We start from the raw sequence: 230,686 nt of genomic DNA on the forward strand, positions 1-230,686 counted from the left end.
ATCTGATCCGAGGATCAGCTCGCTTTCATCAAGCGCCCACACTTATCGGCTGTTAATTTTTAAAGAGCATTCTGCGAGGAACTTCGTGTTTCCCGGCAGCGCTGCGTTTTCAGCAGCAGAGAAGCGAGATTATGAACCGCGTTTCGCAGCTCGTCAACAACTTTTTACACTACATCGTTGCGACTGCGGGGCTCAACTTCCTGTACCGCCAAGGCTCGCTACGACCGAACCCCAACAGCACCGTTTCCCTTCCTCCCGCGCCGCGTTTCCGTTAGCGCGAAAGAGGCGTGATTCTATGCATCCGCCCCTATCCGCGCAAGCCCTTTGTGAAGAAAGTTTGAAAAAGCCTCCGTGCGGTGGCGCGTACGGAGGCTTCTGGCTCGACGGACGATGTCGCGCTGCCGGCCCGCAGGCCGTCGGCAACCTTTCCCTCTATATATAGAGCCGCGTCATTTGCCGCCCACCGCAGCCTGCAGTTGCTCGATCGGCACCGCATCGGCCATCGCCGTGTAGCCCGCATCGCTCGGATGGATGCCGTCGCCGCTATCGTATCGGCGCTGCAGCACGCTCGGGCGCGCCGGATCGCGCAGCACAGCGTCGAAGTCCACCACGCCGTCGAACCCGCCTCCGCTCCGGATCCACCGGTTCACCTCGAGCCGGATCGCTTCGCGTCCGGGCGGCAACGCCGCCGGCGTCAGCGTCGCGCCGAAGACCTTCACGCCCTGGCGGTGCGCCGCGTCGATCAGCCGGCGATAGCCGTCGATCAGCGACGCGGCGGTCACCTGCGTATGCGGGTGATCGCAATCGAGCCCCGCGCGCGGCGGCATCGCCGCAAAGTTGATGTCGTTGATCCCGATCAGCACGATCACCGCCTTCACGCCCGAGCGCGACAGCGCGTCACGCTCGAACCGCGACGCCAGCGACGTGCCGTAACACGCGGAATCGCTGAGCAGCCGGTTCCCGCTGATGCCGAGATTCACGACGCCGATCGAATCGGCACTCGACGCCATCAGCCGGCGTGCGAGCGCGTCGGGCCAGCGACGGTTGCGGTTCACGCTGGAGCGCAACCCGTCGGTGATCGAATCGCCGATCGCGGCGACGCTGCCGCGTGCGGAGCCGGCTTCGACGGCAAGTTCCGTCACCCATGCATATTGAGTAAAGCGGGTGCGGAACACGTCGGCGCCCGGATTGCCCACTTGATCGCCCGGCGCGGACACATAGTTGAACTGGTTCGACACGCGATGCCAGACCGTCATCCGCTGGTTCGGCCCCATCTGGAGACTAATCGCATATGGCTGCGCGGCCGTCACGTCGATCGACACCGGATCGCTTTCGCGCGCCTGGCCCGGTGCGAGCGTCACCGACGCGCTGCCGCCGAACCGGACCGGTACCACCGCGCCGCCGGCGAGCGCGGCCCCTTCGCCGGCACGCGCGAGGCTCGCGGCCTCGACGACCAGCGGCGCGCGACCGTAGGCGTTGCTCACGCGAATCCGCGCGGCCCGCCCCGACACGGTCGGGTAGACGATCTGCCGCACGGTTCTCCCGGCCACGTCGGGTGCGCGGTAGAGCGGCGGCGGTGCGGCGAGGTCAGGAATCGGCTGCAGCGCGGTCGCCCACGCGGCGACCCAACCCACCGGCGAGCCCGACGCCGCCGACGCCGCAAGCGGCGACACGAAAACGGCCGCGCCCAGCACGGCCGCGGCGACACTGCTTCGAAATGACATCGGCAAAATCCTCATCGGAAAGCGGGCATTGTGCCGCAGAAGACGCGAGACCCACGTGCGAGGCCACACGTGCGCGACCGGATCGCGCCCCGACGTCCCTCGTTTACCCGTGTCTCGCCGAAAATTCGCAACAAATTTATTAACCGACCGGTCGGTTGGTTTATACTTCGCACACATTCAACCGGACGAGAGCTTTCGCCATGTACACGCAATCCCTCGACATCCCCGGCAACGTCGCGCCGCTCGATGCCGCAGCCGAGTCGCCCGAACAGGCGCGGTTCGATGCGGTGATGGCCGCGGACGGCAAGATCGAACCGCAGGACTGGATGCCCGACGCATATCGCAAGACGCTGGTACGCCAGATCTCGCAGCACGCGCATTCGGAAGTCGTCGGCATGCTGCCGGAAGGCAACTGGATCTCGCGCGCGCCGAGCCTGAAGCGCAAGGCGATCCTGCTCGCGAAGGTGCAGGACGAAGCCGGCCACGGCCTCTACCTGTACAGCGCGGCCGAAACGCTCGGCGTATCGCGCGATTCGCTGATCGACGCGCTGCACGCCGGCAAGGCGAAATACTCGAGCATCTTCAACTACCCGACGCCGACCTGGGCCGACGTCGGCGTGATCGGCTGGCTCGTCGACGGCGCCGCGATCATGAACCAGATCCCGCTGTGCCGCTGCACGTACGGCCCGTATGCGCGCGCGATGATCCGCGTGTGCAAGGAAGAGTCGTTCCACCAGCGCCAGGGTTTCGACGCGCTGCTGTCGATGATGAAGGGCAGCGACGCGCAACGCGCGATGGTCCAGCAGGCCGTCGACCGCTGGTGGTGGCCGGTACTGATGATGTTCGGCCCGAGCGACGCCGATTCGGTCCACAGCAGCCAGTCCGCGAAATGGGGCATCAAGCGGATCTCGAACGACGACCTGCGCCAGAAATTCGTCGACGCGACGGTCGATCAGGCAAAGGTGCTCGGCGTGACGCTGCCCGACCCCGACCTGAAATGGAACGAGGCGCGCGGCCACTATGACTACGGCGCGATCGACTGGGACGAATTCTGGCGCGTCGTCAATGGCGACGGCCCGTGCAACAAGGAACGCCTCGCGACTCGCGTGAAAGCACACGAGGACGGCGCCTGGGTGCGCGAAGCCGCGCTCGCGCACGAAGCGAAGCGTCGCGCCCGCGCCGAACAGCACGCCGCCTGAGCGGCACCCCCCGAATTCAGGAATCAGGAGAAAGCGATGAACAAGGAATGGCCGATCTGGGAAGTGTTCGTGCGCAGCAAGCAGGGCCTCGACCACAAGCACTGCGGCAGCCTGCACGCCGCCGACGCGACGATGGCGCTGCGCATGGCGCGCGACGTCTACACGCGGCGCCAGGAAGGCGTGAGCATCTGGGTGGTGCCGTCGTCGGCGATCACCGCATCGGACCCGAGCGAGAAGGCCGAACTGTTCGAACCGGCGGGCGACAAGATCTACCGTCACCCGACGTTCTACACGTTGCCCGACGAAGTCAACCACATGTAACGCCCGCACCATGACGATCACGCCCGAACACCTCTCCTACGTGCTGCGCCTCGCGGACAACGCGCTGATCCTCGGTCAGCGCAACGCCGAATGGTGTGGCCATGGCCCGATCCTCGAGGAAGACATCGCGCTCACCAACATGAGCCTCGACCTCATCGGCCAGGCGCGCATGCTGTATACGCACGCGGCCGAGCTCGAGCGTCAGCTCACCGGCGCGGCGAAGACGGAAGACGATTACGCGTACTTCCGCACCGAGCGCGAGTTCGCGAACTTCACGCTCGCCGAACTGCCGCACTACGGGCCCGTCTCCGGCACCGCACACGCCGACAAGGACTACGCGGTGACGATCGTGCGCAACTTCCTGTACGCGGCGCCGATGCTGCACGTGTGGAGCGCGCTGGAAACGTCGACCGACACGCAGCTCGCCGCGATCGCCGCGAAATCGGTGAAGGAAACCCGCTATCACGTCCAGCATGCGCGCGAATGGCTCGTGCGCCTCGGCGACGGCACCGACGAATCGCACCGCCGCGCGCAGGCCGCGCTCGATTACCTGATGCCGTACACGCGCGAATGCTTCGCCGCCGATGCGATCGACGACGCGATCGTCGCCGCGGGCATCGGCCCGGCGCCGGCCGCGCTCGAGGCCGCGTGGCGCGCGGACGTGGACGACGCGCTCGCGGAGGCCACGCTCGCGCTGCCGGCACCGGTGAAGCACGTGACGACCGGCAAGCAGGGCGAGCATTCGGAACACATGGGCTACCTGCTCGCCGAAATGCAGAGCCTCGCGCGCCAGCACCCCGGCGCGAGCTGGTAACCGGCCCACGCCACGGAGCCCGCCGATGTCCGCCCAGACCGCCGCCCCTACCGCCGCCGCGCACCGCGACGATCCGCTGCTCGCCCACGCGTGGGACGTACTCGAAGCCGTGCCCGATCCGGAGATTCCGGTCGTGTCGATCCGCGAGCTCGGCATCCTGCGCGACGTCCGCCGCGCGGACGACGGCCAGCTCGAAGTCGTGATCACGCCGACCTACTCGGGCTGCCCGGCGATGTCGCAGATCGCCGAGGACATCGCCGCCGCGCTGCAGGCCGCCGATCTGCCGCCGCACCGGATCGAGACGGTGCTCGCCCCCGCGTGGACGACCGACTGGATCACGCAGGAAGCGCGCGACAAGCTGCGCGCGTACGGCATCGCGCCGCCGGTCGGCCAGTGCGGCAGCGCCGTGCCGCGGGAGAACGTCGTGCGCTTCGTGCCGCGGCCGGTCGCGGCGCCCACCTGCCCGCGCTGCGGCTCCGCGCGCACCGAACGTCTCGCGCAATTCGCGTCCACGGCCTGCAAGGCGCTGTATCGCTGCGTCGACTGCCGCGAACCCTTCGACTACTTCAAACCCTACTGAATATGGCGACCCCGCAATTTCACCCGCTGCGTATCCGCGACGTGCGGCCCGAGACCGCCGACGCCGTGACCGTCTCGTTCGACGTGCCGCCCGAGCTGCGCGACGCGTACCGCTTCACGCAGGGCCAGTTCGTCACGTTGAAGGCCCACATCGACGGCGAGGAGACGCGCCGCTCGTATTCGATCTGCGTCGGCACGACGGACTACGATCGCGACGGCGAACTGCGCATCGGCATCAAGCGCGTGCGCGGCGGCCGCTTCTCGAACTTCGCGTTCGACACGCTGAAGCCCGGCCACACGATCGACGTGATGACGCCGGACGGCCGCTTCTTCACGCACCTGAACGCCGACCATGGCAAGCAGTACGTCGCGTTTTCCGGCGGCTCGGGAATCACGCCGGTGCTCGCGATCGTGAAGACGACGCTCGAACTCGAGCCGCGCAGCACGTTCACGCTGATCTACGGCAACCGCAGCGTCGACGCGATCATGTTCGCGGAGGAGCTCGAGGACCTGAAGAACCGCTACATGAACCGCTTCGTCCTCTATCACGTGCTGTCGGACGACCTGCAGGACGTCGAGCTGTTCAACGGCGTGCTCGACCAGGCGAAATGCGCGGAATTCCTCGCGACGCTGACGCCGGCCGACGCGATCGACGAGGCGTTCATCTGCGGCCCGGCGCCGATGATGGACGCGGCCGAAGCCGCGCTGAACGCGGCCGGCGTGCCGCAGGCGAAGGTGCACGTCGAGCGCTTCGGCACGCCGCTGCCGCAGGCCGGCGCACCGGTCGTCGAGATCACCGACCAGACGCCGGCCGCCGACCTCGAAATCGTGCTCGACGGCAAGAAGCGCAAGCTGCGTCTGCCGTACGAAGGCGTGAGCCTGCTCGACGTGGGCCTGCGCGCGGGCCTCGCGTTGCCGTACGCATGCAAGGGCGGCGTGTGCTGCACGTGCCGCGCGAAGGTGGTCGAAGGCGAAGTGCGGATGGAGAAGAACTACACGCTCGAGGCGCACGAAGTGAAGGACGGTTTCGTGCTCACGTGCCAGTGCCACCCGATCAGCGACAAGGTCGTCGTGAGCTTCGACGAGCGTTGAGCGGCGTCGCGTCGCGGCGCCTGACGGTTTCTCGCCGTCACACATCTCGCTTACACTAGGGTCTGTTTACATATGGAACGCGCATGCGTTGCCACGAGAACGGCCGCTCGCGAGGCGCGCTCCTTGCGAATACTGACGTATTCGCAAGGAGCGCAACGCGGCGAGCGGCCGTTCTCGTGGCAACCCCAAATTAAAAAATCATTCCACGGGAATGCCCGAAATCGCCCGTATGGCGGCGTCGCTCGTCGCTTGTTTGGCTCGGCCAAACGGCGCTCCTCACTCCTTGCCATACGCCCCGGAGGAAGTCCCCTTGGGGGACGAGCGATTTCGGGCATTCGCATGCGCGTTCCATATGTAAACAGACCCTAGGGGCCGCCGGCCGGCTGGACATCGCAACGTCCGCCCGGCCGGCGGTTTTCTTTTGTTGACGACAGGCCGATGAGTACCATTCATGTGATTCAGGGCGGCACCGCCGCCGCGTCGCTGCGCGAAGCCCTCGCGCAAACCGGACGCGACGAGCGCGTCGTCGGTTTGCTCGACGATCTCGGCGTCGGGCCGCTGAAGGGCGCCGACGAGACGCCCGACACGCGCGCCACCTTCTGGCAGCACGTGCTCGGCGACCAGATCCCCGACTGGAACGCGGAAATCGAGGCCGAATTCGCGCGCCTCGACCAGCTCGCGACGGAGACCGGCCAGGTCGTCGTGTGGCACGCGCCGAGCGTCGGCGACAAGCTGCTGCTGCGCCGCGTCGCCTATCACCTGCGCAACGTGCCGCAGCGCCTGAACGAGGTGCGGCTGTCGGCCGCCGATCTCGACGCCGCGCAGCGCGCAGCGCTGTCGCGTACCGACCAAGCCTGCGCGACCGGGATGTTCTCGCCCGCGGAACTGGCGCGCAAGCGGCCGGCGGCCGCGCCGGTCTCGGTCCTGCGCATCGGCCGCCTCGCGCTCGAATGGCAGGAAGCGAAACATCTGAACGCCGAACTGCGTTATTGGGTCAGCAACACGATCAAGAGCGGCCACTACGCCGATCTCGACGCGTTGATCGTCGAGCGCGCGGAAACCGACTGGCAGCCCGCGCGACATCTCGTTGGCAGCATCATGGCCGCCGCCGACCGCGGCGGGCTGTTCGTCAGCGACTCGCTCGCGTGGTGGCGCTGTCGCGAACTCGCGGCCGCCGGCCGGCTCGAGCTGCAGGACGACGCGCCCGACGCCCTCTCTTCCACGCAGGTGCGCGCCGCCGCGCACCGCTAATCTTCCGCATTCGACCATGGCCCGAACCCGAGCGCCCGACCACGAATCCCAGCGCGAGCAGATCCTCGACCTGGCCGCCGAGAAATTCGCGCAGACGAGCTACCCGAGTACGTCGATGTCCGATCTCGCGACCGCGAGCGGCACGTCGAAGGCGCGGCTCTATCACTATTACGAGAGCAAGGAAGCGATCCTGTTCGACCTGCTCGACCGCTACACGAAACGGCTGATGCTGATCATCGCCGAGGTCGAGGGCGCGAGCCAGCGGCGCGGCCTCAGCGAGCGCGACGCGTTCGCCGAACTCGTGCGCGCGTTCCTCGCCGAATACGAGACGTCGCACAGCCGCCACGTCGCGCTGCTCAACGACGTGAAGTATCTCGAGGACGCACAGCGTGAAATCGTGCTCGACCGCCAGCGCGACATCGTCGCGGCGTTTACGCGGCAGCTCGCGCGTGCGTACCCGGACCGCATCTCGAAGGAAAACCAGACCTCGGTGACGATGATGGTGTTCGGGATGATCAACTGGACCTTCACGTGGCTGAAGCCGGGCGGCCGCCTCGGCTACCGCGACTTCGCGGAACAGGTGATCGACCTCATCGAGCGCGGGCTGTCGACGGCGGCCTGATTGCCGCGCAGCAGCATGCGTTGCGCGACGGGCACAGCCGACCGCCCGCCGCGCATTTCATATGATGAATTTTAAATTCGCTTAAAATCAATAACTTAAAGAATGAACTAAGCGGTTTTAGAATTCCCCCTCAGCACAAATAACGTCAAATACGGGTTTTCCCCAACCTCGCTCGGGTAAAATGCTGTTGCATTGCACAACCCGCTTGTGCACCCACACTGAGGAACCCACGATGAACACGCAATTCAACGGCCGTGCCGCTGCTGTCGGCAAGGTCGCTACTGCGCCGGTTCTCGTCAGGGAACTGGCTTCCAAAGACCGTGAGCAGATGCTCACCCACTTTCTCTCGCTCGACGAAGAGGACCGCCTGCTGCGCTTCGGCCAGATGGTGCCCGATCACGTGATCGAGAACTATGTCCGCACGCTCGACTTCGGTCGCGATACGGTGTTCGGCGTGTTCGACCACGACCTCGAACTGATCGGCGTCGGCCACCTGGCCTACCTGCCGGCCGAGGGCGACACGCGCACGGCCGAATTCGGCGTGTCGGTGCTCGAAAGCGCGCGCGGCCGCGGCGTCGGCTCGAAACTGTTCGAGCGCGCGGCGATCCGCAGCCGCAACACGCACGTGACGATGCTGTACATGCACTGCCTGTCGCGTAACGCGACGATGATGCACATCGCGAAGAAGTCCGGGATGCGGATCGAGTACGCGTACGGTGAAGCCGATGCGTATCTGTCGCTGCCGCCGGCCGACCACTCGACGATCATCGCCGAGATGCTGCAGGAACAGGCCGCGGTGTTCGACTACGCGATGAAGCGCCAGGCGCGCCGCACGACGAAGTTCATCGAATCGCTGATGCCGGCCACACTGACGGCCTGACGTCGGCCAGCCGGGCCGCGCCTGCGGCGCGCCCGGCGCCCCCCTTCCCCGCCACGCTAGCGCACCGAACGAATCGGCAACGCCGTCGTTTCCTTGAAGCAATCGAGCGAGAAGCTCGTCTTCACGTCGATCACCGACGGGTGATGCAGCAGATGCTCCTGCACGAAGCGGGAGAAATGCGCCATGTCCTCGACCTGTACGCGCAGCAGGTAATCCATGTCGCCCGTCATCGCATGGCACGCGACCACTTCCGGCCAGGTCTGCACGGCCGCGCGGAACAGCTCCGCGTGGGTCGCGCCCGCGCGCGCCGACGTCTCGTCGGCCCGGACCGGCGCGAGGCCGCCGCGCTTTTCGAGCCGCACGCTCACGTAGGCGAGCAGGTCGAGCCCGAGCTTCTGCGGATTCAGCAGCGCGACGTAGCCGGTGATCACGCCGATTTCCTCGAGCCGCCGGATTCGCCGCAAGCACGGGCTCGGCGACAGGTTCACGCGCTCGGCGATCTCCTGGTTCGACAGGCGCCCGTTCTCCTGAAGAATCGCGAGAATGCGCCGGTCGATGGCATCCAATTCGGCTTGCGCCATCTTCTGCCCTCCACTGAGTGTTTTGAGACTGGAAATTGCGCCATCGTAGGCGCGGGCGATTAAGTTCGCAAGTTTCCGCTCGCGGCCGCCCGCTACACTCTGTCGCATGTCTCGGCTTGCCGCGCACGCTCGTGATGGGCGCGGCCGTCGACATCGAACCACGCCGGGCACGCGCACGCCGCCCCCGGCCGATCGCCCCGCACAGGAGACACGACATGCAGATCCCCACCTGGGACAACCCCGTCGGCACCGACGGCTTCGAATTTATCGAATACACGGCACCGGACCCGAAAGCACTCGGACAACTGTTCGAACGGATGGGTTTCACCGCGATCGCGCGCCACCGCCACAAGGACGTGACGGTGTACCGCCAGGGCGACATCAACTTCATCATCAACGCCGAACCCGATTCGTTCGCGCAACGCTTCGCGCGGCTGCACGGCCCGTCGATCTGCGCGATCGCGTTCCGCGTGCAGGACGCCGCGAAGGCGTACCGGCACGCGCTGGAACTCGGCGCATGGGGCTTCGACAACAAGACGGGCCCGATGGAGCTGAACATCCCGGCGATCAAGGGGATCGGCGATTCGCTGATCTACTTCGTCGACCGCTGGCGCGGCAAGAACGGCGCGCAGCCGGGCGCGATCGGCGACATCAGCATCTACGACGTCGACTTCGAGCCGATTCCCGGCGCGAACCCGAACCCGGTCGGCCACGGCCTCACCTACATCGACCACCTGACGCACAACGTGCATCGCGGCCGCATGCAGGAATGGGCCGAGTTCTACGAGCGCCTGTTCAACTTCCGCGAAGTGCGCTATTTCGACATCGAAGGCAAGGTGACGGGCGTGAAGTCGAAGGCGATGACGTCGCCGTGCGGCAAGATCCGCATCCCGATCAACGAGGAAGGCTCGGACACGGCCGGCCAGATCCAGGAATACCTCGACGCATATCACGGCGAAGGCATCCAGCACATCGCGCTCGGCGCGAGCGACATCTATCAGGCAGTCGACGGGCTGCGCAGCAAGGAAGTGAAGCTGCTCGACACGATCGACACGTATTACGAACTGGTCGACCGCCGCGTGCCGAACCACGGCGAATCGCTGGACGAACTGAAGAAGCGCAAGATCCTGATCGACGGCGCACGCGACGACCTGCTGCTGCAGATCTTCACCGAAAACCAGATCGGGCCGATCTTTTTCGAGATCATCCAGCGCAAGGGCAACCAGGGCTTCGGCGAAGGCAACTTCAAGGCGCTGTTCGAATCGATCGAGCTCGACCAGATCCGCCGCGGCGTCGTGCAGGACAAGGCCTGACGCCCCCGCCGCGCGGCGCCTCCGAGCAACCGGGGGCGGCCGCGCGATCCGGCCGCACAAAGAAAAAGGGCGGGAATCCGAGGATTCCCGCCCTTTTTGCATGCCGGCGAGGCCCGCGGGCCGCGCGATCGCATCAACGCACGTTCGCCTTCGACGCGGCGGCGCGCTCGACCGACGGCTGAGCTGCGGCGTCCTGAGCGGGCACGATCTGCTGCATCTGTGCGCCGGCTGCCGCCAGCGCGCTCGCGCCTCGCGCGTGCACCGGGCCCGTCATCGAGAAAAACGCGGCGGACACGATCAGGAAACTCTGGATATGACGTGTGTTCATTGCACCTCCTGTAAAACTGCCGGCGCCTCCCCGACTGCGTCGGAACGAACCCACGCGGCCGGGCACCTCCGGCAGGCCGACAAGATTAACGGCATTTGCCCGCAGATCAACGCCGCTTTACATGCTTTTACATGATGTAACGCATGATCTCGCCCTGTTTCATGGTGCGTGGCGGCCCTTTCCCTCGCGTTGCGACCGATGGGCGGCGGGTTTGCCCCAGTGCTACCATCCCTTAAAACCGGCGAACATGCCGGCCACTGCGGACGCGTCCAAAAGATGCCGACGCAACCGAAGTTTTGGTGATCCCAGACCGGGTGGAGGAGACAGTTAATGAATGCCCCGCTAGACGCAGACCAACGCGCGTCGCTAGAAGCCGCGCTGAAGTCCGTCACGCTTGACGACAAATACACGCTGGAACGCGGCCGCGCGTACATGAGCGGCATCCAGGCCCTCGTGCGCCTGCCGATGCTCCAGCAGGAACGCGACCGCGCCGCCGGTCTCAATACGGCCGGTTTCATCTCCGGCTACCGCGGCTCGCCGCTGGGCGGCCTCGATCTGTCGCTGTGGAAAGCCAAGCAGCACCTGGCCGCCCACCGGATCGTGTTCCAGCCCGGCCTCAACGAAGATCTCGCCGCCACCGCCGTGTGGGGCTCCCAGCAAGTGAACCTGTACCCCGGCGCGAAGTACGACGGCGTGTTCGGCATGTGGTACGGCAAGGGTCCGGGCGTCGATCGCACGGGCGACGTGTTCAAGCACGCGAACTCGGCCGGCTCGTCGCAGCACGGCGGCGTGCTGGTGCTGGCCGGCGACGATCACGCGGCGAAATCGTCCACGCTCGCGCATCAGTCCGAGCACATCTTCAAGGCCTGCGGGCTGCCGGTGCTGTTCCCGTCCAACGTGCAGGAATATCTCGACTTCGGCCTGCATGGCTGGGCGATGAGCCGCTACTCGGGCCTGTGGGTCGCGCTCAAGTGCGTGACGGACGTCGTCGAATCGTCGGCGTCGGTCGACATCGACCCGCATCGCACCGAGATCGTGCTGCCGACCGACTTCATCCTGCCGGAAGGCGGGCTGAACATCCGCTGGCCCGACCCGCCGCTCGTGCAGGAAGCGCGGCTGCTCGACTACAAGTGGTACGCGGCGCTCGCCTACGTGCGCGCAAACAAGCTCGACCGGATCGAGATCGACTCGCCGCATGCGCGCTTCGGGATCATGACCGGCGGCAAGGCGTACCTCGACGTGCGCCAGGCGCTGACCGACCTCGGCCTCGACGACGAAACCTGCGCGCGGATCGGCATCCGGCTCTACAAGGTCGGCTGCGTGTGGCCGCTCGAAGCGCAGGGCGCGCAGGCGTTCGCGCGCGGTCTCGACGAAATCCTGGTCGTCGAGGAAAAGCGCCAGATCCTCGAATACGCGATCAAGGAAGAGCTGTACAACTGGCCCGACGCGCAGCGCCCGCGGGTGTTCGGCAAGTTCGACGAGAAGGACGGCGCCGGCGGCGAATGGTCGGTGCCGATGGGCAACTGGCTGCTGCCCGCGCACTACGAGCTGTCGCCCGCGATCATCGCGAAGGCGATCGCGACGCGGCTCGAGAAGTTCGAGTTGCCGTCCGATGTGCGCGCGCGCATCGCCGCGCGGCTCGCGGTGATCAACGCGAAGGAAATGGCGCTCGCGAAGCCGCACGTGCAGACCGAGCGCAAGCCGTGGTTCTGCTCGGGCTGCCCGCACAACACGTCGACCAACGTGCCGGAAGGCTCGCGCGCGATCGCCGGGATCGGCTGCCACTACATGACCGTGTGGATGGACCGCAGCACGAGCACCTTCAGCCAGATGGGCGGCGAAGGCGTGCCGTGGATCGGCCAGGCGCCGTTCACCGACGAGAAGCACGTGTTCGCGAACCTCGGCGACGGCACCTATTTCCATTCGGGCCTGCTCGCGGTGCGCGCGGCGATCTCGTCGAAGGCGAACATCACCTACAAGATCCTCTACAACGACGCGGTCGCGATGACGGGCGGCCAGCCGGTCGACGGCGTGCTGACGGTGCCGCAGATCACGCACCAGCTCGCGTCCGAAGGCGCGAAGAAGATCGTGATCGTCACCGACGAGCCGGAGAAGTACGACAGCCAGAAGGCGCTGCTCGCGCCGGGCGTGACGATCCACCATCGCGACCAGCTCGACGACGTGCAGCGCGCGCTGCGCGAGATCGAAGGCACGACGATCCTGATCTACGACCAGACCTGCGCGACCGAGAAGCGCCGCCGCCGCAAACGCGGTACATACCCGGACCCGGCGAAGCGCGTCGTGATCAACGACGCGGTGTGCGAAGGCTGCGGCGACTGCTCGGTGCAGTCGAACTGCCTGTCGGTCGAGCCGCTGGAAACCGAATTCGGCACGAAGCGCCAGATCAACCAGTCGAGCTGCAACAAGGACTTTTCGTGCGTGAAGGGCTTCTGCCCGAGCTTCGTCACGGTCGAGGGCGGCCAGTTGAAGAAGCCGAAGGCGGTGGCGGTCGACGGCGGTGCGCTGCCGCCGATTCCCGAACCGACGCTGCCGGCGATCGATCGCGCGTACGGCGTGCTCGTCACCGGCGTGGGCGGCACGGGCGTCGTCACGATCGGCGCGCTGCTCGGGATGGCCGCGCACCTGGAAAACAAGGGCGTGACCGTGCTCGACGTCACCGGCCTCGCGCAGAAGGGCGGCGCGGTGATGAGCCACGTGCAGATCTCGCACGCGCCGACCGACATTCATGCGACGCGGATCGCGATGGGCGAAGCCGATCTCGTGATCGGCTGCGATGCGATCGTCACGGCCGGCGACGAATGCACGTCGCGGATGCGGCACGACACGACGCGCGTGGTCGTCAACAGCGCGCAGACGCCGACCGCCGAGTTCATCAAGAACCCGAACTGGGCGTTCCCCGGCGTGTCCGCAGAGAACGACATCCGCGCGGCAGCCGGTGAAGCGGTCGACTTCATCGATGCGAACCGCTTCGCGGTCGCGCTGCTCGGCGACGCGATCTACACGAACCCGTTCGTGCTCGGCTACGCGTGGCAGAAGGGCTGGCTGCCGCTGACGCTCGCGTCGCTCGAACGCGCGATCGATCTGAACGCGGTATCGGTCGACAAGAACCGCGCGGCGTTCGACTGGGGCCGCCGCGCCGCGCACGACCTGGCCAGCGTGAAGCAGGCCGCAGCCGGCGACGCCCGGCCCGCGCAAGGCGCGACGGTGATTTCGCTGCACACGAAGAAGGCGGTCGACGCGCTGATCGCGAAGCACGTCGAATTCCTCACCGCGTACCAGAACGCCGCGTACGCGTCGCGTTATGCGGCATTCGTCGACAAGGTGCGCGCCGCCGAGCGCGCGCTCGCCGACGGCGACACGGTGCAGGAGCCGCTGACCGAAGCGGTCGCGCGCAACCTGTTCAAGCTGATGGCGTACAAGGACGAATACGAGGTCGCGCGACTGCAGTCCGATCCCGCGTTCCTCGCGCGGCTGACCGCGCAGTTCGAAGGCGACTGGAAGCTGAAATTCCACCTCGCGCCGCCGCTGTTCGCGAAGACGGACGCCCACGGCCATCTCGTGAAGAAGGCGTACGGCCCGTGGATGATGTCCGCGTTCCGGCTGCTCGCGAAGGCGAAGTTCCTGCGCGGCACGGGGCTCGACCCGTTCGGCCGCACCGCGGAGCGCCGCACCGAGCGCGCGCTGATCGGCGAATATGAAGCGCTGATCGGCGAGGTGCTGGGCAGGCTGAACGCGGCCAACCGGCCGCTCGCGCTCGAGCTTGCGGCGCTGCCGGACGGCATTCGCGGCTACGGCCACGTGAAGGAGAACAACCTGCGCGCGGTGCGGCAGAAGTGGGACACGCTGCTCGCGAAGTGGCGCTCGCCGGCAGGCGGCCAGTCGCATCAGCAGGTCGCGTAACGGTGCGCGCGGCGGGCGTTCGCGGTCCGGATGCCCGCCCCGCGCCGCCGTCGCCCTTAGGGTTCACGCGAAAAAAAAACGCCACGGAACGCAGGTTCCGTGGCGTTTTTCATTGTGCCGCGCGTGACGCGCGGCACACGCGAGCGTGGACTTACTTCGTGTTCACGTTCGCGGCGGCAACGGCCGTCATGTTGATGATCCGGCGCACGGTCGCGGCCGGCGTCAGGATGTGGACCGGCTTGGCCGCGCCGAGCAGGAACGGGCCGACCGTCACGCCTTCGCCGCCGACCATCTTCAGCAGGTTGTACGCGATGTTCGCCGCTTCGACGTTCGGCATGATCAGCAGGTTCGCCTCGCCCGACAGCGTCGTGCCCGGGAACGCCTGCTTGCGGATCAGTTCCGACAGCGCCGCGTCGCCGTGCATTTCACCGTCGACTTCGAGGTTCGGCGCACGTTCGACGATCAGCTTGCGGGCCTCGGCCATCCGGCGCGACGACGCCGACGGCGCACTGCCGAAGTTCGAGTTCGACAGCAGCGCGGCCTTCGGCGTGATGCCGAAGCGCTCGATCTCGGCCGCGGCCTGGATCGTCATGTCGGCGAGCTGGTCGGCGCTCGGCAACTCGTTCACGTACGTGTCGCACACGAACAGGTTGCGGCCCGGCAGCATCAGCAGGTTCATCGCGGCGAAGTGCTCGGCGCCCTTCGCGCGGCCCAGCACCTGCTCGATGAACTTCAGGTGGCTGTGGAACGTATCGATCATCCCGCAGACCATCCCGTCCGCATCGCCCAGGTGCACGAGCATCGCGCCGATCAGCGTGTTGAACTTGCGCATCGCGGCCTTCGCGACTTCCGGCGTCACGCCGTCGCGCGCGCCGATCTCCTGATACGCCTGCCAGTAGCGGTGGTAGCGCGCATCGTCTTCCGGATCGACGATTTCGAAATCGGTGCCGGCCTTCAGCTTCGAGCCGATCTTCGCGAGGCGCATGTCGACGACCGACGGACGGCCGATGATGATCGGCTTCGCGATCTTTTCCAGCAGCACGAACTGCGCGGCGCGCAGCACGCGCTCATCCTCGCCTTCGGCGAAAACGATGCGGGCCTCCTTCTGCTTCGCGGTCGCGAACACCGGACGCATCACCATGCCGGTGCGGTAGACGGTCGCGCCGAGCTGTTCGCGGTACGCGTCCATGTCCTGGATCGGGCGCGTGGCGACGCCCGAATCCATCGCGGCTTGCGCCACGGCCGGCGCGATCTTGATGATCAGGCGCGGGTCGAACGGCTTCGGAATCAGGTATTCCGGCCCGAATTCCAGCGAATGGCCTTCATACGCCTTCGCGACCTCCTCGCTCTGGTCGGTTTCCTGCGCCAGCTCGGCGATCGCGCGCACGCACGCGAGCTTCATTTCTTCCGTGATCGTCGTCGCGCCGACGTCGAGCGCGCCGCGGAAGATGAACGGGAAGCACAGCACGTTGTTGACCTGGTTCGGGTAGTCCGAACGGCCGGTCGCGACGATCGCGTCCGGGCGCACGGCCTTCGCGTCTTCCGGGCGGATTTCCGGTTCCGGGTTCGCGAGCGCCAGGATCAGCGGGCGCTCGCCCATCGTCTTGACCATGTCCTGCTTCAGCACGCCCGCGCTCGAGCAGCCGAGGAACACGTCGGCGCCGACGATCGCATCGGCGAGCGAGCGCGCGTCGGTGTTCGCCGCATAGCGCTGCTTCGACGGATCGAGGTTGCCGCGCCCTTCGTAGATCACGCCCTTCGAATCGGCGACGAGGATGTTCGTCTTCGTGAGGCCGAGGTTCACCAGCAGGTCCAGACACGCGATCGCGGCCGCGCCGGCGCCCGAACACACGAGCTTCACTTCCGACAGCTTCTTGCCGACGACCTTCAGGCCGTTCAGGATCGCGGCCGATGCGATGATCGCGGTGCCGTGCTGGTCGTCGTGGAAGACGGGGATCTTCATGCGCTCGCGCAGTTTCTGCTCGATGTAGAAGCACTCCGGCGCCTTGATGTCCTCGAGATTGATGCCGCCGAGCGTCGGCTCGAGCATCGCGATCGCCTCGACGAGCTTGTCGGGGTCGGACTCCGAGAGTTCGATGTCGAACACGTCGATGCCCGCGAATTTCTTGAAGAGGCAGCCCTTGCCTTCCATCACCGGCTTCGCGGCGAGCGGGCCGATGTTGCCGAGGCCGAGCACGGCCGTGCCGTTCGTGATGACGCCGACGAGGTTGCCGCGCGACGTGTACTTCTGCGCGTCGAGCGGATCGGCGTGGATCGCCTCGCACGCGGCGGCGACGCCCGGCGAATACGCGAGCGACAGATCGAGCTGGTTCGACAGCGGCTTGGTCGGGGTGACCGAAATCTTGCCGGGTTTCGGGTTCAGGTGATAAGCGAGAGCGGCCTGCTTCAGTTGTTCGTCCATGATTGACCTGCGAGAGACATGCGAAATATTGACGACTCAGTACACCGCACCTTCGGCCGCGTCTGCTTGAATCGAGGGGATGGTCGACTGCGAGACGGCCCGCGACGCGCCGGATGGGCACGCCAACGAACCTTGGCGGGTGGCAAGAGGAAAGTACAAAGTACTGAACGATTTCTTAGGGTCGCCTAGTGTACACCCCCTAAATGACCTCCGTTGGTGCACCGCCGCATCCCCGGCGTCCGTGTCGGACTGGTCGTGCCCCGTTTGTTTCGCCGGTGGCGAGCGGCGCGGCGGCGCGCGCGAATTCCGCCGAAAACCGGCCTGAATCGGGTAAAATAGCGGGCTACGCGCGCAGCGATGCGATTGGTCCGCCAATCGCGCCCCGGCCCTTCGGGCAGGTTCCCCTTGCTGCGCCATCGGGCCCGCGCCCGCTCCTCGCTCATCACCCAAGGAATGCCCATGACAGGCTACGATCGTCAGTCGATCTCGGATACGACCGCCAAAATCCTGCTCGAAGTGCAGGCGGTGCACTTCAATGCCGAAAAACCGTTCATCTTCACGTCCGGCTGGGCAAGCCCCGTCTATATCGACTGCCGCAAGCTGATCTCGTATCCGCGCGTGCGCCGTGCGCTGATGGAAATGGCGGAAACGACGATCACGCGCGACATCGGCTTCGAGCAGATCGATGCGGTGGCGGGCGGCGAGACGGCCGGCATCCCGTTCGCGGCATGGATCGCGGACCGGATGATGGTGCCGATGCAGTACGTGCGCAAGAAGCCGAAGGGTTTCGGCCGCAACGCGCAGATCGAAGGCCATCTCGAGGAAGGCTCGCGCGTGCTGCTGGTGGAAGACCTGACGACCGACAGCCGCAGCAAGATCAACTTCGTCAACGCGCTGCGCACCGCGGGCGCGACGGTGAACCACTGCTTCGTGCTGTTCCACTACGACATCTTCAAGGAAAGCGTGTCGGTCCTGAAGGACATCGACGTCGACCTGCACGCGCTCGCCACGTGGTGGGACGTGCTGCGCGTCGCGAAGGCGTCGGGCTACTTCGAGACGAAGACGCTCGACGAAGTCGAGAAATTCCTGCACGCACCGGCCGAATGGTCGGCCGCGCACGGCGGCGCGACGGCCCCGAAGGAATGACGCCACGCCGGCGCACGCGCCGGCACACTGGCTGAAGAGCCGCCTGCTTCATCGCAGGCGGTTTTTTTTCGTCTGCCGACTAGCGCGCTGACCGATCGCGATCGCGGGCGCCGGTGTGCGTCGCTCATCGAACCCTAATGCTAGACTTGACCCATCGCCGCCCTCAGCGGCGCGGGCAACACACAACGCCAACAATGCCGGGCGCCGCGGCCCGGCCCACGTGACGGGAGAAACGCCATATGCGTGTGGATCGCCGGATCACTCCGCCTGCGCCATCGGGCCGCCCGTCTGCGTTCCGCCTCCCCGCCCTCCTGTGCGCTGCCGTTTTCGCGGCGCTGCCCGCGCATGCGGAAGGCCCGTTCACCGTGACGAGCGACGACCTGACGCCCGGCGCCCGCGTGCGGGCCGCGAACGTGTTCGACCGCGGCGACTGCAAGGGCGCGAACCGCTCGCCGCAACTCGCGTGGCGCAACCCGCCGCCCGGCACGCGCGGCTACGCTGTCACGGTCTTCGATCCCGATGCGCCCGGGCATGGCTGGTGGCACTGGGCCGTCGCGGGCATTCCGGCGACCGTCACGAGCCTGCCGGCCGACGCGAGCGCATCCGGCTTCCTGCGCCGCATCGGCGCGAGCGAGGCACGCAACGACTACGGGATCGACGGCTACGGCGGCCCGTGCCCGCCGCCCGGCAAGCCGCATCGCTACGTGATCACCGTCTACGCGCTCAAAGGCACCGACCTGCGCATTTCGCAGGGTCGCCCCGCGCCGATGTTCGAGCACGAGATCGGCACGCTCGCGATCGGCACCGCGCAACTCACGGTCACTTACGGCCAGTAGCCGCACGGCGTCTCGCCTGGCAGTGGCGCCGCGATTGCAGACCGCCGCGAATTTCGGTGCGCCGCACGCGCACGTTGTCTCGTCATTTCGGCTTGCTAGACTCGTCGTCACCGGTCGCGGCATCCCCTGCCGCGCGACCGTCGCGCCGCCTGCCGGCGACGCGTGACGCGGCGAGCCGGCGGCCCGCCGTTCCCGTCCCTTTCCGGAGAACGCTTCATGTCGAACATCGTCATCGTCTATCACAGCGGCTACGGTCACACGCAGAAACTGGCCGAAGCCGTGCACGCCGGCGCGCAGGACGCCGGCGCGACCGTGCGCCTGATCGCCGTCGGCGACCTCGACGACGCAGGCTGGGCCGCGCTCGACGCGGCGGACGCGATCGTCTTCGGCGCGCCGACCTACATGGGCGGCCCGTCCGCGCAGTTCAAGCAATTCGCCGATGCCACGTCGAAAGCGTGGTTCACGCAGAAATGGAAGGACAAAATCGCCGCGGGCTTCACGAACTCCGCGACGATGAACGGCGACAAGTTCTCGACGATTCAATATTTCGTCACGCTGGCGATGCAGCATGGGATGGTGTGGGTCGGCACGAGCCTGATGCCGGCGAACTCGAAGGCGGCCACGCGCAACGACATCAACTATCTCGGCGGCTCGACGGGCCTGCTCGCGCAGTCGCCGGCCGATGCGACGCCCGACGAAGGGCCGCTGCCGGGCGACCTCGAGACCGGCAAGGCATTCGGCCGGCGCGTCGCCGAAGCGACCGCCCGCTGGGACGCCGGCGCCCGCTGAGCGCGCGCGTTCCCTGGCCCGCGCGCGTGCCGGCGGGCGTCAAAGGGACACGAAGATGGACGCGAAGACGGCCCGCCGGCCGTCTTTTTTCGCCCCGCGCGCTGCAGTGCCGCCGGATGACGTCTTAAAATGGCGGTTTCAGGGCGCCGCGGCTCCCGTTTCATTCAGTGAGAGCGAAATGAGCACCAAAGTTTTTGTCGACGGCCAGGAAGGCACGACGGGCCTCAAGATCTTCGAATATCTGTCGGCACGCAGCGACATCGAGATCCTGCGCATCGAGGAAGCGAAGCGCAAGGACGTCGACGAGCGCCGCCGCCTGATCAACGCGTCGGACGTCACGTTCCTGTGCCTGCCGGACGTCGCGTCGCGCGAATCCGCGTCGCTCGTCGAGAATCCGAACACCACGCTGATCGACGCGAGCACCGCGTTCCGCACCAGCGCCGACTGGGCGTACGGCCTGCCCGAGCTGACCCGCGCGCAGCGCGAGAAGATTCGCACGTCGAAGCGCATCGCGGTGCCCGGCTGCCACGCGTCGGCGTTCGTGCTCGCGATGCGGCCGCTCGTCGATGCGGGCATCGTCGCGCCGACGTTCGCCGCGCACAGCTACTCGATCACCGGCTACAGCGGCGGCGGCAAGTCGATGATCGCCGAGTACGAAAGCGCCGCGCCGGGCGGCAAGCTCGCGAGCCCGCGCCCGTACGCGCTCGGCCTCGCGCACAAGCACCTGCCGGAAATGGCCGCGCACACGGGCCTCGCGCACGCACCGATCTTCACGCCGATCGTCGGCCCGTTCCTGAAGGGCCTCGCGGTGACGACCTACTTCACGCCCGAGCAGCTCGCGAAGCGCGCGACGCCGCAGGACGTGCAGCGCGTGTTCGCCGAGTACTACGCGGACGAAGCGTTCGTGCGCGTCGCGCCGTTCGATGCGGACGCGAACCTCGACGGCGGCTTCTTCGACGTGCAGGCGAACAACGACACGAACCGCGTCGACCTGTTCGTGTTCGGCAACGCGGAGCGCTTCGTCACGGTCGCGCGCCTCGACAACCTCGGCAAGGGCGCATCGGGCGCCGCGATCCAGTGCATGAACCTCAACATCGGCGCGGCCGAGGACGCGGGCCTCAAACGCTGATTCAACATCGCATGCCATGCAAAGCCGGCCGTTGGCCGGCTTTTTATTTACCCGTATCAGGCAATATATAAAAACACCGCGCCGCGCATTTACAAATATTTACAAGCTTTCCATTGCGCGATTACAAGTGGATTAATTCGCCCCTTCCTTATCCAGTCAATCCCGAATAGGGATAAACCGGATACCCGTTGATTTAAACGCTGCCGTTATACGCCAGAAGGTGCTGCGAGAGCGTGCCGGGCGTCGCGCATCCCCCACTCCGGCAGCTTTCGGTAGCCCGTTCCGCGTTTAAATTCTTACCGTTTGCCTTATTGGGCAAGCATTCAATTCGCAGATCCCGTTTCAATCGCCTTTTTTAGACGGGTTCATCAATTGACAGCAAAAACACAGGCAGCGACATTAGCTCGCACAATTAAACGATTGGAGACAGCGGCATGTCGCACACCTTATCGAAGGGGGTGGCAACGGCCTTTGCCATTGCCCCTTTCCTGGTTGCATGTGGTGGGGGGGACTCAGGCGGCGCGCTCGCGCCGATCAACGCGCCCCAATGTTCCGGCTCGAGCTGCGGCACGCAAGGGCAGCCGCCTTCGCAACCGATCAACGGCGCACTGTGCCCGGCCAACGCGGATATCGTGAAGAGCACGTATCTCGGCGGCGCGGGTAGCGGCGAGATCGTCAGCGTCAACATCGACGCGGTCGCGATGACGTACACGCTCAAGTGGCTCGAATCGCCGATTCCGCTGAAGACGGGCACCGTCACGCCGAGCCGCGTCGGCACGACGATCACCGGCAAGGTCATCCATCCGCCGACCGGCACGCTGCCGACCGCCGAGCAGACGCGCTGCGCGTTCGTCCTCACGCCGGGCACCGGCCCCGCGCCGGATGGCTCGACCTATTCGACGGCCGCCGACTTCAACCAGGCGAACCCGCCGATGCTGCTGGTCGGCATGGGCGTCGCGGGCGGCGGCATTCCGGGCGCGACGATCCAGTACGACGGGCTGACGATCATCCCGGGCGTCGTGCAGAACGTCGGCCAGGTGCCGAACCGTCACTTCGACTTCTATCCGTTCCTCGGCTTCGCAAACACGACGACCGATCTGTCAAAACTGCCGGGCACGTACAACGCGCTGCTCTACCACCTCGTGCCGTCGGGCAACTACGCGACGAAGGGCTCGACCTCGAGCGAGACGTTCGACGCGAACGGCGCGTGCACCTCGAGCGGATCGGGTGGCTGCCAGACGACCGGCGATCCGTGGAAAACGAGCGCGAACGGCGGCTACTTCGACAGCGCCAAGGCGCCGCAGACGCTGCCGCAGACGCAACTGCCGATCGTCGGCGCGACCGGCAAGTCGGCCACCGCGCACCTGGTGATCGGCCAGCTCAACGGCGCGACGGTGCCGGTGATCGTGCGCACGGGCAACGTGAACCTCGGCACGCCGCCACTGCACCTCGATGCGCAGGTCGACGACGAATCGGGCATCGCGGTGCTCGGCGCGGCGACGGCGATCACGTCGGGCGCGATCGATGGCGGCTACGCGGGCGCGGACTCGAACTTCAAGTACACGGCCGCACTGATCCGCGGCGGCAACGCGTCGTTCATCAACCCGTCCACGCAGGCCGAGGAAGACGGCTTCACGCTCGACTACGGCCAGACGACACCGGGCCTGCTGAACGCGAAAACCGCCCCGCCGAGCGGCGCGAGCTACCCGTCCGCATCGGGCGTGGTGATCGCGACGGGCGGGCTGTACGCGGCGCTGATCCAGGGCACGGTGAACGGCGGCGTCACGTCGACGTCGGCGAATTCGACGACGTCGTCGACCCCGTACTTCGGCGTGGGCGCGCAGATCAGCAAGTAGCGATCGGGGACGCGGCGGCCGGCCTGCCGCCGCGTGACGCAGGGAAGGCACGAAGGCGCCCGGCACGGCGCCAACAAGACGAGCACGACCAACAGAAGCGGCCGACAGGGAGCTGGCCGCCGCACAAGACAAATCTGGAGGAGCAACATGAAGCGCAACCTCATTCTGGCGGCGGCCTTTGCCGGCCCCCTTCTTTCCGCCTGCGGCGGCGGCAGCGACAACCCGCCGCCGCTCGTCGAAGAGCGGCTTTGCCCTGCCACGCTCGACTACAGCACCGTGTTTACGGGCGGCGCGGGCAGCGGCGAACTCGCGAAGGTCCAGCTCGACACGACCAAGATGACCTGGCAGGTCACCTATGTCGAATCGGCGGTGCCGCAAAAGACCGGCACCGTCACGCCGACCCGCGCGGGCACCGTCGACAGCGGCACGCTCACGCAGGAAACGCTGCTGCCGACCAACAAGCTGAACCAGTGCGCGTTCCGCCTGAACGGCGCGAGCCTCGATGCGTCGCGTCCGGCGCGCATCTTCGTCGGCTTCGGCGTCGCGGGCGGCACGATTCCCGGCAAGGAGATCCAGTTCGACGGCGTGCTCGGCCAGGCCGCGGTGCCCGACACGAAATTCCCGTACTACCCGTTCATCGGGTTCTCGTCGATCGAAACCGACATCACGAAGGTCGCGGGTACGTACAGCCACATCGGCTTCGGCGAAGTGCCGTCGCAGAAATTCGGGCCGGCGTCGATCGACGCGAAAGTGACGATCAACGCGGACGGCACGTGGACCAAGTGCGACACGACCGGCCAGTTCGCCGGCGGCGCGTGCACGCAGCAGGGCACGAACTTCGTGCAGTCGGCCGACGGCAGCGGCGCGTTCCAGTCGAACAACTACGCGAGCCAGCTGAAGCCGACGCTGTCGGCCACGCCGCAGGGCAAGGGCTTCATGGTCGTCGGCAAGCTGCGCAACCAGCTCGTGCCGGTCCTCGTGCGCACGGGGGTCGCGAACCCGAACCCGACGCCGGACAGCAACGGCGTGCCGGGCCTGACCGCCGACGACGAATCGAGCATCTCGATCCTCGCGCCGCAGACGGCCGTCGCGGCCGGTTCGCAGAACGGCGAATACATCGGCGTCGACAGCCAGTTCGATTACCGGACCACCGCGCTGATCGACAAGCAGGCCACGCTGCTCGATCCGTTCCAGCCGTCGCAGGCGTCGCTCACGAGAGTGCTCGACCTGGACTACACGCAGAAGGTGCCGGGCACGGTCACGACGATCCATACGGGTTCGGGCAGCACGTCGCCGACCGGCAAGTTCATCTTCTCGGGCGGCGTGTTCGGTTTCCTCGACAACGCGGGATCGACGCCGTATTTCACGATCGGCGCATTCGTCCAGTAAGCGGAGGGGAAAGCCGTGATGAAGAAAACCCTTCTCTGCGCGGCGGCCGGCGCCGCCGCCGTGGCGCCGCTCGCCGCGCACGCGCAGAGCGCCGGCAGCAACGTCGTCACGCTGGGCTGGTTCCACATCATGCCGCAGCAGAGCAGCACGCCGATGACGACCAACGTCGCGCCGACGCCGATCAACACGCCGCTGCGGCTGCCGCCGTCGTTCACGTCGGCCGGCACCGGGCTGCACACGAGCGGCGCCGACACCGTCGGCCTGACGGTCAGCCACTTCCTGACCGACCATATCGCGGTCACGTCGGTGGCCGGCGTGCCGCCGGTGTTCAAGGTGTCGGGCCAGGGCACGATCAAGCCGCCGGGGCCGGCCGGCGCGCTCGGCACGCAGAACATCGGGCTGGCCTCGGTCAATCCGATCGTGAAGAGCGTGCGGCAGTGGAGCCCGGCGGTGATCCTGCAGTACTACTTCGGGCAGGCGACCGCGAAGTTCCGCCCGTTCCTCGGCCTCGGCGTGTCGTACAACTGGTTCAGCGACCTGCAGCTCAATACGAACTTCATCAAGCAGACGCAGGACAACCTCGGCGCGATCCTCGCGGCGGGCGCGGGCAAGCCGGGTACGACGTCGGTGGAGGCGAAGGCATCGTCGTCGTGGCAGCCGGTGTTCAACGCGGGCCTGCAGTACAACCTGACGGAACACTTCGGGCTGGTCGCGTCGGTGACCTACATCCCGCTGAAGACGACGTCGACGGTGACGATCAAGGCGGCGGACGGCTCGGTGCTCGCCGAGTCGAAATCGGACCTGAAGGCGGACCCGATCATCAGCTACGTCGGGATGACATACAAGTTCTGAGCGCGGCGGCCGTCGGCGGATGGAAATGGAGCGCTGCGACTCAATCGCAGGCAAAAAAAAGCCCGCCTGATCGGCGGGCTGAATCCATATCAGAGGAGACATGGAGGAGACAGGTGCAATCATATCGAATCGGTTTCCGCAATGCAACATTTCCGTAGAGAAAATAAGGATTTTCCCTCGAACGCGGCCTCTACTTCTCCGTCACGGCGCCTGACCCCTTTCCGCTCTCCCGCTCCAGCACCTCGCCCAGTGCGTCGCGCAGCAGCGCGACCGGCCGCATGAGGCGGCCCGGCAGCGTGCCGTGCACGATCCATACGTTGATCCGCGTTTCCAGCCCCGCCGTTTCCACCACCCTCAGCGCATCGCGATGCGCGCTGCGCGCCAGCGCGTTCGGCGGCGCGATGCCGATGCCGGCGCCGCGCGCGACGAGCGACAACTGCAGTTCCGAGCCGAATGCCTCGACCGCGACGTCGAACGGCAGCCCGGCCGCGCCGAGCGCGCGGCTCAGCGCCGAACGCATCCCACAGCCGTCCTGGCTCAGTACCCACGGAAAGCCCGACAGCGTGTCGAGCGACAGCGGGCCGTCCGGCAGCGGGAAATCGCGTGCGGCCACGAGCACCGTCGGCTGCGTGGCGAGCAGCGTCGCCGTCAATGCGTCCGGCAGCGCCGCGCTCGCGGGCACCATCACGGTCGCGACGTCGAGCGCGCCGCGCTCGATGCCCTGCACCAGCGCGGGCGACCAGCCGGCCGTCACGCGCAGCGTGAGGCGCGGAAACGCGTCGCGCAGCCGGTCGATCGGCCGCTCCAGCGCGAGTTCGGACAGAAACGGCGGCACGCCGATGCGCAGCTCGCCCGACGGCTCGCTGTCCGGTGTGCCCGCCGCCATCAGTTCGTCGACCGCGCCGAGCACGTTGCGCGCGAGCGCGTAGACGTCGCGCCCGGCGGCGGTCGGCTTCAGCGGCTTGCTCTGCCGTTCGAGCAACGGCACGCCAAGCAGCGTTTCGAGGTTCTGCACGCGCCGCGTCAGGCCCGGCTGCGTCAGGTGGAGCTTCGCGGCCGCGGCGACCATCGACCCGCTGTCGACGACCGCGACGAACGCCTGGAGATCACGCGTATTCAAAACAAACTCGCATAATCATGTTAGACATATTTCAATTGTCGCATAAAGATCGGGCGCCTACGATGGGCGTTCCTTCGACTCCTCCTGGTTTGCAATGAACTGCCCTGCCAATCGTTGCTCCGCCCCCGTTTCTCCGACCGTCGCCGCGCCCGCGCCGCCTGCACTGAGCACCGGCATGACGCTGTTCTTCGCCGCGACGGTCGGCGTGATCGTGATGGACCTGTTCGCCGCGCAGCCGTTGACCGGCCCGATCAGCGCGGACCTGCACCTGCCGCCCGGCCTCGCGGGCCTCGTCGCGATGCTGCCGCAGCTCGGCTATGCGGCCGGGCTCGCGTTGCTCGTGCCGCTGGTCGACCTGCTCGAGAACCGCCGTTTGATCGTCGCGACGCTCGCCGTCTGCGCGGCCGCGCTCGCGCTGCCCGCCTTCACGCAGTCGGGCGCCGTGTTCCTGCTCGCGACGCTCGCGGCCGGCGCCGCGTCGAGCGTGATCCAGATGCTCGTGCCGATGGCCGCGTCGATGGCGCCCGACGCGCAGCGCGGCCGCGCGGTCGGCAACGTGATGAGCGGGCTGATGCTCGGGATCCTGCTGTCGCGGCCGCTCGCGAGCCTGATCGCGGGGTCGGCAGGCTGGCGCGCGTTCTATCTGCTCGCCGCGCTCGCGAACGCGGCGATCGCGGTCGTGCTCGCGCTGCGCCTGCCGGCGCGCACGCCGTCGATCACGGCCAGTTACCGCGCGTTGCTCGCGTCGATGGGACGGCTGCTTGCCGACGAACCGGTGCTGCGCCGGCATGCGCTGTTGGCCGCGCTCGCGATGGCCGCGTTCAGCGCGTTCTGGACCGCCGTCGGGCTGCGGCTCGCGCAGCCGCCGTTCGCGCTCGATCTGCGCGGCATTGCGCTGTTCGCGTTCGCCGGCGCCAGCGGCGCGATCGTCACGCCGCTCGCCGGCCGCGCGGGCGACCGCGGCCACGGCCCGACCGCGCAACGGCTCGCGCACGGCACGATGCTCGCGGCGCTCGTCGTGCTCGGCATCGCCGGCGCACGCTGGTTCGGCTTCGATGCGCACGCGCATCGCGGCGTCGCGCTCGCGCTGCTGGCCGGCGGCGCGGCGCTGCTCGATGCGGGCGTGATCGTCGATCAGACGATCGGTCGCCGCGCGATCAACCTGCTGAACCCGGTCGCGCGCGGACGCCTGAACGGGCTGTTCGTCGGGCTGTTCTTCGTCGGCGGCGCGCTCGGCGCGGCGCTCGCGGGCAGCGCGTGGGCATGGGGCGGCTGGAGCGCGGTGTGTGGCGTCGGATTCGCGTTCGCCGGCGCGGCGACCGTGTTCGGGCTGGCGACCGGACGCGGGCCCGGCGCGGCGGCGCTGGATCGGCCGCGTGCGTGAGCACTCACCGGTGAAGCGGCGCCCAAAAGCCGAACGCCCCACCCTCTTGCGAGAGATGGGGCATTCGGTACGCCGGGGTCGGCCGGGAATCAGTGACGGACCAGCGCCATCATCGCGCCGAAGCCGACGAACAGCCCGCCCGTCAGCCGGTTGAACACCTTCGCGACGCTCTGGCTCTTCAGCGTGGCGCCGATGCGCGTGCCGAACGCCGCGTAGACGAGATACCAGCTCACCTCGATCACCGCGAACGTGACGACGAGGATGCCGAACTGCGGCAGCGTCGGCTCGGCCGCGTTGATGAACTGCGGCAGCAGCGCGGCCGCGAACAGGATCGCCTTCGGGTTGCTGCCCGCGACCAGGAAGCCGTTGCGGAACAGCGCGACGCGCGATGTCGAGGCCGCTTGCGACGACACCGCATCGACGTCGGCCACCGGCGCGTCGTCCACGCGCGCGCGCCACGCCTTCACGCCGAGATAGATCAGATAGGCTGCGCCCGCGAAGCGCAACGCATCGAACGTCGCCGGCCATGCTTCGAGCACCGCGCCGAGCCCGGCCGCGGAGACCGCGAGCATCAGCACCAGCGCGCTCAGGCAGCCGGCCATCGTCGCGGACGAGCGCCGCAGCCCGTGGCGCGCGCCGTGCGTCATCACGAGCAGCATGTTCGGGCCCGGAATCGCCGACACGACGAACACCGTCGCCACGAAAAGCCACCACGTATGCAAGTTCATGACTGCCTCTGCCTGAAATGAATGTAGGGAAAACGGACTGTCGATTATGCCGTGCGCACCGCGCTTCTGTCGCGTGTCAGCGGCCCGCGCGGCGCAGCGCGGCCTCGCCGAGCACCGCGAAATCCTGGTCGCCGCCGCCGTGCGCGAGCGCATCGAGCAGGCTGTCGCGCACGACGCTCGCCACCGGCAGCGGCACCGACGTCGCGTCGCCGGCCTCCAGCGCGAGCCGGACGTCCTTCAGCCCGAGCCGCGCCTTGAAGCGCGCGGGCTCGTAGCGCCGCTCGGCGATCATCGCGCCGTAGCCTTCGTAGACGGGCCCCGGAAACACGCTGCTGGTGATCACGTCGAGGAAATCGCGCATCGCGACGCCGTGCGCGCCGAGCAGCGCGGACGCCTCGCCGAGCGTCTCGATCGCCGACGCGAGCGTGAAGTTCGCGGCGATCTTCGCGACGTTCGCGTGCTGCGGCAGCGAGCCGAAGCGCCAGGTCTTCTGGCCGATCGCATCGAACAGCGGCTGCATGCGGTCGATCGCCTCGGCCGGGCCGCCGGCCATGATCGTCAGGCGCGCGGCGGCCGCGACGTCGGGCCGGCCCATCACCGGCGCGGCGACATAGTCGATGCCGCGCGACGCATGCGCGTGCGCGAGCGATTCGGCGAGCGCGACCGACACGGTCGCCATGTTCACGTGGATCAGCCCGCGCGGCGCCTGGGCCAGCAGCGCGTCGTCGAACACCGCGCGCGCGGCCGCATCGTCGCCGAGCATCGAGAACACCGCGTCGCCGCGAAACGCGTCGGCCGGCGTGTCGACGATCTGCGCGCCGAATGCCGCGAGCGGCTCGGCCCGCTCGCGCGACCGGTTCCAGACCCGCACCGTGTGGCCCGCCTTCAGCAGGTTCGTCGCGATCGCCTGCCCCATTTCGCCCAGCCCGATAAACCCGAGATCCATGTCTCGCTCCTTCGCTCCGTGAAGCCGCGAGTTAAACACAGATGCCGGCGCGCTGCAGCGCCTGCCGCCGGCCGGGCGCGGTGCGCATTCGGCGCCTGAAAAACAAAACCCCGCATGCCGGAGCATGCGGGGTTGGCCGACCGATGACCGGCAACGCCGGCCGTGGCGGCGGAACCGCTTAGTTCTGCGTGCCTGCGTCGTTCGTGCCGGCGGCCGATGCGGCTGCAGCCTTCGCCTGGCCCTTCTTCGAGCCGTGGTGCTTCAGCTGGTGCTTCGGCTTGCTGTGATCCTTCTTGGCCGGTGCCGATGCGGCAGCCGACGTGTCGGCTGCCGGCGCGGACGCCTGTGCGAATGCCGAAACCGATGCGAGTGCGAATGCTGCGGCGATGATCGAAGCGAGCGTCTTCTTCATTGTTCTTCCTTTAGCGGAGAAAAAATCAAACGTACCGGTAAGTAAAGATGCGAGGCATTCGCACCGGAGCCCCAGGCCGCGAGGCTGGCTTTCGCCGTTCCGTCGCGACAAAACCTGACGCACTGGTTCCATAACGCACCGCATTCGCGGCAAGTTGACACGTTGCTTGCATCCTCGGGTTTCCCCGGGGGCGGGCGCGTCGGCCGGCGCCGGCGGGCCGGACGGGCCGCCGCCGCACGGCGCCGCAAACCGGCTCGCGCGGCGCCGGAGCGACGCTTATACTGGCGTCCATCCGTCCCTTTCCCCGGAAACCGGATCGCGGCCGGTCGCACGACCGCCGCCGTCTCGAGGCGCTCAAATTGCCCGATCACAATCTGGACAAACTGAAAATCGACCGGCGTCCGATCGCCCCGGTGCCGCGCCGGCGCCGCTGGGCGCGCTATGCGGTCGCCGCCGCGCTCGTCGTCATCGCGATCGTCGCCGGCCTCGCGCTCACCGGCCGGCCGACCGTCGACACCACGTCCGTCACGTCCGCCTACCCGTACCAGAACGATACGCAGCTCAATGCGACCGGCTACGTCGTGCCGCAGCGCAAGGCCGCGGTCGCGTCGAAGGGCCAGGGGCGCGTCGAGTGGCTCGGCGTGCTCGAAGGCACGCGCGTGAAGCAGGACCAGATCATCGCGCGTCTCGAAAGCAACGACGTGCAAGCGTCGCTCGCCCAGGCGCGTGCGCAGGTGCAGGTGTCCCGTGCGAACCTCGGCGTCGCGCAGGCGGAACTCAAGGATGCGGAGATCGCGCTGCGCCGCACCGCCGCGCTCGCGCCGAAGGGCGCCGTGCCGGCCGCGCAGCTCGACACCGACACGGCGCGCGTGAACAAGGCGCGCGCGACGCTCAACAGCGACCAGGCCGCGATCGTGTCGGCCGAAGCGAACGCGCAGGCCGCGCAGGTGGCGGTCGACCAGACGGTGATCCGCGCGCCGTTCGACGGCATCGTGCTCGCGAAGCATGCGAACGTCGGCGACAACATCACGCCGTTCTCGTCCGCGTCGGACAGCAAGGGCGCGGTCGTGACGATCGCCGACATGGAGACGCTCGAGGTCGAGGCCGACGTCGCCGAATCGAACATCGCGAAGATCCGCGCCGAGCAGCCGTGCGAGATCCAGCTCGACGCGCTGCCCGACATGCGCTTCGCGGGCCGCGTGTCGCGCATCGTGCCGACCGTCGACCGCTCGAAGGCCACCGTGCTCGTGAAGGTGCGCTTCGTCGACCGCGACGAACGCGTGCTGCCCGACATGAGCGCGAAGATCGCGTTCCTGTCCAAGCCGGCGACGCCGCAGGACCGGCAGCCGGTGACGGCCGTGCAGGCGAGCGCGGTCGTGGAGCGCGACGGCCGGCCGGTCGTGTTCGTCGTGAAGGACGACGCTGTACATGCGGCCGCCGTGACGAAGGGCGCGCGGATCGGCGAGCTGGTCGCCGTGCGCGGCGTGAAACCCGGCGACACGGTCGTGCTCGCGCCGGGCGCGAAACTGAAGGACGGCGCGAAAGTGACCGTCGCGAAGAAGTAGCGCGCGTGAACGACGCCCGGCCACCCCTCGTCGAGCTCAGCCACGTCGCGAAGTCGTACCGGCGCGGCAACCAGATCGTGCCCGTGCTGACCGACATCACGCTCGACATCGGCGAAGGCGACTTCGTCGCGCTGATGGGGCCGTCGGGCTCCGGCAAGAGCACGCTGCTGAACCTCGTGGCCGGCATCGACCGGCCCGACAGCGGGGAACTGCGCGTCGGCGGCCTCGACATCTCGCAACTCGCCGAGGCGCAACTGGCCGAATGGCGCGCGGCGAACGTCGGCTTCATCTTCCAGTTCTACAACCTGATGCCCGTGCTCACCGCGTTCGAGAACGTCGAGCTGCCGCTGATGCTCACGCACCTGTCGCGCCGCGAGCGGCGCGAACGCGTCGAGCTCGTGCTCGACATGGTGAATCTCGGCGATCGCACGAGCCATTACCCGTCCGAGCTGTCGGGCGGCCAGCAGCAGCGCGTCGCGATCGCGCGCGCGCTGATCACCGATCCGGTGCTGATCGTCGCCGACGAGCCGACCGGCGACCTCGACCGCGCATCGGCCACCGACGTGCTCGCGATGCTGCAGCGGATGAACGCCGAGCTCGGCAAGACGATCATCATGGTGACGCACGACGCGCACGCGGCCGGCGCCGCGCGCTCGCTCGTCCATCTGGAAAAGGGGGAGCTGATCGATGGGCACGCGGCCTGATCGACGCGAGCGCGCGCGATGTACGTGCTGAAGCTGATCGCGCGCAACGCGCTGCGGCACCGGCTGCGCACGCTGCTGACCGTGCTCGGGCTCACGATCGCCGTGCTCGCGTTCGGGCTGCTGCACACCGTCGTCGATGCGTGGTACGCGGGCGCGGCGGCCGCGTCCAGCGGCCGGCTCGTCACGCGCAACGCGATCTCGCTGGTATTTCCGCTGCCGGTGAGCTACGAGAACCGGATCCGCGGCGTCGACGGCGTGACGGCCGTGGTCCGCTCGAACTGGTTCGGCGGCATCTACCGCGACCCGAAGAACTTCTTCGCGAGCTTCGCGGTGTCGGAGAACTATCTCGACCTGTATCCGGAATTCATCCTGCCGGCGCAGCAGCGCGCCGACTACGATCGCGACCGCCGCGGCTGCCTCGTCGGCCGCCAGCTCGCGACGCAGTTCGGCTTCAAGGTCGGCGACGTGATTCCGCTGAAAGGCACGATCTATCCGGGCACGTGGGACTTCGTCGTGCGCGGGATTCTCGACGGTCGCGACGACTCGACGATCACGCGTCAACTGGTGTTCCACTGGGATTACCTGAACGAGACGGTGCGCAAGCGCACGCCGAAGCAGGCCGACCAGGTCGGCGTGTTCGTGCTCGGCGTCGCGAACCCCGACGACGGCGCGTCGATCGCGCGCAACGTCGACGCGGTGTTCAAGAACTCGCTCGCCGAAACGCTGACCGAGACCGAGCAGGCGTTCCAGCTCGGCTTCGTCGCGATGTCGAACCAGATCATCGCGGCGATCCGCCTCGTGTCGTACGTGGTGATCCTGATCATCATGGCCGTGATGGCCAACGCGATGGCGATGAGCGCGCGCGAGCGCACGGCCGAATACGCGACGCTGAAGGCGCTCGGCTTCGGCCCCGGGTTCCTCGCGCTGATCGTGTTCGGCGAATCGGTCGTGATCGCGGTGGTCGGCGGCGGGCTCGGGATGCTCGCGACGCCGCCCGCCGCGAACCTGTTCAAGCAGGCGGCGGGCGGCATTTTCCCGGTATTCAAGGTGTCGACCGAGACGGTCGTGCTGCAGGCCGCGTGCTCGGTCGCGGTCGGCTTCGCTGCGGCAATCGTGCCGGCGTGGCAGGCGGCGCGCGTGCGCGTGGTCGAAGGCCTGCGGGCGATCGGATAGAGACGCGCATGGCGATCCCGCTCACCTACATCGCACGCAACCTGTGGACCCGGCGGCTCACCACCGCGTTGACCGCCGGTGGCATGGCGCTCGTGATCTTCGTGTTCGCGACGGTGCAGATGCTCGATGCGGGGCTCACGAAGACACTCGTATCGACCGGCGAACCCGACAACGCGGTGGTGATCCGCAAGGGCGCCGAGACCGAGATCCAGAGTTCGATCGACCATCAGCAGGCCAATGCGCTCGAGATGCATCCGGCCGTCGCGCTCGGTCCCGACGGCCGGCCGCTCGTGTCGAAGGAGGCCGTGGTGCTGATCTCGCTCGTGAAGACGTCGACCGGCAAGCCGTCGAACGTCGTGATCCGCGGCGTGTCGCCGGCGGGCCTCGCGCTGCGGCCGCACGTGACGCTCGTGGCCGGCCGCCCGTTCGCGCCGGGCTCGTCGGAGATCGTCGTCGGCAGCGCGATCGCGAAAGGCTTCAGCGGCACGCAGCTCGGCGATCGCCTGCACTTCGCGCAGCGCGACTGGACCATCGTCGGCATCTTGGACGCGGGCGGCAGCGGCTTCGATTCGGAGATCTGGGGCGACGTCGACCAGCTGATGCAGTCGTTCCGGCGCACCAGCTATTCGTCGATGGTGCTGCGCATCCCGAGCGCCGACGGCTTCGCGCGCTTCAAGGCCGACATCGACGTCGATCCGCGCCTGACCGACGAGGCGAAGCGCGAGCAGACCTTCTACGGCGACCAGTCGAAGGCGCTGTCGACGTTCATCAACATCCTCGGCATCACGCTGTCGACGATCTTCTCGATCGCCGCGATGATCGGCGCGATGATCACGATGTATGCGTCGGTCGCGAACCGCGTGGCCGAGATCGGCACGCTGCGCGCGCTCGGCTTCAAGCGCACCAACGTGCTCGCCGCGTTCCTGCTGGAGGCGTTGCTGCTCGGCTTCGTCGGCGGCGTCGCGGGGCTCGCGTGCGCGTCGCTGATGCAGTTCGCGTCGTTCTCGACGACCAATTTCCAGACCTTCTCGGACCTGTCGTTCCGCTTCGTGCTGACGCCCGCGATCGTCGTGAAGACGCTCGTGTTCTCGCTCGTGATGGGGCTCGTCGGCGGGTTCCTGCCGGCGATGCGCGCCGCACGACTGAAGATCGTCGACGCGCTGCGCGCGCAGTGACGCGCGCCGCCGACGCGCACGTTCAACGTTCGCGCGGCACCCACGCGCCGTGGAACCCGGCCGGCACGCGGCGCGGCAGATGCACGGTCGCGACCGGCCCCGCGTCGATCGCGCGCGCATCGAGGATCACGACGTCGCTCGTATCCGTCGCCGCGCGGTAGACCATCACCAGCAGCCAGCCGTCGTCCTCGTCGGCGCCGCCCGGGCGCGGCACGAACACCGGCTCGCCGTTCTGGTCGCCGGCCGGCACCGCGTAGTGCGTGGTCGTGCCGCGCGCGTGGTCGAAGCGCATCACGCCGCGCATTTCCGCGTTGTTCGGCTGCTCGACCGCATATAGATAGCGGTAGCCGCGCCCGGTCCGGCTTTCGTTGATGCGCGGCAGCTCGATGCCGCCGTCGGCGAGCGGCCCTTCGTCGATCAGCCCGTTCGCGGTGTCGATCACGTACCGCCACAGCTCGCCGACCGGGTTGTCGGCGAAGCGGCCCGTGCGCGCGTCGAGCCGCAGGAACGACGGATAGCGCACCGCGTCGAGCACGATGCACGACGCGTCGCAGTCGTACGCGTTCACGACGTGCTGGATGAAGCACGGCTCGACGCCGAACCAGCGCACGTCGCCGCCGTGGCGCGGCAGCACGCCGATGCGCGCGGGCCGGTCGTCGTGCCAGCGCAGCGGCATCCGGTGGCCCTGCTTCAGCAGCGAGAAGTCGTAGCCGACGTTCAGGTCGAGCAGCAGGCTGCGGGTTTCGGTGATCGCGAGGTCGTGCATCATCGACGGCGCGCCCAGCTCGATCTCGAAATCGACGCGCGGCACGCCGAGCGCATCCGCGACGCCGTAGCGCAGCCACGGTGCGCGCCAGTCCGCGCGAAACAGGATCAGCTCGCCGGTTACCGGATCGACCTTCGGATGCGCGGTCATCGCGCCGTCGAAGCCCGCGTGCCGCGTCGGCGCGCCGAACGAATCGAGCGCGGCGGTGATCGCGAGCGGCGCGCCGCCCTCGGCCAGCGCGAGCAATTCGCCCGCATGCTGCAGCACGCTCACGTTCGGATTGGTGTCGGGCAGATGCGGCGCCTGCCCCGGTGCATGGACGGCGGCCCAGCGCCGCGTGCGCGCCCAGCGGTTCCGGTAGCCGGCCGCGCGGCCGTCGTCGAACGCGATCGCATGCAGCATCGCGGCCTCCGGCCACCACGACAGCATGTCGTTGCCGTCGAAGCGGCCGCCCGGCGGGTTCGGGCCGTTGCGCAGCAACGTGCCGTCGAGTTCGCGCGGAATGGCGCCCGTCACACGCAGGTCGACGACGTCGACTTCGTCGGCGACCGGCGCGATCGCGCCGCGGTTCAGGTCGAATACGGTCATCGCGTCGGCGCTCCGTCAGCAGTCGTCGGCGGCCGGCGGCAGATCGCCGCGCGCCAGTGCGAGCGCATGGTCGCGCACGTCGTCGGGCCAGCCGGCGATCAGTTCGGCCAGCCGCGCCGGATCGTTCGCATACAGTGCCCGCGCGGCTTCCTCGAAACCGGGCAGGTCGCCCGCCATCGCCGACATGAAGTGGTATGCGCGCGCCTGCGCGTCGCGCTGCCGGTCGGCCGCCGCATGCGTGCGTCGCGCGTCCTCGACGAGCTTGCGCAGCGCGACCGACGCACCGCCCGGCTGCGCGCCGAGCCATTCCCAGTGGCGCGGCAGCAGCGTAACCTCGCGCGACACCACGCCAAGCTTCGGCCGGCCGCGGCCGCGCTGTTCGCCTGCGACCGCGCCGCCCGGCTCGCCGGCGCTGCCGGCTGCGTCGCCCGACGGCGCCGCATAGCGCGCACGGATGTCGTCCGCCGTACCGCGCAGGTCGAGGTCGATCGAGCGTCCCGTCGCGTCGTCGAAGATCAGGATCGTGCCGGGCGTCGCGTCGCCGGCCGCCTGCCGGACCGCGAGCGCGACCGTCGCAAGCGGGCCCGACGCGAGCCGCCGATGGCCGTCGAAGGCCGTGTACGAAGGAAGAAGCGTGGAAGAGGTCATCGTGGTCGCCCGGGGGCTGGAATCGTAATGACGCTATTTTCATCCGGGTATTAATTGGATGTCAATATTATCCGGGTAAAAAAATCGTCGCCACCGAATCCTGCCTGGCGACCGGCGCGGCCGCCTCGTCGACATCGCGCAGGAAGGCTTCGACATCGCGGTGCGCAGCCATTTCGCACCGTTGCCCGATTCCGCGCTCGTGCAACGGCCGCTCGCGGCGTCGCCGATCGTCGTCGTCGCGGCGCCAGCCTATCTCGCGCGGGCCGGTACGCCCGACATGCCGGCCGACCTCGCGCAGCACGACGGGCTTCACCCGGGCCCGCAGCCATGGCGGCTGCAGCGCGGCGGCGATGCCGTCGACGTGACGCCGCGCCTGCGGCTGCAGGCCGACGAATCGACATTGCTCTTGCAGGCGGCAACGGCCGGTCTCGGCCTCGCGTGCCTGCCCGACTGGATCGCCGGCGCCGCGCTCGCATCCGGCGCGCTCGTGCGCGTGCTGCCCGGCTGGCGCGCGGGCACCGTCACGACGACGCTGCTGATGCCGCATCGGCGCGGCCAGTTGCCCGGCGTGCGCGCCGCCGTCGAGTTTCTGGCGCAGCACGTGGCGCGCCATCACGGCGCCGGCGCGGACCACGCACGCGCATGACCGCCCACTTCATTCGATCGATTCAAATGCTGAATCGATCAAGTCAGCAATTGGCATGAAAGCGCAAATATCGACATGACAGAATGGCCCGGACGCTCTGCCTGCCTCGGCGTCCGGTGCCCGGCCTCCGCCGGCGGCATCACTACATTACGCGCGCACCCGACGCGCGTGCCGCTCGACGGCGCCTTCCGCCCTTCGGAGGAGACAAGTCATGAATCCGCTTCACGCATTGCCGGCGTCCGCGTCGGCAACGGCCCGGCGCACCCGCGTGCGCTGGCTGGTGCTGGCCGTGCTGTTCGCGGTCACGACGATCAACTACGCGGATCGCGCGGCAATCGCGATCGCGGGCCCCGCGCTGGCCCGCTCGCTGCACCTGAGCCACGTGCAGATGGGCTTCATCTTTTCCGCGTTCGGCTGGTCGTACGTGATCGCGCAATTGCCGGGCGGCTGGCTGCTCGACCGTTACGGATCCCGCATCGTCTACGCGTTCAGCATCTTCTTCTGGTCGCTGTTCACGCTGCTGCAGGGCGGGATCGGCTTCTTCGGCGGCGCGGCCGCGTTCGCGCTGCTGTTCGGGCTGCGCTTCCTGGTCGGCGCAGCCGAGGCGCCGTCGTTCCCGGCCAACAGCCGGATCGTGTCCGCGTGGTTCCCGGCCGCCGAACGCGGCACCGCATCGGCGATCTTCAACGCCGCGCAGTACGCGGCGACCGTCGTGTTCGCGCCGCTGATGGGCTGGCTCGTGCACGCGTTCGGCTGGCAGTCGGTGTTCGCGGTGATGGGCGTGCTCGGCTTCGCGTTCGTGCTGGTGTGGAACCGCACGATGTACGACCCGAAGGCGCACCCGACCATCAACCGCGCGGAACTCGACTACCTCGCCGAAGGCGGCGCGCTCGTCAACATCGACCAGGCGACGGGCGCACGCGAAGGCGGCCCGTCGATGCGTCACGTGAAGGCGCTGCTGAGGAACCGGATGCTGGTCGGCGTGTACGTCGCGCAGTACTGCATCAACGCGCTCACCTACTTCTTCATCACGTGGTTTCCCGTCTATCTGGTGCAGGCGCGCGGGATGTCGATCCTCAACGCGGGGCTCGTCGCGTCGATCCCGGCCGTGTGCGGGTTCCTCGGCGGGATTCTCGGCGGCGTCGTGTCCGATGCGCTGCTCAAGCAGGGCCGGTCGCTGTCGGTCGCGCGCAAGGTGCCGATCGTGTTCGGCATGCTGCTGTCGATGTCGATGATCGTCTGCAACTACACCGATTCGCATGTGCTCGTCGTGCTGTTCATGGCGCTGTCGTTCTTCGGCAAGGGGCTCGGCGCGCTCGGCTGGGCCGTCAACGCCGACACCGCGCCGCGCCAGATCGCCGGCCTGAGCGGCGCGCTGCTCAACACGTGCGGCAACCTTTCCAGCATCACGACGCCGATCGCGATCGGCTATATCGTCGACCGCAGCGGCTCGTTCAACGGCGCGCTCGTCTATGTCGTCGCGCATGCGCTCGTCGCCGTGATCTGCTACCTGTTCGTCGTCGGCGAGATCCGCCGCGTCGAGCTTCAATGAACGGCGCGGGCTGCGCCGGCGCGTCCGGCGGCCCGCGCGCCAATGGAACCAGGAGCGAACCGATGTCCGAACCCAGCCGTGCCGGCACCCCGCGCGTCACGCGCATGCAGGTGATTCCCGTCGCCGGGCGCGACAGCATGCTGCTCAACCTGTGCGGCGCGCACGCGCCGTACTTCACGCGCAACCTCGTGATCCTCGACGACAGCAGCGGACACACGGGCGTCGGCGAAGTACCGGGCGGCGAAGGGATCCGCCACGCGCTCGAGCGCATGACGGATCGCGTGGTCGGCCAGTCGATCGGACGCTACCAGGCGACGCTCAATGCGGTGCGCGCGGCGCTGTCCGGTGGGGGCGCGGGTGCCGGTGCCGGCCGCACGATCCGCCACGAAGTGACGTCGGCCGGCGAGGCGGCGGTGCTGCGGCAGCCGCACGAGATCAACCTGCGGCTCGACAACGTGATCACCGCGATCGAAGCCGCGCTGCTCGACCTGCTCGGCCAGCACCTCGACGTGCCGGTCGCGGCGCTGCTCGGCGAAGGCCAGCAGCGCGACGCGGTGCCGATGCTCGCGTATTTGTTCTACATCGGCGACCGGCGCCGCACCGATCTGCCGTATCGCGACGAGGCGCACGCTTCGGACGCCTGGTTCCGGCTACGCAACGAGGCAGCGCTGACGCCGGCCGCGATCGCGCGGCAGGCCGAAGCCGCGGTCGAGCGCTACGGTTTCGCCGATTTCAAGCTGAAGGGCGGCGTGATGGCCGGCGCCGACGAGATGGAAGCGATCGCGGCAATTAAGGCGCGCTTTCCCGACGCGCGCACGACGCTCGACCCGAACGGCGCGTGGTCGCTCGACGAGGCCGTCGCGCTGTGCCGCGGGCAAGGCCACCTGCTCGCGTACGCGGAAGATCCGTGCGGGCCGGAAGGCGGCTATTCGGGCCGCGAGGTGATGGCCGAATTCCGCCGCGCGACGGGGATCCCGACCGCGACCAACATGATCGCGACCGACTGGCGGCAGATGGATCACGCGGTGCGGCTGCAGGCGGTCGACATCCCGCTCGCCGATCCGCATTTCTGGACGATGCAGGGCTCGGTGCGGCTCGCGCAGCTGTGCCGCGACTGGGGGCTCACGTGGGGCTCGCACTCGAACAACCATTTCGACGTGTCGCTCGCGATGTTCACGCATGCGGCGGCGGCCGCGCCCGGCACGATCACCGCGATCGACACGCACTGGATCTGGCAGGAAGGCGACGCGCGGCTCACGCGCGAACCGCTCGCGATCGTCGGCGGCCAGGTGGCCGTGCCAGAGCGGCCGGGGCTGGGGATCGAGCTGGATATGGCGCAGGTCGAGGCTGCGCATGCGTTGTACAACGCGGTGGGCGGTACGGCGCGCGACGATGCGGTGGCGATGCGTTATCTGGTGCCGGGGTGGACGTACGATCCGAAGCGGCCGAGTTTGGGGCGGGTTTAGGGGTAGTTTAGGGCGGGGTGACGGGGTGGCAGGCGGTGGCGGTTGCCAAACATGGAAAACGGTCGCATCCTGCCGACTGCCTTGATCGGCCCGTGCGGCGGACGGTCGGGGGCCCCCCGTCCATCCGCAACAGAACGCGCTCCATGACGTCATCCGATCCGACACCGCGACAGATCATCGTTTTCGTGCTGTATTCAGTGCTGTGCCTGCCCGCGAGCATCACCGTCGCCGGGTATGCCGCGACCCGGATCACGCAGAACGTATCGAATTTCGAAGGCGGTGCGGGCTATGCGGCGCTGTGGTGGATCGTCATTCTGACCTGCGCGTTCTGCGGGCTGTCGATCGTCGTCTGCGCGCTGCTGCGGAAGAGGACCGCCGTGCTCGCGGTCATGACGGTGGGATTCGCGGTGTTGTCGGTGCCGACGTTCAGATTGATCCACGAGTTGGCGACTTAGCGCGCCGACCACGGTCCTGCGGGAAAACAAAAAGGCCCGATCTCGCGATCGGGCCTTTCAAATTCCGTTGGTGGAGCGGAGGAGGATCGAACTCCCGACCTTCGCATTGCGAACGCGACGCTCTCCCAGCTGAGCTACCGCCCCAACAGTCGACCATCATACACACGCATTTCCGCGCTTGGCAATAGGGGTTACGTCACCCGCAGCGCATTACTTTGACGGCGCGCCGGCCAGCACCCATTCGACCACCGACCGGACGTCGGCGTCGCTCATGCGCGGATGCGCGGGCATCGGAATCGCGCCCCAGACGCCCGAACCGCCGTCCTTCACCTTCTTCGACAGCTTCGCGACGGCCTGCGGATCGGACTTGTAGCGCGCGGCGATATCCTTGAACGACGGGCCGACGAGCTTGCGGTCGACCGCGTGGCAGCCCATGCACGCGTTGCTGCGCGCAACCTTCAGGCCGTCGCCGACGTCCGCGTGCGCGGCGCCCAGCGTGCCGGCCACGAGCGCCGCGGCCGCGACGCCCTGCACCATCCATCGTTTCATCTGCGTCATCTGCCTGCCCGTCATTGCGCCTTCGCCTTCGGATTGCCCGGATGCACGCTCGACGAATTCGAGATCGGCGCGGGCGGCTGCAGCGGCGCGGACTGCACCGACGCGTCGGGCACCGCGCCCACCGTCGCGCTGTCCGCCGGGGCGGCAGCCGCCTGCGCGCCGGATGCGCCGCTCGCGGGCGACGCGTCCTGCAGCGCCTGCGCGTCCTGCGGCTTCACGTACTGGAATACCTTCACGACCTTCTCGACGCCCGGCACCTGGCTCGCGGCTTCGGCGCCGCGATTGCCTTCATCGACCGTGACGAGCCCCATCAGATAAAGATTGCCGCGCTCGCTGACGACCTTGTAGTAGTTCGCCGAGATGCCCTTCGTCGCGATCAGCTCCGATTTCACGCGCCCTTCGAGGTACGAGTCGTTCGCGCGCGACGACAGCGACGACGCCGGCCCGACCGACAGCTCGTTGACGATGCCGTTCACGTTGTTGATGCCGCGCACGATTTCCTCGGCGCGCTGCTTCGACGCATCGTTCGGCACTTCGCCCGTCAGCAGCACGCGGCGGTTGAACACCGTCACGTTCACGTGCGACTGGTCGGGCAGCCCGTTGTTGATCTGCGTGAGCGACTTGACCTGGATCTCGCGATCCTCCGTCTGCGCGCCGAGCGTGCGGCGATCGGTCGCGATCAGCGCGCCGCCGCCGGCCGCTGCGCCCACGACCCCGAGCACACAACCCTGCAGCGACACGGCGAGGCCCGCCGTCAGCGCGGCGAGCAGCGTGGTTCTGACGAGCGTCTGTTTGACGCGGCTTTGATTCATCGACGGCTCTCCTTCGTTCAATCCTCACCCAGCAGCATCGCGTCGATGCCGTCGCACAGGCAGTGGATGGTCAGCAGATGGACTTCGTGGATGCGCGCCGCGCGAACGGCGGGCACGCTGATCGGAATATCGGTATCGGACAGCGCGGCCGCGACCGTGTGGTCGTTGCCGCCCGTCAACGCGACGACGGTCATCTCGCGCTCGTGCGCCTCGTCGATCGCCGCGAGCACGCGCGGCGAAGCGCCGAGCGCGTCGAGCACCAGCAGGATGTCGCCCGTCTGGCCCAGCACGCGCACCTGCTGCGCGAACAACTGCTCGGCCGCCGCCGCGCCCGCGAGGCCGGCCTGCGATGCGTCGGTGGCCAGCGCGATCGCGGGCAGGCCCGGACGCTCGCGCTCGAAACCGCCGACGAGCGACGCGGCGAGGTACTGCGCGGCGGCGGCCGACGGGCCGTCACCGCACGCGACGATCTTGTTGCCGTTCGCCAGTGCGGCGAACATCGCATCGACCGCGGCTGCGATCGGCAGCGACAGCGCGTCGGCCGCTTCGGCGTGAAGCGCGGCGCTGTCGCGGAATTGTTGCTGAATACGTTCGACTGACATCGATTCCTGGTGAACTGGGCGCGCGGCACAACTCGCGCGACATCGTGGGTGCGGCGAGTTTACCGTACTCCGGCGCCCTCTCCGGCGGTCCGGCAAGAACTCTTTACATCTCGTCACAGCTCGCGGCTATGCATCGTCGGTACGAAATGCGTCGCGCAGCCACGCAAGCCGTCCGGCCTCGAACGCGACGACGTCGAAACGGCACGCGGCGCCGGCGCCGTGCCGCGACCAGAACTGCAACGCCGCCGCGACCAGACGCCGCCGCTTGCGCCAGCCGACGCTCGCGGCCGCGCCGCCGTGCCGGGTGCTGCGCCGCGCGCGCACTTCGACGAATACGAGCATGCCGTCTGGCTCGCGCATCACGAGATCGAGCTCGCCGCCGCGCATCGTCACGTTCGCGGCGACGAACCCGAGGCCACGACGCTCGAGAAACTGCCGCGCGCGCTGCTCGAACGCCGCGCCGACCGGTTTGGATCGCGCCGCGCCGGAAAAGTTGTCGCCCGAACGCGGCCGATCGCTGGCGCCCTCCGGCCGCGCCGGCGCCGCGTGGCACAATGCCGTCCTTGTTCCGCTCGTGCCGCGATTGCGTGCATTGCCTGCCATGACTGCCCTCCTCGAACTCGCGCATACGCAGCACTACCCGGACGCCGCGCTCTACGTGGTCGCCACGCCGATCGGCAATACGGCCGACATCACGCTGCGCGCGCTGCACGTGCTCGGCCTCGCCGACCGCATCGCGGCCGAAGACACCCGCAATACGGGCCAGTTGCTCGCCCGCTACGGGATCTCGAAACCGCTCGTCGCCGTGCACGAGCACAACGAACGCGAAGCCGCGCAGCGCGTGATCGAACTGCTGCGTGGCGGCGAACGCGTGGCCTACGTGTCGGACGCCGGCACGCCGGGCATCTCGGACCCCGGCGCGCGGCTCGTCGACGCCGTGCGCGCGGCCGGCTTCCCGGTGGTTCCGCTGCCGGGCCCAAGCGCGGCCGTGACCGCGCTGAGCGTGGCCGGCGACTGGGCCGGCGCGTTCACGTTCGCTGGCTTCCTGCCGCCGAAGGCGAAACAGCGCGCGACCGCGCTGCAGGCGCTGGCGTCGCACCCGTACGCGCTGGTGTTCTACGAAGCGCCGCACCGGATCGCCGAAACCGTCGACGCGCTCGCCGACGCGTTCGGCCCCGCGCGCCGGCTGCTGATCGCGCGCGAGCTCACCAAGCTACACGAGCAACTGTTTCAGGGCACCCTGGCCGAAGGACAGAGCTGGCTCGCCGGCGATGCGAACCGGCAGCGCGGCGAGTTCGTGCTGGTCGTCGAAGGCGCGCCGGCGGCAAGCGGCGAAGCCGACGACACCGCGCACGACGCGCTGCTCAGGCTGCTGCTGGAAGAGGTGCCGGTGAAGAGCGCGGCCAAGCTCGCGGCCGCGCTGACGGGCGCATCGCGCAACACGCTGTATGCGCGTGCGCTCGTGCTGAAGGAAGGCGACGAAGGCTGACGCGCGACGCCGCCGCGCGGAAACACAAAGGGCTGCCGGAAGGCAGCCCTTTGCGCAGGAGCGGACGATCCGCCGGGTTGTTGCGTCGGGTTGTTGCGCCGCGTTACTTCGCCGAGATCGATGCGAACATTTCGTTGCGTGCATCGCGCGCTTCCTGCGGCGACAGCCCTTCGATCTTCACGCGGCCCGTGCCGGCGTGCACGAGGCCGATCACCTTGGCCGCCGCATACGACAGGTCGAGCACACGGCCGCGCTTGAACGGCCCGCGATCGTTGACCTTCACGACGACCCACTTGCCGGTCGATGCGTTCGTCACCTTGATGTACGACGACAGCGGCAGCGTGCGGTGCGCGGCGGTGAACGCGTTCATGTTGAAACGTTCGCCGTTCGCGGTGCGGCGGCCGTGGAAATCCCGCCCGTACCACGATGCGCGGCCGCTCTGGCGGAAATCGGACACATCCTTGCCGTCGATCGGCTCGGCATCCGCCAGCGACGACTTCTTCGCGTCCTTGCTGTCGGCAGCCGGCATCGATGCCAGCGCGGAATCGAAATTGAGCGGCTGCTTGTCGTCGTCCGCCTTCGCGGCGGCGGCGGTCTTGTCGACCGCCTTCTTCTGGCTCACGCTGCCGGTGGTCTGGCTGGATGGTACCGCACAGCCCGTCAGCGCAAAAAACAATGCAATGGTTCCGAATCGGCTCGGAAAACGTAAATTCATCGACGTGTCGCCTTCTGGTTCGGGCCGCATCGATACAACGCTGCTTCACAACGCAGACATATGCGGCCCGGACGGCAAATGCGTGCACGCCCCGCTCGAATGCGAGCAGGCGGCTAGCATGGGCGCGGCGTTCGTCCTGGCCGCAACCGTCCTGATTAGCTTTCACGTCTGGCGCAACCTGTCCCCAACAGCCTGACCAGACCCCACATGCCGCCATCGAACATGGCTCCACGTTCGCGCGCGTCGCTACGACCAACGCACAGGAACGGCGGCACAGGCCTCATCCGGCGGCGCGGCAGCAGGGCCGCAGGCGGGCGCGCAGCACCCGGCCGGACAAGACGTGAGCACCGACTGCTCGGTGCTGGATACACCGCCGGACTCCCCGGCGGCTGATGCTTGACGGTGGATCGGACGCCTCGTTTAACGGGGCCGATACACCAGCGAATGGCGTGAAATTCACGCGCAATGGGGCGCATTATACATAAATCAAAACCTTGTCTCGAAAAGGGCCCCCGGCAGACCATTGATTCTCGCTATGGCTGTAACAATCGGCATGCTCCGGGAATGCCCTGATCCGCGTGCTGCGGCATGCATCGTACGCACGGCAGGCCACGCGCGCGACCGGTACAATCGCTCCTTTTAGCCGCCGGTGCCCTCATGAAAGTCACGCTCATTCCGGTCACGCCGTTCCAGCAGAACTGCTCGCTGCTCGTCTGCGAGAAGACGGGCCGCGCCGCCGTCGTCGATCCGGGCGGCGATCTCGACCGGATCGAACAGGAAGTCGCGCGGCAGAACGTGCAGGTCGAGAAAGTGCTGCTCACGCACGGGCACATCGATCACTGCGCGGGCGCGAAGACGCTCGCGACGCGCTACGGCGTGCCGATCGAGGGGCCGCAGGAAGAAGAACGCTTCTGGATCGAGAAGCTGCCGACGCAGAGCGAGCGCTTCGGCTTTCCGGCCGCCGACGTGTTCGAGCCCGACCACTGGCTGAACGACGGCGACACCGTGCGGTTCGGCGACGAGACGCTCGAGGTCTATCACTGCCCGGGCCACACGCCCGGCCACGTCGTGTTCTTCAGCCGCGCGCATCGCGTCGCGATCGTCGGCGACGTGCTGTTCGCGGGCTCGATCGGCCGCACCGATTTCCCGCGCGGCAATCACGAGGATCTCGTGCGTTCGATCAAGGAAAAGCTGTGGCCGCTCGGCGACGACGTCACGTTCGTGCCCGGCCACGGCCCGGTGTCGACGTTCGGCGACGAGCGCCGCACGAACCCGTTCGTATCCGACAAGGTATTCGGATGAACCAGACCGCCATCCCGGAAATTTACGTCAGCACCGACGTCGAAGCCGACGGCCCGATTCCCGGCCCGCATTCGATGCTGAGCTTCGCGTCGGCCGCCTATACCGAGGACAAGCAACTGATCGCGACGTTCTCGGCGAACCTCGAGACGCTGCCCGGCGCCAGCGCTCACCCGGTGCAGGAAGCGTGGTGGAAGACCGAGCCCGAAGCCTGGGCCGCGTGCCGGCGCGATCTGCAGACACCCGACGCGGCGCTGGTCGCGTACGTCGAATGGGTCGAGGCGCTGCCCGGCAAGCCGGTGTTCGTCGCGATGCCGGCCGGCTTCGATTTCACGTTCATGTTCTGGTACATGATGCGGTTCGCGGGGCGCTGCCCGTTCTCGTGGTCGGCGCTCGACATCAAGACGCTCGCGTTCGCGATGACGGGCCTGCCGTACCGCAAGGCGATCAAGCCGCGCTTTCCGAAGCACTGGTTCGACGACCATCCGCACACGCACGTCGCGCTCGACGACGCGATCGAGCAAGGCGCGCTGTTCTGCAACATGCTCGCCGACCTGCGCCGGCAGCAGGCCGCGCTCGCGGGCCTGGCCGTGTCGGATACCGATCGGTCGGAAAGCGCGGGGGCGGGACAAAATCCCACGGATCCGCGAGCAAATTAGCGAATCTCGCTCAACGGCGCGTCGCCAGATTGCCTTTCGTTCCCCGGCGCTCTAACATTCAGCGTGTTGTAGCTGCCGCATGGAGGCGCAGGTGACGCTCGATTCCTTTTCGCAAAAAATCCTTCGCCTGTTGCAGCTCGACGCGCGCCGTTCCGTTCAGGAAATCTCCGACCAGGTCGGGCTGTCGAGCACGCCGTGCTGGCGCCGCATCAAGGACATGGAACAGTCGGGCGTGATCCAGCGCTACACGGCGCTGCTCGATCGCGAGAAGCTCGGCCTGCACGTCTGCGCGCTCGCGCACGTGCACCTGACGCGCCACAACGAAGGCGGCGTCGAGCAGTTCGAGCGCGAGATCGCGACCTGCCCGGAAGTCACCGAGTGCTACAGCACGACCGGCGAAGCCGATTACATCCTCAAGATCGTCGCGCCGGACATCAAGGCCTACGACGTGTTCCTGCACGAACGCATCTTCAAGATCCCGGCCGTGTCGCAGGTGCGCACGAGCGTCGTGCTGCGCGAAATCAAGTTCGACACGCAACTGCCGCTGTAACGCGCGGGCCTGCCCTGCGGCGGGCCGCGTTCGCCGTTGCCGGTGCCAGTGCCGGCCGCCGGTTGCCGGTCACGTCTGCCCGGTCAACGTGCGCGTGAAGCCGATCCGGCGTGCGCCGAACTCGCGCTTCAGCGTGTCGATGTCGAGCCGGGCGGCCAGCGCCGCATCGGTGTCGCGCGGATCGCCGTCGAGCGTCACGTCGACCTCGAGCCCCGTACTCAGGTAATGCAGGTTGATCGCCGCCGCATGCAGCCCGCGCTGCGCGAGCGCGGCCTCGAGCCGCGCCGCCAGTTCGCCGCGCGGCGGCAGCGCGAGCGCCGGACGGCGCGCCGCATCGTTCTCCGGGTCGACATGGATCAGCGCATCGAGCACGCGCGGGTCGGACAGCACGCGCGCCCGCGCGGTCTCGGCGATGTAATGCCCTTCCGAGACGGAGATCTTCGGATCGACGAGGATGTGCGCGTCCACGAGCGCGGCATCGCCCATCTTGCGCGTGCGCAGGTCGTGCACGTCGCGCACGCCGGGCGTCGCGACGAGCAGCGCGCGGATCTCGGCCGTGTCGGCCGTATCGAGCGCGCGGTCGGAGAGGTCCTGCAACGCGTCATAGCCGAACGTCCAGCCCATGCGCGCGACCATGAAGCCGACGATCGCCGCCGCGATCGGGTCGAGCAGCCGCACACCGGCCAGGCTGCCGACGATGCCGATCGCGACGACGAGTGACGACGCCGCATCCGAACGCGCATGCCATGCGTTGGCGACGAGCATCGCCGAGCGCACGCGCCGCGCTTCGCGCAGCATGTAGCGAAACAGCGCTTCCTTCGACACGAGTACCGTCAGCGCCACGATCAGCGCGGAAAAATGCACGGCCGGAATGTTTTCGAGATTAACGAGGCGGTCGCCGGCGCGCCAGAGCATGCCGATACCGACCGCGATCAGGATCGCGCCGAGAAACAGCGACGCGACCGTCTCGTAGCGGCTATGGCCGTAATTGTGGTCGGCATCCGGCGATGCGCCGCTATGCCGATTCGCAACCAGCACGACAAAATCCGAGATCAAATCGGAAATCGAATGCACACCGTCCGCAATCAATGCTTGCGAATGCGCAATCACGCCGACCGCAATCTGAAATGTCGCAAGTACGACATTGAGGACAATACTGACGAGCGTGCTCTTGCGCGCAACGGCGTGCTTATCTGCGCTCTGCGCGTCGCCGGAAAACGTGGACATGAAATATGAGATATCGGTGTGCGGTACGCAATTCTATCAAAGGCGCCCCGCCAGCCCGGCCAATATCCACAAATTTCTCATTTAAATCAATCGCTTATGCGAACGTGTCGCATTTTCATTCACCGGACATGCTTACAGCTTCATGACGACCCGGCTGGGCCGCCGGTGTCCGGAAAACAAAAAAGCCGCGCTCCTCGACGGACACGCGGCTCTTTCGAAGAGCGGGCAACCTAAACGAACGCTTAAATCGCAAACTGTTCGCGGTTCTTGCCGGCGATCCAGCGCGGCGGCTTGCCACGACCCGACCACGTCGCGCCCGTTTCCGGATCGCGATACTTGGCCGCCACGCCTGCGCGCGGACGACCGACCTTGCCGGCCTTCGCGCGGCTGAGGCCGAGTTCGGCGAGCGAAAAGCCGTAGTCGGCAATTTTCTGCTTCACGTCATTCAGCACTTCAGCGTATTCACGCGACTTCGCTTCTTCGATTTGCTTCTCCAGCTTCTCCCGCTGGGCCAGCAGGTCCTTGTAAGAAGACATAGTTTCCCTTTCTATCTATCTGACCAATGGCGCCGGTCTGAGCCAGCTCACCATTCATGAAATATATGTGCCTCGGATTTTTGAAGGCAGAGATTAGCACAAAAAAGATTTGATAGAAGCGAGATTCATGAAAATCCCGAGATCAATTGAAATTCGCACATGTCATTTTGACCGGCCGCGGCCTTTTCTCAAATTTTTACGCTCCTCCATAGAGATTAGGACATTAGCGATTGGCTATTAGGTCTTTCAACATACGCAATTACCCTGCATTGAAGAAAATCAAAGCTTTCATCGGACGAGAGTTTCGCGAAAACCAGATGACGCCGTTTGCTAAACGAACAAATCACTGACCCGTGACGTCACGTCACATCCTTTGCGCGGGCGATCAGCTGTTCGCGCAGCGCACCGATGTCGGCCGACGGCGCGTCGAACGGCGTGCGCACGCGGCGGCCGTCGCATCGCCAGTCCGCGCCATGGCGATCGACGCCGAGCAGGTCGAGCCCGTCGCGGCGGGCGTCGCCCGCGTCGTATGCCGCCCACAGTGCCCGTTCGTCGTCGAACGCGAGCGGCGGCAGCGCATCGAGCTGCACGCCGTCGATCCAGCCCATCCGCCCGAACCCGACGATATGGCGCAACCGCTCGATCTCGAGCGCCCAGAACCCGAAATCGCCGAGCGCGAGATAGCCCGCGGCGCCCGGTTCGTAGCGCAGGTAACGCGCGGCGACGTGCGGATCGTCGCCGAGCGGCACGAACCGGCCCAGCAGCGTCGCACGCTCGGCACTCAACACATCGCCGGGGCTGGCGTCGACGACGAGGAAACCCGCGCGCGGATCGGCGGCGAGATTGCGCGTGTGCTCGGCCAGACCGCTCACCAGGATCACCGGCCGATGGCTTGCATCGGGTGCAAACGGCACGACCGTCGGATACGGGAAGCCCTCCGGTTCGCGCGCATGGGTGGCGAGCGTGCCGAACGTGCAGCGGTGCAGCAGATGCAGCGCGAAGGCGGGATCGATGTTCAAGGTGACTCCTGCGGTCGAAAGGCGGCGCGTCGGCCAGGGTTTCGATGTTACCCGCGGGCGCCGCACGCCGCGCATCGGCCAAACGGCCAATGCGCCACGAGGCCACTGCCGCGGGACGGCCCGAGCGCCCGCGCATCGGCCGAACGGCCATCGCCCGGCAGGATCGTAAGCGGTTCGATAGAATCGGACAAATCCGATCGGCGCCGCGTGCGCCCGCGCATTTTCCTGACGAGCCTTCCCGTGTCCGAATCCCCTTCCTCCGAATCGCCGTCCCCGTTCGCCGCGCCGCCCGACGCGCATCGCGTGCTGCCGCTGCCGGCGCGCCAGCGCGCGCGCACGGCGTCGATGGCGCTGTTCTTCGTCGCCGGCATGATGTACGCGTCGTGGGGCGTGCACGTGCCGACCGTGCGCGACAAGTTCGCGCTGAGCCCCGGGCTGCTGTCGATCGCGCTGTTCGCGGTCGCCGGCGGGTCGATCGCCGCGATGCTGACCATCGCGCGCTGGATCGCGCGCGTCGGCTCGCGCACCGCGTGCGTCGCCGGCGGGCTCGTGATGTCCGCGTGCGCGGCGCTGATCCTCGTCGTGCCCGACTACTGGATGCTGCTCGTGGTGCTCGCGCTGTTCGGCTTCTCGATGGCGACACTCGACGTCGCGATGAACGCCGAGGCCAGCGCGGTCGAAATCGCGCTCGGCAAGCCGATCATGTCGTCGCTGCACGGGATGTTCAGCATCGGCGGGATGGCCGGCGCGGCGGCCGGCGGCGCGCTGCTGTCGGCCGGCATGGCGCCGGTCGCGCATCTCGCGCTCGCGGCGGCGGCGAGCGCCGCGGTGCTCGTGGCCGCGAGCCCGGCCGTGCTGCCGCACGTACCGCACCACGAACAGGTGCACGGCGGCGGCAACCGCTGGCGCTCGCCCGCGTTGTGGATGCTCGGCGGCATCGCGCTGGTTGCGCTGATCGCCGAAGGCGCGATGTACGACTGGGCGACCGTCTACATGCGCGACGTCGTCGCGGCGAGCCCCGCGCTCGCGAGCGCCGCGTACGCGGCGTTCTCCGGCGGGATGGCCATCGCACGCTTCGCGGGCGACGCGGTGCGCGCCCGCTTCGGCGCGCCGCAGCTCGTGTTCGCGAGCGCGTCGCTCGCCTGTGCGGGGATGATCGGCGCGCTGCTGCTGCCGAATCCGGTCGCGGTGCTGACGGGTTTCACGCTGATGGGCCTCGGGCTGGCCAACATGATGCCGGTGCTGTTCGCGGCCGCCGCGCGCGTGAAGGGCATCCACGCGGCCGAAGGGCTCGCGCACGTGGCCGGGCTCGCGTATTTCGGACTGCTGTTCGGTCCGGTCGTGATCGGCGCGGTCGCGCAGGCCGCGAACCTGACGATCGGCCTGTCGGTCGTCGCACTGTGCGCGGCGCTCGTCGCGCTCGTCGCACCCAGGGTGCTCGCGCACCTGAAGATCTGACGGCGCGGCGGCGTAAGCCGGCCCAAAAAGAAAGCGCGCATGCGTTGCCGCATGCGCGCTTTCCCCCCTTCTGTCGGCCGCTGAAGCGTTACATCTTCACTTCGTCGAGCAGCGACTTCTTGCCGCTCTTGTAGTTGTACAGCGAAATCACGCCGTGCTGCAGGTCGCCCTTCGCGTCGAAGGTCGTCGTGCCGATCACGCCCGTGTACTTCGTCGCCGGCATCGCCGCGAGGATCTTCGCCGTGTCGGTCGAGTTCGCGCGCTTCATCGCGTCGGCGATGATGTACACGGCGTCATACGTGAACGGTGCGTAGATCTGGATCGGCTGGCCGAAGCGCTTCTCGTACTTCGCCTTGAACGCCGCGCCGCCCGGCATCTTCTCGAGCGAGGCACCGGCTTCCGAGCACACGATGTTGTCGGTCGCGTCGCCGGCCAGGTCGGCCAGCTTTTCCGTGCACACGCCGTCGCCCGCGAAGATCTTCGCGCGCAGGCCGAGCTGCTTCGCCTGTTTCGCGAACGGGCCGCCGGTGGCGTCCATGCCGCCGTACATGATCGCGTCCGGGTTTTCGCCCTTGATCTTCGTCAGAATCGCGCGGAAGTCGACCGCCTTGTCGTTCGTCGCGTCATGCGACATCACCTTCAGGCCGAGCGCCTTCGCCTTCTTCTCGAACTCGTTCGCGAGACCCTGGCCGTACGCGGTCGAATCGTCGACCACCGCCACGCTCTTGATGCCCTTCGAGTGCGCGTAGTTCGCCAGTGCCGGGCCCTGCTGCGCATCGGTCGCCACCACGCGGTACGTGGTCTTGAAGCCTTGCTGCGTGTAGGCCGGGTTGGTCGCCGACGGCGAGATCTGCACGATGCCCGCATCGCTGTAGATCTTCGAGGCCGGGATCGACGTGCCCGAGTTCAGGTGGCCGACCACCGCGACGACCTTGTCGTCGACGAGCTTCTGCGCAACCTGCGTCGCCTGCCGCGGGTCGGCGGCGTCATCCTGCGGGTCGAGTTGCAGCGTGATCTTCTGGCCGCCGATCGTGAGACCCTTCGCGTTGATCTCCTCGACCGCGAGACGCGCGCCGTTTTCGTTGTCCTTGCCCAGGTGTGCAATGCCGCCCGTCAACGGCGCGACGTGGCCGATCTTGACGACTTGATCGGCGGACGCGTTGCTTGCAGCTGCAGCGCACAGCATTGCCGCTGCGGTGATCGGCAACAGCTTTTGCATCTTGATATTCATGTAAGTCTCCAGTTCGGTCCCAAAAAACGCCATCGCCCGGTGCCCCGCTGCCATCCCCGTGTTTGCAATCACTGGACGATTCGCCGGTTGCATCCTTCATGCACTTGGCCTCAAGCACGTGAAAACCGCCGCTTTTAGCAGCCGCCCGCTCGTACTTGCGCGCAAGTGTAGGCGATCAAATTAATTTGTGGGACTTTTTTAGGATAGTGGTAACACTACCGATATGCGCGCTTTGGAAGGATGATTCGAATCGCGCTGCAAGCCCCGGCGGATAAGGGTTTCCGCTAATTTCGACGCACTGTCGAAAGGTCGTTTCAAGCGAGTCGCGCGGGCATTTCGATTCGGTATTTTGTGACCTGGATCATTGAATGAAACGCGCGTGACACCACGCGCGTTTCGTCGCCCCACATGAACGGCTCAAGCGGCCGAAACGGTGTTCAGGCAGCCGATGCGCGCCATTCCGCATCGAGCGCGGCGACCAGCTGCGACGTCGTCAGCGCATCGCCGCGCCGCCGCGCGAGCGGCGCGCCCTGGCCGGCCCACAGCGACAGGTAGTCGCCGTCATTCGCGCGCGCGGCCGCCTGCCGCAGCGGCTGGGTCAGCGCGTTCTGCACCGGATACGGTGGGACGTCGACCACGTGCTCGCCGAGCCGCGCCATCAGCATGTTGCGCAGCCCGCGTGCGTGACGGCCGGTGATCGCACGGGTGACCTGCGTCGACGTATCGGCGCTCGCGAGCAGACGCGCCTTCCAGTCCGCGGCGATCGCGCTTTCCGCGCACGTGAGGAACGCAGTGCCGAGTTGCGCGGCCTGCGCGCCAAGCGCGAGCGCGGCCGCGATGCCGCGGCCGTCCATGATGCCGCCCGCGGCCAGCACCGGCAGGCCCGTCGCGTCGACGAGCTGCGGGACGAGCGCGAGCGTGCCGATCAGCGCGTCGTCGGCGGCACCGATGAAGGTGCCGCGGTGGCCGCCCGCCTCGGCGCCCTGCGCGGAGATCGCGTCGGCGCCGGCCGCCTGCCACGCGAGCCCTTCGGCCACGTGCGTCGCGGTGCCGATCACATAGGTGCCGGCGGCTTTCAGGCGTGCGACGTCGGCTGCGTCGAGCACGCCGAACGTGAAGCTCGCGACCGGCACGCGCAGCGCGACGAGCGCATCGAGCTGCGCGCGGAAATCGGGCGCGTAGCGCGCGGGCGCCGTGCCAGGCGGCAAGCCGAGCGTGGCATTCAGCGGGTCGATCGCCGCCAGCGCGCGCGCGACGGTCGCCGCGTCGGGCGCGGCTTCATCGGGCAACACGAACAGGTTGATCGCGAACGGGCGATCGGTCGCCGCGCGGATCGCGGCGACTTCGGCGTCGATCCGTTCGGGCGCGAGCGCGCCGGCGCCGAGGCTGCCGAGCGCACCGGCATTCGATGCGGCGGCGACCATCGCGGTCGTGGTCGCGCCGACCATCGGCGCCTGCACGAGCGGCAGGCGCAGGCCGAAGCGTGCGGAAAAGGGCGTGGAAAACGAGCGGGCAGACATGGCGAATCCCTCGATGACGATGCGCGAAAGCGCTTTGTAAAGGCCGACCCGTCGACTCTATCGAAGCGGCGCGGCGCCGAAAAATGAAAAATCGAGATCGAAACGATCGCGGCGCGAGAAGCGGCCGCGTGCGCTGCAGCAGCGGGCGATTGGTGGCACACTAGGCCGCCTCTTTTCATCCCCGGGGGCGCCTTGCGCACCCCGCACGCAGGAGTTCAGAACGTGACTGCCCAATGGATCGACATCCCGACCGGTAACGACAGCTTCGGCGGCTATCTCGCCCTGCCCAAGCGCGGCAAGGGCCCTGCCGTCATCATCATCCAGGAGATCTTCGGCGTGAACGCGCACATCCGCGCGGTCGCCGATCAGTACGCGGCCGACGGCTTCGTCGCGCTCGCGCCGGACGTATTCTGGCGCACGCAGCCGCGCGTCGAGCTGACCTACGAGGGTGCGGATCGCGACAAGGGCATCGAGCTGCTGAAGAAGACCGACGTGGGTCTCGCGGTCGCGGACATCGTCGCGGCGGCCGACGCGTTGCGCGCGCGCCCCGAAGTGGCCGGCAAGCTCGCCGCGATCGGCTACTGCTTCGGCGGCCAGCTCGCGTATCGCGCGGCCGCGACCGGCAAGCTGGACGCGGCGGTGGCCTATTACGGCGGCGGCATCCAGAATGCGCTCGACCTCGCCGGCCAGGTCACGCAGCCGATCCTGTTCCACTACGCGGAAAACGACCACGGGATTCCGCTCACGGCCGTCGATCAGGTGAAGGCCGCATTCGCCGGCCGCGGCAACGCTTCGTTCCACGTGTACCCGGGCGCCGAGCACGGCTTCAACTGCACGGACCGCGCGTCGTACAACCAGCGCGCCGCGGCGCTCGCGCACGGCCGCACGCTGACCTTCCTCGCCGAGCATCTCTGAAAAGGCCCGGCCGCGGGCCCGGCGCGCCGGGCCCGCGTTATGCTCGCACCATCGCCACGAGTCACAACGGGGGTGACCGCGATGCACTCGGACTATCTCGCGCATGACGCAATCGGCCTCGCCGCGCTCGTGCGCGACCGCCACGCCAGCCCGCGCGAACTGCTCGACGCCGCGATCGGCCAGGCCGAAGCGGTGAACGGCGCGATCAACGCGATCGTGCTGCAGGACTACGAAGCCGCGCGCGCGCGTGCGGCGGCCGCGCCCCAACCCGGCGCCGACGCGCCGTTCGCGGGCGTGCCGTATCTCGTCAAGGATCTCGGCGCGGCGGTCGCCGGGCTGCCGCTGTCGATGGGCAGCCGGCACTACCGGTACTTCGTGCCGGCCGACGATTCGCCGGTGATCGCGCGCAGCCGCGCGGCGGGCCTGAACGTATTCGGCAAGACCAACACGCCCGAGATCGGCCAGATGCCGTACACGGAACCGGAACTGTTCGGCGCGTGCCGCAACCCGTGGAATCTCGACCACACACCCGGCGGGTCGAGCGGCGGCGCGGCGGCGGCCGTCGCGGCCGGCATCGTACCGCTCGCGCATGCGTCCGACGGCGGCGGCTCGATCCGCATTCCGGCGTCGTGCTGCGGGCTGTTCGGGCTGAAGCCGAGCCGCAACCCGGTGCTCGTCGACCTGCCGTCGAACGGCGAACTCGTCGTCCAGCACGCGGTGTCGCGCAGCGTGCGCGACAGTGCGCTGCTGCTCGACGTGACGACCGGCCAGACGCTGCCGCCCGGCGCGCCCGGCACCTTCCTCGGCGCGCTCGATACGCCGCCCGGCCCGCTGCGGATCGGCCTCGTCGTCGATCCGATGCTCGCGCCGGCACTCGCCGACGACACGCGCGCGGCGCTCGACGACGCGGCCGCGCTGCTCGAATCGCTCGGCCACCGCGTCGAGCCGGCGACGCTGCCGATCGACTACGCGCGCGCGGCCGAAACCTTCCTGACGCTGTGGGCGACGATCGCCGAGGACATGGTGCTCGGCGCGCGCGCGCTGACCGGCCGCACGCCCCGGCGCGGCGAATTCGAGGCCGCGACGTGGGCGATGGCGGTGGTCGGCCGACGGCTCGCGCGCACGCGCCTGCCGGACGTGCTCGAATGGCAGCGCCAGCTCACCGTGCAGGTCGCCGGTCTCGTGTCGCGTTACGACGCGATCCTGTGCGCATCGCTCGCGGGGCCGCCGGTGAAGATCGGTGAATTGCAGCCGACGCCGTTCGAATCCGCGCAGATGAAGCTGCTCGCCGCGCTGCCGGTGAAGCCGCTGCTGAAGGAAATGCTCGCGAAATCGTCGGAGAAGGCGTTCGCGTGGGCCGGCTGCACCGAGCTGTTCAACCTGACCGGGCAGCCGGCGATGTCGGTGCCGCTGTACTGGAATGCGCGTGGGCTGCCGATCGGCGTGCAGTTCGCCGCGCGCCACGCCGACGACGCGCTGCTGCTCCGGCTCGCGCGGCAGCTCGAACAGGCGCGGCCGTGGTTCGACCGCCGTCCGCCGCTGATGCAGGCGCAGCGCTGATTCGGCGGCTTGCGCCACGCGGCATGCGCGGCGCGTCACGATAAAAAAGCCCCGCCGGCGCAAACCGGCGGGGCTTTCACGCAGGCAACCGCGTGACGGCGCTCGTTACACCGCGAGCCGTTCGCAGATCGTCCGCGTCGCGACCGCCGCGTTCAGCGTATAGAAGTGCAGCCCCGGCACGCCCGCGTCGATCAGGCGCTGGCACAGGCTCGTGACGACGTCCGCGCCGAACGCGCGGATCGACTCGCGATCGTCGCCGAAGCTCTCGAGCCGGCGCGCGACCCAGCGCGGCACTTCGGCACCGCACATCTCGGAGAAGCGCATCAGCTGCGAGAAGTTCGTGATCGGCATGATGCCCGGCACGATCGGCACGTCCACGCCGAGCTTGCGCGTGTCGTCGACGAAGCGGAAATACGCATCCGCGTTGAAGAAGTACTGCGTGATCGCGGAATTCGCGCCGGCTTTCACCTTGCGCGCGAAATTCTCGAGATCGGCCTTCGGCGAACGCGATTGCGGGTGGTACTCCGGATAGCCGGCGACCTCGATGTGGAACCAGTCGCCATGCTCGGCGCGGATGAAGCTGACGAGCTCGGACGCATAGCGCAGCTCGCCGACCTCGCCCATCCCCGACGGCAGGTCGCCGCGCAGCGCGACGATGTGCCGGATGCCGTGCGAGCGGTACTGGTCGAGGATCGCGCGCAGGCTGTCGCGCGACGAGCCGATGCACGACAGGTGCGGCGCGGCCTCGAGGCCGTCCTTCTGCATGTCGAGCACGGTATCGAGCGTGCCCTGCTGCGTCGAGCCGCCGGCGCCGAACGTCACGGAGACGAATTTCGGCTTCAGCGGCAGCAGCTGCGCGCGCGTGGCGCGCAGCTTTTCGACGCCGTCCGCCGTCTTCGGCGGGAAGAATTCAAACGAGAGTTCGATCGGTTTCATGATTCGATGGGGTTGAGCCTGCGCCCGCTCGCCGTCAGCCGATGTCGCGCTGGCCGAAGATCAGGGCGGACAGCAGCCACGACACGATGCTGTACAGGATCGAACCGAAGAACGCGGACCAGAACCCCGACACCTCGAAGCCCTTCAGCAGCGACGACGCGAACCAGAAGCACAGCGCGTTCACGACGAGGATGAACACCCCGAGCGTGACGATCGTGACGGGCAGCGTCAGCAGGATCAGCACCGGCCGGATCACCGTGTTGATCAGCCCGAGCACGACCGCGACGATCAGCGCGGTGCCGAAGCTCTTGATGTGGATCGACGGCACGAGGTACGTGATGATCAGCAGCGCGAGCGCGTTGATGACCCAGGTGAGGATGACGCTCATGGAGGGCTCCGGTTCGGTTGTCGATCGGTACGATCGGTGAGCGCCGCCGCGCCGTGCGCCCGCAACGGGCGCGCACGGTGCGGCGGCCGCCGCGCATCAATAGCGGTAGTGGTTCGGCTTGAACGGGCCGTCCTTCTGCACGCCGATGTACGCAGCCTGCTCGTCCGACAGCACCGACAGGTTCGCGCCGATGCGCGCGAGGTGCAGGCGCGCGACCTTTTCATCGAGATGCTTCGGCAGCACGTACACCTTGTTCTCGTACTCGTTGCCGCGCACGAACAGCTCGATCTGCGCGAGCGTCTGGTTCGCGAACGAGTTCGACATCACGAACGACGGGTGGCCGGTCGCGCAGCCGAGGTTCACGAGGCGGCCTTCGGCCAGCAGGATCACGCGCTTGCCGTCCGGGAAGATGATGTGGTCGACCTGCGGCTTGATGTTTTCCCACTGGTACTGGCGCGTCGACGCGACGTCGATTTCCGAGTCGAAGTGACCGATGTTGCAGACGATCGCGTTGTGACGCATCGCCTTCATGTGATCGTGGTTGATCACGTGGTAGTTGCCGGTCGCCGTCACGAAGATGTCGGCCTTGTCCGCCGCGTATTCCATCGTCACGACGCGGTAGCCTTCCATCGCCGCCTGCAGCGCGCAGATCGGATCGATTTCGGTGACCCACACGGTCGCGCCCAGGCCGCGCAGCGACTGCGCGCAGCCCTTGCCCACGTCGCCGTAGCCCGCGACGACCGCGACCTTGCCCGCGATCATCACGTCGGTCGCGCGCTTGATGCCGTCGACGAGCGATTCACGGCAGCCGTACAGGTTGTCGAACTTCGACTTCGTGACCGAATCGTTCACGTTGAACGCCGGGAACGGCAGGCGGCCGTCCTTTTCCATCTGGTAGAGACGGTGCACGCCGGTCGTGGTTTCTTCGGTCACGCCCTTGATGTGCGCGAGGCGCTTCGAGTACCAGTTCGCGTCGACGTCGAGGTGCGCCGCGATCGACTTGTACAGCGCGACTTCCTCCTCGTTGGTCGGCTTCGCGATCACCGAACGGTCCTTCTCGGCCTTCGCGCCGAGGATCAGCAGCAGCGTGGCGTCGCCGCCGTCGTCCAGGATCATGTTCGCGAATTCGCCGTTCGGCCATTCGAAGATGCGGTGCGAGAACTCCCAGTATTCGTCGAGCGACTCGCCCTTGAACGCGAACACCGGCGTGCCGGCTTCGACGATCGCGGCCGCCGCGTGGTCCTGCGTCGAGAAGATGTTGCACGACGCCCAGCGGACGTCCGCGCCGAGCGCCTTCAGCGTCTCGATCAGCACGCCCGTCTGGATCGTCATGTGCAGCGAACCGGCGATGCGCGCACCCTTCAGCGGCTGCTGTGCCTTGTATTCGTCGCGGATCTGCACGAGGCCCGGCATTTCGGTCTCGGCGATGTTCAGTTCCTTGCGGCCCCAGCCGGCCAGCGCCATGTCGGCGACGACGTAATCGTGGGAAGCCTTGGAATCGATAATGGCGTTCATCACGCCCTCCTTTCTAAAAAGTTTCTAGATTGGTGACGTGAGCGCCGTTCAGGAAGCGGGGCCGGCGCGACGGTCGCTCGAAACGATCGCCGCACGGCTGCTTGGTGAAGCCTTCCGAGCCTGGCGGACGCTGATGGTCCGTCGCAACGCTCCTCGGAAAACGGAGGGGATTGTAGCAAATCGGCGCGCGAAATGCGCAACGACGACGCGTCGGCACGAGACGCGCGCGGCGCGGGCACGCGCGGCCGTGGCCGAAAGGGCAGGACTTCGGGGTCAGGACTCCGCGCCGACCCACGCCTGTTCGCGCAGCCGTGCGCGCAGGCGCGCGACGGCCTGGCTGTGGAGCTGGCATACGCGCGATTCGCTCACCTCGAGCACCGCGCCGATTTCGCGCAGATTCAGACCCCGTTCGTAGTACAGCGACATCAGCAGCTTCTCGCGCTCCGGCAGCCGCTCGATCGCCTCGACGAGCGCCTCGCGCAGATGCTCGTCGAGCAGCGCCGACAACGGATCGGCATGATCGACGCGATAGCGGTCGAGGAACGGCTCGTCGTCGGCCGCGCGATCGAAATCCTCGTAGTAGATGAGCTGGCTGCCGTGCAGGTCCTGCAGCATCCCCTGGTATTCGTCGAGCGGCATGTTGAGGTGCTGCGCGATCTCGGTCTCGCTCGCCGAGCGGCCGAGGTGCTGCTCGACCTGGTGCACCGCATGCTCGACCTCGCGCGACGTCTTGCGCAGGCTGCGCGGCAGCCAGTCGTTGCTGCGCAGCTCGTCGAGCATCGCGCCGCGGATGCGCTGCGTCGCGTACGTCTCGAACTGCGCGCCCTGGTCTTCCTTGTAGCGGCCGGCCGCGTCCATCAGGCCGATCATGCCGGCCTGGATCAGATCGTCGAGATCGACGCTCGCCGGCATCTTCGCGACGAGTTGCAGTCCGAGGCGGCGCACGAGCGGCGCATATTGCGCGAGCACGTCGGCCTGGGACATCTTTCCTTGAGCGTTGTACATCATGGCTCCCTCCTTCGGGTGGCGCTCACGCGGCGTGTGCCGCGCCCGCCTCATACGACGGCTTGCCGCCGGCGTGGACCGCGCGGCCCGCGCCCGAACCGGGGCGCATCGGCCAGTACAACAGGTCGGCGGCAATCTGCCGGTAATCGCGCGCGGCAGCCGACGACGGGAACGCGTCGACTACCGCATGCATCAGTTCGCGGGCGTGCTCGACGAGCGGATCGGCGCTCACGCAGCCCGCATCGGCGATCGACACGGTCAGGTAGCGGCTCGCAACGCCCGCGAGGTTGTCGAAGGCCGTCTTCGCGTCCGCGTGGCTGGCGACCTGATTGGTCAGCACGCGGAACTGCGCGAACGCGTGCGCGAAATGCAGCCGCTTCATGCACGCATACGCCTCGGTGATCGCCTGCACGGCAACCCGCGTGACGATCAGCACGTCGTGCGCTTCGCGCGCGAGCGCCGACAGCGATCCGTCGGCGCCGAGCTGCGCGTCGACGAGGACGATGTCGGCCGGGCCGTCGATGAAGTCGCTCAGCTGCGCGTCGCTGTAGCCGGCGCGCGCGAGCTGGGCGGCGCCGCACAGGCCGAAGCCGGCCGCCACCCGCGTGCGTTCGCCGTCGCGCAGCCACGCGCCGGCGAGCGTCGCGCTGGCCGAATGCACGTCGGCGCGCTCGTCGACGACCAGCACGTCCTTGCCGAGCGACGTGAGCGCCGCCGCGAGGTTCACCACGGTGGACGTGCAGCCGACGCCCGCCGGCCCGCCCGTCACCGCGACGATGCGCGACGCGCGCCCGGCCAGCAGGCGCCGCAGCCCTTCGGCCTGGTCGATGATCCGTTTATCCAAATCGCACCTCGTGCAGCTCGGCGGTGGAACGTGCGGTCAGTGCGGAAAGCAGCGTCGGCATGTCCTCGTCTTGCGGCACGAAGGGCGAGCCGTCGCGCGGCACACAGAACGCGCTCTTCAGCAGGAATTTGGTCGACGCGACGTACAGGTTCTCCGGCACCTTCTGGCCGGTCGACACGTAGTGGACCGGCAGCTTGTAGCGGATTACCGTGTCGAGCACGCTGCCGAGGTGGGTCGCCTCGTCGAGCTTCGTGAGGATGCAGCCGGCCAGGTCAGGGTGCTCGCCCGCGCTGCGGTACGCCTGCACGACTTCGTTCAGCGTATCGCCATGGCTCGTCGCGTTCAGCAGCAGCAGGCGCTGCACCGGCGCGTTCGCGCCGTGCAGCATCGCGATCTGGTCGGACACCGCGCGGTCGCGCTGGCTCATGCCGATCGTGTCGATCAGCACGATGTGCTTGTTGCGCAGCTCGGACAGCGCGAGCGCGAGGTCGCCCGCATCCTTCACCGCGTGAACCGGCACGCCGAGGATCTTGCCGAAGATCCGCAGTTGCTCGTGGCCGCCGATCCGGTAGCTGTCGGTGGTCAGCAGCGCGACCTTGCTCGCGCCGAAGCGCATCACGCAGCGCGCGGCCAGCTTCGCGGTGGTGGTCGTCTTGCCGACGCCGGTCGGCCCCATCAGCGCGAACACGCCGCCGCGCTCCATCAGCGCGTCCTCGCTGTCGAGCACCGGCAGGTTCGATGCGAGCACCGACTGCGCCCATTCGGCGGCCTGCTCGAAGGTCTGCGCGCCGTCGCCGGACGGCAGGTTGTCGACCAGCATCCGCACGAGCTGCGCGGAGAAGCCGGCCGCGAACAGGTGCTTCGTCAGCGCGCCGTGCACGGAGCTGCGACGCTGGCGGTCGTGCCACATCAGGCTGTCGAACTGCTCTTCCATCATCCCGCGCAGCTCGCCCAGCTCCTGCATCACCGTGTCGTTGACGATCCGCTCGATGCGCGACTTCACCGCATCGGCCACCACGGCGGCCGCGTCGGCGGACAGGCGCGTGCGGTCGGTCTGCTTGGCGCCGTACGCGGCGCCCGTGTCGGCTGCGCGCTTGGCGGCGGCCGGCGCTGCGGCGGCCGGCATCCGGCGCTCGGCGTCGCGCACGATGTCGCGCGCCCAGTCGGGCGGCGTCGCGCGGGCGGCGGCTTGCGGCGCGGGCGCGCTCGCCTGCGGCTCGGCGGGCGCCTGCGCACGGGCGATCAGCGCGTCGCGCTGCTGCGTCAGGCGCTTCGCGTGCTCGACCAGCCACGGTGCGGGTTCGGAAGTGGCGGCCGGCGATCCGGGGGCAGGCCATCCGGCGGCCGGCGATCCGACCGCGGCCGATGCAGCGCTCGACGGCGCTGCCGCCGCGGGCGCGTCTGCATCGATCGACGCGGGGTGCGCATCCGCGTCTTGCGCGTCGGCGCTCGCGCCGAACACGGACGAGAACACGTCCGGCAGCCCGCCTTCGCCGGCCGCATACGGATTGGCGGCCGGGCGCGGGGCGGTCCCCGGGCGCGACACGATGCCCGGCACGGCGGCGGCCGGCACGGAGTCCGGCGCGCGCGACGTGGCGAGGCGCCCACGCGCGGCCGGCGGCGCCACCGCGGCGAGATCCGAATCGGCGAGTGCAACGATTTCGACGCTGCCGTCATCGAGCGTGCGGTTCGACAGCACGACCGCGTCGGCGCCGAGCGCCTCGCGCACGAGACGAAGTGCGTCGCGGCTCGTTGCGCCGGTGAATTTGCGAATGTTCAAGCGGAACCCCCGATGACGTTAACGACTTTGATCGTGCGTGTGTCCGGCACTTCGGCGTACGACAGCACTTTCAGTTGCGGCAGGCTGCGGCGCAGGAAACGCGCGAGCATCGCGCGCAGCGCGTGCTGCACGAGCAGCACGGGCGGCAGCCCGAGATTCTGTTGACGCAGCATCGCTTGCTGCGTGCCGGTCAGAAGGTTGTGCGCGAGGCCGGGTTCGAGGCCCGGGTTCGCGCCGGTGGCGAGCGCCTGCGACAGCACGCGCTCCAGGTTCGCGTCGAGGCCCATCACCTGCATTTCGCCGTTGCCCGGATACCACTGCTGCGTGATCGCGCGGCCGAGCGAGAGCCGCACCGCGGCCGTGATCTCGAACGCGTCGCCGCGGCCCGCATGCTCGGACACGGCCTCGAGGATCGTGCGCATGTCGCGAATCGGCACGCCTTCCTCGAGCAGGTTCTGCAGCACCTTCTGCAGCGTGGTGAGCGAGATCGTCTTCGGCACCAGGTCCTCGACGAGCGACGGCGCGTCCTTGCCGGTGCGCTCGACGAGCGCCTGCACTTCCTGGCGGCCGAGCAGCTCGGCCGCGTGCTGGACGACGAGATGGTTCAGGTGCGTCGCGACGACCGTGCTTGCGTCGACCACCGTGTAGCCGTACACCTGCGCCTGCTCGCGCAGCGCGACGTCGATCCACACGGCCGGCAGCCCGAACGCCGGATCCTGCGTGACGGCGCCCGGCAGCGCGGCCGTCACCTGGCCCGGGTTGATCGCGAGCCACTGGCCCGGGAACACTTCGCCGAAGCCGATCTCGACGCCCTTCAGCGCGATCCGGTACGCGTTCGGCCGCAGTTCGAGGTTGTCGCGGATATGGATCACCGGCGGCAGGAAGCCGATTTCCTGCGCGAATTTCTTGCGGATGCTCTTGATGCGCTTGAGCAGCTCGCCGTCGCTGTTCTTGTCGACGAGCGGAATCAGCCGGTAGCCGACTTCGAGGCCGAGCGGGTCGATCAGCTGCACGTCGTCCCAGGTCGCTTCGTGGCTGTCGGCCGGCAGCACGGCGGGCGGCGCGATGTCGGTCACGTCGCCGGCCGCCTTGCGGGCCGCCGCGCGCTTGGTCTGCGTGCGCGCCAGCCAGATCGCGCCGCCGCCGAGCGCGAGGAACGCGAAGTGCGGCATGCCCGGGATCAGCCCCATCAGCACGATGATCGCGCCGGTGATGTTCAGCACGCGCGGGTTCGTGAACAGCTGGCCGGTGATCTGCGTGCCGATGTCCTCGTCGGTGGCGACGCGCGACACGATCACGCCGGCCGCGGTCGAGATCACGAGCGACGGGATCTGCGCGACGAGGCCGTCGCCGATCGTCAGCAGCGTGTAGTTGGTGCCGGCCGCGGCGAAGCTCATGTCGTGCTGGACCATCCCGACGATCAGCCCGCCGATCACGTTGATCGCCATGATGATCAGGCCGGCGATCGCATCGCCGCGCACGAACTTCGACGCGCCGTCCATCGACCCGTAGAACTCGGCTTCCTGCGAGACGGCCAGGCGCCGCTTGCGCGCCTGTTCCTCGTTGATGAGGCCCGCGTTCAGATCGGCGTCGATCGCCATCTGCTTGCCGGGCATCGCATCGAGCGTGAAGCGCGCGGACACTTCGGCGATCCGCCCCGCACCCTTCGTGATCACCATGAAGTTGATGATCATCAGGATCACGAACACGACGATGCCGACCGCGAAGTTGCCGCCGACGAGGAAGTGGCCGAATGCTTCGATCACCTGGCCGGCCGCGTCGGGCCCGGTATGGCCTTCGAGCAGCACGACGCGGGTCGACGCGACGTTCAGCGACAGGCGCAGCAGCGTCGAGAACAGCAGCACGCTCGGGAACGCCGCGAAGTCGAGCGGCTTCATCGTGTACATGCTGACGAGCAGCACCATCACGGACAGCGCGATGTTGAACGTGAACAGCAGATCCAGCAGCATCGGCGGCAGCGGCAGGATCATCATCCCCAGGATCATGCAGATGAGGATCGGGCCCGCGAGCGCGCGCAGGTTGGTGCCCGCGAACGGGTTCGCGCGCTTGCCGAACAGGCCGGTGGTCGGGGTGCTCATGCCGCGTTCCCTTGCTGGCCGAGGGCGTCCTCGGCTTCTTCACGTTCGTCGTCGGCGGCGACCGACGTGCCCTTGTCGAGTTCGGCCGGCACGTCGAGATCGACCGGCATCGCCGGGAACGCGCCGCCTTCCGAGCGGAAGCGCTTGAGCTGGTAAACCCATGCGAGCACTTCGGCCACGGCCGAGTACAGCGAACCGGGGATCTCGCGCTCGAGTTCGACGTTGTGATACAGCGCTCGCGCGAGCGGCGGCGCTTCGAGCAGCGGCACGTTGTGTTCGGCCGCGAGTTCGCGGATGCGCGCCGCGACGAGGTTCACGCCCTTCGCGACCACCTTCGGCGCGCGCATCTCGCCGTCCGTGTATTGCAGCGCGACCGCGAAGTGCGTCGGGTTCGTGACGACCACGTCGGCCTTCGGCACGGCCGCCATCATCCGGCGCCGCGCAATCGCGCGCTGCTGCTGGCGGATCCGCCCCTTCACGTGCGGATCGCCTTCGTTCTCGCGATGCTCGCGCTTCACTTCTTCCTTCGTCATGCGCAACTTCTTGTTGTACTGCCAGAGTTGGTAAGGCACGTCGAGCCCGGCGACCACCAGCATCCCGGCGACCGTCGTGCCGCAGCACACGGCGACCAGATGCAGCGCATCGGGCAGCGCGGCGCCGAGCGGCTGCGTCGCGAGGCTGAGCAGCTCGTCCTTGCTGCGCCAGATCGCGATGCCGCCGATCCCGCCGACGACCAGCGTCTTCGCGATCGACATCCCGAGCTGGATCGGCCCCTGGATCGAGAAGATCCGGCCGAGGCCCGAGATCGGGTTCAGGCGGTCGAACTTCAGCTCGAACGTCTTCTGCGAAATCAGCCAGCCGCCGAGCGCCATCGGCGCGAGCAGCGCGGCGACGCCGGTGAGCGCGAGCAGCGGCAGCAGCGCGGCGAAGCCTTCGCGGCTCGCGCTGCCGGCCGCCGACAACATCCGGTGGGTGTCGAACGCGGTCGCGCGATCGAACGTGAACGCGCCGCGCAGCATCGCCTGCAGATGCCCGCCCGACGGGCCCGCGAGCAGCCACGCGCCGTAGAACCCCGCCGCGAGCAGTGCGAACGAAGCCAGCTCGCGCGAACGCGCGACCTGCCCCTCCTCGCGCGCCTTCTCGCGGCGCCTGGGAGTGGCGGCTTCGGTCTTGTCGAGATCGCTCTCGTCTGCCACGGGGCCTCCAGTCGGGTACGGCGGAATGCCGCTTTCCAGTGACACCGATTATTCATGGACGCGTCAAACGCCGATCGGTCGAGCAAAGCCGGGAAAGGGGGGTATTTCGGGGAATCGGGCGAGCGGCCGCGAACGCGGCCGGAACGGGGGCGGAGCGACGCGCGGCGCGGCGGAAAAACGGGACCGGCCGGCGCATTGGCGAGGCGGCGGCCGCAAGCGGAACGGCAGCGGCTTCACGCGCGGGGAACGGTGAAACGACGGACGGGAAAGACGGGAGAGAAGCGGGAGAAGCGCGAGAAGCGGGGCAAGCAGGCCCCGACGCAACGGCGTCGCGCGTCGGTCGGGGCAGGCGTCGGTCAGACGGCCGGGATCGGGTCCGCGCCGAAACGGTTCGGGCCTTCGGTGCCGCGCGAGCACATCCACACGAGCAGCAGGATGCCGCCGACGATCGGAATCAGCGCGAGCAGCAAGAACCAGCCCGAGCGGCCCGTATCGTGCAGGCGGCGCACGCTGACCGCGATGCCCGGAATGATCAGCGCGAGCGACACCAGGAAGATCACGCCGAGCAGCAGCAGCGTGATCAGGCCCGCATCGCGGCCGGCCGCGCCGATGATCTGACCGGCGACCGACAGCACGGAGGTCAGCAGCGCGAAATACCAGTATTCGGCACGACGCGCACGGCCTTCGAATGTTGCGTATTTATTCAGTACGGTACGAACGGCTTCGGAAAAATTCATTTTATTACCCTCCTGTTTTATATTGGCACCCCGGAAACAACGCCGGAATTATAAGATCGAAGTTCGGTGGATTCCATCTCTTTTCGCATATGGGGCAATACGCGCCCATATGGCGCAGGAAAGACTGCAAGAGCGGATTTCGGCGTGCCGGCTTGCATGCCGCGTCATTTTAATAATCGTGAAGATCTGACAGAAATGGCAGCCGCGAATAATCCGGCTTTGATTACACCCGAATGAAATCGCACGAATCGATAATCGACTCGAGTGTCCGGCATTCGATTAACCGACCGGCCGGCGATACGCAGGCGCGCCGGTCGCGGCGCCTTTCGGCGTCGCCGGTTCCGCCCGAATCGCAGCCTGCGGCGTCGGGACGGGACGGCCGACCATCGCCGGCCCGAACGGCGTGATCGACCGAAGCGACCTAGGGCGTGTTCACGCCCTAGCCGGCCGCCGCCCGCTGCAACGCGCCGAGATCGAGCTTCTTCATCGTCATCACCTGCGCCATCACGCGCTCGGCGCGGGCCGGGTCGCCCGTCATCAGTTCGGCCATCTGCACGGGCACGACCTGCCACGACACGCCGAAGCGGTCGCGCAGCCAGCCGCATTGCTGCGCGCGCGCGTCGCCACCTTCGGACAGGCGCGCCCAGTAATGGTCGATCTCGTCCTGGTCGCGACAGTTGACGACGAACGACACGGCCGGCGTCATCTGGAACACGGGGCCGCCGTTCAGCGCGACGAACGCCTGCCCGTCGAGCTCGAACGCCACGGTCATCACCGCGCCCTCGGCGTTGCCGGACGCATGCGCGCCGGTCTTGCCGTAGCGCGCGACGTGCACGATGCGCGCGTTGTCGAACACCGATACGTAGAAACCGGCCGCCGCCTCGGCGTCGCGGTCGAACCACAGGAACGGCGTGATGCGCTGGATACGCGGGTTCATGCGCTGTCTCCTTCGATGTCGTGCCGGCACCGGTGCCGGTCTTACATCGTAGGCGCTATGCCGGCGCGTGGCAGCGATCCGGTCCGTAGTGCACGCACGGCGCGCCGGAATAAAAAAAGGGGGCGATCGCTCGCCCCCCTTGTTCCTGCGTCCGGCGACGCCGCGTCAGAATGCGACGAACGGCTGCGCGCCGCCGCTCGCGGTCTTGTCCATCCCGAAGTAGATCGTCTTGCCGTAGAAGTGCGGCATGCCGATGTCGAGCCAGTTGGACGAGCCGAACGGCCCCGCGATGTCGTTGAACGCGAACGTCGACGCATTCGAGAACAGCGAATCCGCGTTCGCGACCGGCATCGACACGGTGCCCGACGCGCCGTTCTGGCCGCTCAGCGTGGCCGAATAGGTCGTCGTCCCCGACGGGCAGTAGAACTCCGTATTCCTCGAACAGACCGTCTGCGCCGAATCGTTGAAGAAATACGCGTTCGAGCCCGTATCGAAGAACGCGGTCACGTTGCGCCCCTGGAACGTCGCGCTGACGTCGCCGGTCGTGGTCGACGTCAGCACCGTCTTGCCGCTCAGGTTCGGCAGGCCGAACGTCAGCGTGCCGGTCGCGCTCGCCTGCCCGTTGTTCGAGATGGCCGGCATCTGCACGCTCACGCCGTCGTTGTTCGCGAACCGATGCACCGGGTTGGCCACCTGCTGCGCGAGCGGCACGAGCGTGACGGCGCAGCTCGCGTTGTCGCCGTTCGGGCACGCGTAGTAGTTGTTGCTCGTCGACGTCGACGTCGCGCAGGTCGTGCCGCAGTCGTACGGCGCCGGCCCGATGCCGAGGATCCCGTTCGCGCCGAGCGCGCTCGTCGAGTTGGCCGACGCGCCGCCGTTCGTGCACGAGCTCGGCACGTTCGTCGTGCCGAGGTCGCCGATGATCTGCACGGGCAGCGACGCGGCCTGCTCGGCGCCGATCGACAGGTCGACGGTGCGCACCGAGCCCCACGTGTAGCTCGACACGAACTTGCCGCATTCGGCGACCGGCGCGCCGCCGCTCTTCACCTGCGGCAGGCTGTCGTGCACGCCGGCCACCGCGTTGCCGACGAGCCGCAGCCCGTAGGACGCGGTATCGACGAGCACGTTGTTGACGATCTGGCAGTTCGACGTGCCCGGCACGCAAACCTTCACGCTGATGGTCGGGATGTTGATCACGTTCGCGGCGCCGGCGGCGACCGTGACGACGGCCGTGTTGCCGCTGTTGCCGTCGGAGCCGCTGTTGCCGGTATTGCCGTTGTTGCCCGAACTGCCGCCGCCGTCATCGCCGCCGCCGCAGGCCGTCACGAGCACGGCCGTCGCGGCCAGGAGGCCCAGCACGCCGAACCAGCGCTTGAATGTACGAGTCATGCTCAAGATCGCTCTCCCGCTGTCACTGGATATCGGTGCCGGCCACGCCGGTCGGCAGCGCCGACGGCAGCCATGCCTGGCCGGAGAAGGCGCCCATGTGGCCGCCCGTCCGGATCACGAGGCCGCTCGTCTCGACGGCCACCGGCGCACGCCAGCCGCGCGCCCGGTGCGCCGCCTGGACGCCGGCGGTGTACTGCGGGAAATAGCTGCCGAGCAGCGACGCGAGATCCGGCATCGTCGGCCCGCGCCACGCGAGGCCGAACACGCTGCCGGCGGCCGACGTGTATTCGTGGATGACGGTGCCCGATCCGAGCGTGATCTCGCGGACGGTATAGGCGGCCGTGCTCGTCTGCACGCCGTCCGCCGAGCGCATCGCGCGCTGCAGCGCGCGCACGGTGGCGGCCTGATCGTCCGCCGGCGGCGACATCGGCGCGCCGCCCAGTTCCGCGTGTGCGTGGACGGCCCACAGCACACCCATTGCAGCCGTCGCGTGCGCGACGGTCCAGCCCAAGCGTTTCAGCTTCACGTTCCCCCCCAAGGGACTGGCTTCGATGCCGACGGCGCCGCCATCGGCCCGCGCCGTCTGCCCACTGATGAATCGTACGAATGACGATACGTTGCTGCTGACGCGTAGTATGCCTGCGGAGTGTGTCGAAGTGTCAATTCGACGCAGGATCAAGCTGCGCCGCGCAGCGGCGCCGGGCGAGGGGAAACGAGGCGGGAACGGGGCATGCGCGCGTCGGCCGGCCCCGCGGAACGGGGCGCCCGGCATGGGACGCGCGATGCGCACCGGCAGGATCAGAAGCCGAGGCTCGCGAGCAGGTCGTCGACCTGCCCCTGGTCCTGAACGACGTCGGATTTGCCTTCCGGCGCGATCTGCGGTCCGTTCAGCAGCGATTCGGGGCTGCCGGTCGCGCTCATCGCTTCAGCCGCGAATGCCGCTGCGGTGGCCGCGAACTGCTCGCGCCGCTCCGGCGCGATGTTCTCGACGAGCACGGTGAGGAGCTGCTGCTCGATCAGGTAGACCATGTCCATGATCTTCTTGATCACCTGCCCCGTCAGATCCTGGAAATCCTGCGCAAGCATGATCTCGAGCAGTTGCGCGCGGGTCGCCGCCGTCGATTCGGGCAGCGTGCGCAGGAACGCGCGCGTGTCGTCCATCAGCTCGCGCACTTCCGCGTGCTCGATCGGCGCGGCGTACCACTGCGCCCAGCGTGCGTCAAGCGCCTCGGCCTCGTTCTGCACGCGCTCCTGCATCGGCTTCGCGATCTCGATCGCATTCAGCACGCGCACCGCGGCCTGTTCGGTCATCGTCGCGACGTAGCGCAGCCGGTCGCGCGCATCGGGCACGGCTTCCGCCGCGCGCTCGACATGCTTGTCGAGCCCGAGCTCGCGCATCGAATCGCGCAGCGTGCGCGTGACGTGGCCGATGCGCGCGAGGATCCGGTCGCTCGCGTAATCGGCGCCTTCGGCATGGCCGTCGGCATTGACCGCCGCGCCGGCAAGCGCCGCATGGATCGGCTCGTTCACGTTCAGCTCCCGGCCTTGGCCATCTTGTCGATGATCTTGTTCAGCTTCTCGTCGAGCGTCGCGGCCGTGAACGGTTTCACGACGTAGCCGCTCGCGCCGGCCTGCGCGGCCGCGATGATGTTCTCCTTCTTCGACTCGGCCGTGACCATCAGCACCGGCAGATGCGTGAGCGTCGCGTCCGCGCGGATCTCCTTGAGCATCGCGAGACCGTCGAGGTTCGGCATGTTCCAGTCCGAGATCACGAAGTCGAAGCCGCCGCCGCGCAGCCGCGCGAGGCCGGCCGCGCCGTCCTCGGCCTCATCGACGTTCGTGTAGCCCAGTTCCTTGAGCAGGTTGCGGACGATCCGGCGCATCGTCGGGAAATCGTCCACCACCAGGATTTTCATGCTCTTGTCCATCGTCGTTCCTTTCCAGATTCGTTTCCGTCGGGACGCGTATCGTGGCACGCGCCCCGTGACAGTCCATTCACACGCGCTGCACGCGGTCGCCCATCGTCGCCAGGCGGGCCATCACGCGGCGGCTCATGTCGGCGAGCGGCGCGACCTCGTCCGCCCCGCCGAGCGCGATTGCCTCGCGCGGCATCCCGAACACGATGCAGCTCGCCTCGTCCTGCGCGAACGTGTAAGCGCCCGCGCGTTTCATTTCCAGCAGGCCGGCCGCGCCGTCGCGGCCCATCCCGGTGAGGATCACGCCGATCGCGTTCTTGCCCGCATGCGTCGCCGCCGAGCGGAACAGCACGTCGACCGACGGGCGGTGCCGGTTCACCGGCGGCTCGTCCGACAGTTGAGCAATATAGTTCGCGCCGCTTCTCGCGAGCAACAGGTGCGCATGGCCCGGCGCGATGTACGCATGGCCCGGCAGCACGCGTTCGCCGTGCTCGGCTTCCTTCACCGCGATCCGGCACAGGCCGTTCAGCCGCTGCGCGAACGATTTCGTGAAGCCCGGCGGCATGTGCTGCGCGATCAGCACGGCCGGCGCGTCCGGCGGCAGCGGCGTCAGCACTTCGCGGATCGCCTCGGTGCCGCCCGTCGACGCGCCGATGATGATCAGCTTCTCGGTACTGACGAGCGGGTTGTTGATCATCGGCGCGGCCGCGGCGCTGTCCGCCGTGCGCGCGACGGCCTGCGGCTGCGGCGCCTGGCGCACGCGCGCGCGCGACGCCGCGCGGATCTTGTCCGCGAGCTTTTCCGCGTAGTCGAGCATCCCGTCGCGAATCCCGACGCGCGGCTTCGTGACGAAATCCACCGCGCCGAGTTCGAGCGCGCGCAGCGTGATTTCGGAGCCGCGCTCGGTCAGCGACGACACCATCACGACCGGCATCGGCCGCAGGCGCATCAGCTTCTCGAGGAAGTCGAGCCCGTCCATGCGCGGCATTTCGACGTCGAGCGTGAGCACGTCGGGGTTGTGCTGCTTGATGAGCTCGCGCGCGACGAGCGGATCGGGCGCGGTCGCGACCACCGTCATGTCGGGCTGGCTGTTGATGATCTCGGTCATCAGGCTGCGGATCAGCGCCGAATCGTCGACGCACAACACTTTGATCTTCTGCACTGCGGTCATGCCTCCTGCTTTCTTGATAGGGTCGCCGTCCGCGCGGCGGCGGCCGCGGCCGCGCTACCGCCGCCGGCCGGCGCGGCGCCGCGCCCGCCGAACAGCTCGATGCGCGGACGCGCCGGCTGCGGCGCGGCAGGCCGCTTCGCGGCAAACAGCTCGACGTGCGCGCGACGGGCGCGCTCGGCCTCGCGCGCGAGCGCGGCTTCGCGCTCGGTCACGCCCGGCACCTGCAGCCGCAGTTTCTTCACCATCGCGCGCCCGCTGTGCGGCATGAACGCGACCTTGCGCGGATGCACGCCCTGCAGGTCTTCCGCGGTGATGCGGATGCGCTCGAGCGCCAGATAGCGGCGCACGAAATCCGCGTTGCGATCGCCGATGTTGATCGTCGTCATCCCGGCCAGCACGGCCGCGCCGCCGAACACCTTCGCCTCGAAGCGCTCGCGGCGCCCGCCGGCCTTGATCAGCTCGTTGATCAGCACTTCCATCGCATACGCGCCGTAGCGCATCGATTCCGACGCGGCCGCGCCCGGATCGGCGCCGTCGTCCGGCAGCATGAAATGGTTCATCCCGCCGATGCCCGCGTACGGGTCGTGCAGGCACGCGGCGACGCACGAGCCGAGCACGGTCATCAGCACCATGTCCTCGGCGGTCGTGTAGAACTCGTTCGGCAACAGCTTCACGCCGGGGCGCTCGAAGTGGTTGTCGAAGTAGCGATTGGTCGCGATCGGCAGTGCGCTCATCCGCGCTCTCCAAGAGCCGGCGCGCCGCCTGCGGCCCGCGCGCGCGCGGGCGACGGCATCGCGGCCGCCGCGCTCGCCTGCGCGCCGCGCGAGCGCGCACCCTGCTCGGCGTCGCGCGTCAGTTCGTACACCGTCTGCCCGCGCAGCCGGAACGCCTGCGTCACGTACGTGAAGTTCTCCGAATGGCCTGCGAACAGCAGCCCGCCCGGCTTCACGAGCGGCTCGAAGCGCGACAGCACCTGCCCCTGCGTCGGCTTGTCGAAATAGATCATCACGTTGCGGCAGAAGATCGCGTCGAACGGCTTCGCGATCCCGTAGTCCGCATCGGTCAGGTTCAGCTGCTCGAAGCGGATCATCGCGCGCAGCTCGGGGCGCACCTTCACGCGGCCGGCCTGCGCGCCCGTGCCCTTCAGGAAGAAGCGCTTGAGCCGCTCCGGCGACAGGTGCTTGACCTGGTCGTACGTGTAGATGCCGGCTTCGGCCTTCGCGAGCACCTGCGTGTCGAGATCGGTCGCGAGGATCGTCGCGCTGCGCGCGGCCGCGTCGCCGAGCGCCTCGATCAGCGTGATCGCGATCGAGTACGGCTCCTCGCCGGTCGACGCCGCCGAGCACCAGACCGAGACCGGCGCCGGCCGCGATTTCACGAATTCCGCCAGGATCGGGAAATGGTGCGACTCGCGGAAAAACGCGGTCAGGTTGGTGGTCAGCGCGTTGGTGAACGCTTCCCATTCGAGCGGATCGTCTTCCTGCTCGAGCAGGTCGAGGTAGTCGCGGAACGTGTCGAGGCCGCGCGCCCGCAGCCGTCGCGCGAGCCGGCTATAGGCCATGTCGCGCTTGTGCTCGGACAGCGAGATGCCCGCGCGTTGATGGATCAGCGCGCGGATGCGTGCGAAATCCGCACCGGTGAACGCGAAGTCGCGCCCCGGCTCGCCCGCGCGAGGCGAGGCATCCGGTGCATCGGGTCGAAACGGCGCGCGCGCGTGCTGCATGGCTTAGAAGGTCTCCCAGTCGTCGTCGGACGCGCCGGCTGACGCCAGCGCCGGCTTCTCGCCGTTCAGCGCCGGGCGCACGAGCGCGGGCTTCGCGGCCGGCTTGTCCGCCGGCGCGGCCGTCTTCGCGAGACGCGGGCCGTAGCCGCCCGCGGCGGCGGCGCCACGGGCGGCCGGTGCATCCTTTTGCGTCCGCGCGGCGGCCTCGGCCGCACGCGTCGGTTCGGACGCGGCGGCCGCGGCGCCCGACGCAGCCGCACGCGACGCCGGCGCGGCGCGCCGTGCCGCCGGTTGGGCCGCAGCCTGCGGCGCCGGCAGCGCGGCGACCGGCGCATCGTGGCGCGACGCCGACGGCAGCGCCGCCGGTTCGTGCGCGACCGGCCGCGCGACGCTGCGCGCCGGCGCGAGCGCGATGCCGCCCGCGACGCGCCACCCCGACACGATCGCCTTCATCTGGCGCGTCTGCTCCTCGAGCGACGCGGCCGCGGCCGCCGCCTGCTCGACGAGCGCCGCGTTCTGCTGCGTGACCGCATCCATCTGGCCGACCGCGCGATTGACCTGCTCGATGCCGGTCGACTGCTCGTCGGACGCGGCGCTGATCTCGCCCATGATGTCGGTCACGCGGCGCACGGCCTGCACGATCTCTTCCATCGTCGAGCCGGCGCGCGCGACGAGCGCCGACCCGCTGTCGACCTTCTCGGCCGAATCGCCGATCAGCTGCTTGATTTCCTTCGCGGCGCTCGCGCTGCGCTGCGCGAGCGAGCGCACCTCGCCCGCGACCACCGCGAAGCCGCGGCCCTGCTCGCCGGCCCGCGCCGCTTCGACGGCCGCGTTCAACGCGAGGATGTTGGTCTGGAACGCGATCCCTTCGATCGTGCCGATGATGTCGACGACCTTGCCCGAGCTCGCCGCGATGTCCTGCATCGTCGATACGACCTGGCCGACCACGTCGCCGCCCTGGGTCGCGATGTCCGACGCGTTCACCGCGAGCTGGCTCGCCTGCCGCGCGTTCTCCGCGTTCTGCCGCACGGTGCCCGTCAGTTGCTCCATGCTCGACGCGGTTTCCTGCAGCGACGCGGCCTGCTCCTCGGTGCGCTGCGACAGGTCGATGTTGCCGGTCGCGATCTCGCGCGCGCCGACGTCGATCGATTCGGTGCCGCGATGCACGGCCTGCACCATCGTCGTGACGGCGTCCTGCATCCGCTTGATGCCGCCGAACAGGCGGCCGATCTCGTTCGTGCTGGAGGCGTTCACCGGCTGCGTGAGGTCGCCGCCGGCAATGCGCTCGAAATGCGCGATCGCGTCCTCGATCGGCTGGACGATCAGCCCGCGCAGCACGAAGCGGATCGCGATCACGACGACGAACGCGATCGCGATGCCGGCCGCGATCAGCGCGATCATCATCGAGATCTGCGACTGCGTCTCGGTCTGACGGTCTTGCGCGCGCTTCTGCAGCGCGGCGATCACGGCCGCCGCCGTCTGGTCGAACGCGACGAACATCGGGCTGATCTTCGTGTCCGCGACCGCGTGGTACGCGGCCATGTCGCCCGCGCGCGCCGCGGCGAACTCGGGCTCGACGCCTTCCTTCACGATCGTCGTGTAGCGTGCGGCGAGCTCGTCGAGCAGCGCCTGATCGACCCCGAGCTTCGGCGTCGACTGGAACGCCTGCCAGTTCTGGTTCGACTTCGCATACAGCTCCTGCGCGCGGTCGAGCACCTTCGCCGCGTCGGCCGCATTGCCGCCTTCGGTCAGCGTACGAAAGCGATCGAGCGCGACGCGCGAGCGCAGCAGCTGCGCGGCCGTGTCGTCGAGCGTGTGGATCGCCGGCAGGTCGACGTGCGCGATCTCGTCGAGCGAGCGGCTCGCATGATCGAGCGCGTAGAGGCCGAGCCCGCCGACCGCGGCGGTCAGGCACACGAGGATGAGTCCGACCGCCGTGAGCGTCGTGCGGATCGACCAGTTATGCAACATTGCAGATTCTCCCGAAATTGCTGCGCGCGCGGCGCGCTTACCCGCCGAGCGTCTCGATCAGCGCCATTTCCCGGCTCGACATCAGCTTCTCGATGTCCATCAGGATCAGCATCCGGCCGTCGACCGTGCCGAGGCCCGTCAGGTACTCGGTCGTCAGCGTCGCGCCGAATTCCGGCGCCGGCATGATCTGGTCGGTCTGCAGCGTCAGCACGTCCGACACGCCGTCGACCACCATCCCGACCACGCGGTTCGACACGTTCAGGATGATCACGACGGTCTGGTGGTCGTACTCGACGCGGCCGAGGTGGAACTTGATCCGCATGTCGACGATCGGCACGATGATCCCGCGCAGGTTGATCACGCCCTTGATGAACTCGGGCGCGTTCGCGATCCGCGTGACGCTGTCGTAGCCGCGGATTTCCTGCACTTTCAGGATGTCGATCCCGTATTCCTCGTCGCCGAGCGTGAAGACGAGAAATTCCTGGCCCGTCGCATCGCCGTGTTCGGCGTCGCGGCGGCTGGTCGCCGCCGCATTCGCCGCGGCCGTATTGATCATTTGGACTTCAGCAGACACGTTTGCCCCCAATCGGTTGAATGGCGAGAGTCAGAAGACGGCGAGCTCGGCGCCGGCTCGGGCGCCGTGCATCGCACGGGTTTCGCGGTTCAGCGCCGCGACGTCGACGATCAGCGCGACGCTGCCGTCGCCGAGGATGGTCGCCGCCGAGATGCCGTGCACCTTGCGGTAGTTGGTTTCGAGGTTCTTCACGACCACCTGCTGCTGGCCGACCAGTTCGTCGATCAGCATCGCGAAACGACGCCCCTCGGTTTCCATGATCGTGACGATCCCCTGCGTCGGGTCGGTGCGCGCGTCGTCGACCGAGAACACCTCGTGCAGCGCGACGAGCGGCAGGTATTCGCCGCGCACGCGCACCACGCGTTCGCCGTTGCCGACCGTGTAGATGTCGTCGTTCGACGGCTGCAGCGACTCCATCACGAAGTTCAGCGGCAGGATGAAGATCTCGCTGCCCACCTTGACCGACATCCCGTCGAGGATCGCGAGCGTGAGCGGCAGCACGATCCGCGTGGTCGTGCCGCGGCCCGCCTGCGACGAGATCTCGACGTGGCCGCCCATCGACTGGATGTTGCGCTTCACGACGTCCATCCCGACGCCGCGGCCCGACACGTCGGTCACCGTCTCGGCGGTCGAAAAGCCCGGCGCGAAGATCAGCTGCCACACTTCGTCGTCGCTGATGTTCTCGGAGATCTGCATGCCCTGCTTCGCGGCCTTCGCGAGAATCCGCTCGCGGTTCAGGCCCGCGCCGTCGTCGCTCACCTCGATCACGATGTTGCCGCCGTGATGCGCGGCCGACAGCACGAGCTGGCCGACCGCATCCTTGCCGGCGGCGACGCGCTTGTCGACGGTTTCGATCCCGTGGTCGAGGCTGTTGCGCACCAGGTGCGTGAGCGGATCGATGATCCGTTCGATCAGGCTCTTGTCGAGCTCGGTCGCCTGGCCGAACGTGACCAGTTCGACCTGCTTGCCGAGCTTGCCGGCGAGGTCGCGCACGAGCCGCGGGAAGCGGCTGAACACGTAGTCCATCGGCATCATGCGGATCGACATCACCGCTTCCTGCAGGTCGCGCGCGTTGCGCTCGAGCTGCGCCATCCCGTTGAACAGGCGGTCGTGCAGCGCCGGATCGAACGCGCTGGCCGTCTCGGCCAGCATCGCCTGCGTGATCACCAGTTCGCCGACGAGGTTGATCAGCTGATCGACCTTCTCGACGCCGACGCGGATCGAGCTGCCTTCGGCGCCGCCTGCCGCCGCGGCGGCCGGGCGCGCGCGCTTGTCGTCGTGATGCGCGGCGGCGGCCGGCGCCGCGTGATCGGCCGGCTGCGGTTGAGCGGGGGGTTGCGACTGCGGCTGCACTGCGGCGGCCGGAGCCGTAGCGGGCGCCGCGGCAGCCGGTTGCGGCGCGGCGGCCTGCGGCGCGAACACCTCTACGCGCGCGGGCTGCGCGGCGGCGGCCGGTTCGGCAGCTTCAGCAGCCACGGCCGCGGCGGCCGGCGCGACGGCCGGCGCCGCCTGGGCAGCCGGCGCCGTGCCGCGCCCGACGCGGATCTGGCTTTCGTCGATCACGAAGCAGCACACCGCGACGATGTCGTCGGACGGCACGTCCGATTCGACCCACAGCGTCAGGTCCGCGCCCACTTCCTCGCGGCCGACGATCCGGCCGAGGTTGCCGAGTTCTTCGGTGAGCAGCGCCTGGTCCTTCGCGTCGACGCCGACCAGCGTGATCTTCAGGTGCGGGCCGTCGGCGCCGGCATCGGCGTCGGCCGCCGGATGCGCGGCCGCGACGGCCTGCTCGACCACATGGTCGGGCGCCCGGTCGTCGCCGACGGCGGGCGCGGCAGCCGGCGCGACGGCGGCGGCAACCGGCGCGGCCGGCGTAGGCGCGGCCGGCGCAGGCGCGCCCGCACCGCTTTCGGCCTTCAGCCGTTCGAGCTTCGCGCAGATCGCCGCGGCGGCGGCCGCGTCCGGCTCGGCGCTCGCGCGGTAGTCGACGAGCTGGTCGGACAGCACGTCCTTGGTTTCCAGGAACGCGTCGACCATCTCCTTGGTCAGCGTCAGCTCATGGTTGCGCGCACGGTCGAGCAGCGATTCGAGGATGTGCGTCGTATCGGTCAGCGCGGAAAAGCCGAACGTCGCCGCGCCGCCCTTGATCGAATGCGCGGCGCGGAAGATCGCCGCCAGATCCTCGGGATCGGGCGCATCGACGTCGAGGTTCAGCAGCAGCTGCTCCATCTGCGCGAGCAGCTCGTCCGCTTCGTCGAAAAAGGTCTGGTAGAACTGAGTGATGTCGAGAGTCATGCCCGGTCACCGGTTGAAATCGTCGCGTTCATGTCAGGAGGCAGCCGGCTCGGACAGCGTGGCGACCAGGTCGACCAGCACGCCCGGGTCGATCGGCTTTTCGATCCAGCCGGTCGCACCCGCGTCGCGTGCGGCGTCCTTGAACGCGTCGCTGCCTTCGGTCGTCAGGATGAGGATCGGCGTGTCCGCGTACGCGGTCAGCTTGCGCAGCGCGGCGATCACCTCGAGCCCGCTCTTGCGCGGCATGTTCTGGTCGGTCAGGACCAGGTCGTACGGCGTCGTCGCCGCCATGTCGAAGCCGGCTTCGCCGTCCGGCGCCACCGTCACGTCGTAGCCGGCCTGCGCCAGCGTGGCCTGCAGCAGCGCACGCATGGTCGCGGAGTCGTCGATGGCGAGAATGGTTCGGATCATGTCTGTCTCGGAAACGTCAGGGTTTCGGCGCCACGGCGACGGCGCTCGCCACGACCGGGCGTGCCGCCGGCGTCGGGCCGCCGAGCTGCTGCGCGAGCAGCTTCGAGCCGGCCGCGTCGGCGGACAGCGTCGTCGTCGTCGCGTCGTCGCGCATCAGCGCTTCTTCGGATTTGCGATTCAGCACGATCACGCTGATCCGGCGGTTTTCCGGATCGAGCGGATCGGCCTTGTTCAGGTTCTGCGTCGACGCGAGGCCCAGCACGCGCAGCACTTTCGCCTCGTCCATGCCGCCGGAGATCAGCTCGCGGCGCGATGCGTTCGCGCGATCGGCCGACAGCTCCCAGTTGCTGTAGCCGCCCTCGCCGCCCGCGTACGGCACGGCGTCGGTGTGGCCCTGGACGATGATCCGGTTCGGCACGTCGTTCAGCGTCTTGCCGATCTCGCGCAGGATGTCGCGCATGTACGGCTCGACGTGGTCGCTCGACATCGCGAACATCGGCCGCTTCTGCGAATCGACGATCTCGATGCGCAGTCCCATCAGCGTCGAATCGATGCGGATCTGCTGCTTGAACTGGCGCAGCGTCGGATTGGCCTCGATCGCGGCCATCAGCTTGATCTGCAGGTCGTGCAGGCGCGTCTGCTCGAGCCGGTCCTGCGCGCCCTCCGCCTGCGACCGCGAATGCTCGTCGCCCGCCTTCGCGAGGCGCTCGGCGAGCGACGTCGTGCCGTCGGTGCGGCGCAGCGTGCCGGCATCCGTGCTCGACAGGTCGCGGCCGCCGCCGTTGATGATGCTGGAATCCTGCGAGCTGCGGTCGCCGCTGCCGAGAATCGCGGCCTTCAGCGGCATGTTGAAATATTCGGCGATCCCCTTCAGTTGCACCGGCGTGACCGAGCTCAGCAGCCACATCAGCAGGAAGAACGCCATCATCGCGGTCATGAAGTCCGCGTACGCGAGCTTCCATGCGCCGCCGTGGTGGCCCTTCTTCGCCGGGGCCACCCGCTTGACGACGATCGCGCGATCCTTGCTCTTGCTCATCGTTCGCTCCGCCTCACTTGGCCTTCACGCGGCGCACGTGCTCTTCGAGCTCGGAGAACGACGGACGCTCGGTCGAGAACAGCACCTTGCGGCCGAACTCGACCGCGATCGCCGGCGCATAGCCGTTCAGCGTCGCGAGGATCGTCACCTTGATGCACTGGAACATCTTGGTCGACTCGGCCACCCGCTGCTCCGCGAGGCTCGCGAGCGGCCCGATCAGCCCGTACGACAGCAGGATCCCGAGGAACGTGCCGACCAGCGCCTGCGCGATCATCGCGCCGAGCACCGCGGGCGGCTTGTCGGCCGACGCCATCGTGTGCACGACGCCCATCACGGCCGCGACGATCCCGAACGCCGGCATCGCGTCGCCGACGCGCATCAGCGCGTGCGCGGGGCCTTCGCCTTCCGTGTGGTGCGTCTCGATCTCCTCGTCCATCAGGCTTTCGATCTCGAACGCGTTCATGTTGCCGCCCACCATCAGGCGCAGGTAGTCGGTCAGGAATTCGACGATGTGGTGATCGGCGAGGATCTTCGGGTATTGCGTGAAGATCGGGCTCTTTTCCGGATCGTCGATGTCGGCCTCGAGCGTCAGCGTGCCCTCCTTGCGTGCCTTCGCGAGCAGCACGTAAAGAAGCGCCATCAGCTCCATATACACGTCCTTCGTGTATTTCGAGCCCTTGAAGAGCGTCGGCAGCACGCGCAGCGTGGCCTTGATGGTCTTGCCGCCGTTGCCGAGGATGAACGCGCCGACGCCGGCGCCCACGATCATCAGGATCTCGATGGGCTGGATCAGCGCGCCCAGATGCCCGCCTGCCAGCGCATAACCGCCGAAGACGGACAACAGCGTCACGAGTGTTCCCACGATAATCAGCACTGCCTGTCCCTCACGAAAGACCGGCGGGAAGACCGCCGTTAAACAGGTTTACGGCAGTCGGCAGGAAAACTTTCGCGGCCGCCCGGCGGCAGCCCGACGGTGTTTACCAGCAATGCGTGGACGATTCGCGCGGCGCGCGGACGTCGCTCGCGGCCCGCCCGGCCGAGCTCAGGCCACGGCGGCGGCCAGTTCGGCGCGCGCGGCGGCGGCCTTGCGGGTCTTGCCGGCGCGCGACGGCGGCTGGCACAGGCCGCACACGAAACCTTGATGCGGATCATGCGCATGGGCGACGAAGTGGCCGCCGCAGCGCGTGCACGGCGTCATCTGCAGCATCCCCGAATCGAAGAAGCGCACCAGCGTCCACGCCCGCGTGAGGCTCAGCGCGGCCTCGTCGCCGGACAGGTTCACGTGCTCCAGATACAGCCGGTACGCCTTCACGATCGACTGGATCGGGTCGCAGCGGCCGTGGTCCTGCATGAACCGATACATGTTGTAGAACAGCGACGAGTGGATGTTCGGCTGCCACGTCATGAACCAGTCGGTCGAGAACGGCAGCATCCCCTTCGGTGGCGATACGCCCTTCAGTTCCTTGTACAGCTTGATCAGACGGTCCCGCGACAGGCTCGTCTCCGCCTCCAGCAGCTGCAGCCGGGCGCCCAGTTCGATGAGTTCGATGGCGAGGGTGATTTCCTTCACCTCGATCACGACGCTTTTGCTTGCCATGGTGATAACCGTCCGCTTGACGTTATGCGAATGAATGGCCAATACGCTGCCGGCCGGCGCGGCACGCCGGGACACACGCAAGGCGGGATGGATCAGCGGACGCCTTCGACCTGCTGCCCGGCCATCAGGATGGCCGAGTGGGCGTGCGCGACGACATCGCTGCGGCCCTTGTCGGCGAGCGACGACAGCAGCGCGTGATCATCGAAGCGGAAGCGGCACAGCATCTGGTTCGACGCGGCCAGCTTCACGGTCTGGGCGAGCGTGAGGTTGGCGAGCACGTCGGCGAGTTCCTGGGAAATGCCCATGCGAAACATGCCCATCGCCTTGTCTTCCCGCAGCAGTCGCTGCGCGAGGAGGAGGTACGACAGGTTGACCTCTTTGATCTCACTGAGCATTTCACTGGTAGCGCTCATGATTCCCCCGTTAAAAAGCTGTGCTTTGGCCATTCATGTTATGAAAACGTTTGCTCGATCAGCGCGCACTGGGCGCTCAGTCGGCTCGTTTATAGTCTTACAGGGCGAATTTTGGCCAAACGGGATTTATGTCGGTATCAGCGAAGTGGCGTATGCCATGCAGGATTTGTCTGTAAACCGTGTAGGAATTTTTCCGACAAGGCGAATTGAAAGGAGCCATCGGGAAAACGGGTTGCAACGCGGATTCGGTTGCGAAAGGGTCCGATCGCCGTCGCGCCGGTGGCGTAAGGCTTGCCGGCAGGGCGCCGGCAATCGGATCGGTAAAAATTATAGTGGTTTTTCACGATAGCGCAACAATAGTTATGGCTGTCGCGATTCGCGATTCCGTGCCCTTTTTGTCGGGGTTTTCGCGTATTTCATCGTGTAACAAGCCTTAAGTGTTTGAAAAAACACTCGAACCCCTCAGGGCGATATCGATAATGGACTCCAATGGGCGGCGGCGCGAGCCGTGCCGGCCCGCCCCGCAGCTTGCCGTCCGGCGCTCCGCGCACCCCGCCCAGGGCCCGGCCACGTATCGCGAACCGCGTGCGTCGGCAAGTTCCGCAACCTTGTAAGGGATCCGCATCGGCGCCGTCGCGCGCTCGGATCGACACAGGAGAAACCCCCATGCGAATTGCCCAGATCGCGCCGCTTTACGAAGCCGTTCCGCCGAAACTCTACGGCGGCACCGAGCGAGTCGTGTCCTACCTCACCGAGGCGCTCGTCGAACTCGGCCACGACGTGACGCTGTTCGCCAGCGGCGACTCCGTCACGTCGGCCCGTCTCGAGGCGGCGTGGCCGCGCGCGCTGCGGCTCGACCCGTCGGTCCGCGATTCGATGGCGCCCCACATGCGGCTCCTCGAGCAGGTCGCGCGGGTCGCGCACGAATTCGACGTGCTGCACTTTCACCTCGACTACCTGCCGTTCCCGCTGATGTCGCGCCTCGACACGCCCTACGTGACGACGCTGCACGGCCGTCTCGACCTGCCGGAGCTGCAGCCGGTGTTCGACGCGTTCCCGGATTCGCCGGTCGTGTCGATCTCGAACAACCAGCGCAAGCCGCTGCCGCAGGCCGCGTGGGCCGGCACCGTGTACCACGGGCTGCCCGACACGCTGCTCACGCCGCAGCCGGACGTGAAGCCCGAATACCTCGCGTTCCTCGGCCGGATCTGTCCCGAAAAGCGTGTCGATACCGCGATCCGGATCGCCGCGCAAAGCGGGCTGCCGCTGAAGATCGCCGCGAAGGTCGACAAGGCCGACGCCGACTACTTCAAGGAAGTGATCGAGCCGCTGCTCGGCCAGGCGCATGTCGAATTCATCGGCGAGATCAACGAAGCGCAAAAGCCCGCGTTCCTGTCCGGCGCGAAGGCGCTGCTGTTCCCGATCGACTGGCCGGAGCCGTTCGGCCTGGTGATGATCGAGGCGATGGCCTGCGGCACGCCGGTCGTCGCGTTCAACCGCGGCTCGGTGCCGGAAGTGATCGAGGACGGCGTGACCGGCTTCATCGTCGAGGACGTGCAGGGCGCAGTCGGCGCGCTGCACCGGATCGACAGCCTGTCGCGCACCGCGATCCGCGCGCGTTTCGACACGCGCTTCAGCTCGAAGGCGATGGCGCAGCGCTACGTCGAGACCTACGAATCGCTTTGCGCGGCCACCAAGCAACCGGCATTGCGCCGGGTCGCGGGCGCCTGACACGGAAATCCGCGCGGAAATCGGCGGTAAATCCGCGCGGAAATCGGCGCGCAAAAACAAAGAGCCGCATCGTCGATGCGGCTCTTTCCATTTGGCTTTCCGTCACTCGATCAGGAAACGATCGCGGTTTTTGCCAACGATCCAATTCGGCGGCTTGCCGCGCCCGCTCCAGGTTGCACCCGACTTCGGATCGCGGTATTTCGGCGGCAGCGGCGCCTTCTTCGGCGGACGCCCGCGCCGCGCTCGCTCCGCGAAGCCCAGATCCTGGGCCGTCAGGCCATATTCGGCAATCATGCGCTGGACATCGGCGATCACCGCCGCCACTTCCTGGCGCCGCACGTCGTCCGCCTGGGCTTGCAGATCGGCGATCTGCGCCTTGAGTTTCGCGTATTGAGACATTTTTCGACTCCCCTTTTCGATGATGCGGCCCCGGCGAATCCAGCCGGGACACCAACATCCGTTACGTCATCCGCACTGCCGCCCTGCCCTTCGAAATTAATGCTGCCATCTTTAACCGAATCGCCTATACCGAGAATGCGGACTTATTCTAATAAAAGGCATTCGCCAGCCATTCAAATTTAACAATCGTTTACCCTCCCGGGCCCGATTCATTTCCTATAATCCAGACCAATTCCCGGTAGCGCAATAAATCCGTTGCGTCGCCCCGGGTCTTCAACCCACCTGGACGAGGTCCTTACATGAATCTTTCTCAGCGTCTCGCTGCAGAGGTATTCGGCACGTTCTGGCTGGTGCTCGGCGGGTGCGGAAGCGCCGTGCTGGCCGCCGCCTTTCCGGGCCTCGGCATCGGCTTTGCCGGCGTCGCACTCGCCTTCGGCCTGACCGTGCTGACGATGGCATTCGCAATCGGCCACATCTCGGGTTGCCACCTGAATCCGGCGGTCAGCGTCGGCCTGACGGTCGCCGGCCGCTTCCCGGCACGCGATCTCGCGCCGTACATCGTCGCGCAGGTCGTCGGCGCGACGCTCGGCGCGTTCGTCCTGTACCTGATCGCAACCGGCAAGCCGGGTTTCGACGTGGTCGGCAGCGGCTTTGCGACGAACGGCTTCGGCGATCGCTCGCCCGGCCACTACTCGCTCGCCGCGGCGTTCATCTGCGAGGTCGTGATGACGGGCTTCTTCCTGTTCGTGATCCTCGGCGCGACCGACAAGCGCGCGCCGGCCGGCTTCGCGCCGATCGCAATCGGGCTGTGCCTGACGCTGATTCACCTGATCTCGATTCCGGTCACCAACACGTCGGTGAACCCGGCGCGCTCGACCGGCCCGGCGCTGTTCGTCGGCGGCGACGCGATCGGCCAGCTCTGGCTGTTCTGGATCGCGCCGCTGATCGGCGCGGCACTCGCCGGGATCATCTATCCGCTGGTCGCCGGGCGTGACGACGCCGTCGGCCTGCTGCCCGCATCCGCTCGCACAAGCGAATAAAACACTACGGGGTCAAGCGAGCAGAGCAGCGAGCCTCACGCTGTCGAAGAACACGAGGCAGGCAATTTCGACGGGCGCCCCTGGCGCCCGTTTTTCATTTCCGCGCACGGAAACGGCGCCGGGGCGGATGCTCAGGACGCGACGACGTCGTCTTCGAGCGAGAACAGCGTGCGCAGGTGGCGGGCGACGCCCGCGTCGAAGTTGTTGCCGATCCGCGGGATGTGCGGCAGCCGCGCCACCAGGTCGGGGTTCGCGTTGTTCATCATGAACGCGTGACCGGCGGTTTCGAGCAGGTCGATGTCGTTCATGTTGTCGCCGAACGCGATGCAGTGGCCGGTATCGATGCCGAGCCGCGCGAGCACCGTGCGCAGCGCGCGCCCCTTCGACACGTTCGCGGTCATCACTTCGAGGCAGTCGGGCAGCGAGTACGTGACGTACAGCTTATCGCCGAACTGCACGCGCATCTGCTCGGCGACGACCGCCAGATCGGCCGGTTCGCCGATATACAGCACCTTCGCGATATCCGCGCCGTCGTGCGCGGCCATGTCGGTCACGTCGTACCGGAAGCCCGAATCCTGGTGGAATTCGAGCAGGTGCGGCGCGTCGCGGTCGATCAGCCAGCCGTCGTTGGTGAACAGGTTGACGATCACGCGGCCGTGCGCGCCGACAACTTCCGGCTGCACGAGGCGGCGCACGATCGCTGCGTCGACGTCCTGCGCGTGGATCCTCGTGTCGTCCGGCGCATGCACGCGCGCGCCGTTCGACGTGATCAGGTACGGCCGGATGCCGAGCACGTCGCGAATGCCGGCGACGTCCGCATAGTGGCGCCCCGTGGCGATCACGAACTGCACGCCGTCGCGGTCGAGCCGGCGAACGGTGTCGATCGTGTACGGGTCCAGCTGGTGGTCGCTGTTCAGCAGCGTACCGTCGAGATCGGTGGCGATGACTTTGTACATGGGACGGGAGAGCGGCGCGCGCGGCACGGAGGAAGCGTCATTCTAACGTCGTGCCCGGCGGCGCGCCGGGCGGTTGCCGGCCACGCGCCGCCCGGGGTGCCGCTGCGGCGCGGCATCCATCCCGCTCGCGCTCCGCTCAGCCGCCCTCCGTCGCCCGTAACGCCTGCAGCGCGAGCCGCAGCGCGCCATGCGCCGAATCGTCGAGCGGCGCGCGCAGCCGGGCGGCGTGCCGCGCCGGCACGGCCGGCGCGAGCGCGTCCGCCAGCCCGCCGCACAGCGCGACCGGCAGCGCCTGCCGAGGATCGAGCGCGTCGATCATCTTGCCGATCTCGTCGCCGGCCTGCGCGATCAGCGCGCTCGCGACCGGATGCGTGCGGTGCGCGAACACGATCGGCGCGAGACGCGCGTAGATCGTCTGGTTCGCGTCGCACGACCACTGGACGAGCGCGTCGCGATCCTGCGCGCCCGTTTCCGCGAGCAGGGCCGTGGCGAACGCGTCGCGCGGCACGCGGCCGTCGAGCGCCTGTTGCGCATAGGCGAGCGCGCGCACGCCGAGCCACGCGCCGCTCGCCTCGTCGCCGGACGGAAAGCCGAAACCGCCCGCGATCCGGCACGCGCCGCCCGCATCGAGCGCCGCCGCGATGCTGCCGGTGCCGAGCGCGACGATGAGCCCCGGCGCGCCGCCATGCGCGCCGACGACAGTCGTATACGCGTCGCTCTCGACCGCGAGCGCGCCGAGCGGCGCCTGCGCGCGGAATGCGGCGAGCCACGCCGCGTTGTTGACGCCCGCGAGCCCGCAGCCAAGCGCGCACTGCGACCAGTCGAACGCGAGACCGGCGTGCGTGAACGCGTCCGCGCACGCCGCGCCGATCGACGCCCATGCGCGCTCGATGCCGAGACCGAGCCCCGACGGGCCGCCGCGCCCCTGCGCGAGCTCGCGCCCGTGCCGGTCGGCCAGCACCGCGCGCGTGCCCGTGCCGCCGCCGTCGATGCCGATCGCAAAAAGTAATGCCGCCATGCCTTCATCCCGCTGATTCGAACAGGCGCCAAGCTTAACCGGATCGGCGCCGCGCGCCCATCTGCCGTTCGGCCGGCTATCCCGCCAAAAGGGCTTCCGCTATGCTGGCGCGATCGAATCGATACTGAAAACGAGGCAGACGATGTCGCAGCGGTGCAACTGGGTGAAGACGGAAGCGGACGCTCACTACCACGATACCGAGTGGGGCGTGCCGTCGCACGACGATCGCCACCTGTTCGAAATGCTGATCCTGGAAGGCGCGCAGGCCGGGCTGTCGTGGTCGACGATCCTGAACAAGCGCGCGGGCTATCGCGAAGCGTTCGCCGATTTCGACGTCGATGCCGTCGCGCGCTTCACGCCCAAGCGCATCGAGAAATTGCTGGAGAACCCGGGCATCGTGCGCAACCGCGCGAAGGTCGAATCGGCGGTGACCAACGCGCGCGCGGTGCAGCGCATTCGCGAAGAGCATGGGTCGCTCGCCGCGTTCCTGTGGTCGTTCGTCGGCGACACGCCGATCCAGAATGCGTGGCAGTCGTACCGCGACGCGCCCGCATCGACCGGGCAGTCCGACGCGCTCAGCAAGGCGTTGAAGGCGTACGGCTGCAAGTTCGTCGGCTCGACGATCTGCTATGCGCTGATGCAGGCAACCGGCATGGTCAACGATCACGAAGCCGGCTGCCCGTGCCACGCGCAGTGCGCGGCGCTCGGCGGCAAGCAGCCGGCACGTCGGCGCAAGGCGAGCTGACGGCGCAGGCGCAAACGTGGCGCCGACGCTGCCCCGCGGCGGGTGCGCCGTCCGCGTGCTGCTTGCTGGTTGCCGCTTGCCGCCTAACCCTTACCGCGCGGCGCGCGACGACGACGTCGCCGGCACGACCGGCCGCGCGCTCCGCGCGGCCCGCGCGCGTGCGCTGCGCTTCTTCACCCAGATGCAGACGCCCGTCACGCTCAGCATCGCGATCACGATGCCGAGCACGCTCACGACCGCCCGTCCGGCGACCCCGGCGATCCGCCCCGAGTGCAGCGGAAACTGCGCCTGCATGAACAGGTCGCCGGCCGAACCGCGGCCCGGCACCTGCGCCGCGACGGGCTTGCCGGTCACCGCATTCCAGTACAGCCACGCATTGCCGAGCCCGACGTCGCCATGGTCGTTGCCCGGCGTGAAGAACCCGACCGCATAGGCATTCATCGCCGGCGCGAACAGCAGCGCGCCCGGCGGCGCGGCGAAACCCGCGTCGCGGCCGGCCGAGCGTGCGATCTCGACGATCCGTTCGCGCGGCAGCGCCTGGCTGCCCGGCCGGGCCGGCGGGAAATGTTCGGGATTCGTATACGGCGTTTCGGCGAGCGGCGAAACCAGCGACACCAGCGGGCGTACGACCGGAACGGCGAGGTTCATCGAGATCGACGTGACCGCGACGACGAGCAGCAGCCCCCACACCCACACGCCGCCCGAGCGGTGCAGGTCGAACACGAGCGGGTAGCCGCCGCGCCGCACGCGGAACGCGAACGACTTGCGCCAGCTTTTCAGGTTCGGAAACGCGAGCACGAGCGCGATCAGGCTGTCGATCGCCCACACGATGCCGACGACGCCCATCACCCAGAACCCGAAATTGATCCCGCCGTACACGGGCAGGAACAGCGAGTAGTGCAGCCGGTAGATGAACGGCATCAGGTCGAGCCGTGCGAGCGACAGTGCGCCCCATTCGCGGCGGCCCTGCACCGCGCCGGTCGCAGGATCGACGGCGATCTGGCTGAAACCGAGTGGGTACGGCCGGCCGGTCGCCGGATCGGTACGCGGCATCACGCCCGCCTGCAGCGTGTGTCCCGGTTCGACCGCGAGCGGCAGATAGGTCACCTGCACGCGCGGATCGGCGGCCTCGATGCGCGCCGCGAGTTCGAGCGGCGCAAGCGGCGCCGCGCCGCTGCGCGCGGTATAGAAATCCGGGTTCAGCGCCGCGTCGAGCTCATGGTCCCACGCAATCAGCGCGCCGGTGAGCCCCGCGACGAACAGGAACAGCGCGATGGCGAGCCCGAACCAGCGGTGCAGGCGCACGAGAAACGGTCGCAGGAACGCATTCATCGCGTGCGCAGCGAAAGTAAAGCGGGCCGGCACGCGCGGCGGCCCCGATTCGACGGGATGCAGTCCATTGGATGTCGGGCGCCGCGCGGCGATCGTCCGGCCCGATCAGGCGAGGCCGGATGCCGTTGTACGCGGCATGGAATTGTTGCGCGGTCGGCGGGTGTTGATACGATCCGCGACATTCTATACCAATGAGAATGATTCTTACTTGCGTTTTTACGCAAGCACGGGCACGTGTGCGGGAGCGCGACAGCCGGCTGCCGGACAGTCGGCGGAAACCGACCCACGGCAACGATCCCGAGGTTTCCCGGCCCGCAAAAGCAAAACGGCGGAGCGGCCTCTTTCGAGGCACACTCCGCCGTTTCGCGGCGAACCGTCAGATGCTCTTAGTGGAGCTTCTTCGGCAGCATCTGGCTGCGCAGGCGCTTGTGCAGGCGCTTGACGGCTGCTGCCTTCTTGCGCTTGCGGACTGCGGTCGGCTTTTCGTAAGACTGGCGCTCACGCAGTTCAGCGATCAGGCCATTTTTTTCGATAGCGCGACGAAAGCGGCGAATCGCCACTTCGAACGGCTCGTTTTCTTTCAGAAGAATCGTCGTCATGTCGTTCCTAAATTGCTTAAACGGTCAAAAACGTAGCGGCCAAGCGCCACGCACCGGCCATCCGAGCGTCCCCACAACAGGCGAAACGAGCGGAAATACGGCCTCGGAGGCCGGAAAAGAGAGGCGGAAAGCACCGCGAGTACGCTTCACAACCGCGTGCAGCGCCGCGTTTGACTGCCAGCAGACATGCCGAAACCGGCAAAGGCGTGACAGAAAATCTCAATTCAGCCCGCCATGATAGCAGGGAATCACAGACAAAACCACCCTTTTGTCGGTCGCGGGCAAACGTTCCGCCCAACCGCGCGATTCTCGCGCCACGGCCGCCACGCCGCCCGCCATGCCCCGTGCGCCTTCCCGGCGAAACCGATCCTTCGGTCCCGAATTTCCTCAAACATCCCGCTAAAGTTTTCGCCGGGTGCCGCCGTCAACCAGGAAAGGCGGGCAGCGCCAGACGCAAAAAAGCGCCACGCCGAAATCAGAACCTGTCTGTATCTCAGGCATTTTCCAAAACGAGGAAGCAAATGCTGAACATCAACACCAACATCCTTTCGCTGACGACGCAGACGAATCTGTCGGGCTCGCAAAGCGCACTGTCGCAAGCAATCAACCGCCTGTCGTCGGGCAAGCGCATCAACACCGCTGCTGACGATGCAGCAGGCCTGGCGATCTCGACGTCGCAAACGGCGGCAATCAATGCGCTGACGCAAGGTGTTGCAAACGCGAACAACGGCATCTCGATGATCCAGACCGCCAACGGCGCGCTGCAATCGACGGTCGACAACCTGCAGCGTATCCGTACGCTGGCGCAACAAGCGGGCGACGGCTCGCTGGATTCGAGCGCCCGCGCGAACCTGCAAGCTGAAGTGACGACGCGTCTCAGCGAAATCGACCGTGTCGCATCGCAAACGACGTTCAACAGCCAGACCATCCTGGGCGGCGCCGGCAGCGTCACGTTCCAGATCGGCGCAGCAGCGAACCAGGTCGTTACCGTCGACTTCGGCACGGCGAACTGGAACAGCACGGGCATGAGCGTGAACAGCCTGAGCGTCGCCACCCAGTCGGGCGCGCAATCGGCGATCACGGCGATCGACGCGGCACTGAAGCAAGTCAACACGTTCCAGGCAACGCTGGGCGCAGCACAGAACACGTTCCAGGCTGCGATCTCGACGACGCAAACCCAGGCAACCAACATGACCGCCGCTCGCTCGCAGATCACCGACGCGGACTTCGCGACGGAAACGGCGAACCTGAGCAAGGCGCAAGTGCTGCAGCAAGCTGGTATCTCGGTTCTGGCGCAAGCGAACTCGCTGCCGCAGCAAGTCCTGAAGCTCCTCGGCTAATCGAGCAGCACCCGCGGCGGGCCACGTGCCCGCCCGCCTCCGGGCACGGCGGCGTCGCCATGCGACGCATCGCGACGCCGCCGAAACCGCCCGGACCGGAATTCTCCAGGGAGGCACGCCTCCCTCTTTGCATTGAACCGCGGCGCCCCGCCGCATCGCGCACGTTGATTGCGCGGACGACCGGAGCAACGGCATGGCCACCACCCCCGTCAGCAGCACGGACATCAGCACCATCCTGGCGAATGCAGGTCAATCGATCATCAGCGGCGCGACAAATTCGACGCTCGACGTCAATACGCTCGTCACGACGCTGGTGAACGCGAAGACGGCCGGGCAATTGCAGGCCCTGCAGACCCGACAGACGAACGACAATACGCAGCTGTCCGCGATCGGCCAGCTGAAGGGCGCGCTGTCCGCGCTGCAGACCGCGCTCACCGGCCTCTCGGACGGCACCGCGCTCGGCAGCCTGGCCGCGACGGCGAGCGGCACGGGCATCGCGACGACGATCAAGAGCGGCAGCGGCGCGGTGGCCGGTTCGTATTCGGTCAATGTCACGCAGCTCGCGACCGCCAACAAACTGTCGTCGGCCGGCGTGACGTCGGCGGACACGATCTCGGCCGGCTCGCTGAGCATCACGTTCGGCAGCAATCCCGCGTTCAACGTCAACGTGGCGGCCGGCGCGTCGCTGTCCGACATCGCGTCGTCGATCAACTCCGCGTCCGGCAATGCCGGCGTCACCGCGTCGGTCATCACAGGTTCGGACGGCCAGCATCTCGTGATGCAGTCGAACGCCACCGGCGCGGCCAACACGATCTCGATCACGGGCACCGGCGTCAATTCGAAACTGACGTCGGGGTACACGACGGTCACGCCGGCCGCCGACGCGAAGCTGACGATCGACGGCACGCCGGTGTCGAGCGCGTCGAACAACGTGTCGGGCGCGCTGACGGGCGTCACGCTGGCGCTGTCGCAAGCCGCGGTCGGCACGACGCAAACCGTCACGCTGTCGCAGGACACGGCCGCGGCGACGACCGCGATCAACAATTTCGCGACCGCGTATACCAACTTCGTGAATACCGCGAAATCGCTGTCGAGCTACGACGCGACGGCGAACACCGCCGGCCCGCTGCTCGGCGACGCGATGCTGAACACGATCAGGAGCACGCTCGCGACGACGCTCAGCAGCGGCGTCACGACGGGCGGCACGACCTATGCGCTCGGCAGCATCGGCATCAACGTGGACTCGACCGGCGCGATGTCGGTCGACACCGCCGCGCTGACCACCGCGCTCAAGTCGAACGGCTCCGCGGTGACGGCGATCTTCAACCAGACGAACGGCATCGCCCAGGCGCTCAATGCGAACATCAACTCGTACACGCAGACGTCCGGCCTGATCGACCAGCGCACCAACGCGATCAACGCCGATCTGAAGAGTGTGCAGGGTCAGGCGACGCAGCTGCAGAGCTACTCGGACCAGTTGACCAAGCAATACAATGCGCAGTTCACCGCGCTGAACACGCTGATGGCGACGATGGCGAACAACACCCGCTACCTGACCCAGCTGTTCGGCGGCCAGAACAGCGCCGGCGCGATGGCCAACAACAAGTAAGCCTCGGCCGCCCCCTTCGGAGCAGAACCATGACGAACGACACCCTGTCCCGCGCCTTCGACCTGACCCGTGCCATGCAGTCGGCGGCGGACGCACGCGACTGGGTGCGCGTCGCGGCACTCGTCGACGAACGCTCGCCGCTGCTGATGAACCTGTCCGGCGAGCAGACCCCGGACGTGCTGGACCAGGTGCGGCAGATCATGGCGATCGACGCGTCGATCACCGAGCATGCGCAGACGGACCGAGACCGCCTGGCTGCGGAATTTGCACAGTCCCGGGAGCGGATCAAGGCCGCGAGCCAGTACCAGAAGGCCGGCATGCTGTGACCGGCCGGGCGTGTCGCCCGCCGCGCACGTCGAATTAAAAGACGCCGCCAGTCGAGCGGCCCGTTGTCGCCGTACCGTCGAGCCGCTTCAATGCGGCTTTTTTTCGCCGGCAGGCGGGAACGCGAGCCGGATCGCACCGGCTACGCCCGCGTCGCCCGCTCGACGGCCGCGTCGATCATCTCGGGCGGCCGGCCCGACGATGCGCGAGCGCGGCTTCCTGCCGTGGCGCGATCCCGTTCGTCACGCATCCCGGGGCGCCGTCTCGCCGGCCGCGTAGCGGGTCCACATGCCGTGCAGCGCGTCCTCGAGGTTGCGTGCGAAGCGCGACGCGTCGCACAGCGGCGACGCCAGCGCGCGCTCGCGCAGGGTTGCACGCAGCGTCGCCAGCCCGTCGCGGTCGCGCGCGAACGCGACGGCCTTCGCGAGGTACGCATCCTCGTCTTCCGCGATCCAGTCGCCCATGCCCGCCGCGTGCAGCAGGCTCTCGCAAATATGCGTGACGAACCGGCTGCCCTTCATCCCGAGCACCGGCACGCCCATCCACAGCGCTTCGGCCGTGGTCGTGCCGCCCGGGTACGGGAACGGGCTCAGCGCGACGTCGATGCGGTTATATGCGCCGAAGTATTCCGCGCGCGGCGAACCGCCTTCGAGAATCAGCCGATCCGCGCCGATGCCGTGCCGCGCGAAGCGGTCGAGCGTCGCCCGGTTCACGTCGCCGGCGCCGAGTTCATGGGCCTTCAGCAGCAGGCGTGCGTCCGGCAGCGCGTGCAGGATGCGCGACCACAGCGCGACGACCTCGTCGCTGATCTTGATCAGCTTGCCGAAGCAGCCGAACGTGACGCCGCCATGAGCCGCCATCGGCAGCGGGCCGACCGCGACATCGTACGGCGGCGGCGTGAAGCACAGGTAGCTGTCCGGCAGCCGCCACGGCCGCTCGGTGAAGTGATGCGCCTCGTCGGCCGGCAGCGTATGCGCATCGCCGATGAAATAGTCGATCGCGCGGCAACCGGTCGTCGCGAAGAAACCGAGCCAGCTCGCCTGCACCGGCGCGGGCTTGTGCCCGAAGATCGGCAGGCCGCTCCAGTTGGTATGGCCTGCCATATCGATCAGGATGTCGATGCCGTCGTCGCGAATCAGTTGCGCGGCCTCCTCGCGGCCCAGGCTGACCAGCTTCTTCCAGCTCGCGAAGTTCGGCCTGAGCCGCGCGGTCACGTCGTCCTCGCCGACGAAGGTCACATAGGCATGCGGCTCGATGCGCGACCGGTCGATCCGCGCAAGCACGCTTTCAAGGAAGATGCCGACCGGGTGCTGCCGCAGGTCGCCCGACACGAAGCCGACGCGCAGCGGCCGCCCCTGCGCCTGCGCGACGCGCTGCGCGCGGTCGTGCTCGAACGGGTGCGCGTCGCGCTCGAGATGCTCGCCGTAGCGACGCGCTTCAGCGACCCACTCCTGCGGCTCGAACGCGGGTGAGCTCGACATGTTGAACAGCATCCGCGAGTACGCGCGATGCAGGTCGTGCCGGATCGCCGAGCGGAACGCATCCAGCGCGCCGGCGAGATCCCCTTTCGCCCACAGGATGTCGCCGAGCGTCATCTGGACCTTCAGCGGATCGATGCCGAGCGCCCTCGCGATCTCGGTGTGCTTCATCGCCTCGTCGAGCTTCTCGAGCCGAAACAGCGCGGCGGCGAGGTTGTGATGCGCGTCGGCATCGTCCGGGTTCAGGTCGATCGCATGCCGGTGGCTCAACTCCGCGGCGGCCAGCAAGTTGAGGTTGTGATACGCGAAGCCCAGGAAGTTGTATGCGTCGGCCAGTTCGGGATCGAGCTCGATCGCACGCCGGCACACCTGCACCGCCTGCCCGTATTCGCCCTGCTGGTTGCGCAAATCGCCGAGCCACGCCCATGCCTGTGCATGCGCGGGGTCGATCGCGACCGCCTGCTCGAGCAGTTCGAGCGCCTTGTCGAAATCGCCGATGCGCTGCAGCAACCTTGCCAGCACGCAGTGCGCGTCTGCGTCGCCCGGATCGAGCCCCTCGCGCGCATGGTCGATCGCGCCGTGCAGATCGCCGGCCGCGCGCAGCGTCGCGCTCAGCCCCCGGTGCGCGACACGGAAGCCCGGTTGCAGCGCGATGGCGCGACGATAGGCATCCGCGGCAGCGTCGAATTTCTCCTGCGCATGCAGCGCGTTGCCGAGATTGCAGTACGCATCCGCGTACTGCGGCTGGTGCGCGACGGCCTTGGCGTAGCTCGCGGCCGCCGCTTCGTGCTCGCCCAGGTCCTGCAGCGCATTGCCGAGGTTGTTGTACGCCTCCGCATAACCGGGGCGCAGCTCGATCGCGCGCGCGCAGCTCTGCATCGCGGCCGCCGGCTCGCGCGCGTCGCGCAACGCGTTGCCGAGGTTGTTGTGCGCCTCCGGATAGTCCGGTCGCAGCCCCACCGCGCGCCGGTAGTGCACGATCGCGTCGTCGAGCCGGCCGCTTTCGCGCAGCATGTTGCCCAGGTTGTTGAAGTACGACGCATCCGGCCGCTCGACGAGCGATTGCTCCATCAGCGCGAGCCCCGCGTCGTACTGCTTCAGCTGGCACGCGAGCAGCCCGAGGAAATGCAGTGCATCCGGCTGGCCCGGCTGCGCAGTGAGGATCGCGTCGTACAGTGTCTTCGCTTCCGCGAGACGCCCCGCCTGATGATGCGCCAGCGCGGACTGCAGCGTGTCGTGGATATCGTTCATGCTTCCTGCTCCGAGTTCGTATAGCGTTGCCACATGGCGAGGAACGCCGCTTCGAGATGCGCCGCGAACCGGCGCGCGTCGCACAACGGCGACGCGAGCAGCTGCGCACGCAGGCTCGCGCGCAGCGCCGCGAGGCGCTCGCGATCGTGCACCGCCGCGATCGCCTTCGCGACATAGCTGTCCTCGCCGTCAGCGACCCATTCGCCCATGCCCGCCGCGTGCAGCACGCTTTCGCAGATGTGCGTGACAAAGCGCCCGCCCTTCATGCCGAGCACCGGCACACCCATCCACAGCGCTTCGGCCGTGGTCGTGCCGCCCGGGTACGGGAACGGGCTCAGCGCGACGTCGATGCGGCTATATGCGCCGAAGTATTCCGCGCGCGGCGAACCGCCCTCGAGGATCAGCCGGTCCGCGTCGATGCCATGCCGCGCGAAGCGCGCGGCGGTCGCGTCGCGCACGCCCTCGCGACCGAGTTCGTGCGCCTTGAGCAGCAGCCGCGCGTTCGGCAGCGCGTGCAGGATGCGCGACCACGCGCGCACGACGTCGTCGCCGATCTTCACGAGCTGGCCGAAGCAACCTAACGTCGGATGGCCGCTCGCCGCCATCGGCAGCGGGCCGACTTCGACGTCGCAGGCCGGCGGCGTGAAGCACAGGAAGCTGTCCGGCAGCCGCCACGGCTTCTCGACGAAGTGATGCGCTTCGGCGTCCGGCAGCGTGTAGCGGTCGCCGATGAAGTAGTCGATCGCGTCGCAGCCGGTCGACGCGAAGAAACCGAGCCAGCTCGCCTGCACCGGCGCGGGTTTCCAGCCGAACACGGGGAGTCCGCTCGATTGCGTATGGCCCGCGAGGTCGACGAGGACGTCGATTTCGTCGTCGTGAATCATCCGCGCGGCCAGGTCAGGACCCAGCGCGGCGATCGAGCGCCAGCCGTTCGCGTGCGGCTTCAGTTTCGCGGTGATCGCGTCCTCCTCGTCCGTGGTCACGTACACGCGCAGGTCGATGCGCGTGCGCTCGAGGTGCGCGAGCACGCTTTCCAGGAAGATCCCGACCGGGTGCAGGCGCAGGTCGCCGGACACGAAGCCGACGCGCAGCGGCCGCCCTTGCGCGCGCGCGGCCCGCTCGCGCGGATCGTGCGCATGGCGCGTCGAACGCGCGGCCAGGTGCCGGCCGTAGCGCCGCGCGTCGGCCAGATAGTCGGCGGGGTTCACGCAAGCGGACGCCGCCGCGCTGAACAGCAGCCGGTTCAGCACGGTCGCCGCCACGTCGTCGGCGTCGTCGCGCACCAGCGCGAGCGCGTCGCGATAGGCCTGGACCGCGGCATCGACGTTGCCCTGCGCGCGCAGGATGTCGCCGAGATTGACGTGCATCAACACGGCCGGCGGACCGGCCTGCAACGCCTGCCGGCAATACACGAGCGCCTCGTCGAGCCGCTGCAGCTTCAACAGCACGACGGACAGGTTGTGGCACGCGCCGGCGTCCGCCGGATTGAGCGTGACGGCCGTGCGATGGCACGCTTGCGCATCCTCGAGCCGGTTCAGTCCGTGATACGCGTTGCCCGCGTGGTTATGTGCTTCAGCGAGGTTCGGCGCGAGCCGGATCGCGTCCTGCGCATGCGCGAGCGCTTCCGCGCAGCGCAGTTGCTTGTGACGCACGGCGCTCAGGTTCGCGTGGGCCATCGCCATCGACGCATCCAGCTCGATCGCGCGGCCGTAATGCGTGGCGGCGCCATCGAGGTCGCCCAGATCCTGCAGCGCATTGCCGAGGTTGTTGTACGCCTGCGCATAACCGGGGCGCAGCTCGATCGCGCGCGCGCAGCTCTGCATCGCGGCCGCCGGCTCGCGTGCGTCGCGCAATGCGTTGCCGAGGTTGTTGTGCGCCTCCGGATAGTCCGGCCGCAGCGCCACCGCGCGCCGATAGTGCGCGATCGCGTCGTCGAGCCGGCCGCTTTCGCGCAGCATGTTGCCCAGGTTGTTGAAGTACGACGCGTCCGGCCGCGCGACGAGCGATTGCTCCATCAGCGCAAGCCCCGCGTCGTACTGCTTCAGCTGGCACGCCAGCAGCCCGAGGAAATGCAGCGCATCCGGCTGGCCCGGCTGCGCGGTGAGGATCGCGTCGTACAGCGTCTTCGCTTCCGCGAGACGCCCCGCCTGATGATGCGCGAGCGCCGCCTGCAATGCCTGTCCTGTTCCGTCCATCTCGTCTGCTTTGCTCATTAGGAATGCGGATCGTGTCCGAAGCCGATCCGCCTGCCGCCGTGTCCGATCATCACGGCCGACGCCGCCATCCCATCGCGTGCCATCCCGACGACGGTGTCGCGCACGCGCCACCGGTCGGAATGACGATCACGTCGGCCGGCGCGGTGTTCGGCGCGAGGGCCGCCATGTTCCGCTTGCCGCCACCATGGAAATGCCCACGCACGTCAAGTCGTAGGCGGCCTCACACGGATGCGACCGGCGCGGCTTCGACGTGCTGCGCCCACATGCCGTGCAGTGCGTCCTCGAAGTGGCGCGCGAAGCGGGGCGCGTCGCACAGCGGCGACGCGAGCACCTGCGCGCGCAGCGTCGTGCGCAGCGCCGCCAGCTCGGCCGGCTGGCCAACCTGCGCGACGGCCTTCGCGACATACGCGGCGTCGTCGTCCGCGATCCACTCGGGCAGCCGCGCCGAATGCAGCAGGCTCTCGGCGATGTGCGACAGGAAGCGCTCGCCGCGCCGGCACAGCACGGGCACGCCCATCCACAGCGCTTCGGCGGTCGTCGTGCCGCCCGGATACGGGAACGGGCTCAGCATCAGGTCGACACGCCGGTACGCGGCCAGGTATTCGGCGCGCGGCGAGCGGCCTTCGAGGATCAGGCGCTGCGCGCCGATGCCGTGCGCCGCGAAGCGCGCGGCAAGCGCCTGCTGCTCGCGCGGATCGTCGAGATGCTCGGCCTTCACGAACAGCTTCGCGCCCGCGACCGATTGCAGCACGCGCGACCAGACCGCGACGACATGATCGGTAATCTTCGCGAGCTTGCCGAAATAGCCGAAGGTCGGATGGCCGTTCGCGAGCATCGGCAGCGCGCCGACGTCGACAGGCTCGGCCGGCGGCGTGAAGCACAGATAGCTGTCCGGCAGGTGCCACGGCCGCTCGGTGAAATGCGCGGCCTCGGCGGGCGGCAGCACGTGACGGTCGCCGATCACGTAGTCGATCGCGCCCACGCCGGTGCTCGCGAAATAACCGGGCCAGCTCGCCTGCAGCGGCGCGGGCTTCCACGCGAACAGCGGCAGGCGGTTGTAGACCGTGTGGCCCGCCGCGTCGAGCAGCACGTCGATGCGGTCCGCGCGGACACGCGCAGCCGCCGCTTCGTCGCTCAGGCCGGCGATGCTGGTCCATGTCGAGAAGGCCGGCTTGATGCGGGCGGTCACGTCGTCCTCGACGTCGCGCGTCGGGTACGCATGCATCTCGATCCGGTTCGCGTCGAGATGCTTCAGCATGCTCTCGATGAAATAGCCGACCGGATGCGACTTCAGGTCGCCCGACACGATGCCGACCTTCAGCGGCCGCCCGACCCGGGGAGCCAGGTCGACGAGCCAGTCCGTCCACGGCGTCGCGCACCGCGTGACGAGTTCGTCGTAGCGCGCGGCCTCGGCGAGATAGGCGTCGTGGTCGAACGCTTCGCTGAAGTGGCTCGCGAACAGCAGGTTGCTGCGCGGCTCCGGCAGTTCGGGGCGCAGCGCGACCGCGTGCCGGTAAGCCTCGAGCGCGGCCGGAATCTCGTTCAGATCGAACAGCGCATTCGCAACGTTGTTGTAGGCCTGGCCGTTGTCCGGCTTCAGCGCAATGGCCTGGCAGAACGCATCGACGGCCGCGCGCGCGTCGCCGGCGAGCCGCAGCGCGTTGCCGAGGTTGTTGTACGCATCGACGTAGTCGGGTCGCAGCTCTATGGCGAGACGGAAGCACTCGGCGGCGGCGGCGTGACGGTTGTCCGCCTGCATCACGTTGCCGAGGTTGTAGTAGTACATCGCGTCCGGCCGGATCTCGATCGCCGCCATGATCAGGTCGGATGCCTCCTGATAGCGCCCGTACTGATGGCCGATCAGGCCGAGGAGGTGAAGCGCGTCCGCGTGCCGGGGATCGGTGTCGAGGATCTGCCGGTACAGCGTCTCGGCCTCTTCCAGCCGGTCGGCCTGATGGTGCGCCAGCGCCTGTTCGATCGTGGCGGCGGCGGGGGAGGTGGGCATCATGAGCTTTGTCGTCCTGGTAGCCAATACGGGATTCGAATCGCGGCCGGCACCGCTGCGTCGGCACACGCCTTCGCCCGCGGACGCACGCACCGACGGTCTCCGACGTGTCCGAATTCTCCACGCGCTCGCCGCGTTCCAATTTGGCGAGCAGGTGCTGGAATTGGTCGCTATTCCCGCGACTGCACGCCGCCCCCTCGGGCGCCCCGAATTCGCGCCGGACACGCGCGCATCCATCGAAATGCGGGGTGAAACCACCCGCTAATCCGACATTCGATCCTGGCGGCGCTCGCTAGACTTGATCGTAGAAAGATGTCCGACCTGCGACGCTCGGACGGTTGCGCATTCCGATGCCACCGCGCCGACACGCGCTCGTCCGGTCACACCCTTTGCGCTTGGAGCCCTGTGTATGCACGAATCAGCGATCATCACCAACGCAGATGGCGATCAGCTCGCGGCGCGCCGCGAACTGTTCGACCTGATGCAGACCTACCCCGCGACGCGCGAGGAACTGGAACGGTCGCTCGGCCTGTTCGTGCGCGGCTCGCTCCTCGCACGCATTCTCGCGACCTTCGAGATTTATCAAAAAATCGTGCCGCTGCCGGGCGCGATCCTCGATCTCGGCACGTGGCGCGGGCAGACCGCCGTGCTGTGCGAGAACTTCCGCGCGATTCTCGAGCCGCTGAACTTCCAGCGCCGGATCCACGCATTCGATACGTTCACGGGCTACACGGGCTTCGCCGAGCACGACACCCGCGACCGCAAGCTGTTCTCCGACGGCACGTACTCGCTGTCCGGCGAGTACGCCGACCTGCTGCGCAAGCTGCTGAACCTGCACGAGCGCAGCAACGCGATGGGACACGTGCATGACAAGCACCACGTGTGGGAAGGCGACTGCCGCGACACGCTGGCGGCGTTCGGCGAAGCGCATCCCGGCGAGATGGTCGCGCTCGCGTGGTTCGACCTGAACGTGATCGAGCCGACCCGGCACGCGTTCGACGCGGTGATGGAGCGGCTGGTGCCCGGCGGCGTCGTCGCGTTCTGGCAGCTCACCCGCGGCGGCCAGCTGCCCGCGGAAGGCGTCCATTACCTGCGCGACCTGCTCGGCAACCGTCCGCACCAGATCCACAAGGCGGCGGCCTATCCGTCGCTCTGCTACCTGTCATTCCCCGAAGGTGGGGGCACACGCAAATGAAAATCGCCATCCTCGGCAACGGCATTCTCGGCCTGATGACGGCCCGCGCATGGCAGCAGGCCGACGCGGGCGTCGAGCTCGTGATCGTCGGCCACGCGCATCGGCCCGGCTCGGCCACGCGCGCTGCGGCGGCGATGCTCAATTCGTTCACCGAGCTGGAAGGCGATTCGCTCGGCACGCCGATCGACCGCTTCAAGTTCGAGCTGAGCCGCGGCGCGACGGCGGCCTGGCCCGCCGTATTCGCTGAAATCTGCACGCCGGCGCGCGCGGTCGCGCACGGCTTCGGCACCTTCGTGCTGAACAACGCGGCGACCGACGCGCTCGACGACGAGAACTTCGCGGCCATGCAGCGGTTCTGCCGCGAATTCGAGGAGCCCTGCGAGGCGGTCGATCCGTCAGGCATCCCGAACTATCATCCGGACCCGCGCTATCGCGCGCTGAAGGCGGTCTTCCTGAAGCGCGAAGGCTGGGTCAATCCCAAACAGTTTCTCGACGCGCTGACCGCGTCGGTCGCGCAAGCCGGCAACGTGCGCTTCATCGACGCCGAGGTCGAGCGGCTCGACACCGCGGCCGGACGCGTCACCGGGGCGCGCCTGTCCGATGGCAGCGTGCTCGGCGCGGACCGCTTCATCCTCTGCAACGGCGCCAACGTGACGCGCGTGCTGCAGGCGAGCCTGCCCGAGCTGCCGGTGCAGCGGATGTTCTACGGCATCGGCATGTCGATCGAACTGCAGAGCACGGAGAACGTGCACACGCACTGCGTGCGCACGACCAACCGCGGCCTCGCGTGCGGTGTGTATTCGGCGCCGTACGGGCCCGACCGGACCCTCGTCGGCGCCAGCAACTACATCAGCCCGGTGCCGCACGAGCACGGCCACGCCGGCAGCGCGTACACGCTGCTCAAGTCCGCGATGGACCAGATCAACACCCGCTTCTCGCGCGCGAACCTGGTCAACGTCAACGTCGGCTGGCGACCGACGACGTCCGACCTGTATCCGCTGTTCGGCGAAACGAGCGTGCGCGACCTGTGGATTCTCGGCGGCACCAAGCGCGACGGCTTCCACCTGTCGCCGGTGCTGAGCCGCGATCTCGTCGCGGCGATGCGCGGCGAGCCGATCGATCCGCGCTACGCGGAACTCGCGCCAGAACGCCCGCTGATCCGCAACATGACGCGCGAGGCGGCGATCGCGAAGACGGTACGCCATCAGATCAATGCCGCGTACCAGCACGACTTCGTGCCGGCGCGCAACCGCATGGTCGAACAGCTCCGGAACGCGATGCGCGCGGACCTGGAGGCGCTGCACGACAAGCTGGGCGCAACGGACTGGGGCATTCCGCCCGAGCTCGTCGACATGTACCGGTACGGCCACATTCCGGCATGAGCGGTGCGACCATGAACCGCGACGCGAAGCGGGTGGCGATCGTCCAGTCCAACTACATTCCGTGGAAGGGCTACTTCGACCTGATCGCCGCCAGCGACGAGTTCATCCTCTACGACGACGCGCAGTACACGCGCCGCGACTGGCGCAACCGCAACCAGATCAAGACGCCGCAGGGCGTGCAATGGCTGAGCGTGCCGGTGAAGGTGAAGGGCAAGTATCACCAGTCGATCCGCGAAACCGAGATCGACGGCGCCGACTGGGCGCCGCTGCACTGGAAGGCCCTGCAGCAGAACTACGCGCGCGCGCCGCACTTCGCGCGCTATGCGGACGAGCTCGAAGCGCTCTACACCGGTCGCACCTACGGGATGCTGAGCGAGCTGAATGTCGCGATGCTGACGTGGGTCCTGCGGCAACTGGAAATCGGCACGCGCGTGTCGTCGACGTCGGACTATGCGCTCCACGGCGACCGCACCGAGAAACTGCTGAACCTGTGCGTGCAGGCGGGCGCGACCGAGTACCTGTCCGGCCCGGCCGCGCGCAGCTACCTCGACGAGAACCTGTTCGCCGATGCCGGCGTCGCGGTGCGCTGGTTCGACTACCCGACCTATCCCGAGTATCCGCAGCAGTGGGGCGACTTCGTCCACGGCGTGACCGTGCTCGACGTGCTGTTCAACTGCGGTCCCGACGCGCGTCGGTACGCGCTGACCTCGAAAGACTGAGGCGATGTCCATGAGCGAATCCCGGCATGCGAGCCTGCTGGAAGAAGTGGCCGCGTACTACAGCGCGCGGCTGGCCGAGCACGGCGCGACCGCGCGCGGCGTCGACTGGAACGGCGAAACCGGCCAGTTCCTGCGCTTCGAACAACTGACGAAGATCCTGCCCGAGTCCGGCGGCCACTCGGTGAACGATATCGGCTGCGGCTACGGCGCGCTGGTCGATTTCCTGAAGGCGCGTGCGCTGCCGGACGGCTTCGCGTATGCGGGCTACGACATCTCGTCCGACATGGTCGACGCCGCGCGGCAGCGCTATCGCGACGACGCGAACGTCGCGTTTCATGTCGGCGCGGTGCCGCAGGCCGCGTCGGACTACGGGATCGCATCCGGCATCTTCAACGTCAGGCGCGGTCACGGCGACGACGCATGGCTCGACTACATCCACGCAACGCTCGACACGCTGCACGCGACGAGCCGACTGGGCTTCGCGTTCAACTGCCTGACGTCGTATTCCGATCCGCCGTTCATGCGCCCGGACCTCCTGTACTACGCGGACCCGTGCGCGCTGTTCGATCGCTGCAAGCGCCGCTATTCGCGCCACGTCGCGCTGCTGCACGACTACGGCCTGTACGAATTCACGATTCTCGTCCGCAAGGACATCTGAGCGGCGCCGCGCGCGAGTCGCGCGGCCGAACGTCCCCCCTTACTGCGGAGCCTGACCATGTTCGGCCCACCCAATCTCGACGTCATTCCGTTCGGCCGCCCGTTCGTGGTCGGCAAGGAGCTCTACTACATCGCGAAAGCGGTCGAGCAGGGCGGCCTCGCCGGCGACCAGGCGTTCACGAAGCTCTGCCACCGCTGGCTGGAAGCGCGCATCGGCTGCCAGCGCGCGCTGCTCACGCACTCGTGCACGGCCGCGCTCGAGATGGCCGCGATCCTCGCCGACGTGCAGCCCGGCGACGAAGTGATCATGCCGTCCTACACGTTCGTGTCGACCGCCAACGCGTTCGTGCTGCGCGGCGCGACGCCGGTGTTCGTCGACATCCGCCGCGACACGCTGAACCTTGACGAGACGCAGATCGCCGCCGCGATCACCCAGCGCACGCGCGCGATCGTGCCGGTGCACTACGCGGGCGTCGCATGCGACATGGACGTGATCGGGCAGCTCGCGGCGGACCACGACCTGTGGGTGATCGAGGACGCCGCTCAGGCGCTGCAGTCGTCGTGGAACGGCAAGCCGCTCGGCAGTCTCGGCCACCTCGCGTGCCTCAGCTTCCACGAGACCAAGAACGTGATCTCGGGCGAAGGCGGCGCGCTGCTGGTCAACGACCCACGCCTCGTCGAGCGCGCGGAAATCATCCGCGAGAAGGGCACCAACCGCAGTCAGTTCTTCCGCGGGCAGGTGGACAAGTACACATGGGTCGACGTCGGCTCGTCGTTCCTGCCGGGCGAGCTGATCGCGGCGTTCCTGTACGCGCAGTTCGAGCACGCCGACGTGATCACCGCGCAGCGGCGCGCGACCGTGCAGCGCTACCAGGACGCGCTGCGGCCGCTGCACGCGGACGGGCTGATCGAGCTGCCCGCGATTTCGCTCGCCGAGCGCGGCAACGGCCACATGTTCTATTTCCTCGCACGCACCCTCGCCGAACGCACCGAGTTGCTGCAGCAGATCCGCGCGGTGGGCGTGAACGCGGTGTTCCACTACGTGCCGCTGCACAGTTCGCCGGCCGGCCAGCGCTACGGGCGCTGCGGGTCCGGCATGGCGGTGACGGACCTCGTCGCCGACCGGCTCGTCCGGCTGCCGCTTTACCACGACATGACCGAAGCCGAACAGGATCGCATCCTCGACGTGGTCTTCGATTTCTACCGCACCCGATAACGATGACGACTCCCAAACTTGGCCTGGCGCACGGCGGTTCGCGCATTTTTACGCGACTCGGCCACCCGTACTACATCCTCGCGCCGAATTTCCGGCAAACCTCCGGCGGGATCCGCGCGATGCACTACCTGTGCCACGTGCTGAACCTGCTCGGCCACGAAGCGTACGTCTGCACGCCGGTCGTGCATCCTGACCTGCGCACGCCGCCGCTGACCGACGACATCGTGCAAGCGCACGCCCGCGCGAATCGCAGCCCGATCGTCGTCTACCCGGACGTCGTCACCGGCAATCCGTTCAACGCGCGCTGCGTCGTACGCTACCTGCTGGCCGAGCCCGGCCGCATCAACGGCGAACCGATCACCCTGCAGCCGAACGACCTCATCTTCACGTTCGGGCCGTCGCTGGTGCCCGAAGAATGGCAGGCGGACCTGCTGCGCATGCCGCTGGTCGACACGCGCATCTTCAACAGCGACGGTGTCGACGACGCCCGCCGCAACGGCACGGCCGTCTTCATCAATCGCCACCTGCGGCGCGGCGGCACGCTGCATCCGGTCACCGCCGAGTCGATCGAAATCTCGACCCGCGTGCCGGAACGTTCGGCGCACGAACTCGCGGCGCTGTTCCGACAGGTCGAGTGCGTGTACATGTACGAATGGTCCACCGCCGTGTTCGAAGCGCTGCTGTGCGGCTGCCCGGTCGTGTGCATCATGAATGACGCGTCGCTGTCGGAGCCGACCCGGTGGGTGATGGACGGCAAGGGCATCGCGTGGGGGCTCGACGAACACGAGATCGCCCACGCGAAGGCCACCGTTCACGAAGCGCGCAGCGTCTACCTGAAGGAAGAGGAGGCGTTCTGGCAGCAGTTGCAGAACTTCGTCGAGCGGACCCAGGCCCACGCGGACACGCTGGATGCGCAGGCCTTCGCGACGGGCGCCGCCGCCCAGGGACGGCCCGCGTCCGCGCCGCGCTCGTGCATCGCGGTCGTCACCGCCGAGCCGGCCGACCACGCGCGCACCAGCATGCGCTTCGCGCAGCCGTTCGCGCGGCTGGACCGCGAATGGGCGCTGACGTTCCCTGTCACGCCAGCCGGCATCGATCCCGACGCGCTGCAGCGCGCTGACCTGATCGTGCTGCAGGGCGACACGCCGGGCCTGCTGTCTCCCGCCACGCTGGAACACCTGTTTTCGCTCGGCAAGCCGGTCGTCCTCGAGATCGACACGCCGCTCGACACGCTGCTCGCCGACATCCCCGGCGCGGCCGACAACGCGCGCCGCAAGGCGGGCATCCGCAGCGCCGTGCAGCGCGCGCATGCGCTCGTCGTGCCGTCGGAAGCGCTGGCGCGGCAGTACCGTCATGTCAACGCATCGGTCCACGTGCTGCCGACCGGCGTCGATCTCGAGCGTCTGCACCGCGCGGCGCCCGGCGTGCGCGACCACGTGAACCTCGCGGTTTCCGGCACCGGTCTCGACGACGTGCGTCTCGAGCAGGTCCGCCAGGCGCTGGTCGAGCTCCGCCGCCGGTTTCCGGGGAAGCTCCGGGTATCGTTCGTCGGTGCGGCGCTGCCGGCCGGCTGGGACCGCGAACCGGACGTCACGCTGATCGCGGAGCCTGCCCCTTACGACAGCTACGCCGACGCGCTGAAGCGCGCGGACCTCGACATCGCGCTGGTCGCGGCGCCGGTCAAATTGCACGACGACGCGCCGCCGCGCGCATGGCTCGAATGCTCGGCGGCCGGCGCGGCCACGGTGCTCGTCGCCACGCCGGCGGAAGGCTGCCCGGTTGTCCACGGCCGCACGGGCTGGCTCGTCGCCGACACCGCCGACGCGTGGGTCGACGCGATCGCGCACCTGATCGAGCATCCGCAAACCCGCGCGCAACTCGCCGCGGCCGCGCAGGATGCGATCCGTGCGCAGCACGACATCGGCCGCAACGCCGCGCGCCACGGCGTGCTGTACGCGCGGCTGCTCGCGGAGAACCGGACGCTGGCGCCCGTCGCCGCGACGGCGGACGCCGCACCGCGCCGCAAGCGCCTGATCGTGTACTCGATCGATCCGGACGCGTGCGCGTCATCGCGAATTCGCCTCACGCTGCCGTTCGGTCTGCTGAACGACGAATGGGAACTCGTCCCGGGCATCCGGGACGGCCAGATCGACAGCAGCGTGCTGGCCACGGCCGACGCCATCCTGCTGCACCGGCTGACGCCCGGCATGCTGACGGGCAACGACCTGTACACGATCTTCAAGCATGAAAAGCCGGTGATCTACGAGACCGACGACCTGCTGACCGACCTGCCGGCCGCGCATCCGCTCGCCACGCAAGGCGGGATGGCCCGCGCGGGGATCGAGCTCGTGCTGCGCAACGCGGACGCCGTGATCGTATCCACGCCGTTCATCGCCAGCCGCTACCGGCTGTCGCACCCGCGCGTTCACGTGCTGCCCGACAGCGTGGACTTCGACCGGTTCTACCGCCCCGTGACGGCGCGCGGCGACGACTGCGTGACGATCGGCATCGCCGGCGCGTCGCTGCGCGCCGACAACTTCGCGCTGGTCGACGCGGCGCTGCACGCGATCTGCGCACGCCATCCCGGCAAGGTCAAGGTGAGTTTCGTCGGCGCGGACGTCCCGCCAGGCTGGGCCGGCCACCCGGCCGCCGGGTGCGAGCCCGAGCTTCACGACTACGACGCGCACGCACGACGCCTGCCGGAACGGCGCTGGGACGTCGCGCTGCTGCCGCTCGCCGACCACGACTACAACGCCGGCACGAGCACGATCCAGTGGCAGGAATACGCGGCGGCCGGCATCGCGTCGATCGTCAGCGACCGGCCAGCCTATCGCCTCGCGCTGCACGACGGCTGCGACGGCCTGCTGGTCCCGGACGAACCGCAGGCCTGGGTCGACGCGCTCGATCGGCTGATCGCGAACCCGGCGCTGCGCCGCGGGCTCGCGCGCACGGCGCAGGCGAAGGTCCGCAAGCATCACGCGCTGCAGCAGGCGCTGCCGCGCTATCGCCATGTGTATCAGCAGTGCATCGACAAAGGCGCGGTCGGCAACCCGCCCGGCCGGCCGGATGCGCCGATCCCCGGCGCGCTGATCCTGGACGCCGAAGGCGACCTCGACAAGGTCCGGCTGAGCCTGCAGGAAATCGCAAGGCGGCCGGAACAGGATCTGCTGGCGGTCGTGGTGACCTCGTCGCAGGCGCCGCTGCCCGAATGGACCGACAAGGTGCGCTATCTGCACGCGCCCGAGCACGAGTACACGGCCACCGTCGAGCAAGTCTGCGCACTGCCGGCGTTCGACTGGACGCTGATCGTCGAGGCGGGGGACGGGCGCGCTGCGCAGGCACGAACGCCTGCGGATGCCGCGATCGCGTAGTTCGACGCGCGCCGTGCCGCTTGCCTGACGCTGGCGACCCGGCGCGCTGTTCCGGCAGCGCGCCCTGTGCTCAGCTGCTTGAACAGCCGCCGCAACTGCTTGAGCTGCATGAGCTCGACGAACTGCAGCTCGACGACGAGTCACTCGAACTGTAGGACGAACCGGTCGATCCGCCCGCCCGCGCGGCGGTCGGCGTCAACGGCGGCGGCTCCATCAGCACCATCGAATACGCGGCCCATGCGGTGCCGGTCAGCGCGCCCGCGCCGAACAGCGCGGCGGTCCACAGCAACGCGTCCGGCCGGTCGTGTTCGTCGCTGCGCACAATCCGTCGGGCGACGAGCGACGCCTGCCCGCCGACCGTCAGGCCGGGCCGCCCGAACCCGGTCAGCCGCCCCACGACGATGCGGTATGCAATCGCGAACGCCGCCATGCAGATCACGAGTAACAAGACCGGCCGTCCGCGACTCAGCCCGACCACCAGTTTCGCCGCGCCCGTGCCGAGCACCCCCAGCGCGATCGCGCGGGCCATGCGCGCCGTCCGCATGTCGCCCGGCGCCCAGAAACAGCCACGCGCGCGCAACGATTTCGCCTGCTCGGCAGCGCGACGCGCCAGCAACTGACGGAACGCGCCGAAGCTGGCCTCCCCCTCAGGCTGCCCGGCCAGCCATTCACATTCGTCCCCGTATTCGCCCGCCCGTGTCGCATCGACGAGCCGCACGCGCCCGCCCAGTCGCCCGGCCATCGCCAGCTCGATCGCGCCGGCGTGAACGAGCGACAGCGTCGCGACCTGCACGACCCGCGACTCGTCGCCGGCGAGGTACGCGGCCTGCTCGACCGTCAGGTCCGACGAGAATGCGCGCCTGCGCCGGCACCGGTATTCGATCTGTTGCGCAAGCCCGATCAACAGCAGCGCGGCCACGCAGGCCGGGATGTAGAACGCGAGAAACTGCGGCCCCGTGTAGTTCAGCACGTCGAAGTCTTGCGCCGATGCGCAGGTCGCGGCGACGCTCGCGGCGGCCGCCGGCCACGCGAGTTTCGGCAGCCGGTTGCGCCACGTGCTCCGCGTCGGCGCGAGGGCCGGCTCGTCTGCCTGCGGCGGCACCGCTTCGGCCGGCCGGTCAACGGGGCGCGGCCAGATCGATTCCGGCGGCTCATAGCCGAACAGCCGGCGGTAGCTGTCGAGCGTGTCGCGATAGCGCTGCGCGTACACCGCGCCCTCGTCCGGCGCGCCCGTGGCGGGCATGTGATGCAGTCGCGCACGCAGCACGCCGGCGCAGAAGACGTCCCAGTATTCGAGCGTGTACTGCAGGTGGAAATGCCACGCGGCATCGACCGCGACCGACGGCGTGACCGGGTGCCCGGCCGCCTGCGCGAGAAACGCGAAACGCTTGTACTCCTCGATCACGGCCAGCGCGTGCGCATGCGACCAGCCTTCGGCTTCGGCAAGGCGGCGGCTGTATGGCAGCGGCGCGTGCGGATCGTCGGGAGAATAGGTGTTCAGACGCGCGAGCAGCGCCTGCTGCGCATCGGTCAGCGCGCAGGCAGCGACTGCGGTCGGGGTGGACGGAATGGCAGCCATCGGAGTCGGCGCGATGCGCGGACGGCCGCCGCGATCGACGCTTGGAGTTGTCGTTGCGGGCGATTCTCGCACAATGGAAAGGCGGGGGAATAGCGGGGGAAATGACGGCGCGATACCGTGCGGTGACGCTATGCCTGGACGACTTCAGGAAAACGGATCGGGGAATTCGACGCCTGGATTCACTCACATCGAAGGGGCCCAAGAGCCCCTTCGATGTGATGCGATGGCAATGTCGGCCGGAACGGCGACGACCGCGGCCCGAAAAATCAATTACGCGTATTGGGGCGCTTTGGCGGCTAACGCATCCAGCACCTTGGTGACTCTCCAGTGCTGCGCCTGAGTCCCGTTATAGGCAAACGCCCAAATGACGTTGTTGCCTTGCAAACTGTCGAAGTGGTCGTCGATCACGAGATTCGGATTTGCCACCGACGTGATATATCCCGGGCGCATAGTCAGGCTCCACCGCTGAGATACCGCACCGGTAAATTTACGCACGACGAGCGGTGTCTCGGCAGCAACCTTTCCGTCCTTAAAATCGATCGCCAATTGCTCCGCTGGAGAATCAGGACTGGTGAAATCGAGAATGAAGAACCCTGGGCTGGCACGAAAATGCCACACGTTTAGTACATCCTGTTCGGTCAGATAGCGTAGTGCCAACGGCGAGTTGGGACCTACAAAGCCGCCCTGGCCAGAATCGGGCACAACGCCGATGCAGCGGCTCCGATCCGCGGCGAATTCAATGATCACGTCACTCATGATATTTTCCTTAAGATAATTGAGAAAATAATCGGCCTCGTCCTTCTTAAAATCCCCTTGAATTGCAAGGCCAGAGCGCCCCGCGATCCAAAGGTATCGGCAAGCTACCCTTATCGGTTCTCACCTGGATATAAAATAGACAAATGGCCTCTCGAGCTCAATTACACTTGATTACACATGGACGAAAATCGAGATCGATTGAATATTCGATGCCGACGAGTTTGGACTACATGTTGCGACCGGTGACTTGCCTGTTGTTCTTCAGCAAATGCCCGTCTGCTGCCCGCCGCAGGACGCACGCTCGCCGCAGTCGGTCGGCCGGCGAGAACCGTCCGTTCCTCATCACCGACGTGCGGGCCGCAATCGGCCGCGCCGGCACGAAGGGCACGCTCGCGCGTTCGCTCGACGCGATCGCGGCGCAGACGCGACCGAAACCTGGCGAAAGACGTCGAAGCGTGCACATATCAGTGACTTCCGCGGGCACAACCTGCGCGGCACCTGGGCAAGCTGGCACGTGCGACGCGGCACGCCGCTGCAAGTGCTGAAGGGACCGGGCGGATGGGAGACGATGGAAATGGTGCAGCGGTACGCTCACCTGTCAGCCGATCATCTGGCGCACAGCGTCGCGCCGCTCACGGCCGAGCCCGCTCCGATTCCGGCTGCAATCTAGCTGCAACGGTACTGCACGACGAAGGAAGGAAACCGCTGAGAGTCTGACTAGACTTGGCGCGCCCGGCTGGGATCGAACCAGCAACCCCTGCCTTCGGAGTTTTATCAGCGCCCCACAACTCTTTACAAATTAATGCCTTGCGCAACTCGCAAACTGCAAAACCAAGGCTAATCAAGGTCAATCAGAGCTGTCCAAGCTCATCCCAACTGTAATTTCACTGTAGTTCACACAATTTCGGTGGAACAGTTCCGTGCGACACGCGTCCCCTCGGCAAATCTCGATTGCGAAATCAATGCGCTACAGCTACGCTGCCGATCAAAGAATGCACAAACCAACGCCCGGGGAAATCAGATGACGTGCGAAGTCGCGGTCCTGAATAAGTATGCGGTCGTCATCGCAGCTGACAGTGCGGTTACAACGACAAACGGTCAGGGCGAGCCGCGGTACTCGAAGGGCGGGAACAAAATTTTCCAGCTGTCCCATACGGAACCCGTTGGCGTAATGATCTTCGGGACCGCGTCCGTCTGCGGCATGCCGTGGGAGGTTGTAATCAAGGCGTATCGCGCCGACCACCTCCAAACCAACAAGTTCGACTCTGTCCAAGAATACGCAGAGAATTTCTTCTCATTCCTTCAATCGGCGGCTAGCCCAATCTCCACGACCGTGCGCGACGATTCTTTCGTCGACGGACTGCAGACGGCTGCGGGCCAGTTGTTGAGTTTGATGCAAAGTCACGACCCGACGATCTCAGACGCTGCGTTGCCATCGGCGGATCGGGCGCCGCAAGCCTCCGCTGCCCTACTGGCGATAGAGGCTGAACTCGACGGTAGGCCGTACAAGACCGATGCTTTGGGACAGGCGGCAGCTCGCACACTGGCTGCACCGCCTCAGCGATTCAGGGACATCGTTTTCGGCGGACTCGAACAGGGCGGTCTGTCGGACGTAATTGACCTAGATCGTTTCGTGGCTGTCGCCTGCAAGTACTACTTCCGAAACTACGAGTCGCTGCTACCGACCACCGGAGTCGTGTTCGCCGGCTATGGCAAGCTCGAATACTTCCCCTGCCTCATCGAATATTCCGTAGCCGGCTTCATGGGCGACCATCTTGCATATGATGTAAAACAACAGAGCGCCATCTCAAACGAGGTACCTTCAAACATCATCCCTTTCGCGATGACGTCAGCCGTCGAGGCATTTATGAGGGGCGTTGGTTTCGATGTGTTCGCGTCGGTCGACACTCTGTATCGGAAATATACGTTAGACTTCGCCCGATCGGTTCTTGGTCGTCTCGGCGTTGCCGAACCACCTACACTGGAAGCAGACGCGGAACAATCACGCGAGGCGTTCACGGACGACTGGTATGGGAAGGTTCTAAGAGAGCACTATCACCCGCTCAGAAGCGTGATATCTGCATTACCGCTTGAAGAGATGGCTCACCTCGCGGAAACGCTTGTGACGCTTGAGTCTCTAAAGGAGAGAGTGACAACTCCCAAGCAAAGCGTCGGTGGGCCGATCGACGTTGCAGTTATCACGAAGTCTGAGGGTCTCGTCTGGATCAAACGAAAGCATTTTTTCGATTCTGACAAGAATTTGAGATTTATTTTGCGCCAACGAGCCATCCACCAATAGGAGCTATGCGATGAAGCCCGTCACCAAGGAACAGTTTGACGCTCTGACGACTCGGCTGCTGACCGAGCAAACTGACTTTGCTGTCGCAGTCTCGCGCATCGTCGAGCCCCAGGAAGATCCCACCCGAGTTGCCCGCGAAGCCCAGCGGAAGCAGCGTGCGATCGACACTCGCCGCGCGCTGACACCTGTCGAGCTATTCAGCTCCCGAAATTGACAGGTCTAGACCGCAGAGAGCCCGCCAGTTGAGCGGGCTTTTTGTTGATAGATCCGCGCCACGCGCCGGAAGAATTCGGCACTTCCCCCGCGCAGAACGGCAGCGATCGGAAATAATCCGACGCGTTCGCCCGCCGCCCCTCCTATTGCTTGACAATCTCAAAAACCTGTCAATCCCAACAGGGGAGCGGCTCACGCGTCGTGTGCTACAGTCGCCGGCTCCGTTTCTTCATAGGGTTCGGCATGGGCTTCGCATTCATTCGGGATGGCGACACGACCTCGCACGGTGGGCGCGTTATCGCCAGCGACATGACCAACACTGTCGACGGAAAGGCGCTCGCGCTGCTCGGCGACATGGTTTCATGTCCCCGCTGCGGCGGCCTCTATCCGATCGTCAATATCAAGACCGGTTTGAACATGACGTTCCACGGTCGGCCGGTCGTGTCCGAGGGCGACGTAACTGCGTGTGGTGCGACGCTGATCGCGTCGCAGAGCAGCGCAACAGCCTCCCCGACATCGGGCGCGGGCGCGCCGGTCGGTGGCGGCAAGAGCGTAGTGCCGCAGAACGACGGCCCGAATCGCGGCCGCTTCCAGGTCGTCGACGACAACACGCGCCGGCCCATCGCAAACCATCCGTACACCGTGACGTCGACGGACGGTCAGACGATTCACGGCACGACGGATGCGAACGGCCATACGGATTGGCTGGACACACAACAGGCCGCGTCGCTGTCGTTCAGCCAGCCGGGCACGACCGGCACCGCGGACACGAAGGCATGACCGACTATTCGCGCAGCTCGGCCGCCGGCGCGAGCAAGGGCGACGGCAACACGACCCTCGTCGGGCTCGACGGTCGCCTGTCGGGCAAGGATAAGGAAGTGCTCTGCGGCGTGATGTGCCCCTGCGCGCGCATCGGCGTCCAGACGAGAGTGGACAAGCGCGGGAGGTCGCGGACGCTCCGACAAGCATGCGTCGCTCAACGCCTGGACGCCATGAACGAATCGTCCCGAGCGACGTTCGGGGGACCGACCGAGTACCTGCCGGAGGTCAGCTACGACATGAGCCCGACACCGCCAGCGCCTCCGGTCCCGATCATGACCGAAGAGGATCGGCCGCTGCGCCCGGATTCCGTCGTCGACTGGATACGGGATAATTGGCCGGGCGGCATGAAGGGCTACCGCGACGGGAAGAAGACGGGCCTGGATCAAACGCGTCGACCCGACGTCGTGATCGTGCGCGATCCTGCTCTGCCGCCCGAGCAGTCGAATATCAAGACCGTCGTCGAAATGAAGTTCGAGGATTCGTACGGCGATCGTCAACGGGAGGCATACGTGCGAATCGCCGGTAGCGACAAAAAGGTGGCAACGCTGCGCCCCGCCGACTGCGGATGTGGCGACGACAAGCCGGACGAAAAACCGGCACGATCGACGCAAACGCAATCTGACGTCGAGTCGATTTTTGGCGTCAGTCCGGCGGGGCCGAACCGCGCAATGCCTGCCCCGATTCCGCATCTTCCGCCGGGCGTCCCCGGCTTCGCGTTCCCCTGAATATCATGACGAAAGATGAACTGGCTGCGTGGGCCAATGACCCGAAGCGCCGCGATACCCTGCCGTATGGACTGTTCGAGCCGACCTATCAGAAAGGCATCGTAGGCGCGGCGTTTGTCGTGCGCGGCGTCCTGTACTTCCGGAGCGGCTACACGGAGGCGACGCGCAAGTCGCTCGTGCGATGTTACGACCGCTATCTCGACGTCATCACAAGGTACGAGACGGCACTGGCCGAGGCTGAAGGCCGCGATCCGCCGAAGGCCGGCCCGATGCGATGGTTCTATGCCGAAGGCGCGGTGCCCGTCGCGTTCGACAAATCCCCTGGCTTTCCCGACTTGGCAAAGCACGTTCCGAGCAATGAGGCCCTGGTGTCGACTACGACCAGCGCGGATCACAAGCTCGCGGCCGGCTTCTACGATTTCGCCGTGTTCTGCCTCGAAGACTGGGAAGCGAAGTTTGAGCGCAGCCTCGACGTGATGTCGTTCACGGTGCCGCGCAGCTTTCTGCAGCTCGCGCCTGGCGCGTTCGAGCGGCTGTTCGCCGAGTTCGCGGAATGGTTGCGGCCAGTACACGGACATGGCGGTTACGCGGTCAACCTGCCGCCGATGGGGCGCGAGCCAAACGAAGCGAGCGAGTATTTTTGGGCGCGGCAGTACGGGGCCGGCGTCGACGTCGGAAGCCCACGGCGCACGTGCGTGCGTGACCTGACCGACAAGCTCAAGACGGTCGACTGGCTGACCGTGATCGATGCCGATCTCGTCCGCCGCGCCGGCGGTGCCGATGAAATGGTGCTCCCCCCGGACTGGTATCGAAAGTCTCCGTTCGGCGATGGCGCCCTGCTGATTCAGGCAGGGGTGGAACCTCAAACCGGCGTGTCGGTTGGCGCGGGGCTCCCGCCCGAGCCGCCAGCCGCATATGTCGTGCTGAATCGGGCTCTACGCCCCATCGTCGCCGATACGATCGACAGCCTGCAGGATGGCACCGTCAACAGCACCGCTCCCCTTCTCAGTACGACGATCGCGAGCGAAGCGTGGCTGCGGCGCTTCAACGTGCCCGACGACGAGCTCCCCGACTACTGGGTCGAGCTTCACAAGACGGCAAAGTTACCGGATCGACAGTGACCACGCGGAGACTGCATAACCAAGGCGCATAAAACCGCATAGAAGAATCGGGCCGCCGACCGCCGACTGACGCGCGCCGGGTCCGCGCCGGCCTCTTCCAGGACCGAGCGGGGCACGCCGCTGAAGGAGCTGGGCGGATGGGAGACGATGGAAATGGTGCAGCGGTACGCTCACCTGTCAGCCGATCATCTGGCGCACAGCGTCGCGCCGCTCACGGCCGAGCCCGCGCCGATTCCGGCTGCAAACTAGCTGCAACGGTACTGCACGACGAAGGAAGGAAACCGCTGAGAGCCTGACTAGACTTGGCGCGCCCGGCTGGGATCGAACCAGCAACCCCTGCCTTCGGAGGGCAGTACTCTATCCATTGAGCTACGGGCGCGTGAGACAGTGAAGCGACCCCATATACAGGCCGCCCACGATTGGCAAGACGGCAAGGATACCCGGTTTCCCAAGACGCGTCCACCTCGCCCGCCGAATCGCCGCCGGACGGCCCTGCGTGCGGGTAAACACGCGCCATCGCGCCGCTCGCCGTGATGTAAACGTTCCGTCTATAATCGTCCGTGCTTCATTGGACTGCCATTTTGCCGTTGCACCGCGCTCACAATTCCTATTCATGGAGACGAGGCAAGCATGAGCGAAGCACCCCACGAATCTCCCGTCAAAACCCCCGGGCAGCTGATTGCCGTCATCATCGCGTCGTTCGCGATTCCGATCGTCCTGATCGTCCTGTTCGCCAATTACGCGAACCATGCATTCCGTTCCGGCGCCGGCACCGACGCGCTATCCGACCAGCAGGTCGCCGCCCGTATCGCGCCGATCGCGAAGGTCGACGTGAAGGACGCCAACGCGCCCCGCACGTACAAGACCGGCGAGGAAGTCTACAAGGCCGTCTGCGTGACCTGCCACGGCACCGGCGCCGCCGGCGCGCCGAAATTCGGCAACAAGGACGACTGGGCGCCGCGCATCTCGCAAGGCTTCGACACGCTGCTGAAGACGGCCCTCGCGGGCAAGGGCGCGATGCCGGCGCGCGGCGGCACGAGCCCCGACGACGTCAGCGACTATGAAATCGCCCGCGCGATCGTCTACATGACCAACAACGACGGCGCGAACTTCCCCGAACCGGCCGCGCCGGCCGCCAACGCGGCACAGCCCGCCAGCGGCGCCCCCGCGTCGGGCGCCGACGCATCGAACGCGCAGGCCGCTGCGGCCATGGCCGCGATCGCCGCGATCCCGAAGGCCGGCGAAAAGCCCGCGGCCGCCCCGGCCGGCGCCGATGCGGCAACGGCCGGCAAGGCGCTGTACGCGTCGACCTGCCAGGCCTGCCACGCGGCCGGTGTGCTCGGCGCACCGAAGTTCGGCAGCAAGGAAGACTGGGCGCCGCGCCTGAAGGACTCGATGGATACGGTCTACAACTACGCGCTGCACGGCAAGGGCGCGATGCCGCCGAAGGGCGGGTCGAACGCGTCGGATGCCGACGTGAAGGCGGCCGTCGACTACATGGTCAACGCGGCGAAGTAACGCGCCTGTACGGCCATCCGTAAAAACCCCCGCGACGCACGCGCATCGCGGGGGTTTCGTTTTGGTGTCGCCGGCTCGGCGCGCGATCGTGCTTGCGGCAGCGCCGCCCCATCACTTCTGCAGCAACGCCTTCAGGCTCGCCAGCCGGTCCTTCGGCGACATCGGCGCTTCTTCCGGCGTCGGCGGCGGCGCTTCGTCGAGCCCCATCTCCGGGATGAAGCGCGACGGTTCGCACACGACCGTCTCGCGCGCCCGCTTGCGCTTCTTGCACCAGTTCAGGTGCAGGCTGCGCTGCGCGCGGGTGATCGCGACGTACATCAGCCGGCGCTCCTCCTCGATCCGTTCGTTGTCGATCGGGCCGTCGTCGTCGCTGCCGCCTCGGTGCGGCATGATGCCTTCCTCGACGCCGACCAGGAACACGTGCGGATACTCGAGCCCCTTCGACGCATGGACGGTCGACAGCCGCACGGCGTCCGGGTCCTCGTCCTTGCCTTCGAGCATCGACATCAGCGCGACGGTCTGGATCAGGCCGAGCAGGTTCTTGCCCGTATCGGCGAGGCCGTCCGCGTTGTGGAAACCTTCGGCCTCGCCGTCGACGGCCTCCGTCTCGGGCTTGGTGCCCTTGCGCTTCAGCCATTCGAGGAATTCGAGCACGTTCTGCCACTTCGACTGCGCCTGCCGCTCGTCGAACGCGTCGTACAGGTACGCCTCGTAGTGGATCGCCTCCATCATGTCGTCGAGCACGACGGTCGCGGGCTCCTTGTCCGCGCGCTCGGTCAGGCGCTGGATGAAGTCGCAGAACATCCGCAGCGGCTCGACCTGGCGCGCCGACAGCCGCGCCTCGATCCCGCCCATGTACACGGCCTCGAACAGCGACACCTTCGCCTGCCCCGCGAACGAGCCGAGCGCCTCGAGCGTCGTGTTGCCGATGCCGCGGCGCGGCGTGGTGACGGCGCGGATGAACGCGGGATCGTCGTCGGCGTTCGCGATCAGCCGCAGGTACGCGCACAGATCCTTGATCTCGGCCTTGTCGAAGAACGACTGGCCGCCCGACAGCACGTACGGGATCCGCTCGCGCCGCAGCACCTGTTCGAAGATGCGTGCCTGGAAGTTGCCGCGATACAGGATCGCGTAGTCGCGGAACTGCGCGCGCCGCTCGAACTTGTGCGCGGACAGCCGGAACACGACCGATTCGGCCTCGTGCTCCTCGTCGTTGCACGCCGTGACGGTGATCGAGTCGCCCATCCCGTGCTCGGACCACAGCTTCTTCTCGAACAGCTTCGGGTTGTTCGCGATCACGTTGTTCGCGGCGGTCAGGATCCGCACCGTCGACCGGTAGTTCTGCTCGAGCTTGATCACGTGCAGCTTCGGGAAATCCTTGCCGAGCTGCGCGAGGTTCTCGAGCGTCGCGCCGCGCCAGCCGTAGATCGCCTGGTCGTCGTCGCCGACCGCCGTGAACGCGGCGCGCGGGCCTGCGAGCTGCTTCAGCAGCTCGTACTGGCACGCATTGGTGTCCTGGTACTCGTCGATCAGCAGATAGCGCAGCTTGTTCTGCCAGCGGTCGCGCACCGGCTCGTTCTTCGCGAACAGCTCGGCCGGCAGGCGGATCAGGTCGTCGAAGTCGACCGCCTGGTACGCGTGCAGCGTCGCCACGTAGTTGCGGTAGACCAGCGCGGCCTGGTGCTCGTCCTCGTTGGCCGCGATCGCCATCGCCTCGTCGGGCATGATCAGGCCGTTCTTCCACAGCGAGATGATGCTCTGGATCTTGCGGATCAGCCCCTTGTCGGTCGTGCCGAGCTGCTCCTGGATCATCCCGAAGCAGTCGTCCGAATCCATGATCGAGAACTGCGGCTTCAGCCCGACGTGCTCGGCCTCCTGGCGCAGGATCTGCACGCCCAGCGAGTGGAACGTGCAGACGGTGAGCTGGTTGACGGGCACCTTGCGGCCTTCCTTGCCGGGCGTGGTGAGCGTCTTGCCTTCCAGCAGCTTCGACACGCGCTCGCGCATTTCGGCGGCCGCCTTGTTCGTGAACGTGACGGCGGCGATATGGCGCGGCTCGAAGCCTTTCGCTTCGATCAGGTGCGCGATCTTCTGCGTGATCACGCGAGTCTTGCCGCTGCCCGCGCCGGCGAGCACGAGACAGGGACCGTCGAGATAGCGCACCGCTTCATTCTGAGCGGGATTCAGGCCTGCGGACATGATGGCGGATGGTGTTGCTGGTTGACGGCGGAGGGCCGGGAGGATGCCGTGCGCGACAGGCTGGGGAAGCAGGCGGACACGCAGGCAGGACGCGCATGTTAACACGTCGGCGGCACGTATTTCGGGCGCGCGGCCGGACGGGCGCGGGCAGGCTTGCCGGGCGGGCGCCCCCTGTCCGTCCGGCGGGGTCGTGCCTGTCCGCTCGGCCAATCTGGCCCCGTCCGCGCCGGGATCGGACACAATATGTACTCCCCGGCGCCGTCCGCGCCGGCCCGCTTCAATTTGCCTGAACCGTCACCGGATCGACTCATGGGATACCCGTTCGCCACCGCCGCCCTCGGCCCGCTGCTGTTCGTGCAGGGGCGCTACGTGCGCCGCGTCACGCCGCGGCTGCCCGAGGCGGCCGGCCCGCGCGACGGCGTGGCCGGCGACGGCCCGCCGCTGCGCGTGCTGGTGGTCGGCGATTCGGCAGCCGCGGGCGTCGGCGTCGCGACGCAGCACGATGCGCTCGCAGGGCAACTGGCGAACGCGCTGGCGGCCACGCACCGCGTGCGCTGGAAACTGCTCGCGCGCACCGGCCTGACCACGCGGGAGCTGGTCGACTGGCTCGCCGCCGAGCCGGCCGAGCCGTTCGACGTGGCCGTCACGTCGCTGGGCGTCAACGACGTGACGGGCGGCGTGCCGCCCGCACGCTGGCTCGCGCAGCAGGCCGAGCTGGTCCGGCTGCTCGCCACGCGCTTCCAGGTCGGGCACGCGATCCTGTCGGCGGTGCCGCCGATGGAGCGCTTCCCGGCGCTGCCGCAACCGCTCGCGTGGTATCTCGGCCTGCGCGCGAGGCGGCTCAACGCGGTGCTCGCAGGCTGGGCCGGCACGCAGCCGGACTGCACGTTCCTCCGGGTCGATTTGCCGCTCGAACGTCACCTGATGGCCGCCGACGGCTTCCATCCCGGCGCATCGGCGTGCGCGGTATGGGCCGCGCAGGTCGCGGCCGCCGTGCGGCAGCGGGTGGGCGCATGACGCGGCACGCTACGGGCAGGTTGGCCGCCACGGCTCGCCGCGCGGCGCGCGCCATGTCACGCCACGCCGAGAGCCGCGAACCGAGCAGAGCCGAGCCGAAAGCCGGGCAGTCGCGCTGCCCGGCACCCGATCTCGCGCAAAATGCCGGCATTCCTTGCGCAGTTGCCGCATCACATCGCGCGTTTCGCCCGACGCGCCTATGCAGGCGGCGGCGCCATGCCAAAATAGCCGGTCGTCTCCGCGCCACCGCTCCGGCGCGCCATCCTTTAGTTTCCTTCGCAGCCAGGAATTGCCATGTCGTCATTGCTCAGGATTGGTTTGATGGGTTTCGGTTTCGCCGGCGCGACGTTCCACGCGCCCGTGATCGCCACGAGCGGCCGCACTGAAGTCGCCGCGATCGCGACGGGTCAGTCCGATCGCGCGCACGCCGCGTATCCGGGCGCGCGCATTGTCCCCGACCTCGACACGCTGCTCGGCCTCGACGATATCGAATGCGTGGTGATCGCCACGCCGAACGACACGCACTTCACGCTCGCACGCCAGGTGCTCGAAGCGGGCCGCCACGTGGTCGTCGACAAGCCGGTCACGCTCACCGCCGACGAGGCGCTCGCGCTCGCACGGCTCGCGAACGCGCGCAGCCGGCTGTTCGCGCCGTTCCACAACCGCCGCTGGGACGGCGATTTCCTCACCGTGCGTCGCATCGTCGAATCGGGCGAGTTGGGCCGCCTCACCTACTTCGCGTCGCACTTCGACCGCTTCCGGCCGACGCCGCGCCCGCGCTGGCGCGAGGAGCCGACCCGCGGCGGCGGCCTGCTGCTCGACCTCGGCCCGCACCTGATCGATCAGGCGCTCGCGCTGTTCGGCACGCCGGAAACGGTGAGCGCCACCGTCAAGACGCGCCGCGACAACGGCACGGCGCCCGATTTCGTGCACCTGCTGCTCGGCTATCCGGACAAGGACGTCGCGCTGCATGCAAGCGCGCTGTCGGCGATCGAACCCGCGCGCTTCACGCTGCACGGCACGCGCGGCAGCTATCAGAAATTCGGGCTCGACACGCAGGAAGACCAGCTCAAGGCCGGCCTCACCGCCGACGACGTCGAATTCGGCGGCGGCAACCCGCCCGGCCTGCTGCGCGTGCTCGACGGCGACCTCGAAGTCGAACGTCCGGTGCCGACGCTCGACGGCCAGTACGCGGAGTTCTACCGCGCGCTCGCCGCGTCGATCCGCGACGGCGCGCCGTTCCCGGTCACAGCGCAGGACGCGGTCGACGTGATGACGATCATCGAGCTCGCCGCGCAGAGCGAACACGACGGCCGCCGGGTGCCGTTCGTGCGCCGTACCGTCTGATGGCCGCCGGCCGGGTCGGTGCCGGCCCGGCCGCCCACCGCGCCACGCCGCCACGCGTCGGCGTCGGCGCTGCGTCTGCCGCCACACCGCCCCGTCGGCCCGGCCCCCAACATTCCGTTACAAATGGTGCGGGAACGAAAGTCAGCGGTCGTCCGGTCTGACGCGTTTCTCAAAATGTCGATTCGACACTTATCCGTCAGGAGAATGTGATGCAACGGTTGATTCGCGCAGCGGCATGCTGCGTCCTGGTTTCCTCGCTCGCGGCGTGTGTCGTGCAACCGCAGCGGCCGGTCCGGCAGGCGCCTCCGCCGCCGCGACCGAATCCGCAGGTCGTCGCGAACGACCGCATGCAGGAGGTCCAGGGCCGGATCGACAATCTGCATCGCCGGATCGACGCGCGCGTGAACGGCGGCTACTACCCGCCGCCGTACGGCGCGCAGTTGCACCACCGCCTCGACGTGATCCGCCAGGAAGCGAACGACATGTCGGCCCAGCACAACGGCGGCCTGTCCGGCGACGAGCAGCGGGTGCTGAACCAGGAACTCGACACGGCCGCACGCGCGATCGGCGAGTGACGCGCCGGCGCCCGCCGGAGCGGAGAAAAGCGGCGGCGCCGGCCGCCGCCGCTTGTCGCGAAGCGACATTCTTTTGCTCAAATTGACAATGCCGACCCGCTCGCGTACAGTCGCCCGCACGCGTCGGGAGAGCGTGTGACCGGGTCGTTCCGACACCGGTTGCGCCGCCGAAGGGGCACACCCGCAAACTCTCAGGCAAAAGGACCGACCGCGTCGGGGAACCGCGTCCGCGCACTGCGCGCACGACACTCCCCGCACTCTGGAGAGCGGCAGTAGCCCGCAGCGCATTGGCTGCGCGGGCAAGCTGCCCACCGAAGGGGCGCGCGTTCGCCGGGCTTGGCCCGCAGCGCAATCTCTCAGGTATCGAGGACAGAGGGGCATGTACCGGATCGCTCGAGGCCATCGGCCGCGGCGATCGGCACATGGCCGTTCTGATCCGCGCGCAAGCGCCTTGCCTGAGGCCTCGATGACTGCACTGAATCACACCCCGCTCAACGCCGCGCACCGCGCGCTCAATGCCCGCATGGTCGACTTCGGCGGCTGGGACATGCCCGTCAACTACGGCTCGCAGATCGAAGAACACGCGGCCGTGCGCACCGACGCCGGCATGTTCGACGTGTCGCACATGTGCGTCGTCGATTTCACCGGCAGCCGCGTGCGCGCATTCTTCGAGCACGCGATCGCGAACCACGTCGGCAAGCTCAAGACGCCCGGCAAGGCGCTCTACTCGTGCCTGCTCAACCCGCAGGGCGGCGTCATCGACGACCTGATCGTCTACTACTTCACCGAAGAATTCTTCCGCGTGGTCGTCAACGCCGGCACCGCCGAGAAAGACATCGCGTGGTTCAACCAGCTGAACGAGCAAGGCGGCTACGGCCTGACGATCGCGCCGCGCCGCGATTTCGCGATCGTCGCCGTGCAGGGTCCGAACGCCCGCGAAAAGGTCTGGGCGACAGTGCCCGCCGCGCGCGCCGCCACCAGCGAGCTCAAGCCGTTCAACGCCGCGCAGGTCGCCGGCACGCCGTTCGGCGATCTCACCGTCGCGCGCACCGGCTACACCGGCGAAGACGGCTTCGAAGTGATCGTCCCGGCCGTGCACGTCGTCGCGCTGTGGGATGCGCTGCAGCAAAACGGCGTGCGGCCGTGCGGGCTCGGCGCGCGCGACACGCTGCGCCTCGAGGCCGGCATGAACCTGTACGGCCAGGACATGGACGACACCGTCTCCCCGCTCGACGCGGGCCTCGCGTGGACGGTCGACCTCACCGCGCCGCGCGACTTCGTCGGCCGCGCCGCCCTGGAAGCCAACGGCACGCGCGCCGCGTTCGTCGGCCTGATCCTGCAAAAGGAAAACGGCAAGGCGGGCGGCGTGCTGCGCGCGCACCAGAAGGTCGTCACGCCGCACGGCGAAGGCGAGATCACGAGCGGCACGTTCTCGCCGTCGATGCAGGAATCGATCGCGTTCGCGCGCGTGCCGACGGCCGTCCAGATCGGCGACATCGTCCAGGTGCAAATTCGAGACAAGAATCTTCCCGCGCGCGTGGTAAAACTGCCGTTCGTGCGCAACGGCAAGGTCCTCGCTGCGTAACGACCGGGAGGCGGCCGGGCCGCCTCCCGGCCAGCCGGGAGATGGCGCCCGGCGCAACCCCATCCGGCGCACCATGGCGGCGCGCCAGCAAAACGAACACACCCTTTTATCCAGGAGCATCCGATGAGCAACGTCCCGGCCGATCTGAAGTACACCGACGAACACGAGTGGATCCGCACCGAGGCGGACGGCACGCTGACGGTCGGCATCACCGATCACGCGCAGAGCACGCTCGGCGACATCGTCTTCCTCGAGCTGCCCGAAGTCGGCAAGTCGGTGAGCGCGGGCGACGCCGTCGGCGTCGTCGAATCGGTGAAGGCGGCATCCGACATCTACTCGCCGGTGTCCGGCGAGGTCGTCGCCATCAACGAAGCCGCCACCGATGCGCCGGAAGAAGTGAACGGCGACGCATACGGCGTGTGGCTGTTCAAGATCAAGCTCGCGGACGGCGCATCGACCGACAAGCTGATCGACGCCGACGCGTACAGCAAGCTGATCGACTAATTTTCCTTACCCGAACCGCGTGCGGCCGGGCAGCCGGCCCGCGCGGGACCAGAGTCACGCCATGAAGCTCGAACACCCGGACCGCCTGATGAACCGCACGCCCCTCTCGCTCGCCGCGCTCGAAACGCACGACGCGTTCGCCGAACGCCACATCGGCCCCGACGCCGCCAGCCAGCAGGCCATGCTCGACACGCTCGGCTTCGCGTCGCGCGCCGCGCTGATCGACGCCGTGATCCCGGCCTCGATCCGCCGCGCCGAAACGCTGCCGCTCGGCCCGTTCGCGCAGCCGAAGAGCGAGGCCGAAGCGCTCGCCGCGCTGCGTGCGCTCGCGGACAAGAACCAGGTGTTCCGCTCGTATATCGGCCAGGGCTACCACGACACGCACACGCCGGCCGTGATCCTGCGCAACGTGCTCGAAAACCCGGCGTGGTACACGGCCTACACGCCGTACCAGCCCGAAATTTCCCAGGGCCGCCTCGAGGCGCTCCTGAACTTCCAGCAGATGGTCGCCGACCTGACGGGTCTCGCGATCTCGAACGCATCGCTGCTCGACGAAGCCACCGCCGCGGCCGAAGCGATGACGCTGCTGCAGCGCACCGGCAAGCCGAAGTCGAACGTGTTCTACGTCGCCGACGACGTGCTGCCGCAAACCGTCGAAGTGATCCGCACGCGCGCGCTGCCGATCGGCATCGACGTGAAGACGGGCCCGGCCGCCGAAGCAGCTCAAGCGAACGCATTCGGCGTGCTGCTGCAGTACCCGGGCGTGAACGGCGACGTGCGCGACTACCGCGCGCTCACCGAAGCGATCCACGCGGCCGGCGGCCACGTGGTCGTCGCGGCCGACCTGCTCGCGCTGACCGTGCTGACGCCGCCCGGCGAATGGGGCGCGGACGTCGCGATCGGCAACACGCAGCGCTTCGGCGTGCCGATGGGCTTCGGCGGTCCGCACGCCGCCTACATGGCCGTGCGCGACGAATTCAAGCGCCAGATGCCGGGCCGCCTCGTCGGCGTGACGGTCGACGCGCAGGGCAAGCCCGCGCTGCGCCTCGCGCTGCAGACGCGCGAACAGCACATCCGCCGCGAGAAGGCGACGTCGAACGTGTGTACCGCGCAGGCGCTGCTCGCGATCATGGCCAGCATGTACGCAGTCTACCACGGCCCGCACGGCCTGAAGACGATCGCGCTGCGCGTGAACCGCATCGCGGCGCTGTTCGCCGCCGGCGTGAAGCAGCTCGGCTTCGCGACCGTCAACGACACGTTCTTCGACACGGTGACGATCGACACCGGCGCGCGCACCGCGCAGATTCACGCATTCGCGAACGCGAAGCGCATCAACCTGCGCCGCGTGAGCGACACGCAAGTCGGCGTATCGGTCGACGAAACGACGACGCGCGACGACCTCGCCGATCTCCTCGACGTGTTCGCGCAGGCCGCGGGCGGCACCGCGCCGGCCGTCGATGCGCTGGACGCGGGCCTCGGCGGCGTCGCCGCGCTGCCGGCCGGCCTCGAGCGCACGAGCGCGTACCTGACGCACCCCGTGTTCAACCGCCACCATTCCGAAACCGAAATGCTGCGCTACCTGCGCAGCCTGTCGGACAAGGATCTCGCGCTCGACCGCTCGATGATCCCGCTCGGCTCGTGCACGATGAAGCTGAACGCGACGTCGGAAATGCTGCCCGTCACGTGGCCCGAGTTCGGCGGCATCCATCCGTTCGCGCCGGCCGAGCAGACCGTCGGCTACCGCGAGATGATCGACCAGCTCGAACAGATGCTCGTCGCGGCCACCGGCTACGCGGCCGTGTCGCTGCAACCGAACGCGGGCTCGCAGGGCGAGTACGCGGGCCTGTTGATCATCCACGCGTACCACGCATCGCGCGGCGAAGGCCATCGCGACGTGTGCCTGATCCCGGCATCCGCGCACGGCACGAACCCGGCGTCCGCGCACATGGCCGGCATGAAGGTCGTGGTCGTCGCGTGCGACGCGCAGGGCAACGTCGACATCGCCGACCTGAAGGCGAAGGCCGAGCAGCATTCGGCGAACCTCGCGGCGATCATGATCACGTATCCGTCGACGCACGGCGTGTTCGAGCAGAACGTCCGCGAGATCTGCGAGATCGTCCACGCGCACGGCGGCCAGGTGTACGTCGACGGCGCGAACATGAACGCGATGGTCGGCCTGACCGCGCCCGGCCAGTTCGGCGGCGACGTGTCGCACCTGAACCTGCACAAGACCTTCTGCATCCCGCACGGCGGCGGCGGCCCGGGCGTCGGCCCGGTCGCGGTCGGCGCGCACCTCGCGAAATTCCTGCCGAACCAGCGTTCGACCGGCTATGCGCGCGAGGAAGACGGCATCGGCGCGGTGTCGGCCGCGCCGTACGGCTCGGCGTCGATCCTGCCGATCTCGTGGATGTACATCGCGATGATGGGCGCGAAGAACCTGACCGCCGCGACGGAAACCGCGATCCTCAACGCGAACTACATCGCGAAGCGCCTCGCGCCGCACTATCCGGTGCTGTATTCGGGCCCGGGCGGGCTGGTCGCGCACGAGTGCATTCTCGACCTGCGTCCGATCAAGGAAACGAGCGGCATCAGCGTCGACGACGTCGCGAAGCGCCTGATGGACTACGGCTTCCACGCGCCGACGATGAGCTTCCCGGTGCCGGGCACGCTGATGGTCGAGCCGACCGAATCGGAATCGCAGGAAGAACTCGACCGCTTCATCGCCGCGATGATCGCGATCCGCGAAGAAATCCGCGCGGTCGAGGAAGGCCGCGCCGATCGCGAGGACAACCCGCTGCGCCACGCGCCGCACACGGCGGCCGTCGTCACCGCGAACGAATGGCCGCACGCGTACTCGCGCGAGCAGGCCGCGTACCCGGTCGCGTCGCTCGGCACGAACAAGTACTGGCCGCCGGTCGGCCGCGCGGACAACGCGTACGGCGACCGCAACCTGTTCTGCTCGTGCGTGCCGATGTCGGATTACGCATAACGCCCGCCTCGCGCCGGAGCGTCCGACCGTGACCCCACCGCACGCAGCCACCGGTTGCGTGCGGTTTTACGTTCGCCGCCCGACCAACCGTTTCACGCTTACCCGCCAATCCGGCTAACATCACACGCGATCCAGCCAATGAAGGAGTTCCGCATGGTGCGTCCGATGTTTCCGGGCCAGGGTGCAACGGCGCGGCGGCCGCGGCCGCGCGCAGACCGCAACGTGCCGATGCTCGTCGCATCGCTGTCGCTGGCCGCCGCCGGCCTCGGCGTGTCCGGCAATGCGCTCGCCGCGATGAATTTCTGCGCGGCGCCGGCGCTGCAGTCGAGCGAGACGACGCACGCCGAGCCGGGCGTGCAGGCGCTGATTCGCAGCGTCGACGCGCGCATCGGCGAGCAGCCGAAGGCCATGGCGCGCGTGCACACCGAGGGCACGCTGCCGCATGAAGGCATCTACGACCAGAGCGAAGCCGCGCTCAAGGACATGGACCTGATGCGCGATGCGGCGCTCGCGTGGCGCGTGACGAACGCGCCGCGCTACCTGCAACTCGTCGACCGCTTCCTGTCCGCGTGGGTGTCGACTTACCAGCCGAGCTTCAACCCGATCGACGAGACGCGCTTCGACAGCCTGATCGTCGCGTACGACATGACCGCGAGCGCGCTGCCGGTGAAGACGCGCAACGCGACCGCCGCGTTCATCGCGAAGCTCGGCGCCGGCTACGTCGCGCAGGTCGACGCACAGAAGCGCCCGCTCACCGGCACCTGGCGCAACAACTGGCAGAGCCACCGGATCAAGCTGATCGCGCTGTCCGCGTTCACGCTCGGCGACCGCAAGATGATGACCGCCGCGCAGCGGCTGTTCGTCGAGCATCTCGCCGACAACATCGGCCCGGACGGCAAGACCTGGGATTTCGAGGAACGCGATGCGCTGCATTACGCGGTCTACGATCTACAGCCGCTGGTGACGGCCGCGCTCGCCGCGCGCCGCTTCAACCGCAACTGGCTGCGCGAGCGCGGCGCGAACGGCGCGACGCTCGCGGCCGCGCTCGACTGGCTCGTGCCGTACGCGCTCGGCGAGAAAACCCACGAGGAATTCGTGAATTCGCCGGTGCCGTTCGACGCGAAGCGCCGCGAGGCCGGCTTGCCGGGTTACACGGGGCAGTGGGACCCGAAAAACGCCACCGAACTCTTTCATCTGGCCGCGCGGCTCGACGGGCGCTATGCCCGCGTCGCGCAGCAGCTTTCCCCAACGCCGCCCGCATGGCTCGCCGCGTGCCTGCCATTGCAGGCGCGCTAGCACCATTCTTACAGCAAGGCAGGTATCGAAATGGCAGTCAGCGTGTTTGACCTCTTCAAGATCGGCATCGGCCCGTCCAGTTCGCACACGGTCGGACCGATGCGCGCGGCGCTGATGTTCGTCCAGGGCCTCGAGCGTGACGGGCTGCTCGCCGCGACGGCCCATGTGAAGGTCGAGCTGTACGGCTCGCTGGGCGCCACCGGCAAGGGCCACGGCACCGACCGCGGCGTGATGCTCGGCCTGCTCGGCGACGCGCCCGACACCGTCGATCCCGACACGATCGACGCGCGGCTCGAAGACGTCCGCAAGACGAAGCAACTCGCGCTGCTCGGCACGCACCCGGTGCCGTTCGTGCTGAAGGAGAACATCGCGTTCTACCGCCAGGCGCTGCCCGAACATCCGAACGGGATGAAGCTGCGCGCGAGCGACGCGAACGGCGCGGTGCTGGTCGAGCGTACCTATCTGTCGGTCGGCGGCGGCTTCGTCGTGACGGCCGGCGCACCGAACACCAAGGTGCTGAGCGCGGCCGAGCAGATGACGCACCCGTTCCGCACCGGCGCGGAGCTGCTCGCGCTGACCGCGTCGACCGGCAAGTCGATCGCGCAGCTGATGTGGGAAAACGAGCGCGCGTGGCACACCGACGAAGAAACGCGCGACGGGCTGCTGAAGATCTGGGCCGTGATGCAGTCGTGCGTGTCGCGAGGCTGCGGGATCGGCAATCCCGACGCCGACGGCAACCTGCCCGGCCCGTTCCAGGTCAAGCGCCGCGCGCCGCAGCTGTACCGCACGCTGACGGGCAGCCCGGAGCGCGCGCTCCAGGACCCGCTGTCGATGATCGACTGGATCAACCTGTACGCGATCGCGGTCAACGAGGAAAACGCGGCCGGCGGCCGCGTCGTCACCGCGCCGACCAACGGCGCGGCCGGCATCATCCCCGCCGTGCTGCACTACTACACGCGCTTCACGCCCGGCGCGAACGAACAGGGCGTAATCGACTTCCTGCTGACGGCCGCCGCGATCGGCATCCTCTACAAGCTCAACGCATCGATTTCGGGCGCGGAAGTGGGCTGCCAGGGTGAAGTCGGGGTGGCCTGCTCGATGGCGGCCGGCGCGCTCGCGGCCGTGCTCGGCGGCACGCCGCAGCAGGTCGAGAACGCGGCCGAGATCGGGATGGAACACAACCTCGGCCTGACCTGCGACCCGGTCGGCGGGATGGTGCAGATCCCGTGCATCGAGCGCAACGCGATGGCGTCGGTGAAGGCCGTCAACGCGGCGCGCATGGCGCTGCGCGGCGACGGCTCGCATTACGTGTCGCTCGACTCCGTGATCAAGACGATGCGCGAGACGGGCGCCGACATGAAGACCAAGTACAAGGAAACGTCGCGCGGCGGGCTGGCGGTGAATATCGTCGAGTGCTGATGTCCGACCCGGCGGTCATGGAGGACGCTCCGCGTCTCGCATGACCGTCGGGTGCACAATCACCCATCCTTGCGTTCGGCCTGCTCCTGGTTGCCATGCCCTTCGGCCATGAAATTCGGCCCGAATTTCGCGAACTTCTCGAGCACGTGGGTCAAGGGCCGTCGCGCCGGCCGAATACGGATCTCGTCGCCGACGCGCTTGATTTCCAGCGCGATATCGCTGCGTTCATAGGCGAGGTCGGCAGGAATTTGCACGGCCTGCGCGTTGATGTACGCCCAGTCGTGCGCATGGTCATCCATCCGACATCGATTCGAAAACACCCGCCGCCCCGGCCGTCTTTTCCGTTCCGGACTTGGCCCGCCGCACCCGGTGAATCAGCCGGTGCAAATATCGCGTCACGACCACTGCCGCCGCGCATGCAGCACGCGAAGAATCTCCACGATGCCCTCGGCCGGCCGGATGCGATAGACGAGCACATAGTTCGGCGCGATCACCAGGTCGCGCGTGCCGGCCACCCGCCCTTGCCGATACAACTCCGCATGGGCCGGTAACGCCGCCGCCCTTTCTTCCAGCAGTTCGTCGAGTTCGAGCGCGGCCAGCGGATCGTCTTCACCGATGTATTCCATGATCGCGGCGCGATCCTCGTACGCCTTCGGATGCCACTGCAACGCGAGGGTCAAGCAGCATCCCCGCGCTTGCCGGCAAGCCGCTCACGCAGCGCCGCACGGCGCGATGCGAAGTCGGCGCTGACTTCGGCGTCCGGAATCGACGCACGCGGGTCATCCAGCGCCTGCTGCACCTGCTCGCGAAACCAGCGATCGTGAGCCACCGCCTGGTGTGCCGCCTTCAACGCCGCCGCACGATCGGGTCGAGTCGCCCGCCCGACCGCATCCGGATCGAATGCCGACGCGTCCACATCGAACCGGCTGATGCCAATGTCGCGCAGAAAGCCGACCAGCGTTTCAAAACGGCGAAACACTCGCACGTCGCCACGCTTGGCCGACAGGAAACGTTCGTGCGCGCCGCACCGGGCCGACAGCGCCCAGCCGTTGCCGCAACCGACCACGCGGGCCGCGCGCACCGCGCCGGCTTCGACCAGCTCCGTCAGCGTCTTTAGATCGATCGTTTCGGTCGTCATGGCGATTCCCGCCCCCTTTCTCCACTCATTCGTTGAAATTTTACTATTGAATGGCATCCCAATTTATTGTTATTTGGGATGCCCGCTTTCGGATCGAGACAAGCGTCAGCCCGCCATCCATAGCGCTCACTTTCCGCCGTCACCCGAGCGCGCACAAGCTGGCCGGATGGCCAACCGAAGCCCGCACGCAACCCCCGACCAGCCCCGCGTTCCGACACTTTTCAGCGGCCGTCGTACCGGCCCGCAGCCAACCGGCGTAAGCTGTACGTCCCGCTACCCAGGGAGACGGCAGCCCATGTCGCATTCCAAGGACCTCGAGTCGCGCGCCACCACCGGTGCACGACTGCTCGTCGATGCGTTGCTCGCCAATCACGTCGAACGCGTGTTCTGCGTGCCGGGCGAGAGCTTCCTCGCCGTGCTCGATGCGCTCGCGGACGACACCGCCCGCATCCAGACGGTCGTCTGCCGCCACGAGGCGGCCGCCGCGAACATGGCCGAAGCGGTCGGCAAGCTGACCGGCCGCCCCGGCATCGCGTTCGTCACGCGCGGGCCCGGCGCGACCCATGCGTCGATCGGCGTGCACACCGCATTCCAGGATTCGACGCCGATGATCCTGTTCGTCGGCCAGTGCGCACGCGAACACCTCGACCGCGAAGCGTTCCAGGAAATCGACTACCGCCGGATGTTCGGCCAGATGGCCAAATGGGTCGCGCAGATCGACGACCCGCGCCGCATCCCCGAATACCTGAGCCATGCGTTCCACGTCGCGACGTCCGGCCGGCCCGGCCCGGTCGTGCTCGCGCTGCCGGAGGACGTGCTGTCCGACGCGTGCGCGCCGCAGCCCGTCGTGCCGGCCGCGAAACGCGTCGCGGCCGCGCCGTCGGTCGCGCAGATCGACGAGTTGCGCGAGCGGCTCGCGCGCGCGGAACGGCCATTCGCGATCGTCGGCGGCAGCGGCTGGACGCCCGACGCGTGCGCGAACCTGCGCACCTTCGTCGAACGCTGGCAATTGCCGGTCGCGTGCGCGTTCCGCTTCCAGGACACGATCGACAACGCGCACCCGAACTACGCGGGCGACGTCGGGCTCGGGATCAACCCCGCGCTCGCGAAACGCATCCGCGACGCCGACCTGCTGCTCGTGATCGGGCCGCGCCTCGGCGAAGCGACGACCGGCGGCTACACGCTGCTCGACATCCCGAAAACGCGCCAGACGCTGATCCACGTGCATCAGGGCGCGGACGAGCTCGGCCGCGTATACGCCGCCGACCTGCCGATCGTGTCGGGCATGCCCGAGATCGCCGCGCCGCTGGCCGCGCTCGAACCGCCCGAGCGGCCTGCCTGGGCCGGCGCGGCCGCCGATGCGCACCGCGCGTACCGCGAATGGCATGCGCCGCTGCCGATGCCCGGCGACGTGCAGCTCGGCGACGTGATGGTGCAGTTGCGCGAACGCCTGCCGCACGACGCGATCCTGACCAACGGCGCAGGCAACTATGCGATCTGGCTGCATCGCCACTTCGCGTACCGGCACTTCCGTTCGCAGCTCGCGCCGACGAGCGGCGCGATGGGCTACGGGCTGCCGGCCGCGCTCGCCGCGAAGTCGCTGTATCCGCAGCGCGCCGTCGTCGCGCTCGCCGGCGACGGCTGCTTCATGATGGCCGGCAACGAGCTCGCGACCGCGATGCAGTACGGGCTGAACATCGTCGCGATCGTCGTCAACAACGGCCATTTCGGCACGATCCGCATGCATCAGGAGCGCAACTACCCGGGTCGCGTGCACGGCACGGGGCTCACGAATCCGGATTTCGCCGCCTATGCGCGTGCGTTCGGCGCGCACGGCGAGACGGTCGAGCGCACCGCCGATTTCGCGCCCGCGCTCGAACGCGCGCTGACCTGCGGGCTGCCCGCGGTGATCGAGATCCGCATCCCGCAGGACGCCAGCACGCCGGCCGCGACGCTCGAGCAGATCCGGGAGCAGGGCCGCCGCGCGCGCGGCGCATGACGACGGTGAACATGCACGCCGCGCCGCCCGTCGCCGCGCTGTCGCACGACGACGCGCTGGCCTGCCCCGGCACGCTGCTCGCGCCCGACCGCACGCTCGTCGCGCCGTACGACCTCGAATACGGCGACGTGCGCGCCGAAGGCTACGTGGCGGCCGCGCCGGCGCTCGGCCTGCTGCACGCCGCGCACCGGCCGTTCCGGCTCGATTACGGCGCTACGCGGCACGTGCACGTGATCAACGGGATGGGTGTCGCGCTCGGCGATTCGGTGATCGGGCTGACGGCCGTCGCCGCGCTGCGTGCGGCCCATGCAGGCCTGCGCTTCACGCTGTACCGGCCGGCGCGCGCGCCGCGCTACGTCGATGCGCTGTATGCGCTCGCGGCCGACGTCGTCGCGCCGTCGCGCGCATTGCCGTGCCCGGCCGAAGCGCTGCCCGCCGACGCGCACTGCATCGATGTCGGCAATCACCTGTATTGGCCCGCGTTCGCGCGGCTGCCGATGATCGATTTCTTCCTCGACGCGCTCGGCGTCGATCCGGCTGCCGTGCCGGCTGCCGCAAAGCGCAACCGCTGGCTCGCGCGGCTATCGCTGCCCGCGCTGCCGGCCGAATGGCTGCGGCCGTACGTGCTGTTCTGCCCGAATGCGAGCACCGCGGTGCGCAGCGTGCCGCCCGCGCTGCGCGTCGCGTTCGTGGAACGGCTCGCGCAGCGTTACGGGCTGCCGGTGGTGGGGTTCGGCCCGATCGCGCATCCCGCTTACGTGGATGTGAGCCGCGACGCGACCGACACCGCGCGCTTCATCGCGTGGGTCAAGGGCGCAAGCCTGCTGTTCGCGCCGGACACGGCGGCCGTGCATCTCGCCGACGGTTTCGACGTGCCGACGATCGCGTGCTTCACGACGATCGGGCCGGTGCTGCGCGTGCGCGACTATCCGTATTGCGTACCGGTCATCCTCGACGTACCGGCCGAATTGCACGGGCTGCATCGCAGCGAGCGGCCGGACGATCTGGCGTCGGTCGAAGCCGCGTACCGCGCGATCGACTGGGACGCGCTGGCGTGGCCCGCCCCGCGCGACGGGGCAGCGTCGGCCATCTGAACGAAGCCGGCGCGGCGGCGAGCGGAAGGGTCGAATCGACAGCAGCGCGCGCCCGGCGCCAGCACCGCCGTGAGCGCGCCGCCGGCCGCCCGGCTCACCATACCGACACGTTCACGCGCGATCGCGCAGCGTCTCCGACGGCCGCTTGCCGAATAGGCGTCGGTAATCGGTCGCGAACTGGCTCAGATGCCAGAAGCCCCACGCCTCCGCGACGTCCTGCACCGAGCCGGCCGCGCGCCCGCACAGGTCGCGCCGCGCGCCGTTCAGCCGCAGCGTGCGCAGGTAGGTCGCGGGCGCCATTCCCAGCACGTCCTGGAAGCAGTACTGCAGCGTGCGCCGACTCACGTGCAACTGCTCGCACAGCTCGGGCACGCCGACCGGACGCGTGCGGTGCGCGAGCACGTAGTCGCGCGCCTGGTCGACGATCCAGCGGCGCGTCGACGGCGCGGCGCCGCTGCCGTCGTCGGCCGGTTGCGCGCACGCATCGAACAGCGCGGCCAGCACTTCGGCCTGCAGGTCGTCGCGCTGCGCATCGGGCAGCGGGCCGGCCATCGCCACCGCGCCGTCGAGCCGGCGCCCGAGCAGCGCGCACAGGCGCGCGAGCCGCGCGTCGCCGACCTGCATCACGCGCTGCGTGAACAACCGCTCGTCGAGCGCGCGGTGCTCGACTTCCTCCGCGTAGCGACGCAGCACGTCGCCGCGCACGACGACGCCGTAGATCGAAAACTGCGCGGGCGTCACGAGTTCGAATTCGACGTTGCCGGGCCGGAACGCGAGCGCGCCGGGGCCGATGCGGCATGCATCGACGCGCGCCGAGCCGTCGCACACGAGCGGGATGCCGAACCAGTACGCGTCGCCGCGCACTTCGCACGCCTGGCGCAGCAGGTGGCTGGTCGATTCGCGAAACAGCTTCATCGTGTCGAGCGGCAGCTCGGTCAGCGTGCCGACGAAGCGGCCGGCCGCGAGCTGGTCGTAGGTTTGCCGCCAGCCGATCAGGTTGCGCGCCTGCTCGTCCGCATCGTGCGCGACGCTGACGACGGCCTGCCCGGCGAACGCGTCGTCGCCCTGCGCGCTGCGCCGCGTGTCCTCGGCGGTCGGTTCTTCCGTATACGCCACGTGTTGGTCCATCGTGTCCTCCCTCACCTGCGCGGAACCCTGCGTATCACGCAAGTCCCGTGCCGAACCGCACGGCCCGGCGAGCAAGCCGCCATTCCACGCTGTCCGGCCGATGCTCGCCATGCGGGCGCACCCGAAGGCGGCATGCCGCGCACGCCGCCGGTGCGATCCGCGCGGCGACCGCGCATGCGCGCCGCCGCCCGCGCCCGCGCCCGCGCCCGGCTACCGGCTACCGGCTACCGGGCCAGCTTCAGCCGCACGACCCGTGTGCCGCAATTGCCGTATGCCTGCGCGATCGCCAGTTCGACGATCGCGCTGTCCGCCGCCCACGGCGCCGCGTCCGCTTCCGGCAAATCGGCGCGCAGCGTGGCGCGACCGTTGATCCGGTAGCGCAGGCCGCGCACGACATCGACGAACAGCAATCCGACGCCCCGGCCGTCGCAGGCGGCCGCGTCGATCCGGCCGCCATCGCCGTCAGGCGCGGCCGGCAACGCGAACCGCAGCGTCTTGGTATCGATCACGCGCACCACCGGCAGCAGGTCGCCGTTCGCGTCGCGCCGGCTCTGCACGATGTCGCAGGTCATCGATGCGCCGACGCCGGAGGCCATGCCGACGAACATAAACGGCTGCGATTCGACGAACTGCCGTACGCCGACGCTCAGCCGCGTGGTCACGACGTCGCTCATCCGCTCGGCTTCGTCGGCGACGCCGAAGCGGTGTTGCGCGTCGAGTTCGCCCGGATGGAATACCGGGTGACGTGGAAAGGATCGGGGCAGGTCTGCCATGCTGGTTGTCGTCGCACGCGTGGGCGCACCGGGCGACCGCGAGCCCGCGACGACCGGAATCGTTAGCGGCGCCGGCTGCGCGGCAAAGCGCGACCGACGCCGACTGTCGAACAAGGAATCGAACCGCGCGAAGTGCCGGGCCCAACCGGCCCCGACACTTCGCCACGGACTACGGCGATCAGAAGAACCCGAGCGCCTCGGCCTGGTAGCTGACCAGCAGGCACTTCGTCTGCTGATAGTTCGACAGCGCCATCTTGTGCGTCTCGCGGCCGATGCCCGACTGCTTGTAGCCGCCGAACGCCGCATGCGCGGGGTACAGGTGGTAGCAGTTGGTCCACACGCGGCCGGCCTCGATCTCGCGGCCCATCCGGTACGCGCGCGTGCCGCTGCGCGTCCACACGCCCGCGCCGAGCCCGTAGAACGTGTCGTTCGCGAGTTCGATCGCTTCCTGCTCGTCCTTGAACGTCATCACCGACGCGACCGGCCCGAAGATCTCTTCCTGGAACACGCGCATCTTGTTGTTGCCGAGCAGCATCGTCGGCTTCACGTAGTAGCCCGTGCCGAGGTCGGCGGCCGGCGCCGTACGCTCGCCGCCCGTCAGGCATTGCGCGCCTTCGCCGCGGCCGATGTCGATGTACGACAGGATCTTGTCGAGCTGCTGCTGCGACGCCTGCGCGCCGATCATCGTCTGCAGGTCGAGCGGGTGGCCGGACTTGATGCGCTCGACGCGCGCGACGGCCTTCTCGATGAAGCGGTCGTAGATCGATTCCTGGATCAGGATCCGCGACGGGCACGTGCACACTTCGCCCTGGTTCAGCGCGAACATCGCGAGCCCTTCGAGCGCCTTGTCGAGGTACGCGTCGTCCTGGTCGAGCACGTCGGCGAAGAAGATGTTCGGGCTCTTGCCGCCCAGTTCGACCGTCGACGGGATCAGGCTTTCGGCCGCGGCGCGCAGCACGTGCTTGCCGACCGGCGTCGAGCCCGTGAACGCGATCTTCGCGATCCGCTTGCTGGTCGCGAGCGCTTCGCCCGCTTCCTTGCCGAAGCCGTTCACGATGTTGATCGTGCCGGCCGGGAACAGGTCGCCGATCAGCTCCATCAGCACGAGCACCGACGCGGGCGTCTGCTCGGCCGGCTTCATCACCACGCAGCAGCCGGCTGCGAGCGCCGGCGCGAGCTTCCACGCGGCCATCAGCAGCGGGAAGTTCCACGGGATGATCTGGCCGACCACGCCGAGCGGCTCGTGGAAGTGGTACGCGACGGTGTTGTCGTCGATCTCGGAGATGCCGCCTTCCTGTGCGCGGATGCAGCCCGCGAAGTAGCGGAAGTGGTCGACCGCGAGCGGCAGGTCGGCCGCCATCGTCTCGCGCAGCGGCTTGCCGTTGTCGATCGTCTCGGCCACGGCCAGCAGCTTCAGGTTCTTTTCCATCCGGTCGGCGGCGGCGAGCAGCAGGTTCGAGCGCTCGGCCACGGACGTCTTGCCCCACTTGCGGCGCGCGGCATGCGCGGCGTCGAGCGCCAGTTCGATATCGTCGGCGCCGGAGCGCGGGATGCGGCAGAACGGCTGGCCGTTGATCGGCGACACGTTCTCGAAATACTCGCCCTTCACCGGCGGAACCCACTTGCCGCCGATGTAGTTGTCGTATTGCTGACGGTACGGGTATTCGACGTCGAGGCCCAGTTGTTTCAGGTCAAACGGGTTCATACATGTCTCCTGTTCATCGTGCTTGTGTGAGTAGAGCGCCGGTTGGAATGCGCTGATCCCGTTCATGCAACATGCGTGCCAAACGGAACGGGCGGGAGCGGGCGCACGTCGATCGCGGCCGGCGCGGGTTCGCACCGTGCGGTGTTCACGTCCGCAACACGGCCGGTGTACCGATTCTGAACACCGCGATTGCGCAACGATGGGGCCGGTGTTCGGAATTTCCACAGTGCGCGGCGGCGCGCTGCCCGCCAGCGCGCGCCGCGCCGCGTGGCATGTCGCTTGCGTGCTTGTCGCGGATTCACACGCCACGGCGCACACGCCGACCGACACCATGAACGATCGCGGCCCGCTGACCGACGACGCCATCGCATTCATCCGCGAGCAGGCTTTCCTGATCGTCGCGACCGCCGATGCGGCCGGCAACGCCGACTGTTCGTACCGCGGCCGCCAGCCGCGCGCCGACGGCTCGTTCGCGCCGCTCGTCGATATCCCGGACCGCCGCACGCTGGTGCTGCCCGACTTCGCGGGCAACAACCTGCTCAACACGATCGGCAACCTGCTCGTGAATCCGGCCATCGCGCTGCTGTTCGTCGATTTCGTGCGTCAGACGACCTGGCTCGTGCAGGGCCGCGCGACGCTCGACGAGGATGCGCAAGCGCGCGCGCATCTGTGGCCGGATGCGTTGCGCTATCTCGTGATCGATGTGGAATGCGCGCAAGCTCGCGCGGAGGCAGGGCTGCCGCCGCTCGTGCTGGCGTGACGCGCGGCGGGTGAGGCTTTAACGAGCGGACGATGCGGGCACGGCGGCGTCGGCCTGCGCGGGGCCGTCTACTTCATCGCCCGCTTCGTCGACAGCCGGCCGCCCGCCGAGAAACCCGAACACCACCACCGCGCACAGCACCGTGACGACGGCCAGCGCGATCAACAGCCGGTCGAATGCGTGCGCGTAGCTCGCGACCAACGCCGCACGACCGACGCCCGGCAACGCGGCAGCCGCGCCCGCGAGATCGCCGGTCGCGAGCCGCGCGGCGGCCCGCAGCGTCGCGTCCGGCGTGCCGGCGGCCCCTGCCGCCTGCGCAAGCCCCGCTTGCGCGAGCGCGGCCAGCACCGCGCCGACGATCGCCAGCGCGATCCCCTCGCCGGCCACGCGCGTCGTGCTGAAAATGCCCGTCGCCATCCCCGCGCGCTCCTTCGGCACGACGCTCACCGACAGCCCGTCCATCAGCCCCCACGGCATGCCGGCGCCGATGCCGATCGCGAGCATCGGCGCGATCGCCGCCGGCCCCGCGCCGCCGCGCAGCGCGATGCCGAGCCACACGAGCCCCGCCGCAGCGACCAGCAGCCCGAGCCCGGAAATCACGCCGGCCGACAGCCAGCGCGTGAGCGTCGCCGCGACGAGCGGCACGACCAGCATCGGCGCGGAGATCGCGAGCATCAGCCAGCCGGCGTCGATCTCGCTGAAGCCGTCGATGCCGATGAAGCGCAGCGGCAGCACGACGAGCAGCACGATGTAGCAGCAGCAGGTCGACACCGGCAGCACCTGCACGCCGACGAAGCGCGCGATGCGAAACAGCGACAGGTCGAGCATCGGCCGCGCGACGCGCGTCTCGATCGTCACGAACGCGCACGCGCCGAGCGCCGCGCCGGCCAGCAGCGCGATCACGAGCGGGCTCGACCCGCCGCGCGCGGGCGCCTCGATCACGCCGAACGTGAACAGCGTCAGCGCGGCCGTGAACGCGATCGTGCCGGGCCAGTCGAGCCCCGTCGCGTGCGGATCGCGCGACTCGTGCATGCGCGGCAGTCCGAACGCGAGCGACAGCACGCCGGCCACCGCGCCCGTCACGAAGATCGCGCGCCAGCCGTAATGCCCGATCAGCCCGCCGGCGAGCACCGGCCCGAACGCGAGCCCGATCCCGAACGTCGTGCCGAGCAGGCTGAACGCACGCGTGCGCGCCGCGCCGTCGAATTCCTGCGCGAGCGCGGCCGTGCCGCCGGCCAGCGCCGCGGCCGCCGCGAGCCCTTGCGCGGCGCGCAGCAAATCGACCGCGAGGATCGACGGCGCGAACGCGAGCGCGACCGACATCAGCGTGAAGCCGCCGACGCCGATCGCGAACAGGCGCTTGCGGCCGAACTGGTCGGCCAGCGCGCCCGACGCCATCAGGAAGCTGCCGAACGCGAGCATGAACGCGTTGGTGATCCAGTTCATCGCGACGGGGCTGCCGTGCAGGTCGCGGCCGATCGCCGGCGTCGCGACCGCGCCGCCCGAAAACGACAGCGGCAGCGCGACGGCGGCCATGCAGACGGCGGCCAGCACCCATGTGCGCCGGCGCGCGGCCAGGACTGCAGCAGTTGAAACAGGGTGATCCATCATCGCTCCTCAAAAGCCGGCGCGGATGCGCCATCAGAGCGACAAAAGATAAATCGGATTCAATCCGCGAAAAACCACGCGAAGCTCCGCATATAACGGACTACAATTCCGCAATTGCCCCGCTAGCGTGCGTCGTCCGCACACCGTTCGATTCGATGGAAAACCTCACCGGCATCGTCGCGTTCGTCCGCGCCGCCGAAGCGCTGAGCTTCGTCGCGGCCGGCCGCGCGCTCGGCATTTCGGCGTCGGCGGTCGGCAAGACGATCGCGAAACTCGAGCAGTCGCTCGGCGTGCGCCTGTTCAACCGCACGACGCGGCGCGTGACGCTCACCGACGAGGGGCGGCATTTCTACGAGCGCTGCCAGCGGATCCTCGAGGATTTCCGCGACGCGGAGGCGACCGTGACGGCGTCCGCGCAGCGCCCGCGCGGCAAGCTGCGCGTGAGCCTGCCGGTGATCGGCTACCGCTTCCTGCTGCCGGTGCTGCCCGAATTCCGGCAGCGCTATCCGGACGTCGAGCTCGATCTCGATTTCAACGACCGGATGGTCGACGTCGTCGAAGGCGGCTTCGACGCGGTGATCCGCAGCGGCCCGCTGTCGGATTCGAGCCTGATGTCGCGGCGGCTCGGCCCGTTCGCGTTCGTGCTGTGCGCGACGCCCGCGTATCTCGCGCAGGCCGGCACGCCGCGCACGCCGCGCGAGCTCGACGCGCACGACTGCGTACGCTACTGCTTCCCGACCACCGGCAAGCTGCAGGACTGGGCGCTCGCGGCCGACGACGGCACGCCGCTCACGCTGCGCACCGCGATGACCTGCAACAACATGGAAGCGCTGCGCGGCGCCGTGCTCGCGGGGCTCGGCATCGGCTACATGCCCGACTTCCTCGCGCGCGACGCGCTCGAACACGGCGCGCTCGTCACCGTGCTCGACGACTACCGGATCGCGCCCGGGCAGTTCTCGATCGTGTGGCCGTCGAGCCGGCAGTTGTCGCCGAAGCTGCGCGTGTTCGTCGATTTCCTGTGCGAGCGGCTGTTCAGGTAGCGTTCAGTCCGGCGCCAGTGAATCAGGAACGCCGATGCGACGTCATACGTCGCCGTTTCGGGCCGCGCGTATCTGCCGCTTCATCGCACGGTCATACGCCTCAAAACGCTGCCACGCATCCGCTGTGCGCACATGGGGCCGTTCCCGATGTGAACTGATCCACCACGGCTTGCCTCGATGCTCATACCAGCGCCACACCGCCGCCTGCGCAATCTCGTGTTCCCGGTCAGGACACACGCCGTCGACGACATCCTCTATATGAAAGATGCATGCGAGATGCCATCGCCATCGATCGCACAGTTCGTCTGCGATCAGCCCCACCGTGAAGCCCAGAAAGATCAACGCGTATTGCAAAGGGGTTGCCGTACCCAGTACTGCCGACGCATACCCCTAACTCGCAGTCATCCAGACGGCACACGCCAGCAGCGAGAGCCACCACAACGCCACGAACCGGGAAATGCCGAATTGCCGAAATGCCTTCATCGCTGCTTACCCGTATTGGCGCCACACGTCGTCGGCATAGAGCCGCTGTGCGAGGATGCGCCAGCCACCACACAAGATCACGACGACAACCATGACACTGGTGAACACCGTTTCGAACGTGCCCCACGCCTTGTCGGGGGACAGCAGCATCCCGAATACCCACATCGCCACACACGCGACGAGTTCGACGGCTGGGAACAGGTTGTACTCGTAGTCCGTCTTCCACGGCGCGTCCACGCTCGGCAGCTCCTTGACGACAAGATTGAGCGCGACGCCGTCCTCGTGAGGCAGTGCGACAAGCTGCGCCCCCTGACCATATAACGCCATCTTGCCGGCCAGCGCCTGAAGGACCCAGCGCGCGACCGGAGCCTGCGGACCAATCGCCGGATCTAGCGCATGCGCGTCAATCTTCAGATCGGCATCCCTGACCGCGCCCAGCGTCGCATGTTGCGCGAGCCCCTTGAGCCGGCTATGCCAGAAGTGACGGATACGCTCGCGTGGCGCCTGCGCCGCGTTGAGCAGCAACGCCAGCGACCTATCGACCTGATCGGCTTCCCCGACGACCTGACGAAGTAGCCAAGCCTGCCGCTTTAGCTCAGGTTTTTCCTGTACGAGCGCGCGCGAACCGAGCAGAAGCGCAACCGCGGCTTCCGATGTCGCCGGCGCAATGCCGGGGGCGTCATCATTCAAATGCCATGCGACAACGAGGCGATACTTCGGAGTTCCGTCCACTGCATAGTGGCTAGAGGCAAACGGCGAGTCGCTTTTGTCCGTGAACCAGTTCTCCGCAAAGTTCACGTTGCGGTCGTTGTCGATCCATCGAACACAGGGCCGCCCTGGCAACTTCAGGCGCTCCCACACAGCCTTGACGTCCGTCGACCATTCCTGCCGGTCGCACTGCATCACGATTTCGAATGAGTTGCTGCGCGACGCCTCAGCCAGCCGCGCCGCCAGTGGCGTCAGAAGGGTTTCCAGCAGGCTGCTGACGCGTGACGCGACGTGGGTTGCGTCGAGGCCTCCAAGCAACATGACCTTCCCCGGATTCTCCGGTGGACTGCCTTCCAGTTTCAGCATGCGTTCGGCCAGGTCGGCTTCGGGCGTGAGAATGACACTGTCGAGCACGGCCATGCCTGCGCGGCTGAGTCGCTGCCATCGGACCAGCAAATGCCAGCGCGCCGCATTCCTGACCGCTGCCTCAAACGCCAAGCCGTCGTAAAACGACGAATAAAGCGCGGCGCAGATCGTGAGCCAAAAAGTAAACGGGACCGCCAGCGCGGAGCGCGTGAATTCCGGCGAGCCAACTGGTTTGCCCGCCGGCCACGTTATCACCGTATAGGCCAGGCACACGCCCGCGATCACGAGGAACAAGACGAGGTAGACCCATACGGGTGGCGGTTTGGGGTGCTGCCACTCGGGCGGCACGCGTTGATCCCAGCGAAATTTCATCGCGTCTCCGTGAATATCGCGTCACGCTTCGATCATCGAGTGGCGCTGCGATGCAATCAGCCGCGGCGACGGATGACACGCGCACCGGCAAAGGTCGTCTTCGAGCGCGGGCTGTTTGTCGCTCAGTTCATGGTCCGAGCGCTCACCGACCGGCTCGATCCGGCCAATGGTGTTGCACGCAGGACATTGGACCCGCGCGCCCACATGGCTCAACTTGCGATCGTCGAGTTCAACGTCATCAAGGCCGTCAAGCACGACGCCGTTCGCCGTCGTCCGGTCATGCTGATAGATCAGCGCACGTTCTCGCATTTCAGCCCCCCACCCATTCCCATTCAGCGTTGCCGGCGTCGTTCGAAATCGACGGCATCGGCTGACCGCGCCGCATCGTGACGATGCGGGACAGGTCATAGCGGTATTCCGGCGTCGAGTAGTCCGCATTCGTGCGCACGCGCGCCACCCAACGGCCGCCACGCGGACACGCCGCGCCGGGCAAGCTGAACTGCTCCGTGCCTTCGACGTAGGCGGACGAGAATGGCTTCGTGGGGGTCGGGGCACTGCCTTCCCATACCCATTGCACCAGTCCGTTGAGATGGACGCCGTCTCCGGACTCCATCGGCATCCTCACGCTGTCGGTCGTGGCGATGTCGCCGGCCTTGAACGGCATCACTTGCAAGCTGCGGTAGCTGCCGCCGGCATTCAGACGCACTGCGCGATACAGGCCGTCCTCAGCGAACGTATCACCGGGCTTCACCGCGTGATATGACATGTTTGCGCGATGCGTGGTCTCCCACTGCTCGCGCTCCTGTGGTGTTGAAGGATAGTCCCGATCGAAAGTTATTTGGCTTTTAATCGGACTAAAATCGACATGCGTTGACAGTCCCCAGCCATAACCCTCGTATTCTATTTTCATAAAAGTCACACCGGAAAGCTCGTACACACCTTTTGAAATTTTATTATCCGGAACAGCCTCGACCCTCAAAACCCTGCCTTCACCAGGATTGAGCATGACAAATCCATCCCGAAATTCATTTTTATTTATCAGTGTTTTACCCGCCAAATTAAAACCCCAATCATCGCGAGGCTGCATCCTCCCAAGCTCACTAAACGGCGCAATGGAAAGCCCTCCACCCCGAGTATTACCAGGCAATAGATCCGGAGTTTTAAATTTAATCCATCGATCGCCGGAATTGATAAATCTGACCGACACGATGTAATGATCGCCTTTATGCTCGATACTCACGGTCTCGAAATCCAACTTGATGATCTTCCGACCACCCGAGCGTGCTTGCTCGGATAGCCTGAGAGGTGCGTCAAAAACCTGACGCCTGAAGCGCTCTGGAATCAGACGCAATGAACCTGATCTCCGTACGGCTTTGCCTTCGTCTTGGCAGATAACGCTGAACGTTGCGGCAGGATCATGGGTTTCTGGTCCGCCAGACTGAATATCCTTGTCACACAAAGTGTGAGCTACGTCTTTCAGTTGCTGCGCATCTTTATTCTGCAGACTGAGAACAAAAACACCCACACCAGTTTGTGCTTCGTCGTTGATAGTATCCCCTTTGGCAAAATAAAACCTTCCTTCACCATCAAAAGTCATTTCTCTCGAGCCATATTCAAGGCCACCAGACCACGAAAGGGAAAACGCACCCGGCTTCATGACACTGTTGCTGAAATCATTCGCCATAACGAATCCATCTCCCATCCATACAAGAATTATCAACAGCGCCAGCTTTCGAACTACGTTAGAAAACTGCAAATCACTCCTGTCCAACAAGAGTGCCCCCCATATTTTGGGCTCACCTTTCGTTATCTGTTCATGCTTTCTTGACTGGCGCGTCATAGCCGACCCTCCACAACTTGTTGGTATGAGCGGAGAACCACCTACGGATGTATTCGAGGTAATACGGGGAGATCGTCGCCGTCGGCTGAAGACATCCACCGCCCATCAGATTGGTTTCAGTTTCAATAATCCAGAACGTATTCTTATCTTTATTTGCATCGGCAAGCGCAAAATCGATATTCACGCCATCCCTGACATAAATCGAGTGCACAAATCCCCCTTGCTGCCAGTATTCGTCAGGAAAATTAAAGAGATGCCCGATTTCATGCGCTTTTGTTTGCGTAAATCTTTCCGCATATCGCCCTGTTGTCACCTGCTTCTGATACTCTTTTTCCGGCCAATTCATAGCATCTGCCCGCTCAGTCGTCGGATACAGGTTAATGGTGATGTTCGGGTTGAGCACTGGCGCGTCAGCCGCCCTTACCACATGCACATCAGCACAGAATTTGACGGCGATCCGGCAACCGCAGGCGCCGCCCTTCTGACAGCCATCAAGAATCAGCTTGTAATTACCCTGATTCAATGTCCTTTCAATCTGGTTCTTGTAGGTTGAAGCGTCAACTTCCTTCGGGTCACGTTCGACCTGCATCAAGCCATGCTCGTCAAACGATTTTCCGGAATTGGCTCCATTCCTGAACGTTTCATATTGCACTACAATGTACCGGTTATTTTCGTCGCGCAACGGCTCTCCTGTTACCCGATTCATTTTCACCAGCAGTCGCGGCACCAATGCGGTAACGACCTTCGCCGTCAGCGTTTTATTACTCGAATCGTAGTTGAACTGGCATGTGGTGAGCGCTGTTCCGGCACACATAACCGGATCGTCACCATTTTTAAGTCTCTCATTTCTCGTCCAACCGTATTTCTGATACGTCGGCGTCTCCCGCATCATGCTGACTGACTCACTAAAATCAGCCAGTTGCCAATTACACGGAGCGGGACTTAATAGCTGAATCGGATCAGGCCTGATGACTTTTGTTGCTCATTGTCCGGATCGTTAACTGTCAGGCCGCGATCGCTTGACACTCCTGCGTTCGCACTTGATTTCCCACCGAAGATGTCCCCCAGGGATGATGGCGGCACTGTTGCGCCGGTATCTGACGCACGGACCGGCGGCACGCCCCCTCTATTACCCTGTGACTCCCATTGCGCCGGGTTCGGCTCAAGTGCCAAGGCCGGCGCTTGTACAAAATTCGGATTGGTACGCCAGACCTCACACTCCGTCTTGAACGGCACGAAAGCCGGCGCGAACGCCGCGCCGCTCAGGTCCAGTTGAGCCGGCCCGGTCTTCTTCAAGCCACTTGTCCTGAAGTGCACACGGCCGCGCGAGCCCATCTCGATCCCTTCCGGATTCACGCGGATATACGAGCCGCCGACGCTGAGCAGGACTTCCTTCGGCGACTTCACGTGCAAAACGCCATTGACCGTTTCGACCGTCATGTCTTCCTGCGCCGCAAGCTGCATGCGGCCTCGCTGGGCCTGCACAATGACCTCGCCGGCCGACGCGATCAGGCTCATGCCCTTCCGCGCGAACAGTGACAACCGACCGCCCGCAGCGGCGGTGATCCTCTTGAGCGCGCTGAAGTGGACTCCTTTCTTCGCGGTCCCGATGATCGAACCATCGGCGGCGAGTTGCACGCCGTCGCCCGAGACCACGCCAACCGGTCCCGGCGCAGTCACGACCGCACCCGGCCTTTTCAATTCGTCCAGCCCGTCGCTGATCGCCTTTTGGGCCTGGGTATCCGCAGGCGATGCCTTCGACGCCTCGGCCGACTTCGCCAGCGATTCAGCTAGCGCCAACATTTCCTTGAGTTGCGCGATCGTCTCGGCCATATCAAGCTGCTTGCCCGCGCCGCCCGGCCGGTCGTAGGCCGTCACCATCACACCTGCGCCGCCTCGCGCAACCGCATGCCCTGAAGTCCGCAGTTCGGCACCCGCGCCTCGCTGGTTCAGTGCGCGGTCCACCATATGGCCGAGATGGAGTTGCGAGCGGCCAGAGTGCTGCGTACCGAGTTCGATGCCTTCCTGATTGTCCCAATCGTCCATCCAGAACGTATTGCCGGATTGCGTTCGGATCTCGTTACGCGACATGCGCCGTCGTGACGAATTAATCAGGTCGGGGCACTCGCTATTGTGGATAAAGGCCGCAATAAAGGGCTTGTTCGGATTGCCTTCGCGAAAGCCGATCAGTGCTTCGTCGCCGTCCAACGCGGGCATGTGCATGCCCGTATGGTTCCTGCCTGCGAACGGCTTGGCGAGCCGTAACGGAACGCTTTCCCCACCCTTGGGCCAGTTGCCGAAGTCGCAGTGAAACCGCGCAACGTACTCGCCTTTGTCGGTCAGGTAGGCGAATTTGTACTTGTCAGGCGACGTAATAGTCGCGCCTAGCGTGCCGGGAATTTTCGGCCACCGACGCTCGTCAATTTCCCGCCGGTACGGGCGATCGGCCGGAATCGCCGTGAAGCTGTTCACATAGCTCGCGTTCCGCGCGCCGCGATGCACGACCGCTGTCACGAACATTGCCGCGCCGGCATCCTCGAGCGCCCGATCAGACTGCACGATGCTGCCAGGCCGGATCGCCAGCACGGTCGACTCCACCGAGTAACGAATCTGGCTGGCGCGTGCCGCTTCATGGCGCAACTGTGCGTCGCGTTTGGCCCCTTTGGCGTCGTCGTGATGCGTGCCCCAGACATAGGGCTTGCCGATCATGCTCTCGTCGTCCGATACGGCGCGGTCCTCGGCACGGAAGCGCTCCCACGCCTGCTCGGGGTTGTAGTCGGCAACCACATAGGATTCCGGCACGACGCGCGAGCGGACCTTGAAGGAAAAAATCGATTCCTCGAAGGTCGCCAGCCCGGCAGTAGGACGATCCAGTACAGGTATCGCGGGGCGCATATAGCCGTCAACGTCGTCCGCGATCACCAGCACGTCGCCGTGCTCGCCGGTCCTTGTGTAGCAATACAGGCCCGCTTGCTCCATCTCGAGCTTGATGTAGTCCCAGTCGCCGATGTTGTACTGGAAGCGGAATGGGTGCCTGGGATGCTCGCGGCGTAGATTGAATTCGACCTGTATCCAGAAGCGGAGGTCGTAACGCGCCAAAATCTCCTTGATGATTTCCCACGAGGCCATTCCCTGGTACGTGGCGCAATTGCTCGGGCCGTCCATGACGGCCAGATGCTGGCGCATCACAATACGGTAGGTGTAACCATCACGAGATTCCGATACGGAGTCGAACTGCGTCACGAAGCCGGCAAATTCGCGCTTGGCGCGTCCGTCCTCGGGTCGAACCGAAAATTTCGCGAGTTGCCCGAGCACCGTCTTTCTCGGAATCGCAACCGGTGCGGCAACGACCGCCTTGACGCTGTACGGCTCGCAGATCGCCTCGCGCACGACCCACGATACGACCGACACCGTGGGCATGGGAGGCAGTTCGCCCGTCTCCGGATCGCGCTTCGACTTGCGCCGCATCAGCGTCAGATGCGCGGATTGCCGCCCCGTCAAATAACTTGTCACGCGATCGAATTCCGCCATTCTTATCCTCGTTATATCGGGCGCCAGCCATATCACATCGAAACGCGGCCGCTATCCATGGACAAACCATTGCGGAAAATCTGCAACAAATGAAATGAGGCCAACCGAATCAACCAATCCGATTCAATCGTGCGTCAATCCAACAGTCGCTTTCGCCTTGGCATCAGCCGGATGGTGCTGCTGGCCTTGGTCACGCGTGCAGCAAGTGAGCTGCTGGTGAAGGAAAGATGGGGCGGTACGTTCGACTCGTCACTCATCGGGTCTCCTTTCTCGACAAATCGGTGATGGTTGCGCCACACGAAATTTGCGCGAATGAGAAAGATGAATCAATCAGACGAATTCGAAATTCGCAATGCGAATTTTCAAGAGCGCTGACCGGCGTCAAATGCGCCAGTAGTCGCGCGCGTTCAGGGCCGATGAGCCCGGAAGCCGTGCAAAGGATCGAGGTAGTGGTTTGCCAGGTGCGCGAAACCCAATCGACGGACCGATCGAGACGGAGCGCGGCAATGCCAAGATGCGCGGCACTTGCAACGCTCGCGCCGTCCCCGCGTGCGGCAAGCAATCAACGTGTTGCGCCGAGCCGGCAGTTGTCGCCGAAGCTGCGGGTGTTGATGGACTTTCGATGCGAGTGGCTATTCAAGCAGCCCCGATCCGCTCCGCATGAGCCGGCGGCGCCAACGCGTCGCTGTCGTCCTTCAGCCCGACGCCCGTCAGCCCGAGGCGGCGCGCGTGCGTCATCAGGTAATGCAGCTTGTGCGCGGCGGCCGCGTGCGGCAGCCCTTCGGGCCGCACGTTCGAGATGCAGTTGCGCAGCGCGTCGTGACAGCCGACCTTCGGCGCCCACGTCAGGTACACGCCGAGGCTGTCCGGCGAGCTGAGCCCCGGCCGTTCGCCGATCAGCATCGCGACCACCTTCGCGCGCAGCAGCTCGCCGATCTCGTCGCCGAGCGCGACGCGCGCCTGCGTCGCGACCACCACCGGGCCGATCCGCCAGCCGTCCGCGTCGAGCCGCGGCCGCACGGCCTGCAACAGCGGCAGCGCCTGCTTCGCGGCCGCGAATGCCGACAGCCCGTCGCCGACCACGAACACGACATCCGGCGCGTCGTCGAGCGCCGCCCCGTAGCCGGCCAGCAGCCCGCGGCTGTCGTCCGACAGCTTGCGGCCGAGATCGGGCCGGCGCAGGTAGTGGTCGCGGTCGGGCGCGGCGCTCTGGACGCGCAGCGTCGGCAGCATGCCGGCCGCCTCGATCTCGCGCCGCAGCGCATCCGCGTCAAGCGGCTGGTGCACCGCGTCGCGCGCTTGCGCATGCGACAGGTTGAAGGCCAACAGCGGCGCGGTCGGCAGGCTGTTGCCCGCGCGGCCGAGCGCGATCCGCGCGTTCGTGAACGACTTCAGCTGCGCCCACGGATTCTTCTCGACGGCGTCGCTCATGCGGAAATCCCCATCCAGTCGGTCGCACCCGCGAGCAGCGGCACGCGGGCGTTTGCCGCGCGCAGCGCGCCGTGCGCGTCGGCGATCTCCATCGTCTCCAGCCATTCCTCGAATTCCGGCGCGCGGCGCAGGCCGAGCACCTCGCGTACGTAGAGCTGGTCATGGAACGACGTGCTCTGATAGTTGAGCATCACGTCGTCCGCGCCCGGAATCCCCATGATGAAGTTGATGCCGGCCGCCCCCAGCAGCGTCAGCAGCGTGTCCATGTCATCCTGGTCGGCTTCCGCGTGGTTCGTGTAGCAGATGTCGCAGCCCATCGGCACGCCGAGCAGCTTGCCGCAGAAGTGATCCTCGAGCCCCGCGCGGATGATCTGCTTGCCGTCGTACAGGTATTCGGGCCCGATGAAGCCGACCACCGTGTTCACGAGGAACGGCTCGAACTTGCGCGCGACCGCATACGCGCGTACTTCGCAGGTCTGCTGATCGACGCCGAAGTGCGCGTTCGCCGACAGCGCGCTGCCCTGGCCCGTCTCGAAATACATCAGGTTGTTGCCGACCGTGCCGCGCTTGAGCGCCAACGCGGCCTCGCGCGCCTCGCCGAGCAGCGCGAGCGAGATCCCGAAGCTCGCGTTCGCCTTCTCGGTGCCCGCGATCGACTGGAACACGAGATCGACCGGCGCGCCCTTCTCGATCGCCGCGATCGTGTTGGTCACGTGGGTAAGCACGCACGACTGCGTCGGCACGCCATAGCGCTCGCGGAAGCCGTCGATCATCGCGAGCAGCTTCACGATCGCCGCGAGGCTGTCGGTGGCCGGGTTGATGCCGATCATCGCGTCGCCGCAGCCGTACATCAGCCCGTCGAGCATCGACGCGGCGATGCCCTTCACGTCGTCGGTCGGGTGGTTCGGCTGCAGCCGCACCGACATCCGGCCGGCCAGCCCGACCGTGTTGCGAAAGCGCGTGACGACGCGGCGCTTTCTCGCGGCCGCGATCAGGTCCTGGTTGCGCATCAGCTTCGACACGGCCGCGACCATCTCGGGCGTGAGGCCGGGCGCGATCCGTTCGAGCGCCGCGCCGTCGGCCGCGGGCGACAGCAGCCAGTTGCGGAAATCGCCGACGGTGAGGTGCGAGATCTCGGCGAACGCGTGCGCGTCGTGATCGTCGATGATCAGGCGCGTGACCTCGTCGTCTTCATACGGGATCACCGCTTCGTTCAGGAACGCCTTCAGCGGTACGCCCGCGAGCGCGATCTTCGCGGCGACGCGCTCCTCCTCGCTCGCCGCCGCGACGCCGGCGAGCTGGTCGCCGGAACGCAGCGGGCTCGCCTTCGCGAGCAGCGTCTTCAGGTCCGCGAAGCGGTACGTGCGCGGACCGATCGTCTCCGTATAGGACATCGTTCGAATCTCCTTGCCAAAAGCCGACGGCGCGCCCGTTCGACGGGGCGCGCCGGATGCCGTCAGGAACGGCCTTTCACGTTCACCGTCGTCACCGTGCTCACTCCTCCAGCAGCGCGTCGCCGGGTGCGCTCGCGCGCTGCGAACGGGTCGCGAGGAAGTACGCGTAACCGACCGCGAGGAAGCCGACGAACACCAGCGCGACCAGCCCGTTGAAAACCACCATCGTCGCGAGGCAGACGAGCGCCGCCAGGATCGCGAAGGCCGGGAAGATCGGGTACAGCGGCGCGCGGAACGGCCGCGCCAGGTTCGGCTGCGAGCGGCGCAGCTTGAACAGCGACGCCATGCTGACGATATACATCACGATCGCACCGAACACCGACATCGTCACGATATTCGCGGTGAGCGTCTGCCCGCCGAACTGGATCAGCTCGTCGCTGTAGATCGCGGCAATCCCGACCACGCCGCCCGCGAGAATCGCGCGATGCGGGGTCTTGAAGCGCGGATGCACCTTGCCGAGCCATTCGGGCAGGTAGCCTTCGCGGGCCAGCGCGAAGATCTGGCGCGAATAGCCGAGGATGATCCCGTGGAACGACGCGACGAGCCCGAACAGCCCGAGCCACACGAGCATGTGCATCCAGCCGCTGTTCGCGCCGACGATGTACTTCATCGCCTGCGGCAGCGGATCGTTGATGTTCGCGAGCTTGGTCCAGTCGCCCGCGCCGCCGGCGAACACCATCACGCCGATCGCGAGCGCCACGAGGGTCAGGATCCCGGCCACGTACGCGATCGGAATCGAGCGCTTCGGGTTCTTCGCTTCCTCGGCGGCCATCGCGACGCCTTCGATCGCGAGGAAGAACCAGATCGCGAACGGAATCGCCGCGAACATCCCGTGGAACGCGCCCACGCTGAAGTGATCGGCGCCCGACCAGCCGCCCTTCGTGAAATTGCTCCACGTGAAGCCCGGCGACACGACGCCCATGAACACCAGCAGCTCGAAGATCGCGAGCAGCGTGACGACGAGCTCGAAGGTCGCCGCGATCTGCACGCCGACGATGTTCAGCGCCATGAACACGAGATACGCGCCCATCGCCGCGTGTTTCGGTTCGAGCCCCGGAAACTGCACGTGCAGGTACGCGCCGATCGCGAGCGCGATCGCGGGCGGCGCGAACACGAATTCGACCAGCGTCGCCGCGCCGGCCAGATAGCCGCCGGTCGGGCCGAACGCGCGCCGCGCATACGCGAACGGGCCGCCCGCATGCGGGATCGACGTCGTCAGCTCGGTGAAACTGAAGATGAAGGTGGTGTACATCGCCGCGACGAACAGCGCGGTGATCACGAAACCCAGCGTGCCCGCGCTCGCCCAGCCGTAGCTCCAGCCGAAGTATTCGCCGGAAATCACGAGGCCGACCGCGATGCCCCACAGTTGCCAGGTCCCGAGCGTCTGCTGCAGCGCGGGCTGGCCGGAGGACTTGGCGCCGGCGGCGGGCCGGCCATTCGACTCTGCTTTCATCGGACTCTCCTCAAAGGCGCCGGCCTGCGGGCCCGCGCGACTGAGAATCGATGCTAGAGAGTCATTAAACGACGTGTTATCGAAATTCGGCAAAGATCGCGGCTGACATTTCGCTTGCGGAAACGCTTTCGAAAACGCTCGCGGCAACGCCGGCCGCCCGCGTTGCCACGCCGCTCCGGCCCGCGCGATGCGGGCCGGAGCGGCCGTGCCGGCCGGCGTTACTGGCCGCCGCCGCGCTGATTGAACCAGCGGTCGAGCAGCTTGCCGGCCGCTTCCCGGCCGCCGAGGCCGAACGACAGCGCGACGGCCACCGCGATCGCGCCGAGCACGAGGCCGAACGCGAGCTGGACGATTTCGTTCGCGATGCCCATCGCGCGCAGCCCCATCGCGAACACGAGGCCGAGGATCGCGAATTGCGCGATCCGCGCGAACAGCACGCTGTGCTCGCGGTCGGCCTGCTCGATCACGCGGCGCGCGAGGCCCGCGAGCCACACGCCGATCACGAGGATCACGCCGCCCATCAGCACGTGGCCGCCGAATTCGATGAACAGCGTGACGACGTCGCGCACCTGCGTGAAGCCGAGCCGGTTCGCGGCCTCGACCGACGCGAACAGCATCGCGAAGAACACGATCAGCCGCGCGACCAGCACCGACGGCTGCAGGATGCCCGAGAACACGCGCTCGACGCCGAGCACGGCCGGCAGCCCGTCGACGCCGGCCGCTTCCAGCAGCTTCTGCGCGAGCGACGCGACGAAGCGCGCGAAGTAGAACGTGACGAGCACGATCACGATCGCCGCGACGATGTCCGGCACCGCGCCGAGGAACTGGTTCAGCATGTTGGTCGCGGGGATCGAGATCGCGTCGATCTTCAGTGCGTCGAGCGCGGAGATCAGCGTCGGCACGAACACGAACACATAGACGATCGTGCCGACCAGACTCGACACGCGCACCGGCGTCGGGCTGTCGATTCCTTGCGTGAGGCGGTCGGCGCCGGCGGCGACCAGCAGGTTCGTCACGAGGCCGCGCAGCACGCGCGCGACGATCCAGCCGACGAAGCCGATCACGGCGGCCGCGAAAATGTTCGGCACGATCGCGAGCAGCTTGTCGACCATCCCCTGCACCGGCGACAGCAGGCCCGACAGCGCGAACGACGCGAGGATCGCCGGCAGGAACATCAGGATCACGAGCCAGAACAGCACGTCGCCGAGATAGCCGCTCATCGGCTGCATGCCGGCGCTTTCGGACAGCGTGGCGTCGACCTTGCTCGCCTTCAGCGCGCGGTTCGCGAGGCTGCGCAGCAGCGACGCGATCAGCCACGCGATCAGCGTCAGCGCCGCGCCGCCGATCAGGTTCGGCAGGTAGTTGACGATGTGCGTGACGAGCAGCGAGAACGGATTGGAGACCGCGTACAGGTTGAGCACGTTGAAGATGCCCACCGCGGTGACGAGCAGCACGAGCCAGAACAGGCCGCCGGCGATGATGCGTTCGACGCACGCGCCCTGGCCCGTGCTGTCGGTGATCCGCTGATCGACCTTCAGCGCGCTGAGCAGCCGGAGCGCGCCGGCCCGCACCGCGACGGCGATCAGCCAGCCGATCACCAGGATGCCGATCGCGCCGGCGATCTTGGGCAGGTATCCGCCTAGTGTGGCCTGCAGCGACGTGATGAAGCTGGAAGCATCCATTTCTTCTTCTCCCGAAAACGTGGTGTGGCGATTGAACATCGACGAACGACCTGCGTAATTCGAAATGCGTGCTGCCCCGTCCAAGCAACTTACCCGAGAAAAATGACGCGTTCACCCGATTTCACCGTCTTTAACTTTAGACATAGATTTCGGAGGGGCAAGACCCCATTTCGCTGAAATCAAAAAGGGGCTGATCGTTGGGTGTCCGGCATTTCCGCAAGATTTGTCCATTCGGCCCGTGCTACCGTGGCGTCGGTTCCAGCCCGGACACGCCGATGACCCCAGCCGAAACGAAACCCGACCCGCCCGCGTGGGTGCGCTACGCGGCGAGCGTGGCGCGCGTTCACGCGTACATCAGCGCGCATCTCGACGGCCCGCTCGACCTGAACCGGCTCGCCGAAGTCGCGTGCCTGTCGCCGTATCACTGGCAGCGCGTCTACCGCGCGCTGTACGGCGAGTCGATCGTGCTGACGGTGCGGCGGATGCGGATCGTGCGGGCGTCCGAGGATCTGGTCTGCACCGCGCGGCCGCTCGACGAGATCGCGCGGCGCGCGGGCTACGGTTCGACGCACGCGTTCGCGCGGGCATTTCGCGACGCGTACGGCGTGTTGCCCGCGCAGCACCGGCGCACCGGCATCCACCGGCCGATTTATCCACTACAGCGAGGAGAGGAAGACATGTTCAAGCACGAGGTCGAGATCCGGCGGCTGCCGGAACTGCGCGGCTACGCGGTGGCGCACACCGGTGCGTATATGAAAGTGGGCGACGCGTTCGGGCGCATCGGCGCGTGGGCTGGGCAGCGCGGGCTGATCGGCCCGGGCGCGAAGATGATCGGGATTTTCTACGACGATCCGGACACGACACCCGAAGCGCAACTGCGCGCGAAAGCGTGCTGGATGCCGGCCGACGGCGCGCCGGAAGTCGCGCCCGTGCCGCCGGTCGAGCGCGCGACGATCGCGGGCGGCGAATACGCGGTGCTGCTGCATACCGGGCCGTATGCGGACCTGAAGACGGCCTACCAGTGGCTCTACGGCGACTGGCTGCGTCACTCGGGCCGCGAAGCCGCCGACGCGCCGCCGTTCGAGCTATACCTCAATACGCCGATGGATACGGCGCCGGCCGACCTGCGCACCGAAATTCACCTGCCGCTGCGCTGAGTAAAGGGTGCGTCCCGGAGCCGTGTATCCGGACGGACCGCGACGATATTGCCGGTGCGAGCATGCCGGGGATGACATCGGGCATGCCGGTGCGCCGGCCGTCGAACGAAGCGTGCCGGCCTGTGCTTATGCGTGGCCGGCGCGAAGGTGCGGATAGCGTCAAGCCGCCTGCGTTCCGCAGCCGGGACAGAACCGCGCGTCGGCCGCCAGCGCCGCGTGGCAGCGGCTGCAGGCCTTGCCGCGTTGCGCCGCGCCGCACTGCGTGCAGAAGCGTGCATCGGCTGCGTTGAGTGCGCCGCAGCCCGCGCACGCGAGCTGGCTCAGCGGCAGATTGCCGCCCTGGCCACCGCTGCCCGCGTCGGCCGGCGCCTGCCAGCCCCAGCCGTGGCGATCGCGGCCGCGCGCATCGTGGCCGCCGTGCCCGCCCTGACGCAGGCCACCGTGACGCCCGCCGCCGTGGCCCCCGTTTCCGCTATTGCTGTGCCCGCTGCCATGACCACCGCCGTGGCCGCCGAGAATCCGTTTCAGGAAGCTCATCGCCCGCTCCTCAACGCTTGGCCGGGACGTCGCCGAACGCCCAGGACGACGACAGCAGCCGCAAACCGTTGGCCACGACGATCAGGCTCGCGCCCGCGTCGGCGAAGACCGCCATCCACATCGTGCCGAGCCCCGCGACCGTGAGGCCGAGGAACACGACCTTCACGCCGAGCGCGAAGCCGATGTTCTGCACCAGCACGCGGTGCGTCGCGCGCGACAGCCGCACGAACGCGGGAATCTTGCGCAGGTCGTCGTCCATCAGCGCGACGTCGGCCGTCTCGATCGCCGTGTCGGTACCCATCGCGCCCATCGCGAAGCCGATGTCGGCGCGCGCGAGCGCCGGCGCATCGTTGATCCCGTCGCCGACCATCCCGACCGCGCCCGCGCCGCCCGCCGACAGTTCCTCGACCGCCGCGAGCTTGTCTTCCGGCAACTGGTTGCCGCGCGCATCGTCGATGCCGGCCTGCCGCGCGATCGCCTGCGCGGTATGCGGGTTGTCGCCCGTCAGCATCGCGGTGCGGATGCCGAGCGCATGCAGATCGGCGATCGCATCGCGGCTCGTGTCCTTGATCGTGTCGGCCACCGCGAAGATGCCGAGCACGCGCGTGGCGTCGACCAGCACGACGACGCTCTTGCCCTGCCGCTCCAGCGCGTCGAGCTTCGCCTCGAGCGCCGCCGAGCAGCGCTCCAGTTCCTCGACGAGCCGGTGATTGCCGAGCCAGTAGCGCGTGCCGTCGATCGTGCCGCACACGCCGCGCCCGACGATCGCTTCGAAGTCCTGCACGTCGGCGAATGCGGTCGTGCCGGCGTCGCGGGCCGCGGCCGCAATCGCCTGCGACACCGGGTGATCGGAGCGCGCCGCGAGGCTCGCGCCGAGATGCCGCACGCGCGCCGCATCGGCACCGTCCGCATGCACGTCGAAGTCGGTCTGCACCGGCTTGCCGTGCGTGATCGTGCCGGTCTTGTCGAGTGCGAGCCACGCGAGCTTGCGCCCTTCTTCCAGATAGACGCCGCCCTTCACGAGAATCCCGCGCCGCGCCGCGGCCGCGAGCCCCGACACGATCGTCACCGGCGTCGAGATCACCAGCGCGCACGGGCACGCGATCACGAGCAGCACGAGCGCGCGGTAGATCCAGTCGTGCCACGCGCCGCCCATCACGAGCGGCGGCGCCACCGCGACCAGCAGCGCGACCGCGAACACGATCGGCGTGTAGACGCGCGCGAACTGGTCGACGAAGCGCTGGGTCGGCGCCTTCGCGCCCTGCGCTTCCTCGACCGCGTGGATGATCCGCGCGAGCGTCGAGTTGGCCGCGACGGCCGTCACGCGGTAGTCGAACGAACCCGATTCGTTGATCGTGCCCGCGTACACGGCGTCGCCGCTCGCCTTTTCGACAGGCAGGCTCTCGCCGGTGATCGGCGCCTGGTTGACCGTCGAGCGGCCGGCGACGACCTCGCCGTCCAGCCCGATCCGCTCGCCCGGCTTCACGCGCACGACCGCGCCCAGCGCGACCTGTGCGGCTTCGATCGTGCGCCACGCGCCGTCGGCCTGCTGCACGGTCGCGGTGTCCGGCGCGAGCTGCATCAGCCCCTGGATCGCATTGCGCGCGCGGTCGAGCGACTTCGCCTCGATCAGCTCGGCGATCGTGAACAGCACCATCACCATCGCGGCTTCCGGCCACTGGCCGATCGCCATCGCGCCCGTCACCGCGATGCTCATCAGCGCGTTGATGTTCAGGTTGCCGTTGCGGATCGCGATCCAGCCTTTCTTGTACGTGGTGAGCCCGCACGCGAGCACCGCGGCGAGCGCGAGCGCCGCCGACAGCCACACCGGCAGCCCGGCCCAGGTCGCGCCTTCGGATGCGATCGCGGCGACGCCGGCGAGCGCGAGCGGCCACCACGGTTTGGCGGGCGGCGGCGCGGTGGGCGCTGCCGGTGCATCGGCCGACGCGGCTTCCGGCGTCATCCCGAGCGAGCGGATCGCGCTTTCGAGCGCCGGTTGCGCGCCGGGCACGTGCTCGACGGTCAGCATCCGCTGCATCAGGTTGAATTCGAGCGCCGATACCTGCTGCATGCCGCCGAGCTTTTTGCGGATCAGCGTTTCCTCGGTCGGGCAGTCCATCTGCATGATCCGGAACGCGGAGCGCACGTGACCCGACGCGGTCGCCTGCGCGACCGGCAGCGGCGCGAGCGTCAGCGCGGCAGGCGCGCAGCAGTCGCCGGCCGCGTGGTCGTGGTCGTGGTCGTGGTCGTGGTCGTGGTCGCGACCGGCATGGTCATGCGCGGCGTGGTCGTGCGAGCACGACGCGCCATGCCGATGCGTATCCGTGTGAGCCTCGTCGTGATCGTGGTCATGGCCCGCATCGCCATGCGCGGCGTGGCCGTGGCCGTGATCGTGGTCATGGCCGTGCGCGCGCTCGCCGGCCGCCGGCGCCGCATCGGCAACGGTCGCCGTCTGCGTGTCGCGCGCATCGGCGCAACACGTATCGGCGCCGCCGGCATGACGGTGTCGTGGGTCGTGGGGACGCTGGGCGTCGGTCATGACAACCTCCTTTCGTGGCTTGACGGTGTAGAGTTAACACCCTGAAGCCACTACAAGGTCAACCCTTACACGGGAGAAAGGCATGAAGATTGGCGAACTGGCCAAAGCGGCCCGCTGCACGCCCGAGACGATCCGTTTCTACGAGAAAGAGGGGCTGATGCCAGATGCGGAGCGCACCGATTCGAACTACCGCAACTACACCGACGTGCACGTCGAACGGCTGCGCTTCATCCGCAACTGCCGCGCGCTCGACATGGCGCACGACGAAATCCGCGCGCTGCTGCGGCTCACCGACACGCCGGCCGACCGCTGCGATTCGATCAATTCGCTGCTCGACGATCACATCGGACACGTCGACGCGCGCCTCGCGGAACTCACGCATCTGCGCGACCAGCTCACCGAACTGCGCCGCCAGTGCGTCGGCGAGCACTCAGTCGAGGATTGCGGCATCGTGCACGGTCTCGCGACGATGGAAACCGTCGCGCCGGCCGCGAAGCGCTCGCATCTCGGCTGAAACCCTTGTCAAACAAGATAGTCTGGTAGAGAATAGTTATATTATAACTAGATATATATTTACTATTCATATCTATGATTCGTCCGTCCCCGCTCGCGCTGGCCGTCCTCGCGACGCTCACCGAAACGCCGATGCATCCGTACGGGATGCTGCAGCAACTGAAGGCCCGCGGCTACGACGAAGTCGTCAACGTGCGGCAGCGCACGAGCCTGTACCAGACGATCGACCGGCTGCTGCGCGACGGGCTGATCGTCGTGCACGACACCGAGCGTGACGGCGCGTTTCCGGAGCGCACGCTGTATGCGCTGACCGAAGCCGGGCACACGGCCGGGCAGGCGTGGCTGCATGCGCTGCTCGCGGAGCCCGCGCGTGAATTTCCGGCGTTCGGCGCCGGCCTCGCGTTCCTGCCGCTGCTCGATGCGGAAGATGCGCGCCACCAGCTCGAGCTGCGCATCGCGCGTCTCGACGCCGAACGCGAGCGGCTGGAGGCGCTGCGCGCCACCGCGCAGGCCGACCAGGTGCCGCGCCTGTTCCTGTTGCAGAACGAATATGCGCTCGTGCTGCTCAATGCGGAGCTCGAGTGGGCGCGCAGCGTCGTCGAACACCTGAAGATCGGCGCGCTGCGCTGGGTGGACGGCTGATGCGTCGCGCCGGCCGTTTTCCGTGAGGAACGGGCGTCGGCAGCGTCAAAGCACCTTGCCGGGATTCAGGATCCCAAGCGGGTCCAGCGCGGCCTTCAGGCGTCGCATCAATCCGATTTCCGCGTCGCTGCGTGTGTGCGCCAGATAAGGACGTTTGAGCACGCCAATCCCGTGCTCGGCCGACACCGAGCCGCCCATGTCGCGCACCACCGCATACACGCAGCAATCGAGCGCATCGGCATCCGTGTCGGTCATCTCGGCCAGCGACACGCCGATATGCACGTTGCCGTCGCCGACATGGCCGAAGAACAGGCACGTGAGCGCCGGCCAGCGCGCCCGCAACGCCGCCCCGCAGCGTTCGGCGAACGCGCCGAGTTCGCCCGTCGGCAGACTCACGTCGAAGTTGACGAGATGGGGCAGCGCATCGATCGCAAGCCCTTCGCGCAGCGTCCACAGGTCGCGCGCCTGCCGCTCGGAAGTCGCGAGCACCGCATCGTCGATGAGCCCTGCATCGAGCCCCGCAGCCAGCCCCGTTTCGAGCGCATGGTGCGCATCGCCGCCCGGCGCGCTCGTCGCGCATTCGATCAACACCACGAAACCGCCGTCGCCGACGAATGGCGCCGACACACCGGGCGTATGGCGCGCGACGTAGTCGTAGAACGCCGGCCACATCGCCTCGAAACTGACGACTTCCGGCAGCGTGCGCACGCGGTTCCACAGCGCGACCACCGCCTCGTAGTCGCGCACGCGGCAGAGCGCCGTGGCCGGCGCCGCCAGCAACGGATGCAGCCGCAGCACCGCGCGCGTGACGACGCCGAGCGTCCCTTCGCTGCCGATGAAGAGCTGCTTCAGGTCGTAGCCCGCGTTGTTCTTCAGCATCCGGTTCATCGACGACACGACCGTGCCATCCGCGAGCACCGCCTCGAGCCCGAGCACCTGCTCGCGCATCATCCCGTAGCGGATCGCGCGCGTGCCGCCCGCATTGGTCGCGAGCATGCCGCCGATCTGGCACGAGCCGCGCGCGCCGAGATCGACGCCGAACGTGAAGCCCGCCGCGTGCGCGGCGTCCTGCACCGTCTGCAGCGGCGTGCCCGCGCGCACGGTGATCGTGCCGGCCGCCGCGTCGAGCGCGTCGATGCCCGCGAAGCGCTCCATCGACAGCACGACCTCGCCGCCCAGCGCGACCGCGCCGCGCGCGAGCCCCGTCAGCCCGCCTTGCGGCACGACCGGCTGGCCGAGCCGCGTGCATAACGCGAGCGTCCTCGACACGTCGTCGACGCTACGCGGGCGCACCAGCGCGCGCGGCCGCACGCCGGCCGGCTCGTTGTACGCGGTGAAGTAACGCGGCTCGATGTCGGCCGCACGCGTGACGAGCGCATCGCCCAGTTCGTCGGCGAGCACGGCAGCGACGGCATCGTCCGGCAGCGGCAGCGGCGTGCCGCCCGGTTCGCTGCCCGCGGCGCTCGGGTTCGGAGTCGGCATCGCGCGCGCCCCCGCTTACTTCGTCGAGATGTCGATATCGCCGAAATACTTCAGGCCGAGCGACTTCACCGTGCCGTCCGCCTTCAGCTTGTCGATCGCCGCGTCGAGCTTCGCCTTCAGCGCGTCGTCGCCCTTGCGCAGGCCGAACGCGATGCCGCTGCCGAGAATCTTGTCGTCGTGCACCGGCTGCCCGACGAACGAGAAGCCCTTGCCGTCCGGGCGCGACAGGAAACCGCGCTGGCCGGACGGCGCGAGCACGAGCGTCGCGTCGAGGCGGCCGGCGACCAGATCCGCATACGCCTGGTTCTGGTCCTGGTACGCGACGACCGCGACGCCGGCCGGCTCCCAGTGCGCCTTCGCGAAGGTTTCCTGGATCGACGCCTGCAGCACGCCCACGCGCTTGCCCTTCAGCGATTCGGGCGTCGGCAGCAGCCCGCTGCCGGTGCGCGCGATCAGCTGGGTCGGCACGCGATAGATGATCGTCGTGAAGTCGATCGCCTGGCGCCGCTGCTCGGTCGCGTTCATCGCCGAGTTGATCGCGTCGAACTTGCGGCCCTTCAGCGCCGGAATCAGCCCGTCGAACGAGGTCTCGACCCATTTGCACGACAGCTTCGCCGTCTGGCAGACGGCATTGCCGACGTCGATGTCGAAGCCCTGCAGGTCGCCGTTCGGCGCCTTCGATTCGAACGGCGGGTATTGCGCTTCGAGGCCGAAGCGCAGCGTCGGCGCATCGGCGAGCGCCGTGCCGGAGCCGATGGCGCACGCGAGTGCGAATGCGAGTTTCAGGGTTGCCGTGTGCTTCATCGTGATCTCCAAGTGTCCGGTCGATGCGACGTCTCCGCCGCCGGTTGTCCTACAGCGAACGCAGCCGCCGCGCGCCTTCGACGAGCGTCGCGTCGTCCTTCGAAAAACTGAGCCGGATCACGCCGGCGTCGGTGCCGTCGGTATAGAACGCCGACAGCGGAATCGTCGCGACGCGCGCGTCGCGGATCAGGCGCAGCACGAAATCGCTGTCGCTTTCATCCGAGAAGTGGCGAAAGCGCGCGAGCATGAAGAACGAGCCTTCGCTCGGCAGCAGCTCGAAACGCGAATCGGCCAGCTCGCGCGCGAGCAGGTCGCGCTTGGCCTGGTAGAACGCCGAGAGGCCGAGATAGCTGTCCGGCCGCGCGAGGATCTCCGCGAACGCGACCTGCATCGGCGTATCGGCCGAGAACACCATGAACTGGTGCACCTTGCGGATCTCGTCCATCAGTTCGGCCGGCGCGAGGCAATGGCCGACCCGCCAGCCGGTCACGTGGAACGACTTGCCGAACGACGACACGATCACGCTGCGCTCGGCCAGCTCGCGGTGGCGCGCGACGCTCTGGTGCTGCGCGCCGTCGAACACGACGTGCTCGTAGACTTCGTCGGACAGCACCACGATCCCCGTGTCGCGCGTGAGCTGCGCGAGCCGCTCGAGATCGTCGGCGGAGAACACCGTCGCGGTCGGGTTGTGCGGCGTGTTGACGATGATCATCCGCGTGCGCGGCGTGATGGCCGCGGCCACCTCGTCCCAGTTCACGCGGAAATGCTCGGGCGACAGCTTGATCGCGACCGGCGTCGCGCCTTGCAGCCGCACGATCGGCGCATAGCTGTCGAACGACGGCTCGAAATAGATCACCTCGTCGCCCGGATGCACGAGCGCGCTGATCGCCGCGTACAGCCCCTCGCTCGCGCTCGCGATCACCGTGATCTCGGTCGCCGGATCGTAGCGCGCGCCGTACAGCGCCTCGGTCTTCTCGGCGAGCCGCTCGCGCAGCGCGATCACGCCGGCCATCGGCGCATACTGGTTGTGACCGTCGCGCATCGCGCGCGCGACGCCTTCGACGAGCGCCGGATCGGGCGCGAAATTCGGCGCGCCCTGCGACAGGTTCAATGCGTCGTGTTGAGCAGCCAGTTGGCCGATCACCGTGAAGATCGTCGTCCCGACGTCGGGCAGTTTCGAACGGGGCGCGGTGGCGCTTCGCATGACTCCTCCTCCTGATGTCCTTCGGGCGGGCCGCGCCGTGCGCGACCTGCATCTGCCGCATGATTTAGCCCGAACCAATATCGGCGGACAATCGAAAGTTCGTCATGGAGGCCATGCATTTTTCTCATGGTTCGCCGGGAGAAGAGCTTGGCGGCAAGGCGGGTCTGCGCGCCTGATATGCGAATCAGGCATTTCCCCCGGGAAGGCTACGCGTCCGCGGCCGCGAGATACGCGAGCAGCACGGCTCGCAGTTCGCGGCGCTGCGCGGCGAAATCGAGCGCGGGCCCGAGCGTCAGCAGCGCCTGCGACAGGCCGCCGTAGCAGATCGTATGGGCCATCCGCGCGAGCCCGTCGAGCCGCGCGGCGGGCGGCGGATCGGCCGCGTGGGCCAGCGCGTCGCGCCACAGCGCGACATAGGCGTCGTAATGCCGGCGATAGGCGGTCAGCGGCGACACCTGCCGCTCCAGCGCGAACAGCGCGCCCCACAGCGCCGCGTCGGCGGCGATCGTATCGACCTGGAGATCGACCAGCGCGACGGCGAGCTCGGCCCGCGGCGCACCGCGCAGCCGCTGCACCGCGTCGCGCAGCCGGTCGGCCAGCGCCAGCACGCGGCGATGAATACAGAGCGCCGCGAGGCTCTGCTTGTCGCCGAAATATTCGTAGAAGGTGCCGATGCTGACACCCGCGACGGCCGCGATCTCGCGGATCGTCGCCTTCGCGTAGCCGCGTTCGAGCAAAAGCTGAACGAACGCCTGTTGCAGCGCGTCGGAGCTCGCCTGCGCGCGCGACTGGCGCGGCCGGCGACGCAACGCGGGCGCGGGTTGCGCCGTCGGCGAGCCGGGCGGCGCCGGAACCTGAACATGTCGCGGCGGCATATTTGCTACTCTGAATTCAGCAGGGAATACGTTTTACCGGCAGCCGGAACCCGCGCCGAAGCGCGTTGCGCGCGGCACGACGCCGGCTGACCGTGAAGCATAAGACCGGAGACGACCGCGATGACCGACTCGACCCACGCCGTCACGAACCAGTTCGACGAACTCGTCGACTATAACCTCTTCGCGACGGATCTCGCGCTGCGCGACGCGCTCGTCCGGGCCGGCGCCGACTGGGCCGTACCGCAGCTCGACGCATACGGCGCGCGGCTCGGCAGCGCCGACACCGCGCAACTCGCCGACGAAGCGAACCGCCACACGCCCGAACTGAACGCGTTCGACCGGCGCGGCCGGCGCATCGACCGCGTCGACTTCCATCCCGCCTGGCACGCGCTGCTCGGCCAGTATCGTCACGAAGGCTTCGTGTCGCTCGCGTTCCGCGAGTCGCGCCGCGGCCGCTGGGCCGCGACGGCCGCCGGCTTCTACCTGCACGGCCAGATCGAGGCCGGCACGCTGTGCCCGGCGACGATGACGCAAGCCGCGATTCCCGTGCTGCAGAAAGAGCCGGCGCTGTGGGACCTGCTGCGCGACAAGCTCTACAGCGACGACTACGATGCGCGCGACGTGCCGGTCGCCGACAAGCGCGCGATCTGGTTCGGCATGGGCATGACCGAGAAACAGGGCGGCTCCGACGTGCGCGCAAACACGACGCTCGCCACGCCGGTCGGCGCGGGCGGCCGCGGCGGCGAATACCGGCTGCGCGGCCACAAGTGGTTCTTTTCCGCGCCGATGTGCGACGCGCACCTCGTCGTCGCGCGCACCGAAGCCGGCGGCCCGTCGTGCTTCTACGTGCCGCGCTGGCGGCCGGACGGCACGAAAAACGCGGTCGAGATCCAGCGGCTGAAGAACAAGGTCGGCAACCGCAGCAACGCGAGCAGCGAAATCGAGCTGAACGATGCGTGGGGGATCATGCTCGGCGATGAAGGCCGCGGCATTCCGACCATCATCGAGATGGCCACCTACACGCGGCTGAACTGCGTGCTCGGCAGCGCGGCGATGCTGCGCCAGGGCGTCGTGCAGGCGATCGCGTACACGCGCCAGCGTCACGCGTTCGGCCGCGCGCTCGCCGAGCAGCCGCTGATGCGCACCGTGCTCGCCGATCTCGCGCTCGAAAGCGAGGCGGCGCTGTCGCTCGCGATGCGGCTCGCCGATGCGTTCGAACGCGACGACTCGCCCCGCGAACGCGCGTGGAAGCGGATCGTCACGCCCGCCGCGAAATTCTGGGTCTGCAAGCGCGCGGTCGAGCTGACCGGCGAGGTGATGGAAGTGTTCGGCGGCAACGGCTACGTCGACGACGGCCCGATCGCGCGCCTGTTCCGCGAGGCGCCCGTCAACTCGATCTGGGAAGGCTCGGGCAACGTGATGTGCCTCGACGTGCTGCGCGCGGTGTCGCGCGAGCCCGATGCCGCCGCCGCGCTGTTCGACGAACTCGCCGACCTCGGCGCGGGCGAACCGCGCATCCGCGCGGCGCTCGACGCGTTGCGCGCGATGCTCGCCGCCCCGGCCGACACGCTCGAAGCGTCGGGCCGCGTGTTCGCGCAGCGGCTCGCGCTCGTCGCGCAGGCGTGCCTGCTGCGCCGCGATGCACCGGCGGCCGTCGCCGACGCGTTCGTCGCGACGCGGCTCGCCGCGCCCGACTGGGGCCGTATCGCGGGCGGCTTCGATCCGCGCGCGATCGACGTCGCCGCGCTGCTGCAGCGCGCGTACCCGGCCTGACGCCGGCCCGCTCAACCGAATTCGCGTTCGTTCGCCCGCCCGGAGCCCCGATGAACCTCGTCGCCGCCCTCGACCGCGCCGCCCGTGCGACGCCCGACAAGCCGTTCCTCGTCAGCGAATCCGCGACGATCACGTATGCGGCCGCACGCGAGCGTTCGCACCGCGCGGCGGCCGTGCTGAGCGCGCTCGGCGTCGCGGCCGGCGACCGCGTCGCCGCGATGTGCTTCAACACGCCGGCCTTCGTCGACCTGATGTTCGGCGCATGGCGCCTCGGCGCGGCGTTCGTGCCGATCAACCACAAACTGCAGGCGCCGGAAGTCGACTACGTGCTCGAACACAGCGGCAGCACCGTGCTGCTGTTCGACGTCGCGCTCGCGCCGGTGGTCGAGCGCATCGTGCATCCGGCGCGGCGGCTCGTGACCGAAGGCGAACTCGACGGCGTGCCGAACTTCGACACGATGTGCGCGACGATAGACGGCCTCGCGGGCATCGAGCCGGCCGACGACGACGTCGCGCAGATCCTCTACACGTCCGGCACGACCGGCCGCCCGAAGGGTTGCGTGCACAGTCATCGCACGGTGACGCTCGCCGCGATGCAAGCGGCGCTCGCCATCGGCATCGGCTGCAACGAACGCACGCTGATGGCGATGCCGATCTGGCATTCGTCGCCGCTGAACAACTGGTTCGGCGGCACGCTGGTCGCGGGCGGCACCGTCGTGCTGCTGCGCGAATACCATCCGCTGCGCTTCCTGCAGACCGTCGAGCGCGAGCGCGTGACGCTGTATTTCGGCGCGCCGGTGTCGTACACGCTGCCGCTCGACACGGTCGACGGCTTCGCGGCGTTCGATCTGTCGAGCGTGCGCGCGTGGCTGTACGGCGGCGGCCCGATCGGCGCCGCGCAGGCCGAACGGCTCGCCCGTGCGTATCGCAGTCACGCGTTCTTTCAGGTGTACGGAATGACGGAAGCGGGGCCGGCCGGCACGACGCTGTATCCGGACGAGCAGATCGCGAAGGCCGGCTCGATCGGCCGCCACGGTGGCCCGGGCGTCGACCTGAGGGTCGTGCGGATGGACGGTGTCGATGCGCGGCCGGGCGAGACCGGCGAGATCTGGTTGAAGGCCGACAGCATGATGCTCGGCTATCTCGACGACGCGGCCGCGACGCGTGCCGCGTTCGCGCCGGGCGGCTGGTATCGCACCGGCGACCTCGCACGGATCGATCAGGAGGGCTATCTGTTCATCGTCGACCGGCTGAAGGACATGATCGTCACCGGCGGCGAGAACGTCTATTCGAAGGAGGTGGAGGACGTGCTCGGTGCGCACCCGGACATCGCCGAGGCGGCCGTCGTCGGCGTCGCGCATCCGGACTGGGGCGAGACGGTCGTCGCGCACGTCGTGACGCGGGCGAACGCGGCGGCCGATGCGGACGCGCTGCGCGCGTTCTGCGGCGAGCGGCTCGCCGCGTACAAGATCCCGCGCGAGTTCGCGTTCGTGCAGGCGCTGCCGCGCACGCCGACCGGCAAGTTGCAGAAGTTTCTGCTGCGCGTGCGCAGGGACTGAGTATCCGCGATTGAGCTAGCGCATTCGCGCACGCGCGGTCAATGCAACAGGCGGAACGGAACAAGTAATAGAAGTTACCAGCGCTGAATCATATTCGTCCGATTGATCGACGTTTCTTATCTGGAATAGCGTCTCTAGGCAGCCATTCCATTTACTGAGACAGGGAAGCCGGATGAAAAACGAACACAAAGCACCGACCCATCTTTTCGCCACCGTTGGCGCACTCACGGAACGCGGTGGACGCGTCACCACCGCAACCAGCGGCCTGAACCTGGCAGGATTAGAAGTCGCCTGCGTCGGCGACGTAGTGACCTATGACGACGGCAGCGAGGCCGCGATTATCGACGGCGCGGGAAACAACCATAGCGGAGGCAAGCCGTTCGCGCTGGTCGGCAGCCGGTTGAGCAACGGTGACCGAATTACCGAAACGCCGCGCACCTCATGGGGCATTCACGTGCGGGAGGGGCAAAGCATTGCGGGCCTGTTCGATCCCACCTATGTGCCGCCACCCGCACCGCCTGCCTATAGACTGGCGGTACGTGGCGCGACAACAGCGCGCGGCGATGCATTGCGCGAGCCGTCCGGCACGTGGGAAGTAGCGTCGCACCTGGGAAAGCCTGCCACGGTGGGCGACCTGATCCACTATCCGGACGGTTCAACCGCGCACGTGACGAGCGGTCTGGGTTTGGCAGACAGGCCCGACTTCGCGCCGCTCGCATTCGTTGGAAGCGAACTCGATAACGGCGACACGATCACTGATAGCCCCGAGCGACGAGGCGTGGCGTCGTCCGTTGTATTTGGCATCGTCACCCGCTCGTCCATGCCCCGCTGAGGTAGCGCTCATGATCCGCTACTTTCTTGCCAAAGGCGACCGCGCCGGGGAAGCGGTGATTGTCGAGGGCCTCGATACCGTGACCTGTTCCAATCCGCCGCCGACGGTTCATATCGCCACGCTCGATATGAAGACCTACTGTTCGGCCTGCAAGCGCGAAGGATACATCGCACCGCAAGGGCCGCGCTGGCCCGGTACCGGCCCGAACGGCAAACAGTGGGCATTGAGCGGGGATATCAATGTCTGCGGATGCAACCCACCGCCGATCTTCTACGCTGAGCGCGGCATGCGGATGACTTTCACTGCGGGCGAAATTGCGGCGCTGAATGGGCGCAAACCTGGTGCAGCCCATCTGCCGTTTGCCTCATCGGATGCCGTACATGACGAGCAATTTACCTTGCTCGATGATGCGCACCGCCCGCTCGTCAACGTTCGCTATCGAATCGTCACCGACACCGGGCAGATCTTCGCAGGCATCACGGACGCGGCCGGGCAAACACATCGAATTGCCACCGACGCCGCAGCATCTCTGAAAATCTATACGAAGGGGCATTGACGCGATGAGCGGTTTTTCGGGAAATAAATACGACTTCGAAGATCAGGAAAACGAAGAATGGGTCCTCGTCCATTCGGGGGCCGTCACCAATACCAATCCGGGGTCGATGATCTATGTGTCCATCAACACGATGCCAATTTGCCCCAACATGAGCAACAAGGCATTCAGATCCCTAATAATGCGACTACGGGACACCGCGGTGATCTTAATTGAGGAGCGCATATCGGATCTGGCGCGATGGGATAAAACTGCCCGAGATAGAGTGCAATTCTGGTTTGGCCGAAGCGACGAAGCGATACGTCAAAAACTAAGTTTCGGCCTCCCCAAGCTCGCTGCGGCTATGTGCGAACTACAGCCCGAGAAGATCATCAGATGGGACGAACAAAGCCAGCGGCAACTTACATGCTCAGTGGCCCCTGATACTGGCGCAAATGACGCGGCTGTATGCAAGCCCGATTCGGCACGTCGCATAATCGCGATCTACCCGCATTTCTGCACTGTCGAGGATGTTTACGTTGCTGGAAACTGCAAATTGAAAATTCTCATTCACGAATGTTCCCATTACATTGACACATTCGATGCGGACGACGTCAACTATGGGTTTGCTCGAGGAATCGGATATTGGGCACAAGCCAATCCAGAAGGTGCAGATAGAAATGCAGACAGCATTGCATGCTACATCGCGCACTTTGATGAAATAAGTGAATTCTTAAAAAAGAATATTTGGTGATTGAATGATAAAACTTCTGATCCCCGTTGCTGCGCTTGCTGGTGCCGCTTTTATTCAACATGCAAGCGCTTGTACGATATCGGAACACATGCTCGAAAGCGTGCCTCTGAATTATCCCGGCATTCCAAATGCATATCGAATAAAGATAGTGGATATGGTTTTGGCTGCGCGGCAATGGCCCGATGTTGAAGTGCAGGCGCAAATCATCGCCAGCGCATATGTCGGCGAACGCAACTCCTTGAGTCTGGCAAAGTCGAGAGGTGACCAGCTGAAAGACTTCCTGATACAGCTTGGCATCAAGCCTCAATATATCTATGTTGACACGCACGTCAATCGAATTACATACCCAATCGATAGCACGGGCCATGGAGGATACTTGCAGCTCGGCGTGAGTCTTCTGCCTTTCTGCAAAAATGGATGTGGAAATTTATGCGACGCTCCGGCGTCTCGTCGACAACAAAACTCACCAAATAATAAACTATGAAATTAATTGCCGGCCTATGCGTCGTCGCGTCCAGTCATGCATCTGCATGTGTCGCAAGCGAAAATTTCGATATCCATTTTCCGAAAAACAGTTCATATATATCGAATTCTGAAATCGTCCGCACTGCAAACTGGACAGCAGACCAGAAAATCGCCTACGCACGTCACGTAACCAAGGAAACAACGCTGATTAGCGGCCATGCCGAGGAAAGTGAACAGAGCGCACTGCCCCTTGCACAATCGCGAATGCAAACCGCGTATGCGCTGCTGAAGCAATTCGGTTTTCTACGTGGAACCATTAAGACGAGCGCCCGCGTCTACTCGCATGGGGACGTAGATAATGGGCGGCGTGTGGAAATTTCCTTCCTGCCCGATTGCCCCAACAAGTGCTGTGAAGATAAGTAACCTCGCACTGCCGCCAGTCGCATCGATGAGACATTGACGTACACACGCGGCGCCCCCGTCGGAACATACCCAACCCGTTGAATCATCGCCGGCAAGAGCCGTATGTACTACCTGGCCGTGCACCGCCAAAGAAAAAGCCACCCGGCCCGACGGCCCGGTGGCTTTTTCACACGACCGGCCGGACAGCGACATGCGCCGCCGGCCGCGCGTCACATCAAAGGCTGCTTACTTCCCGCCGATGCTCTTCAGCGGCTTCCAGTCGCCCTTCTCGACCTTGTACATCGTGATGCCGCCGTTCTTGAGGTCCCCCTTCGCGTCGTACGCGACGTGCGTCGACGTGACGCCGGCCATGTCGGTCTTCGCGAGCACCGGCAGGTACTTCGCCGGATCGGTCGAATCGGCCTTCTTCATCGCGTTCAGCATCGCCATCGCGCCGTCGTACGCGTACGGCGAGTACGTCTGCACGTCTTCGCCGAAGCGCTTCTTGTACTTGTCGGCGTAAGCCTTGCCGCCCGGCATTTCTTCCAGCGGAAGGCCGGCCAGCGACGCGATCGTGCCTTCGGCCGCGTTGCCCGCGATCTTCAGGAACGTCGGCGTCTTCACCATTTCGCCGCTCATCAGCGGGGCGGTGATGCCGAGCGCCTTCATCTGCTTGACCATCGGCGCAGCCTGCGAATCCGCGCCGCCGTAGTAGACGAGGTCCGGCTTCGCCGCCTTCAGCTTCGTCAGAATCGCCTTGAAGTCGACAGCCTTGTCGTTCGTGAATTCACGGTCGACGATCGTCGCGCCGCCGGCCTTCGCGGCCTTCTCGAACTGGTCGGCGAGACCCTGGCCGTAGGCCGTGCGGTCGTCGACGATCGCGATCTTCTTCATGCCGAGATCCTTCGACGCGAACGTGCCGGCCACCGAGCCCTGCTGCGTGTCGGACGTCATCATGCGGAAGGTCGTCTTGTAACCCTGCTGCGTGTATTCCGGCGCCGTCGCCATCGCGATTTCCGGAATGCCCGCGTTCGCGTAGATGCGCGAAGCCGGAATCGTCGTGCCCGAGTTGAAGTGACCGAGCATGCCCTTGATGCCGTCGTCGACCAGCTTCTGGGCGACCGTCGTACCCGTGCGCGGGTCGGCCTGGTCGTCCTGCGTGTCGAGCACGAACTTCACGGCCTTGCCGCCGATCTTCGGGTTCGTCGCGTTGAAGTCTTCCAGCGCGAGCACGATCCCGTTCTGCATATCCTTGCCGTAGTGCGCCTGCGCGCCCGTCATCGGCCCTGCGTAACCAATCTTCACGTCGTCCGCATGGGCCGTCCCCGCCAGCGACATGACCGCGACGAACGTCGCGCCTGCCACTTTTTTCATCGTGTGTTGCATAGCATCTCCTTGGTACCAGGGTAAATGGAGCGGCTTCGGGATCGCCTGGCCGCTTCCTTTGTTTGATCCGAACGGCAAGGATGATCAGCCGATCGTCATCAAATTCGCATTGCCGCCCGCCGCGGCCGTGTTCACGCTCACCGAGCGTTCCGTCAGCAACCGCTCGAGCGCGTAGTCTTCCGCGTCGCCGTTCTCGAACGCGCCCGCCGACACGCCCTGCACCGACACGATCGGGCCGGGGCGCTGCGCGACGTCCTTCACGAGCGTCTGCAGCTCGTCGCTGTCGCCTTCGAACAGCACCGCGTCGAACGGCGCGTCGGCCTGCTTGCGCACGGCCGCGTGCGCCTTCAGCGACGCCGGCAGCGCGGCGACCAGCGCCTCGCCCGCCGCGCCGGCGAACAGCGCGCGGTTGCCCGTCGCCAGCACCGCCGCGAACTGCGCACGCGCGCCGCCCGGCGTGGCCGCGACACACAGCACCGTGCCGCGCGGGCCGAGTGTATACGTGTTTCGCTCGCCCGTCGGGCCGGTCAGCACCGCGGTTGCGCCGGCTGGCACCTGTGCGAGGTAACCGTCGCAGCGTGCGGCGAGCGCCGGCTCGCGCTGCTCGATCAGCCAGTCGCGCAGTGCGGTGAGCGCTGCCGCCGGATTACCGCGCGCGTCGCCATCGGCCGCGCCGTCCGCGATCAGCGACTCCGCGAGCGCACGCGGCAGCCCCGACGGACGCGTCGCGAGCAGGCGCTGCAGGTACAGCGCGCCGCCGGCCTTCGGCCCCGTACCCGACAGCCCTTCGCCGCCGAACGGCTGCACGCCGACCACCGCGCCGATCACGTTGCGGTTCACGTAGATGTTGCCCACGTGCGCATTCGAGATCACGTGCGCGATCGTCTCGTCGATCCGCGTGTGGATGCCGAGCGTCAGCCCGTAGCCGGTCGCGCGGATCTGCTCGAGCAGCTTGTCGAGCTGGCTGCGGCGGTAGCGCACCACGTGCAGCACGGGGCCGAACACTTCACGCTTCAGCTCGTCGATACTGCCGATCTCGATCAGCGTCGGCGGCACGAACGTGCCGTGCGCGCACGCGTCCGGCATCGGCAGCTGCGTGACCGCATGGCCCTTGTCCTTCATCGCCGCGACGTGCGTGTCGATCGTCTGCTTCGCTTCGCCGTCGATCACCGGGCCGACGTCGGTCGACAGCCGGTCCGGGTTGCCGAGCGCGAGCTCGTGCATCGCGCCCTTGAGCATCGTCAGCGTGCGGTCCGCGACGTCGTCCTGCAGACACAGAACGCGCAGCGCCGAACACCGTTGACCGGCCGAGTCGAACGACGACTGCATCACGTCGGCGACGACCTGCTCCGCGAGCGCCGACGAATCGACGATCATCGCGTTCTGGCCGCCCGTTTCGGCGATCAGCGGAATCGGCTTGCCGTCCGGGTCGAGGCGCGCGGCGAGCGTCTTGTTGATCAGGCGCGCGACTTCGGTCGAGCCCGTGAACATCACCGCACGCGTGCGCGGATCGGCGACCAGCGCCGCGCCGACGGTCTCGCCCGTGCCCGGCAGCAGCTGCACCGCGCCGGCCGGCACGCCGGCCTCGCGCAGCAGGCGCACGGCCTGGGCGGCGATCAGCGGCGTCTGTTCGGCCGGCTTCGCGAGCACCGTGTTGCCGGCGGCGAGCGCCGCGGCCACCTGGCCCATGAAGATCGCGAGCGGGAAGTTCCACGGGCTGATACAGACGACGGGGCCGAGCGGACGGTGCGTGTCGTTCGAGAATTCGCCGCGGATCTGCGCCGCGTAGTAACGCAGGAAGTCGACCGCTTCGCGGATCTCGGCGATCGCGTTCGGCAGCGACTTGCCGGCTTCGCGCACGATCAGGCCCATCAGCGTATGCATCTGCGCTTCGAGCAGGTCGGCCGCGCGCACCAGGCAATCGGCGCGCGCATCGACCGGCGTGGCCTGCCAGATCGGCGCGGCGGCCACCGCGTGCGCGAGCGCCGCGCTCACGTGTTCGGACGTCGCTTCGCTGACCGTGCCGACCAGGTCGCGCTGGTCGGCCGGGTTGCGCACGTCGCGCGCCGGGGCGTCGGCGAGCGCGTCGTCGGCGAGCATCGGCGCCGCGCGCCACGGGTGGTGCGCGCTCGCGAGCAGCGCGGACGACAGCGACGCGAGACGGTGTTCGTTCGACAGGTCGAGGCCCATCGAGTTGGGACGCTCGTCGCCGTACAGGTGGCGCGGCAGCGGGATCTTCGCGTGCGGCGCGCCGAGCGGCACGATCTTCGACGCTTCGTCGACCGGATCGGCGACCAGCTCCTTCACCGACACGGTTTTATCGGCGATGCGGTTCACGAACGACGTGTTCGCGCCGTTTTCCAGCAGACGGCGCACGAGGTAGGCGAGCAGCGTCTCGTGCGTGCCGACCGGTGCATACACGCGGCACGGACGATTCAGCTTGTCGCGGCCCGCGACTTCCTCGTACAGCGGCTCGCCCATCCCGTGCAGACACTGGAATTCGTACTGGCCCGGGTAGTAGTTCTGGCCCGCGAGCTGGTAGATCGCAGCCAGCGTGTACGCGTTGTGCGTCGCGAACTGCGGATACACGGCGTCCGGCGCCGCGAGCAGCTTCTTCGCGCATGCGAGATACGACACGTCGGTGTAGATCTTGCGCGTGTAGACCGGATAGCCTTCGAGGCCGTCGACCTGAGCACGCTTGATTTCGCTGTCCCAGTACGCGCCCTTCACGAGGCGGATCATCAGGCGGTGACGGCTGCGGCGCGCGAGATCGATCAGGTAGTCGATCACGAACGGGCAGCGCTTCTGGTAGCCCTGCACGACGAAGCCGATGCCGTTCCAGCCGGCAAGCTCCGGATCGAAGCACAGCGCCTCGAGCAGGTCGAGCGACAGTTCGAGGCGGTCGGCTTCTTCCGCGTCGATGTTCAGGCCGATGTCGTAGCGGCGTGCGAGCAGCGCCAGCGCGCGCACGCGCGGCAGCAGCTCGCTCATCGTGCGGTCCTGCTGCGAGCGCGAGTAGCGCGCATGCAGCGCCGACAGCTTGATCGAGATGCCCGGGCCTTCGTAGATGCCGCGGCCGCCGGCCGCCTTGCCGATCGCGTGGATCGCCTGTTCGTACGACGCGTAGTAGCGCTGCGCGTCCTCTTCGGTCGTCGCCGCTTCGCCGAGCATGTCGTACGAATAGCGGAAGCCGCGCGCTTCGTACTTGCGGCTGTTCGCGAGCGCCTCGGAAATCGTTTCGCCGGTGACGAACTGCTCGCCCATCAGGCGCATCGCCATGTCGACGCCCTTGCGGATCAGCGGCTCGCCGCCGCGGCCGATCAGGCGCGTGAGTGCCGACGACAGGCCCGCTTCGCTGTTGGTCGTCACGAGCTTGCCGGTGATCATCAGCCCCCAGGTCGCCGCGTTCACGAACAGCGACGGCGCGTGGCCGACGTGCGAGCGCCAGTCGCCCTTGCTGATTTTGTCGCGGATCAGCGCGTCGCGCGTCGCGCGATCGGGAATGCGCAGCAGCGCTTCGGCGAGGCACATCAGCGCGACGCCTTCCTGGCTCGACAGCGAGAACTCGTGGATCAGCCCTTCGACGCCGCCGCCCGAGCTCTTCTCGCGCAGCGCCTCGACCAGCTTCGTCGCGAGCGCCTGCACGTCCGCCTGCAGGTTCGCGGGCAGGCGCGCCTGGCCGAGCAGGAACGGCACGCACTCCGGTTCCGGCCGGCGGTACGCGGCCGTGATCGCCGCGCGCAGCACCGATTGCGGCTGCACGTTCTGCGCGAACTCGAGGAACGGATGCGGCGAGTTGTCGTCGTCGCCGTCCGCGGCCTGACCGTCGGCGAGCTCCGTCACGCCGCTGTGGCCCGACAGCTCGGGCGGCAACTGGCCGTGCTCGATCCGCTCGAGATACGCGAAGATCGCCTGCTTGATCAGCCAGTGGGGAGTGCGCTCGAGACGCGCTGCCGCGTCTTTCAGGCGCGAGCGGAGAAGGTCGTCGACTTTGACGCCGAGAGTCGTGCTTGCCATGGTGGGTTCGTGCGCCGGTGCGAGCCCGGCAGTATGGTGTGAGAGGATGCGCGAAATCCTACGGCACGCAATAAAAAGGTGCAACCAAATTGAGAGAGGGGTTGCACCCATAAGTTAGTCAATATAATCAGCCACTTATGAGGTTGCAACCTAGGGGTTGCCCGTGGTCGGGGGCTCGGTGTTTTCCCTGATCGGGGCGATTCGGTACGCGTGTGCAACCTTCGGCATGCGCGGAAGCAGTCGAAAACGGGTTGCACTGGGCGGTATGACGCGGTGGGGTGCGGGCGCCGGGCGCGAGACGGGAGACGATTCGGGCGCGCGGCGGCCCCGGCTTCCCGTATCAGGCAACGCCTCGCGCGACAGCCGCGCGGGCGTCGCTCAGATATCCAGCGGATCGACCTCGACGCTCCACCGCAGCACGCCCTTCAGCGCGCGCAACTCCGGCAACCATGCGCGCAGCGCATGCTGCAGCGCCGCCCGCGATGCGCTTTCGAGGAGCAACTGCGCGCGGTGAACGTTGGCGACCTTCACGATCGTCATCGGCACCGCGTCGTACACGGTCACGCGTTCGGCGCCCGGCAGCCCCGGCAACGCGGCCGCGGCCTGCAGCAGGAACGCGAGCGCCGCGTCGAGCGTACGCCCTTCGGCGCGCAGCAGCGCCTGGTAGACGAACGGCGGCAGGTGCGCGTCGCGACGCTCGCCGAGCTGCGAATTCGCGAAGCCGACGTAATCCTGCCGGCCGAGCGCGTGGTACAGCGCGTGACGCGGGTAGCGCGTCTGCACCATCACCTCGCCCGGCAGCCCGGCCCGCCCCGCGCGGCCGCTCACCTGCATCAGCTGCGCGAACAGCCGCTCGCTCGCGCGGAAGTCGTGCGAAAACAGCGCGGTATCGGCATTGAGCACGCCGACGAGCGACACGCGCTGGAAGTCGTGCCCCTTCGCGATCATCTGCGTGCCGACCAGGATGTCGACCTCGCCCGCGTGCACGTCGGAAAAAAGCGCCTGCGCGCTGCCCTTGCGGCGCGTGCTGTCCGCGTCGATCCGCAGGATCCGCGCGCCCGGCACGGTCTCGGCGAGCGCCTCCTCGATGCGCTGCGTGCCGCGCCCGAGCGGCGCGATGTCGACGTTCCCGCACTCGGGACACGACCGCGGAATCCGCGCTTCCCAGCCGCAGTGATGGCAGCGCAGCGCATGCTCGGGCTTGTGCAGCACGACGTACGCGCTGCAGCGCGGGCAACCGGCCACCCAGCCGCATGCGTCGCACGCGAGCTGCGGCGCATAACCGCGCCGGTTCAGGAACACGAGGCTCTGTTCGCCGCGTTCGAGCCGCGCCTTCAGCGCCGCGACGAGCGGCCCCGACAGCCCGCCCATCGATGCGCGCCCGCGCCGCCGTTCCTCTTCGAGATCGATCAGCCGCACGGTCGGCAGCGTCGCGTCGGCCACCGCGCGGCGCGACAGCGTGAGCCGCGTGTAGCGCCCCTGCTCGGCCTGCCACCAGCTTTCGAGCGACGGCGTGGCCGAGCCGAGCACGATAGTGATGCCGAGCTGCTTCGCGCGCCACACCGCCAGGTCACGCGCCGAATAGCGCAATCCTTCCTGCTGCTTGTACGCGGGCTCGTGCTCCTCGTCGACGACGATCAGCGCGAGCGTCGGCATCGACGCGAGCACCGCGAGCCGCGTGCCGAGCACGATCCGCGCGCGGCCCGTGTGCGCGGCGAGCCAGTTGCGCGCCCGCTCGCCTTCGGCAAGCCCGCTGTGCAGCGTGACGATCGCATCGTCGGCGAGCGCGCCCGCGAAGCGCGCGCGAAACGCGGCCTCGAACTGCGGCGTCAGGTTGATTTCCGGCACGAGCACGAGCGCCTGCGCGTCCGGCCGCGCGTCGAGCAGCGACGCGAGCGCATGCAGATAGACCTCGGTCTTGCCGCTGCCCGTCACGCCGTGCAGCAGGAACGGCGCGAAGCCCTGCGCCGCGCGGATCGCGTCGAGCGCCTCGGCCTGCTGGTCGGTCAACGCCGGCGGCACAGCGCGTCCACTGCTTGTCGACAGGTTATCCACAGGGTTGGCCACAGGCGCATCGGCCCAGCCGATCTCTTCGACGTCGACCCAGCCGCGTGCCGCCCAGTCGTCGAGCGTCGCGACAGCCTTCGGATGCAGCGCACGCGCGTCGGGCAGCGTCAACGAACCGGTATCGGCCAGCGCCTGCGCGAGCCGGCGCAGCGCGGCGCCGCGCGCGGGCAATGCGTCGGGCAGCGCCGCGCGGCCGGCTTCGGTCGGCCGGTAGCGCACTTCGGGCGCGAGCAACCGCCCCCAGCGCCCGGCGTCGCGCAGCGCCTGCGGCAGCGCCGGTAACGCGACTTCGCCGCGCCCGCGCTGATAGTAGTCGGCGGCGAACGATACGAGCGCGAGCCAGTCCGCCGACAGCGGCGGCAGCTCCGTGCAGATCGCATCGACCGCGCGCAGCCGCGTCGGCGGTACCTCGGTGTGAGTGGTGACTTCGCAGACGAGCCCGACGGCCTGCCGCTTGCCGAACGGCACCTGCACGAGCGTGCCGGGCACGGGCACCGGCTGCGCGTCGCAGCGGTAGTCGAACAGGGTCGCGAGCGGATGGTCGAGCGCCACGCGCAGGTAGGTGCCGCTCATCCGCGCGCTCCGGCAGCGGCGGTACGCAGCATACGGACGGCCGGCATCCGCGTCCGCATCGCGGCGGCGAACTTAAAGTAAAACGTCAGATTCGGCGCTAAGTTTTGGATTCGCATTAGGAATCGCCGTATACCCTGCCCAGCCTGTGGATAACTTTGTTGAGAACTCGCCGCTCAATGGCCGCAACGCGCGCCGGGCCGTGCTTTCCGCTGTTTTTCGCCGCTTCCGGCGGTGCCCCGCGAAGCCTTATTCCATAAGGCTGCTATTCAAATTACCCAACCATAGCGAGACAAATTGACCGATACGGGGCTCTACCGCGCTGCAACGTGGAAAATGTGTATAAGTCAAGTCTTGACAAGCACCGAATCGGCAACGGGAGCGGGGTTGCGTCCTGTTTAGTTTCAAAAACGAAACATCGTCATCCCGCAGCGCAGCATGACGGCGCTTGCGTTCAGCCCGACGCTCCGCTACGGATCGCGCGGCTGTGGGTATGGACTTCGTCGACGAGTTCGGCGACGTGATCGGGCGACGTGAATTGCGAAATGCCGTGCCCGAGGTTGAACACGTGGCCCGGATGGTTGCCGTAGCTGTCGAGCACCGCGCGCGCCTGTTCGCGCACCGCGGCCGGCGGCGCAAACAGGATCGTCGGGTCGAGGTTGCCCTGCAGGGCGACGCGCCCCGCGACGCGCTCGCGCGCGGCGCCGAGGTTGACCGTCCAGTCGAGCCCGACCGCGTCGACGCCGGTCGCCGCGATCTCCTCGAGCCACAGCCCGCCGCCCTTCGTGAACGTGATCACCGGCACGCGCTCGCCGTCATGCTCGCGCTTGAGCTGCGACACCACGCGACGGATATAGTCGAGCGAGAAGCGCTGGTACGCGCCGTCGGCCAGCGCGCCGCCCCACGTATCGAAGATCATCACGGCCTGCGCGCCCGCTTCGATCTGTGCGTTCAGGTACGCGGCCACCGCCTGCGCGTTCACGTCGAGGATCCGGTGCATCAGGTCCGGGCGCGAATACGCCATCGACTTCACCGTACGGAAATCGTCCGAGCCGCCGCCTTCGACCATGTAGCACGCGAGCGTCCACGGGCTGCCCGAGAAGCCGATCAGCGGCACGCGCTGCCGGCCCTGGCCGTCGGTGAGCGCGCGGCGGATCTCGCGCACGGCGCCCGTCACGTAGCCGAGCGTCTCCTCGATGTCCGGCACCGCGAGCCTCGCGACGTCGGCCTCGGTGCGCACCGGATGCGCGAACTTCGGCCCTTCGCCGACCTGGAAGTCGAGGCCGAGCCCCATCGCGTCGGGAATCGTCAGGATGTCGGAGAACAGGATCGCGGCGTCGAGCGGAAAGCGCTCGAGCGGCTGCAACGTCACTTCTGTCGCGTAGTCGGGATGCTTCGCGAGACCGAGGAAGCTGCCGGCGCGCGCGCGCGTCGCGTTGTATTCGGGCAGGTAGCGGCCGGCCTGGCGCATCAGCCAGATCGGCGTGTAGTCGGTCGGCTCGCGCAGAAGCGCACGCAGGAAGGTGTCGTTGAGCAGGTTATGGGCCACGGTAGGAGCGACGAAGCGAAGGCAAAGCGGCATTTTACCGGACAGCCGCGATCGGGCTGCGCATGCCGATGCGATGGCGGCCATATGACGCGCGCGATGGCTCCGTTATGATCGGACGCTCATATCGAACGAAACGAAGGAGGAGACGATGAAGACACTCGCCACGCTTGCCGCGCTCGCCACTGCCACCGCGTTTTGCTGCGCTGCCGCGCACGCGCAGGGAGCGGCCACGGCCACGGCCGCGCCCGCGGGCGCTGCGACCGCCGGCTCGCGGCTCGACGACGTGCTCGCGCGCGGCACGCTGCGCGTGTGCACGACGGGCGATTACAAGCCGTATTCGTACTACCGCGCGGACGGCCGCTTCGAGGGCATCGACATCGATATGGCGGAGTCGCTCGCGAAATCGCTCGGCGTGAAGGCGGACTACGTGAAGACGAGCTGGCCGAACCTCACCCACGACTTCGTCGCGAAGTGCGACATCGCGGTGGGCGGCGTGTCGACGACGCTCGAGCGCCAGAAGCGCGTGTTCTTCACGCAGCCGTACGTGGTCGACGGCAAGACGCCGATCGTGCGCTGCGCGGATGCCGACAAGTACCAGACCGTCGCGCAGATCGACCGGCCCGATACGCGCGTGATCGTGAATCCGGGCGGGACCAACGAGCGCTTCGCGAAGCAGTTCTTCGCGCATGCGAACCTGAGCGTCTATCCGGACAACGTGACGATCTTCAAGCAGATCCTCGCGGGCAAGGCTGACGTGATGGTGACGGATGCGTCCGAGACGCTGCTGCAGCAAAAGCTGAATCCGGGCCTCTGCTCGGTGCATCCGGACAAACCGTTCCAGTTCGGCGAGAAGGCGTATATGGTGCCGCGCGGCGACGTCGTGTTCCAGCAATACGTCGACCAGTGGCTGCATCTCGCGCTGTCCACCGGTGAATACCAGGCAATTGCGGACAAGTGGCTGAAGTAGTCGCGAGCGCGTGCGGCCTCGGCGGCCAATAATGGAAATCGTCCCCGTTGTTGCCGCCGACGAAGACTGAAAGCGGTGTGTTCTGCAGCCGGGCCGGCGCCCCGCCGTTACAGATTGCGGTGACGCCGACCGGCGTAAAACCGCGAAAATTGGCCGAATGGCCGACTACCACGTGCGCCGATCACGTTTCAAAATCTTTCTGACGAATGAATCGTCATGCGCGGTATCTATCGCGCGATGCACATTCACGCGTGCAAATGGGCAATTCACTGACGCGAAAACGCAGGAAAAACGCGTGATGCGCATACGATGAAAACTCTGCGGAAAAGACGGGTAAATATGACCTTTTTCAGGACCCCGAAAACAGCAAAAAATCCCGGAAAGCCTTATCTGGCGGGCGTTACAACCTGAAACACTTTGTTACCGCCACGGGTCATTAATTCGCCCACAATGGGCCTCAACGGTTTCAACACGGATGCGGTCTCGTGTGCCAAGTGTGAGCGGACGCGAAGCGCTGCGAGCCAGTCGGTCACGTACCGAAGCCCTTCCGAGGGGCATCCCTGTTGGAGTCGTTTCCGGCCCCCGCCGGATCCGGTTTCATCTTTGGTCTCCTCGCGCTAACCCCGTAGCGTGTGGTTTTTAGCGGGCTAATAAGCCCGCTTTTTTTCGTCCATCGAAAACGTAGCGACCTACAGGCCGCCACGTTTTTTCGCACCGTCTCCCTTCAAGCAGTCTTCTGCACGTCGAGCTTCAGTTCGTCGATCATCCGCTCGCGCATCACGAACTTCTGCACCTTGCCCGTCACCGTCATCGGCAGTTCGTCGACGAAGCGGATATAGCGCGGAATCTTGTAGTGCGCGATCTGCCCGTTGCAGAACGCGCGCACGTCGTCCTCGGTCATCTGCTCGTCCGCGCGCAGCACGATCCACGCGCACAGCTCCTCGCCGTACTTCGCATCGGGCACGCCGAATACCTGCGCGCTCTGGATCTTCGGATGGCGGAACAGGAATTCCTCGATCTCACGCGGATAGACGTTCTCGCCGCCGCGAATCACCATGTCCTTCAGGCGGCCGACGATGTTGCAATAGCCGTCCTCGTCGAGCGTCGCGAGGTCGCCCGTATGCATCCAGCCGTCGACCAGCACCTCGCGCGTCTTCGCGTCGTCATCCCAGTAGCCGAGCATCACCGAATAGCCCTTCGTGCACAGCTCGCCCGTCGCGCCGACCGGCACGATGTTGCCGCTCGGATCGACGATCTTCACTTCGAGATGCGGCTGGATGCGGCCGACCGTCGTCGTGCGCTTTTCCAGCGGATCGTCGGTCGAGCTCTGGAACGACACGGGGCTCGTCTCCGTCATCCCGTACGCGATCGTGATTTCAGACAGATGCATCTGCGCCACCACGCGCTTCATCGTCTCGATCGGGCACGGCGAGCCGGCCATGATCCCGGTGCGCAGCGTCGACAAGTCGAATCTCGCGAATTCCGGATGATCGAGCTCCGCGATGAACATCGTCGGCACGCCATGCAGCGCGGTGCAGCGTTCTTCGGCCACTGCCGCGAGCGTCGCGACCGGATCGAACGCTTCGCCGGGAAACACCATCGCGGCGCCCGTCGACACGCAGGCAAGCACGGCCAGCACCATCCCGAAGCAGTGATAGAGCGGCACCGGGATGCAGAGCGAATCCTGTTCGGTGAAACGCATCGCCATCGCGATCGAGCGCGCGTTGTTGACGACGTTGCGATGCGTGAGCGTCGCGCCCTTCGGGCTGCCGGTCGTGCCGCTCGTGAACTGGATGTTGATCGGATCGTTGGCCGCGAGCGTCGCGCCGATCGCATCGAGCAGCGCCGGATCGACGGCCCGGCGGCCGCGCGCCATCACGTCCGCGAAGCGGAACATGCCGGCGGGCGCCACCTCGCCCATCGACACGATCGTGCGCAGGCTCGGCACGCGCGCCGCATGCAGGTCGCCCGGCGTCGCGGTCGCGAGCTCCGGCGCGATGGTCTGCAGCATCTCGACGTACGCGGAACTCTTGAAGCGCTCGGCCGCGATCACGGCCTTGCAGCCGACCTTGTTCAGCGCGTATTCGAGCTCCGACAGCCGGTAGGCCGGATTGATGTTGACGAGCACCGCGCCGATCCGCGCGGTCGCGAACTGCGTGAGCAGCCATTCGCTGCGGTTCGGCGACCAGATGCCGACGCAGTCGCCCTTCACGATCCCGAGCGCGGCGAGCCCCGCGGCCAGCACGTCGACCTCGTGTGCGAATTCGCGCCAGGTCCAGCGCACCTGCTGCTCGCGGAACACGACGGCCGGACGGTCGGGAAAGCGGCCGGCCGTGTCGAGCAGGAACCGGCTGATCGTCGCGTCGGATAGCGGCACGTCGGTCGCGCCGCGCACGTAGGACAGTCCGTTTTCGGGCGCGATCAGCGCCCCCTTGCCAAGGTCTGCTGCCATCGATGTCTCCGTCCGTTTTTGTCTGATCGGCCCGCGCGCGTGCTGCGCCTGCCTGCTGCGCGCGCGCCTCCGCCGCGACGATCGCGACGGACGGCCTCAGCGCGGATGATGCCGCGCTCCGCTGACGACACTCTGACATCGAATCGCGGCGGGCGGGTGAAATAGCACGACCGGACGATACGATCCGGCCCGCAAAAAGACAGACGAAAAAGCCGGGCGAAAAAAAGCAGCCCGAAGGCTGCTTTCTTTCGCGGGATACGCGGCGCGGCTCAGTGCCGGCTGCGGATCTTCGCCAGACGCTGGATCGCCTCGAGCTGCGCCATCGCGGTCGCGAGCTCGGATTGCGCTTTCGCGAGGTCGAGATCCGACTTCGCGTTCTGCAGCGTTTCCTCGGCGCGCTTGCGCGCTTCCTCGGCTTTCGCCGCGTCGAGGTCCTTGCCGCGGATCGCGGTATCGGCGAGCACCGTCACGGCGCCCGGCTGCACTTCGAGAATGCCGCCCGCGACGAACACGAATTCGTCGTTGCCGCCCTCGACCTCGATGCGCACCGCACCCGGACGAATCCGCGTGATCAGCGGCGTGTGACCCGGCAGAATGCCCAGCTCACCCGTTTCGCCCGGCAGCGCGACGAATTTCGCCTCGCCCGAGAAGATCTGCTCTTCCGCGCTGACGACGTCTACTTTGATGGTTGCCATATCGACTCCAATCTCATCCACAGGTTGAGCGTATTGCGGCCGACGCGGGCGGCCGGCATACAAGTCATCGCTGACTCATTGCTCCGGCCGGCACACGCCGGCTTGCGCCCCACTCAAGCCCTTACTGGATCTTCTTGGCCTTTTCGAAGGCTTCGTCGATCGTGCCGACCATGTAGAACGCCTGTTCCGGCAGGTGGTCGCACTCGCCGTCGACGATCATCTTGAAGCCACGGATCGTTTCCTTCAGCGGTACGTACTTGCCCGGCGAGCCCGTGAACACTTCAGCGACGTGGAACGGCTGCGACAGGAAACGCTGGATCTTACGTGCACGTGCGACCGACAGCTTGTCTTCCGGCGACAGTTCGTCCATGCCCAGAATCGCGATGATGTCGCGCAGTTCCTTGTAGCGCTGCAGCGTCTGCTGAACGCGACGGGTGATCGAGTAGTGCTCTTCACCGATCACGTTCGGGTCGATCTGGCGCGACGTCGAGTCGAGCGGGTCGACCGCCGGGTAGATGCCCAGCGAAGCGATGTCACGCGACAGAACGACGGTTGCGTCAAGGTGGCCGAAGGTGGTCGCCGGCGACGGGTCGGTCAAGTCGTCCGCAGGGACGTACACGGCCTGAACCGACGTAATCGAGCCCTTCTTGGTCGACGTGATGCGCTCTTGCAGCTTGCCCATTTCTTCAGCCAGCGTCGGCTGATAGCCCACTGCCGACGGCATACGGCCGAGCAGTGCCGACACTTCGGTACCGGCCAGCGTGAAACGGTAGATGTTGTCGACGAAGAACAGCACGTCGAGGCCTTCGTCACGGAAGTGCTCGGCCATCGTCAGGCCGGTCAGCGCGACGCGCAGACGGTTGCCCGGCGGCTCGTTCATCTGGCCGTACACCAGCGCGACCTTGTCGAGAACGTTCGAGTCCTTCATTTCGTGGTAGAAGTCGTTCCCTTCACGGGTACGCTCGCCCACGCCCGCGAACACGGAGTAACCGCCGTGTTCCTTCGCGATGTTGTTGATGAGCTCCATCATGTTGACGGTCTTGCCCACGCCAGCACCGCCGAACAGGCCAACCTTGCCGCCCTTCGCGAACGGGCAGATCAGGTCGATGACCTTGATACCCGTTTCGAGCAGTTCGGTCGACGGCGACAGTTCGTCGAACGCCGGTGCCTTCTGGTGGATCGAACGCGTCGTTTCGCTTTCGATCGGGCCGGCTTCGTCGATCGGACGGCCGAGCACGTCCATGATACGGCCGAGGGTCGGCTTGCCGACCGGCACCGAGATCGGCTTCGCCGTGTTCTTCACGGTCAGGCCGCGGCGCAGGCCGTCGGATGCACCCAGACAAATGGTACGGACCACGCCGTCGCCCAGCTGCTGCTGGACTTCGAGCGTCAGTTCCGAGCCATCGAGAATGAGCGCGTCGTAGATCTTCGGCATGCTGTCGCGCGGGAATTCCACGTCGATAACGGCGCCGATGCACTGTACGATCTTGCCTTCTACCAAAGCAGCAGTACTCATCGCTTTTCCTTTAAATACCTGATTCTTTACTCGCGCAAAGGCGCAGTTGTCGTCCCGGGCGCGCGCTTAAACAGCGGCTGCGCCGCCGACGATCTCCGACAGTTCTTTCGTGATCGCGGCCTGACGGCTCTTGTTGTATACGAGCTGCAGTTCGCTGATCACCGTCTTCGCGTTGTCGGACGCGGCCTTCATCGCGACCATGCGCGCCGATTGCTCGGACGCCATGTTTTCCGCGACGGCCTGGTACACCAGCGCCTCGACGTAACGCACGAGCAGTTCGTCGACGACTGCCTGCGCGTCCGGCTCGTAGATGTAGTCCCACGACGTCGCCGGCGTACCGTCATCGGCTTCGAAGTGTTCCGACGACAGCGGCAGCAGCTGCTCGATCACGGCTTCCTGCTTCATCGTGTTGACGAAGCGCGTGTAAGCGATATAAACCGCCGACAGCTTGCCTTCCGAGTACAGATCGAGCTGCGTCTTCACGGCGCCGATCAGCTTGTCCAGGTGCGGGGTGTCGCCGAGGTGCACGACCTGCGACATCACCTTCGCGCCGAAGCGGTTCAGGAACCCGAGGCCCTTGCCGCCGATCGCGGTGGCTTCGACCTTCTGGCCCTTCTCTTCCAGCTCCTTGAACTTCTGCACCGTCGCACGCAGCACGTTGGTGTTCAGACCACCGCACAGACCCTTGTCCGTCGTGACGAGGATGATGCCGGCCGTCTGCGCGCCGTCGTTCGCCACCATGAACGGGTGGCGGTACTCGGGGTTCGCACGGCTCATGTGCGCGGCGATGGCACGGACCTTGTCTGCATACGGACGAGCAGCGCGCATGCGTTCCTGCGCGCGACGCATCTTCGATGCAGCCACCATCTCCATCGCCTTCGTGATCTTGCGCGTGTTCTGCACGCTCTTGATCTTGCCGCGAATTTCCTTCATTCCAGCCATAGCTTGCTCCTTTGCGCCCCGAGTTAGCGCTTGAGCGCTTTACTCGGGGCTCATGCCTCGCTCACCGAAGCGGCGCGGGCGCATCATGCGCGCCCGCGCGGCCTCGGTGTGTCACTCGCGGATCAATAGGCACCGGACTTCTTGAAGGATTCGATCGCCGCGCGCAGCGCGCCTTCGTCGTCCTTCGAGAGATCCTTGGTGTCTTCGATGCGCTTGATGAGGTCAGCGTGGCTGGTCTTCAGGTTGTCGCGCAGGCCCTTCTCGAACGACAGCACTTGCTTGACGTCGAGATCGTCGAGGTAGCCGTTGTTCGCGGCGTACAGCGACACGGCCAGTTCCCAGACCTGCAGCGGCTGGTACTGCGGTTGCTTCAGCAGTTCCGTCACGCGGCGGCCGCGCTCGAGCTGCTTGCGGGTCGCTTCGTCGAGGTCCGATGCGAACTGCGCGAATGCGGCCAGTTCACGGTACTGCGCGAGGTCGGTACGGATACCGCCCGACAGCTTCTTCACGACCTTCGTCTGAGCGGCGCCACCGACGCGCGACACCGACACGCCGGCGTTGATTGCCGGGCGGATACCTGCGTTGAACAGGTCGGTTTCCAGGAAGATCTGGCCGTCGGTAATCGAGATCACGTTCGTCGGAACGAACGCGGTCACGTCGCCAGCCTGCGTTTCGATGACCGGCAGTGCCGTCAGCGAGCCGCTCTTGCCCTTCACTTCGCCGTTCGTGAACTTCTCGACGTACTCTTCCGACACGCGAGCCGCACGCTCGAGCAGACGCGAGTGCAGATAGAACACGTCGCCCGGGTACGCTTCACGGCCCGGCGGGCGGCGCAGCAGCAGCGAGATCTGACGGTATGCCCAAGCCTGCTTGGTCAAGTCGTCATAGATGATCAGCGCGTCTTGGCCGCGGTCGCGGAAGTATTCGCCCATCGTGCAGCCGGCGTACGGCGCCAGGTACTGCATCGCAGCCGAATCCGATGCCGAAGCGGCGACGACGATCGTGTATTCCATCGCGCCCGTTTCTTCGAGCTTGCGAACCACGTTCATGATCGACGAAGCCTTCTGGCCGATCGCGACGTAGATACAGATCAGGTCCTTGCCCTTCTGGTTGATGATCGCGTCGAGCGCCACCGCGGTCTTGCCGCACTGACGGTCGCCGATGATCAGCTCGCGCTGGCCACGGCCGATCGGCACCATCGCGTCGATCGACTTGATGCCCGTCTGCACCGGCTGCGACACCGACTTACGCCAGATCACGCCCGGGGCGATCTTTTCGATCGCGTCGGTCAGCTTCGCGTTGACCGGGCCCTTGCCGTCGATCGGGTTGCCGAGCGCGTCGACCACGCGGCCGACGAGTTCCGGACCAACCGGGACTTCGAGAATGCGGCCCGTCGTCTTGACGATGTCGCCTTCCGAGATGTGTTCGTATTCGCCGAGAATCACCGCGCCGACCGAGTCGCGCTCGAGGTTCAGCGCGAGACCGAACGTGTTGCCCGGAAACTCGAGCATTTCGCCCTGCATCACGTCCGACAGGCCGTGGATACGCACGATACCGTCGGTCACGGAGATCACGGTGCCCTGGTTGCGAACGTCTGCGCTCGCTTCAAGGCCCTGGATCCGGCTCTTGATCAGCTCGCTGATCTCAGAGGGATTGAGTTGCATTATTCGCTCCTGATAGTCAATTCTGTTGCGTGCCGGCGTGGCGCTCAGGCGGTCAAGGCAGCCTGCATCGATGCGAGACGCGCGCGAACCGAGGTGTCGAGCACTTCGTCGCCGACCGTCACGCGCACGCCGCCGATCAGCGACGAATCGACTTCGACCGTCGGTTTCAGCTTGCGCTTGAACTTGCGTTCGAGGCCCGAGACGAGACTGTCGAGATCCGCGCCGTTCAGCGGGAACGCGCTCACGATCTCGGCGTCGGCTGCACCTTCACGTTCGTTCTTGAGCGCCTCGAACTGCTCGGCAATTTCCGGCAGCAGCGCGATGCGATGATTGTCGACCAGCATCTGCACGAAGTTCTTCGCTTCGGCGCCGGCCGCGACGGGCGACTTCACCGCAGCAAGCAGCAGCTCGGCTACTTGCGTGCGCGTCACCTTCGGGCTCGACGCGACCGACAGCACTTCCGGCAGACGCGCAACCTGGGCCAGCTCTTGCACGAGCGTGGACCAGGCGGCGATGTCACCGCCCTCGGCCACGCGGAACAGCGCTTCTGCGTAAGGGCGGGCGATGGTTGCAAGTTCGGCCATGATCAGAGCTCGGCTTTCAGTTGATTCAGCAGTTGGGCGTGGGCCGTTTGATCGACTTCGCGCTTCAGGATCTGCTCGGCGCCCTTCACGGCCAGCGCGGCGACTTCGCCACGCAGCGCTTCGCGCGCCTTCACGATTTGCTGTTCTGCTTCCGCCTTCGCCTGGGCGACGATGCGGGCGGCTTCAGCCTGGGCGTTGGCCTTGATTTCCTCGGCGACCGCCTGCGCACGCTTTTCAGCGTCGGCGATGCGCTGCTGGCCGTCGTTGCGGGCCTGCGCGAGTTCCTGGTCCACGCGCTTGTGCGCTGCGTCGAGTTCCGCCTTGCCCTTCTCCGCGGCGGCGAGGCCGTCGGCGATCTTCTTCGAACGTTCGTCGAGGGCGTTGATCAACGGCGGCCACACGAATTTCATCGTGAACCACGCGAGGACCAGGAACACGACCATTTGCGCAAACAGAGTTGCGTTGAGATTCACGGTGTTTCCTTATCTGCTATTCCGGAAAAATGAAACGGTAAGGCGCTCATCGAGTTGCATTCGATCAGCGCCCCAAGTCTCCGTTCCGCCCTGCGCCGGCTCGCGCCGGACGCATATTTCCGAGGAACCTTAGCCTGCGAGCTTCGACAGGAGCGGGTTCGCGAACGCGAACAGCATTGCGACACCAACGCCGATCAGGAATGCAGCGTCGATCAGACCAGCCAGCAGGAACATCTTCGTTTGCAGCGGGTTGATGAGTTCCGGCTGACGTGCGCAGGCTTCGATGTACTTGCCACCCATCAGCGCGATACCGATACAGGCGCCGATTGCACCCAGGCCGATGATGATGCCGATACCGATGGCGGTCAGACCCTGGATGTTGGCGATGTAAGCTTGCATGATCACTCCTTTGTGAAAAGACTTGGAACTGAGATTTAAAAAACTAAAACGAAGACTCTTTGTTGCACGCCGCGCTTAGTGCGTGTCGTGCGCCTGGCCGAGATACACCAGCGTCAGCATCATGAAAATGAATGCCTGCAACAGAACAATCAGGATGTGGAAGATTGCCCAGACGCTACCCGCGATCACATGACCAACGAAGCCGAGGAACGTTGCGTCGCCACCGAAGCTCCACATACTGCCGAGCAGGGCGATCAACAGGAACAACAGCTCACCCGCGTACATGTTGCCGAACAGCCGCATGCCGAGGGAGACGGTCTTTGCGAGGTATTCGACGATGTTCAACGCGAGGTTCGGAATCCACAGCAGCGGGTGGGCGCCGAACGGCGCCGACAGCAGCTCATGCACAAAGCCGCCCGCGCCCTTGATCTTGATGCTGTAGTAGATCATCAGGACGAACACGCCGAGCGCGATGCCGAGCGTGCCGTTCAGGTCGGCCGTCGGGACGATGCGATGGTGGGAAATCACGTCCGACAGACCGAGCAGGCCGATCACGCGGCCCGGCAGGTCGACCGGGAGGAAGTCGAGGGAGTTCATCAGCGCGACCCACACGAACACCGTGAGGGCGAGCGGCGCGATGAAGGTGCGATTGCCGTGGACGATGGCCTTCGACTGGTCTTCGACCATTTCGACGAGCATCTCGATCGCGCACTGGAAACGGCCCGGCACGCCCGACGTCGCCTTGCGGGCGGCCAGACGCAGCAGGAGGATCGTCACGATGCCGCATACGATCGACCAGAACAGCGTGTCGATATTCCAGACGTGAATATCGAAAATCGACGTCTGATGCGAGGTGGAGAAATTCTGCAAGTGGTGCGCAATGTACTCGGACGGATCCGGACCGCGCGTGCCTTCGCTAGCTGCCATATCGTTAATGCCACCCAAATTGTCGAAAATCGTTTTGCCCCGTTCCGCAACACGCTATTGCGGGAACGGGCCGGTGCGGTTCGTTGTCGAAACCGCACGCTGCTTGTTCCCTACCGCCAGGCCAGCGCGATCCAGTACGTCTTCAGCACGACGAGGTACGTGACGAGGAACGGCACCCAGTGCACGCCGGCCCAGCCGAACGCCACCGCGGTGAACATCCCGATCGTCAGAGCGAGTTTCAGGGCTTCGCCCATCACCCAGCTCATCACGGTGGCCGAGCCACCTGCCTTCAGTCGTGCCACGAATACCGCACTGGGCACCCAGCCGATCGCTCCGCCCAGAAACGCGGATTGCGCAGCGGCGCCCGGCGACTTCGAAAACAGCCACCACGCCAGCGTTGCAACCAGGGACAGGACCACTTGCGCGAACACCACCTTGTAGGGGGTCACGCGCGAGGGCTTGCTCACGTTCGGGCCAAACAGCCTTTCGGCCTCGGCCCGCGTCAGCGGAACGATGTTGTTATCTTGCTGCTCGACATCCCAGTCGTCGTCGGATTCACGCCGCTCGCCGGCCGCCGAAGCGGTGCGTTGCGTGCGCTGATCATCGTGCCTGTCGTCCGGCGCCTGACCCGCCATCGCAATCTTCCGCTGAAATCCTTGAACCCGACCCCAAGCTTTCTGAAAGCTTTCAGGGGTGCCTAGCTAACAAATCCGGGCGATTGTAAGCGATAGTTGCAAGTGATTCAAGGCTTTAGACGCGACAAAAACCTGCATAAAACGACGCCTCATGATGTGAAAAAACGCCCGATTCGACGACGTACGATGACAGTTGTAAGGTCGGTTTCCTGCACCGGTATTTCGTGCGCAAAAAACTCCGGTGACGGGGGTAAATGGCGGGGAAACGATGCGCGGGGCGGGTCAGGCGGAAGCGGTGCGATCGCCGCACGGAATTCGCTGCAATGCAGCCATTGGAAACGACTCGGCGCGACGCGCCCGAATCAGCCACGCGCGAGAACCGAACAGCGCGCGCGACGCGAGAAATTCGACCGGATGTTCGCGCATCGATTCATCCAGTCAGTTGTCGCGCCGCCACAGATGTTCGACTGTGGATTGCAACACTTATCCACAATGCTCGATCACGATGGACGCTGTGCGCCCTGCCCCCGACCCGAACGGCACACCTGCGCCGCACGCACCGGCCTCGCTCAACCGTGCATGAGCAGCCACGCGCCGAGCGCCGCGCTCACCAGCGCGAACGGAATCGACACGACGTGGAACGGCAGCCACATGCGCGGCTCCTTCGCGAGACGCACCGCGATCAGGTTCGCGAGCGAACCGATCGCGAAACCGAAGCCACCGACCGATACGCCGAAGGCAAGCGCGCGCCAGTCGCGCGTGAACTCCGAGAGCAGGATCGCGGCCGGCACGTTGCTGATCACCTGCGACAGCACGGCGCCAGCGGCATAGACGCGCAGCGGCGAATCGAGTTGCGCGTGCGCGATCGCGTCGTGCACGACGGGCAGCGCGGCCGCGCTGCGCAGCACGACGAACATCAGCACGAAGATCAGCAGCAGCAGCCAGTCGATCTTCAGGACTGCGTCGCGTTTGACGGCGAGCAGCACGATCGCGACCCCGACGAGGCCCGGCAGCGGATGGTGCGCATCGGCGAGCAGCACGAATGCGGCGAACAGCACCGCCGCGATCAGCGCGTGCATGCGTTGTACGGGAAAGGCCGCGGCGTCGCCGGACAGGTCGAGCGGCTTCGCGCGGAACATCAACGCGGTCAGCACGAGCAGCAGCGCCATTAGCGCGACGGCGAGCGGCCCGAGCGTGACCACGAAGCGGCCGAACGACACGCCGCTCAATTGCCACAGGAAAAGATTCTGCGGATTGCCGAGCGGCGTCGCGACGGACCCCGCATTGACCGCCAGCGCGACGACGATCACGAGCCGCCGGAACGGCAGCGGCGTCAGCGCGCGCAGCGACACCATCAACGGCACGACGACGAACAGCGCGACGTCGTTGGTGAGCCACATCGACAATACCGCGGCGAAGCCGACGAGCAGCATCGCGAGCCCGCGCTCGGAATGCACGTGATGCACGATGCGATGCGCGAGCCACATCAGGCAGCCGGACAGCTCGAGCGCCTTCGTCAACATCAGCAGGCCCGCGAGCGTCGCGACCGTCTGCCAGTCGACGCGATCGGCGAGTACCGAAAATGGTTGCGGACGCACCCATTGCAGCACGATCAGCCCCAGCGCGAGCACCGATAGTACCGGTTCCTGCGCAAGCCAGCCGAGCCACCGGCGCGGCGGCGGTGCGCCCGTTTCCTGCATACCTGCCCCGTTATTCTTCTGTTGCGACGTTGCCGCGCAGTCGCGCGAGAATGCCCTCGAGTGCATCGAGGTTGCCGAAGTCGATCAGCACCTGCCCTCGCCCGCGGCGGCCGAGCTTGATCTTCACCGTCGACGCGAGCAGGTCCGACAACTCCTCTTCGAGGCGACGCGTATCGCGACCGCCATCGTCCTTCGCACGCGCCTTCACGGCGGGGGCTTCCTTCGTCGTGTGCGAGACGAGCTTCTCGGTCTCGCGCACCGACATGCGCTTGTTGACCACCTGATGCGCGAGCGTGATCTGCGTGGCCGCATCGACCGCGAGCAGCGCCCGTGCGTGCCCCATGTCGAGATCGCCGGCCAGCAGCATCGTCTGCACCGGCGACGCGAGGTTCAGCAGGCGCAACAGGTTCGACACCGCGCTGCGCGAACGGCCGACCGATTCGGCCGCCTGTTCGTGCGTGAAACCGAACTCGTCGAGCAGACGCTGGATGCCGTGCGCCTCTTCGAGCGGATTCAGGTCCTCGCGCTGGATGTTCTCGATCAGCGCCATCGCGGCGGCGGCCTGATCGGATACGTCCTTCACGAGCACCGGCACTTCATCGAGGCCGGCCAGGCGCGCCGCGCGGAACCGCCGCTCGCCCGCGATGATCTCGTATTTGTCTGACGAAATGGGCCGTACCAGGATCGGCTGCATCACGCCCTGCGCGCGAATGCTTGCCGCGAGTTCCTGCAGGCTGCCCTCGTCCATCCGCGTGCGCGGCTGGTACTTGCCGGCTTGCAGCTTGCCGAGCGCGAGCGTGTTCGGTGCGCCTTCGATCTTCACCGCTTCGGTGATATCGGCGCTGCCGCCGAGCAGCGCTTCGAGGCCACGTCCCAAGCCCTTCTTCTTTGGTACCGCGTTCATGTCTTTCTTCCTCGCTTCGCTCATGTCCGGATCACGACACCTCGAACGCGCGCACGCGCTCGATCATCTCGGCACCGAACTGGATATACGCCTGCGCACCACGCGAGCTGCGATCGAACACGACGCCCGGCAACCCGTAACTCGGCGCTTCGGCGAGGCGCACGTTGCGCGGAATCACCGCGTCGAACACCTTGTCGCCGAAGTGCGCTTTCAGTTGATCGGAGACTTGCTGCTGCAGCGTGATGCGCGGATCGAACATCACGCGCAGCAAGCCGATGATCTTCAGGTCGCGGTTCATGTTCGCGTGAACCTGCTTGATCGTGTTGACGAGGTCCGACAACCCTTCCAGCGCAAAGTACTCGCACTGCATCGGAATCACGACGCCATGCGCCGCGCACAGGCCGTTCAGCGTCAGCAGCGACAGCGTCGGCGGGCAATCGATCAGCACGAAATCGTAGTCGTCGGCCACGTGCTCGAGCGCGGCCTTCAGGCGACGCTCGCGGTTGTCGATGCTGATCAGTTCGATCTCGGCGCCGGACAGCTCGCGGTTCGCGGGAAGCACGTCGTAGGTGACGCCTTCCGGACGCACGCGCGCGTCGGTGACCGACACGCCGTCGACCAGCACTTCGTACACGGTCGCTTCGCAGGCGGCCTTGTCGATCCCGCTGCCCATCGTCGCGTTGCCCTGCGGGTCGAGATCGATCAACAGGACTCGTTGCTCCTGCGCTGCAAGGCTTGCGGCGAGATTGACCGATGTCGTCGTCTTGCCGACGCCCCCCTTCTGGTTCGCAACGCAGAAGATCTTTGCCATCGTTGGTGTGTTCCCTTTACCTTCAAACAAACGGCGCGCTACCGCGCGCCTTCAATTCGCGTCGTCGACGGCCACTTCGAACAGATGCCGCTCCGCATCGAGCATCGGCACCGCCAGCCGGATCGTCTGCTTCACGCGGCTGCCTTCCGGCAACCGCGCAATCTCGTCGTCCGGATGAACGCCCTTCATCGCCCAGATCGATCCGCCCGGCGCAACCAGATGTCGAGCAAGTTTAACGAAGTCGGACAGGTCCGCGAAAGCGCGGGATACGATCATGTCGAATTTTTTCGGGACTTCGACACCCGGCTGCAGCGATTCAACCCGGCCGGTCACGACCGACAGGTTCGCGAGCTTCAGTTCCGCGCGCATCTGCGTCTGGAACGCCGATTTCTTCTGCACGATGTCGTTCAGCGTGACCTGCCAGCCCGGCTCGACGATCGCCAGCACGATACCGGGCAGCCCGCCGCCCGAGCCGACGTCGAGCACGCGCGCCGACGTACGGCCGCGCAGATGCGGGACGATCGAAAGCGAATCGAGGATGTGCTGGATCAGCATCTGCTTCGGGTCGCGGATCGCGGTCAGGTTGTAGACCGCATTCCACTTGCCGAGTAGCGCGACGTAGTCCAGCAGCTGGTTGCGCTGCGTATCCGTCAGCGTGAGGTCGAGCGCCGCCGTGCCTTCGACGAGCATTCCCTCCAGTACGTCCCGATTAACCGCCGGCGCGCGACGCGCCGTCATTGTTGCGTCGGGACAGTGCCGTCCCCCTGCTCCGCGGCCGCGGCGGCCTCTGCGGCCGTACCATTACGGCGGCCCAGGCCGCGACGCTTCAGATGCACCATCAGCAGCGAGATTGCCGCCGGCGTGACGCCCGAGATGCGGGACGCCTGCCCGATCGTTTCCGGCCGGAACTCGTTGAGCTTCTGGCTCACCTCGAACGACAGGCCGCGAACCTCGCGGTAATCGATACCGTCCGGCAGGCGCGTGTTTTCGTTCGCGTCGTTGCGCTCGATCTCCGACGCCTGGCGCTCGATATAGCCCTGATACTTGATACCGATCTCGACCTGCTCCTTGATCTGCTCGAGCAGCACCGGATCGTCGGTCAACGGCTCCGCGGGGCCGCACTCGCCGCCCTTCAGCCCGCACACGCCGTCGTAGCTCACGCCGGGGCGGCGCAGCAGCTCGGCGAGGCTGTATTCGTGGTCGATCGCCTTGCCGAGCAGCGCGGTCGCCTCTTCGGCAGGCAGCGTCTTCGGCGTAACCCACGTCGACTTCAGGCGTTCGGTTTCACGTGAAACAGCGTCGCGCTTCCGGCTGAAGGCATCCCAACGTGCATCGTCCACCAGCCCAAGCTCGCGGCCGATCTCGGTCAGGCGCATGTCGGCGTTGTCTTCGCGCAGGCTCAGGCGATACTCGGCCCGGCTCGTGAACATCCGGTACGGCTCCGCCACGCCGCGCGTGACGAGATCGTCGACCAGCACGCCCAGATATGCCTGGTCGCGACGCGGGCACCACGCATCCTTTTCCTGCACGTAGCGGCCCGCATTGAGACCAGCCAGCAGACCCTGCGCAGCCGCTTCTTCGTAGCCGGTCGTCCCGTTGATCTGACCCGCAAAGAACAGTCCGTTGATCGCCTTCGTCTCGAGCGACGCTTTCAACGCACGCGGGTCGAAATAGTCATACTCGATCGCGTAACCGGGGCGCAGGATGTGCGCATTCTCGAGGCCGCGCATCGAATGCACGAGCTCGAGCTGCACGTCGAACGGCAGGCTCGTCGAGATCCCGTTCGGGTAGAACTCGTTAGTCGTCAGCCCTTCCGGCTCGAGGAAGATCTGGTGCGATTCCTTCGATGCGAACCGGTGGATCTTGTCCTCGATCGACGGGCAATAGCGCGGCCCGACGCCTTCGATCACGCCTGTATACATAGGCGAACGGTCGAGACCGCCGCGAATGATGTCGTGCGTGCGTTCGTTCGTGTGCGTGACCCAGCACGGCAGCTGCTGCGGATGCTGCTCCGCGCGGCCCAGGAACGAGAACACGGGAATCGGATCGAGGTCGCCCGGTTGCTCGTCGAGCTTCGAGAAGTCGATCGTGCGGCCGTCGATACGCGGTGGCGTACCGGTCTTCAGCCGGCCCTGCGGCAGCTTCAGCTCCTTCAGGCGCGACGACAGCGACACGGCCGCCGGATCGCCCGCGCGACCGCCCGTGTAGTTGTTCAGGCCGACGTGGATCTTGCCGTCGAGGAACGTACCGGCCGTCAGCACGACCGCGCGAGCGCGGAAGCGGATGCCGATCTGCGTGACGGCGCCGACCACGCGGTCGCCTTCGACCATCAGATCGTCGACGGCCTGCTGGAACAGCCACAGGTTCGGCTGATTTTCGAGCCGGTGGCGGATCGCGGCCTTGTACAGGATGCGATCGGCCTGCGCACGCGTCGCGCGCACAGCCGGCCCCTTCGACGAATTGAGGATCCGGAACTGAATACCGCTTTCGTCCGTCGCGGCGGCCATTGCGCCGCCCAACGCGTCGACTTCCTTGACCAGATGGCCCTTGCCAATGCCGCCGATCGACGGATTACAGCTCATCTGCCCAAGCGTTTCGATGTTGTGGGTCAGCAGCAGTGTCTTTGCGCCCATACGGGCGGACGCCAGCGCGGCTTCCGTGCCGGCATGGCCGCCACCGACGACGATGACGTCAAATTCTGTGGGAAAAAGCATGGTGGATTCCGTACGCGGAACTGCGTACGAACCTATCTGAGAAATGTATGGGCCGAATTATAGCGGGTTCGCTTTTCGCCCGAAGGCCGTCCGAATGGTAGGGTCTGTGCATTTCGGCGATTTTTTAGTCGGGAACACGCAAATTTGCCGCGCCGGGGCTGTCTCAGCGTTGTCGGTGAGCGATTCAACGCACATCTTCGGGCCTGTGCAAAGCATGTACGGAACCCCGAACTCCCCGATGTCTGTGGCCAGCGCAACACTTCGAACCCGTGGCCGTGCGCCCTCCGCCACACAGCATTTCCGCCGGTTGTCCCGGCACTTGTCCACTGAAGTGCAGCATGGTCGACCTGTGGAACCAGCCTGCGCGGCACCGCACAGCGCTTCCCACTGTTCCCGCACGACTTATCCCCGGCCTTGAACCGTGGACGCGAAAACTGCACCCGGCTCACAAACAAAAACGGCGTGTTTCACGTGAAACACGCCGCCCGTTTCCCGTCCACCGCACCGGCAATCAAGCCGTCTTCTTCGCCAACCCAAGATACGTCTCGATCACACGCGGATTCTGCGCAAGCTCGGCCGCCGGCCCTTCCAGCGCAAACTCGCCCGTCTCCAGCACATAGCCATAGTCGGAGATCTGCAGCGCCGCCCGTGCATTCTGCTCGATCAGCAGCGTCGCCACGCCGGTGCCGCGCAACGCGCTGATGATATGAAAGATCTCCTTCACGATCAGCGGCGCCAGCCCGAGGCTCGGTTCGTCGAGCATCAGCAGGTCGGGCTTGCCCATCAGCGCGCGGCCGACTGCCAGCATCTGCCGCTCGCCGCCGGACAGCGTGCCGGCCGCCTGCCGGCGCCGCTCCTTCAGCCGCGGAAACAGCGCGAACACGTGATCGAGCTGATCGAGGAAGTTTGATTCCCCCGCCTGCTTGCGCCGATACGCGCCGAGCACGAGGTTGTCCTCGACCGTCATCGTGCTGAACAGCTCGCGCTTTTCCGGTACGAGGCACATTCCACGCGCGACGCGCTGCTCGACCGGCAACACGCTGACGTCGGTACCGCGATACACGACCGCGCCCGACGCGTGCCCCGTTACCGGGAGCGCCCCCATGATCGCGTTCAGCAGCGTCGATTTACCGGCGCCGTTCGGGCCAATCACGCTGACGATCTGCCCCGCCCCCACCTTGATTGCCGCACCGTGCAGCGCCTCCACCTTCCCGTACCGCACCGCCAGCCCGCGTACGTCGAGAATCGGCATCGTCGTGTCCGTCATCACTCCACCCCGCCCAGATACGCTTCGAGCACGGCCGGGTCCTGCTGCACGTCCTGCGGCAGCCCTTCCGCGATCCGCGTGCCGAATTCCATCACCACCAACCGGTCGGTGAGGTTCATCACGAAATCCATGTCATGTTCCACGAGCAACACGCTCATTCCTTCCGCCTTCAGCCGCCGCAGCAGGTCGGCGAGTTGCTGCTTCTCCTGGTAACGCAGCCCCGCCGCCGGCTCGTCGAGCAACAGCAGCGTCGGATCGCAGCACAGCGCCCGCGCGATTTCGAGAATCCGCTGCTGACCAAGCGCGAGGCTCCCCGCGTCGTCGTACATGTGCGCTTCGAGCCCGACACGCCGGATCTGGCGCGCGGCTTCGGCCAGCAACTGCGCTTCCTCGTGCGCATTGAGCCGCGCAATGCTGCGCCACACGCCGGTATGACCGCGCAGATGCGCGCCGATCGCGACGTTCTCGAGCACCGTCATCGTCGGCAGCAGCTTCACGTGCTGGAACGTGCGACCGATGCCGCGGCGGACGATCTGGCGCGACGTCAGCCCGTCGATGCGCTCGCCGCGGAACGTGATCGCGCCGCCGGTCGGCTTCAGCACGCCGGTCACGAGGTTGAACGTGGTCGACTTGCCCGCGCCGTTCGGGCCGATCAACCCGATGATCTGCCCCGCTTTCACGTCGAAGCTGACGTCGTTCACGGCCACGAGCCCGCCGAACTGCTTGCGTGCGGTGTCGACGACGAGCAGCGGCTCGCCGGCCACGGGCTTCGCGCGCTGCGGCAGCGGATCGGCCTGCTCGGGCACGTGCGCACGGGGCCCGCGCGGGAACAGTCTCGCGACGAACGGCCATACGCCCTGGCGCGCGTACTGCAGCAGCAGCACCATCAGCACGCCGAACACGATGATCTCGAAGTTGCCTTCCGAGCCGAGCAGTTTCGGCAGCAGCGTCTGCAGATAGTCCTGCAGCACGGTCAGGATCGCCGCGCCGAGCACCGCGCCCCATACGTGCGACACGCCGCCCACCACAGCCATGAACAGGAATTCGATCCCGTGGTTCAGACCGAACGGCGTCGGGTTCACCGCGCGCTGCAGGTGTGCGTACAGGAAGCCCGATACCGCCGCGAGCACGGCCGCGTAGACGAAGATCACGACGCGCATCCACGCGGTGTTCACGCCCATCGCCTCGGCCATCACGCCGCCGCCGCGCAGCGCGCGGATCGCGCGGCCGGGCCGGCTGTTGAGCAGGTTCTGCACCGACACGATCGCGGCCAGCACCACGGCCCAGATCAGGAAGTACAGGCTGCGGCCGCTGTCGAGCACGATGCCGAACAGGTTCAGCGCCGGAATCCCGTTGATCCCGTCGTACTTGCCGAGCAGTTCGAGGTTGCCGAACAGGTAGAACAGCGCGAGGCCCCACGCGATCGTGCCGAGCGGCAGGAAGTGCCCGGACAGCCGCATCGTCACCGCGCCGAGCACGAGCGCGACGAGCGCCGTCAGCACAACGCCGACGATCAGCGCGAGCCACGGCGATACGCCGTAGCGCGTCGTCAGGAACGCGGTCGCATACGCGCCGATGCCGACGAACGCGGCCTGTCCGAAGCTCGTCATCCCGCCGACGCCCGTCAGCAGCACGAGCCCGATCGCGACGATCGCATACAGGCCGATGTAGTTCAGCAGCGTGATCCAGTATTCGGGCACCTGCAGCGCGCCGGGCAGCACCGGCAGCGCGAACAGCACCACGAGAAACAGCCAGAAGGTCTTGTTGCGTACCATCGTCTTCATCGCGTCACTCCTCTTCCTCTTCCGCATGCGGCGTCGCGAAGCTCCGCCACAGCAGCACCGGAATGATCAGCGTGAACACGATCACCTCCTTGTAGGCGCTCGCCCAGAACGACGAATACGATTCGAGCACGCCGACGAGCAGCGAGCCGGCGGCCGCGAGCGGATAGCTGACGAGCCCGCCGATGATCGCGCCGACGAAGCCCTTCAGCCCGATCAGGAAGCCCGAGTCGTAGTAGATCGTCGTCAGCGGGCCGACGAGGATCCCGGACAACACGCCGAGCCCCGCCGCGAACGTGAACGCGAGCCGCCCGGCTTCGGTCGTGCCGATGCCGACGAGCCGCGCACCGAGCCGGTTCACCGACGTCGCGCGCAGCGCCTTGCCGGCGATCGTGCGCCCGAAGTACACATACAGCGCGCCGATCAGCACGAGCGCCGTGACGACGACCAGGATGCTCTGCACCGACACCGTCATGCTGCCGATCGCGAGCGACGCGTCCGAGAACCCGTTGGTACGCGAGCCTTCCGCGCCGAACATCACGAGGCCGAGGCCGACCATCGCGAAATGGACGGCGACCGACACGATCAGCAGCAGCAGCGTCGTGCCTTCGGCGATCGGCTGGTACACGAGCCGGTAGACGAACGGCCCCATCGGCACGACGATCGCGAGCGTCAGCGCGATCTGCGCGAGCATCGGCATCGGCTGCGCGGCGAAGCTGCGCGTGATTGCGAACACCGCGAGCGGCAGCAGGATGTAGCGGCTGCCGAGCGTCGCGAGCGTGCGGCCGAGCTGATGGCGGCGTTCGCGATGCCGGATCAGGCCGCCGGCTTCGAGCAGGAAGCATGCGACGCCCATCACGAACAGCAGCCAGCAGGTGGCGGGAAATTTCTGCGCCTGCAACGCGGCCAGCGTCAGCGCACCGTAGGCGACGAATTCGCCCTGGGGAATGAAGATCACCCGCGTGACGGAAAACACCAGCACGAGCGCCAGCGACAACAATGCATAAATGGCGCCGGTCGTGATGCCGTCTTGCGCGAGGATCGCCGCAATCGAGAGATCCATACGTTTCGTGTATCGAGAGAATGCTGCGGAGAAACGAAAGGCGGAAACGGCCGGGGCGCACGGCGGGCCCCGGCCGTTCCAGGCGGCACGGATGCGGCCGTGACGCGCGCCGCCCTGCCGACGGCGTGCGCGGCGCCGTTCGCGCCGCGCACGCCGGTTTCACGTGACGCTTACTCGGCCTGCAACTTCCACTTGCCGTCGACGATCTGCACCATCACGCGCGCACGTGTGTCGAAGCCGTTGTGATCCGTCGCCGTCATGTTGATCACGCCGTGCGAGACGGGCAGGTCCTTCACGCTTTCGAGCGACGCGCGCAGCGCTTCGCGGAACGCCTCGGTGCCCGGCTGGCCCTTCTTCAGCGCGTCCAGGATCGCGCGCTGCAGCAGCAGGCCCGCATCCCACGCATGGCCGCCGAAAGTCGACAGCGAACCCGCGCCGTAAGCCTTCTCGTACGCGGCCTTGTAGCCGAGCGCCGGCTTCTTCACCGGATTCGAATCGGGCAGCTGGTCGGTCACGAGCACCGGGCCGGCCGGCAGGATCTCGCCTTCGCAATCCTTGCCGCACACGCGCAGGAAATCGTTATTCGCGACGCCGTGCGTCTGGTAGACCTTGCCCTTGTAGCCGCGCTCCTTCAGCGTCTTGGCCGGCAGCGCCGCCGGCGTGCCGGAGCCGGCGATCAGCACCGCATCCGGGTTCGCGCCCAGCAGCTTCAGCACCTGCCCCATCACCGACGCGTCGGTCCGGTTATAGCGTTCGTTCGACACGAGCTTCAGCCCGTTCTTCGCGGCCGCCGCGTCGAACGTCTTGTACCAGCTGTCGCCGTACGCGTCGGCGAAGCCGATGAAGCCGACCGTCTTCACGCCATGCTTCGCCATGTAGCCGGCGATCGCGTCGGCCATCAACTGGTCGTTCTGCGGCACCTTGAACATCCACGCGCGCTTCGCGTCCATCGGCGCGATGATCTGCGCGCTCGCCGCGAGCGAGATCGTCGGCGTCTTGCCCTGCGACACCGGATCGAGCATCGCGAGCGAGTTCGGCGTGACGGACGAGCCGATGATCGCGTCGACGTGGTCCTCGTCGATCAGCTTGCGCACGTTCTGCACCGCACGGCTCGTGTCGGACGCGTCGTCCAGCACGATGTACTGCACGCTCTTGCCCGCGATCTCCTTCGGCAGCAGCGCGATCGTGTTCTTTTCCGGAATCCCGAGCGACGCGGCGGGCCCGGTGGCCGACAGCGTCACGCCGATCTTCACCTGCGCCGACGCCGTGGCCGCCGCACACACGAGGCCCGCGGCAAGCAGGGCCTCCATCCATCGATTCATCTTCATTTACGTTGTCTCCAAACGCTGCTCGAAAAAACCACGGTTGCTCGGGCGGCTCCCGGTCCCCAAACAAGTTAATATCTTAATTATCCCACCCGTCCGCGCCCATGCTCGTTTTCCCGCGACACGCCGCCACGCGCCGCGCGCCGATTGAAACGGCCGTCCGACCGTCACGATGCGCAGCAGCGGTGTCGTCAGGATGAAGAAAGCGAAGAAATGCGGGAGCGTGCGCAAGCTTGTTGCGCGCGCATCGATGGTCGGCACGCACGGCAAGCGATGAAACCTCGGAAAGCCCGCCGCTCATGCGATTGCGCATACGGATGCAGAGACGGATGCGAGCGCAACGACCCGCGCCGGCGCCGGGACGCGCATACAGGCCGCGGAACGGCTCGGAAATGCCCCGATGACCCATCGGGCACCCCATGACGAACGAACGGCGTCCGCCGCGTCTCCTGCCCCGAACCACCGTGCTGCGCTGCTCATCCAACCGTACTCCCTGTTCTGCATTGTGCTTGTAGGAGAACTGCCGACCGATTTTCCCGACCGCACGGTCGGCGAAAGCCGAGTGTAACGGACGCCTTTCGCGCCCGCCAACCGGGTAAGCCCGAAGCGCCTGTGCAGGATTGCGCATCGTCGGCGAACGGATCGCGGGAAACGGAAAAACGGGCAACGCGGCAAAGCGCGGAAAAGACGCGGTGCGAACGCAAACGCGGAAAGCGGCGCCATCGGCTGGCATGCGGGCCGATGCACCATCGAGGGAATTCGTGCACGCAAATGAAAAAGCGCTGTTGGATTCCGTCCAACAGCGCTTTGGGGTCCGGGCACTTTGTGCCTCGATTGTCTCCTCGTTCTCCACCTGCAAATTCGTTTCGCGGTGCATCAGAACTGAAGTGAATCTTAAAGAGGCTTAAGCACCACGACAACTTAGCATTTACCCCTATGGTGCATTGCCGCACGAAAATGGGGCACCAGCCGGCCGCGCGGCGACGGCCCGAGCCCGCGGTGACGCCCTTCCCGGCCGAGCCGGATGGTGCTTCGCATCAACGCGGGCGACGCGCACCGCATGCTCACGACGACGCCCTGAGCGGCTTGATACGCGCGACCATCTCACCGACGATGCCGCGCCGGAACGCCAGCACGCATGCGATGAAGATCAGCCCAGTGACGATCGTCGTCGATTCGCCGAGCGAATGGAACCACGCGACGCCCGTCGTCGACGCGAGCCATTCGCCGATGTCGCCGAGCCGGTCTTCCAGCGCGACGATCAGCGCGGCGCCGAGCAGCGGCCCGAACAGCGTGCCCATCCCGCCGACGAGCGTCATCAGCACGACGAGGCCCGACATCGTCCAGTACGCATCCGACAGCGTCTCGAAGCCGAGCACGAGCACCTTCAGCGAGCCGGCCAGCCCCGCGAGCGCGGCCGACAGGATGAACGCGAGCAGCTTGAAGCGATCGGTGTCGTAGCCGAGCGAGATCGCGCGCGCTTCGTTCTCCTTGATCGCGACGAGCACCTGGCCGAACGGCGAATGGACGACCCGCACGATGAACGCGCACGCGGCCACGACCGCCGCCAGCACGACGTAGTACAGCGTGACGTCGTTCGACAGGTCGAGCAGCCCGAACAGATGGCCGCGCGGCACGCCCTGCAGGCCGTCCTCGCCGTGCGTGAACGGCGCCTGCAGATAGATGAAGTAGACCATCTGCGCGAACGCGAGCGTGATCATCGCGAAGTAGATGCCTTGCCGGCGGATCGCGAACAGCCCGACGACGAGCCCGAGCAGCGTCGCGGCGACGGTGCCGGTCAGCACGCCGAGCTCCGGCGTGAAACCGAGCGTCTGCATCGAATAGCCGGTGGCATAGCCGGCCGTCGCGAGGAACATCGCATGGCCGAACGACAGCAGCCCCGTATAGCCGATCAGCAGGTTGAACGCGGCCGCGAACAGCGCGAACGCGAGCACCTTCATCACGAACACCGGATACGCGCCGATGAACGGCGCGGCGAGCAGTGCGGCGAGCAGCACGCCGTAGAGCACTTTTCTCTGCATCATTTTTCCTTGCCGAAGAGGCCCGCCGGGCGGAACAGCAGCACGATCGCCATGATCACGAACACGACGGTGGCCGACGCTTCGGGATAGAACACGCGCGTGAAGCCCTCGATCACGCCGAGCAGCAGGCCCGTGACGATCGAGCCGAGGATCGAGCCCATCCCGCCGATCACGACCACCGCGAACACGGTGATGATCATCGGCTGGCCCATCAGCGGCGACACCTGGATCACCGGCGCGGCCAGCACGCCCGCGAACGCGGCGAGCGCGACGCCGAAGCCGTAGGTGAGCGTGATCATCATCGGCACGTTCACGCCGAACGCCTCGACGAGCTTCGGGTTCTCGGTGCCCGCGCGCAGGTACGCGCCGAGGCGCGTCTTCTCGATCACGAACCACGTCGCCAGGCACACCGCGAGCGACGCGACGACGACCCACGCGCGATAGTTCGGCAGGAACATGAAGCCGAGGTTGGTCGCGCCGGACAGCTGCGACGGCACGTCGTACGGTTGGCCGGATGCGCCGTAGATCGAGCGGAACACGCCTTCGACGACGAGCGTGAGGCCGAACGTGAGCAGCAGCCCGTACAGGTGATCGAGCTTGTACAGCCAGCGCAGCATCGAGCGTTCGATCGCGATCCCGAACGCGCCGACGATCAATGGCGCCAGCACGAGCATCGCCCAGTACGGCAGCGCGAAATACGACAGCCCCATCCACGCGAGCATCGCGCCCAGCATGAACAGCGCGCCGTGCGCGAAGTTGATCACGTTGAGCAGCCCGAAGATCACTGCGAGCCCGAGGCTCAGGATCGCATAGAACGAGCCGTTGACGAGCCCGAGCAGCAACTGGCTCAGCATCGCCGGCAACGGAATGCCAAAGATTTCCATCGACTTAGCCGTCAGAATGAGTTTCGTTGCGTACGCAACTTTGCAGCCGCGCGCACGCGGGCGGCGCAGCGGGCACGTCGCTGCCACCGCCACCGTGCGGCGCGCCCGTGCGCGCCGCTATCCGATGCTTACTTCCACAGCGCGCAGCGCGTTTCCTGCTTGGTGCCGAACGCCTGTTCGCCCGGAATCGTCGCGAGCACCTTGTAGTAGTCCCACGGCTCCTTCGATTCCGACGGCTTCTTCACTTCCATCAGGTACATGTCGTGGATCATGCTGCCGTCCTGACGGATGTAGCCCTTCGCGTAGAAGTCGCTGATCTTGATCTTCTTCAGCTCGGCCATCACCTTGTCGGAATCGGTCGTCCCGGCGGCCTGCACGGCCTTCAGGTAGGTCGTCACCGACGAGTAGTCGGCCGCCTGCAGGCTCGACGGCATCTTCTTCATCTTGCCGAAGTAGCGCTGCGCCCACTGGCGCGACGCCGCGTCGCGGTTCCAGTACCAGCTGTCGGTCAGCACGAGGCCCTGCGTCGTCTCGAGGCCGAGGCTGTGCACGTCGTTGATGAACATCAGCAGCCCGGCGAGCTTCATCGTCTTCGTGATGCCGAATTCCTTCGCGGCCTTGATCGAGTTGATCGTGTCGCCGCCCGCGTTCGCGAGACCGAGGATCTGCGCCTTCGACGATTGCGCCTGCAGCAGGAACGACGAGAAATCCGACGCGGACAGCGGATGCCGCACCGCCCCCAGCACCTGTCCGCCGCTCGCCTTCACGACGTCCGACGTGTTCTTCTCGAGCGCCTTGCCGAACGCGTAGTCGGCGGTCAGGAAGAACCACGTCTTGCCGCCCTGCTTCACCACCGCCGAGCCGGTGCCTTTCGCGAGCGCCATCGTGTCGTACGCATAGTGCACCGTGTACGGCGTGCACTCCTCGTTCGTCAGCGTGTCCGCGCCCGCGCCGATGTTGATGTAGACCTTCTTCTTCTCCGCGGCCAGCTTGGCCATCGCCAGCGCCGTCCCCGAATTCGTGCCGCCGACGAGCAGGTCGAGCCCGCCGCGGTCGATCCATTCGCGCGCCTTCGACGCGGCGATGTCCGCCTTGTTCTGGTGATCCGCGTACACGACCTCGATCGGCTTGCCGAGCACCTTGCCGCCGAAGTCGGCGACCGCCATGCGGATCGCCTCGAGACCGCCCTGGCCGTCGATGTCCGCATACAGCCCCGACATGTCGGTGACGAAACCGATCTTCACGCTATCCGCGGCATGCGCGGCGCCAGCGGTGAGTGCGGCGGTCGCGAGCGCGAGACAGGCCTGTGCGAGGGTCTTCATTTTCATTGACGTCTCCTGTTGTTCTGATGCGTTGTGGTTATTCGAGGGCCGCCACGGCTAGCGGCAACGGAAACGAGGCGGCGTCATACTCCGAGCAGGTCGTGCAGGGTCGGCATCTTGCCTTCCAGTTCGGACGCGCGGAAATGCTCGACGATGCTGCCGTGCTCCATCACGTAGAAGCGGTCGGCGAGCGGCGCGGCGAAGCGGAAATTCTGTTCAACCATCACGATCGTGTAGCCGCGCGCCTTCAGCGCGACGATCATTCGCGCGAGCGCCTGGACGATCACCGGCGCGAGGCCTTCGGAGATCTCGTCGAGCAGCAGCAGGTTCGCGCCGGTGCGCAAAATTCGCGCGACCGCGAGCATCTGCTGCTCGCCGCCGGACAGCCGCGTGCCCTGGCTCTGCCGGCGCGACGCGAGGTTCGGGAACATCGCGTAGATCTCGTCGAGCGACATCGAATGCTCGCGCGGCCCGATCAGCGGCGGCAGCATCAGGTTCTCCTCGCACGACAGGCTCGAGAAGATCCCGCGCTCCTCCGGGCAATAGCCGATGCCGTAATGCGCGATGCGATGCGTCGCGAGGCCGATCGTCTCGTGGCCGGCGACCTTGATCGACCCGCTGCGGCGGCCCGTGAGGCCCATGATCGCGCGCAGCGTCGTCGTGCGGCCCGCGCCGTTGCGGCCGAGCAGCGTGACGACCTCGCCACGATGCACGGTCAGGTCGACGCCGTGCAATATGTGGGATTCCCCGTACCAGGCCTCCAGGCCCGTGATTTCCAGCGCAGGCGTACCGCTCTCGACGCCGCTCAATTCGCGTTCCTCCCGTTCGCTGTGCTTCATGCGTGCGCCCCCGCGAGCGCCGCGTCGGCGCTGCCCATGTAGGCTTCGATGACGAGCGGATTCTTCGACACTTCCGCGTACGAGCCTTCGGCCAGCACCTCGCCGCGTTGCAGGACGGTGATCGTGTCGGAGATCCCCGCGATCACGTTCATGTTGTGCTCGACCATCAGGATCGTGCGGCCGCTCGCGACCTTCTTGATCAGCGCGGTCACGCGGTCGACGTCCTCGTGGCCCATCCCCTGCGTGGGCTCGTCGAGCAGCATCAGTTCGGGCTCCATCGCGAGCGTCGTCGCGATCTCGAGCGCGCGCTTGCGGCCGTAGGCCAGCTCGACGGTCGGCACGTGCGCGAAATCGGTGAGGCCGACCTGCGTGAGCAGGTCCATCGCGCGATCGTCGAGCCGCTTCAGCGTGCGTTCGCTGCGCCAGAAATGGAATTCGGTGCCGAGCGCGCGTTGCAGGCCGATGCGCACGTTCTGCAGCGCGGTCAGGTGCGGGAACACGGCCGATATCTGGAACGAGCGGATGATGCCGCGCCGCGCGACCTGCGCGGGCCGCTCGTCGGTGATGTCGATGCCGTTGAAGACGATCTGGCCGGCCGTCGGCGTCAGAAATTTGGTGAGGAGGTTGAAACAGGTGGTCTTGCCCGCGCCGTTCGGCCCGATCAATGCGTGGATCGCGCCGCGGCGCACACGCAGGTTGACGCCGTTCACGGCGGTGAAGCCCCTGAATTCCTTCGTCAGTCCGCGTGTTTCCAGAATCGTGTCGCCGAGAATCATGTTCCCTTCCGTACGAAGTCAGGCGAAGCACCGGGAAGCCTGGCGCAAGCGGCCGCGAACAGGTCAGCGGATCAGCGGGCTGCCCCCGGGCGCCGTGGTACGCCTCGAGGGTTGGTCTCCCGCGCCGACGCGTATGCACATTACAGAACATTGTCGCGCCGTTGGTGCAGTGCAATCATCGGGATTTGCACTTATAGGGGTGGCCGCCATATCGGATGCGACGGCGCACGGTTATTCACCACGCTTTTTTGACACGTGCATCATCACGCGTTGACCTGCCGCAGGATCTGGCACACGCGCGCCCGATAAAAAACCGCGCGACGGCGCGGCTTGCACGGATCTTGCCGTTAGAGCGGACGCGCCGGCAGCTTGTTTCGCATAGCGAATCAGCGGGCGTTCGCATGACGGCCCGCTGGCGCGCGGGTCAGCGAGCCTTCATGCCGCCGTCACCGCGGCCTCGGTGCGCACCGACGTCGTTTCGCGCGCCGCACGGCGGTCGGCACGAATCATGTCGCTCGCGCGCTCGGCGATCATCAGCGTCGGCGAATTGGTGTTGCCCGACGTGATGAACGGCATCACCGACGCGTCGACGATCCGCAACCCCGCGATGCCGCGCACGCGCAGCCGGCTATCGACCACCGCGCGCGCGTCGTCCGCACGCCCCATCCGGCACGTGCCGACCGGATGGAAGATCGTCGTGCCGACGACGCCGGCCGCGTCGATCAGTTCGGCCTCGGTCTGGTACCGCGGGCCCGGCAGGATTTCCTCGGGGCGATAGCGCGCGAGCGCCGGCGCGGACGCGATCCGGCGCGTGAGGCGCAGCGCGTTCGCGGCGACGTGACGATCGTGATCGGTCGACAGATAGTTCGGCGCGATCGTCGGTGCGCTGCCCGGATCGGCACTCGTGACGTGCACGCTGCCGCGCGAGGTCGGCCGCAAATGGCAGACCGACGCCGTAAACGCGTTGAAGCCGTGCAGCGGCTCGCCGAAGCGTTCGAGCGACAGCGGCTGCACGTGGTATTGGAGATCGGGGCGCGTGAGCGCGGGATCGTCCGGATCCGATTTCGCGAACGCGCCGAGCTGCGACGGCGCCATCGACATCGGCCCGCGCTGCAGCAGCGCGTATTCGGCGCCGATCATCAGCTTGCCCCACCAGTGCGCGGACAGCGTGTTGAGCGTGCGCACGCCGTCGACGCGAAACGCCATCCGCAATTGCAGATGATCCTGCAGGTTTTCGCCGACGCCCGGCAGATCCTGCACGACGTCAATGCCGAGCGCCTGCAGCCGCCGGCCATCGCCGACACCCGACAGTTCGAGCAGTTGCGGCGAATTCACCGCACCCGACGTCAGCAGCACTTCCGCGCGCGCCCGCGCGACGTAGTCGGTGCCGCCGCCGTGATATTCGACGCCGACCGCGCGCCGACCGTCGAAGATCACGCGCTGCGCATGCGCGCCGGTGATCACGGTCAGGTTCGGGCGCGCCATCGCGGGCCGCAGGAACGCCTTCGACGTATTCCAGCGCACGCCGCGCTTCTGGTTCACTTCGAAATAGCCGACCCCGGCATTGTCGCCGCGGTTGAAATCGTCGGTGGCGGGAATGCCCGTCTGCTGCGCGGCCTGCGCGAACGATTCGAGGATCTCCCAGCGCAGCCGCTGTTTCTCGACGCGCCAGTAGCCACCCGCGCCGTGCGCATCGCTCGTGCCCGCATGGTGATCCTCGCTGCGCTTGAAGATCGGCAGCACGCTGTCCCACGACCAGCCGGCGTCGCCGGTTTCCTGCGCCCAGTTGTCGTAATCCTCGCGCTGGCCGCGCATGTAGATCATCCCGTTGATCGACGAGCAGCCGCCGAGCACGCGGCCGCGCGGATACGACAGCGCGCGGCCGTTCAGCGCCGCTTCGGGCTGCGTCTTGTACAGCCAGTCGGTGCGCGGGTTGCCGATGCAGTACAGATAGCCGACCGGGATATGGATCCAGTGATAGTCGTCCTTGCCGCCCGCCTCGAGCAGCAGCACGCTGATGTCGGGATCCTCGGTCAGGCGGTTCGCGAGCACGCAACCCGCGGTGCCCGCGCCGACGATCACGTAGTCGAATTCGCCCTCGAGCGTGCGTTGAGTACTCACGGCGTGTCTCCTTCCTGCTTGTTGTGTACCGCGCGGCGCGATGCCGCGCGCATGTTCAGCATAGTGCGTCGCGCCGCGCCTGCGGCCCCGCGCCACGATCCGATGAAGCGTACTCCCGCGCCCGGCCGCCGATCCAATGAGTTATGCTGAACTGCGTTATAAGCCACGCTCATATCACAACGATGGATCTCACCCTGCTTCGCGCGTTCGCGACGGTCGCCCGCGAAGGCAACCTGACGCGCGCCGCCGTGCAGCTACATTTGACGCAGCCCGCCGTCAGCCTGCAGATCAAGCATCTGCAGGAAACGCTCGGGGTCGTGCTGTTCACGCGCACGTCGCGCGGGCTCGCGCTCACGCGCGACGGGCAGACGCTGCTGCCGCACGCGGAGCGCGCGCTCGCCGCCGCCGCCGACGTGCAGCGCGCCGCTGCCGCGCTGCGGCACGAGGTGCGCGGCCGGCTGCGAATCGGCACGATCCTCGATCCGGGGTTCCTGCGGCTCGGTGGCTTCCTGCGCGCGCTGGTCGAGACCCATCCGCAGATCGAAACGGCGCTGCGGCACGGGATGTCGGGCTGGGTGCTCGAACAGGTGCGCGCGCAGGCGCTCGACGTCGGCTACACCATCGGCCGGCCCGACGACGATTCGCCGCGCGACGGCGCGCTGTTCCACACCGTCACGCTCACGCGCTTCGAATACCGCGTGCTCGCGCCGGCCGGCTGGAAGGAGCGCGTGCAGCGCGCGCACGACTGGCGTGCGCTGGCCGCGCTGCCGTGGATCTGGACGCCGCCCGCGTCCGCGCATCACCGGCTGCTGTCGCGATTGTTCGCGGCGGCCGGCGCGCAGCCGGTGAAGGTCGCCGAGGTCGACCAGGAGCAATCGATGCTCGATCTCGTCAAATCGGGGATCGGGTTGACGCTCGCGCGCGATTCGATCGCGCTGGCCGAAGCGCACGCGCATGCGCTGACGATCGTCGAACGCATGACGGTGCCGACCGAGCTGACGTTCGTGACGCTCGCCGAGCGGCGCGACGAGCCGGCGATCGCGGCCGCGCTGCGGTTGATCGACGCGCAGTGGGCGATATGAGCGCGGCTGATATCGACGCGGCCCGTTACGCATCGAGTTTCGGCGCCTGACGCATGCCGCGGATCGAATCGCGTGCCCCGCGTCGTGTCGCCGCGGCCGGTCCGCGCGTCACGCCACCATCGCAGGCTTTTTGCTAGATTGTGCGTTCGCACACCGCGAGACCCCGATTGAAGGAGACCCGCATGGCCCGCAACATCGAGATCAAAGCCCGCGCCCGCGAATTCGACCGGCTGCGCGAACGGGCGGCCCAGCTCGCGACCGAAGCGCCGCTCTTCTACCGCCAGCAGGATTTCTTCTATGACGTGCCGCGCGGCCGGCTCAAGCTGCGCCGCTTCGAGGATGGCACGCCGGCCGAGCTGATCTTCTACCAGCGCGACGATCGCGACGGCCCGAAGGCGTCGTACTACACGCGCAGCCCGGTGACGAATCCCGACGCGATGCATTCGCTGCTCGCGACCGCGCTGACCACGCGCGGGATCGTGACGAAGGAGCGGCACGTGTACCTCGCCGGCCGCACGCGCATCCACCTCGACCGCGTCGACGGCCTCGGCGATTTCATCGAGCTCGAAGTCGTGCTGGGTCCCGACGACGACGAAGCGGGCGGCGAAGCCGAAGCGCACGAGGTGTTCGCGAAACTCGGCGTCGCGCAGGACGATCTCGTCGCGGTCGCGTACGTCGATCTGCTGAACGCCGACACCCAGCCCGAAACGGCCTGATCCGGCCCCATCGAAGGCGGTACGGCGCGTGCCGCCTTCAGCGCCGATGCCGATGCCGCGTCCCCGTCACGCGGCGCCCGGCGCGAGATGCGCGAGCGGCAATGCACCGTTGCGCTTGAAGGTCGTCAGCACGATGTTCGAGCGCACGCTGTCAACGCCCGGCACCCGCATCAGCTTCTTCATCACGAACTGCGACAGCGCGTTGAGATCCGGCGCGACGATCCGCAGCAGGTAGTCGGCATCGCCCACCACCGCATGACATTCGAGCACTTCGGGCAGCACGTCGATCTGCTGCTGGAACTGCTCGATGATCGAATCGCCGTGATGCTTGAGCTTCAGGCTCGTGAACGCGGTCACGCCGAGCCCGAGCTTTTCGGGTCGCAGCATCACGCGGTAGCCTTCGATCACGCCGGCCGCCTCCAGCCGCTGCAGCCGCCGGCCGATCTGCGACGGCGACAGCGGCACCTGCTCGCCCAGCTGCTGATGCGTCGCGCGACCGAAGCGCTGCAGCACGTCCAGCAACGCGAGATCGAAGTGATCGAGTTCCAGCATGAGCATTCTCCGCATTGATTCGTTATTTGATGCGCAATTATCGCATCACTAAGCGAATTGACGCCAACTATGCGCCCAATCCGCGCGTCGCCCGCTCTACACTTGCATGGTCCCAACCCAGCGTGCAGAGCCTGATCATGTCCACCGTCGTCACCGCGAAACTGCAGGAGCAGTTCGATGCGGGTCTCGAAACCCGCGCCGATTTCACCATCGACCAGCCGCTGCAGCGCTACGGCCAGGTAGACCACGCGGTGTGGAAGCAGCTCTATGCGCGCCAGTCGGCGCTGCTGCGCGGCCGCGCGTGCGACCCGTTCGTCGCCGGGCTCGGCAAGATCGCGCTGCCGGCCGATCGCGTGCCGTCGTTCGCCGACGTGAACCGTCAGCTGAAGCCCGCGACCGGCTGGGAAATCGTCGCGGTGCCCGGCCTCGTGCCCGACCGCGTGTTCTTCGCGCATCTCGCGAACCGGCGTTTCCCGGTCACCTGGTGGATGCGCCGTCCCGACCAGCTCGACTACCTGCAGGAACCCGACTGCTTCCACGACCTGTTCGGCCACGTGCCGCTGCTGATCGACCCGGTGTTCGCCGACTACATGCAGGCGTACGGCCGCACCGCGCTCGCGGTCGCCGACGACGAAGCGGCGCTGGCGCGGCTCGCGCGCCTCTATTGGTATACGGTGGAATTCGGGCTGATCCGCGATCCGCGCGGCACGAACGGGCTGTCGATCTACGGCGCCGGGATCGTGTCGAGCAAGGGCGAAAGCCTGTACAGCCTCGAAAGCGCGGCGCCGAACCGGCTCGGGTTCGACCTCGAGCGCGTGATGCGCACGAAGTACCGGATCGACACGTTCCAGAAGACCTACTTCGTAATCGACGATTTCGCGCAGCTGTTCGCGCTCGCCGACGTCGATGGCCGCGCGCTGGCCGACCGGCTCGCGGGGCTGCCCGAATTCGCGGCCGGCGCGGTGCTCGACACCGATCGCGTACTGCATCGCGGCACGGGCGAAGGCTGGCCCGACGACGCCGACGCCGACGCGTGACGCGCCGGCCGTCGGCTGCCGGTTGCCGGCCGCCCGTCGTCCTTTCCGCAACTATGGAACAATGAACGATGCCGGCTTCGCCGCGCGGCGCAGCCGCGCGCGGGCGCCGTTACCGAACGAGAGGTGCAAGATGATCCACAAGCTCACATCCGAAGAACGCAAGACCCGGCTCGAAGGCCTGCCGCAGTGGACGGCCGTGCCGGGCCGCGACGCGATCCAGCGCCGCCTGCGCTTCGCCGATTTCAACGAGGCATTCGGCTTCATGACGCGCGTCGCGATCAAGGCGCAGGAAATGAACCACCATCCGGAATGGTTCAACGTGTACAACCGCGTCGACGTCACGCTGTCGACCCACGACGCCGACGGCCTGACCGAACGCGACATCGAACTCGCGCGGTTCATCGACGGCGCCGCCGCGCACGCGCAACCGGGCGCCTGAATCCCGTCTCCGCCGCCGCGCGCTTTCCGTGCGCGGCGCGTCAACTTTTCATTTCGCTGAACGTTTTCTAGGATGTACTCAGCGAAAGCCTTCAGCTTTCCAAGCCATCCTTAAGGCGCACGTAAGTCTCGTACGCTTTCCGCGCCTTGGGGTCCAAACCTTCCAGTTGCAGCGCGCTTTCGCGCTGTACAATCAGCAGCGCATACGGCTTGGAGAGCGCGCTGGCCTCTTCGCAGAGTTTGAGTTCGTCGCCGCTCGACGGCGAGCGGGCGCGCCAGAAATTGATCGCGGCTTCGAGGTCGTGGATCGAAATATCGGACATGATTGGATTTAATCGTTCGCTGGCCGCCATGCTTGATGTCAGGCGATGCGGCGTTCCTGTGGAAACGGCTTCGTGCTGTCCGCGTGCCTGAACCGCCAACCCATTGTACTTGAGCGAACTTCATGCGACTCCTTCTGATCGAAGACGACCGCCCCATCGCACGCGGTATCCAGAGCAGCCTCGAGCAGGCTGGCTTCACCGTCGACATGGTGCATGACGGCATCTTTGCCGAACAGGCGCTGGCACAGAACCGCCACGAACTCGTGATCCTCGACCTCGGCCTGCCGGGCATCGACGGCATGACGCTGCTCACGCGCTTTCGCCAGACCAACCGCCACACGCCGGTGATCGTGCTGACCGCCCGCGACGAGCTGAACGACCGGATCCAGGGCCTGAACTCCGGCGCCGACGATTACATGCTCAAGCCGTTCGAGCCGGCCGAGCTCGAAGCGCGTATCCGCGCGGTGATGCGCCGCAGCGGCCCGCACAGCGACATGCCGCGTCCCGAAGTGTCGCTCGGCGGCGTCCGCCTGTCGGGCGTCGACCGCCGCATCTTCAACGACGACAAGCCGCTCGAACTGTCGCCGCGCGAATTCGCGGTACTGGAAATGCTGCTGCTGCGGCACGGCCGCGTCGTCAGCAAGGCGCAGTTGCAGGATCACCTCACGCACTTCGGCGGCGATCTCGGCGACACCGCGATCGAAGTCTACGTGCACCGCGTCCGCAAGAAACTCGAGCAGTGCCGGGTCGAAATCGTCACGGTGCGCGGCTTCGGCTACCTGCTGCAGGAAATCCGCCAGACGGCGAGTGTCTGAGCGACGCCGCGCGCCGGCCGGCCGCGTGCCGCCGGCGCACGCGTGCTGCTCTGCGTCGCCGTTCCCGGCGCACGACCGCGCCGCTCCCCGTGAGCGGCGCTTATCCTTTTGCCCGTCGAAATGTCTTCTGATCCGGCTGTGACCACCAGCCTGCGCCGCTCGCTGCTCCGGCGCCTCGCCGCCCCGCTGTCGATGCTCGCGCTGATGAGCGGCCTGATCGCCTACTGGCTCGCGTGGCAATACACGCAGCACGTGATCGACCGCTCGCTCGCCGATCTCGCGACCGCGATCTCCAAGCAGATCCAGATCGCCGGCCCCGACGCGCCGTTCACGGTGCCGCCGCTCGCGCAGGCGATGTTCTCCGATCCAGCCGAAGCGCTGATCTACCGGATCAGCGACGGCGAGGAGGAACTCGCCGGCGATCCGAAGCTGCCGCTGCAGGGCATCAACGTGCGCCGCATGCATCACGCGTACGTGTTCGAGGCCGAATACGACAATCGCGCGGTCCGGGTCGCGCAGGTGCGCGTCGACAACGTCGAGGGCGGCCGGCCGATGGTCGTCGAAGTCGCGCAGCCGGTGCGGCACCGCTACCGGATCGCGGCCGAATTCCTCGTCGCGATCATGATGCCGCTGCTGTTGCTGCTGCTCGCGGGCTGGGGCATCGTATGGCGCGTCGTGAACCAGCAGTTGGGCCCGCTCACGCATCTCGCCGATTCGCTGAACCGGCAAACCCATACGTCGCTGGAACCGGTCGACGAAACCGACGTGCCGCTGGAGATCCGGCCGCTGACCAGCGCGATGAACGCGCTGCTCGGCCGCCTGAAGACCGCGCTCGACGCGCAGCGCAAGTTCATCGCCGATGCTGCCCACCAGTTGCGCACGCCGCTCACCGCGGTGAAGCTGCATGCCGAGCAGGCGGCCGTCGCGCGCGACCCGCACCAGACCTTCGCCGCGGTGCGCGAGCTGCGCGCGGCCGCCGACCGCGCGGTACGGCTGTCCAATCAGTTGCTGTCGCTCGCGCGGGCCGAGCCGGGCGAACAGGCCGCGCGCTTCGTCGACGTCGATCTCGCGGCGATGGCGTTCGAGACCGGCGCCGAATGGGTGCCGCGCGCGCTCGCGTCGCACGTCGACCTCGGCTTCCAGCGCAGCGACGAGCCGGGCGACGACGAGAAGCTGATCGTGCGCGGCAACCCGGTGCTGCTGCGCGAGGTGATCGCGAACCTGCTCGACAATGCACTGAAGTACGTGCCGCTCGCGCGGCCGGACGGCGCGCGGATCACGGTGAACGTCGCGCGCGCCGCGCTCGAGGACAGCCAGCCGGCCGCCGAGATCGTCGTCGAGGACAACGGCCCCGGCGTGCCCGCGAACCAGCAGGCCGACCTGTTCAAGCGCTTCTTCCGCGGCGACGCGCAAAGCGGCAACGGTGTCGAAACCGGCGCCGGGCTCGGGCTCGCGATCGTGCACGACATCATCGCGATGCACGGCGGCACCGTGTCGTACGAGGATGCATCGGAAGGCGGCTCGCGCTTCGTGGTGCGGGTGCCGCTCGCGACGCGGACGGAAAAACCGGCCAGCGAAACGCCGGCCGCGGCGCCGACGCACTGAGCGATCACCAGCGAGTCGCGGCGGGCAACCGCTGGCCCGTCGACCGGGCGGCCCGCCGGAAAAGGAAAGCGAACGCCGGGCCGCCACGACGCGGCAGCCGCGGGCTGAAACGACCGCGGCAGCGCGCGATGCGCTGCCGTCTGCATCACTTCCTGTTCTTCTTGTCCTTCGAACCGGACGCAGGCTTGCCGTCCTTCTTGTCCTTCTTCTTTTTCTTCTTCCCGCCTTCGTCGGACGTCGCGAGCAACGTGCCGCGGCACGATTCCGCACCGCAGTGGCACGCGTATTCGCGCTTGAGCTTCTTCGTCAGCTTCGCGTCGATCACGAGGCCGTAGTCGTAGAACAGCTCCTCTTCCGGGCCGATATCGCGCAGCGCGTGGATATACACGCGGCCTTTGACTTCCTCGGCTTCGCAGTTCGGCGCGCACGAATGATTGATCCAGCGCGCGCTGTTGCCGTCGACCTTGCCGTCGATCACGCCGCCTTCGTCGAGTGCGAAGTAGAACGTATGATTCGGCTCGCTCGGGTCGTGCGGATGACGGCGCAGCGCTTCCTTCCACGAGATTCGCTCGCCCTTGTATTCCACTACGCGTTCGCCGGCCTTGATCGGCGCCACGGCGAACACGCCCTTGCCGTGTACTCCCGAGCGGCGCACCGCGATCCTGCGTGAACTCATCGAACCAATCCTTGTGAAGACGACTTGAACGGAAGCGACCGCGATCGCGGCCGGGCGCCGCGCCAAACGAAAACGCGGCACCGGTCGGTGCCGCGTCGGGGCATGCGGCGAATCACCCGCATCCTACACGTTCGATATTGCTTCGTTCAACATCGCGCGCAATATTGCGCGATGCGCTCAGCGCTGGCCGAACGCGACGTCGCCGAACAGCGCCTTGTGCTCGCGCGGCTGCGAGCGCCAGTACTGCGGCGGCGCCGTCACCTGCGCGCCGAGCTCGGCCGCCGCATGCCACGGCCAGCGCGGGTCGTACAGCATCGCGCGCGCCATCGCGACGAAATCGGCATCGCCAGCCTCGATCAGCCGGTTCGCATGCTCGGGTTCGTTGATCAGGCCGACCGCGATCGTCGGCATGCCGACCGCCCGCTTCACGGCCTGCGCGAACGGCACCTGATAGCCGGGCGACAGCGGAATCTTCTGCAGCGGCGACACGCCGCCGGACGACACGTCGATCCAGTCGCAGCCGCGGCGCTGCAGTTCGTGCGCGAACGCGATCGTATCGTCGAGTTCCCAGCCGCCTTCGACCCAGTCGGTCGCGGACACGCGCACGCCGACCGGCCGATCGTCCGGAAACGCGGCGCGCACGATCTCGAAGATCTCGAGCGGAAACCGCATCCGGTTTTCGCGCGAGCCGCCGTATTCGTCGGTGCGCCGGTTCGCGAGCGGCGACAGGAACTGATGCAGCAGGTAGCCGTGCGCCGCGTGCACTTCGATTGCATCGATGCCGAGCCGCGCGGCCCGCCGGGCCGACGCCGCGAACGCTTCGCGGATGCGGTTCAGGCCCGCCGCATCGAGCGCGAGCGGCGGCGTCTCGCCGTCCTTGTGCGGAACGGCCGACGGGCCATGCGGCAGCCAGCCGCCGTCGGCGACCGGCACGAGCTGCCCCCCCTCCCACGGCGCCGCACTCGACGCCTTGCGCCCCGCATGCGACAACTGCATCGCGATGCGGATCGGCGAATGCTTGCGGATCGCGGCCAGCACCGGCTTCAGCGCGGCTTCGGTCACGTCGTCCCACAGGCCGAGGTCGCCATGGGTGATGCGTCCGTCGGGTTCCACCGCGGTCGCTTCGATGCACAGCAACCCGGCGCCCGACAGCGCGAGATGGCCGAGGTGAATCATGTGCCAGTCGGTCGCTTCGCCGCGTTCGGCCGAGTACTGGCACATCGGGGAGATCACGATCCGGTTCGGAAGGGTCACGCCGCGCAGCGTGAACGGGGAAAACAGCGCAGTCATGGAAGCCGCTCGCCAGGAAAGGGAAAGAGCGGACGAGCGTAGCACGCACGCCTGAAGCGTGCAGACAGCGCGCTCCGCAGTAAGCGGATGGTCAGGTATGGCCGGCCGGACGCCGGCGGGGCGTGGAACAAACGGAATAGGCGATGGAAGGCGATGCGCCGGCCCTCAACGGATGCAGGCCGGGCCAATCCTTTCCGGCGGACGGGACCGCCCGCGACGTCAGAGCCCGACGCTACCGAGCCACTCCGCGAACATATGCCGTGCGGCCGTCTCGAGCGCGGGGCCGTGCTGCGCGGTATCGGCGCGCAACTGACGCGCGTCGATGCCGGGCGTCGCGGCGATTTCGCCGGCGTTCGCGATCAGCCACGGTTCGAAGCGATCGGTACGGATCTCGGGATGACATTGCAGCGCCAGCACGTGCTGCCCCCATGCGAATGCCTGGTGGCGGCAGGCCGGCGTCGACGCGAGATGGATCGCACCGCCCGGCAGGTCGAACGTATCGCCATGCCAGTGCAGCATCGATGTCGTCGCGCCGTCGAGATGGCGCAGCGGCGACGCGCGGCCGGCATCGGTGAGCGTCAGCGGCGCCCAGCCGAGCTCGTGCTGCGCGGCCGGATAGACGCGCGCCCCGAGCGCCCGCGCGATGAACTGCGCGCCGAGGCAGATGCCGAGGATCGGCAGCCCCGCGTCGATGCGCTGGCGCACGAGCGCCAGCAGCGGCGCGATCGTCGGATACTGCGCGTCGTCGTACACGCTGAGCGGCCCGCCGAGCACGACGAGCAGCGACGGCTCGAGCACGTCGAGCACCTCGACCCGCGACGATCCGACATCGACATAGCGCACCCGTCGACCGCGTTCGCCGAGCACCTGCTCGAAGCTCCCGAGATCCTCGAAATGCACGTGGCGGATCGCCACGACTTCAGCGTTCATCATCGGCCTCCCGGTCGATCGACGGACGTCAGCCTGCGAAAATCTTCCAGGTCTTCTTCTGCGTCGCCGCGTCGGCTTCTTCCTGCACCGAGCAGTCGAGACGCAGATCGCTGTCGGACATGTCGAGGTCGAGCGTCGCGCAGTGATGCACCGTCTTCTTCGACGGTTTGCCCGGCTGAAAGTACGTGCACGTGAGGCACATGCGCTGCGGCGGCGTCGCACCGGCCACCTGCAGCTCGCGCAGCGTCTTCAGCAGCGCGCGGTACAACGTGCCCTGCTCGTCCGCGCCGAGCTTGCCGACTGCTTTCGTCAGGAATTCAGGCCATTGCAGCGCCTTCTTCGCGGCCGTGCGGCCACGCGCCGACAGGCGTACGGCCAATGCCCGGCCGTCGTCCAGCGCACGACGCTTCTCGACGAGCCCCTTCGTCTCGAGCGTGCTGACCGCATCGCTCGTGGTGGCCGCGGTCAGCTGCGTCTCGCGCGCGATCTCGCCGAGCCGCATCGGGCCCTTGCGCTGCAGCAGCAGCACGAGAATCTCGCCTTGCGTCGGCGTCAGGCCAGCGCCTTCCGCCCAATCCCATGCCTCGCTCCGCATGGCCGTGCTCAACCGCAGCAGGCTGTGGGTCACACGTCCCGCAGCCTGGTTCCCGTAAACGCCTTCGCTCATAGTCTTTTCGCTTTGCCGCCGCCCGGATGGCCGAGCGGCCGTAGTGTGGAGATCGAATCCATCTCAAAACAGACGCCCTCTCTCGAGTGCGTCAGCACGGCCGTCGCGAGGCACACGCGGCGGTCGCGTTCGCGGCGACCGGAGAGACACGCATCGTTCCGGTGTCCGCAAAGCCGACATTCTAAGCGAGAGCGGAAAATCGCACAGCTAAGTTATCCCCTGCATGCTGTGGAAAATCGCTGGATAACCGGATTTTTTCGTTGTGCGCGCGATGTCGCGCGCCCGCGAAACGGGGCGCGCCGGCATTTTCCTGTTCGGATCGGCCATCGGCCGCGCGGTCATGATCCACCGGGTTATCCCACCCACAGAGCATTGACTTTGCAGCGGAATATCGGGTTATCCACAGATTGCGACGGTGCCCGTCGACGATTTCGGCGCGACAGGGCGCCGATAACCGTTCAGCGAATCGCGGCGCGGTCGATTCTGCAATCTGCAAAACATATTTTCACTCGCGCCAACGTAAGCACTGCTGCCGGACCGTCTCGTTCAGCGATTTTTCCTGTTTGAAAACGGTTCTCAACCACGATGCATCGTTCACGCGCGCCTTTGCGAGCGCACCGATCTCGTCGAGCGCCGCGCGCGAACCGAGCGCGGCCGCATGCGGCGCGATCCGGTCGAGCGTGTCGAGGATGTCTTCCGCGATCGTGCGGCGCTCGCCCGTCTGAGGATTCACGCAGGTGCCCTCGAGCCCGAAGCGGCACGCTTCGAAACGGTTGAACGTGTAGACCAGGTAATCGTCCTCCGACAGCTTCAGCGGCCGGTCGGTCAGCAGGTAGCGTGCGAGCGTCTGGATGTAGCAGGCGATCGCCGCCGCGCGGTCGACCGACAGCGGCGTGTCCATCACGCGCACTTCGATCGTGCCGTAGCCGGGCTTCGGCCGGATGTCCCAGTAGAAGTCCTTCATCGAGTTGACGACGCCCGTGTTCACCATCTTCGTGAAGTACTCCTCGAACGAGTCCCAGGTCAGCACGAACGGCGCGCGGCCCGACAGCGGGAACGCGAATACCGAATTCAGGCGTGCCGAATGGAAGCCCGTGTCGACGTTCTGCACGAACGGCGACGACGCGGACAGCGCGATGAAGTGCGGAATGAAGCGCGACATCGAGTGCAGCAGGAACAGCGCGCTGTCGGGATCGGGGCAGCCGATGTGCACGTGCTGGCCGAACACGGTGAACTGCTTCGCGAGATAGCCGTACAGCTCGGAGATGTACTGGAAGCGCGGCGCATCGTAGATCTGCCGGTCGCTCCATTGCTGGAACGCATGCGTGCCGCCGCCGGCCAGCCCGACGTTGAGCTGGTCGGCCGCCTTCACGAGCACGTCGCGGATCGCATGCAGCTCGCTGACGGCCTGCTCGTGCGAATGGCAGATGCCGGTCGACAGCTCGATCATGCTTTCGGTGATTTCCGGCGTGATGTTGCCGGGAAAGGTCTCGCCCTGGATCAGGCGCATCAGGTCGGACGCCGCTTTGGTCAGGTCGTAGTTGTGCGTGTTGACGACCTGGATCTCCAGTTCGACGCCGAACGTGAACGGTTCGGAATTGACGAAGGTTTCGAGTGCCATGGCAGTTTCCGGAATCAGTTGCCGTCGCTGCGTTCGCCGACCGCCGACAGGCAGCGATAGACGACGAACGGGCTGACGAGCTGCAGGATCACGATCGAGCACATCACGATCGCGCGCAGGTGCGGGTCGAAATTGGGATAAAGCTGGTAGGTATCGTCGACGAGCAGGTACGACAGCGCGGACATCGGCGTGAGCGCGATGCCGAGCGCGATGCCCTGCTTCATCCCGAGGCCGCTCGGCTTCGCGAACGCGACGACGCCGGCCAGCTTCGCGGCGAGCCGCGTGACGATCAGCACGATCGCGAGCAGCCCGCCGAGCGCGATGTCGCCCCACGTGAACGACGTGAGCGTCAGCACGAACAGCACCACCGTCAGCAGCCAGCCGGCCGTGCCGAAGTGCTCGGGCCACAGCTGCGGCCGCGCTTCGAGGTTCTTCACGATGATGCCGGCGAGCAGCAGCGTGAGCAGCGTCGACAGCTTCAACGCCTGCGCGACGGCGATCGCGAGCATCACGAGCCCGAACAGCGCGACGAACGAATGCTCGTCGCGCATCGTCGCGGTCATGTGACGGAACAGGTAGTTGCACGAACGCGCGACGAGATACGCGACGATGAACGAGCCGGCTAGCAGGTAGAGCGGCTGCAGGATCGTCGCGAAAACGTTGCCGTACGCTTCCTGGTGCAGCCAGCTCGTCACGAGCTTGGTCAGCACGATCGCGTACACGCTGTTGAGCGCGGTGAGCGTGATCAGGCGTTGCGACACCTGCCCTTCCGCGCGCAGTTCGGTCTTCAGCTGGATCACCATCGACGGCGACGTCGCGATCGCGATCGCCGACAGCACCAGCGCGACCATCCCCGATACGCCGAGCGCGAGCATCACGAACAGCACGAGCACGAACGTGAGCGTGGCCTCCGCGAGACTCGACGCGACGAGCCACGGATTGCGCCGGATCCAGCGCAGGTCGAGGCGGCTGCCGAGTTCGAACAGCAGCAGGCCGAGCGCGACGTCCATCAGGAGCCGCGAGGTTTCGTCGGTGCTGGTGTCGATCACGCCGAATCCGAACGAACCGGCGATCAGGCCGATCACGGCATAGCCGGTGATGCGCGGCAGGCGCCACGCGCGATAGCACAGTTCGCCGCACAGGCCGGCTGCGAACAGCGCGAGCCCGGCCCAGAACACGGCATCCGGCGCGAGCGGCCAGTTGGGCAGGAATGAGAACGCCGACTTCATCGTGGTGACTTCTCCTTTGGAAGCAACCGCCAGCGACGCGGGGTCAAGCGACAGGAATGGATGCGCGCCGGCTGGGTATTGCCCCGAATGTGATTGTTGTGCTCGACGATGGCGGTACATGGGGTCCGCCTGTTCCGCCACAAGGCGGAACGTCGTTCAGGTTGCCGATCTGGATTGTCGGCCTGGTGTGTGAACGGACTGCGCAGTCTCGAAGATTCAGATTCGAAATCGTGCCGACCGTTCCATTGAAGCATGTCCGGCGCTTGGCCGAACGAACGCGAAGGAAACCGATTGTGCCACAGGTTTTTCGCTCCGGAACCGATTGAATCGACTCGTGGGGCTGTGCGCCGCCGCAGGTCTTTGGTTTCAAAGGTTTACTTTGTATATATACGTAGTAGAAGTTAACAAAGGACGCACAGTTCTGTGGATAACTCCGGTTTACGCTGACAGATCAAGGTGTTGGCGAAACCATAACCGGTTGCACAGGCTGTTCGCGCACAGCGGTTTGAGTTGAGCAACTTTCGGGCCGCATCACAGCTGTGCCGAGTTGCCCAGTTTACGTCCACTGTGATTGCACACGGAGTGCACGCGGATTCCGCGCGGTTATCCACAGCGTCGCGTGGATAACCTTGCGCGGAAAAATCGGGAAACTGTGACGGCTGCGGGCGGCCAGTCAGCCGGCCGAACCGACGCGGCGGGCGCGCAGTGCGCGGATCAGGAAGCGGGCGGGATCGATCGCGTCGGCGAGTTCGCGCTCGAGCGGCCACGGCTCGCCTTCGAGTTGCGACGCGATCAGTTCGGCGCCGAGCGCAGCCCATACGAGGCCGCGCGAACCGAAGCCGAATGCGCCGTAGAGGCCCGGCGTGCGCGGCAGGTCGCGCGCCTGCGCACCGCCCAGCGCGCGTGCGTTCGCGGTGGCCTGCGCCTCGTCGGCGAGCGGGCCGACGAGCGGCAGACGGTCGCCGACGACCCAGCGGAACGCCACGCGGCCGTGCAGCGTGGCCGGATCTGGCAGTTCGCCGATCAGGCCCGGCAGCAGGCGCCGCACGCGGTCGAGGTTTTCGGCGTGGCCGGCCGCGCGCATCGCGGGATCGGTGTCGTCGGGTTCGAACGTGGCGCCGATCAGCAGCGTGCCGTCGTCGAGCGGCACCGCGTAACCGTCGCCGATCGCCGGGCACGGCAGCGGCGCCGTCGTGCCCGGCGGCAGCAGCGTGAGCTGGCCGCGTACCGGTTGCAGCGCGACATGCTTGAGCCCGGCAAGACGCGCGGCGTCGCCCGCGTTCGCGAGCACGACGACAGGTGCATCGGCGAGCGTGGCGCCCGTATCGTCGAGCGCATGCCACGCGTCGCCCCGCCGTTCGAGCCGTGCGACGCCGGTGGACGCGAGCAGGCGCACGCGCTCGCCGGCCGCCGCATATTGCGCGGCGCACAGCCCGGCCGGCCAGACGGCGCCGCCGTGCGGGAACAGCAGGCCGCCGTGCGCGACCGGCAGATTCAGATGTGCGCGTGCGGCATCGGCATCGAGCAGCGTCACGTAGTCGGACGGCGCGCCGAACGCATCGAAGGCGTCGCGCATCCGCGCGAAATCGTCGGCCGATTCGGCAAGATGGATCATCCCGTGCGTGCTGCGTGCGAATGCATGCCCTGCGTGTTCGAGCGCACGCCAGCGTGCGAGCGCGTGCAGGAAGCCGCCGCGCGTGAGGCGGCTCGCGACGTTGTCGTCGCGCGTCATCAACGGGTGGAACACCCCGGCCGGATTGCCCGACGCTTCGCTCGCGATCCGTTCGTGCCGCTCGATCAGCGTGACGTCCCAGCCGCGCGCGGCCAGACGTTCGACGACCGCGCAGCCGGCGAGGCCCGCGCCGATCACGATCGCACGGCGCGCTGCAACGGGCAGCGCACGCGGCGGCTCGTGCCGGCGCGCGCGCCAGCGCGGCGCATAGTCGCCGACGAGACGATCGTCGACTTCGCGGAACGTGAAACCTGTTTCGCCGAGCGCGTACTTCACGTCGTCGGACTTTGCATGGGTCGCAAACGTCGCGTGTTCGCCGGCGAGTTTCGCGAGTGCGCGGATCCCGTCGCTCGACGCCGCGGCGCCGTCGAGAAAAAACGCATCGGCGCGCGCGACGAGCTTCTTCAGCAGGTCGATCGGATCGCCGAACGCGAGCGTGAGCACGACGCGTCCTTCGTCGAATTCGAGCCGGTGCACGCCCGGCACGAGCATCTGCCATGCGTCGATCAATGCATCGGTGTCTGCCGATATGGTTGTGTCCGCAACCATATGCGAAACCGCGCGGCGCAGGTCGTCGCGCGAGAACGGATGCGACTCGACTGCAACGACATGCAACCGTTCGCAGCGCGCGGGATCGTCGCGCCACGCGGCCCACGCCGCGAGGAAGCCGGCGCCCGCGCCGAATTCGGTCGCGACGATCGTAAACGTCCGGCGGCGCTGCCAGCGCGTGGGCAGCCCGTTGCCGGAGACGAACGCGCGATGTGCGTGCGCGAGCGTGCCGGATGCGCCGCGATGAAGCTCGCCGAACTCGGGCGAGACGAGCGTGCCGTCGTCGCGAAGCGCGAGCGAGGCGTAAACAAGTCGGTCGGGCATGCGAAACAAAAAACGTGGCAGCCAAGCCTGGCAAGGGATTGCGGCAGGCCGTCCGATCGGCCGTTGGAAAAGGGCAACGGGGCGACGGGCGGGCGGACCACGCTGCGTATCCTGTCCGGTTGGCGCAGGTCAAAAAACGGGCAATCGACGATTCATTCGGCGAAATACCGATGAAAATCTTTGAAACCCTTGTCGTTATTGGGTTTGCGCTGCGCTATCATAGCAACGCCGTACCGCGGGGTGGCCGCCGGCAAGCCGGAGGGCGCGTCGCGCGGGCCAGGATTCGGCGCTGTGTCGTCGGAGTCTGACTCTCGACGGCACGGTTCGCGCACGTATAATCGGCGCGTTCGCGCTGTTCGTGTCAACCTAACCTGATAAAGGAACCTTAATGAACAAACAGGAACTGATCGACGCCGTCGCCGCCCAAACGGGCGCCAGCAAGGCTCAAACCGGCGAAACGCTGGACACGCTGCTCGAAGTCATCAAGAAGGCCGTGTCGAAGGGTGATGCGGTTCAGCTGATCGGCTTCGGCAGCTTCGGTTCGGGCAAGCGCGCAGCACGTACGGGCCGCAACCCGAAGACGGGCGAAACCATCAAGATCCCGGCAGCCAAGACGGTCAAGTTCACGGCTGGCAAGGCGTTCAAGGATGCCGTCAACAAGCGTTAAACCCGCGCCTGTTCCAGAAAAAACCCGCCTCTCGGCGGGTTTTTTGTTGGGCGCGCGCGGCATTTTCGCCACAGTTCGCGCCGCCCTTGCAAAAGTTAACGGTTGTTTTTACAAGCCGTTACCACGCGATCACGCGTGCACGATCTGCGTGTCGCCGTGATCGTCGTCGTCGTGCGAATCGACGTCCCACGCCGGGAACGGATCGTCGAACGCGGCCCATCCGGCCGCGCCGAGTGCGAACTCCGCATCCGTCAGCAGACACGCGTCGAGTTTCGTGCGCCACGCATCGGCGTCGAGCGCGATGCCGATCAGCACGAGTTCCTGCCGGCGATCTCCGACCGTGCGATCGTCGAGATCGCCGAGCCATTCGGTGCGGATTTCAGCGAGCAGCTCGTCGTCGTCGGGCCATTCAGCGCGATCCTGCGCCGCCCACCACAAACCCGCCGGCCCGTGCCGGCATACGCCGCCCGCCTGCGACAGCGAGCCCGCGATGTCGTTGCGCGTCGCGAGCCAGAAGAAACCCTTGCTGCGCAGCACGCCCGGCCACTCCTGATGCAGCAGCGCCCACAGCCGTGCCGGGTGAAACGGCCGGCGCGCGCGGTAAACGAAATTGCCGATCCCGAATTCGTCGGCTTCGCCGTGCACGTGCGCATGATGGTCGTCATGGCAGTCGGGGTCGTCGCAATGCGTGTGATCGTGGTCGAGCGATGCGAGCCAGCCCGGTGCGTTCGCGGCTTCGTCGAAATCGAAGCGGCCGGTGTTCAGCACTTCGTCGAGCGGCACGTTGCCGAACGTCGATACGACCTGATGCGCGCGCGGATTGAGACGCGCGAGGATGTGCTGCAGGCGTGCGAGATCGTCCGCGCCGACCAGATCGGCCTTGTTGATCACCAGCACGTCGCAGAATTCGATCTGCTCGATCAGCAGCTCGACGAGCGTGCGGTCGTCGTCTTCCGACGCGGCGATGCCGCGCGTCGCGAGCGCATCGTCGGAGCCGTAGTCGCGCAGGAAGTTGTACGCGTCGACCACGGTGACGAGCGTGTCGAGCCGCGCGATCGACGACAGCGACGCGCCGTCGTCGTCGACGAACGTGAACGTTTCGGCGATCGGCATCGGCTCCGCGATACCGGTCGATTCGATCATGATCGCGTCGAAGCGGCCTTCGGACGCGAGGTTGCGGATTTCGACGAGCAGATCGTCGCGCAGCGTGCAGCAGATGCAGCCGTTCGACATCTCGACGAGGCGTTCCTCGACGTGCGACAGCGCCTGCGCGTCGCGCACGAGCGACGCGTCGATGTTGACCGCCGCGAGATCGTTGACGATCACCGCGACTTTCAGGCCCGCGCGGTTCGCGAGCACGTGGTTGAGCAGCGTGGTCTTGCCGGCGCCGAGGAAACCGGACAGCACGGTGACGGGCAACGGCTGTTTCATTGCCGGATTCATGATGATATGCACCAACGGAAAAGATGAAAAAGCGGCCGCGGCGCCCTGCCGGGGCGCGATCGGCCCGCACGCGGGCGAAACGGCGGCGCCAGCCCGCATTGTGCATCAAACGCGCGCGGCCGGCCCTGCGTCAACCGGCGACGCGGCGCCGAATCACTGAGCGGGCTGCGCTGGCTGCGCGGCCTGGGCAGTCTGCGCGGACGGCAGCAGCTTCCATTGCGTCAGGATGCCGGCGATCTGCCGCGCGTACTTGTCGCGCAGCGACGGCGTTTCCGAATGATAGGCGCCGACCGCCTGCCACGTGTTGCCGTAGCGGTTCATCTTCTGTTTGAGATGCCACGCGGCGATGTACACGTTCTTGCACGGCTCCATCAGCGTGTCGCGGCCGATCCCGTAACGCGACAGCGTGGGCAGGTGGATCGAATTGATCTGCATCAGGCCGTAGTCGACCGAGCCGTTCGTATTCTTGTTCAGCGCACCGGGCCGGTTGCGCGATTCCTGCCATGCGATCGCGCGCAGGATCAGCGGATTGACCTGCTGATATTTGGCCGCTTCGTCGAAACAATCCGCGCGTGCGTTGCCGCTGGCGAACCACGCGCCGGCGGCGATCAACGCGATCGAAGCGAACCGTCTGTTCATCGTGCGGAAACGGAAAGGAATTGCGCGAAGCTCGGGAAAACCCGTGCCTGTTATTAATGCGACGAGAAACGCGCCGCCCGTATCATACCGGCAGACCGTCCAATTGCGACAGGCAGGAATACGGCAGCCCGGTTATACCGCATTTCCGTGTCGATTCATCTCGAAATCGGGGCGACGGCCGGCATGCGGAGGGTGACGCCGATCCTTACATATCGCATACGATTCGCCGGACACATGTCGTATGTGAGACAGTCTTCGGATCAATGTGATATTTCGGACATGAAAAACTGCTAATGTCGCCTCTTTCGGACTTGGATCCCAG

The 230,686-nt window shown here is 67.0% G+C and carries 202 protein-coding genes, 2 tRNA genes, 3 pseudogenes and 3 riboswitches; of the genes and pseudogenes, 85 read left to right on the top strand and 122 right to left on the bottom strand.

Annotated elements, in window-relative coordinates; all coding sequences use genetic code 11:
• Window positions 1-449 precede the first annotated feature (449 nt).
• Window positions 450-1,724 (bottom strand): SGNH/GDSL hydrolase family protein, encoded by a 1,275-nt coding sequence (locus HWX76_RS24720; protein WP_050018274.1) that lies wholly within the window; start codon window positions 1,722-1,724, stop codon window positions 450-452.
• 200 nt (window positions 1,725-1,924) lie between these two features.
• On the opposite strand from HWX76_RS24720, the gene paaA reads away from it, so the two are divergent.
• The 8 genes from paaA (at window position 1,925) to HWX76_RS24760 (ending at window position 8,482) form a co-directional block, all read left to right on the top strand.
• The gene (paaA, locus tag HWX76_RS24725) at window positions 1,925-2,923 is read left to right on the top strand and encodes a 1,2-phenylacetyl-CoA epoxidase subunit PaaA (protein WP_050018275.1); all 999 of its coding nucleotides are present in this window, start codon (window positions 1,925-1,927) and stop codon (window positions 2,921-2,923) included.
• 36 nt (window positions 2,924-2,959) lie between these two features.
• On the top strand, window positions 2,960-3,244 hold the full coding sequence (paaB, locus tag HWX76_RS24730; RefSeq protein ID WP_006482881.1) for a 1,2-phenylacetyl-CoA epoxidase subunit PaaB: 285 nt from the start codon (window positions 2,960-2,962) through the stop codon (window positions 3,242-3,244).
• A gap of 10 nt (window positions 3,245-3,254) precedes the next feature.
• Window positions 3,255-4,058: a 1,2-phenylacetyl-CoA epoxidase subunit PaaC gene (paaC, locus tag HWX76_RS24735; RefSeq protein ID WP_176016503.1), complete on the top strand. Its 804-nt coding sequence runs from the start codon at window positions 3,255-3,257 to the stop codon at window positions 4,056-4,058.
• A gap of 25 nt (window positions 4,059-4,083) precedes the next feature.
• Window positions 4,084-4,638 carry a 1,2-phenylacetyl-CoA epoxidase subunit PaaD gene (gene paaD, locus HWX76_RS24740; RefSeq protein ID WP_050018277.1) on the top strand — a complete coding sequence of 185 codons (555 nt, stop codon included), beginning with the start codon at window positions 4,084-4,086 and terminating at the stop codon, window positions 4,636-4,638.
• A gap of 2 nt (window positions 4,639-4,640) precedes the next feature.
• Complete coding sequence (gene paaE / locus HWX76_RS24745; protein ID WP_050018278.1) at window positions 4,641-5,729, top strand: 1,2-phenylacetyl-CoA epoxidase subunit PaaE; 1,089 nt, start codon at window positions 4,641-4,643, stop codon at window positions 5,727-5,729.
• Between the two features lie 438 nt (window positions 5,730-6,167).
• Window positions 6,168-6,980: a DUF1835 domain-containing protein gene (locus HWX76_RS24750; RefSeq protein WP_050011867.1), complete on the top strand. Its 813-nt coding sequence runs from the start codon at window positions 6,168-6,170 to the stop codon at window positions 6,978-6,980.
• A gap of 16 nt (window positions 6,981-6,996) precedes the next feature.
• Entirely contained in the window at window positions 6,997-7,602 is a 606-nt protein-coding gene (locus tag HWX76_RS24755) for a TetR/AcrR family transcriptional regulator (RefSeq protein ID WP_006482923.1), read from the top strand.
• 232 nt (window positions 7,603-7,834) lie between these two features.
• Window positions 7,835-8,482, top strand: a complete 648-nt coding sequence (locus HWX76_RS24760; RefSeq protein ID WP_124556854.1) for a GNAT family protein — start codon at window positions 7,835-7,837, stop codon at window positions 8,480-8,482.
• 56 nt (window positions 8,483-8,538) lie between these two features.
• Here the strand turns inward: HWX76_RS24760 and HWX76_RS24765 are convergent, their stop codons facing one another.
• Window positions 8,539-9,063, bottom strand: coding sequence for an Lrp/AsnC family transcriptional regulator (locus HWX76_RS24765; RefSeq protein WP_040143005.1), 525 nt, complete (start codon window positions 9,061-9,063; stop codon window positions 8,539-8,541).
• Between the two features lie 215 nt (window positions 9,064-9,278).
• Here HWX76_RS24765 and hppD point away from each other — a divergent pair, with 215 nt between their 5' ends.
• The gene (gene hppD / locus HWX76_RS24770; protein ID WP_050011865.1) at window positions 9,279-10,376 is read left to right on the top strand and encodes a 4-hydroxyphenylpyruvate dioxygenase; all 1,098 of its coding nucleotides are present in this window, start codon (window positions 9,279-9,281) and stop codon (window positions 10,374-10,376) included.
• A 133-nt stretch (window positions 10,377-10,509) separates the two neighbouring features.
• Here the strand turns inward: hppD and HWX76_RS24775 are convergent, their stop codons facing one another.
• Window positions 10,510-10,704, bottom strand: a complete 195-nt coding sequence (locus HWX76_RS24775; RefSeq protein ID WP_050011864.1) for a hypothetical protein — start codon at window positions 10,702-10,704, stop codon at window positions 10,510-10,512.
• A gap of 330 nt (window positions 10,705-11,034) precedes the next feature.
• On the opposite strand from HWX76_RS24775, the gene HWX76_RS24780 reads away from it, so the two are divergent.
• Window positions 11,035-14,625 carry an indolepyruvate ferredoxin oxidoreductase family protein gene (locus HWX76_RS24780; protein ID WP_176016504.1) on the top strand — a complete coding sequence of 1,197 codons (3,591 nt, stop codon included), beginning with the start codon at window positions 11,035-11,037 and terminating at the stop codon, window positions 14,623-14,625.
• Between the two features lie 151 nt (window positions 14,626-14,776).
• Here HWX76_RS24780 and HWX76_RS24785 read toward each other — a convergent pair whose 3' ends face one another.
• Complete coding sequence (locus tag HWX76_RS24785) at window positions 14,777-17,047, bottom strand: NADP-dependent malic enzyme (protein WP_050011862.1); 2,271 nt, start codon at window positions 17,045-17,047, stop codon at window positions 14,777-14,779.
• Window positions 17,048-17,506: 459 nt separating this feature from the next.
• On the opposite strand from HWX76_RS24785, the gene HWX76_RS24790 reads away from it, so the two are divergent.
• From HWX76_RS24790 to HWX76_RS24820, 7 genes are all read left to right on the top strand, one after another.
• On the top strand, window positions 17,507-18,193 hold the full coding sequence (locus HWX76_RS24790; protein ID WP_011546659.1) for an orotate phosphoribosyltransferase: 687 nt from the start codon (window positions 17,507-17,509) through the stop codon (window positions 18,191-18,193).
• A gap of 239 nt (window positions 18,194-18,432) precedes the next feature.
• Window positions 18,433-19,029 (top strand): YbhB/YbcL family Raf kinase inhibitor-like protein, encoded by a 597-nt coding sequence (locus tag HWX76_RS24795; RefSeq protein ID WP_050011860.1) that lies wholly within the window; start codon window positions 18,433-18,435, stop codon window positions 19,027-19,029.
• Between the two features lie 216 nt (window positions 19,030-19,245).
• Window positions 19,246-19,818 (top strand): flavodoxin family protein, encoded by a 573-nt coding sequence (locus HWX76_RS24800; RefSeq protein ID WP_050011859.1) that lies wholly within the window; start codon window positions 19,246-19,248, stop codon window positions 19,816-19,818.
• Window positions 19,819-19,996: 178 nt separating this feature from the next.
• Window positions 19,997-20,947, top strand: a complete 951-nt coding sequence (gene argC / locus HWX76_RS24805) for an N-acetyl-gamma-glutamyl-phosphate reductase (RefSeq protein ID WP_089466425.1) — start codon at window positions 19,997-19,999, stop codon at window positions 20,945-20,947.
• Window positions 20,948-21,381: 434 nt separating this feature from the next.
• Window positions 21,382-22,803 carry a DUF2957 domain-containing protein gene (locus HWX76_RS24810; protein ID WP_124631743.1) on the top strand — a complete coding sequence of 474 codons (1,422 nt, stop codon included), beginning with the start codon at window positions 21,382-21,384 and terminating at the stop codon, window positions 22,801-22,803.
• A gap of 147 nt (window positions 22,804-22,950) precedes the next feature.
• Window positions 22,951-24,192 carry a DUF2957 domain-containing protein gene (locus HWX76_RS24815; RefSeq protein ID WP_176016505.1) on the top strand — a complete coding sequence of 414 codons (1,242 nt, stop codon included), beginning with the start codon at window positions 22,951-22,953 and terminating at the stop codon, window positions 24,190-24,192.
• Window positions 24,193-24,210: 18 nt separating this feature from the next.
• Window positions 24,211-25,044 carry an OmpW family outer membrane protein gene (locus tag HWX76_RS24820; protein WP_089488059.1) on the top strand — a complete coding sequence of 278 codons (834 nt, stop codon included), beginning with the start codon at window positions 24,211-24,213 and terminating at the stop codon, window positions 25,042-25,044.
• A gap of 190 nt (window positions 25,045-25,234) precedes the next feature.
• Here HWX76_RS24820 and HWX76_RS24825 read toward each other — a convergent pair whose 3' ends face one another.
• Window positions 25,235-26,164, bottom strand: coding sequence for a LysR family transcriptional regulator (locus HWX76_RS24825; RefSeq protein WP_050011854.1), 930 nt, complete (start codon window positions 26,162-26,164; stop codon window positions 25,235-25,237).
• A gap of 94 nt (window positions 26,165-26,258) precedes the next feature.
• On the opposite strand from HWX76_RS24825, the gene HWX76_RS24830 reads away from it, so the two are divergent.
• Window positions 26,259-27,548 (top strand): MFS transporter, encoded by a 1,290-nt coding sequence (locus HWX76_RS24830; RefSeq protein WP_176016506.1) that lies wholly within the window; start codon window positions 26,259-26,261, stop codon window positions 27,546-27,548.
• Window positions 27,549-27,637: 89 nt separating this feature from the next.
• Here the strand turns inward: HWX76_RS24830 and HWX76_RS24835 are convergent, their stop codons facing one another.
• The 3 genes from HWX76_RS24835 to HWX76_RS24845 form a co-directional block, all read right to left on the bottom strand.
• The gene (locus HWX76_RS24835; protein ID WP_176016507.1) at window positions 27,638-28,276 is read right to left on the bottom strand and encodes a LysE family translocator; all 639 of its coding nucleotides are present in this window, start codon (window positions 28,274-28,276) and stop codon (window positions 27,638-27,640) included.
• A gap of 76 nt (window positions 28,277-28,352) precedes the next feature.
• Window positions 28,353-29,348, bottom strand: a complete 996-nt coding sequence (locus HWX76_RS24840; protein WP_256975440.1) for an NAD(P)-dependent oxidoreductase — start codon at window positions 29,346-29,348, stop codon at window positions 28,353-28,355.
• Window positions 29,349-29,400: 52 nt separating this feature from the next.
• Window positions 29,401-29,634 (bottom strand): hypothetical protein, encoded by a 234-nt coding sequence (locus HWX76_RS24845; protein ID WP_012327737.1) that lies wholly within the window; start codon window positions 29,632-29,634, stop codon window positions 29,401-29,403.
• A 359-nt stretch (window positions 29,635-29,993) separates the two neighbouring features.
• Between HWX76_RS24845 and HWX76_RS24850 the strand changes: the two genes are divergently transcribed.
• From HWX76_RS24850 to HWX76_RS24865, 4 genes are read left to right on the top strand one after another with little or no spacing between them, the layout of a single operon-like run.
• The gene (locus tag HWX76_RS24850) at window positions 29,994-31,199 is read left to right on the top strand and encodes an efflux RND transporter periplasmic adaptor subunit (RefSeq protein ID WP_176016508.1); all 1,206 of its coding nucleotides are present in this window, start codon (window positions 29,994-29,996) and stop codon (window positions 31,197-31,199) included.
• A gap of 5 nt (window positions 31,200-31,204) precedes the next feature.
• A complete protein-coding gene (locus HWX76_RS24855) occupies window positions 31,205-31,903 on the top strand; it encodes an ABC transporter ATP-binding protein (protein ID WP_050011849.1) in 699 nt (232 codons plus the stop codon).
• An 18-nt stretch (window positions 31,904-31,921) separates the two neighbouring features.
• Window positions 31,922-33,076: an ABC transporter permease gene (locus HWX76_RS24860; RefSeq protein WP_050011848.1), complete on the top strand. Its 1,155-nt coding sequence runs from the start codon at window positions 31,922-31,924 to the stop codon at window positions 33,074-33,076.
• Window positions 33,077-33,084: 8 nt separating this feature from the next.
• On the top strand, window positions 33,085-34,251 hold the full coding sequence (locus tag HWX76_RS24865; protein ID WP_050011847.1) for an ABC transporter permease: 1,167 nt from the start codon (window positions 33,085-33,087) through the stop codon (window positions 34,249-34,251).
• 22 nt (window positions 34,252-34,273) lie between these two features.
• Here the strand turns inward: HWX76_RS24865 and HWX76_RS24870 are convergent, their stop codons facing one another.
• Complete coding sequence (locus HWX76_RS24870) at window positions 34,274-35,605, bottom strand: carotenoid oxygenase family protein (RefSeq protein WP_050011846.1); 1,332 nt, start codon at window positions 35,603-35,605, stop codon at window positions 34,274-34,276.
• A 15-nt stretch (window positions 35,606-35,620) separates the two neighbouring features.
• Complete coding sequence (locus tag HWX76_RS24875) at window positions 35,621-36,253, bottom strand: DUF2239 family protein (RefSeq protein ID WP_050011845.1); 633 nt, start codon at window positions 36,251-36,253, stop codon at window positions 35,621-35,623.
• Window positions 36,254-36,374: 121 nt separating this feature from the next.
• Between HWX76_RS24875 and HWX76_RS24880 the strand changes: the two are divergent.
• From HWX76_RS24880 to HWX76_RS24895, 4 genes and pseudogenes are all read left to right on the top strand, one after another.
• Window positions 36,375-36,899 (top strand): annotated as a pseudogene (locus tag HWX76_RS24880) (substrate binding domain-containing protein); the annotation flags it as partial.
• Between the two features lie 211 nt (window positions 36,900-37,110).
• Entirely contained in the window at window positions 37,111-38,451 is a 1,341-nt protein-coding gene (locus HWX76_RS24885) for an MFS transporter (RefSeq protein ID WP_050011842.1), read from the top strand.
• Between the two features lie 62 nt (window positions 38,452-38,513).
• On the top strand, window positions 38,514-39,917 hold the full coding sequence (locus tag HWX76_RS24890) for an enolase C-terminal domain-like protein (protein WP_124631747.1): 1,404 nt from the start codon (window positions 38,514-38,516) through the stop codon (window positions 39,915-39,917).
• 143 nt (window positions 39,918-40,060) lie between these two features.
• Window positions 40,061-40,372, top strand: coding sequence for a hypothetical protein (locus HWX76_RS24895; protein WP_089488054.1), 312 nt, complete (start codon window positions 40,061-40,063; stop codon window positions 40,370-40,372).
• Between the two features lie 68 nt (window positions 40,373-40,440).
• Here HWX76_RS24895 and HWX76_RS24900 read toward each other — a convergent pair.
• From HWX76_RS24900 to HWX76_RS24920, 5 genes are all read right to left on the bottom strand, one after another.
• Window positions 40,441-40,516 (bottom strand) — tRNA-Ala (locus HWX76_RS24900).
• 66 nt (window positions 40,517-40,582) lie between these two features.
• A complete protein-coding gene (locus HWX76_RS24905; RefSeq protein ID WP_124631748.1) occupies window positions 40,583-40,945 on the bottom strand; it encodes a c-type cytochrome in 363 nt (120 codons plus the stop codon).
• A complete protein-coding gene (locus tag HWX76_RS24910; RefSeq protein ID WP_050011839.1) occupies window positions 40,942-41,742 on the bottom strand; it encodes a BON domain-containing protein in 801 nt (266 codons plus the stop codon). Before HWX76_RS24910 ends, HWX76_RS24905 begins: the two co-directional genes overlap by 4 nt.
• A 17-nt stretch (window positions 41,743-41,759) precedes the next feature.
• Window positions 41,760-42,344: an SIS domain-containing protein gene (locus tag HWX76_RS24915; protein ID WP_050011838.1), complete on the bottom strand. Its 585-nt coding sequence runs from the start codon at window positions 42,342-42,344 to the stop codon at window positions 41,760-41,762.
• Window positions 42,345-42,470: 126 nt separating this feature from the next.
• Window positions 42,471-42,899 carry a YraN family protein gene (locus HWX76_RS24920; protein ID WP_176016556.1) on the bottom strand — a complete coding sequence of 143 codons (429 nt, stop codon included), beginning with the start codon at window positions 42,897-42,899 and terminating at the stop codon, window positions 42,471-42,473.
• Window positions 42,900-42,945: 46 nt separating this feature from the next.
• Here HWX76_RS24920 and rsmI point away from each other — a divergent pair, with 46 nt between their 5' ends.
• Window positions 42,946-43,833 (top strand): 16S rRNA (cytidine(1402)-2'-O)-methyltransferase, encoded by an 888-nt coding sequence (gene rsmI / locus HWX76_RS24925; protein ID WP_124556836.1) that lies wholly within the window; start codon window positions 42,946-42,948, stop codon window positions 43,831-43,833.
• Between the two features lie 103 nt (window positions 43,834-43,936).
• On the opposite strand, the gene HWX76_RS24930 is transcribed toward rsmI, so the two are convergent.
• On the bottom strand, window positions 43,937-44,548 hold the full coding sequence (locus HWX76_RS24930) for a septal ring lytic transglycosylase RlpA family protein (RefSeq protein WP_050011835.1): 612 nt from the start codon (window positions 44,546-44,548) through the stop codon (window positions 43,937-43,939).
• Here HWX76_RS24930 and HWX76_RS24935 point away from each other — a divergent pair.
• From HWX76_RS24935 to HWX76_RS24950, 4 genes are all read left to right on the top strand, one after another.
• Window positions 44,430-44,744 carry a hypothetical protein gene (locus tag HWX76_RS24935; protein WP_162484451.1) on the top strand — a complete coding sequence of 105 codons (315 nt, stop codon included), beginning with the start codon at window positions 44,430-44,432 and terminating at the stop codon, window positions 44,742-44,744. The two genes, HWX76_RS24930 and HWX76_RS24935, sit on opposite strands and share 119 nt — an antisense overlap.
• A gap of 461 nt (window positions 44,745-45,205) precedes the next feature.
• Window positions 45,206-45,850 carry an MBL fold metallo-hydrolase gene (locus HWX76_RS24940; protein WP_050011834.1) on the top strand — a complete coding sequence of 215 codons (645 nt, stop codon included), beginning with the start codon at window positions 45,206-45,208 and terminating at the stop codon, window positions 45,848-45,850.
• A complete protein-coding gene (locus HWX76_RS24945) occupies window positions 45,847-46,506 on the top strand; it encodes an exonuclease (RefSeq protein ID WP_050011833.1) in 660 nt (219 codons plus the stop codon). Before HWX76_RS24940 ends, HWX76_RS24945 begins: the two co-directional genes overlap by 4 nt.
• A 79-nt stretch (window positions 46,507-46,585) precedes the next feature.
• Window positions 46,586-47,056, top strand: a complete 471-nt coding sequence (locus HWX76_RS24950) for an Lrp/AsnC family transcriptional regulator (RefSeq protein ID WP_006477376.1) — start codon at window positions 46,586-46,588, stop codon at window positions 47,054-47,056.
• A gap of 69 nt (window positions 47,057-47,125) precedes the next feature.
• Here HWX76_RS24950 and HWX76_RS24955 read toward each other — a convergent pair whose 3' ends face one another.
• From HWX76_RS24955 to HWX76_RS24965, 3 genes are all read right to left on the bottom strand, one after another.
• Complete coding sequence (locus HWX76_RS24955) at window positions 47,126-48,283, bottom strand: cation diffusion facilitator family transporter (RefSeq protein WP_050011832.1); 1,158 nt, start codon at window positions 48,281-48,283, stop codon at window positions 47,126-47,128.
• 242 nt (window positions 48,284-48,525) lie between these two features.
• On the bottom strand, window positions 48,526-48,819 hold the full coding sequence (locus tag HWX76_RS24960) for an H-NS histone family protein (protein ID WP_006491875.1): 294 nt from the start codon (window positions 48,817-48,819) through the stop codon (window positions 48,526-48,528).
• Between the two features lie 359 nt (window positions 48,820-49,178).
• On the bottom strand, window positions 49,179-49,838 hold the full coding sequence (locus tag HWX76_RS24965) for a pyridoxamine 5'-phosphate oxidase family protein (protein WP_124631749.1): 660 nt from the start codon (window positions 49,836-49,838) through the stop codon (window positions 49,179-49,181).
• Between the two features lie 240 nt (window positions 49,839-50,078).
• Between HWX76_RS24965 and HWX76_RS24970 the strand changes: the two genes are divergently transcribed.
• The gene (locus HWX76_RS24970) at window positions 50,079-51,296 is read left to right on the top strand and encodes an MFS transporter (RefSeq protein ID WP_050012092.1); all 1,218 of its coding nucleotides are present in this window, start codon (window positions 50,079-50,081) and stop codon (window positions 51,294-51,296) included.
• A gap of 88 nt (window positions 51,297-51,384) precedes the next feature.
• Here HWX76_RS24970 and HWX76_RS24975 read toward each other — a convergent pair whose 3' ends face one another.
• Entirely contained in the window at window positions 51,385-52,527 is a 1,143-nt protein-coding gene (locus HWX76_RS24975) for a branched-chain amino acid ABC transporter substrate-binding protein (protein WP_050011830.1), read from the bottom strand.
• Between the two features lie 437 nt (window positions 52,528-52,964).
• Window positions 52,965-54,047, bottom strand: coding sequence for a nitronate monooxygenase (locus HWX76_RS24980; protein ID WP_176016509.1), 1,083 nt, complete (start codon window positions 54,045-54,047; stop codon window positions 52,965-52,967).
• Window positions 54,048-54,269: 222 nt separating this feature from the next.
• On the opposite strand from HWX76_RS24980, the gene HWX76_RS24985 reads away from it, so the two are divergent.
• Together HWX76_RS24985 and HWX76_RS24990 are read left to right on the top strand one after the other, a co-directional pair.
• Complete coding sequence (locus tag HWX76_RS24985) at window positions 54,270-54,962, top strand: dienelactone hydrolase family protein (RefSeq protein ID WP_050011828.1); 693 nt, start codon at window positions 54,270-54,272, stop codon at window positions 54,960-54,962.
• 81 nt (window positions 54,963-55,043) lie between these two features.
• Window positions 55,044-56,522: an amidase family protein gene (locus HWX76_RS24990; RefSeq protein WP_124556859.1), complete on the top strand. Its 1,479-nt coding sequence runs from the start codon at window positions 55,044-55,046 to the stop codon at window positions 56,520-56,522.
• A gap of 105 nt (window positions 56,523-56,627) precedes the next feature.
• On the opposite strand, the gene metF is transcribed toward HWX76_RS24990, so the two are convergent.
• The 25 genes from metF to flhD form a co-directional block, all read right to left on the bottom strand.
• Entirely contained in the window at window positions 56,628-57,458 is an 831-nt protein-coding gene (gene metF / locus HWX76_RS24995; RefSeq protein WP_050011827.1) for a methylenetetrahydrofolate reductase [NAD(P)H], read from the bottom strand.
• Window positions 57,459-57,492: 34 nt separating this feature from the next.
• Window positions 57,493-57,846: a phage holin family protein gene (locus HWX76_RS25000; RefSeq protein WP_011882923.1), complete on the bottom strand. Its 354-nt coding sequence runs from the start codon at window positions 57,844-57,846 to the stop codon at window positions 57,493-57,495.
• Between the two features lie 96 nt (window positions 57,847-57,942).
• Entirely contained in the window at window positions 57,943-59,361 is a 1,419-nt protein-coding gene (gene ahcY, locus HWX76_RS25005; RefSeq protein ID WP_050011826.1) for an adenosylhomocysteinase, read from the bottom strand.
• A 32-nt stretch (window positions 59,362-59,393) separates the two neighbouring features.
• Window positions 59,394-59,522, bottom strand: a riboswitch (S-adenosyl-L-homocysteine riboswitch).
• Between the two features lie 112 nt (window positions 59,523-59,634).
• Window positions 59,635-60,369 carry an RNA polymerase sigma factor FliA gene (locus HWX76_RS25010; protein ID WP_006484033.1) on the bottom strand — a complete coding sequence of 245 codons (735 nt, stop codon included), beginning with the start codon at window positions 60,367-60,369 and terminating at the stop codon, window positions 59,635-59,637.
• Window positions 60,370-60,391: 22 nt separating this feature from the next.
• The gene (locus HWX76_RS25015) at window positions 60,392-61,210 is read right to left on the bottom strand and encodes a MinD/ParA family protein (protein WP_124631752.1); all 819 of its coding nucleotides are present in this window, start codon (window positions 61,208-61,210) and stop codon (window positions 60,392-60,394) included.
• The gene (flhF, locus tag HWX76_RS25020) at window positions 61,203-62,990 is read right to left on the bottom strand and encodes a flagellar biosynthesis protein FlhF (protein WP_176016510.1); all 1,788 of its coding nucleotides are present in this window, start codon (window positions 62,988-62,990) and stop codon (window positions 61,203-61,205) included. The genes HWX76_RS25015 and flhF overlap by 8 nt, the downstream gene beginning before the upstream one ends.
• On the bottom strand, window positions 62,987-65,089 hold the full coding sequence (flhA, locus tag HWX76_RS25025; RefSeq protein ID WP_050011823.1) for a flagellar biosynthesis protein FlhA: 2,103 nt from the start codon (window positions 65,087-65,089) through the stop codon (window positions 62,987-62,989). Before flhA ends, flhF begins: the two co-directional genes overlap by 4 nt.
• Window positions 65,086-66,285: a flagellar biosynthesis protein FlhB gene (gene flhB / locus HWX76_RS25030; protein ID WP_050011822.1), complete on the bottom strand. Its 1,200-nt coding sequence runs from the start codon at window positions 66,283-66,285 to the stop codon at window positions 65,086-65,088. The genes flhA and flhB overlap by 4 nt, the downstream gene beginning before the upstream one ends.
• 356 nt (window positions 66,286-66,641) lie before the next feature.
• Complete coding sequence (locus tag HWX76_RS25035) at window positions 66,642-67,022, bottom strand: DUF805 domain-containing protein (protein ID WP_050011821.1); 381 nt, start codon at window positions 67,020-67,022, stop codon at window positions 66,642-66,644.
• A 439-nt stretch (window positions 67,023-67,461) separates the two neighbouring features.
• A complete protein-coding gene (locus HWX76_RS25040) occupies window positions 67,462-67,959 on the bottom strand; it encodes a VOC family protein (protein WP_050011820.1) in 498 nt (165 codons plus the stop codon).
• A gap of 165 nt (window positions 67,960-68,124) precedes the next feature.
• Window positions 68,125-69,354, bottom strand: a complete 1,230-nt coding sequence (locus HWX76_RS25045; RefSeq protein ID WP_176016511.1) for a DUF3443 family protein — start codon at window positions 69,352-69,354, stop codon at window positions 68,125-68,127.
• A gap of 16 nt (window positions 69,355-69,370) precedes the next feature.
• Window positions 69,371-69,874 carry a DUF2844 domain-containing protein gene (locus tag HWX76_RS25050; RefSeq protein WP_050012090.1) on the bottom strand — a complete coding sequence of 168 codons (504 nt, stop codon included), beginning with the start codon at window positions 69,872-69,874 and terminating at the stop codon, window positions 69,371-69,373.
• Between the two features lie 272 nt (window positions 69,875-70,146).
• Entirely contained in the window at window positions 70,147-70,878 is a 732-nt protein-coding gene (gene cheZ / locus HWX76_RS25055; RefSeq protein WP_069618698.1) for a protein phosphatase CheZ, read from the bottom strand.
• Window positions 70,879-70,880: 2 nt separating this feature from the next.
• Complete coding sequence (gene cheY, locus HWX76_RS25060; protein WP_006754880.1) at window positions 70,881-71,276, bottom strand: chemotaxis response regulator CheY; 396 nt, start codon at window positions 71,274-71,276, stop codon at window positions 70,881-70,883.
• A 67-nt stretch (window positions 71,277-71,343) separates the two neighbouring features.
• The gene (locus HWX76_RS25065) at window positions 71,344-72,435 is read right to left on the bottom strand and encodes a chemotaxis response regulator protein-glutamate methylesterase (RefSeq protein WP_050011817.1); all 1,092 of its coding nucleotides are present in this window, start codon (window positions 72,433-72,435) and stop codon (window positions 71,344-71,346) included.
• Window positions 72,432-73,169 carry a chemoreceptor glutamine deamidase CheD gene (gene cheD / locus HWX76_RS25070; RefSeq protein ID WP_050011816.1) on the bottom strand — a complete coding sequence of 246 codons (738 nt, stop codon included), beginning with the start codon at window positions 73,167-73,169 and terminating at the stop codon, window positions 72,432-72,434. Before cheD ends, HWX76_RS25065 begins: the two co-directional genes overlap by 4 nt.
• A complete protein-coding gene (locus HWX76_RS25075; RefSeq protein WP_050011815.1) occupies window positions 73,166-74,158 on the bottom strand; it encodes a CheR family methyltransferase in 993 nt (330 codons plus the stop codon). The genes cheD and HWX76_RS25075 overlap by 4 nt, the downstream gene beginning before the upstream one ends.
• 3 nt (window positions 74,159-74,161) lie before the next feature.
• Window positions 74,162-76,129: a methyl-accepting chemotaxis protein gene (locus HWX76_RS25080; RefSeq protein ID WP_124556827.1), complete on the bottom strand. Its 1,968-nt coding sequence runs from the start codon at window positions 76,127-76,129 to the stop codon at window positions 74,162-74,164.
• 37 nt (window positions 76,130-76,166) lie between these two features.
• A complete protein-coding gene (cheW, locus tag HWX76_RS25085; protein WP_050016005.1) occupies window positions 76,167-76,685 on the bottom strand; it encodes a chemotaxis protein CheW in 519 nt (172 codons plus the stop codon).
• A gap of 48 nt (window positions 76,686-76,733) precedes the next feature.
• The gene (gene cheA / locus HWX76_RS25090) at window positions 76,734-78,998 is read right to left on the bottom strand and encodes a chemotaxis protein CheA (RefSeq protein WP_050016003.1); all 2,265 of its coding nucleotides are present in this window, start codon (window positions 78,996-78,998) and stop codon (window positions 76,734-76,736) included.
• 33 nt (window positions 78,999-79,031) lie between these two features.
• Window positions 79,032-79,409: a response regulator gene (locus HWX76_RS25095; RefSeq protein WP_050016002.1), complete on the bottom strand. Its 378-nt coding sequence runs from the start codon at window positions 79,407-79,409 to the stop codon at window positions 79,032-79,034.
• 16 nt (window positions 79,410-79,425) lie between these two features.
• Window positions 79,426-80,445, bottom strand: a complete 1,020-nt coding sequence (motB, locus tag HWX76_RS25100) for a flagellar motor protein MotB (protein WP_050015998.1) — start codon at window positions 80,443-80,445, stop codon at window positions 79,426-79,428.
• Window positions 80,446-80,458: 13 nt separating this feature from the next.
• Complete coding sequence (gene motA, locus HWX76_RS25105) at window positions 80,459-81,319, bottom strand: flagellar motor stator protein MotA (protein WP_050015994.1); 861 nt, start codon at window positions 81,317-81,319, stop codon at window positions 80,459-80,461.
• Window positions 81,320-81,487: 168 nt separating this feature from the next.
• Window positions 81,488-82,042, bottom strand: coding sequence for a flagellar transcriptional regulator FlhC (flhC, locus tag HWX76_RS25110; RefSeq protein ID WP_050015993.1), 555 nt, complete (start codon window positions 82,040-82,042; stop codon window positions 81,488-81,490).
• Between the two features lie 92 nt (window positions 82,043-82,134).
• Complete coding sequence (gene flhD / locus HWX76_RS25115; protein WP_011350590.1) at window positions 82,135-82,455, bottom strand: flagellar transcriptional regulator FlhD; 321 nt, start codon at window positions 82,453-82,455, stop codon at window positions 82,135-82,137.
• Between the two features lie 666 nt (window positions 82,456-83,121).
• Between flhD and HWX76_RS25120 the strand changes: the two genes are divergently transcribed.
• Entirely contained in the window at window positions 83,122-84,186 is a 1,065-nt protein-coding gene (locus tag HWX76_RS25120) for a glycosyltransferase family 4 protein (RefSeq protein WP_050015987.1), read from the top strand.
• Between the two features lie 102 nt (window positions 84,187-84,288).
• Here HWX76_RS25120 and HWX76_RS25125 read toward each other — a convergent pair whose 3' ends face one another.
• A complete protein-coding gene (locus tag HWX76_RS25125) occupies window positions 84,289-84,585 on the bottom strand; it encodes an H-NS histone family protein (RefSeq protein ID WP_006489320.1) in 297 nt (98 codons plus the stop codon).
• A 299-nt stretch (window positions 84,586-84,884) separates the two neighbouring features.
• On the opposite strand from HWX76_RS25125, the gene aqpZ reads away from it, so the two are divergent.
• Entirely contained in the window at window positions 84,885-85,625 is a 741-nt protein-coding gene (gene aqpZ, locus HWX76_RS25130; RefSeq protein ID WP_050015977.1) for an aquaporin Z, read from the top strand.
• A gap of 131 nt (window positions 85,626-85,756) precedes the next feature.
• On the opposite strand, the gene HWX76_RS25135 is transcribed toward aqpZ, so the two are convergent.
• Both HWX76_RS25135 and HWX76_RS25140 read right to left on the bottom strand, forming a co-directional pair.
• Window positions 85,757-86,581 (bottom strand): Cof-type HAD-IIB family hydrolase, encoded by an 825-nt coding sequence (locus HWX76_RS25135; protein WP_050015975.1) that lies wholly within the window; start codon window positions 86,579-86,581, stop codon window positions 85,757-85,759.
• 136 nt (window positions 86,582-86,717) lie between these two features.
• A complete protein-coding gene (locus HWX76_RS25140; protein ID WP_050015973.1) occupies window positions 86,718-87,599 on the bottom strand; it encodes a BadF/BadG/BcrA/BcrD ATPase family protein in 882 nt (293 codons plus the stop codon).
• A 142-nt stretch (window positions 87,600-87,741) separates the two neighbouring features.
• Between HWX76_RS25140 and HWX76_RS25145 the strand changes: the two genes are divergently transcribed.
• Window positions 87,742-88,344, top strand: a complete 603-nt coding sequence (locus HWX76_RS25145) for a DNA-3-methyladenine glycosylase I (RefSeq protein ID WP_050015971.1) — start codon at window positions 87,742-87,744, stop codon at window positions 88,342-88,344.
• Between the two features lie 90 nt (window positions 88,345-88,434).
• On the opposite strand, the gene HWX76_RS25150 is transcribed toward HWX76_RS25145, so the two are convergent.
• Complete coding sequence (locus tag HWX76_RS25150) at window positions 88,435-89,676, bottom strand: PepSY-associated TM helix domain-containing protein (protein ID WP_050015969.1); 1,242 nt, start codon at window positions 89,674-89,676, stop codon at window positions 88,435-88,437.
• A gap of 386 nt (window positions 89,677-90,062) precedes the next feature.
• A complete protein-coding gene (gene rpsU, locus HWX76_RS25155; RefSeq protein WP_006401410.1) occupies window positions 90,063-90,275 on the bottom strand; it encodes a 30S ribosomal protein S21 in 213 nt (70 codons plus the stop codon).
• 521 nt (window positions 90,276-90,796) lie between these two features.
• On the opposite strand from rpsU, the gene HWX76_RS25160 reads away from it, so the two are divergent.
• From HWX76_RS25160 to HWX76_RS25170, 3 genes are all read left to right on the top strand, one after another.
• Entirely contained in the window at window positions 90,797-91,615 is an 819-nt protein-coding gene (locus tag HWX76_RS25160) for a flagellin domain-containing protein (protein ID WP_027783219.1), read from the top strand.
• A 193-nt stretch (window positions 91,616-91,808) separates the two neighbouring features.
• Window positions 91,809-93,224 carry a flagellar filament capping protein FliD gene (gene fliD / locus HWX76_RS25165; RefSeq protein WP_176016512.1) on the top strand — a complete coding sequence of 472 codons (1,416 nt, stop codon included), beginning with the start codon at window positions 91,809-91,811 and terminating at the stop codon, window positions 93,222-93,224.
• A gap of 29 nt (window positions 93,225-93,253) precedes the next feature.
• Complete coding sequence (locus tag HWX76_RS25170) at window positions 93,254-93,550, top strand: flagellar protein FliT (protein ID WP_050015963.1); 297 nt, start codon at window positions 93,254-93,256, stop codon at window positions 93,548-93,550.
• Window positions 93,551-93,790: 240 nt separating this feature from the next.
• Here the strand turns inward: HWX76_RS25170 and HWX76_RS25175 are convergent, their stop codons facing one another.
• The 3 genes from HWX76_RS25175 to HWX76_RS25185 all read right to left on the bottom strand — a co-directional run bounded on the left by HWX76_RS25175 (window position 93,791) and on the right by HWX76_RS25185 (window position 100,501).
• A complete protein-coding gene (locus tag HWX76_RS25175; RefSeq protein ID WP_176016513.1) occupies window positions 93,791-96,277 on the bottom strand; it encodes a tetratricopeptide repeat protein in 2,487 nt (828 codons plus the stop codon).
• Window positions 96,274-98,472 carry a tetratricopeptide repeat protein gene (locus tag HWX76_RS25180; protein WP_176016557.1) on the bottom strand — a complete coding sequence of 733 codons (2,199 nt, stop codon included), beginning with the start codon at window positions 98,470-98,472 and terminating at the stop codon, window positions 96,274-96,276. Before HWX76_RS25180 ends, HWX76_RS25175 begins: the two co-directional genes overlap by 4 nt.
• A gap of 241 nt (window positions 98,473-98,713) precedes the next feature.
• Window positions 98,714-100,501 (bottom strand): tetratricopeptide repeat protein, encoded by a 1,788-nt coding sequence (locus tag HWX76_RS25185; RefSeq protein WP_176016514.1) that lies wholly within the window; start codon window positions 100,499-100,501, stop codon window positions 98,714-98,716.
• Between HWX76_RS25185 and HWX76_RS25190 the strand changes: the two genes are divergently transcribed.
• The 7 genes from HWX76_RS25190 (at window position 100,500) to HWX76_RS25220 (ending at window position 109,038) form a co-directional block, all read left to right on the top strand.
• The gene (locus tag HWX76_RS25190) at window positions 100,500-100,763 is read left to right on the top strand and encodes a hypothetical protein (RefSeq protein ID WP_060733872.1); all 264 of its coding nucleotides are present in this window, start codon (window positions 100,500-100,502) and stop codon (window positions 100,761-100,763) included. The two genes, HWX76_RS25185 and HWX76_RS25190, sit on opposite strands and share 2 nt — an antisense overlap.
• 144 nt (window positions 100,764-100,907) lie before the next feature.
• The gene (locus tag HWX76_RS25195; RefSeq protein WP_059561588.1) at window positions 100,908-101,693 is read left to right on the top strand and encodes a class I SAM-dependent methyltransferase; all 786 of its coding nucleotides are present in this window, start codon (window positions 100,908-100,910) and stop codon (window positions 101,691-101,693) included.
• Window positions 101,690-103,075, top strand: coding sequence for an FAD-binding oxidoreductase (locus tag HWX76_RS25200; protein WP_176016515.1), 1,386 nt, complete (start codon window positions 101,690-101,692; stop codon window positions 103,073-103,075). The genes HWX76_RS25195 and HWX76_RS25200 overlap by 4 nt, the downstream gene beginning before the upstream one ends.
• A complete protein-coding gene (locus tag HWX76_RS25205) occupies window positions 103,072-103,794 on the top strand; it encodes a WbqC family protein (RefSeq protein ID WP_176016516.1) in 723 nt (240 codons plus the stop codon). The genes HWX76_RS25200 and HWX76_RS25205 overlap by 4 nt, the downstream gene beginning before the upstream one ends.
• A 10-nt stretch (window positions 103,795-103,804) precedes the next feature.
• Window positions 103,805-104,452, top strand: a complete 648-nt coding sequence (locus tag HWX76_RS25210) for a class I SAM-dependent methyltransferase (RefSeq protein WP_050015944.1) — start codon at window positions 103,805-103,807, stop codon at window positions 104,450-104,452.
• Between the two features lie 57 nt (window positions 104,453-104,509).
• Window positions 104,510-105,667 carry a dTDP-4-amino-4,6-dideoxygalactose transaminase gene (rffA, locus tag HWX76_RS25215; protein WP_050015942.1) on the top strand — a complete coding sequence of 386 codons (1,158 nt, stop codon included), beginning with the start codon at window positions 104,510-104,512 and terminating at the stop codon, window positions 105,665-105,667.
• Between the two features lie 2 nt (window positions 105,668-105,669).
• A complete protein-coding gene (locus HWX76_RS25220) occupies window positions 105,670-109,038 on the top strand; it encodes a glycosyltransferase (RefSeq protein ID WP_176016517.1) in 3,369 nt (1,122 codons plus the stop codon).
• A 70-nt stretch (window positions 109,039-109,108) separates the two neighbouring features.
• Here the strand turns inward: HWX76_RS25220 and HWX76_RS25225 are convergent, their stop codons facing one another.
• Window positions 109,109-110,617, bottom strand: a complete 1,509-nt coding sequence (locus tag HWX76_RS25225; RefSeq protein WP_050015939.1) for a TIGR04222 domain-containing membrane protein — start codon at window positions 110,615-110,617, stop codon at window positions 109,109-109,111.
• A 270-nt stretch (window positions 110,618-110,887) separates the two neighbouring features.
• Complete coding sequence (locus tag HWX76_RS25230; protein ID WP_050015937.1) at window positions 110,888-111,373, bottom strand: hypothetical protein; 486 nt, start codon at window positions 111,371-111,373, stop codon at window positions 110,888-110,890.
• Between the two features lie 436 nt (window positions 111,374-111,809).
• Between HWX76_RS25230 and HWX76_RS25235 the strand changes: the two are divergent.
• The 7 genes and pseudogenes from HWX76_RS25235 to HWX76_RS25265 all read left to right on the top strand — a co-directional run.
• A pseudogene (locus tag HWX76_RS25235) lies at window positions 111,810-112,043 on the top strand (tyrosine-type recombinase/integrase); the annotation flags it as partial.
• 351 nt (window positions 112,044-112,394) lie between these two features.
• The gene (locus tag HWX76_RS25240; protein ID WP_176016518.1) at window positions 112,395-113,672 is read left to right on the top strand and encodes a hypothetical protein; all 1,278 of its coding nucleotides are present in this window, start codon (window positions 112,395-112,397) and stop codon (window positions 113,670-113,672) included.
• Window positions 113,673-113,682: 10 nt separating this feature from the next.
• On the top strand, window positions 113,683-113,886 hold the full coding sequence (locus HWX76_RS25245; protein ID WP_176016519.1) for a hypothetical protein: 204 nt from the start codon (window positions 113,683-113,685) through the stop codon (window positions 113,884-113,886).
• 242 nt (window positions 113,887-114,128) lie between these two features.
• On the top strand, window positions 114,129-114,665 hold the full coding sequence (locus HWX76_RS25250) for a PAAR domain-containing protein (RefSeq protein ID WP_176016520.1): 537 nt from the start codon (window positions 114,129-114,131) through the stop codon (window positions 114,663-114,665).
• Complete coding sequence (locus HWX76_RS25255; protein ID WP_059454838.1) at window positions 114,662-115,432, top strand: VRR-NUC domain-containing protein; 771 nt, start codon at window positions 114,662-114,664, stop codon at window positions 115,430-115,432. Before HWX76_RS25250 ends, HWX76_RS25255 begins: the two co-directional genes overlap by 4 nt.
• Window positions 115,433-115,437: 5 nt before the next feature.
• The gene (locus HWX76_RS25260; protein WP_176016521.1) at window positions 115,438-116,553 is read left to right on the top strand and encodes a type VI immunity family protein; all 1,116 of its coding nucleotides are present in this window, start codon (window positions 115,438-115,440) and stop codon (window positions 116,551-116,553) included.
• Between the two features lie 105 nt (window positions 116,554-116,658).
• Window positions 116,659-116,802, top strand: a pseudogene (locus HWX76_RS25265) (site-specific integrase); the annotation flags it as partial.
• A gap of 54 nt (window positions 116,803-116,856) precedes the next feature.
• Here HWX76_RS25265 and HWX76_RS25270 read toward each other — a convergent pair.
• Window positions 116,857-116,932 (bottom strand) — tRNA-Arg (locus tag HWX76_RS25270).
• A gap of 251 nt (window positions 116,933-117,183) precedes the next feature.
• On the opposite strand from HWX76_RS25270, the gene HWX76_RS25275 reads away from it, so the two are divergent.
• Window positions 117,184-118,071 carry a c-type cytochrome gene (locus HWX76_RS25275; protein ID WP_176016522.1) on the top strand — a complete coding sequence of 296 codons (888 nt, stop codon included), beginning with the start codon at window positions 117,184-117,186 and terminating at the stop codon, window positions 118,069-118,071.
• Between the two features lie 111 nt (window positions 118,072-118,182).
• Here HWX76_RS25275 and HWX76_RS25280 read toward each other — a convergent pair whose 3' ends face one another.
• Window positions 118,183-120,270 carry a UvrD-helicase domain-containing protein gene (locus tag HWX76_RS25280; protein WP_050015912.1) on the bottom strand — a complete coding sequence of 696 codons (2,088 nt, stop codon included), beginning with the start codon at window positions 120,268-120,270 and terminating at the stop codon, window positions 118,183-118,185.
• A 309-nt stretch (window positions 120,271-120,579) separates the two neighbouring features.
• Between HWX76_RS25280 and HWX76_RS25285 the strand changes: the two genes are divergently transcribed.
• From HWX76_RS25285 to HWX76_RS25320, 8 genes are all read left to right on the top strand, one after another.
• Window positions 120,580-121,287, top strand: coding sequence for an SGNH/GDSL hydrolase family protein (locus tag HWX76_RS25285; protein ID WP_050015910.1), 708 nt, complete (start codon window positions 120,580-120,582; stop codon window positions 121,285-121,287).
• 294 nt (window positions 121,288-121,581) lie between these two features.
• On the top strand, window positions 121,582-122,634 hold the full coding sequence (locus HWX76_RS25290) for an oxidoreductase (protein ID WP_176016523.1): 1,053 nt from the start codon (window positions 121,582-121,584) through the stop codon (window positions 122,632-122,634).
• 209 nt (window positions 122,635-122,843) lie between these two features.
• Window positions 122,844-123,209 carry a hypothetical protein gene (locus tag HWX76_RS25295; protein WP_050015906.1) on the top strand — a complete coding sequence of 122 codons (366 nt, stop codon included), beginning with the start codon at window positions 122,844-122,846 and terminating at the stop codon, window positions 123,207-123,209.
• 114 nt (window positions 123,210-123,323) lie between these two features.
• Window positions 123,324-123,427: riboswitch (glycine riboswitch) on the top strand.
• 31 nt (window positions 123,428-123,458) lie between these two features.
• A riboswitch (glycine riboswitch) is annotated at window positions 123,459-123,592 on the top strand.
• An 83-nt stretch (window positions 123,593-123,675) separates the two neighbouring features.
• Window positions 123,676-124,794, top strand: a complete 1,119-nt coding sequence (gene gcvT / locus HWX76_RS25300; protein WP_050015904.1) for a glycine cleavage system aminomethyltransferase GcvT — start codon at window positions 123,676-123,678, stop codon at window positions 124,792-124,794.
• 123 nt (window positions 124,795-124,917) lie between these two features.
• On the top strand, window positions 124,918-125,298 hold the full coding sequence (gene gcvH, locus HWX76_RS25305; RefSeq protein WP_089488033.1) for a glycine cleavage system protein GcvH: 381 nt from the start codon (window positions 124,918-124,920) through the stop codon (window positions 125,296-125,298).
• Between the two features lie 61 nt (window positions 125,299-125,359).
• Window positions 125,360-128,287, top strand: coding sequence for an aminomethyl-transferring glycine dehydrogenase (gene gcvP, locus HWX76_RS25310; protein WP_176016524.1), 2,928 nt, complete (start codon window positions 125,360-125,362; stop codon window positions 128,285-128,287).
• A 153-nt stretch (window positions 128,288-128,440) separates the two neighbouring features.
• A complete protein-coding gene (locus HWX76_RS25315) occupies window positions 128,441-129,583 on the top strand; it encodes an alginate lyase family protein (protein ID WP_176016525.1) in 1,143 nt (380 codons plus the stop codon).
• Between the two features lie 30 nt (window positions 129,584-129,613).
• Window positions 129,614-131,002: an L-serine ammonia-lyase gene (locus tag HWX76_RS25320; protein ID WP_050015896.1), complete on the top strand. Its 1,389-nt coding sequence runs from the start codon at window positions 129,614-129,616 to the stop codon at window positions 131,000-131,002.
• Window positions 131,003-131,061: 59 nt separating this feature from the next.
• Here the strand turns inward: HWX76_RS25320 and HWX76_RS25325 are convergent, their stop codons facing one another.
• From HWX76_RS25325 to HWX76_RS25335, 3 genes are all read right to left on the bottom strand, one after another.
• Complete coding sequence (locus tag HWX76_RS25325) at window positions 131,062-131,301, bottom strand: AbrB family transcriptional regulator (RefSeq protein WP_050015894.1); 240 nt, start codon at window positions 131,299-131,301, stop codon at window positions 131,062-131,064.
• Window positions 131,302-131,397: 96 nt separating this feature from the next.
• Entirely contained in the window at window positions 131,398-131,682 is a 285-nt protein-coding gene (locus tag HWX76_RS25330) for a type II toxin-antitoxin system RelE/ParE family toxin (RefSeq protein WP_176016526.1), read from the bottom strand.
• On the bottom strand, window positions 131,679-132,140 hold the full coding sequence (locus HWX76_RS25335) for a hypothetical protein (protein ID WP_176016527.1): 462 nt from the start codon (window positions 132,138-132,140) through the stop codon (window positions 131,679-131,681). The genes HWX76_RS25330 and HWX76_RS25335 overlap by 4 nt, the downstream gene beginning before the upstream one ends.
• 295 nt (window positions 132,141-132,435) lie before the next feature.
• On the opposite strand from HWX76_RS25335, the gene HWX76_RS25340 reads away from it, so the two are divergent.
• Together HWX76_RS25340 and HWX76_RS25345 are read left to right on the top strand one after the other, a co-directional pair.
• Window positions 132,436-134,139 carry a thiamine pyrophosphate-binding protein gene (locus HWX76_RS25340; protein ID WP_050015891.1) on the top strand — a complete coding sequence of 568 codons (1,704 nt, stop codon included), beginning with the start codon at window positions 132,436-132,438 and terminating at the stop codon, window positions 134,137-134,139.
• Window positions 134,136-135,233: an ADP-heptose--LPS heptosyltransferase gene (locus HWX76_RS25345; protein ID WP_124638033.1), complete on the top strand. Its 1,098-nt coding sequence runs from the start codon at window positions 134,136-134,138 to the stop codon at window positions 135,231-135,233. Before HWX76_RS25340 ends, HWX76_RS25345 begins: the two co-directional genes overlap by 4 nt.
• Window positions 135,234-135,344: 111 nt before the next feature.
• Here HWX76_RS25345 and HWX76_RS25350 read toward each other — a convergent pair whose 3' ends face one another.
• From HWX76_RS25350 to HWX76_RS25360, 3 genes are all read right to left on the bottom strand, one after another.
• Entirely contained in the window at window positions 135,345-136,361 is a 1,017-nt protein-coding gene (locus HWX76_RS25350; protein WP_089488032.1) for a helix-turn-helix domain-containing protein, read from the bottom strand.
• 224 nt (window positions 136,362-136,585) lie between these two features.
• Window positions 136,586-137,134, bottom strand: a complete 549-nt coding sequence (locus tag HWX76_RS25355) for a hypothetical protein (RefSeq protein WP_176016528.1) — start codon at window positions 137,132-137,134, stop codon at window positions 136,586-136,588.
• A 178-nt stretch (window positions 137,135-137,312) separates the two neighbouring features.
• On the bottom strand, window positions 137,313-138,839 hold the full coding sequence (locus HWX76_RS25360; RefSeq protein WP_050015884.1) for an aldehyde dehydrogenase family protein: 1,527 nt from the start codon (window positions 138,837-138,839) through the stop codon (window positions 137,313-137,315).
• A 331-nt stretch (window positions 138,840-139,170) separates the two neighbouring features.
• Here HWX76_RS25360 and HWX76_RS25365 point away from each other — a divergent pair, with 331 nt between their 5' ends.
• Window positions 139,171-139,599 (top strand): pyridoxamine 5'-phosphate oxidase family protein, encoded by a 429-nt coding sequence (locus tag HWX76_RS25365; RefSeq protein ID WP_050016022.1) that lies wholly within the window; start codon window positions 139,171-139,173, stop codon window positions 139,597-139,599.
• Window positions 139,600-139,617: 18 nt separating this feature from the next.
• Here HWX76_RS25365 and HWX76_RS25370 read toward each other — a convergent pair whose 3' ends face one another.
• Window positions 139,618-141,207, bottom strand: a complete 1,590-nt coding sequence (locus HWX76_RS25370; protein WP_050015882.1) for an MFS transporter — start codon at window positions 141,205-141,207, stop codon at window positions 139,618-139,620.
• Between the two features lie 155 nt (window positions 141,208-141,362).
• Between HWX76_RS25370 and HWX76_RS25375 the strand changes: the two genes are divergently transcribed.
• The gene (locus tag HWX76_RS25375; protein WP_050015880.1) at window positions 141,363-142,247 is read left to right on the top strand and encodes a LysR family transcriptional regulator; all 885 of its coding nucleotides are present in this window, start codon (window positions 141,363-141,365) and stop codon (window positions 142,245-142,247) included.
• A 42-nt stretch (window positions 142,248-142,289) separates the two neighbouring features.
• On the opposite strand, the gene HWX76_RS25380 is transcribed toward HWX76_RS25375, so the two are convergent.
• The 10 genes from HWX76_RS25380 to HWX76_RS25425 form a co-directional block, all read right to left on the bottom strand.
• A complete protein-coding gene (locus tag HWX76_RS25380; protein ID WP_124631507.1) occupies window positions 142,290-142,601 on the bottom strand; it encodes a hypothetical protein in 312 nt (103 codons plus the stop codon).
• A 135-nt stretch (window positions 142,602-142,736) separates the two neighbouring features.
• A complete protein-coding gene (locus tag HWX76_RS25385; protein ID WP_089488031.1) occupies window positions 142,737-144,176 on the bottom strand; it encodes a hypothetical protein in 1,440 nt (479 codons plus the stop codon).
• A 21-nt stretch (window positions 144,177-144,197) separates the two neighbouring features.
• Window positions 144,198-144,485: a PAAR domain-containing protein gene (locus HWX76_RS25390; RefSeq protein ID WP_046547487.1), complete on the bottom strand. Its 288-nt coding sequence runs from the start codon at window positions 144,483-144,485 to the stop codon at window positions 144,198-144,200.
• A 1-nt stretch (window position 144,486) separates the two neighbouring features.
• Window positions 144,487-146,016: a hypothetical protein gene (locus HWX76_RS25395; RefSeq protein ID WP_143328857.1), complete on the bottom strand. Its 1,530-nt coding sequence runs from the start codon at window positions 146,014-146,016 to the stop codon at window positions 144,487-144,489.
• Entirely contained in the window at window positions 145,991-146,908 is a 918-nt protein-coding gene (locus tag HWX76_RS25400; RefSeq protein WP_176016529.1) for a hypothetical protein, read from the bottom strand. The genes HWX76_RS25395 and HWX76_RS25400 overlap by 26 nt, the downstream gene beginning before the upstream one ends.
• A 50-nt stretch (window positions 146,909-146,958) precedes the next feature.
• Entirely contained in the window at window positions 146,959-149,547 is a 2,589-nt protein-coding gene (locus HWX76_RS25405) for a type VI secretion system Vgr family protein (protein ID WP_176016530.1), read from the bottom strand.
• 636 nt (window positions 149,548-150,183) lie between these two features.
• Window positions 150,184-150,978 carry an ethanolamine ammonia-lyase subunit EutC gene (gene eutC, locus HWX76_RS25410; protein ID WP_050015872.1) on the bottom strand — a complete coding sequence of 265 codons (795 nt, stop codon included), beginning with the start codon at window positions 150,976-150,978 and terminating at the stop codon, window positions 150,184-150,186.
• Window positions 150,975-152,372, bottom strand: coding sequence for an ethanolamine ammonia-lyase subunit EutB (locus HWX76_RS25415; RefSeq protein WP_124631503.1), 1,398 nt, complete (start codon window positions 152,370-152,372; stop codon window positions 150,975-150,977). Before HWX76_RS25415 ends, eutC begins: the two co-directional genes overlap by 4 nt.
• Window positions 152,373-152,472: 100 nt before the next feature.
• Window positions 152,473-153,885, bottom strand: a complete 1,413-nt coding sequence (gene eat, locus HWX76_RS25420; protein WP_050015869.1) for an ethanolamine permease — start codon at window positions 153,883-153,885, stop codon at window positions 152,473-152,475.
• Window positions 153,886-154,103: 218 nt separating this feature from the next.
• Window positions 154,104-155,567, bottom strand: coding sequence for a mechanosensitive ion channel (locus HWX76_RS25425; RefSeq protein WP_050015867.1), 1,464 nt, complete (start codon window positions 155,565-155,567; stop codon window positions 154,104-154,106).
• A 275-nt stretch (window positions 155,568-155,842) separates the two neighbouring features.
• Between HWX76_RS25425 and HWX76_RS25430 the strand changes: the two genes are divergently transcribed.
• Entirely contained in the window at window positions 155,843-156,724 is an 882-nt protein-coding gene (locus tag HWX76_RS25430; RefSeq protein ID WP_176016531.1) for an AraC family transcriptional regulator, read from the top strand.
• 159 nt (window positions 156,725-156,883) lie between these two features.
• Here the strand turns inward: HWX76_RS25430 and HWX76_RS25435 are convergent, their stop codons facing one another.
• Together HWX76_RS25435 and HWX76_RS25440 are read right to left on the bottom strand one after the other, a co-directional pair.
• Window positions 156,884-157,261, bottom strand: coding sequence for a zinc ribbon domain-containing protein (locus tag HWX76_RS25435; protein ID WP_124594443.1), 378 nt, complete (start codon window positions 157,259-157,261; stop codon window positions 156,884-156,886).
• A 10-nt stretch (window positions 157,262-157,271) separates the two neighbouring features.
• Window positions 157,272-159,800 (bottom strand): heavy metal translocating P-type ATPase, encoded by a 2,529-nt coding sequence (locus tag HWX76_RS25440; protein ID WP_176016532.1) that lies wholly within the window; start codon window positions 159,798-159,800, stop codon window positions 157,272-157,274.
• An 82-nt stretch (window positions 159,801-159,882) separates the two neighbouring features.
• Here HWX76_RS25440 and cadR point away from each other — a divergent pair, with 82 nt between their 5' ends.
• Together cadR and HWX76_RS25450 are read left to right on the top strand one after the other, a co-directional pair.
• On the top strand, window positions 159,883-160,314 hold the full coding sequence (cadR, locus tag HWX76_RS25445; RefSeq protein WP_006477300.1) for a Cd(II)/Pb(II)-responsive transcriptional regulator: 432 nt from the start codon (window positions 159,883-159,885) through the stop codon (window positions 160,312-160,314).
• A gap of 68 nt (window positions 160,315-160,382) precedes the next feature.
• Window positions 160,383-160,955 (top strand): PadR family transcriptional regulator, encoded by a 573-nt coding sequence (locus HWX76_RS25450; protein WP_089488028.1) that lies wholly within the window; start codon window positions 160,383-160,385, stop codon window positions 160,953-160,955.
• A 45-nt stretch (window positions 160,956-161,000) separates the two neighbouring features.
• Here HWX76_RS25450 and HWX76_RS25455 read toward each other — a convergent pair whose 3' ends face one another.
• From HWX76_RS25455 to HWX76_RS25470, 4 genes are all read right to left on the bottom strand, one after another.
• On the bottom strand, window positions 161,001-162,437 hold the full coding sequence (locus HWX76_RS25455; protein WP_050015856.1) for an FAD-binding oxidoreductase: 1,437 nt from the start codon (window positions 162,435-162,437) through the stop codon (window positions 161,001-161,003).
• Window positions 162,438-162,452: 15 nt separating this feature from the next.
• Complete coding sequence (locus HWX76_RS25460) at window positions 162,453-163,241, bottom strand: ABC transporter substrate-binding protein (protein ID WP_050016021.1); 789 nt, start codon at window positions 163,239-163,241, stop codon at window positions 162,453-162,455.
• Between the two features lie 49 nt (window positions 163,242-163,290).
• Window positions 163,291-164,445, bottom strand: a complete 1,155-nt coding sequence (locus HWX76_RS25465) for a pyridoxal phosphate-dependent aminotransferase (protein ID WP_011694020.1) — start codon at window positions 164,443-164,445, stop codon at window positions 163,291-163,293.
• 206 nt (window positions 164,446-164,651) lie between these two features.
• Window positions 164,652-165,320, bottom strand: coding sequence for a TetR/AcrR family transcriptional regulator (locus HWX76_RS25470; protein ID WP_050015853.1), 669 nt, complete (start codon window positions 165,318-165,320; stop codon window positions 164,652-164,654).
• A gap of 120 nt (window positions 165,321-165,440) precedes the next feature.
• Between HWX76_RS25470 and HWX76_RS25475 the strand changes: the two genes are divergently transcribed.
• The 7 genes from HWX76_RS25475 (at window position 165,441) to HWX76_RS25505 (ending at window position 171,658) form a co-directional block, all read left to right on the top strand.
• Complete coding sequence (locus HWX76_RS25475) at window positions 165,441-167,093, top strand: acyl-CoA dehydrogenase family protein (RefSeq protein ID WP_050015852.1); 1,653 nt, start codon at window positions 165,441-165,443, stop codon at window positions 167,091-167,093.
• A 50-nt stretch (window positions 167,094-167,143) separates the two neighbouring features.
• On the top strand, window positions 167,144-168,652 hold the full coding sequence (locus HWX76_RS25480) for an AMP-binding protein (protein WP_050015850.1): 1,509 nt from the start codon (window positions 167,144-167,146) through the stop codon (window positions 168,650-168,652).
• 172 nt (window positions 168,653-168,824) lie between these two features.
• Complete coding sequence (locus HWX76_RS25485) at window positions 168,825-169,484, top strand: PAAR domain-containing protein (RefSeq protein ID WP_089488026.1); 660 nt, start codon at window positions 168,825-168,827, stop codon at window positions 169,482-169,484.
• Window positions 169,485-169,494: 10 nt separating this feature from the next.
• Window positions 169,495-170,040: a hypothetical protein gene (locus tag HWX76_RS25490; protein ID WP_089488025.1), complete on the top strand. Its 546-nt coding sequence runs from the start codon at window positions 169,495-169,497 to the stop codon at window positions 170,038-170,040.
• A gap of 4 nt (window positions 170,041-170,044) precedes the next feature.
• Window positions 170,045-170,770, top strand: coding sequence for a M35 family metallo-endopeptidase (locus tag HWX76_RS25495; RefSeq protein WP_080334332.1), 726 nt, complete (start codon window positions 170,045-170,047; stop codon window positions 170,768-170,770).
• A 4-nt stretch (window positions 170,771-170,774) separates the two neighbouring features.
• Entirely contained in the window at window positions 170,775-171,254 is a 480-nt protein-coding gene (locus tag HWX76_RS25500; protein WP_124631498.1) for a hypothetical protein, read from the top strand.
• A complete protein-coding gene (locus HWX76_RS25505) occupies window positions 171,251-171,658 on the top strand; it encodes a hypothetical protein (protein ID WP_080334331.1) in 408 nt (135 codons plus the stop codon). The genes HWX76_RS25500 and HWX76_RS25505 overlap by 4 nt, the downstream gene beginning before the upstream one ends.
• 225 nt (window positions 171,659-171,883) lie before the next feature.
• On the opposite strand, the gene HWX76_RS25510 is transcribed toward HWX76_RS25505, so the two are convergent.
• The 4 genes from HWX76_RS25510 to hemE all read right to left on the bottom strand — a co-directional run bounded on the left by HWX76_RS25510 (window position 171,884) and on the right by hemE (window position 181,226).
• A complete protein-coding gene (locus HWX76_RS25510) occupies window positions 171,884-173,023 on the bottom strand; it encodes a branched-chain amino acid ABC transporter substrate-binding protein (protein WP_050015844.1) in 1,140 nt (379 codons plus the stop codon).
• Window positions 173,024-173,107: 84 nt separating this feature from the next.
• Complete coding sequence (gene putA, locus HWX76_RS25515) at window positions 173,108-177,040, bottom strand: trifunctional transcriptional regulator/proline dehydrogenase/L-glutamate gamma-semialdehyde dehydrogenase (protein ID WP_176016533.1); 3,933 nt, start codon at window positions 177,038-177,040, stop codon at window positions 173,108-173,110.
• Window positions 177,041-177,418: 378 nt separating this feature from the next.
• Window positions 177,419-179,680 (bottom strand): primosomal protein N', encoded by a 2,262-nt coding sequence (locus HWX76_RS25520; protein WP_050015840.1) that lies wholly within the window; start codon window positions 179,678-179,680, stop codon window positions 177,419-177,421.
• A gap of 451 nt (window positions 179,681-180,131) precedes the next feature.
• Window positions 180,132-181,226, bottom strand: coding sequence for a uroporphyrinogen decarboxylase (gene hemE / locus HWX76_RS25525; RefSeq protein WP_279612901.1), 1,095 nt, complete (start codon window positions 181,224-181,226; stop codon window positions 180,132-180,134).
• A gap of 148 nt (window positions 181,227-181,374) precedes the next feature.
• On the opposite strand from hemE, the gene HWX76_RS25530 reads away from it, so the two are divergent.
• On the top strand, window positions 181,375-182,193 hold the full coding sequence (locus tag HWX76_RS25530) for a transporter substrate-binding domain-containing protein (RefSeq protein ID WP_050015836.1): 819 nt from the start codon (window positions 181,375-181,377) through the stop codon (window positions 182,191-182,193).
• 724 nt (window positions 182,194-182,917) lie between these two features.
• Here the strand turns inward: HWX76_RS25530 and HWX76_RS25535 are convergent.
• The 26 genes from HWX76_RS25535 to HWX76_RS25660 all read right to left on the bottom strand — a co-directional run bounded on the left by HWX76_RS25535 (window position 182,918) and on the right by HWX76_RS25660 (window position 212,029).
• Window positions 182,918-184,645, bottom strand: coding sequence for an AMP-binding protein (locus HWX76_RS25535; protein ID WP_176016535.1), 1,728 nt, complete (start codon window positions 184,643-184,645; stop codon window positions 182,918-182,920).
• A gap of 269 nt (window positions 184,646-184,914) precedes the next feature.
• Entirely contained in the window at window positions 184,915-185,340 is a 426-nt protein-coding gene (locus HWX76_RS25540; RefSeq protein ID WP_006477288.1) for a F0F1 ATP synthase subunit epsilon, read from the bottom strand.
• A 121-nt stretch (window positions 185,341-185,461) separates the two neighbouring features.
• Window positions 185,462-186,856 (bottom strand): F0F1 ATP synthase subunit beta, encoded by a 1,395-nt coding sequence (gene atpD / locus HWX76_RS25545; protein ID WP_031397079.1) that lies wholly within the window; start codon window positions 186,854-186,856, stop codon window positions 185,462-185,464.
• Window positions 186,857-186,922: 66 nt separating this feature from the next.
• Entirely contained in the window at window positions 186,923-187,798 is an 876-nt protein-coding gene (gene atpG, locus HWX76_RS25550; protein ID WP_034209645.1) for a F0F1 ATP synthase subunit gamma, read from the bottom strand.
• Between the two features lie 122 nt (window positions 187,799-187,920).
• Window positions 187,921-189,462 carry a F0F1 ATP synthase subunit alpha gene (gene atpA, locus HWX76_RS25555; protein ID WP_006756467.1) on the bottom strand — a complete coding sequence of 514 codons (1,542 nt, stop codon included), beginning with the start codon at window positions 189,460-189,462 and terminating at the stop codon, window positions 187,921-187,923.
• Between the two features lie 44 nt (window positions 189,463-189,506).
• Window positions 189,507-190,046 (bottom strand): F0F1 ATP synthase subunit delta, encoded by a 540-nt coding sequence (locus HWX76_RS25560; protein ID WP_006477284.1) that lies wholly within the window; start codon window positions 190,044-190,046, stop codon window positions 189,507-189,509.
• Window positions 190,047-190,048: 2 nt separating this feature from the next.
• Window positions 190,049-190,519 carry a F0F1 ATP synthase subunit B gene (locus tag HWX76_RS25565; protein ID WP_006477283.1) on the bottom strand — a complete coding sequence of 157 codons (471 nt, stop codon included), beginning with the start codon at window positions 190,517-190,519 and terminating at the stop codon, window positions 190,049-190,051.
• Between the two features lie 129 nt (window positions 190,520-190,648).
• Entirely contained in the window at window positions 190,649-190,918 is a 270-nt protein-coding gene (atpE, locus tag HWX76_RS25570) for a F0F1 ATP synthase subunit C (protein ID WP_006482730.1), read from the bottom strand.
• Window positions 190,919-190,993: 75 nt separating this feature from the next.
• Window positions 190,994-191,845: a F0F1 ATP synthase subunit A gene (gene atpB / locus HWX76_RS25575; RefSeq protein WP_050015830.1), complete on the bottom strand. Its 852-nt coding sequence runs from the start codon at window positions 191,843-191,845 to the stop codon at window positions 190,994-190,996.
• A 110-nt stretch (window positions 191,846-191,955) separates the two neighbouring features.
• Entirely contained in the window at window positions 191,956-192,480 is a 525-nt protein-coding gene (locus HWX76_RS25580) for an ATP synthase subunit I (RefSeq protein WP_050015828.1), read from the bottom strand.
• Between the two features lie 569 nt (window positions 192,481-193,049).
• A complete protein-coding gene (locus HWX76_RS25585) occupies window positions 193,050-194,180 on the bottom strand; it encodes an SLC13 family permease (RefSeq protein WP_050015826.1) in 1,131 nt (376 codons plus the stop codon).
• Window positions 194,181-194,190: 10 nt separating this feature from the next.
• The gene (locus HWX76_RS25590) at window positions 194,191-195,084 is read right to left on the bottom strand and encodes a ParB/RepB/Spo0J family partition protein (protein ID WP_011546803.1); all 894 of its coding nucleotides are present in this window, start codon (window positions 195,082-195,084) and stop codon (window positions 194,191-194,193) included.
• 31 nt (window positions 195,085-195,115) lie between these two features.
• Window positions 195,116-195,895, bottom strand: coding sequence for a ParA family protein (locus HWX76_RS25595; RefSeq protein ID WP_050015824.1), 780 nt, complete (start codon window positions 195,893-195,895; stop codon window positions 195,116-195,118).
• Window positions 195,896-195,946: 51 nt separating this feature from the next.
• On the bottom strand, window positions 195,947-196,633 hold the full coding sequence (gene rsmG, locus HWX76_RS25600; RefSeq protein WP_176016536.1) for a 16S rRNA (guanine(527)-N(7))-methyltransferase RsmG: 687 nt from the start codon (window positions 196,631-196,633) through the stop codon (window positions 195,947-195,949).
• Window positions 196,630-198,609, bottom strand: coding sequence for a tRNA uridine-5-carboxymethylaminomethyl(34) synthesis enzyme MnmG (gene mnmG / locus HWX76_RS25605; RefSeq protein ID WP_050015820.1), 1,980 nt, complete (start codon window positions 198,607-198,609; stop codon window positions 196,630-196,632). The genes rsmG and mnmG overlap by 4 nt, the downstream gene beginning before the upstream one ends.
• Window positions 198,610-199,120: 511 nt before the next feature.
• A complete protein-coding gene (locus HWX76_RS25610) occupies window positions 199,121-199,876 on the bottom strand; it encodes an ABC transporter ATP-binding protein (protein ID WP_050015818.1) in 756 nt (251 codons plus the stop codon).
• Entirely contained in the window at window positions 199,876-201,660 is a 1,785-nt protein-coding gene (locus tag HWX76_RS25615) for a branched-chain amino acid ABC transporter ATP-binding protein/permease (protein ID WP_050015816.1), read from the bottom strand. The genes HWX76_RS25610 and HWX76_RS25615 overlap by 1 nt, the downstream gene beginning before the upstream one ends.
• 4 nt (window positions 201,661-201,664) lie before the next feature.
• A complete protein-coding gene (locus HWX76_RS25620) occupies window positions 201,665-202,720 on the bottom strand; it encodes a branched-chain amino acid ABC transporter permease (protein ID WP_089488022.1) in 1,056 nt (351 codons plus the stop codon).
• Window positions 202,721-202,890: 170 nt separating this feature from the next.
• The gene (locus HWX76_RS25625; RefSeq protein ID WP_176016537.1) at window positions 202,891-204,048 is read right to left on the bottom strand and encodes an ABC transporter substrate-binding protein; all 1,158 of its coding nucleotides are present in this window, start codon (window positions 204,046-204,048) and stop codon (window positions 202,891-202,893) included.
• A gap of 76 nt (window positions 204,049-204,124) precedes the next feature.
• Complete coding sequence (locus HWX76_RS25630) at window positions 204,125-204,922, bottom strand: hypothetical protein (RefSeq protein ID WP_176016538.1); 798 nt, start codon at window positions 204,920-204,922, stop codon at window positions 204,125-204,127.
• A 187-nt stretch (window positions 204,923-205,109) separates the two neighbouring features.
• Window positions 205,110-206,087, bottom strand: a complete 978-nt coding sequence (locus HWX76_RS25635; protein WP_050015810.1) for a branched-chain amino acid ABC transporter permease — start codon at window positions 206,085-206,087, stop codon at window positions 205,110-205,112.
• A complete protein-coding gene (locus HWX76_RS25640) occupies window positions 206,087-206,971 on the bottom strand; it encodes a branched-chain amino acid ABC transporter permease (RefSeq protein ID WP_050015808.1) in 885 nt (294 codons plus the stop codon). The genes HWX76_RS25635 and HWX76_RS25640 overlap by 1 nt, the downstream gene beginning before the upstream one ends.
• Window positions 206,972-207,099: 128 nt before the next feature.
• Window positions 207,100-208,299 (bottom strand): ABC transporter substrate-binding protein, encoded by a 1,200-nt coding sequence (locus HWX76_RS25645; RefSeq protein WP_050015806.1) that lies wholly within the window; start codon window positions 208,297-208,299, stop codon window positions 207,100-207,102.
• 77 nt (window positions 208,300-208,376) lie between these two features.
• Window positions 208,377-209,132, bottom strand: a complete 756-nt coding sequence (locus tag HWX76_RS25650) for an ABC transporter ATP-binding protein (RefSeq protein WP_050015804.1) — start codon at window positions 209,130-209,132, stop codon at window positions 208,377-208,379.
• Window positions 209,129-209,908 carry an ABC transporter ATP-binding protein gene (locus tag HWX76_RS25655; protein WP_006477266.1) on the bottom strand — a complete coding sequence of 260 codons (780 nt, stop codon included), beginning with the start codon at window positions 209,906-209,908 and terminating at the stop codon, window positions 209,129-209,131. The genes HWX76_RS25650 and HWX76_RS25655 overlap by 4 nt, the downstream gene beginning before the upstream one ends.
• A 435-nt stretch (window positions 209,909-210,343) precedes the next feature.
• The gene (locus HWX76_RS25660) at window positions 210,344-212,029 is read right to left on the bottom strand and encodes a choline dehydrogenase (protein WP_124675900.1); all 1,686 of its coding nucleotides are present in this window, start codon (window positions 212,027-212,029) and stop codon (window positions 210,344-210,346) included.
• Window positions 212,030-212,211: 182 nt separating this feature from the next.
• Here HWX76_RS25660 and HWX76_RS25665 point away from each other — a divergent pair, with 182 nt between their 5' ends.
• Together HWX76_RS25665 and HWX76_RS25670 are read left to right on the top strand one after the other, a co-directional pair.
• Window positions 212,212-213,111, top strand: a complete 900-nt coding sequence (locus HWX76_RS25665) for a LysR family transcriptional regulator (protein WP_176016539.1) — start codon at window positions 212,212-212,214, stop codon at window positions 213,109-213,111.
• A gap of 182 nt (window positions 213,112-213,293) precedes the next feature.
• Window positions 213,294-213,827, top strand: a complete 534-nt coding sequence (locus HWX76_RS25670; RefSeq protein WP_050015796.1) for a class IV adenylate cyclase — start codon at window positions 213,294-213,296, stop codon at window positions 213,825-213,827.
• 66 nt (window positions 213,828-213,893) lie between these two features.
• Here HWX76_RS25670 and HWX76_RS25675 read toward each other — a convergent pair whose 3' ends face one another.
• Window positions 213,894-214,379 carry an Lrp/AsnC family transcriptional regulator gene (locus HWX76_RS25675; RefSeq protein ID WP_050016018.1) on the bottom strand — a complete coding sequence of 162 codons (486 nt, stop codon included), beginning with the start codon at window positions 214,377-214,379 and terminating at the stop codon, window positions 213,894-213,896.
• A 137-nt stretch (window positions 214,380-214,516) separates the two neighbouring features.
• Here HWX76_RS25675 and phhA point away from each other — a divergent pair, with 137 nt between their 5' ends.
• Together phhA and HWX76_RS25685 are read left to right on the top strand one after the other, a co-directional pair.
• Window positions 214,517-215,416: a phenylalanine 4-monooxygenase gene (phhA, locus tag HWX76_RS25680; RefSeq protein WP_218828481.1), complete on the top strand. Its 900-nt coding sequence runs from the start codon at window positions 214,517-214,519 to the stop codon at window positions 215,414-215,416.
• 61 nt (window positions 215,417-215,477) lie between these two features.
• Window positions 215,478-215,855, top strand: coding sequence for a 4a-hydroxytetrahydrobiopterin dehydratase (locus HWX76_RS25685; protein ID WP_256122001.1), 378 nt, complete (start codon window positions 215,478-215,480; stop codon window positions 215,853-215,855).
• 91 nt (window positions 215,856-215,946) lie between these two features.
• Here HWX76_RS25685 and HWX76_RS25690 read toward each other — a convergent pair whose 3' ends face one another.
• On the bottom strand, window positions 215,947-216,177 hold the full coding sequence (locus tag HWX76_RS25690) for a DUF3717 domain-containing protein (RefSeq protein WP_006401493.1): 231 nt from the start codon (window positions 216,175-216,177) through the stop codon (window positions 215,947-215,949).
• A 122-nt stretch (window positions 216,178-216,299) separates the two neighbouring features.
• Between HWX76_RS25690 and HWX76_RS25695 the strand changes: the two genes are divergently transcribed.
• Window positions 216,300-216,992, top strand: a complete 693-nt coding sequence (locus HWX76_RS25695; RefSeq protein ID WP_006401494.1) for a response regulator transcription factor — start codon at window positions 216,300-216,302, stop codon at window positions 216,990-216,992.
• Window positions 216,993-217,112: 120 nt separating this feature from the next.
• The gene (locus HWX76_RS25700) at window positions 217,113-218,597 is read left to right on the top strand and encodes a sensor histidine kinase (RefSeq protein ID WP_089488017.1); all 1,485 of its coding nucleotides are present in this window, start codon (window positions 217,113-217,115) and stop codon (window positions 218,595-218,597) included.
• A gap of 145 nt (window positions 218,598-218,742) precedes the next feature.
• Here HWX76_RS25700 and HWX76_RS25705 read toward each other — a convergent pair whose 3' ends face one another.
• The 7 genes from HWX76_RS25705 to mnmC form a co-directional block, all read right to left on the bottom strand.
• Window positions 218,743-219,273 carry an SET domain-containing protein-lysine N-methyltransferase gene (locus HWX76_RS25705; protein WP_050015789.1) on the bottom strand — a complete coding sequence of 177 codons (531 nt, stop codon included), beginning with the start codon at window positions 219,271-219,273 and terminating at the stop codon, window positions 218,743-218,745.
• Window positions 219,274-219,450: 177 nt separating this feature from the next.
• Window positions 219,451-220,563, bottom strand: a complete 1,113-nt coding sequence (locus tag HWX76_RS25710; RefSeq protein ID WP_089488016.1) for an NADH:flavin oxidoreductase/NADH oxidase — start codon at window positions 220,561-220,563, stop codon at window positions 219,451-219,453.
• A gap of 219 nt (window positions 220,564-220,782) precedes the next feature.
• Window positions 220,783-221,493: a glutamine amidotransferase gene (locus HWX76_RS25715; RefSeq protein WP_124555741.1), complete on the bottom strand. Its 711-nt coding sequence runs from the start codon at window positions 221,491-221,493 to the stop codon at window positions 220,783-220,785.
• Between the two features lie 28 nt (window positions 221,494-221,521).
• Entirely contained in the window at window positions 221,522-222,160 is a 639-nt protein-coding gene (locus HWX76_RS25720; protein WP_050015785.1) for a MarR family winged helix-turn-helix transcriptional regulator, read from the bottom strand.
• Window positions 222,161-222,665: 505 nt separating this feature from the next.
• On the bottom strand, window positions 222,666-223,781 hold the full coding sequence (locus HWX76_RS25725) for a YbdK family carboxylate-amine ligase (protein ID WP_006490006.1): 1,116 nt from the start codon (window positions 223,779-223,781) through the stop codon (window positions 222,666-222,668).
• Window positions 223,782-223,795: 14 nt separating this feature from the next.
• Complete coding sequence (locus tag HWX76_RS25730; protein ID WP_050015784.1) at window positions 223,796-225,010, bottom strand: cation:proton antiporter; 1,215 nt, start codon at window positions 225,008-225,010, stop codon at window positions 223,796-223,798.
• Window positions 225,011-225,683: 673 nt separating this feature from the next.
• Complete coding sequence (gene mnmC, locus HWX76_RS25735; RefSeq protein ID WP_176016541.1) at window positions 225,684-227,615, bottom strand: bifunctional tRNA (5-methylaminomethyl-2-thiouridine)(34)-methyltransferase MnmD/FAD-dependent 5-carboxymethylaminomethyl-2-thiouridine(34) oxidoreductase MnmC; 1,932 nt, start codon at window positions 227,613-227,615, stop codon at window positions 225,684-225,686.
• 388 nt (window positions 227,616-228,003) lie between these two features.
• Here mnmC and HWX76_RS25740 point away from each other — a divergent pair, with 388 nt between their 5' ends.
• Window positions 228,004-228,282, top strand: a complete 279-nt coding sequence (locus tag HWX76_RS25740; RefSeq protein WP_006401505.1) for an HU family DNA-binding protein — start codon at window positions 228,004-228,006, stop codon at window positions 228,280-228,282.
• Window positions 228,283-228,411: 129 nt separating this feature from the next.
• Here HWX76_RS25740 and HWX76_RS25745 read toward each other — a convergent pair whose 3' ends face one another.
• Together HWX76_RS25745 and HWX76_RS25750 are read right to left on the bottom strand one after the other, a co-directional pair.
• Window positions 228,412-229,725, bottom strand: a complete 1,314-nt coding sequence (locus HWX76_RS25745) for a GTP-binding protein (protein ID WP_050016011.1) — start codon at window positions 229,723-229,725, stop codon at window positions 228,412-228,414.
• Between the two features lie 153 nt (window positions 229,726-229,878).
• Window positions 229,879-230,364, bottom strand: coding sequence for a lytic transglycosylase domain-containing protein (locus HWX76_RS25750; protein ID WP_050015778.1), 486 nt, complete (start codon window positions 230,362-230,364; stop codon window positions 229,879-229,881).
• Window positions 230,365-230,686 lie beyond the last annotated feature (322 nt).

It is taken from the genome of Burkholderia sp. BCC0398 (genome assembly GCF_902833245.1).
In the GTDB taxonomy this organism is placed as follows: Bacteria; Pseudomonadota; Gammaproteobacteria; order Burkholderiales; family Burkholderiaceae; genus Burkholderia; species Burkholderia sola.

Coding starts and splice junctions, on each gene's coding strand:
- HWX76_RS24930 (WP_050011835.1), bottom strand. CDS start 44,548: ATGAATTTACGTTTTCCGAGCCGATTCGGAACCATTGCATTGTTTTTT.
- HWX76_RS25615 (WP_050015816.1), bottom strand. CDS start 201,660: ATGAAGACGATGGTACGCAACAAGACCTTCTGGCTGTTTCTCGTGGTG.
- aqpZ (WP_050015977.1), top strand. CDS start 84,885: ATGAATCTTTCTCAGCGTCTCGCTGCAGAGGTATTCGGCACGTTCTGG.
- atpG (WP_034209645.1), bottom strand. CDS start 187,798: ATGGCTGGAATGAAGGAAATTCGCGGCAAGATCAAGAGCGTGCAGAAC.
- HWX76_RS25580 (WP_050015828.1), bottom strand. CDS start 192,480: ATGGCGGGTCAGGCGCCGGACGACAGGCACGATGATCAGCGCACGCAA.
- HWX76_RS24910 (WP_050011839.1), bottom strand. CDS start 41,742: ATGAATCAAAGCCGCGTCAAACAGACGCTCGTCAGAACCACGCTGCTC.
- HWX76_RS24780 (WP_176016504.1), top strand. CDS start 11,035: ATGAATGCCCCGCTAGACGCAGACCAACGCGCGTCGCTAGAAGCCGCG.
- HWX76_RS24890 (WP_124631747.1), top strand. CDS start 38,514: ATGTCCGAACCCAGCCGTGCCGGCACCCCGCGCGTCACGCGCATGCAG.
- HWX76_RS25490 (WP_089488025.1), top strand. CDS start 169,495: ATGATCCGCTACTTTCTTGCCAAAGGCGACCGCGCCGGGGAAGCGGTG.
- HWX76_RS25560 (WP_006477284.1), bottom strand. CDS start 190,046: ATGGCCGAACTTGCAACCATCGCCCGCCCTTACGCAGAAGCGCTGTTC.
- cheW (WP_050016005.1), bottom strand. CDS start 76,685: ATGATCAATACGGCCGCGGCGAATGCGGCGGCGACCAGCCGCCGCGAC.
- motB (WP_050015998.1), bottom strand. CDS start 80,445: ATGAGCAAGAGCAAGGATCGCGCGATCGTCGTCAAGCGGGTGGCCCCG.
- HWX76_RS25280 (WP_050015912.1), bottom strand. CDS start 120,270: ATGTCCGCAGGCCTGAATCCCGCTCAGAATGAAGCGGTGCGCTATCTC.
- HWX76_RS25000 (WP_011882923.1), bottom strand. CDS start 57,846: ATGAGCGTCATCCTCACCTGGGTCATCAACGCGCTCGCGCTGCTGATC.
- HWX76_RS25475 (WP_050015852.1), top strand. CDS start 165,441: ATGACCGACTCGACCCACGCCGTCACGAACCAGTTCGACGAACTCGTC.
- HWX76_RS25315 (WP_176016525.1), top strand. CDS start 128,441: ATGGTGCGTCCGATGTTTCCGGGCCAGGGTGCAACGGCGCGGCGGCCG.
- HWX76_RS25275 (WP_176016522.1), top strand. CDS start 117,184: ATGAGCGAAGCACCCCACGAATCTCCCGTCAAAACCCCCGGGCAGCTG.
- HWX76_RS25360 (WP_050015884.1), bottom strand. CDS start 138,839: ATGAACCCGTTTGACCTGAAACAACTGGGCCTCGACGTCGAATACCCG.
- HWX76_RS25255 (WP_059454838.1), top strand. CDS start 114,662: ATGACCGACTATTCGCGCAGCTCGGCCGCCGGCGCGAGCAAGGGCGAC.
- HWX76_RS25185 (WP_176016514.1), bottom strand. CDS start 100,501: ATGATGCCCACCTCCCCCGCCGCCGCCACGATCGAACAGGCGCTGGCG.
- flhA (WP_050011823.1), bottom strand. CDS start 65,089: ATGAGCACCCCGACCACCGGCCTGTTCGGCAAGCGCGCGAACCCGTTC.
- HWX76_RS25500 (WP_124631498.1), top strand. CDS start 170,775: ATGATAAAACTTCTGATCCCCGTTGCTGCGCTTGCTGGTGCCGCTTTT.
- HWX76_RS25640 (WP_050015808.1), bottom strand. CDS start 206,971: ATGGAAATCTTTGGCATTCCGTTGCCGGCGATGCTGAGCCAGTTGCTG.
- HWX76_RS24840 (WP_256975440.1), bottom strand. CDS start 29,348: ATGCTCCGGCATGCGGGGTTTTGTTTTTCAGGCGCCGAATGCGCACCG.
- HWX76_RS24815 (WP_176016505.1), top strand. CDS start 22,951: ATGAAGCGCAACCTCATTCTGGCGGCGGCCTTTGCCGGCCCCCTTCTT.
- rsmG (WP_176016536.1), bottom strand. CDS start 196,633: ATGACGGCGCGTCGCGCGCCGGCGGTTAATCGGGACGTACTGGAGGGA.
- HWX76_RS25625 (WP_176016537.1), bottom strand. CDS start 204,048: ATGAAGATGAATCGATGGATGGAGGCCCTGCTTGCCGCGGGCCTCGTG.
- HWX76_RS25675 (WP_050016018.1), bottom strand. CDS start 214,379: ATGCTGGAACTCGATCACTTCGATCTCGCGTTGCTGGACGTGCTGCAG.
- ahcY (WP_050011826.1), bottom strand. CDS start 59,361: ATGAACGCCATTATCGATTCCAAGGCTTCCCACGATTACGTCGTCGCC.
- rffA (WP_050015942.1), top strand. CDS start 104,510: ATGTTCGGCCCACCCAATCTCGACGTCATTCCGTTCGGCCGCCCGTTC.
- HWX76_RS25510 (WP_050015844.1), bottom strand. CDS start 173,023: ATGCAACACACGATGAAAAAAGTGGCAGGCGCGACGTTCGTCGCGGTC.
- HWX76_RS25195 (WP_059561588.1), top strand. CDS start 100,908: ATGCACGAATCAGCGATCATCACCAACGCAGATGGCGATCAGCTCGCG.
- HWX76_RS25520 (WP_050015840.1), bottom strand. CDS start 179,680: ATGAGCGGCACCTACCTGCGCGTGGCGCTCGACCATCCGCTCGCGACC.
- HWX76_RS25440 (WP_176016532.1), bottom strand. CDS start 159,800: ATGACCGACGCCCAGCGTCCCCACGACCCACGACACCGTCATGCCGGC.
- HWX76_RS25340 (WP_050015891.1), top strand. CDS start 132,436: ATGTCGCATTCCAAGGACCTCGAGTCGCGCGCCACCACCGGTGCACGA.
- HWX76_RS25505 (WP_080334331.1), top strand. CDS start 171,251: ATGAAATTAATTGCCGGCCTATGCGTCGTCGCGTCCAGTCATGCATCT.
- HWX76_RS25730 (WP_050015784.1), bottom strand. CDS start 225,010: ATGAAGTCGGCGTTCTCATTCCTGCCCAACTGGCCGCTCGCGCCGGAT.
- paaE (WP_050018278.1), top strand. CDS start 4,641: ATGGCGACCCCGCAATTTCACCCGCTGCGTATCCGCGACGTGCGGCCC.
- HWX76_RS24980 (WP_176016509.1), bottom strand. CDS start 54,047: ATGTCTGCCCGCTCGTTTTCCACGCCCTTTTCCGCACGCTTCGGCCTG.
- HWX76_RS25175 (WP_176016513.1), bottom strand. CDS start 96,277: ATGAACGATATCCACGACACGCTGCAGTCCGCGCTGGCGCATCATCAG.
- HWX76_RS24820 (WP_089488059.1), top strand. CDS start 24,211: ATGAAGAAAACCCTTCTCTGCGCGGCGGCCGGCGCCGCCGCCGTGGCG.
- HWX76_RS24990 (WP_124556859.1), top strand. CDS start 55,044: ATGCACTCGGACTATCTCGCGCATGACGCAATCGGCCTCGCCGCGCTC.
- eutC (WP_050015872.1), bottom strand. CDS start 150,978: ATGAGCGACGCCGTCGAGAAGAATCCGTGGGCGCAGCTGAAGTCGTTC.
- HWX76_RS25335 (WP_176016527.1), bottom strand. CDS start 132,140: ATGACGACCGAAACGATCGATCTAAAGACGCTGACGGAGCTGGTCGAA.
- HWX76_RS25745 (WP_050016011.1), bottom strand. CDS start 229,725: ATGAATCCGGCAATGAAACAGCCGTTGCCCGTCACCGTGCTGTCCGGT.
- HWX76_RS24905 (WP_124631748.1), bottom strand. CDS start 40,945: ATGACGGGCAGGCAGATGACGCAGATGAAACGATGGATGGTGCAGGGC.
- fliD (WP_176016512.1), top strand. CDS start 91,809: ATGGCCACCACCCCCGTCAGCAGCACGGACATCAGCACCATCCTGGCG.
- HWX76_RS25320 (WP_050015896.1), top strand. CDS start 129,614: ATGGCAGTCAGCGTGTTTGACCTCTTCAAGATCGGCATCGGCCCGTCC.
- HWX76_RS25415 (WP_124631503.1), bottom strand. CDS start 152,372: ATGTCCTATACGGAGACGATCGGTCCGCGCACGTACCGCTTCGCGGAC.
- HWX76_RS24895 (WP_089488054.1), top strand. CDS start 40,061: ATGACGTCATCCGATCCGACACCGCGACAGATCATCGTTTTCGTGCTG.
- HWX76_RS25395 (WP_143328857.1), bottom strand. CDS start 146,016: ATGACGCGCCAGTCAAGAAAGCATGAACAGATAACGAAAGGTGAGCCC.
- HWX76_RS25400 (WP_176016529.1), bottom strand. CDS start 146,908: ATGATGCGGGAGACGCCGACGTATCAGAAATACGGTTGGACGAGAAAT.
- HWX76_RS25665 (WP_176016539.1), top strand. CDS start 212,212: ATGGATCTCACCCTGCTTCGCGCGTTCGCGACGGTCGCCCGCGAAGGC.
- HWX76_RS24790 (WP_011546659.1), top strand. CDS start 17,507: ATGACAGGCTACGATCGTCAGTCGATCTCGGATACGACCGCCAAAATC.
- flhD (WP_011350590.1), bottom strand. CDS start 82,455: ATGAGCGCTACCAGTGAAATGCTCAGTGAGATCAAAGAGGTCAACCTG.
- HWX76_RS25480 (WP_050015850.1), top strand. CDS start 167,144: ATGAACCTCGTCGCCGCCCTCGACCGCGCCGCCCGTGCGACGCCCGAC.
- HWX76_RS24885 (WP_050011842.1), top strand. CDS start 37,111: ATGAATCCGCTTCACGCATTGCCGGCGTCCGCGTCGGCAACGGCCCGG.
- HWX76_RS24750 (WP_050011867.1), top strand. CDS start 6,168: ATGAGTACCATTCATGTGATTCAGGGCGGCACCGCCGCCGCGTCGCTG.
- HWX76_RS25715 (WP_124555741.1), bottom strand. CDS start 221,493: ATGAACGCTGAAGTCGTGGCGATCCGCCACGTGCATTTCGAGGATCTC.
- HWX76_RS25435 (WP_124594443.1), bottom strand. CDS start 157,261: ATGAGCTTCCTGAAACGGATTCTCGGCGGCCACGGCGGTGGTCATGGC.
- HWX76_RS25220 (WP_176016517.1), top strand. CDS start 105,670: ATGACGACTCCCAAACTTGGCCTGGCGCACGGCGGTTCGCGCATTTTT.
- HWX76_RS25485 (WP_089488026.1), top strand. CDS start 168,825: ATGAAAAACGAACACAAAGCACCGACCCATCTTTTCGCCACCGTTGGC.
- HWX76_RS25350 (WP_089488032.1), bottom strand. CDS start 136,361: ATGGACCAACACGTGGCGTATACGGAAGAACCGACCGCCGAGGACACG.
- HWX76_RS24975 (WP_050011830.1), bottom strand. CDS start 52,527: ATGAATATCAAGATGCAAAAGCTGTTGCCGATCACCGCAGCGGCAATG.
- HWX76_RS25470 (WP_050015853.1), bottom strand. CDS start 165,320: ATGCCGCCGCGACATGTTCAGGTTCCGGCGCCGCCCGGCTCGCCGACG.
- HWX76_RS24860 (WP_050011848.1), top strand. CDS start 31,922: ATGTACGTGCTGAAGCTGATCGCGCGCAACGCGCTGCGGCACCGGCTG.
- HWX76_RS25290 (WP_176016523.1), top strand. CDS start 121,582: ATGTCGTCATTGCTCAGGATTGGTTTGATGGGTTTCGGTTTCGCCGGC.
- HWX76_RS24720 (WP_050018274.1), bottom strand. CDS start 1,724: ATGTCATTTCGAAGCAGTGTCGCCGCGGCCGTGCTGGGCGCGGCCGTT.
- gcvH (WP_089488033.1), top strand. CDS start 124,918: ATGAGCAACGTCCCGGCCGATCTGAAGTACACCGACGAACACGAGTGG.
- HWX76_RS25295 (WP_050015906.1), top strand. CDS start 122,844: ATGCAACGGTTGATTCGCGCAGCGGCATGCTGCGTCCTGGTTTCCTCG.
- HWX76_RS25585 (WP_050015826.1), bottom strand. CDS start 194,180: ATGCAGGAAACGGGCGCACCGCCGCCGCGCCGGTGGCTCGGCTGGCTT.
- HWX76_RS25160 (WP_027783219.1), top strand. CDS start 90,797: ATGCTGAACATCAACACCAACATCCTTTCGCTGACGACGCAGACGAAT.
- HWX76_RS25260 (WP_176016521.1), top strand. CDS start 115,438: ATGACGAAAGATGAACTGGCTGCGTGGGCCAATGACCCGAAGCGCCGC.
- HWX76_RS25695 (WP_006401494.1), top strand. CDS start 216,300: ATGCGACTCCTTCTGATCGAAGACGACCGCCCCATCGCACGCGGTATC.
- HWX76_RS25140 (WP_050015973.1), bottom strand. CDS start 87,599: ATGGCGGCATTACTTTTTGCGATCGGCATCGACGGCGGCGGCACGGGC.
- HWX76_RS24870 (WP_050011846.1), bottom strand. CDS start 35,605: ATGACCGTATTCGACCTGAACCGCGGCGCGATCGCGCCGGTCGCCGAC.
- HWX76_RS25150 (WP_050015969.1), bottom strand. CDS start 89,676: ATGAATGCGTTCCTGCGACCGTTTCTCGTGCGCCTGCACCGCTGGTTC.
- putA (WP_176016533.1), bottom strand. CDS start 177,040: ATGGCAAGCACGACTCTCGGCGTCAAAGTCGACGACCTTCTCCGCTCG.
- rsmI (WP_124556836.1), top strand. CDS start 42,946: ATGACTGCCCTCCTCGAACTCGCGCATACGCAGCACTACCCGGACGCC.
- HWX76_RS25240 (WP_176016518.1), top strand. CDS start 112,395: ATGACGTGCGAAGTCGCGGTCCTGAATAAGTATGCGGTCGTCATCGCA.
- cadR (WP_006477300.1), top strand. CDS start 159,883: ATGAAGATTGGCGAACTGGCCAAAGCGGCCCGCTGCACGCCCGAGACG.
- HWX76_RS25425 (WP_050015867.1), bottom strand. CDS start 155,567: ATGGATGCTTCCAGCTTCATCACGTCGCTGCAGGCCACACTAGGCGGA.
- rpsU (WP_006401410.1), bottom strand. CDS start 90,275: ATGACGACGATTCTTCTGAAAGAAAACGAGCCGTTCGAAGTGGCGATT.
- HWX76_RS25750 (WP_050015778.1), bottom strand. CDS start 230,364: ATGAACAGACGGTTCGCTTCGATCGCGTTGATCGCCGCCGGCGCGTGG.
- cheA (WP_050016003.1), bottom strand. CDS start 78,998: ATGACTCTCGACATCACTCAGTTCTACCAGACCTTTTTCGACGAAGCG.
- HWX76_RS25720 (WP_050015785.1), bottom strand. CDS start 222,160: ATGAGCGAAGGCGTTTACGGGAACCAGGCTGCGGGACGTGTGACCCAC.
- HWX76_RS25205 (WP_176016516.1), top strand. CDS start 103,072: ATGAGCGGTGCGACCATGAACCGCGACGCGAAGCGGGTGGCGATCGTC.
- HWX76_RS25370 (WP_050015882.1), bottom strand. CDS start 141,207: ATGGATCACCCTGTTTCAACTGCTGCAGTCCTGGCCGCGCGCCGGCGC.
- mnmC (WP_176016541.1), bottom strand. CDS start 227,615: ATGCCCGACCGACTTGTTTACGCCTCGCTCGCGCTTCGCGACGACGGC.
- HWX76_RS24830 (WP_176016506.1), top strand. CDS start 26,259: ATGAACTGCCCTGCCAATCGTTGCTCCGCCCCCGTTTCTCCGACCGTC.
- HWX76_RS25595 (WP_050015824.1), bottom strand. CDS start 195,895: ATGGCAAAGATCTTCTGCGTTGCGAACCAGAAGGGGGGCGTCGGCAAG.
- HWX76_RS25690 (WP_006401493.1), bottom strand. CDS start 216,177: ATGTCCGATATTTCGATCCACGACCTCGAAGCCGCGATCAATTTCTGG.
- HWX76_RS25385 (WP_089488031.1), bottom strand. CDS start 144,176: ATGAAATTTCGCTGGGATCAACGCGTGCCGCCCGAGTGGCAGCACCCC.
- HWX76_RS25630 (WP_176016538.1), bottom strand. CDS start 204,922: ATGCACCGCGAAACGAATTTGCAGGTGGAGAACGAGGAGACAATCGAG.
- argC (WP_089466425.1), top strand. CDS start 19,997: ATGAGCACCAAAGTTTTTGTCGACGGCCAGGAAGGCACGACGGGCCTC.
- HWX76_RS25125 (WP_006489320.1), bottom strand. CDS start 84,585: ATGTCTCAATACGCGAAACTCAAGGCGCAGATCGCCGATCTGCAAGCC.
- HWX76_RS25530 (WP_050015836.1), top strand. CDS start 181,375: ATGAAGACACTCGCCACGCTTGCCGCGCTCGCCACTGCCACCGCGTTT.
- HWX76_RS24755 (WP_006482923.1), top strand. CDS start 6,997: ATGGCCCGAACCCGAGCGCCCGACCACGAATCCCAGCGCGAGCAGATC.
- HWX76_RS25390 (WP_046547487.1), bottom strand. CDS start 144,485: ATGCGAGAACGTGCGCTGATCTATCAGCATGACCGGACGACGGCGAAC.
- HWX76_RS24760 (WP_124556854.1), top strand. CDS start 7,835: ATGAACACGCAATTCAACGGCCGTGCCGCTGCTGTCGGCAAGGTCGCT.
- gcvT (WP_050015904.1), top strand. CDS start 123,676: ATGACTGCACTGAATCACACCCCGCTCAACGCCGCGCACCGCGCGCTC.
- HWX76_RS25075 (WP_050011815.1), bottom strand. CDS start 74,158: ATGCAGCACGCGCGCGCGCCGTTTCGACCCGATGCACCGGATGCCTCG.
- HWX76_RS24785 (WP_050011862.1), bottom strand. CDS start 17,047: ATGGACGAACAACTGAAGCAGGCCGCTCTCGCTTATCACCTGAACCCG.
- paaB (WP_006482881.1), top strand. CDS start 2,960: ATGAACAAGGAATGGCCGATCTGGGAAGTGTTCGTGCGCAGCAAGCAG.
- HWX76_RS25620 (WP_089488022.1), bottom strand. CDS start 202,720: ATGGATCTCTCGATTGCGGCGATCCTCGCGCAAGACGGCATCACGACC.
- HWX76_RS25285 (WP_050015910.1), top strand. CDS start 120,580: ATGGGATACCCGTTCGCCACCGCCGCCCTCGGCCCGCTGCTGTTCGTG.
- HWX76_RS25095 (WP_050016002.1), bottom strand. CDS start 79,409: ATGATCCGAACCATTCTCGCCATCGACGACTCCGCGACCATGCGTGCG.
- HWX76_RS25200 (WP_176016515.1), top strand. CDS start 101,690: ATGAAAATCGCCATCCTCGGCAACGGCATTCTCGGCCTGATGACGGCC.
- phhA (WP_218828481.1), top strand. CDS start 214,517: ATGTCCACCGTCGTCACCGCGAAACTGCAGGAGCAGTTCGATGCGGGT.
- HWX76_RS25655 (WP_006477266.1), bottom strand. CDS start 209,908: ATGATTCTCGGCGACACGATTCTGGAAACACGCGGACTGACGAAGGAA.
- HWX76_RS25495 (WP_080334332.1), top strand. CDS start 170,045: ATGAGCGGTTTTTCGGGAAATAAATACGACTTCGAAGATCAGGAAAAC.
- HWX76_RS24810 (WP_124631743.1), top strand. CDS start 21,382: ATGTCGCACACCTTATCGAAGGGGGTGGCAACGGCCTTTGCCATTGCC.
- HWX76_RS25650 (WP_050015804.1), bottom strand. CDS start 209,132: ATGAAGCACAGCGAACGGGAGGAACGCGAATTGAGCGGCGTCGAGAGC.
- HWX76_RS24795 (WP_050011860.1), top strand. CDS start 18,433: ATGCGTGTGGATCGCCGGATCACTCCGCCTGCGCCATCGGGCCGCCCG.
- HWX76_RS24940 (WP_050011834.1), top strand. CDS start 45,206: ATGAAAGTCACGCTCATTCCGGTCACGCCGTTCCAGCAGAACTGCTCG.
- HWX76_RS25710 (WP_089488016.1), bottom strand. CDS start 220,563: ATGACTGCGCTGTTTTCCCCGTTCACGCTGCGCGGCGTGACCCTTCCG.
- paaD (WP_050018277.1), top strand. CDS start 4,084: ATGTCCGCCCAGACCGCCGCCCCTACCGCCGCCGCGCACCGCGACGAT.
- HWX76_RS25035 (WP_050011821.1), bottom strand. CDS start 67,022: ATGAATTTTTCCGAAGCCGTTCGTACCGTACTGAATAAATACGCAACA.
- HWX76_RS24960 (WP_006491875.1), bottom strand. CDS start 48,819: ATGTCTTCTTACAAGGACCTGCTGGCCCAGCGGGAGAAGCTGGAGAAG.
- HWX76_RS24865 (WP_050011847.1), top strand. CDS start 33,085: ATGGCGATCCCGCTCACCTACATCGCACGCAACCTGTGGACCCGGCGG.
- HWX76_RS25430 (WP_176016531.1), top strand. CDS start 155,843: ATGACCCCAGCCGAAACGAAACCCGACCCGCCCGCGTGGGTGCGCTAC.
- HWX76_RS25460 (WP_050016021.1), bottom strand. CDS start 163,241: ATGAAGCACACGGCAACCCTGAAACTCGCATTCGCACTCGCGTGCGCC.
- HWX76_RS25040 (WP_050011820.1), bottom strand. CDS start 67,959: ATGAACCCGCGTATCCAGCGCATCACGCCGTTCCTGTGGTTCGACCGC.
- HWX76_RS25685 (WP_256122001.1), top strand. CDS start 215,478: ATGAACGATGCCGGCTTCGCCGCGCGGCGCAGCCGCGCGCGGGCGCCG.
- HWX76_RS25540 (WP_006477288.1), bottom strand. CDS start 185,340: ATGGCAACCATCAAAGTAGACGTCGTCAGCGCGGAAGAGCAGATCTTC.
- cheD (WP_050011816.1), bottom strand. CDS start 73,169: ATGAGCGCACTGCCGATCGCGACCAATCGCTACTTCGACAACCACTTC.
- HWX76_RS25455 (WP_050015856.1), bottom strand. CDS start 162,437: ATGCCGACTCCGAACCCGAGCGCCGCGGGCAGCGAACCGGGCGGCACG.
- HWX76_RS24955 (WP_050011832.1), bottom strand. CDS start 48,283: ATGTCCACGTTTTCCGGCGACGCGCAGAGCGCAGATAAGCACGCCGTT.
- HWX76_RS25535 (WP_176016535.1), bottom strand. CDS start 184,645: ATGGCAGCAGACCTTGGCAAGGGGGCGCTGATCGCGCCCGAAAACGGA.
- HWX76_RS25705 (WP_050015789.1), bottom strand. CDS start 219,273: ATGAGTTCACGCAGGATCGCGGTGCGCCGCTCGGGAGTACACGGCAAG.
- eat (WP_050015869.1), bottom strand. CDS start 153,885: ATGAAAGCAGAGTCGAATGGCCGGCCCGCCGCCGGCGCCAAGTCCTCC.
- atpE (WP_006482730.1), bottom strand. CDS start 190,918: ATGCAAGCTTACATCGCCAACATCCAGGGTCTGACCGCCATCGGTATC.
- paaA (WP_050018275.1), top strand. CDS start 1,925: ATGTACACGCAATCCCTCGACATCCCCGGCAACGTCGCGCCGCTCGAT.
- HWX76_RS25645 (WP_050015806.1), bottom strand. CDS start 208,299: ATGAAAATGAAGACCCTCGCACAGGCCTGTCTCGCGCTCGCGACCGCC.
- HWX76_RS24945 (WP_050011833.1), top strand. CDS start 45,847: ATGAACCAGACCGCCATCCCGGAAATTTACGTCAGCACCGACGTCGAA.
- HWX76_RS24765 (WP_040143005.1), bottom strand. CDS start 9,063: ATGGCGCAAGCCGAATTGGATGCCATCGACCGGCGCATTCTCGCGATT.
- HWX76_RS25225 (WP_050015939.1), bottom strand. CDS start 110,617: ATGGCTGCCATTCCGTCCACCCCGACCGCAGTCGCTGCCTGCGCGCTG.
- HWX76_RS25065 (WP_050011817.1), bottom strand. CDS start 72,435: ATGACCGCAGTGCAGAAGATCAAAGTGTTGTGCGTCGACGATTCGGCG.
- HWX76_RS25120 (WP_050015987.1), top strand. CDS start 83,122: ATGCGAATTGCCCAGATCGCGCCGCTTTACGAAGCCGTTCCGCCGAAA.
- HWX76_RS25230 (WP_050015937.1), bottom strand. CDS start 111,373: ATGAGTGACGTGATCATTGAATTCGCCGCGGATCGGAGCCGCTGCATC.
- HWX76_RS24835 (WP_176016507.1), bottom strand. CDS start 28,276: ATGAACTTGCATACGTGGTGGCTTTTCGTGGCGACGGTGTTCGTCGTG.
- HWX76_RS25635 (WP_050015810.1), bottom strand. CDS start 206,087: ATGCAGAGAAAAGTGCTCTACGGCGTGCTGCTCGCCGCACTGCTCGCC.
- HWX76_RS25670 (WP_050015796.1), top strand. CDS start 213,294: ATGGCCCGCAACATCGAGATCAAAGCCCGCGCCCGCGAATTCGACCGG.
- atpD (WP_031397079.1), bottom strand. CDS start 186,856: ATGAGTACTGCTGCTTTGGTAGAAGGCAAGATCGTACAGTGCATCGGC.
- HWX76_RS24950 (WP_006477376.1), top strand. CDS start 46,586: ATGGAGGCGCAGGTGACGCTCGATTCCTTTTCGCAAAAAATCCTTCGC.
- HWX76_RS25135 (WP_050015975.1), bottom strand. CDS start 86,581: ATGTACAAAGTCATCGCCACCGATCTCGACGGTACGCTGCTGAACAGC.
- HWX76_RS25250 (WP_176016520.1), top strand. CDS start 114,129: ATGGGCTTCGCATTCATTCGGGATGGCGACACGACCTCGCACGGTGGG.
- mnmG (WP_050015820.1), bottom strand. CDS start 198,609: ATGCTTTTTCCCACAGAATTTGACGTCATCGTCGTCGGTGGCGGCCAT.
- atpA (WP_006756467.1), bottom strand. CDS start 189,462: ATGCAACTCAATCCCTCTGAGATCAGCGAGCTGATCAAGAGCCGGATC.
- HWX76_RS25590 (WP_011546803.1), bottom strand. CDS start 195,084: ATGAACGCGGTACCAAAGAAGAAGGGCTTGGGACGTGGCCTCGAAGCG.
- HWX76_RS25010 (WP_006484033.1), bottom strand. CDS start 60,369: ATGATGTACAACGCTCAAGGAAAGATGTCCCAGGCCGACGTGCTCGCG.
- HWX76_RS25700 (WP_089488017.1), top strand. CDS start 217,113: ATGTCTTCTGATCCGGCTGTGACCACCAGCCTGCGCCGCTCGCTGCTC.
- HWX76_RS24800 (WP_050011859.1), top strand. CDS start 19,246: ATGTCGAACATCGTCATCGTCTATCACAGCGGCTACGGTCACACGCAG.
- HWX76_RS25180 (WP_176016557.1), bottom strand. CDS start 98,472: ATGGACGGAACAGGACAGGCATTGCAGGCGGCGCTCGCGCATCATCAG.
- HWX76_RS25740 (WP_006401505.1), top strand. CDS start 228,004: ATGAACAAACAGGAACTGATCGACGCCGTCGCCGCCCAAACGGGCGCC.
- gcvP (WP_176016524.1), top strand. CDS start 125,360: ATGAAGCTCGAACACCCGGACCGCCTGATGAACCGCACGCCCCTCTCG.
- HWX76_RS25725 (WP_006490006.1), bottom strand. CDS start 223,781: ATGGCACTCGAAACCTTCGTCAATTCCGAACCGTTCACGTTCGGCGTC.
- atpB (WP_050015830.1), bottom strand. CDS start 191,845: ATGGCAGCTAGCGAAGGCACGCGCGGTCCGGATCCGTCCGAGTACATT.
- HWX76_RS25080 (WP_124556827.1), bottom strand. CDS start 76,129: ATGTTGCATAACTGGTCGATCCGCACGACGCTCACGGCGGTCGGACTC.
- HWX76_RS25610 (WP_050015818.1), bottom strand. CDS start 199,876: ATGACGGACACGACGATGCCGATTCTCGACGTACGCGGGCTGGCGGTG.
- metF (WP_050011827.1), bottom strand. CDS start 57,458: ATGAAACCGATCGAACTCTCGTTTGAATTCTTCCCGCCGAAGACGGCG.
- flhC (WP_050015993.1), bottom strand. CDS start 82,042: ATGGCAAGCAAAAGCGTCGTGATCGAGGTGAAGGAAATCACCCTCGCC.
- HWX76_RS25170 (WP_050015963.1), top strand. CDS start 93,254: ATGACGAACGACACCCTGTCCCGCGCCTTCGACCTGACCCGTGCCATG.
- cheY (WP_006754880.1), bottom strand. CDS start 71,276: ATGGACAAGAGCATGAAAATCCTGGTGGTGGACGATTTCCCGACGATG.
- HWX76_RS25365 (WP_050016022.1), top strand. CDS start 139,171: ATGAACGATCGCGGCCCGCTGACCGACGACGCCATCGCATTCATCCGC.
- HWX76_RS25210 (WP_050015944.1), top strand. CDS start 103,805: ATGAGCGAATCCCGGCATGCGAGCCTGCTGGAAGAAGTGGCCGCGTAC.
- HWX76_RS24845 (WP_012327737.1), bottom strand. CDS start 29,634: ATGAAGAAGACGCTCGCTTCGATCATCGCCGCAGCATTCGCACTCGCA.
- HWX76_RS25465 (WP_011694020.1), bottom strand. CDS start 164,445: ATGCGAAGCGCCACCGCGCCCCGTTCGAAACTGCCCGACGTCGGGACG.
- paaC (WP_176016503.1), top strand. CDS start 3,255: ATGACGATCACGCCCGAACACCTCTCCTACGTGCTGCGCCTCGCGGAC.
- HWX76_RS24875 (WP_050011845.1), bottom strand. CDS start 36,253: ATGACCTCTTCCACGCTTCTTCCTTCGTACACGGCCTTCGACGGCCAT.
- HWX76_RS25245 (WP_176016519.1), top strand. CDS start 113,683: ATGAAGCCCGTCACCAAGGAACAGTTTGACGCTCTGACGACTCGGCTG.
- HWX76_RS25375 (WP_050015880.1), top strand. CDS start 141,363: ATGGAAAACCTCACCGGCATCGTCGCGTTCGTCCGCGCCGCCGAAGCG.
- hppD (WP_050011865.1), top strand. CDS start 9,279: ATGCAGATCCCCACCTGGGACAACCCCGTCGGCACCGACGGCTTCGAA.
- HWX76_RS25325 (WP_050015894.1), bottom strand. CDS start 131,301: ATGGATGACCATGCGCACGACTGGGCGTACATCAACGCGCAGGCCGTG.
- HWX76_RS25405 (WP_176016530.1), bottom strand. CDS start 149,547: ATGGCGGAATTCGATCGCGTGACAAGTTATTTGACGGGGCGGCAATCC.
- HWX76_RS24915 (WP_050011838.1), bottom strand. CDS start 42,344: ATGTCAGTCGAACGTATTCAGCAACAATTCCGCGACAGCGCCGCGCTT.
- HWX76_RS25190 (WP_060733872.1), top strand. CDS start 100,500: ATGAGCTTTGTCGTCCTGGTAGCCAATACGGGATTCGAATCGCGGCCG.
- HWX76_RS25355 (WP_176016528.1), bottom strand. CDS start 137,134: ATGGCAGACCTGCCCCGATCCTTTCCACGTCACCCGGTATTCCATCCG.
- HWX76_RS25345 (WP_124638033.1), top strand. CDS start 134,136: ATGACGACGGTGAACATGCACGCCGCGCCGCCCGTCGCCGCGCTGTCG.
- HWX76_RS24775 (WP_050011864.1), bottom strand. CDS start 10,704: ATGAACACACGTCATATCCAGAGTTTCCTGATCGTGTCCGCCGCGTTT.
- HWX76_RS25145 (WP_050015971.1), top strand. CDS start 87,742: ATGTCGCAGCGGTGCAACTGGGTGAAGACGGAAGCGGACGCTCACTAC.